196 protein-coding genes, 11 tRNA genes and 2 pseudogenes (1 of these 209 only partly in view) are annotated in these 230,686 nt (G+C 65.0%); 119 read left to right on the top strand and 90 right to left on the bottom strand.

Translation table 11 applies throughout. From position 1 onward, the window contains the following. Positions 1–157: 157 nt before the first annotated feature. The gene (gene rnr / locus C6W88_RS02120) at positions 158–2,632 is read right to left on the bottom strand and encodes a ribonuclease R (RefSeq protein WP_108131325.1); all 2,475 of its coding nucleotides are present in this window, start codon (positions 2,630–2,632) and stop codon (positions 158–160) included. Between the two features lie 263 nt (positions 2,633–2,895). On the opposite strand from rnr, the gene C6W88_RS02115 reads away from it, so the two are divergent. From C6W88_RS02115 to C6W88_RS02100, 4 genes are all read left to right on the top strand, one after another. Continuing rightward, positions 2,896–2,982: transfer RNA gene (locus C6W88_RS02115), tRNA-Leu, on the top strand. 65 nt (positions 2,983–3,047) lie between these two features. Then, positions 3,048–3,134, top strand: a tRNA-Leu gene (locus tag C6W88_RS02110). Positions 3,135–3,199: 65 nt separating this feature from the next. After that, positions 3,200–3,286, top strand: a tRNA-Leu gene (locus tag C6W88_RS02105). Positions 3,287–3,351: 65 nt separating this feature from the next. Further along, positions 3,352–3,438, top strand: a tRNA-Leu gene (locus C6W88_RS02100). Positions 3,439–3,639: 201 nt separating this feature from the next. On the opposite strand, the gene C6W88_RS02095 is transcribed toward C6W88_RS02100, so the two are convergent. Both C6W88_RS02095 and C6W88_RS02090 read right to left on the bottom strand, forming a co-directional pair. Then, positions 3,640–4,512, bottom strand: coding sequence for a DNA/RNA non-specific endonuclease (locus tag C6W88_RS02095; protein WP_231498451.1), 873 nt, complete (start codon positions 4,510–4,512; stop codon positions 3,640–3,642). 115 nt (positions 4,513–4,627) lie between these two features. Next, positions 4,628–4,903, bottom strand: coding sequence for an Lrp/AsnC family transcriptional regulator (locus C6W88_RS02090; RefSeq protein WP_045992143.1), 276 nt, complete (start codon positions 4,901–4,903; stop codon positions 4,628–4,630). A gap of 346 nt (positions 4,904–5,249) precedes the next feature. On the opposite strand from C6W88_RS02090, the gene C6W88_RS02085 reads away from it, so the two are divergent. Then, complete coding sequence (locus tag C6W88_RS02085) at positions 5,250–5,564, top strand: high-potential iron-sulfur protein (RefSeq protein ID WP_045992144.1); 315 nt, start codon at positions 5,250–5,252, stop codon at positions 5,562–5,564. 127 nt (positions 5,565–5,691) lie between these two features. Here C6W88_RS02085 and C6W88_RS02080 read toward each other — a convergent pair whose 3' ends face one another. The 11 genes from C6W88_RS02080 to C6W88_RS02030 form a co-directional block, all read right to left on the bottom strand. Continuing rightward, entirely contained in the window at positions 5,692–7,257 is a 1,566-nt protein-coding gene (locus C6W88_RS02080; protein WP_108131324.1) for a SpoVR family protein, read from the bottom strand. 100 nt (positions 7,258–7,357) lie between these two features. Continuing rightward, the gene (locus tag C6W88_RS02075) at positions 7,358–8,644 is read right to left on the bottom strand and encodes a YeaH/YhbH family protein (protein ID WP_045992146.1); all 1,287 of its coding nucleotides are present in this window, start codon (positions 8,642–8,644) and stop codon (positions 7,358–7,360) included. A gap of 63 nt (positions 8,645–8,707) precedes the next feature. After that, complete coding sequence (locus C6W88_RS02070; RefSeq protein WP_108131323.1) at positions 8,708–10,630, bottom strand: PrkA family serine protein kinase; 1,923 nt, start codon at positions 10,628–10,630, stop codon at positions 8,708–8,710. Positions 10,631–10,967: 337 nt separating this feature from the next. Continuing rightward, positions 10,968–12,980, bottom strand: coding sequence for an NADPH-dependent 2,4-dienoyl-CoA reductase (locus C6W88_RS02065; RefSeq protein ID WP_146164626.1), 2,013 nt, complete (start codon positions 12,978–12,980; stop codon positions 10,968–10,970). A gap of 406 nt (positions 12,981–13,386) precedes the next feature. Continuing rightward, positions 13,387–13,463: transfer RNA gene (locus C6W88_RS02060), tRNA-Asp, on the bottom strand. Between the two features lie 3 nt (positions 13,464–13,466). Beyond that, positions 13,467–13,543, bottom strand: a tRNA-Val gene (locus tag C6W88_RS02055). Between the two features lie 63 nt (positions 13,544–13,606). After that, positions 13,607–13,683 (bottom strand) — tRNA-Asp (locus tag C6W88_RS02050). A gap of 29 nt (positions 13,684–13,712) precedes the next feature. Next, positions 13,713–13,789: transfer RNA gene (locus C6W88_RS02045), tRNA-Asp, on the bottom strand. 29 nt (positions 13,790–13,818) lie between these two features. Then, a tRNA-Asp gene (locus tag C6W88_RS02040) sits at positions 13,819–13,895 on the bottom strand. 40 nt (positions 13,896–13,935) lie between these two features. Continuing rightward, positions 13,936–14,011, bottom strand: a tRNA-Val gene (locus tag C6W88_RS02035). A gap of 179 nt (positions 14,012–14,190) precedes the next feature. After that, on the bottom strand, positions 14,191–14,901 hold the full coding sequence (locus C6W88_RS02030; protein WP_146164625.1) for an alpha/beta family hydrolase: 711 nt from the start codon (positions 14,899–14,901) through the stop codon (positions 14,191–14,193). Positions 14,902–15,066: 165 nt separating this feature from the next. On the opposite strand from C6W88_RS02030, the gene ccoN reads away from it, so the two are divergent. The 10 genes from ccoN (at position 15,067) to fnr (ending at position 24,620) form a co-directional block, all read left to right on the top strand. Continuing rightward, complete coding sequence (gene ccoN / locus C6W88_RS02025) at positions 15,067–16,491, top strand: cytochrome-c oxidase, cbb3-type subunit I (protein WP_045992149.1); 1,425 nt, start codon at positions 15,067–15,069, stop codon at positions 16,489–16,491. A gap of 23 nt (positions 16,492–16,514) precedes the next feature. Continuing rightward, positions 16,515–17,132: a cytochrome-c oxidase, cbb3-type subunit II gene (gene ccoO / locus C6W88_RS02020; protein ID WP_108131320.1), complete on the top strand. Its 618-nt coding sequence runs from the start codon at positions 16,515–16,517 to the stop codon at positions 17,130–17,132. Between the two features lie 2 nt (positions 17,133–17,134). Continuing rightward, positions 17,135–17,347 (top strand): CcoQ/FixQ family Cbb3-type cytochrome c oxidase assembly chaperone, encoded by a 213-nt coding sequence (locus C6W88_RS02015; protein ID WP_045992151.1) that lies wholly within the window; start codon positions 17,135–17,137, stop codon positions 17,345–17,347. Next, complete coding sequence (ccoP, locus tag C6W88_RS02010) at positions 17,344–18,285, top strand: cytochrome-c oxidase, cbb3-type subunit III (RefSeq protein ID WP_045992152.1); 942 nt, start codon at positions 17,344–17,346, stop codon at positions 18,283–18,285. Before C6W88_RS02015 ends, ccoP begins: the two co-directional genes overlap by 4 nt. A gap of 116 nt (positions 18,286–18,401) precedes the next feature. Further along, positions 18,402–19,820: a cytochrome c oxidase accessory protein CcoG gene (gene ccoG, locus C6W88_RS02005; RefSeq protein ID WP_231498449.1), complete on the top strand. Its 1,419-nt coding sequence runs from the start codon at positions 18,402–18,404 to the stop codon at positions 19,818–19,820. Next, a complete protein-coding gene (locus C6W88_RS02000; protein ID WP_108131319.1) occupies positions 19,820–20,341 on the top strand; it encodes a FixH family protein in 522 nt (173 codons plus the stop codon). The genes ccoG and C6W88_RS02000 overlap by 1 nt, the downstream gene beginning before the upstream one ends. Then, positions 20,341–22,815, top strand: coding sequence for a heavy metal translocating P-type ATPase (locus tag C6W88_RS01995; protein ID WP_108131318.1), 2,475 nt, complete (start codon positions 20,341–20,343; stop codon positions 22,813–22,815). The genes C6W88_RS02000 and C6W88_RS01995 overlap by 1 nt, the downstream gene beginning before the upstream one ends. Then, positions 22,812–23,042, top strand: coding sequence for a cbb3-type cytochrome oxidase assembly protein CcoS (gene ccoS / locus C6W88_RS21835; RefSeq protein ID WP_231498447.1), 231 nt, complete (start codon positions 22,812–22,814; stop codon positions 23,040–23,042). The genes C6W88_RS01995 and ccoS overlap by 4 nt, the downstream gene beginning before the upstream one ends. Continuing rightward, the gene (locus C6W88_RS01985) at positions 23,039–23,725 is read left to right on the top strand and encodes a sulfite exporter TauE/SafE family protein (RefSeq protein ID WP_108131317.1); all 687 of its coding nucleotides are present in this window, start codon (positions 23,039–23,041) and stop codon (positions 23,723–23,725) included. Before ccoS ends, C6W88_RS01985 begins: the two co-directional genes overlap by 4 nt. A 154-nt stretch (positions 23,726–23,879) precedes the next feature. Continuing rightward, positions 23,880–24,620 carry a fumarate/nitrate reduction transcriptional regulator Fnr gene (gene fnr, locus C6W88_RS01980; RefSeq protein WP_045992157.1) on the top strand — a complete coding sequence of 247 codons (741 nt, stop codon included), beginning with the start codon at positions 23,880–23,882 and terminating at the stop codon, positions 24,618–24,620. A gap of 160 nt (positions 24,621–24,780) precedes the next feature. On the opposite strand, the gene ttcA is transcribed toward fnr, so the two are convergent. The 6 genes from ttcA to C6W88_RS01950 form a co-directional block, all read right to left on the bottom strand. Continuing rightward, the gene (gene ttcA / locus C6W88_RS01975; RefSeq protein ID WP_231498446.1) at positions 24,781–25,740 is read right to left on the bottom strand and encodes a tRNA 2-thiocytidine(32) synthetase TtcA; all 960 of its coding nucleotides are present in this window, start codon (positions 25,738–25,740) and stop codon (positions 24,781–24,783) included. A 411-nt stretch (positions 25,741–26,151) separates the two neighbouring features. Continuing rightward, positions 26,152–26,391 carry a hypothetical protein gene (locus C6W88_RS01970; RefSeq protein ID WP_231498444.1) on the bottom strand — a complete coding sequence of 80 codons (240 nt, stop codon included), beginning with the start codon at positions 26,389–26,391 and terminating at the stop codon, positions 26,152–26,154. A 72-nt stretch (positions 26,392–26,463) separates the two neighbouring features. Continuing rightward, entirely contained in the window at positions 26,464–27,156 is a 693-nt protein-coding gene (locus C6W88_RS01965; protein WP_308812406.1) for a 3'-5' exonuclease, read from the bottom strand. After that, entirely contained in the window at positions 27,153–28,976 is a 1,824-nt protein-coding gene (locus C6W88_RS01960) for a DUF294 nucleotidyltransferase-like domain-containing protein (RefSeq protein WP_108131316.1), read from the bottom strand. Before C6W88_RS01960 ends, C6W88_RS01965 begins: the two co-directional genes overlap by 4 nt. A gap of 102 nt (positions 28,977–29,078) precedes the next feature. After that, positions 29,079–30,872, bottom strand: a complete 1,794-nt coding sequence (locus C6W88_RS01955) for a sodium:solute symporter family protein (protein WP_108131315.1) — start codon at positions 30,870–30,872, stop codon at positions 29,079–29,081. 38 nt (positions 30,873–30,910) lie between these two features. Continuing rightward, a complete protein-coding gene (locus C6W88_RS01950; RefSeq protein WP_045992160.1) occupies positions 30,911–31,168 on the bottom strand; it encodes a DUF4212 domain-containing protein in 258 nt (85 codons plus the stop codon). A 391-nt stretch (positions 31,169–31,559) separates the two neighbouring features. Here C6W88_RS01950 and C6W88_RS01945 point away from each other — a divergent pair, with 391 nt between their 5' ends. Beyond that, a complete protein-coding gene (locus tag C6W88_RS01945; protein WP_108131314.1) occupies positions 31,560–35,504 on the top strand; it encodes a hybrid sensor histidine kinase/response regulator in 3,945 nt (1,314 codons plus the stop codon). Positions 35,505–35,594: 90 nt separating this feature from the next. On the opposite strand, the gene C6W88_RS01940 is transcribed toward C6W88_RS01945, so the two are convergent. Together C6W88_RS01940 and C6W88_RS01935 are read right to left on the bottom strand one after the other, a co-directional pair. Beyond that, on the bottom strand, positions 35,595–37,118 hold the full coding sequence (locus C6W88_RS01940; RefSeq protein ID WP_108131313.1) for a protein adenylyltransferase SelO: 1,524 nt from the start codon (positions 37,116–37,118) through the stop codon (positions 35,595–35,597). A gap of 112 nt (positions 37,119–37,230) precedes the next feature. Next, a complete protein-coding gene (locus C6W88_RS01935; protein ID WP_108131312.1) occupies positions 37,231–37,929 on the bottom strand; it encodes a GntR family transcriptional regulator in 699 nt (232 codons plus the stop codon). A 291-nt stretch (positions 37,930–38,220) separates the two neighbouring features. Here C6W88_RS01935 and C6W88_RS01930 point away from each other — a divergent pair, with 291 nt between their 5' ends. From C6W88_RS01930 to C6W88_RS01885, 10 genes are all read left to right on the top strand, one after another. Beyond that, on the top strand, positions 38,221–39,216 hold the full coding sequence (locus C6W88_RS01930) for a TRAP transporter substrate-binding protein (RefSeq protein WP_108131311.1): 996 nt from the start codon (positions 38,221–38,223) through the stop codon (positions 39,214–39,216). 67 nt (positions 39,217–39,283) lie between these two features. Further along, positions 39,284–39,841: a TRAP transporter small permease subunit gene (locus C6W88_RS01925; protein WP_197037048.1), complete on the top strand. Its 558-nt coding sequence runs from the start codon at positions 39,284–39,286 to the stop codon at positions 39,839–39,841. Beyond that, positions 39,841–41,190: a TRAP transporter large permease gene (locus C6W88_RS01920; protein ID WP_108131310.1), complete on the top strand. Its 1,350-nt coding sequence runs from the start codon at positions 39,841–39,843 to the stop codon at positions 41,188–41,190. Before C6W88_RS01925 ends, C6W88_RS01920 begins: the two co-directional genes overlap by 1 nt. Positions 41,191–41,266: 76 nt before the next feature. Next, positions 41,267–42,622, top strand: a complete 1,356-nt coding sequence (locus C6W88_RS01915) for a malonyl-CoA decarboxylase (protein WP_108131309.1) — start codon at positions 41,267–41,269, stop codon at positions 42,620–42,622. Further along, a complete protein-coding gene (locus C6W88_RS01910; protein WP_108131308.1) occupies positions 42,619–44,142 on the top strand; it encodes a malonate--CoA ligase in 1,524 nt (507 codons plus the stop codon). Before C6W88_RS01915 ends, C6W88_RS01910 begins: the two co-directional genes overlap by 4 nt. A gap of 189 nt (positions 44,143–44,331) precedes the next feature. Then, a complete protein-coding gene (locus C6W88_RS01905) occupies positions 44,332–45,357 on the top strand; it encodes an AraC family transcriptional regulator (RefSeq protein WP_045992169.1) in 1,026 nt (341 codons plus the stop codon). 81 nt (positions 45,358–45,438) lie between these two features. Continuing rightward, positions 45,439–47,253, top strand: a complete 1,815-nt coding sequence (locus tag C6W88_RS01900; RefSeq protein WP_108131307.1) for an FAD-dependent oxidoreductase — start codon at positions 45,439–45,441, stop codon at positions 47,251–47,253. Continuing rightward, entirely contained in the window at positions 47,250–48,689 is a 1,440-nt protein-coding gene (locus C6W88_RS01895) for a coniferyl aldehyde dehydrogenase (protein WP_108131306.1), read from the top strand. Before C6W88_RS01900 ends, C6W88_RS01895 begins: the two co-directional genes overlap by 4 nt. A gap of 74 nt (positions 48,690–48,763) precedes the next feature. Continuing rightward, a complete protein-coding gene (locus tag C6W88_RS01890) occupies positions 48,764–50,728 on the top strand; it encodes an acyl-CoA synthetase (RefSeq protein ID WP_108131305.1) in 1,965 nt (654 codons plus the stop codon). A 95-nt stretch (positions 50,729–50,823) separates the two neighbouring features. Next, positions 50,824–51,699, top strand: coding sequence for an SDR family NAD(P)-dependent oxidoreductase (locus C6W88_RS01885; RefSeq protein WP_108131304.1), 876 nt, complete (start codon positions 50,824–50,826; stop codon positions 51,697–51,699). 13 nt (positions 51,700–51,712) lie between these two features. Here the strand turns inward: C6W88_RS01885 and C6W88_RS01880 are convergent, their stop codons facing one another. Continuing rightward, positions 51,713–53,023 carry a DUF2252 domain-containing protein gene (locus C6W88_RS01880; RefSeq protein ID WP_045992173.1) on the bottom strand — a complete coding sequence of 437 codons (1,311 nt, stop codon included), beginning with the start codon at positions 53,021–53,023 and terminating at the stop codon, positions 51,713–51,715. 113 nt (positions 53,024–53,136) lie between these two features. Here C6W88_RS01880 and C6W88_RS01875 point away from each other — a divergent pair, with 113 nt between their 5' ends. Beyond that, positions 53,137–54,648: a DNA-3-methyladenine glycosylase 2 family protein gene (locus tag C6W88_RS01875; protein WP_231498443.1), complete on the top strand. Its 1,512-nt coding sequence runs from the start codon at positions 53,137–53,139 to the stop codon at positions 54,646–54,648. Beyond that, a complete protein-coding gene (locus C6W88_RS01870; RefSeq protein ID WP_108131303.1) occupies positions 54,632–55,165 on the top strand; it encodes a methylated-DNA--[protein]-cysteine S-methyltransferase in 534 nt (177 codons plus the stop codon). The genes C6W88_RS01875 and C6W88_RS01870 overlap by 17 nt, the downstream gene beginning before the upstream one ends. 57 nt (positions 55,166–55,222) lie before the next feature. Here the strand turns inward: C6W88_RS01870 and C6W88_RS01865 are convergent, their stop codons facing one another. Next, on the bottom strand, positions 55,223–55,579 hold the full coding sequence (locus C6W88_RS01865; RefSeq protein WP_045992174.1) for a DUF427 domain-containing protein: 357 nt from the start codon (positions 55,577–55,579) through the stop codon (positions 55,223–55,225). Between the two features lie 397 nt (positions 55,580–55,976). On the opposite strand from C6W88_RS01865, the gene C6W88_RS21570 reads away from it, so the two are divergent. Together C6W88_RS21570 and chrA are read left to right on the top strand one after the other, a co-directional pair. Next, complete coding sequence (locus C6W88_RS21570) at positions 55,977–56,702, top strand: hypothetical protein (RefSeq protein ID WP_052704305.1); 726 nt, start codon at positions 55,977–55,979, stop codon at positions 56,700–56,702. A gap of 342 nt (positions 56,703–57,044) precedes the next feature. Next, complete coding sequence (gene chrA / locus C6W88_RS01855) at positions 57,045–58,208, top strand: chromate efflux transporter (RefSeq protein WP_308812407.1); 1,164 nt, start codon at positions 57,045–57,047, stop codon at positions 58,206–58,208. Between the two features lie 72 nt (positions 58,209–58,280). Here chrA and C6W88_RS01850 read toward each other — a convergent pair whose 3' ends face one another. Beyond that, entirely contained in the window at positions 58,281–58,997 is a 717-nt protein-coding gene (locus C6W88_RS01850; protein ID WP_045991757.1) for a DUF3581 family protein, read from the bottom strand. A gap of 258 nt (positions 58,998–59,255) precedes the next feature. Between C6W88_RS01850 and nhaD the strand changes: the two genes are divergently transcribed. The 5 genes from nhaD to C6W88_RS01825 all read left to right on the top strand — a co-directional run bounded on the left by nhaD (position 59,256) and on the right by C6W88_RS01825 (position 66,471). Continuing rightward, entirely contained in the window at positions 59,256–60,734 is a 1,479-nt protein-coding gene (gene nhaD / locus C6W88_RS01845; protein WP_045991758.1) for a sodium:proton antiporter NhaD, read from the top strand. 259 nt (positions 60,735–60,993) lie between these two features. After that, a complete protein-coding gene (locus C6W88_RS01840; RefSeq protein ID WP_231498441.1) occupies positions 60,994–61,506 on the top strand; it encodes a substrate-binding domain-containing protein in 513 nt (170 codons plus the stop codon). After that, positions 61,475–62,695, top strand: a complete 1,221-nt coding sequence (locus C6W88_RS01835) for a putative porin (protein ID WP_231498440.1) — start codon at positions 61,475–61,477, stop codon at positions 62,693–62,695. Before C6W88_RS01840 ends, C6W88_RS01835 begins: the two co-directional genes overlap by 32 nt. Then, positions 62,695–65,556, top strand: a complete 2,862-nt coding sequence (locus C6W88_RS01830; protein WP_108131300.1) for a bifunctional diguanylate cyclase/phosphodiesterase — start codon at positions 62,695–62,697, stop codon at positions 65,554–65,556. The genes C6W88_RS01835 and C6W88_RS01830 overlap by 1 nt, the downstream gene beginning before the upstream one ends. Positions 65,557–65,661: 105 nt before the next feature. Continuing rightward, positions 65,662–66,471 (top strand): PEP-CTERM/exosortase system-associated acyltransferase, encoded by an 810-nt coding sequence (locus C6W88_RS01825; protein WP_052704270.1) that lies wholly within the window; start codon positions 65,662–65,664, stop codon positions 66,469–66,471. Positions 66,472–66,539: 68 nt separating this feature from the next. On the opposite strand, the gene C6W88_RS01820 is transcribed toward C6W88_RS01825, so the two are convergent. The 3 genes from C6W88_RS01820 to nanR all read right to left on the bottom strand — a co-directional run bounded on the left by C6W88_RS01820 (position 66,540) and on the right by nanR (position 69,514). After that, a complete protein-coding gene (locus tag C6W88_RS01820; protein WP_231498510.1) occupies positions 66,540–67,667 on the bottom strand; it encodes a DUF3541 domain-containing protein in 1,128 nt (375 codons plus the stop codon). A 228-nt stretch (positions 67,668–67,895) separates the two neighbouring features. After that, a complete protein-coding gene (locus C6W88_RS01815) occupies positions 67,896–68,708 on the bottom strand; it encodes a trimeric intracellular cation channel family protein (RefSeq protein WP_108131611.1) in 813 nt (270 codons plus the stop codon). 98 nt (positions 68,709–68,806) lie between these two features. Then, on the bottom strand, positions 68,807–69,514 hold the full coding sequence (gene nanR, locus C6W88_RS01810) for a transcriptional regulator NanR (RefSeq protein WP_045991761.1): 708 nt from the start codon (positions 69,512–69,514) through the stop codon (positions 68,807–68,809). Positions 69,515–69,679: 165 nt separating this feature from the next. Between nanR and C6W88_RS01805 the strand changes: the two genes are divergently transcribed. From C6W88_RS01805 to C6W88_RS01745, 13 genes are all read left to right on the top strand, one after another. Continuing rightward, positions 69,680–70,510: a phosphogluconate dehydrogenase C-terminal domain-containing protein gene (locus C6W88_RS01805; RefSeq protein WP_108131298.1), complete on the top strand. Its 831-nt coding sequence runs from the start codon at positions 69,680–69,682 to the stop codon at positions 70,508–70,510. A gap of 60 nt (positions 70,511–70,570) precedes the next feature. Next, the gene (locus C6W88_RS01800; protein ID WP_108131297.1) at positions 70,571–71,836 is read left to right on the top strand and encodes a ribulose-bisphosphate carboxylase large subunit family protein; all 1,266 of its coding nucleotides are present in this window, start codon (positions 70,571–70,573) and stop codon (positions 71,834–71,836) included. Then, the gene (locus C6W88_RS01795; RefSeq protein WP_108131296.1) at positions 71,833–73,191 is read left to right on the top strand and encodes a four-carbon acid sugar kinase family protein; all 1,359 of its coding nucleotides are present in this window, start codon (positions 71,833–71,835) and stop codon (positions 73,189–73,191) included. The genes C6W88_RS01800 and C6W88_RS01795 overlap by 4 nt, the downstream gene beginning before the upstream one ends. 60 nt (positions 73,192–73,251) lie before the next feature. Next, on the top strand, positions 73,252–74,268 hold the full coding sequence (locus C6W88_RS01790) for a TRAP transporter substrate-binding protein (protein WP_108131295.1): 1,017 nt from the start codon (positions 73,252–73,254) through the stop codon (positions 74,266–74,268). Positions 74,269–74,386: 118 nt separating this feature from the next. After that, the gene (locus C6W88_RS01785; protein WP_108131294.1) at positions 74,387–74,974 is read left to right on the top strand and encodes a TRAP transporter small permease; all 588 of its coding nucleotides are present in this window, start codon (positions 74,387–74,389) and stop codon (positions 74,972–74,974) included. Next, positions 74,971–76,245 (top strand): TRAP transporter large permease, encoded by a 1,275-nt coding sequence (locus tag C6W88_RS01780; RefSeq protein ID WP_045991767.1) that lies wholly within the window; start codon positions 74,971–74,973, stop codon positions 76,243–76,245. The genes C6W88_RS01785 and C6W88_RS01780 overlap by 4 nt, the downstream gene beginning before the upstream one ends. Before the next feature lie 67 nt (positions 76,246–76,312). After that, on the top strand, positions 76,313–77,773 hold the full coding sequence (locus tag C6W88_RS01775) for an aldehyde dehydrogenase family protein (RefSeq protein WP_108131293.1): 1,461 nt from the start codon (positions 76,313–76,315) through the stop codon (positions 77,771–77,773). Positions 77,774–77,880: 107 nt separating this feature from the next. Further along, a complete protein-coding gene (locus tag C6W88_RS01770) occupies positions 77,881–78,777 on the top strand; it encodes an NAD(P)-dependent oxidoreductase (protein WP_108131292.1) in 897 nt (298 codons plus the stop codon). 176 nt (positions 78,778–78,953) lie between these two features. Further along, positions 78,954–80,165, top strand: coding sequence for a mandelate racemase/muconate lactonizing enzyme family protein (locus C6W88_RS01765; RefSeq protein ID WP_108131291.1), 1,212 nt, complete (start codon positions 78,954–78,956; stop codon positions 80,163–80,165). Positions 80,166–80,480: 315 nt separating this feature from the next. Beyond that, on the top strand, positions 80,481–81,026 hold the full coding sequence (locus C6W88_RS01760) for a (2Fe-2S)-binding protein (RefSeq protein WP_045991771.1): 546 nt from the start codon (positions 80,481–80,483) through the stop codon (positions 81,024–81,026). Beyond that, a complete protein-coding gene (locus C6W88_RS01755) occupies positions 81,013–83,388 on the top strand; it encodes a xanthine dehydrogenase family protein molybdopterin-binding subunit (RefSeq protein WP_108131290.1) in 2,376 nt (791 codons plus the stop codon). Before C6W88_RS01760 ends, C6W88_RS01755 begins: the two co-directional genes overlap by 14 nt. Positions 83,389–83,448: 60 nt before the next feature. Beyond that, on the top strand, positions 83,449–84,453 hold the full coding sequence (locus C6W88_RS01750) for an XdhC family protein (RefSeq protein WP_108131289.1): 1,005 nt from the start codon (positions 83,449–83,451) through the stop codon (positions 84,451–84,453). Continuing rightward, positions 84,443–85,108, top strand: coding sequence for a nucleotidyltransferase family protein (locus C6W88_RS01745; protein WP_108131288.1), 666 nt, complete (start codon positions 84,443–84,445; stop codon positions 85,106–85,108). Before C6W88_RS01750 ends, C6W88_RS01745 begins: the two co-directional genes overlap by 11 nt. A gap of 232 nt (positions 85,109–85,340) precedes the next feature. Here C6W88_RS01745 and denD read toward each other — a convergent pair whose 3' ends face one another. From denD to ltnD, 5 genes are all read right to left on the bottom strand, one after another. Next, positions 85,341–86,312, bottom strand: coding sequence for a D-erythronate dehydrogenase (denD, locus tag C6W88_RS01740; RefSeq protein ID WP_108131287.1), 972 nt, complete (start codon positions 86,310–86,312; stop codon positions 85,341–85,343). Positions 86,313–86,596: 284 nt separating this feature from the next. Next, the gene (gene otnI, locus C6W88_RS01735; protein ID WP_108131286.1) at positions 86,597–87,394 is read right to left on the bottom strand and encodes a 2-oxo-tetronate isomerase; all 798 of its coding nucleotides are present in this window, start codon (positions 87,392–87,394) and stop codon (positions 86,597–86,599) included. Between the two features lie 59 nt (positions 87,395–87,453). Continuing rightward, the gene (otnC, locus tag C6W88_RS01730; RefSeq protein WP_045990915.1) at positions 87,454–88,101 is read right to left on the bottom strand and encodes a 3-oxo-tetronate 4-phosphate decarboxylase; all 648 of its coding nucleotides are present in this window, start codon (positions 88,099–88,101) and stop codon (positions 87,454–87,456) included. After that, positions 88,098–89,390, bottom strand: a complete 1,293-nt coding sequence (otnK, locus tag C6W88_RS01725) for a 3-oxo-tetronate kinase (RefSeq protein WP_108131285.1) — start codon at positions 89,388–89,390, stop codon at positions 88,098–88,100. The genes otnC and otnK overlap by 4 nt, the downstream gene beginning before the upstream one ends. A 57-nt stretch (positions 89,391–89,447) precedes the next feature. Continuing rightward, positions 89,448–90,389, bottom strand: a complete 942-nt coding sequence (gene ltnD, locus C6W88_RS01720) for an L-threonate dehydrogenase (RefSeq protein WP_045990913.1) — start codon at positions 90,387–90,389, stop codon at positions 89,448–89,450. 502 nt (positions 90,390–90,891) lie between these two features. Between ltnD and C6W88_RS01715 the strand changes: the two genes are divergently transcribed. After that, positions 90,892–91,923: a LacI family DNA-binding transcriptional regulator gene (locus C6W88_RS01715; protein WP_108131284.1), complete on the top strand. Its 1,032-nt coding sequence runs from the start codon at positions 90,892–90,894 to the stop codon at positions 91,921–91,923. Positions 91,924–92,029: 106 nt separating this feature from the next. Here C6W88_RS01715 and C6W88_RS01710 read toward each other — a convergent pair whose 3' ends face one another. The 3 genes from C6W88_RS01710 to zapE all read right to left on the bottom strand — a co-directional run bounded on the left by C6W88_RS01710 (position 92,030) and on the right by zapE (position 94,360). Continuing rightward, positions 92,030–92,233, bottom strand: coding sequence for a CsbD family protein (locus C6W88_RS01710; protein WP_045990910.1), 204 nt, complete (start codon positions 92,231–92,233; stop codon positions 92,030–92,032). Between the two features lie 187 nt (positions 92,234–92,420). Next, the gene (locus C6W88_RS01705; protein ID WP_231498438.1) at positions 92,421–92,915 is read right to left on the bottom strand and encodes a GNAT family N-acetyltransferase; all 495 of its coding nucleotides are present in this window, start codon (positions 92,913–92,915) and stop codon (positions 92,421–92,423) included. A gap of 110 nt (positions 92,916–93,025) precedes the next feature. Then, positions 93,026–94,360, bottom strand: coding sequence for a cell division protein ZapE (zapE, locus tag C6W88_RS01700; RefSeq protein WP_108131283.1), 1,335 nt, complete (start codon positions 94,358–94,360; stop codon positions 93,026–93,028). A gap of 153 nt (positions 94,361–94,513) precedes the next feature. On the opposite strand from zapE, the gene C6W88_RS01695 reads away from it, so the two are divergent. Together C6W88_RS01695 and C6W88_RS01690 are read left to right on the top strand one after the other, a co-directional pair. Further along, positions 94,514–95,053 carry a DUF2946 family protein gene (locus tag C6W88_RS01695; protein ID WP_108131282.1) on the top strand — a complete coding sequence of 180 codons (540 nt, stop codon included), beginning with the start codon at positions 94,514–94,516 and terminating at the stop codon, positions 95,051–95,053. A 73-nt stretch (positions 95,054–95,126) separates the two neighbouring features. After that, positions 95,127–96,500, top strand: a complete 1,374-nt coding sequence (locus tag C6W88_RS01690; protein WP_108131281.1) for a PepSY-associated TM helix domain-containing protein — start codon at positions 95,127–95,129, stop codon at positions 96,498–96,500. 343 nt (positions 96,501–96,843) lie between these two features. Here C6W88_RS01690 and C6W88_RS01685 read toward each other — a convergent pair whose 3' ends face one another. Beyond that, positions 96,844–97,773, bottom strand: coding sequence for a DUF808 domain-containing protein (locus tag C6W88_RS01685; protein ID WP_108131280.1), 930 nt, complete (start codon positions 97,771–97,773; stop codon positions 96,844–96,846). A gap of 246 nt (positions 97,774–98,019) precedes the next feature. Here C6W88_RS01685 and C6W88_RS01680 point away from each other — a divergent pair, with 246 nt between their 5' ends. The 9 genes from C6W88_RS01680 (at position 98,020) to C6W88_RS01640 (ending at position 109,222) form a co-directional block, all read left to right on the top strand. Then, a complete protein-coding gene (locus tag C6W88_RS01680; RefSeq protein WP_146164624.1) occupies positions 98,020–98,790 on the top strand; it encodes a hypothetical protein in 771 nt (256 codons plus the stop codon). Positions 98,791–98,845: 55 nt separating this feature from the next. After that, positions 98,846–99,505, top strand: coding sequence for a hypothetical protein (locus tag C6W88_RS01675; RefSeq protein WP_108131278.1), 660 nt, complete (start codon positions 98,846–98,848; stop codon positions 99,503–99,505). Positions 99,506–99,513: 8 nt separating this feature from the next. Beyond that, positions 99,514–100,215, top strand: coding sequence for a hypothetical protein (locus C6W88_RS21315; RefSeq protein ID WP_146164623.1), 702 nt, complete (start codon positions 99,514–99,516; stop codon positions 100,213–100,215). 2 nt (positions 100,216–100,217) lie between these two features. Continuing rightward, the gene (locus tag C6W88_RS01665; RefSeq protein WP_108131276.1) at positions 100,218–101,180 is read left to right on the top strand and encodes a hypothetical protein; all 963 of its coding nucleotides are present in this window, start codon (positions 100,218–100,220) and stop codon (positions 101,178–101,180) included. Positions 101,181–101,187: 7 nt separating this feature from the next. Beyond that, positions 101,188–101,442 (top strand): hypothetical protein, encoded by a 255-nt coding sequence (locus tag C6W88_RS01660; RefSeq protein WP_197037047.1) that lies wholly within the window; start codon positions 101,188–101,190, stop codon positions 101,440–101,442. Between the two features lie 323 nt (positions 101,443–101,765). Further along, positions 101,766–102,923 (top strand): non-hydrolyzing UDP-N-acetylglucosamine 2-epimerase, encoded by a 1,158-nt coding sequence (gene wecB / locus C6W88_RS01655; protein ID WP_197037046.1) that lies wholly within the window; start codon positions 101,766–101,768, stop codon positions 102,921–102,923. After that, positions 102,916–105,108 carry a glycosyl transferase family protein gene (locus tag C6W88_RS01650; RefSeq protein ID WP_197037045.1) on the top strand — a complete coding sequence of 731 codons (2,193 nt, stop codon included), beginning with the start codon at positions 102,916–102,918 and terminating at the stop codon, positions 105,106–105,108. The genes wecB and C6W88_RS01650 overlap by 8 nt, the downstream gene beginning before the upstream one ends. Then, positions 105,105–108,254: an NfrA family protein gene (locus tag C6W88_RS01645; protein WP_108131273.1), complete on the top strand. Its 3,150-nt coding sequence runs from the start codon at positions 105,105–105,107 to the stop codon at positions 108,252–108,254. The genes C6W88_RS01650 and C6W88_RS01645 overlap by 4 nt, the downstream gene beginning before the upstream one ends. Positions 108,255–108,355: 101 nt before the next feature. Next, positions 108,356–109,222: a DUF4434 domain-containing protein gene (locus C6W88_RS01640; RefSeq protein ID WP_108131608.1), complete on the top strand. Its 867-nt coding sequence runs from the start codon at positions 108,356–108,358 to the stop codon at positions 109,220–109,222. Positions 109,223–109,298: 76 nt separating this feature from the next. Here the strand turns inward: C6W88_RS01640 and astB are convergent, their stop codons facing one another. From astB to C6W88_RS01615, 5 genes are read right to left on the bottom strand one after another with little or no spacing between them, the layout of a single operon-like run. Continuing rightward, a complete protein-coding gene (astB, locus tag C6W88_RS01635; RefSeq protein ID WP_108131607.1) occupies positions 109,299–110,654 on the bottom strand; it encodes an N-succinylarginine dihydrolase in 1,356 nt (451 codons plus the stop codon). 5 nt (positions 110,655–110,659) lie between these two features. Then, the gene (gene astD, locus C6W88_RS01630; RefSeq protein WP_108131272.1) at positions 110,660–112,129 is read right to left on the bottom strand and encodes a succinylglutamate-semialdehyde dehydrogenase; all 1,470 of its coding nucleotides are present in this window, start codon (positions 112,127–112,129) and stop codon (positions 110,660–110,662) included. Next, on the bottom strand, positions 112,129–113,172 hold the full coding sequence (gene astA / locus C6W88_RS01625) for an arginine N-succinyltransferase (RefSeq protein WP_045990904.1): 1,044 nt from the start codon (positions 113,170–113,172) through the stop codon (positions 112,129–112,131). The genes astD and astA overlap by 1 nt, the downstream gene beginning before the upstream one ends. Beyond that, the gene (locus C6W88_RS01620; RefSeq protein ID WP_108131271.1) at positions 113,172–114,242 is read right to left on the bottom strand and encodes an arginine N-succinyltransferase; all 1,071 of its coding nucleotides are present in this window, start codon (positions 114,240–114,242) and stop codon (positions 113,172–113,174) included. Before C6W88_RS01620 ends, astA begins: the two co-directional genes overlap by 1 nt. Before the next feature lie 38 nt (positions 114,243–114,280). Then, positions 114,281–115,495 (bottom strand): aspartate aminotransferase family protein, encoded by a 1,215-nt coding sequence (locus C6W88_RS01615; RefSeq protein WP_108131270.1) that lies wholly within the window; start codon positions 115,493–115,495, stop codon positions 114,281–114,283. Between the two features lie 266 nt (positions 115,496–115,761). Here C6W88_RS01615 and C6W88_RS01610 point away from each other — a divergent pair. Then, positions 115,762–116,373 (top strand): annotated as a pseudogene (locus C6W88_RS01610) (class I SAM-dependent methyltransferase); the annotation flags it as partial. 211 nt (positions 116,374–116,584) lie between these two features. Here C6W88_RS01610 and C6W88_RS01605 read toward each other — a convergent pair. The 6 genes from C6W88_RS01605 to fabV all read right to left on the bottom strand — a co-directional run bounded on the left by C6W88_RS01605 (position 116,585) and on the right by fabV (position 122,707). After that, positions 116,585–117,079, bottom strand: coding sequence for a cysteine hydrolase family protein (locus C6W88_RS01605; RefSeq protein WP_108131268.1), 495 nt, complete (start codon positions 117,077–117,079; stop codon positions 116,585–116,587). A 348-nt stretch (positions 117,080–117,427) separates the two neighbouring features. After that, complete coding sequence (locus C6W88_RS01600) at positions 117,428–117,652, bottom strand: hypothetical protein (protein ID WP_124802861.1); 225 nt, start codon at positions 117,650–117,652, stop codon at positions 117,428–117,430. A 722-nt stretch (positions 117,653–118,374) separates the two neighbouring features. Next, the gene (locus C6W88_RS01595; protein ID WP_045990898.1) at positions 118,375–118,596 is read right to left on the bottom strand and encodes a hypothetical protein; all 222 of its coding nucleotides are present in this window, start codon (positions 118,594–118,596) and stop codon (positions 118,375–118,377) included. A 442-nt stretch (positions 118,597–119,038) separates the two neighbouring features. Beyond that, the gene (locus C6W88_RS01590; RefSeq protein ID WP_045990897.1) at positions 119,039–119,551 is read right to left on the bottom strand and encodes a DUF417 family protein; all 513 of its coding nucleotides are present in this window, start codon (positions 119,549–119,551) and stop codon (positions 119,039–119,041) included. An 800-nt stretch (positions 119,552–120,351) separates the two neighbouring features. Beyond that, on the bottom strand, positions 120,352–121,329 hold the full coding sequence (locus tag C6W88_RS01585; RefSeq protein WP_181248576.1) for a GlxA family transcriptional regulator: 978 nt from the start codon (positions 121,327–121,329) through the stop codon (positions 120,352–120,354). Positions 121,330–121,510: 181 nt separating this feature from the next. Beyond that, on the bottom strand, positions 121,511–122,707 hold the full coding sequence (gene fabV / locus C6W88_RS01580) for an enoyl-ACP reductase FabV (protein ID WP_045990896.1): 1,197 nt from the start codon (positions 122,705–122,707) through the stop codon (positions 121,511–121,513). Positions 122,708–122,963: 256 nt separating this feature from the next. Between fabV and C6W88_RS01575 the strand changes: the two genes are divergently transcribed. After that, entirely contained in the window at positions 122,964–123,353 is a 390-nt protein-coding gene (locus C6W88_RS01575; protein WP_108131267.1) for a DUF7079 family protein, read from the top strand. A 12-nt stretch (positions 123,354–123,365) separates the two neighbouring features. On the opposite strand, the gene C6W88_RS01570 is transcribed toward C6W88_RS01575, so the two are convergent. Together C6W88_RS01570 and C6W88_RS01565 are read right to left on the bottom strand one after the other, a co-directional pair. Then, entirely contained in the window at positions 123,366–123,851 is a 486-nt protein-coding gene (locus tag C6W88_RS01570) for a glutathione peroxidase (RefSeq protein ID WP_108131266.1), read from the bottom strand. A gap of 84 nt (positions 123,852–123,935) precedes the next feature. Next, positions 123,936–124,487, bottom strand: a complete 552-nt coding sequence (locus C6W88_RS01565) for an NUDIX hydrolase (RefSeq protein ID WP_231498436.1) — start codon at positions 124,485–124,487, stop codon at positions 123,936–123,938. Positions 124,488–124,658: 171 nt separating this feature from the next. Between C6W88_RS01565 and C6W88_RS01560 the strand changes: the two genes are divergently transcribed. Then, positions 124,659–126,305, top strand: a complete 1,647-nt coding sequence (locus C6W88_RS01560; RefSeq protein WP_108131264.1) for an acyl-CoA dehydrogenase family protein — start codon at positions 124,659–124,661, stop codon at positions 126,303–126,305. 52 nt (positions 126,306–126,357) lie between these two features. Here C6W88_RS01560 and C6W88_RS01555 read toward each other — a convergent pair whose 3' ends face one another. Then, positions 126,358–126,966 (bottom strand): LysE family translocator, encoded by a 609-nt coding sequence (locus tag C6W88_RS01555; RefSeq protein ID WP_083970155.1) that lies wholly within the window; start codon positions 126,964–126,966, stop codon positions 126,358–126,360. A gap of 248 nt (positions 126,967–127,214) precedes the next feature. Here C6W88_RS01555 and C6W88_RS01550 point away from each other — a divergent pair, with 248 nt between their 5' ends. Then, entirely contained in the window at positions 127,215–127,937 is a 723-nt protein-coding gene (locus C6W88_RS01550; protein WP_108131263.1) for a response regulator transcription factor, read from the top strand. Between the two features lie 604 nt (positions 127,938–128,541). Here C6W88_RS01550 and C6W88_RS01540 read toward each other — a convergent pair. After that, on the bottom strand, positions 128,542–128,946 hold the full coding sequence (locus C6W88_RS01540) for a GreA/GreB family elongation factor (RefSeq protein ID WP_045992777.1): 405 nt from the start codon (positions 128,944–128,946) through the stop codon (positions 128,542–128,544). A 366-nt stretch (positions 128,947–129,312) separates the two neighbouring features. On the opposite strand from C6W88_RS01540, the gene C6W88_RS01535 reads away from it, so the two are divergent. Beyond that, on the top strand, positions 129,313–129,918 hold the full coding sequence (locus C6W88_RS01535; protein ID WP_108131261.1) for an exopolysaccharide biosynthesis protein: 606 nt from the start codon (positions 129,313–129,315) through the stop codon (positions 129,916–129,918). Positions 129,919–130,211: 293 nt separating this feature from the next. Here the strand turns inward: C6W88_RS01535 and C6W88_RS01530 are convergent, their stop codons facing one another. Continuing rightward, on the bottom strand, positions 130,212–131,915 hold the full coding sequence (locus C6W88_RS01530) for a dihydroxyacetone kinase family protein (protein WP_045992775.1): 1,704 nt from the start codon (positions 131,913–131,915) through the stop codon (positions 130,212–130,214). Positions 131,916–132,284: 369 nt separating this feature from the next. On the opposite strand from C6W88_RS01530, the gene C6W88_RS01525 reads away from it, so the two are divergent. Then, positions 132,285–132,890 (top strand): hypothetical protein, encoded by a 606-nt coding sequence (locus tag C6W88_RS01525; RefSeq protein WP_045992774.1) that lies wholly within the window; start codon positions 132,285–132,287, stop codon positions 132,888–132,890. Positions 132,891–132,972: 82 nt separating this feature from the next. Here the strand turns inward: C6W88_RS01525 and C6W88_RS01520 are convergent, their stop codons facing one another. Next, a complete protein-coding gene (locus tag C6W88_RS01520; protein ID WP_108131260.1) occupies positions 132,973–134,634 on the bottom strand; it encodes an amidohydrolase in 1,662 nt (553 codons plus the stop codon). Positions 134,635–135,039: 405 nt separating this feature from the next. On the opposite strand from C6W88_RS01520, the gene C6W88_RS01515 reads away from it, so the two are divergent. After that, positions 135,040–136,050: a LysR family transcriptional regulator gene (locus C6W88_RS01515; RefSeq protein WP_231498434.1), complete on the top strand. Its 1,011-nt coding sequence runs from the start codon at positions 135,040–135,042 to the stop codon at positions 136,048–136,050. A 56-nt stretch (positions 136,051–136,106) separates the two neighbouring features. Here C6W88_RS01515 and C6W88_RS01510 read toward each other — a convergent pair whose 3' ends face one another. From C6W88_RS01510 to C6W88_RS01490, 5 genes are all read right to left on the bottom strand, one after another. Continuing rightward, the gene (locus tag C6W88_RS01510; protein WP_108131258.1) at positions 136,107–137,657 is read right to left on the bottom strand and encodes an aldehyde dehydrogenase family protein; all 1,551 of its coding nucleotides are present in this window, start codon (positions 137,655–137,657) and stop codon (positions 136,107–136,109) included. Next, positions 137,654–138,556, bottom strand: coding sequence for an NAD(P)-dependent oxidoreductase (locus C6W88_RS01505; RefSeq protein WP_108131257.1), 903 nt, complete (start codon positions 138,554–138,556; stop codon positions 137,654–137,656). Before C6W88_RS01505 ends, C6W88_RS01510 begins: the two co-directional genes overlap by 4 nt. Positions 138,557–138,676: 120 nt before the next feature. Then, positions 138,677–139,831: a M20 aminoacylase family protein gene (locus C6W88_RS01500; RefSeq protein ID WP_108131256.1), complete on the bottom strand. Its 1,155-nt coding sequence runs from the start codon at positions 139,829–139,831 to the stop codon at positions 138,677–138,679. 28 nt (positions 139,832–139,859) lie between these two features. Beyond that, positions 139,860–141,158, bottom strand: coding sequence for a DUF3100 domain-containing protein (locus tag C6W88_RS01495; protein WP_108131255.1), 1,299 nt, complete (start codon positions 141,156–141,158; stop codon positions 139,860–139,862). 329 nt (positions 141,159–141,487) lie between these two features. Beyond that, positions 141,488–141,574, bottom strand: a tRNA-Leu gene (locus tag C6W88_RS01490). Between the two features lie 344 nt (positions 141,575–141,918). Between C6W88_RS01490 and C6W88_RS01485 the strand changes: the two genes are divergently transcribed. The 8 genes from C6W88_RS01485 (at position 141,919) to C6W88_RS01450 (ending at position 151,475) form a co-directional block, all read left to right on the top strand. Next, a complete protein-coding gene (locus C6W88_RS01485) occupies positions 141,919–143,373 on the top strand; it encodes an SLC13 family permease (protein ID WP_045992764.1) in 1,455 nt (484 codons plus the stop codon). Between the two features lie 186 nt (positions 143,374–143,559). Beyond that, positions 143,560–144,588, top strand: coding sequence for a tRNA preQ1(34) S-adenosylmethionine ribosyltransferase-isomerase QueA (gene queA, locus C6W88_RS01480; RefSeq protein WP_108131254.1), 1,029 nt, complete (start codon positions 143,560–143,562; stop codon positions 144,586–144,588). 105 nt (positions 144,589–144,693) lie between these two features. Then, positions 144,694–145,812: a tRNA guanosine(34) transglycosylase Tgt gene (gene tgt, locus C6W88_RS01475; protein ID WP_441319075.1), complete on the top strand. Its 1,119-nt coding sequence runs from the start codon at positions 144,694–144,696 to the stop codon at positions 145,810–145,812. 66 nt (positions 145,813–145,878) lie between these two features. Further along, positions 145,879–146,217 (top strand): preprotein translocase subunit YajC, encoded by a 339-nt coding sequence (gene yajC / locus C6W88_RS01470; protein WP_045992761.1) that lies wholly within the window; start codon positions 145,879–145,881, stop codon positions 146,215–146,217. 185 nt (positions 146,218–146,402) lie between these two features. Further along, entirely contained in the window at positions 146,403–148,253 is a 1,851-nt protein-coding gene (gene secD / locus C6W88_RS01465; protein WP_108131253.1) for a protein translocase subunit SecD, read from the top strand. A 34-nt stretch (positions 148,254–148,287) separates the two neighbouring features. Beyond that, positions 148,288–149,211 carry a protein translocase subunit SecF gene (secF, locus tag C6W88_RS01460; protein ID WP_045992759.1) on the top strand — a complete coding sequence of 308 codons (924 nt, stop codon included), beginning with the start codon at positions 148,288–148,290 and terminating at the stop codon, positions 149,209–149,211. Between the two features lie 245 nt (positions 149,212–149,456). Continuing rightward, positions 149,457–150,512: a CNNM domain-containing protein gene (locus C6W88_RS01455; RefSeq protein WP_108131252.1), complete on the top strand. Its 1,056-nt coding sequence runs from the start codon at positions 149,457–149,459 to the stop codon at positions 150,510–150,512. 117 nt (positions 150,513–150,629) lie between these two features. Then, the gene (locus C6W88_RS01450) at positions 150,630–151,475 is read left to right on the top strand and encodes an ABC transporter substrate-binding protein (RefSeq protein ID WP_181248577.1); all 846 of its coding nucleotides are present in this window, start codon (positions 150,630–150,632) and stop codon (positions 151,473–151,475) included. A 116-nt stretch (positions 151,476–151,591) separates the two neighbouring features. Here the strand turns inward: C6W88_RS01450 and C6W88_RS01445 are convergent, their stop codons facing one another. Further along, the gene (locus C6W88_RS01445; RefSeq protein WP_045992751.1) at positions 151,592–152,416 is read right to left on the bottom strand and encodes an inositol monophosphatase family protein; all 825 of its coding nucleotides are present in this window, start codon (positions 152,414–152,416) and stop codon (positions 151,592–151,594) included. 243 nt (positions 152,417–152,659) lie between these two features. Here C6W88_RS01445 and trmJ point away from each other — a divergent pair, with 243 nt between their 5' ends. From trmJ to der, 14 genes and pseudogenes are all read left to right on the top strand, one after another. Beyond that, positions 152,660–153,508 carry a tRNA (cytosine(32)/uridine(32)-2'-O)-methyltransferase TrmJ gene (gene trmJ, locus C6W88_RS01440; RefSeq protein ID WP_108131250.1) on the top strand — a complete coding sequence of 283 codons (849 nt, stop codon included), beginning with the start codon at positions 152,660–152,662 and terminating at the stop codon, positions 153,506–153,508. A 179-nt stretch (positions 153,509–153,687) separates the two neighbouring features. Further along, positions 153,688–154,485, top strand: a pseudogene (gene cysE / locus C6W88_RS01435) (serine O-acetyltransferase); the annotation flags it as partial. 356 nt (positions 154,486–154,841) lie between these two features. Further along, positions 154,842–155,312, top strand: a complete 471-nt coding sequence (locus tag C6W88_RS01430) for an Rrf2 family transcriptional regulator (protein ID WP_045992750.1) — start codon at positions 154,842–154,844, stop codon at positions 155,310–155,312. 41 nt (positions 155,313–155,353) lie between these two features. Continuing rightward, positions 155,354–156,514: an aminotransferase class V-fold PLP-dependent enzyme gene (locus C6W88_RS01425; protein ID WP_108131249.1), complete on the top strand. Its 1,161-nt coding sequence runs from the start codon at positions 155,354–155,356 to the stop codon at positions 156,512–156,514. A gap of 87 nt (positions 156,515–156,601) precedes the next feature. Next, complete coding sequence (locus C6W88_RS01420; RefSeq protein ID WP_045992748.1) at positions 156,602–156,928, top strand: HesB/IscA family protein; 327 nt, start codon at positions 156,602–156,604, stop codon at positions 156,926–156,928. A 208-nt stretch (positions 156,929–157,136) separates the two neighbouring features. Further along, positions 157,137–157,562, top strand: coding sequence for a nucleoside-diphosphate kinase (gene ndk, locus C6W88_RS01415; RefSeq protein ID WP_045992747.1), 426 nt, complete (start codon positions 157,137–157,139; stop codon positions 157,560–157,562). A gap of 100 nt (positions 157,563–157,662) precedes the next feature. After that, positions 157,663–158,790, top strand: coding sequence for a dual-specificity RNA methyltransferase RlmN (gene rlmN, locus C6W88_RS01410; RefSeq protein ID WP_108131248.1), 1,128 nt, complete (start codon positions 157,663–157,665; stop codon positions 158,788–158,790). A 120-nt stretch (positions 158,791–158,910) separates the two neighbouring features. Next, positions 158,911–159,642, top strand: a complete 732-nt coding sequence (pilW, locus tag C6W88_RS01405; RefSeq protein ID WP_108131247.1) for a type IV pilus biogenesis/stability protein PilW — start codon at positions 158,911–158,913, stop codon at positions 159,640–159,642. 31 nt (positions 159,643–159,673) lie between these two features. Continuing rightward, on the top strand, positions 159,674–160,747 hold the full coding sequence (locus C6W88_RS01400) for a helix-turn-helix domain-containing protein (protein ID WP_108131246.1): 1,074 nt from the start codon (positions 159,674–159,676) through the stop codon (positions 160,745–160,747). A 9-nt stretch (positions 160,748–160,756) separates the two neighbouring features. After that, complete coding sequence (ispG, locus tag C6W88_RS01395) at positions 160,757–161,869, top strand: flavodoxin-dependent (E)-4-hydroxy-3-methylbut-2-enyl-diphosphate synthase (RefSeq protein ID WP_045992780.1); 1,113 nt, start codon at positions 160,757–160,759, stop codon at positions 161,867–161,869. A gap of 62 nt (positions 161,870–161,931) precedes the next feature. Then, positions 161,932–163,215, top strand: a complete 1,284-nt coding sequence (gene hisS / locus C6W88_RS01390; protein ID WP_108131245.1) for a histidine--tRNA ligase — start codon at positions 161,932–161,934, stop codon at positions 163,213–163,215. 28 nt (positions 163,216–163,243) lie between these two features. Continuing rightward, entirely contained in the window at positions 163,244–163,903 is a 660-nt protein-coding gene (locus C6W88_RS01385) for a YfgM family protein (RefSeq protein ID WP_045992744.1), read from the top strand. Then, entirely contained in the window at positions 163,900–165,066 is a 1,167-nt protein-coding gene (bamB, locus tag C6W88_RS01380) for an outer membrane protein assembly factor BamB (RefSeq protein WP_108131244.1), read from the top strand. The genes C6W88_RS01385 and bamB overlap by 4 nt, the downstream gene beginning before the upstream one ends. Beyond that, the gene (gene der, locus C6W88_RS01375; RefSeq protein WP_045992742.1) at positions 165,063–166,466 is read left to right on the top strand and encodes a ribosome biogenesis GTPase Der; all 1,404 of its coding nucleotides are present in this window, start codon (positions 165,063–165,065) and stop codon (positions 166,464–166,466) included. Before bamB ends, der begins: the two co-directional genes overlap by 4 nt. A gap of 166 nt (positions 166,467–166,632) precedes the next feature. On the opposite strand, the gene C6W88_RS01370 is transcribed toward der, so the two are convergent. Further along, positions 166,633–167,508 carry an ATP-binding protein gene (locus C6W88_RS01370; RefSeq protein ID WP_045992741.1) on the bottom strand — a complete coding sequence of 292 codons (876 nt, stop codon included), beginning with the start codon at positions 167,506–167,508 and terminating at the stop codon, positions 166,633–166,635. A 180-nt stretch (positions 167,509–167,688) separates the two neighbouring features. Here C6W88_RS01370 and C6W88_RS01365 point away from each other — a divergent pair, with 180 nt between their 5' ends. Both C6W88_RS01365 and C6W88_RS01360 read left to right on the top strand, forming a co-directional pair. Beyond that, positions 167,689–168,492: a M48 family metallopeptidase gene (locus tag C6W88_RS01365; RefSeq protein WP_108131243.1), complete on the top strand. Its 804-nt coding sequence runs from the start codon at positions 167,689–167,691 to the stop codon at positions 168,490–168,492. 221 nt (positions 168,493–168,713) lie between these two features. After that, positions 168,714–168,986: a hypothetical protein gene (locus C6W88_RS01360; protein WP_045992739.1), complete on the top strand. Its 273-nt coding sequence runs from the start codon at positions 168,714–168,716 to the stop codon at positions 168,984–168,986. A 142-nt stretch (positions 168,987–169,128) separates the two neighbouring features. Here C6W88_RS01360 and aroE read toward each other — a convergent pair whose 3' ends face one another. The 4 genes from aroE to dprA form a co-directional block, all read right to left on the bottom strand. Continuing rightward, entirely contained in the window at positions 169,129–169,950 is an 822-nt protein-coding gene (gene aroE, locus C6W88_RS01355) for a shikimate dehydrogenase (protein WP_108131606.1), read from the bottom strand. Between the two features lie 56 nt (positions 169,951–170,006). Then, positions 170,007–170,939, bottom strand: a complete 933-nt coding sequence (gene hemF / locus C6W88_RS01350; protein WP_108131242.1) for an oxygen-dependent coproporphyrinogen oxidase — start codon at positions 170,937–170,939, stop codon at positions 170,007–170,009. A gap of 95 nt (positions 170,940–171,034) precedes the next feature. Further along, entirely contained in the window at positions 171,035–171,595 is a 561-nt protein-coding gene (locus tag C6W88_RS01345; protein ID WP_108131241.1) for an L-threonylcarbamoyladenylate synthase type 1 TsaC, read from the bottom strand. Between the two features lie 177 nt (positions 171,596–171,772). Next, positions 171,773–173,044 carry a DNA-processing protein DprA gene (gene dprA / locus C6W88_RS01340; protein ID WP_108131240.1) on the bottom strand — a complete coding sequence of 424 codons (1,272 nt, stop codon included), beginning with the start codon at positions 173,042–173,044 and terminating at the stop codon, positions 171,773–171,775. A 218-nt stretch (positions 173,045–173,262) separates the two neighbouring features. Between dprA and def the strand changes: the two genes are divergently transcribed. The 6 genes from def (at position 173,263) to C6W88_RS01310 (ending at position 179,675) form a co-directional block, all read left to right on the top strand. Next, entirely contained in the window at positions 173,263–173,775 is a 513-nt protein-coding gene (gene def, locus C6W88_RS01335) for a peptide deformylase (RefSeq protein ID WP_108131239.1), read from the top strand. Positions 173,776–173,922: 147 nt separating this feature from the next. Beyond that, complete coding sequence (gene fmt, locus C6W88_RS01330) at positions 173,923–174,900, top strand: methionyl-tRNA formyltransferase (RefSeq protein ID WP_108131238.1); 978 nt, start codon at positions 173,923–173,925, stop codon at positions 174,898–174,900. Between the two features lie 71 nt (positions 174,901–174,971). Beyond that, positions 174,972–176,276: a 16S rRNA (cytosine(967)-C(5))-methyltransferase RsmB gene (gene rsmB / locus C6W88_RS01325; protein ID WP_045995222.1), complete on the top strand. Its 1,305-nt coding sequence runs from the start codon at positions 174,972–174,974 to the stop codon at positions 176,274–176,276. A gap of 59 nt (positions 176,277–176,335) precedes the next feature. Next, on the top strand, positions 176,336–176,542 hold the full coding sequence (locus C6W88_RS01320) for a dodecin (protein ID WP_045995219.1): 207 nt from the start codon (positions 176,336–176,338) through the stop codon (positions 176,540–176,542). Between the two features lie 178 nt (positions 176,543–176,720). Beyond that, positions 176,721–178,094: a Trk system potassium transporter TrkA gene (gene trkA / locus C6W88_RS01315; RefSeq protein WP_045995220.1), complete on the top strand. Its 1,374-nt coding sequence runs from the start codon at positions 176,721–176,723 to the stop codon at positions 178,092–178,094. A gap of 132 nt (positions 178,095–178,226) precedes the next feature. Continuing rightward, on the top strand, positions 178,227–179,675 hold the full coding sequence (locus tag C6W88_RS01310) for a TrkH family potassium uptake protein (RefSeq protein WP_108131237.1): 1,449 nt from the start codon (positions 178,227–178,229) through the stop codon (positions 179,673–179,675). 39 nt (positions 179,676–179,714) lie between these two features. On the opposite strand, the gene C6W88_RS01305 is transcribed toward C6W88_RS01310, so the two are convergent. Then, positions 179,715–180,602, bottom strand: coding sequence for a LysR family transcriptional regulator (locus C6W88_RS01305; RefSeq protein ID WP_108131236.1), 888 nt, complete (start codon positions 180,600–180,602; stop codon positions 179,715–179,717). A 99-nt stretch (positions 180,603–180,701) separates the two neighbouring features. Here C6W88_RS01305 and C6W88_RS01300 point away from each other — a divergent pair, with 99 nt between their 5' ends. The 3 genes from C6W88_RS01300 to C6W88_RS01290 all read left to right on the top strand — a co-directional run bounded on the left by C6W88_RS01300 (position 180,702) and on the right by C6W88_RS01290 (position 183,932). Further along, positions 180,702–181,271 carry a lactoylglutathione lyase family protein gene (locus C6W88_RS01300; RefSeq protein WP_108131235.1) on the top strand — a complete coding sequence of 190 codons (570 nt, stop codon included), beginning with the start codon at positions 180,702–180,704 and terminating at the stop codon, positions 181,269–181,271. Between the two features lie 97 nt (positions 181,272–181,368). Beyond that, positions 181,369–182,601 (top strand): TraB/GumN family protein, encoded by a 1,233-nt coding sequence (locus C6W88_RS01295; RefSeq protein WP_108131234.1) that lies wholly within the window; start codon positions 181,369–181,371, stop codon positions 182,599–182,601. 179 nt (positions 182,602–182,780) lie between these two features. Continuing rightward, the gene (locus C6W88_RS01290) at positions 182,781–183,932 is read left to right on the top strand and encodes an alpha-hydroxy acid oxidase (protein WP_108131233.1); all 1,152 of its coding nucleotides are present in this window, start codon (positions 182,781–182,783) and stop codon (positions 183,930–183,932) included. On the opposite strand, the gene C6W88_RS01285 is transcribed toward C6W88_RS01290, so the two are convergent. The 6 genes from C6W88_RS01285 to C6W88_RS01260 form a co-directional block, all read right to left on the bottom strand. Continuing rightward, positions 183,929–184,531, bottom strand: coding sequence for a carboxypeptidase-like regulatory domain-containing protein (locus C6W88_RS01285; RefSeq protein WP_108131232.1), 603 nt, complete (start codon positions 184,529–184,531; stop codon positions 183,929–183,931). The genes C6W88_RS01290 and C6W88_RS01285 overlap by 4 nt on opposite strands. 102 nt (positions 184,532–184,633) lie before the next feature. Then, on the bottom strand, positions 184,634–186,160 hold the full coding sequence (locus C6W88_RS01280; RefSeq protein ID WP_146164622.1) for a hypothetical protein: 1,527 nt from the start codon (positions 186,158–186,160) through the stop codon (positions 184,634–184,636). Positions 186,161–186,401: 241 nt separating this feature from the next. Then, positions 186,402–187,283, bottom strand: a complete 882-nt coding sequence (locus C6W88_RS01275) for a tRNA-uridine aminocarboxypropyltransferase (RefSeq protein ID WP_108131230.1) — start codon at positions 187,281–187,283, stop codon at positions 186,402–186,404. Between the two features lie 160 nt (positions 187,284–187,443). Beyond that, entirely contained in the window at positions 187,444–188,166 is a 723-nt protein-coding gene (locus tag C6W88_RS01270) for an SIR2 family NAD-dependent protein deacylase (protein WP_108131229.1), read from the bottom strand. 47 nt (positions 188,167–188,213) lie between these two features. Continuing rightward, on the bottom strand, positions 188,214–189,956 hold the full coding sequence (aceK, locus tag C6W88_RS01265; RefSeq protein ID WP_108131228.1) for a bifunctional isocitrate dehydrogenase kinase/phosphatase: 1,743 nt from the start codon (positions 189,954–189,956) through the stop codon (positions 188,214–188,216). Between the two features lie 165 nt (positions 189,957–190,121). Continuing rightward, a complete protein-coding gene (locus C6W88_RS01260) occupies positions 190,122–191,600 on the bottom strand; it encodes a TrkH family potassium uptake protein (protein WP_045993073.1) in 1,479 nt (492 codons plus the stop codon). A 161-nt stretch (positions 191,601–191,761) separates the two neighbouring features. Between C6W88_RS01260 and C6W88_RS01255 the strand changes: the two genes are divergently transcribed. The 3 genes from C6W88_RS01255 to C6W88_RS01245 are packed head-to-tail and all read left to right on the top strand — an operon-like array spanning position 191,762 to position 193,588. Next, complete coding sequence (locus tag C6W88_RS01255) at positions 191,762–192,538, top strand: pseudouridine synthase (RefSeq protein ID WP_045993072.1); 777 nt, start codon at positions 191,762–191,764, stop codon at positions 192,536–192,538. Then, entirely contained in the window at positions 192,538–193,335 is a 798-nt protein-coding gene (gene tcdA, locus C6W88_RS01250; RefSeq protein WP_045993071.1) for a tRNA cyclic N6-threonylcarbamoyladenosine(37) synthase TcdA, read from the top strand. Before C6W88_RS01255 ends, tcdA begins: the two co-directional genes overlap by 1 nt. Before the next feature lie 19 nt (positions 193,336–193,354). Next, complete coding sequence (locus C6W88_RS01245; RefSeq protein ID WP_045993070.1) at positions 193,355–193,588, top strand: DUF1653 domain-containing protein; 234 nt, start codon at positions 193,355–193,357, stop codon at positions 193,586–193,588. Between the two features lie 365 nt (positions 193,589–193,953). Here the strand turns inward: C6W88_RS01245 and bfr are convergent, their stop codons facing one another. The 5 genes from bfr to lptF all read right to left on the bottom strand — a co-directional run bounded on the left by bfr (position 193,954) and on the right by lptF (position 198,022). Beyond that, positions 193,954–194,439, bottom strand: coding sequence for a bacterioferritin (gene bfr, locus C6W88_RS01240; RefSeq protein WP_045994716.1), 486 nt, complete (start codon positions 194,437–194,439; stop codon positions 193,954–193,956). 335 nt (positions 194,440–194,774) lie between these two features. Beyond that, positions 194,775–194,981, bottom strand: coding sequence for a (2Fe-2S)-binding protein (locus C6W88_RS01235; protein ID WP_045994717.1), 207 nt, complete (start codon positions 194,979–194,981; stop codon positions 194,775–194,777). Between the two features lie 335 nt (positions 194,982–195,316). Further along, entirely contained in the window at positions 195,317–195,796 is a 480-nt protein-coding gene (locus C6W88_RS01225; protein ID WP_108131226.1) for an RDD family protein, read from the bottom strand. A gap of 82 nt (positions 195,797–195,878) precedes the next feature. Further along, positions 195,879–196,943, bottom strand: coding sequence for an LPS export ABC transporter permease LptG (lptG, locus tag C6W88_RS01220; RefSeq protein ID WP_108131225.1), 1,065 nt, complete (start codon positions 196,941–196,943; stop codon positions 195,879–195,881). After that, positions 196,940–198,022: an LPS export ABC transporter permease LptF gene (lptF, locus tag C6W88_RS01215; RefSeq protein WP_108131224.1), complete on the bottom strand. Its 1,083-nt coding sequence runs from the start codon at positions 198,020–198,022 to the stop codon at positions 196,940–196,942. The genes lptG and lptF overlap by 4 nt, the downstream gene beginning before the upstream one ends. 194 nt (positions 198,023–198,216) lie before the next feature. On the opposite strand from lptF, the gene C6W88_RS01210 reads away from it, so the two are divergent. The 4 genes from C6W88_RS01210 (at position 198,217) to C6W88_RS01195 (ending at position 204,740) form a co-directional block, all read left to right on the top strand. Further along, positions 198,217–199,734, top strand: a complete 1,518-nt coding sequence (locus C6W88_RS01210; protein ID WP_108131223.1) for a leucyl aminopeptidase — start codon at positions 198,217–198,219, stop codon at positions 199,732–199,734. A gap of 241 nt (positions 199,735–199,975) precedes the next feature. Then, complete coding sequence (locus C6W88_RS01205; RefSeq protein WP_045994721.1) at positions 199,976–201,070, top strand: branched-chain amino acid aminotransferase; 1,095 nt, start codon at positions 199,976–199,978, stop codon at positions 201,068–201,070. A 66-nt stretch (positions 201,071–201,136) separates the two neighbouring features. Then, positions 201,137–201,661, top strand: coding sequence for a DNA polymerase III subunit chi (locus C6W88_RS01200; protein ID WP_108131222.1), 525 nt, complete (start codon positions 201,137–201,139; stop codon positions 201,659–201,661). Between the two features lie 232 nt (positions 201,662–201,893). Further along, positions 201,894–204,740 carry a valine--tRNA ligase gene (locus C6W88_RS01195; protein ID WP_108131221.1) on the top strand — a complete coding sequence of 949 codons (2,847 nt, stop codon included), beginning with the start codon at positions 201,894–201,896 and terminating at the stop codon, positions 204,738–204,740. Positions 204,741–204,875: 135 nt separating this feature from the next. Here C6W88_RS01195 and C6W88_RS01190 read toward each other — a convergent pair whose 3' ends face one another. Then, the gene (locus tag C6W88_RS01190) at positions 204,876–205,121 is read right to left on the bottom strand and encodes a hypothetical protein (protein ID WP_108131220.1); all 246 of its coding nucleotides are present in this window, start codon (positions 205,119–205,121) and stop codon (positions 204,876–204,878) included. Between the two features lie 267 nt (positions 205,122–205,388). Here C6W88_RS01190 and C6W88_RS01185 point away from each other — a divergent pair, with 267 nt between their 5' ends. Then, a complete protein-coding gene (locus C6W88_RS01185) occupies positions 205,389–206,195 on the top strand; it encodes a hypothetical protein (RefSeq protein WP_146164621.1) in 807 nt (268 codons plus the stop codon). 25 nt (positions 206,196–206,220) lie between these two features. Here the strand turns inward: C6W88_RS01185 and C6W88_RS01180 are convergent, their stop codons facing one another. Next, the gene (locus C6W88_RS01180) at positions 206,221–206,682 is read right to left on the bottom strand and encodes an META domain-containing protein (RefSeq protein ID WP_108131218.1); all 462 of its coding nucleotides are present in this window, start codon (positions 206,680–206,682) and stop codon (positions 206,221–206,223) included. A 226-nt stretch (positions 206,683–206,908) separates the two neighbouring features. Between C6W88_RS01180 and C6W88_RS01175 the strand changes: the two genes are divergently transcribed. The 4 genes from C6W88_RS01175 (at position 206,909) to C6W88_RS01160 (ending at position 211,184) form a co-directional block, all read left to right on the top strand. Next, entirely contained in the window at positions 206,909–207,313 is a 405-nt protein-coding gene (locus C6W88_RS01175) for a DoxX family protein (protein WP_045991298.1), read from the top strand. Between the two features lie 272 nt (positions 207,314–207,585). Then, positions 207,586–209,049, top strand: a complete 1,464-nt coding sequence (locus C6W88_RS01170) for a DASS family sodium-coupled anion symporter (RefSeq protein WP_108131217.1) — start codon at positions 207,586–207,588, stop codon at positions 209,047–209,049. A gap of 495 nt (positions 209,050–209,544) precedes the next feature. After that, positions 209,545–210,009 (top strand): NfeD family protein, encoded by a 465-nt coding sequence (locus tag C6W88_RS01165; protein ID WP_108131216.1) that lies wholly within the window; start codon positions 209,545–209,547, stop codon positions 210,007–210,009. 137 nt (positions 210,010–210,146) lie between these two features. Continuing rightward, positions 210,147–211,184, top strand: coding sequence for an SPFH domain-containing protein (locus C6W88_RS01160; protein WP_045991301.1), 1,038 nt, complete (start codon positions 210,147–210,149; stop codon positions 211,182–211,184). A 187-nt stretch (positions 211,185–211,371) separates the two neighbouring features. Here the strand turns inward: C6W88_RS01160 and rpoH are convergent, their stop codons facing one another. From rpoH to ftsY, 4 genes are all read right to left on the bottom strand, one after another. After that, complete coding sequence (rpoH, locus tag C6W88_RS01155) at positions 211,372–212,238, bottom strand: RNA polymerase sigma factor RpoH (protein ID WP_045991302.1); 867 nt, start codon at positions 212,236–212,238, stop codon at positions 211,372–211,374. Between the two features lie 130 nt (positions 212,239–212,368). Continuing rightward, positions 212,369–213,412: a permease-like cell division protein FtsX gene (gene ftsX, locus C6W88_RS01150; protein WP_045991303.1), complete on the bottom strand. Its 1,044-nt coding sequence runs from the start codon at positions 213,410–213,412 to the stop codon at positions 212,369–212,371. Then, positions 213,409–214,077 (bottom strand): cell division ATP-binding protein FtsE, encoded by a 669-nt coding sequence (gene ftsE / locus C6W88_RS01145; protein WP_045991304.1) that lies wholly within the window; start codon positions 214,075–214,077, stop codon positions 213,409–213,411. The genes ftsX and ftsE overlap by 4 nt, the downstream gene beginning before the upstream one ends. Continuing rightward, on the bottom strand, positions 214,074–215,675 hold the full coding sequence (gene ftsY, locus C6W88_RS01140) for a signal recognition particle-docking protein FtsY (protein WP_108131215.1): 1,602 nt from the start codon (positions 215,673–215,675) through the stop codon (positions 214,074–214,076). The genes ftsE and ftsY overlap by 4 nt, the downstream gene beginning before the upstream one ends. A gap of 171 nt (positions 215,676–215,846) precedes the next feature. Here ftsY and rsmD point away from each other — a divergent pair, with 171 nt between their 5' ends. Beyond that, positions 215,847–216,521, top strand: a complete 675-nt coding sequence (rsmD, locus tag C6W88_RS01135) for a 16S rRNA (guanine(966)-N(2))-methyltransferase RsmD (RefSeq protein WP_108131214.1) — start codon at positions 215,847–215,849, stop codon at positions 216,519–216,521. Positions 216,522–216,685: 164 nt separating this feature from the next. Continuing rightward, the gene (gene zapB / locus C6W88_RS01130; protein WP_045991307.1) at positions 216,686–216,907 is read left to right on the top strand and encodes a cell division protein ZapB; all 222 of its coding nucleotides are present in this window, start codon (positions 216,686–216,688) and stop codon (positions 216,905–216,907) included. A 171-nt stretch (positions 216,908–217,078) separates the two neighbouring features. Here the strand turns inward: zapB and C6W88_RS01125 are convergent, their stop codons facing one another. The 7 genes from C6W88_RS01125 to prfB all read right to left on the bottom strand — a co-directional run bounded on the left by C6W88_RS01125 (position 217,079) and on the right by prfB (position 223,932). Next, positions 217,079–217,660, bottom strand: a complete 582-nt coding sequence (locus C6W88_RS01125) for a GNAT family N-acetyltransferase (RefSeq protein ID WP_231498432.1) — start codon at positions 217,658–217,660, stop codon at positions 217,079–217,081. Next, on the bottom strand, positions 217,632–218,573 hold the full coding sequence (locus C6W88_RS01120; protein WP_124804942.1) for a hypothetical protein: 942 nt from the start codon (positions 218,571–218,573) through the stop codon (positions 217,632–217,634). Before C6W88_RS01120 ends, C6W88_RS01125 begins: the two co-directional genes overlap by 29 nt. After that, positions 218,570–218,881 carry a BolA family protein gene (locus C6W88_RS01115; protein ID WP_045991309.1) on the bottom strand — a complete coding sequence of 104 codons (312 nt, stop codon included), beginning with the start codon at positions 218,879–218,881 and terminating at the stop codon, positions 218,570–218,572. Before C6W88_RS01115 ends, C6W88_RS01120 begins: the two co-directional genes overlap by 4 nt. 72 nt (positions 218,882–218,953) lie before the next feature. Further along, positions 218,954–220,420 carry an MFS transporter gene (locus C6W88_RS01110; RefSeq protein WP_108131212.1) on the bottom strand — a complete coding sequence of 489 codons (1,467 nt, stop codon included), beginning with the start codon at positions 220,418–220,420 and terminating at the stop codon, positions 218,954–218,956. 162 nt (positions 220,421–220,582) lie between these two features. Next, positions 220,583–220,969, bottom strand: coding sequence for a hypothetical protein (locus C6W88_RS01105; RefSeq protein ID WP_045991311.1), 387 nt, complete (start codon positions 220,967–220,969; stop codon positions 220,583–220,585). Between the two features lie 184 nt (positions 220,970–221,153). Then, complete coding sequence (gene lysS / locus C6W88_RS01100; RefSeq protein ID WP_108131211.1) at positions 221,154–222,683, bottom strand: lysine--tRNA ligase; 1,530 nt, start codon at positions 222,681–222,683, stop codon at positions 221,154–221,156. A 150-nt stretch (positions 222,684–222,833) separates the two neighbouring features. Then, positions 222,834–223,932, bottom strand: a protein-coding gene (gene prfB / locus C6W88_RS01095; protein ID WP_197037043.1) for a peptide chain release factor 2 whose coding sequence is annotated in 2 segments (ribosomal slippage) — positions 222,834–223,856 and positions 223,858–223,932 — 1,098 coding nt in all. Because the reading frame shifts where the segments join, the coding sequence is not laid out codon by codon here. Positions 223,933–224,318: 386 nt separating this feature from the next. Here prfB and C6W88_RS01090 point away from each other — a divergent pair. The 5 genes from C6W88_RS01090 to C6W88_RS01070 form a co-directional block, all read left to right on the top strand. Beyond that, a complete protein-coding gene (locus C6W88_RS01090) occupies positions 224,319–225,950 on the top strand; it encodes a peptide ABC transporter substrate-binding protein (RefSeq protein ID WP_108131210.1) in 1,632 nt (543 codons plus the stop codon). 188 nt (positions 225,951–226,138) lie between these two features. Beyond that, the gene (locus C6W88_RS01085; protein ID WP_231498430.1) at positions 226,139–227,752 is read left to right on the top strand and encodes a peptide ABC transporter substrate-binding protein; all 1,614 of its coding nucleotides are present in this window, start codon (positions 226,139–226,141) and stop codon (positions 227,750–227,752) included. Positions 227,753–227,827: 75 nt separating this feature from the next. Next, positions 227,828–228,754: an oligopeptide ABC transporter permease OppB gene (gene oppB, locus C6W88_RS01080; RefSeq protein ID WP_045991315.1), complete on the top strand. Its 927-nt coding sequence runs from the start codon at positions 227,828–227,830 to the stop codon at positions 228,752–228,754. Positions 228,755–228,763: 9 nt separating this feature from the next. Continuing rightward, positions 228,764–229,648, top strand: a complete 885-nt coding sequence (locus C6W88_RS01075) for an ABC transporter permease (RefSeq protein ID WP_045991316.1) — start codon at positions 228,764–228,766, stop codon at positions 229,646–229,648. Between the two features lie 20 nt (positions 229,649–229,668). Further along, positions 229,669–230,686 carry the 5' portion of an ABC transporter ATP-binding protein gene (locus tag C6W88_RS01070; protein WP_108131209.1) on the top strand. Its footprint extends 617 nt past the window's final position, so the window shows 1,018 of its 1,635 coding nt (coding positions 1–1,018); it begins with the start codon at positions 229,669–229,671; its stop codon lies beyond the right edge, outside the window.

The following is a 230,686-nucleotide window of genomic DNA, read 5'->3' as shown; positions in this document are numbered from 1 at the left end:
GGCCGTTCGGCACTGCCGGACCATGCTGACCACGCCCCTTGCCACGCGCCTGAGTACGCGCCTGGTCATGCGCCTGGGACTGGCTCTGGCCGTGGCGACGGCGTCTTGAATCATGCTTGGCCACGGGCGGCCTCCTGGTCAATCATCACGCGGGTGTTCATCCCTTGTTGCCACGCCGCGGACCGCGGCGCCGACGTCCGCCCTTCTTCTTCGGGGCGTCCTGTTCGCCGACCCCGGAGGGGCCGTCGGCACGGCGCTTGGTATCGCCCTGGGCCGACCTGCCGCCACGCCCCTTGCTGGCCTGGGCGGGCTTGTCACCTTGCCCATTGCTACGCCCCTTGCCCTGCGCGCCTGCGTCGCGACGCTTGCGCGGTGCCCGACGAGGGCGCGGCTTGTCGTCGGCCATCTCGAAGTCGATCTTGCGCTCGTCGAGGTCGACCCGAGCCACCTGAACGGTGACCCCATCGCCCAGGCGATAGCTGGTGCCGGTACGCTCGCCCTTGAGACGATGCTTCTCGGGCTCGTAGTGGTAGTAGTCCGACGGCAAGGAGGTGACGTGGACCAGTCCCTCGACATAGAACGCGTCGAGGCGCACGAAGATACCGAACTGGGTGACCGAGGCGATGGTACCGTCGTAGACCTCGCCGAGCTTGTCGGACATGAACTCGCACTTGAGCCAGCCCTCGACGTCACGGGTGGCGTCGTCGGCACGACGCTCGGTCATCGAGCAGTGCTCGCCAAGTTCGAGCATCTGCTCGAAGGTATAGGGACACCACTTGGTCGGCGGCTCCACCGGCGCGCCCTCGGCGCGCAGCACGGTGTTGGTCTGGCGCGGTCCGCGGATCACCGAACGAATGGCGCGGTGCACCAGCAGATCGGGATAGCGACGAATCGGCGAGGTAAAGTGGGCGTAGGCCGGGTAGGCCAGGCCAAAGTGGCCCTCGTTGTGGGGCGAATACACCGCCTGACTCATCGAGCGCAGCATCACCGTCTGAATGATGTCGGCATCGTCGCGACCCTTGATCGCCTCGGCCAGGTCACGGTAGTCCTGGGGCGTCGGCTCATCACCACCGCCGAGTGACATGCCGATCTCGTTGAGGAACAGCCGCAGCTTGTCCAGGCGCTCCGGCGACGGACGCTCGTGGATACGGTACAGCGCCGGCAGGTCGTGCTTGTCGAGGAAGCGCGCGGTGGCAACGTTTGCCGCCAGCATGCACTCCTCGATGATCTTGTGGGCGTCGTTGCGCGAGCGCGGCACGATCTTCTCGATCTTGCGCTCGTCGTTGAAGACGATGGCGGTCTCGGTGGTCTCGAAGTCGATGGCACCCCGTTCGGTACGCGCTTCTCGCAGCAACTGGTAGAGGCTGTGCAGGTTCTTCAGCGACGGCACCAGCGACTTGTACTCCTGGCGCAGGGCCTCGCCTTCCTCCCCCTCGTCCTGAAGGATCGCCGCCACCTTGTTGTAGGTCAGCCGGGCATGGGAACGGAACACCGCCTCGTAGAAGCGATAACGGCTGATGGCTCCGGTCTTGGAGATGTTGAGCTCGCACACCAGCGCCAGACGATCGACGTCCGGATTCAGCGAGCACAGTCCATTGGACAGCAGCTCCGGCAGCATCGGCACTACCTGCCCCGGGAAGTACACCGAGTTGCCGCGGGCGATGGCCTCCTGATCGAGCGGGCTGCCGGGACGCACGTAGTGCGACACGTCGGCGATGGCCACCAGAAGCTTCCAGCTGCCCGAACGCGTCTTGTAGGCACACACCGCGTCGTCGAAGTCCTTGGCGGTCTCGTCATCGATGGTGACCAGCGGCTTGTCACGCAGGTCGATGCGGTGGAGCTTGTCCTCCTCGGCGACCTCGGCGGACATACTGGCGATCTGGTCGGTGACATCCGGCGGAAACTCGGACGGGATCTCGTAGCTTCTCAGCGCGATGTCGATCTCCATACCGGGATCCATACGCTCTCCCAGCACCTCGATGACCTCGCCCACCGGCTGCACCCGGGTCTCGGGCTGCTTGACGATGCGTGCCGAGATGACCTGGCCGTCCTGGGCGCCACCACAGGCGCTGTGCGGGATGATCACCTCTTGGGTGATCCGATTGTTCTCGGGGATCAGTACCCCGAACTCGGGAGTATTCTCGCGATACACACCGACGATGGTCTGGGTGTTGCGCGCGATGACGTCCACCACCGTGGCCTCGTCACGGCCCCTGCGATCGCGTCCGCTGATGCGCACCAGCACGTGGTCACCGTGAAACACCCGGCGCATCTGTCGCGGGGGGATCACCAGATCAGGCTTCTTGCCGTCGTCGCGCAATAGAAAGCCGAAACCGTCCCGATGCCCCAGCACCTTGCCCTTGATCAGATCGAGCTTGTCGATCAGCGCATAGGCGTTGCGACGGTTGCGCAGCACCTGGCCGTCCCGCTCCATGGCGGACAGGCGGCGACGCACCGCCTCGCGCAGGTCCTCGTCATCGAGACCCAGCTGATCACTCATGGCCTCATGGGTCACCGGCGCCCCGATTTCCTCGAGCCGCTTGAGCAGGTATTCGCGGGACGGGGCGGGGTTGTCGTACTTGTGGGCTTCGCGGAGAGCGTGTTCGTCGGCGTCGAGCGTCCAATGGGTCATGCGAAAGGCATCCTTGGCAGGGTCGAGGACGGCAGGTGAGCGCCGACTCCCGGGCGCGAGCGTGCGGTCTTGTCGAAAATTTGTCGTAACATGCGCGCAGTATAGCGCTGGCGCGGCCTTGACCCAACCATAAGCGCCCGTGGATAGACCGGCCGCCCGCCGAGGACCCATTCAGGCAATGGTCACAACGGCAAAAAAAATCGCGCGAATCCTCATCGAGACGCTTGCATTATCCAGATGATTCGGTAACATACGCGCCACTTGCCCAGATGGCGGAATTGGTAGACGCGCTAGCTTCAGGTGCTAGTGTCCTTATGGACGTGGAGGTTCAAGTCCTCTTCTGGGCACCAACGATCCTTCGGGATCACGACGATGCAAGTCGTCACGCTCTTTGTCAGTCAAGCAGCACGTGTTCGCCCAGGTGGCGGAATTGGTAGACGCGCTAGCTTCAGGTGCTAGTGTCCTTATGGACGTGGAGGTTCAAGTCCTCTTCTGGGCACCAACGATCCTTCGGGATCACGACGATGCAAGTCGTCACGCTCTTTGTCAGTCAAGCAGCACGTGTTCGCCCAGGTGGCGGAATTGGTAGACGCGCTAGCTTCAGGTGCTAGTGTCCTTATGGACGTGGAGGTTCAAGTCCTCTCCTGGGCACCATCGACTCGTCAGGGTCGACGAACACGACAGACTGATGCAAGATTGACAAGAGAATCGCATGACATGCCCAGGTGGCGGAATTGGTAGACGCGCTAGCTTCAGGTGCTAGTGTCCTTATGGACGTGGAGGTTCAAGTCCTCTCCTGGGCACCATCGTCATGCAGACAACGGATCCACATCGGATCAACAAGAACCCGCGCCTCGTCGCGGTTTTTTTGTGCCTGAAATCTGCACCGCTCCCGGATACCCCTCTACCTCACCTTCCTCTTGCACTATCCCTCTGCGCCCCCTCCTGACGCAGCAGAACAGCAACAGCCAGCTCCGCCGTCTTTCCGGCACCCGCGAACTCTCTACCTAGTCGAATCGAGAGGGCAACTCGGCCACCTGGGACAATGCCCAGTCGCCGACCCCCGCGACCGACTCCCAGTCGGCTTCCTGGCTCGCCGCCAGCCGCGGCAGGAAATTCAGCCCGGTTTGCGCTTCTACCTCGTCGATGCTGAACAGAAACTGCTTGAGCGACTCGTCGCCACGCACGTCCTGGGGCATAATAAACGCCACCGCCAGCGGCGTATCGCCCGGCACCACCACGATCTTGTAGAACGCCACCGGCACCTCGACGAAGCCGACGCGATCGAGTAGACGATCGATCTCGAGATCGGTGATTCGTGTCTCGGCGTAGATCGGGCCGGTGATCACCTGCAGCCGGCCGAAGCGCGGCAGGAAGTGGTCCATCACCACCTCCTCCAGGCGCTGCCACAGCTGCCGATTGAGCGCGGGCTTCTGCGGCATCATGTTGCTCATCAGAAAGCTGTCGTCCTGGGCGTCTTCTCCCCACACCTTGGCCATGGCGTAGTTCGGGGCCAGGTGGCCGCGGTCGTAACCACTGCCCGAGTAGCTCGTGGTGCTGACAGGCCACAGCGTGCGCCAGTCCTGGCGAAAACCGGGGCGTGGCCCGATCTGCCGATCCCCGCTCTGGCGTAGCTCATAGCTGACCCACAGCGCACCGACGCGGACATCCGACCATCCCAGCAGATAGCCATCGTTACGCATGACGCGGGTGAAGGACAAGACGCCGGGCTCGGCCCACTCGGTTACCCCCATCCAGCTCATGCGATCACGGTAGCCCTGCTCTGTGCTGTGCCACAGAAAGGCACCCGCGGCGACCAGCACCAGCGAGACAAGGAGGTTTCGGGGGCGGGGTATCAGGCGATCGAGTGAAAGGTCCACACGCTTCCTTGATGCAAAGAGTCACGAGATGGCGAAGAGGTGCTGGTCGCCGGCGCGTCGAACGAGCGGCGTTGCGCCGGCCCGGCGCAGTCACCGGGCCGCCGACGCGATCTTGCTACCACCCCAGCGAGAACATGGTCTCCAGGTCGTGACGGGAGTGCACCTGCATGGCGTTGAGGGTCTCGGTGTCGGCGATCCCTTCCACCGCGTTCAGGCGCCCGGTGACGAGTTCGGCCAGGCTCTCGAAATCACGGGTGCGCGCGATCGCCACCAGGTCGTAGCGACCGCAGGTGGAGTACACCTCGCTGATGCCGTCGACCTCGGCGAGGCGCTCCGCCACCGCCTTGACCTGGCCCTTTTCGGCATTGATCAGGATCACTGCATTCTGCATGGTCGCCCTCCTTCGATGTCCGTCTTCGCCAGGCCAACCAAGCCCACGGCACAGACGGCAAGATGTGGTGTGCTCGCGGCGCAGTATATCAGCGCCGGCGCGGCACGGGCAGCACCACCCGACAGGCACCACCTGCGTGGCGGATTGCCGCAGCGGAGTAGCGAGGATTCGCCAAGACTCAAAGGCTTAGCTAATCTGAATGTTCAGCGCCGCCTAGAGCGCACGAGGTCGCCCAGGCTCACCGGGCACACTCGATAACATCGGTCCAGCAGAAACGGACCCAACCAAGACCGTTCGACTATCGACTTCGATCACCATCGATCGAGCCACAACGAGGAGCCCCACCATGGCCAAGCACAGCCGCCGTGACTTCCTGCGCCACAGTCTGCTGGGCATCGCCGCCCTGCCTCTGGGCGCTGGCGTACTGTCCCGCACCGCCCTGGCCCAGAGCCTGCCGCGCCTGGATACCGACAACGCCCAGGCCAAGGCGCTCGGCTACGTCGAGAACGCCAGCGACGCCAGTGGCAACGCCGCCTACGAAGAGGGAGAGACCTGCGCCAACTGCATGTTCTTCAACGCCGAGACCGAAGGCTGCCAGCTGTTCCCACAGAACAGCGTGGAGCCGGGCGGGTGGTGCCAGTCCTGGACCGCCAAGCCCTGACGTCTGGCTGACCAGCGTCGGATTCACCAGGGGTAGGCTGAAAAGAGCGCGCCCCTGAGCCACACCAGAACGACAACACCCCGGGCCGATGGCCCGGGGTGTTGTCGTCTGCCGCTATTGCCGAGTCTCAAGCGCCTTCTTCGCTGTCCGGCAGCGGCCACTGATAGCGACGCACCACCTCGTCGCCGTCCCAGGACTCCAACTTGACCGGAAAGCCCCACAGTTGATGCAGATGACGGATCACCGGATAGACACTGCGTGCCAGCGGTCGCCGCTGATCCTGCACGTGGCGCAGCGTCAGCGAACGATCACCACGGATATCCGCCTCGTAGACCTGAATATTGGGCTCACGCAGCGACAGCGCATACTGCGTGGACAGCGCCTCGCGCACCCGCCGGTAGCCTCGCTCATCGTGGATGGCGCCGACTTCCAGGGTCTCCTCCTGATCATCGTCGACGATCTGGAACAGCTTCAGATCGCGAATCACCTTGGGCGAGAGAAACTGCTGGATGAAGGACTCGTCCTTGAAGTTGCGCATGGCAAAGTTCAACGTCTCGCGCCAGTCACTGCCGGCGATGTCGGGGAACCACTCGCGGTCCTCGTCATTGGGCGCCTCGCAGATACGCTTAAGGTCGGTGAAGATGGCGAACCCCAGGGCGTAGGGGTTGATGCCGTTGTAGTAGGGGCTATCGAAGGCCGGCTGACTGACCACGGCGGTATGCGACTGCAGGAACTCGAGGATCAGCCCCTCGTCCACCGCGCCCTCGTCGAACAAACGATTCATCAGGGTGTAGTGCCAGAAGGTCGCCCAGCCCTCGTTCATCACCTGGGTCTGGCGCTGGGGGTAGAAGTACTGGGCCAGCTTGCGCACGATACGCACCACCTCGCGTTGCCAGGGCGCCAGCAGCGGAGCGTTCTTCTCGATGAAGTACAGCAGGTTTTCCTGGGGCTCCGGCGGATAACGCCCGCCACCTCGCAGCCCCAGCGGATCGTCCTCGGACGCCATGGGCTCGGCGATGCTGCCCACATCACCGGTCGGAATGGTGCGCCACAGGGTGTTGACCTGGGTCTGCAGGTAGTCTTCGCGTTCCTGCTGACGGCGAGCCTCCTCCTCGGGAGATACCGGGGACGGACGCTTGTAGCGGTCGACGCCATAATTCTGCAGGGCGTGACAGGCGTCGAGCAGCTGCTCCACCGCCTGGACACCGTGGCGCTCTTCGCACTGGCTGATGTACTTGCGGGCGAACACCAGGTAGTCGACGATCGAGGAGGCGTCGGTCCAGGTCCGAAACAGATAGTTGCCCTTGAAGAAGGAGTTGTGGCCATAGCAGGCGTGCGCCATGACCAGCACCTGCATCATCAGGGTGTTCTCTTCCATCAGGTAGGCGATGCAGGGATCTGAATTGATCACCAGTTCGTAGGCCAGCCCCATCTGACCACGCCGATAGGCCTGCTCCACCGCCAGAAACTGCTTGCCGAAGGACCAGTGGTGATAGCCCACTGGCATACCGACGCTGGCGTAGGCGTCCATCATCTGCTCGGTGGTGATGATCTCGATCTGGTTGGGGTAGGTATCGAGCCGGTACTCGTCTGCCAGTCGCGCGATCTCGGCCTCGAACTCGGTGAGATCGTCAAAGCTCCAGTCGGAGCCGGTGGCGATGGGCTTGGCGTGGCGCTTGGTCAAGGTGGTCATGGAGCTCCCCTCCTCTCCGGGGCTCTATCATCGCCCGGAGTTGCGTAGCGCTTGTTCAGGGGCCGCAAGGCCCCGGTCGGCTGTCGAGTCGACCGAGGGGTCAACTCTCGGCGCGACGCTTGAACAAGGCACGGAACACCGGATAGATATCCCCCGGCTCGACGATCTGACGCATGGCGAAACGGTCAGGATAGGCCGCCTCCACCCGCTCGTACTCTTCCCACAGGGCCTGGTGGGCGTGGGGCGTGATCTCCACGTAGGTGAAGTACTGCAGGCGCCCCATCAGTGACTTGGTCAGGAGCTCGCGACAGTTCACCGAATCATCGTCCCAGTTGTCGCCATCCGAGGCCTGGGCCACGTACAGATTCCACTGACCCGGCGGGTAGCGCTTGTCGATGATCTCGTCGACCAGGGTCAAGGCGCTGGAGACGATGGTGCCGCCGGTCTCCCTGGAGTAGAAGAACTCCTCCTCGTCGACCTCCTTGGCGGCGGTATGATGCCTGACAAAGACCAGCTCGACCCGCTCGTAGCTGCGCTCGAGAAACAGGTACAGCAGCAGGAAGAAGCGCTTGGCGATGTCCTTGTGGGCCTGGGTCATCGACCCGGAGACGTCCATCACGCAGAACATCACCGCCTTGCTCGATGGCTGGGGCTGGTTGATCAGGTGGTTGTAGCGAAGATCGTAGGTGTCGATGAAGGGCACCGCCTCCAGGCGCCGCTCCAGGCGCTCGATCTCGTCCTTGAGCTCCTGTATGCGAGCGGGGTTTCGGAGCACCGGATCCTTGCGCTCCTCGACCTCCAGTGCCTCCTGAGCCTCGCGCAGGGCCCGACGAATGGGCGCCCGCATGGCGATACGTCGGGCCTGGGCCTCGCGCATGGAGCGCACGATGTTGATCCTCGCCGGCACCCCGTCCCGGGACACCCCGGCGCGCACCGGCCGCACCTCCTCGACGTCGACCAGCGGCTTGCGCTCCAGGTGGGGCAACTCCAGGCCGTCGAAGACAAACTCGAGAAATTCCTCCCGCGTCAGGGTGAAGGCGAACTCGTCCATGCCCTCACCCTGATTGGAAGCGCCGCCTTCGCCGCTGCCATCGCCACCACCGCCGCCACCGTCCGGACGGCGCAGGCGATCCCCTTCCTGAAATTCGCGATTGCCCGGCGCGACGATGGAGCGACGCCCCCCGCTGCCGTGCTGGAATACCGGCTCGGAGATATCACGGCTCGGGATCGAGACCTTCTCGCCGCGCTCCATGTCGGTGATGGAACGGCGATTCACCGCCTCCTCCACGGAGCGCTTGATATGGGTCCGATAACGGTCAAGAAAGCGCTGGCGGTTGACCGCGCTCTTGTTCTTGGCGTTGGCTCGGCGATCGATGAAGTAGGTCATGGGACCTCCTGGGCGCAGTCGACAAGGGTGGCAGGCACCGGGACGCTCCCGGTGCCTTCACGGCTACTGCGACTTGCGCACCCTCAGGTACCACTCCGACAGCAGGCGCACCTGCTTCTCGGTGTAGCCTCGATCCTTCATCCGCGCCACGAAGTCCTCGTGTTTCTTGATGTCGGCAGAGGATGCCTTGGCGTTGAAGGAAATCACCGGCAGCAGCTCCTCGGTGTTGGCGAACATCTTGTGCTCGATCACACCACGCAGCTTCTCGTAGGACTGCCAGCCCGGATTCATGCCGTTGTTCTGGGCACGCGCCCTGAGCACGAAGTTGACCACCTCGTGGCGGAAGTCCTTGGGATTGGAGATGCCCGCCGGCTTCTCGATCTTTTCCAGCTCGTCATTGAGCGACTGGCGATCAAACAGCTCGCCGGTCTCGGGATCCCGGTACTCCTGATCCTGGATCCAGAAGTCGGCGTAGGTGACGTAGCGGTCGAAGATGTTCTGACCGTACTCGGAGTAGGACTCCAGGTAGGCGGTCTGGATCTCCTTGCCGATGAAGTCGACGTAGCGCGGCGCCAGGTACTCCTTGATGTAGCGCAGGTAACGCTCGAAGGTTTCCTTGGGCAACTGCTCCTGCTCCAGACGCTGCTCCAGCACATACAGCAGGTGCACCGGATTGGCCGCCACCTCATGGTTGTCGAAGTTGAATACCTTCGACAGGATCTTGAAGGCGAAGCGTGTGGACAACCCGTCCATGCCCTCGTCCACCCCGGCGCTGTCGCGATACTCCTGGATCGACTTGGCCTTGGGATCGGTGTCCTTCAGGTTCTCGCCGTCATAGACCCGCATCTTGGAGTAGACGCTTGAGTTCTCCGGCTCCTTGAGCCGCGACAGCACCGAGAACTGGGCCAGCATGCGCAGGGTATCCGGCGCGCAGGGAGCCTGGTTGAGCGAGGAGTGCTCGAGCAGCTTCTTGTAGATGTTGATCTCTTCGGAGACCCGCAGGCAGTAAGGCACCTTGACGATGTAGACCCGGTCGAGGAAGGCCTCGTTGTTGCGATTGTTGCGGAACGCCTGCCACTCGCTCTCGTTGGAGTGGGCCAGCACGACGCCATCGAAGGGTATCGCGCCCATGCCCTCGGTGGGGTTGTAGTTGCCTTCCTGGGTGGCGGTCAGCAGCGGATGCAGCACCTTGATCGGCGCCTTGAACATCTCGACGAACTCCATCAGACCCTGGTTGGCCCGACACAGGCCACCGGAGAAGCTGTAGGCGTCCGGGTCATCCTGGGAATAAAGCTCGAGCTGGCGGATGTCCACCTTGCCCACCAGCGAGGAGATGTCCTGGTTGTTCTCGTCGCCAGGCTCGGTCTTGGAGATGGCGATCTGATTGAGACGTGAGGGATACAGCCGCACCACCCGGAACTGGGAGATGTCACCACCGGACTCCTTGAGTCGCTTGGCTGCCCAGGGCGACATCACGCTGCGCAGGTGGCGACCGGGAATGCCGTACTCCTTCTCGAGCAGCTCGCCGTCTTCTTCGGGCGAGAACAGGCCAAGCGGGGACTCGTGCACCGGAGAACCCTTGATGGCGTAGAACGGCACTTTTTCCATCAACAGCTTGAGCCGCTCGGCCAACGACGACTTGCCGCCCCCCACCGGCCCCAGCAGGTAGAGAATCTGCTTTTTCTCTTCCAGGCCCTGAGCGGCGTGGCGGAAGTAGGCCACGATCTGCTCGATGGCCTCCTCCATGCCATGGAATTCACTGAACGCCGGGTAGCGGCGTATCACCTTGTTGGAAAAGATCCGCGCCAGCCTCGGGTCCTTGGCGGTGTCGATCACCTCCGGTTCACCGATGGCCTCCAGCATGCGCTCTGGCGCACTGGCGTAGACGGAAGGGTCTTGACGGCAGAGTTCCAGATATTCCTGCAGGGACATTTCTTCCTGCTGGACGCGAGCGAAGCGGTTCTGCACATGGTCGAAGATGCTCATCGATGCCTCCTGTGATGCCCGGGACTCGATCTGGACGACGTCACCCACCCTTGCCTGCCATCGCCCTTGTCGAGGGGGTACTCTCAGCGTAGAACAGCATTAGCCAATGACGATGCTCGGATCTTCAACGCTGAACGTCCTTACCTATAAGAACTCATGCCAGCAGAAGCGTTTCATTGTCCAGACGTAATTCGACCTAAGAGGGTCAAGAGGCACCAAAGCCGAGGTAGCCGACGGCCGGAAAGCCGGCGCCGGGCGCCACCTGCCCGGTCCTCATGAGGCACGACAGCGCACCTCCTGAGGATTACCGAATCTGCATATTTTATTGTCGACAATCCTATAGCGACGCCGCCAGACGCACGCCCTGATCGATGGCGCGCTTGGCGTCCAGCTCCGCTGCCTTGTCCGCCCCACCGATGATCGACACCCGAACGCCGGCGGCCTCAAGTGGCGCTACCAGCTCACGCACCGACTCCTGCCCGGCACACACCACCACACTGTCCACGGCCAGGGTGCGCTCCTCGCCGTCAACGCTCAGATGCAGGCCCTGGTCGTCGATACGCTGATACTCGCAGCCGGGTATCGCCTGGACTCCCCGATGGCGCAGCGAGGCCCGATGCACCCAGCCAGAGGTAGTGCCGAGCCCCTTGCCGGGCTTGGAGCTCTTGCGCTGCAGCAGAAAGACCTCCCGCGGTGACTCGGGACGCTGTGCGGGCTTGAGCCCTCCCGGCGCGCTCACTGCGAGATCCACGCCCCACTCGTCACACCACTCGGCCAGGGGGTCGTCACCCGGGGCGACGTGGGTCAGTAACTCCGCCACGTCAAAGCCGATACCGCCGGCGCCGATGATGGCGACCCGCCGCCCGACCCGCCCGGGTGACTCGATTGCCTCTGCGTAGCTCAGCACACTGGCATGATCGGCACCGGGCAACTGAAGCTGGCGGGGACGGACGCCGGTGGCCAGCACCACGTGATCAAAGCCCTCAAGATCAGCCACCGTTGCTTCACAGGACAGCCTGACGTCGACACCGGTCTTGTCGAGCATGACCCGGAAGTAGCGCAGCGTCTCGTCGAACTCCTCCTTGCCAGGTATCCGACGGGCAAAGTTGAACTGCCCACCCAGACTGGCCTGGCGCTCGAACAGGGTGACCCTGTGGCCCCGCTCTGCGGCACTGACGGCGGTAGCGAGTCCGGCAGGACCGCCCCCTACCACCGCCACCGTCTGCGGCGTGGCGGCCGCCTCCAGCGACAGCTCGGTCTCATGACAGGCGCGAGGGTTGACCAGGCACGAGGTCAGCTTGCCCTGGAAGGTGTGGTCGAGGCAGGCCTGGTTGCAGGCGATGCAGGTGTTGATCTCGTCTGCTCTGTCGCCACGAGCCTTGGCCACCCAGGCGGGGTCGGCCAGCAGAGGCCGGGCCATGGAGACCATGTCGGCGTGGCCCTCGGCGAGCACCCGTTCGGCCACCTCGGGCATGTTGATGCGGTTGGTGGTGATCAGCGGAATCGTCACCGCCTGACGCATGCGCCGGGACACCTCGGTAAAGGCCGCCCGCGGCACACTGGTGACGATGGTCGGCACCCTGGCCTCGTGCCAGCCGATGCCGGTGTTGATCACGTCGGCACCGGCGGCTTCCACCGCCCGCCCCAGGGCGATGACCTCGTCATGGGTGCTGCCGTCCTCCACCAGGTCGATCATCGACAGCCGGTAGATCAGCAGAAAGCGATCCCCCACCGCCGCGCGTACCCGGCGCAAAATCTCCAGCGCAAAGCGGCAGCGATTGTCGAAGTCGCCGCCCCAGCGATCCTGGCGCTGATTGGTGCGCCGACAGATGAACTGGTTGATCAGGTAGCCCTCGGACCCCATGATCTCGACGCCATCGTAGCCGGCCTGCTGGGCCAGGCGCGCGCAGCGCACGTAGTCGTCGATCTGCCGCTCCACATCCTCGTCAGTAAGCTCACGCGGCACGAAGGGATTGATCGGCGCCTGGATCGCCGACGGCGCCACCAGCTCCGGCGAATAGGCGTAGCGCCCAGCGTGCAGGATCTGCATGCAGATGCGTCCGCCCTCGGCGTGCACCGCCTCGACGACCTGACGGTGTCCCTCGAGCTGGTCCTCGCTGGTCAACTGCGAGGCCCCCTGGAAGACGGCGCCTTCGGCGTTGGGGGCGATGCCGCCGGTCACAATCAGCGCCACTCCCTCGCGGGCGCGCTCGGCGTAGAAGGCGGCCAGACGCTCGAAGCCGCGCGGTGCTTCTTCCAGGTTGGTATGCATGGAGCCCATCAGCACACGATTGGGCAGGCTCAGATGGCCCAGGCGCAAGGGAGTGAAGAGCTGGGGATAGGCGGTCACGGGGCGGTCCTTCGCAGCACAGGCTGCGCGTTGTTGTTGGCGGTGTCGGATGGCGCGCTCACACAATTGGCGCCACTCATCGACCAATTTCAAACAACTGTATGATAGCAGTCCACCCTCTGCCACCCCCCTCGATGAAAATGCGCGCAAAACGCATCGTCGGGCAAAGGTTTCTTTCTGGCCAGCTCCGGGGATAGCTCTTGAAAGAGCTCTTGAAAGAGCTCCTGAAACAGCTCCTGGAATCGCCCTCCTGGAACAGCTCTCTGCATAGCCCTCCAGGCAACCCTCGTCCACCACCGCTGACCTGACGCACACGAAAAAGGCCCCGCTGCGTAGCAGCGGGGCCTTCCGAAATAAGCGCCGGTAACAGGACCGGACTTTTCCAGCGAACTGGATCGAGTGAAACTGGCGGACCGGACGGGACTCGAACCCGCGACCTCCGGCGTGACAGGCCGGCATTCTAACCAACTGAACTACCGGTCCGCGTGGTGGGTGATACCGGATTCGAACCAGTGACCCCCAGCATGTGAGGCTGGTGCTCTAACCAACTGAGCTAATCACCCACGTTATTTCACACGGTGCGATGTCTCGAGTTTCCTGAAGACGTCGTCTTTGGCTTGTCATCGTGGCGGACCGGACGGGACTCGAACCCGCGACCTCCGGCGTGACAGGCCGGCATTCTAACCAACTGAACTACCGGTCCGCAATGATGACCAATTCGAGAAGAGACGCTGGCGGACCGGACGGGACTCGAACCCGCGACCTCCGGCGTGACAGGCCGGCATTCTAACCAACTGAACTACCGGTCCGCAATGATGACCAATTCGAGAAGAGACGCTGGCGGACCGGACGGGACTCGAACCCGCGACCTCCGGCGTGACAGGCCGGCATTCTAACCAACTGAACTACCGGTCCAGCGCTCTCTACTCTACGTGTCCATCCATCATTTTCATGATGGTGGGTGGTACAGGGTTCGAACCTGTGACCCCCAGCTTGTAAGGCTGGTGCTCTCCCAGCTGAGCTAACCACCCCTGGTCACGTGGCGCTGCATTCTACAGAACATCCGGGGGATGTCAACGCGCTCCACGCATCTTTCTCGTTTTTTTTGTCCCGACTTTTGCCCGTGCATTCATCGACTTGGGCCGAAAGCCAGACGGCGCAAGGGCTGGCGCCACAGCGCCGTGATATCCACCCTTGTAGAAAGAAGCGCTCACGACTTGCTCATGGCGTCCGCGGTAGCGCGCGCCGCCTTAGCCATCAGGTCCTGACGCGACAGTCCACTCAAGCGCCGCGGCGACCAGTCGTGGTCACCATCCTCGAGCCATTCAAGACGCGCATGCGCCGGCAACTCATAGCCCGCCACCTCGTCGCGAGTACCGAAAGGGTCCCGGGTACCCTGCAGTACCACCAGAGGGCAAGCCAGCGACGGCCAGTGATCCAGACGCAGGCGCTCGGGCTTGCCCACGGGATGAAAGGGGTAGCCGGCCAGCACCAGCCCCGGTGCACCGTCCTCGGCGGCCAGCAGACTGGCCACCCGACCGCCCATGGACTTGCCGCCGAGCCACAGCGTCCCCGGCACCACCTGCGACAAAACGTCACGCCAGAGGCGCATTTCTTCCACCAGCCGAGCCACCCTGGGCGGCGGCCGCCGACGCCCCGCCGCACGCATCTCGCGCAGGTAGGCAAACTCGAATGACAGCGTCTGTACGCCGGCCCGGGCCAGCGCCGCGCGCCATTCAAGCAAAAAGGGTGAATCGTGTCCGGCACCGGCCCCATGCGCCAGCAACAACACGTCTCGGCAAGGTGGTCCCTCCAGGATCACCGGCGCCAGGTCGGGCACCTGCCACTCGCCACGGTGCCCGGCGGCGAGTGCCTGGCTGAATTCCTGAGTAAAAGCGTCGGGTAAAACGAGTTGTGACACGGCAAAGTTTCCAAAGTTCACTGCCACCAGAGGCTAAGTTCTTCTCACTGCCAGGCTGGGCTAGAATTCTGAGTGGTTGTTGATCTGCATCATTCTGAGGCAATTGCCGGGCAGGCACTATGGCCGGGGGATCGTCCCCTTTACGCGATCGATGGGAAACTGATCATGAGCACAGCATTTGAACATCCGACCTACAACTACAAGGTGGTCCGGCAGTTCGCGATCATGACGGTGGTGTGGGGCATCGTGGGCATGACCCTCGGTGTGATTCTCGCCGCCCAACTGGTCTGGCCGGAACTCAACCTTGGCTTGCCCTGGACAAGCTTCGGTCGGCTTCGCCCGCTGCATACCAATGCGGTCATCTTCGCCTTCGGCGGCTCCGCCCTGTTCGCGACGTCCTACTACGTCGTCCAGCGCACCTGCCAGGTGAGGCTGATCAGCGACAAGCTGGCCGCCTTTACCTTCTGGGGCTACCAGGCGGTCATCCTGTGCGCGGTCGTCACCCTGCCGCTGGGCCTCACCGAGGTCAAGGAATACGCCGAGCTGGAATGGCCCATCGACATTCTGCTCGCGGTGGTGTGGGTTACCTACGCAGCCGTCTTCCTCGGCACCATCAAGGTCCGCAAGACCTCCCACATCTACGTGGCCAACTGGTTCTTCGCCGCCTTCATCCTGACCGTTGCCGTACTGCACATCGTCAACAGCGCGGCCCTTCCGGTCACCGCCACCTACTCCATCTCCATCTACTCCGGCGCCATCGACGCCATGGTGCAGTGGTGGTACGGCCACAACGCGGTAGGCTTCTTCCTGACCGCCGGCTTCCTCGGCATGATGTATTACTTTGTGCCCAAGCAAGCCGAGCGCCCGGTCTACTCCTACCGCCTGTCCATCGTCCACTTCTGGGCGCTGATCATGGTCTACATGTGGGCCGGCCCCCACCACCTGCACTACACCGCCCTGCCGAACTGGGCGCAGTCGCTGGGCATGGTGATGTCGATCATTCTGCTGGCGCCCTCCTGGGGCGGCATGATCAACGGCATGATGACCCTCTCCGGGGCCTGGCATAAGCTGCGAACCGACCCGACCCTGCGCTTTCTCGTCGTCGCGTTGTCGTTCTACGGCATGTCGACCTTCGAAGGCCCGATGATGGCGGTGAAGACCGTCAACGCCCTGTCCCACTACACCGACTGGACCATCGGTCACGTCCACGCCGGCGCCCTCGGCTGGGTCGCGATGATCACCATCGGCTCGATGTACCACCTGATTCCACGCCTGTTCGGTCACACCGAGATGTACTCCGTCAAGCTGGTGGCGGTGCACTTCTGGCTGGCCACCATCGGCACCGTGCTGTACATCGCCGCGATGTGGGTCAACGGCATCCTGCAGGGCCTGATGTGGCGCGCCATCAACGAAGACGGCACCTTGATGTACACCTTCGTCGAGACCGTCGAGGCCAGCGGCCCCGGCTACATCGTGCGCCTGATCGGTGGCCTTTTCTGGGTGACCGGCATGCTGATCATGGCCGTCAACGTGGCCATGACCGTCAAGGGTTCCGCCAAGCGCGGCGCGCCCCTGCCCCAGACCGCCTGAGTCAACGAAGGACCGAGACTGACATGAAACACGAGATCATAGAAAAGAACGTCGGTTTGATGGCGGTACTGGTGCTGGTGGTGATCAGCTTCGGTGGCCTGGCCGAGATCGTACCGCTGTTCTTCCAGAAGCAGACCACGGAGCCGGTCGAGGGCCTCGAGCCGCTGTCCGCACTGGAACTGGAAGGCCGGGACATCTATCGCCGCGAAGGCTGCGTCGGCTGTCATTCGCAGATGATTCGCCCCTTCCGTGCCGAGACCGAGCGCTATGGCCACTACAGTGTGGCCGGTGAATCCGTCTACGAGCACAACTTCCTGTGGGGGTCCAAGCGCACCGGCCCGGACCTGGCCCGCGTCGGCGGTCGCTACAGTGACGACTGGCATCGTGCCCACCTCTACAACCCGCGGGACGTGGTGCCCGAATCGGTGATGCCGGCCTACCCCTGGCTGTTCGAGAACACCCTGGACGGCGAGGACACCCCGGCCAAGATGCGCACCCTTCAGAAACTGGGCGTGCCCTACACCGACGAGCAGATCGCCAACGCCACCAGCGAGGTCCGCGGTGAGCGTGAAATCACCGCCCTGGTCGCCTACCTGCAGCAGCTTGGCACGGTGTTGCCCAGCTCGGCGAAGAGCCCGTAACCATGGATATCGGAACCTTTCGAGGCATCTTGACCGGCATCCTGCTGATCGCCTTCCTGGGCCTGGTGGCCTGGGCCTACTCGAGCCGCCGCAAGCGCGAGTTTGATCAGGCGGCGCAGCTGCCGTTCGCCGACGACGACGAACAACCGAATCGTGACCGCACGGCCGAGCGACAGGCCGATTCCCGAGAGGACAGGGGAGAGAAGAACACATGAATACGCTTTGGGGTGATGCCCTCTCAGGCTTCTGGAGTGCCTGGATCATCGTCATCACGCTCGGCACCATCGGCTTTGCGTTCTGGCTTCTGTGGGCCAACCGCAAGACCGACAAGCGCCCTGACGCCGACGGCACCGTCGAGACCACCGGCCACACCGCCGACGGTATCGACGAATACGACAACCCGCTGCCTCGCTGGTGGTTTCAGCTCTACGTTGCCACGGTGATCTTCTCCCTGGGCTATCTGGTGCTGTATCCGGGCCTCGGCAACTTCGCCGGTGTGCTGGGCTGGAGCCAGGAAGGTCAGTGGGAGGAAGAGGTCGCCCAGGCCGAAGAGCGCTTTGCGCCGATCTTCGAGAAGTACCAGCAGGTACCCATCCCGGAACTCGCCCAGGACGGTGACGCCATGCAGGTGGCCGAGCGCATCTTCCTCAACAACTGCGCCATCTGCCACGGCTCCAACGCCAAGGGCGGCTACGGCTTCCCCAATCTGACCGACGACGACTGGCTCTACGGCGGCGAGCCCGAGCACATCGTCACCACCATCAACAACGGACGCAATGGCCTGATGCCGTCATGGCAGCAGCTCGGCGCGGACAATATCGAGAACCTGACCCAGCATGTGCTGTCGCTGTCCGGCCAGGCCGAGGACGCCGAACGTGCCGAAAAAGGCGGCGCCGTCTTCACCTCGGTATGTGCCGCCTGCCATATGCCTGACGGTACCGGCAACCAGGCGCTGGGCGCGCCCAATCTGACCGACGACAGCTGGCTGTACCAGGCACCGGGCCAGAGCCTGGCCGACTCCGTGCGTCAGACGCTGCGCAACGGCCGCAACGGCCATATGCCGGCGCAGGCCGCCTACATCGGCGAGGAGCGGGTCCACCTGGTCGCCGCCTATGTCTATGGTCTGAGCCAGAATCAGGACCAGAGTCAGTAGTGACCCCAGCGGGATCGCTCCCGCGGCGAGTGCGGCGCTTGGCCGCACTCGCCACCCACCTACCCGTCAATCGCTAGACTGGGGCTTCGGCCCCATCGACGCGATGTGAGTCTGCCATGAGCGACAAGATCCCTGCCCACGACGTCACCGACCCTGCGGTGCCGCACCATTCCCCCGACAGCCAGAGCATGTACGAGAGCCGCCGGCACATCTACGTACGCGAGATCAAAGGCGTGTTCCAGCGTGTCCGTCGGGTCGCCAACTGGGCGCTGATGCTCGGTTTTCTGCTGCTGCCCTGGATTCCCTGGGGTGATCGACCGGCGGTCTGGTTTGATCTGCCGGGGCGCGAATTTCATATCTTCGCCGCCACCTTCTACCCCCAGGAATTCGTGCTGCTGTCCTGGCTTTTGATCATCTGCGCCTTCGGCCTGTTCTTCATCACCGTCTTTGCCGGTCGAGTATGGTGCGGTTACACCTGCCCCCAGAGCGTCTGGACCTTCCTGTTCATCTGGGTTGAGCACCGCATCGAGGGGCCGCGCAATCGTCGCATCAAGCTCGACAAGCGCTCCTGGGACGCCGACAAGGCCTGGCGCAAGAGCGCCAAGCACGCCATCTGGCTGATCATCTCGGCGGCCACCGGCATCACCTTCGTCGGCTACTTCACTCCGATCGGTGGCCTGGTGATGGATCTTGCCACCCTCTCGGCCAGCGGCTGGTCCTATTTCTGGGTCGGCTTCTTTATCGTCTTCACCTACCTGAACGCCGGTTGGCTGCGCGAGCAGGTCTGCCTGTACATGTGCCCCTACGCCCGCTTCCAGTCGGTGATGTTCGATCGCGACACCCTGATCGTGTCCTACGACTACCACCGCGGGGAGCCTCGCGGCCCGCGCAAGCGCAACGCCGACCCGGCAGAGCAGGGCCTTGGCCACTGCATCGACTGCGACCTCTGTGTTCAGGTCTGCCCGACCGGCATCGATATCCGCGACGGTCTGCAGTACCAGTGCATCACCTGCGCCGCCTGCATCGACGCCTGCGACAGCGTCATGGACAAGATGGGCTACCCCCGTGGCCTGGTGCGTTACACCACCGAGCACGCCCTCGACGGCAACAAGACCCACCTGTTGAGACCACGCCTGATCGGCTACCTGGTCGCCCTGGTGGTGATGATCGGCCTGTTCGTCTGGACCATCGCCGACCGCACACCGCTGGATGTGGATGTGGAGCGCGATCGCGCTCGGCTCTACCAGACACTGACCGATGGACGCATCGCCAACTCCTACGCCATGACCGTGCGTAACCTCGACAACCGCCCTCATCGCTACGTGATCGAGGTAGCCGGCATCGAGGGTCTCGAGAGCGACACCACCGCCATCGAGGTTCCCGCCAACCAGTCCCGCCAACTGGTGATGACCTTGAGCGTGAATCCTGATCAGATGGAACAACGCAGTGCCGATATCAGCGTTCGCGTCCTCGCCGAGGACGATCCGTCCGTGGCCATCGAACGTGAAAGCCGCTTTATAGGAGTTACCCCCTGATGTCCCTGTCCGATCCCCAGGTGCCGCCCTGGTACAAGCAGTTCTGGCCCTGGTTCCTGATCGCCCTGCTGCTGTCGTCGGTCACCTTCAGCATGGTCTACCTGGCCTTCTCGATCCGCTACTTCGACGGTTCGGTGCCGGACGATTACTACAAGGAAGGTCTGGCCATCAACGTCCAGCTTGAAAAGCAGCAACGTGCCGAGGCGCTGGGGCTGGCGGCCGAGCTGCGCATCGACGCCACCACCGGCGACGTGGTGGTAACGCTCGATGGCGACGAACGCCCCCAACGGCTGGACCTGGCGCTGAAGTTCCCCACCGATGGCGCCCGCGACCGGGCCCTGGTGCTGACCCACACCCGTGCAGGCCACTATGTCGGCACCCTCGAGCGCAATCTGCGCTATCGCTGGTACCTACAGCTGCAGCCCCACGCAGAAGGCGCGTCAGGACAGCCTGAATGGCGCCTGACCGGCGAGGCAAAGTTCCCGCGGGAGACCTCCGTGCGCCTGACACCGGGACTCTGATGGCGGCCTCGTGCTACCACTGTGGCGCCCCGGTGGAGGCCACAGCACCCTGGTCGATCACCCTGGATGGCCAGCGCCATCCGCTGTGCTGCCCGGGCTGCGAGGCGGTGGCCCAGGCCATCGTCGGCGGCGGCCTGGACAGCTACTATCGCTTTCGCACCGCCCTGCCGGAGCGCCCATCGCCGACACCCGCCGACGAGGCCCGCTATCAGGTATTCGACGATCCGGGCCTGCAGGATCGTTTCGTGCGTCAGGATGGCGACACCAAGGTAGCGACCCTGGCGGTGGATGGCATCACCTGCGCCGCCTGCGCCTGGCTGATCGAACACCGCCTGAATGCCCTCGACGGCCTGGAGAGCTGCGCTGTCAATCTTTCCCAGCACCGCCTTCAGGTGCGCTGGGATCCCGAACGCCTGTCGCTGTCGCGCCTGCTGGCCGAGATGGCCGCCATTGGCTATCCCTCCCAGCCCTACGAGCCGGACCAGGCCCAGCAGCGGCTCAAGCAACAGTCGCGCCAGATGATAAGGCGCCTGATCGTGGCGGCAGTCGGCATGATGCAGGTGCTGATGTTTTCCATCCCGCACTACGTCGACGGCGGTGATCTCAGCACCGAGTTCGAGCGTCTGTTTGCCTGGCTATCGCTGGCGCTGACCACTCCGGTGGTACTGTACTCGGCCCAACCCTTCTTTGTCGGCGCCCTGCGCGATCTGCGAACCCGCGTGCTGGGCATGGATGTGCCGGTGGCGCTGGCCATCGGTGGTGCCTTCGTCGCCAGCACCTGGTCGGTCGTGAGCGACTCCGGGGACCGCTACTTCGACTCGGTCAGCATGTTCACCTTCTTCCTGCTGTTCGGACGCTACCTGGAGTCTCGCGCCCGTACCCACTACGGCCGCAGCGGCAATGCCCTGGCCAGCGCGCTGCCGAGTGCCGCGGTGCGCCTCGACGAGCAGGGCGATGAACGCGTCATCCCCGCCAGTCAGCTGGTCCCGGGTGACCGGGTTCGGGTCAGCCCCGGCGCCCAGATTCCCGCGGACGGCACCCTGACCTCGGGCCTTGCCCAGATCGACGAGTCGCTGCTGACCGGCGAATCGCTGCCCCGCCTGCGTCGCCAGGGAGATGCCGTGCACGCAGGTACCCTGTGCATGGACAGCCCGATCGAAGTGATGGTCACCCGCGTCGGCGACGATACCCGCGCCGCCGGCATTCTCGATCTTACCGACCGTGCCTTCGCCCATCGTCCACGTATCGCCCGCCTGGCCGAGCAGGTGGCCCATCGCTTCGTGTTGAACCTGCTGGTCATCACCGCCCTGGTGGCGCTGGTCTGGAGCCTGATCGACCCTAGCCGCAGCCTGTGGATCACCCTGTCGGTACTGGTGGTGACCTGCCCCTGCGCCCTGGCGCTGGCGACCCCCACCGCCCTGACCGTGGCCCACGGTCGGCTGAGACGTGCCGGGGTACTGGTGACCCGAGCCGATGCGCTGGAGACCCTGGCCTGTCTCGATCGCGTCGTCTTCGACAAGACCGGCACCCTGACCCGGGGTCGCATGCAACTCGCCGAACACCGGCCGCTGAGCGACGACGAAGGAAGCGCCAACAATGGCGAGATGGACCCTGCCGCCAAGCGCCGGCATCTGGCCCTGGCGGCGGCACTGGAGACCGGCTCGGAGCACCCCATCGCCCGTGCCTTCGCTGCCTGGCGCGACGCCAGCTGCCAGGCCAGCGAACTGCGCAATCACCCGGGTCAGGGCGTGGAAGGCGTGATCGACGGCCGGCGCTGGCGACTGGGCCAGCCGCGTTTTGCCTGCCTGGGCCAACCCGTTACTGAGCTCCCTGGCGCAGGGCTTTGGCTGCTGCTGGCCTGCGAAGGCAAGCCCCAGGCCTGGTTCAAGCTCGACGATCAGCCCCGTGACGACGCCGCCGAGACCCTCGCCGCCCTCGCCCAGCGGGGGCTTGCCATCGAGATCCTGTCGGGCGACCGCGCAGTCAACGTCGGCCAGCTTGCCCGCACGCTGGGCGTCGATCAGTGGCGTGGCGAGGCCACCCCCGAGGACAAGCTCGGGCACTTGAAGGCGCGACAGGCACAGGGTGAAAAGGTGGCCATGGTCGGTGATGGCATCAATGACGTGCCGGTACTGGCCGGCGCCGACCTTGCCATCGCCATGGCCGGGGCCAGCGACCTCACCCGCACCCGCGCCGATCTGGTATTGCTGGGCGAACCGCTCACGGGTATCGTCGAAGCCATCGAGGTGGCCGGTCAGACCCGTCGCATCATTCGCCAGAATCTGTCCTGGTCGGTGCTCTACAATGTCGTGGCGCTGCCCGCAGCGGCGCTGGGCTTCGTGCCCCCATGGCTTGCCGCCATCGGCATGTCACTCAGCTCGTTGCTGGTCATCGGCAATGCCCTGCGTCTGCGACGTGGACGCACCAGGCGGACCGCGACGCCTTCACCCGTCACCGCAAGCCCCGGCCCATGAGCATCCTTTACCTGTTGATACCCTTGTCGTTGATCCTGCTGGGCCTGGCGGTCTGGGCCTTCTTCTGGGCGGTGCGCAACGACCAGTTCGAGGACCTCGAAGGCCCCGCCTATCGCATCCTGTTCGAGGATGAGGACGACACTCGCGGTGCCGATGACGGCGCTTCCTCTTCCGAAACGCCTGCGCAGACATCCGATCGTGGTCCATCGTCCAGAGGGCCTGAGTGAACCCTACCGGCCTGGAACTGCCTCCCATGATGGCGGCCTTCGTGTTTGGCCTGCTCGGCGGTGCACACTGTATTGGCATGTGCGGCGGTATCATGAGCGCCCTGACCTTTGCCATCCCACCCAGCATGCGTCAACCTTGGCGGGTGAGCACACTTGTGCTCGGCTACAATGTAGGTCGTATCACCAGCTACTGTGTGGCGGGCGCTCTGGTTGCCGCCCTGGGTTCGGTGATCGGCCTTTCGCCGACCCTGCGTGGCCTGATGCAGATCGTCGCCAGCCTGATGTTGATCCTGATGGCGCTTTACATTGCCGATCTATGGAAAGGCCTGCGTCACGTCGAGGCACTGGGACGTCACCTCTGGAGGTACCTGGAACCCGCAGGCAGACGCCTGTTGCCGGTGGTGCGTCTGCCCCAGGCGGTGGCGCTGGGCGCCATCTGGGGCTGGCTGCCCTGTGGCCTGGTGTACTCGATGCTGGCCTGGAGCCTGGCACGGGCCGAGCCCCTCGAGGGCGCACTGCTGATGGCGAGCTTCGGTCTTGGTACGCTTCCGGCGCTGGTGGTGACGGGCCTCGCCGCCAGACAAATGCAGGCCCTGCTGGCGCATCGGGCAACACGCCTTGTCGCCGCTGGCATGATCATCGCCTTTGCCGTCTGGCAACTTTGGACTGGGCTGCATCAATGACGCATCCTACCTCTAAGTTATTAATCCTAAAGAGGTAGACGCCACTTTTAGCTGATCTGAGGGTGTAGAATAGTGCCATCAACGTGCTGTACGGGCGACGTCTGTTCTCCCCATGGCCCAGTCAATATCGATCCCAGATCCACAGGAGCTGCGAATGAGTCCTACGGCCCAAGATCGGCGGCGTCCCATGCTGCATGAGACTCGCTGTGAGTCCTGCAGCCTGAGTTCCTTGTGCCTTCCGCTGTCGCTGGAGACCGCCGACCTCGAGCGCTTCGATTCCATCATCCGTCGTCACCCGCCGATCAAGAAAGGCACACGATTGGTCGAGCAGGGAGATCGCTTCACCAGCGTCTTCGCGGTCCGATCGGGGAGTCTCAAGCAGATCACCACCGAAGGCAGCGGCGAAGCTCAGTTGACCAACTTCTTCCTGCCCAGTGAACTGGTTGGTCTGGATGGCATCGACGACGGCCGCTATCCCGGCAGCGTGGTGGCGCTGGAGACCACCACGGTGTGCGAGATTCCCTTCGACCGCCTCGATGCGCTGACCCAGACCCTACCGGAGCTGCGTGCCCAGCTGTTTCGCACCCTGAGCAAGGAGCTGCGAGAGGACCGCCGGATGATGCAGCTGCTGTCACGCAAGACCGCCGATCAGCGCCTGGCCTGCTTCTTCCTCGGCCTGTCGGACCGCTTCCGCCGCCGCGGCTATTCACCGTTCAGCTTCCGCCTGTCCATGTCCCGCGCCGACATCGGCAATCACCTGGGGCTGGCGGTGGAAACGGTCAGCCGTATCCTCGGGCGTTTCCAGCAGCAGGATCTGGTGGCGGTATCGGGACGTGAGGTCAATATCCTCGACCTGACCGCGCTGTCGACCCTGGCCGACACCGAAGTTACCTGAGCGGGCCTGGCGGCAGTGTGCCGGGCTTGGCCAGCAGCGCCCGGTACCCAGGATCTGGAAAGCAAAGCGTAATAGATGGCGTGTGACAAGAAAGAGGCCGCATCCGGAGATGCGGCCTCTTTTGCTGTCATGGCGTCATGCACATTCGCTGTTGGCGAGATCAGCCGGCATCCACCACGTCGATGCGCCGGGCCTGGCGTTCGGCCTGTACGGCCTCCAGCCCCTCGAAGTCGAACAGTTGCCGATCCGCCAGCTGCGACGGCGCCACATTGGTCACCGCCTTGAACATGCTCTCGAGGCGCCCGGGATGCTTGACCTCCCACTCGGCCAGCATCTCCTTGACCACCTGGCGCTGCAGGTTGGGCTGGGAACCACACAGGTTGCACGGGATGATCGGGAACTCCATCGCCTCGCTGTAGGCCTGGATATCGGCCTCGCGGCAGTACGCCAGCGGGCGGATGACGATGTTCTTGCCGTCGTCGGAGAGCAGCTTGGGCGGCATCGCCTTGAGGCTGCCACCGAAGAACATGTTCAGAAACAGCGTCTCGAGAATGTCCTCGCGGTGGTGGCCCAGAGCGATCTTGGTCGCCCCGATCTCCTCGGCGAAGCCATAGAGAGAGCCGCGCCGCAGGCGTGAGCAGAGCGCGCAGGTGGTCTTGCCCTCCGGCGTCTTCTCCTTCACCACCGAATAGGTGTCGCGCTCGAGGATGTGGTAGTCCACGCCGATGCTGTCCAGATAGTTCGGCAGCACATGCTCCGGAAAGCCCGGCTGCTTCTGATCCAGATTCACCGCCACCAGCGAGAAGTTGACCGGCGCGTTGCGCTGAAGGCTGCGCAGGATCTCGAGCATGGTGTAGCTGTCCTTGCCACCAGACAGACACACCATGATCTTGTCGCCTTCCTGGATCATGCCGTAGTCGATGATGGCGTTACCGGCCTGGCGGCGCAGGCGCTTCTGCAGCTTGTTGAACTCACGCCGTGCCTTGGCCTGAACTTGGGCTTCCGTCTGATCGCCACCCGCAGCAGGGTCGGCCGGGCTGACGCCGGCATCGATCGAGAGATGGTCATCCTCGGGGGTACGGGGATCGAACAGGGTGGCGGAGGCGGACTGTGGCGACATGGGAGCGGGACATCACGGCTGAAAATGAAAGAGGCGCCAGTCTACCATCCGGACGCTTTAGTGGCGAAGAGGTCAGCGACCGCTTACCCCGACGAGGACAATACGGCAGGGGCTTTTCGTCGGCGGCACATCGAAAACCGCCAGGGACGACACCGCCGTAGTGGCGCCCTTGCGCGTCGTGGCCTGGTCTGGTCTGGTCTGGTCTGGTCTGGTCTGGCAAGTCGAAGAACGCAAGTGCCTGTCAGCCAGGCCCTAGGCGCTGTCCGAAAAGTCGACGAGCGAAGGTTAGACAAGGCAAAAATCGGTGAGAGAGCGCAGTTTACGGGGTGTAAATGAGCATTTTGACCGGGCTGGCGCACCAGACGATTTTTAACGCCGTATTACCGAGCGCAGGCACTTTTCAGACAAGCCCTAGACGACGTTCAGCGCCAGCAGATAGCGCACCACCACGCCCAGCAACAGCAGCAGGATGCCGGCACGTTGCCAGCCAAACTCGCGCACGGTCAGGGTCAGGCGCTTCTCCCAGAACTTGACCATGCCCCACAGGTCCCGGGTACGGCGATAGTACTGGAGGTAGGCCACCAGCACCGAGACCAGGCCCAGCGCCAGCAGCGTGGGCTCGAGAAGGGTCAACATGGAGTGCAGACTCATGACAGGATCTCCTTGCAGGTGAATGGTTGCCGGTGCGGGTGGCACCGGGTCAGCGCGGATGACGGCAACGGGTCAGCGCGATGGCGCCGTGAGTGCCCCGCTCTCCAGGCGCAGATGCATCAGCGCCGTGGTGACGGCGTCGCCCAGGGCCGTATGGCGTCCCATGATCGGGACTCCCAATCGCTCTGCCAATTGTTCAAAGGTCGGCTGTACCTCGATTTCCGGGTGACTTCGGCGCAGCCGCTTGCGGTACTGCTGGGCCACGTCGATGGTGGCGTTGGGCAGCGAGAAGCCAAACTCCGCCTTCAGGTAGCGATCCAGCATGGCCAGGTCGAAGTCGATACACCAGCCGACCAATGGGCGATTGCCGATAAATTCCAGCAGCGTCGTCAAGGCCTCGCGCACCTCGAGGCCGCCTTCCAGGTCGACCCCTCGCAGGCGATGGATGCAGATGGAGTCTCCACTCAGGCTGGCAGGACGCGCGAGCCGCAGGTCCAGCGACTCGCTGGTCAAGACGCGATCGTCACGGATGCGCACCGCAGCGATGGACACCAGCTCCGCATGACGGGTATCCAGACCGGTGGTTTCGCAGTCCAGGGACACCAGCTCATCGCCGGTATAGGGATTGAACAGCCAGGCGAAATCGCCATCGGCCTGCCGACGCCTGTCGGCCACACGCCTGATCGCTCTCAGCATCGGGTACTCTCCCAAGCGAAACCATTGACGCCAAGGCAGCTTGCCCTGGGGGGCTGCCTCGACACTCATGCATACTCCAGGTGATAGCGGTGGGACAGGCTGGCCTTGAACTCCTTGACCAGATGCAGCGCCTCGCGCAGCAGGTCCCGCTCCAGCGAATTGAGCGACTGCACCACCACCCTGTCCGGGGCGTCCGTGGCCCGGGCATCGTCGCGCCGGTAGGCCAGCTGCGCCCGAAGCCGAAGCTCACAGAACAGCGACAACGCCTCGCCGAGATCCTCCGCCACCACTCGCTCGATGCGGCCGAGTGACGCCAGCGCCGCCAGCCGGTCGTGGGTCGAGGTCTCGCGCAGCCCGCACTCCAGTGCCATGGTGCGAACACCATGGACGATGGGAAAGATGCCACCCTTCTTGATGTCGACGCCGTGCTCGGGCTTCTTCAGCGTTCCAAACAGGGTCAAGGGCGTCGAGAACCGCAACACCCCCCTCGCCAGATGGGTCAGCAACAGTTCATTGCCCCGTGTTTCTTCGATCAGCACGTCGTGGAGTCGGTCCACCAGGGCAAAGTCACCGGCCACCCCCGAGGCGTCGGCAAGCACCGCCAGACGCATCAGGCTTTCTCCGTCGGGTTCGCTGACCCAGCGACGAATGCGCGCGCGCCACTGCGCAAGGGTGCCGACCCACTGGGGGTTGGAGACCATGATGTTGCCCGGGCAGCGCGGATAGCCCAGATCGTCGAGCACGCTGGTGAACCGCGCGGTATCTGCGCTGAGCTCGTCCCACTGTTGGTCATCGGCCAGGATCAGCGCATTGTCCTGGTCGGTCTTCAGGATCTGCTCGCCGCGCCCTTCGCTGCCGAGCACCAGCAGACAGGCGCGCTCGCGCTGAGGGGCCGGCATCGAGAAGTGCCAGGCCTTGCTGATGATGCGCCCATTGAGCGCCGACAGCATGCCCATGGCGAAGCGCATGCGTACCCCCTGGGCCATCAGCGCCTCGACCAGCTCCGGCGCACGCTGACTTGCTTCGCTGAGCGAGGCCAGGGTCGTCGCCTGCTCGACCTGCAGGCTGACCACGTAGCTGCGGCTGGAAAAGAAGCTGAGCACATCGGTCAGCTCCACGACACCGATCAGCCGCTGGCCCTGAAGCACCACCACCCTGGCCACCTTGTGGCGGGTCATCTCGATCAGTGCCTCGAACAGGTACTGGCTTTCATCCACCGTCACCAGCGACAGATGAGCGATGCCACCGACCTCGGCATTACCGTCGCACCCCTCCAGCACCAGGGCCTCGAGCAGGTCGGTCTTGGTCAGCATGCCAGGACCGTCGGGCGTCTCGACCAGCAGGCTGTCGGCGCCCTTGTCCTTGAGGGTCAGCACGGCGTCGCGAATGCATGTCGTCGAGCCGACCTTGAGCGGCTCACGCATGCACTCGTTCACCCGGGCGAGCATGAATCCGGCCAGGGTGACGCCGCCCTCGGCGCGACGTTCGGCCAGCAAGCGCGTCTTGCTGATCAGGCGCTGGTGAAAGTAGTCCGAGAAGGCGGCGTTGTTCTCGCACAGCGACAGAAACAAGGTGTGCGGCATCAGATAACACAGGCTTTCTTCTTCGGCGACGAAGCGGTAACGGCTCTGGCCGTTGATCACGCTGATGGCACCGAACAGATCGCCCCCGGTGTAGTGGCCGATGCGCCCCCCGGCGGGGCCCTCGGCCGGGTCCAGTTCGGCGACTTCGCCCTTGTGGATCACAAAGACGAACTCGCCGGACTGCCCTGCATCGAGGATCACGTCATCCCGCCCGTAGTAGGCGATATCCAGCCCGCCCAGGACCCGCTCGCGCTCGGCCTCGTCGAGCAATGAAAACGGTGGATGAGTGAAGTCGATGTCGATCATGTCTGCTCCATGACCGACCCCGGCGAGGCCGGGGTCGGGGAGTGTTGTCGTCTGGCAGGGGGCGACGGATGGTGGGCCGACGCCCCTGCCTGACGGCCCGCTCTAGTGAGCGTGGGCCTCACCCGCGCCTCTCGGCACACGCACGTTCTCCACCAGTTCCTGGATGTGCTCCGGCGGTGCCGCGGTTGCCCGCGAGACCACGAAGGCCACAACGAAGTGGAGGATCATGCCGAGGGTACCGATACCCTCCGGCGAGATGCCGAACCACCAGATCGAAGGATCGGTGTTGATGAACTTGGTGTAGACGATGTAGATGAAGGTGAAGCTCAGACCCAGCACCATGCCGACGATGGCCCCTTCGCGGTTCATGCGCTTGTCGAAGATGCCAAGCAGGATCGCCGGGAAGAAGGACGAGGCAGCAAGACCGAAGGCAAAGGCCACCACCTGGGCCACGAAGCCCGGCGGGTTGATGCCGAAGTAGCCGGCTACCACCACCGCCACCGCAGCAGCACTACGCGCCGCCAGCAGCTCCCCCTTCTCGCTGAGGTTGGGATTGATCTGCTTCTTGATCAGGTCATGGGACACCGCCGCCGAGATCACCAGCAATAGACCGGCTGCGGTGGACAGCGCCGCGGCCACGCCACCGGCGGCCATCAAGGCGATCACCCAGGCCGGCAGGCCGCCGATCTCGGGGTTGGCCAGCACGATGATGTCGCGGTCGATATAGACCTCGTTGGGGCTGTCGGTAGGCGTATTGGTCACCACCCGCTGCCCGTGCTCGCCAGGAGTTTCCTCTTCCAGCGGGCCGCTTTCGAAGGTCGGCTTGCCCTCGAACGGCGCGCCCGGCCCCATCTGCACCCGACCGTCGTCGTTCTTGTCGAGCCAACCGATCAGGCCCACGCCTTCCCAGCTCTTGAACCAGGCCGGTGCCTCTTCGTAGCTGGTCTCGTGTACCGTCTCGATGATATTGGTGCGGGCGAACACGCCGACCGCCGGAGCGGTGGTGTAGAGCAGTGCGATGAACACCAGCGCCCAGCCGGCGCTGACCCGGGCGTCACGCACCCGCGGCACGGTGAAGAAGCGCACGATGACGTGGGGCAGACCCGCGGTACCGCACATCAGGGCGGCGGTGATAAAGAACACGTTGATCATCGGCTGGCTGCCGTCGGTGTAGGGCGTGATGCCCAGATCCGTCAGCAGACCGTCGAGACGATCGAGAATGTACTGGCCGCTGTCGTTGCCGGCGGCATCGACGAAGGTGGCACCGAGCCCGGTCTGCGGCAGCACGTGGCCGGTCATCATGATCGAAAGGAACACCGCCGGCACGATGAAGGCGGTGATCAGCACGCAGTACTGGGCCACCTGGGTGTAGGTGATGCCCTTCATGCCACCGAGCACCGCGTAGAAGAACACGATGACCATGCCGATGACCACGCCCAGATTGACCTCGACCTCGAGGAAACGGGCGAAGACGATACCGACGCCGCGCATCTGACCGGCGACATAGGTAAAAGACACGAAAATAACGCAGATGACCGCCACGGTACGGGCGATATTCGAGTAGTAACGGTCACCGATAAAGTCCGGCACCGTGAACTTGCCGAACTTGCGCAGGTAAGGCGCCAGCAGCATGGCCAGCATGACGTAGCCACCGGTCCAGCCCATCAGGTAGACCGAGGCGTCGTAACCCAGATAGGCGATAAGACCCGCCATGGAGATGAAGGAAGCCGCCGACATCCAGTCTGCTGCGGTAGCCATGCCATTGGCGGCAGGGTGGACGCCGCCGCCGGCGACGTAGAAATCCTTGGTAGACCCGGCACGCGACCAGATCGCGATACCGATGTAGAGCGCGAAGGACGCCCCTACAAATATATAGGTAAGTAGCTGTACATCCATGGAATCAATTCCCGTTCATTGACGTTATTTTGCGGGTGTCACTGTTCGTGGACGTCGTACTCTTCATCGAGCTTGTTCATCTTCCAGGCATAGAAAATGATCAGCACGATAAAGGTGTAGATGGATCCCTGCTGTGCAAACCAGAAGCCGAGCTTGAAGCCAAAGAACTGGATATTGTTGAGTACATCCACCAGCAGAATGCCGAAGCCATAGGAGACGATGAACCATACGGCCAGACAGCCGAGGATGGTTCGTATGTTTCGTTTCCAGTAGGCCTGTGCGCTCTTGTCTAGCATAAGGCTACCCTCAAGAAGTGGTTTGATCGCCAAATGCCGCCGCAAAGACGACACAAAGGCTCGAGAAGCAGACTAGACAAAATGGCCTTTCCTGGAACGATAACTTTAGTCGAAAAGCATAAATGCACCGCACCAAGAAAACCATTGCATTAAATATTTCAGCAACTTACAAACATTTCTGGAATATTAGCCGATGGTCTATCACTACAAAGGTGCAATCCACCTTAGTCGCGATTCAAGGCCTTGAGACCAGGCAATGCCTTTCCCTTGATGGCGCAAAATTCCGTCAATGCTTCGCGCTTCAGGCGCCCGAATCGAGTCAACCACCCTGCGCCCCTGCCGAGCAGGCCGCCAATGCCCTAGAATGGCCGCTGACGTCGAGGAGGTGCCCATGTTTGCCGGTTGGCTATTGATCGCTGTTTCACTGCTCTACATCGCCGTGCTGTTCGCCATCGCCTGGCGCGGCGATCGTCGTGCACGCCACCTGGGGGCCAGCCATCGTCGCCCGCTGGTCTACAGCCTGGCGCTGGCGATCTACTGCACCTCCTGGACCTTCCACGGCGCCGTGGGCCAGGCGGCGACCTCCGGCTGGTCGTTCGCCAGCATCTTCGTCGGTCCGGTGCTGACGCTTCTATTGTTCTGGCCGGTACTGGCCAAGATGGTGCGGGTCGCCAAGCATCAGAACGTCACCTCGATCGCCGACTTCATCGCCTCTCGCTACGGCAAGACCCAGTCTCTGGCGGCCTTCGCCAGCCTGGTCGCGCTGATCGGCACCCTGCCCTACATCGCCCTGCAGTTGAAGGCAGTGTCCACGTCCTTTGCCGTGCTCACCGACGCCTCCGACATCACCCAGGCGCCGCTGTTCGGTGACACCGCCTTCTATGTGGCCATCGTCATGGCGATCTTCGCCATCCTGTTCGGTACCCGCCATACCGACGCCACCGAGCACCACGAGGGCCTGATCCACGCGGTGGCCTTCGAGTCGCTGGTCAAGCTGGTGGCCTTCCTGATCCTCGGCGCCTACGTCACCTGGGGCATGTTCGATGGCCTGCAGGACCTGATGACCCGGGCCGACACCCACCTGCAGCTGCAGCGGCAACTGGCCCAGCAGGACTTCGGCCAGAGCTTCTGGGCCCAGACCCTGCTGGCCATGCTGGCGATCCTGTGTCTGCCGCGTCAGTTCCACGTCACCGTGGTCGAGAACACCCACCGCGACGACGCCGCCCGCGCGCGCTGGATGTTCCCGCTGTACCTGGTGCTGTTCGCCTTCTTCGTGCTGCCGCTGGCCGCCGCCGGTCTGACCATCTTCGCCGGCACCGACGTATCACCCGATACCTATGTGCTGTCGCTGCCGATGGCCGCCAACCAGAGCTGGCTGGCCCTGCTGACCTTTATCGGCGGCTTCTCCGCCGCCACCGGCATGGTCATCGTCGCCGCCGTGGCGGTCTCGATCATGATCTCCAACGAGATCGTCATCCCGGCACTGTTCCGCATGCGCTGGTTCGACACCAAGGCTCGCGACTACGGACGCCTGGTCCTGCGGGCACGGCGCATTACCATCGCCGTGATCCTGGCCATGGCCTATGGCTTCTATCAGCTGATCGGCGAATTCACCTCGCTGGCCTCCATCGGCATGCTGTCCTTCGCCGCCGCCGCCCAGTTCGCTCCGGCGCTGATCGGTGGGCTCTACTGGAAGCGCGGCAATCGCCTGGGGGTCATCGTCGGCATGAACGCGGGCTTCGCCATCTGGGCCTACACCCTGCTGTTGCCAGCGATGATCAACGCCGGTGTATTGCCCGCCGGCTGGCTACAGGGTGGGCCGCTGGGGATCGCCTGGCTGTCACCGACCTCGCTGTTCGGCCTGCACGTGGGTGACAGCTTTACCCACGGCGTGATGCTGTCGCTGGGGGTCAACCTGGTGGCCTACATCTTTGTCTCCCAGGTAACCCCTCAGCGGGTGGTGGAACGGATTCAGGCGTCGCTGTTCGTCGACAGCGTCGAGACCCGCCAGACCTCGGTCAATCGCCCCTGGACCGGGGCTACCACGGTCGGCGACCTGAAGGTGCTGTGCCAGCGCTTTCTCAGCGCCGGCCAGGTCGACCGCGCCTTCTCGGACTACGCCCGGCGCAACGGCAAGGCGCTGGAAGACAGTGCCCGAGCGTCCATCGACGTGATCCAGTTCACCGAGCGCTTTCTGGCCTCGGTGCTGGGCGCCTCGTCGGCGCGGATCGTCGTCAACTCGGCGCTGCAGGGGCGTGGCATCGGCATCTCCGACGTCATCTCCATCGTCGACGAGGCCTCCCAGGTGCTGGAGTTCAATCGCGCCCTGCTCCAGGCCACCATCGAGAACATCAACCAGGGCATCAGCGTGGTGGATCAGAACCTGCGCCTGGTAGTGTGGAACCAGCGCTATCTGGAGCTGTTCCGCTTCCCTGACCACCTGATCCGTGTCGGCGCCCCGATCGACCGCATCTTCCGCTACAACGCCCATAACGGCGAGTACGGCCCCGGCGACCCGGAAGAGCACGTGGAATTGCTGCTCGACAATATTCGTGAGGGCCAGCCCCACCGCTACGTGCGATATCGCCAGGACGGCAGCGTGCTGGAGGTCCAGGGCAACCCCATGCCCGGTGGCGGCTTCGTCTACACCTATCAGGACATCACCCAGCAGAAACGCACCGAAGAAGCGCTGATCCGCTCGGAAAACAATATCCGCATCTATACCGACAACGTGCCGGCGTTGATCGCCTACTTCGACCGGGAGTGTCGCTACCTCTTTACCAACCGTGCCTACGAGCAGGCCTTCAACATCAACCGCAACGAGGTCATCGGCAAGAAGGTGACCCAGGTGATTCCGGAGACCATGGCCGAGGAGCGCATTCCCTGGATTCAGCGCACCCTGAGTGGCGAAAGGGTCAGCTTCGAGGTCTCGCTCGAGATCACCAACGAAGGCCTGCGCTACATGCTGGTGACCTATACTCCGCACTTCGGCGACAGCGGTGCGATCCTCGGCTTCTTCGCGCTCTACCAGGACATCACCGAACGCCGGCGGGCCGAGATCGCCCTCAAGGAAACCAACGAGACCCTGGAGGAGCGGGTACGCTCGCGCACCCTGGCCCTGTCCGAAGCCAACGCCGCGCTGCGCCAGGAGAACCGGGTGCGCGCCGAAGCCGAGCAGGCCCTGCGCCAGGCCAAGCAGGTGGCCGAGGACGCCAACGCCTCCAAGACGCGCTTCCTGGCCGCAGCCAGCCATGACCTGCTGCAACCGCTCAACGCGGCGCGGCTGTTTACCTCGGCGTTGTCCCAGGACATGGGCGCCGAGGACATGAAGCGCACCATCGGCCATATCGACAGCTCACTGCAGTCCGCCGAAGAGCTGCTCGGCACCCTGCTGGACATCTCCAAGCTGGACGCCGGCGCGCTGACTCCCAGACGCAGCCATTTTGCGCTGACCGACATCCTGCGCCCGCTGCAGGCCCAGTTTGCGGTGATGGCCGAAGACCGCGGCCTGGACCTCAAGGTGGTGGGGTCGGCCCTGTGGGTGGACAGCGACAGCCAGATGCTGCGCCGAATCATCCAGAACTTCCTGTCCAACGCCATCCGCTACACCCAGGAAGGCCGGGTGCTGCTGGGCATTCGCCGGCGCGGCGAGCGCCTGCTGATCGAGGTATGGGACAGCGGCCCCGGCATCCCCGAGGCCAAGCAGGCCGAGATCTTCCAGGAGTTTCGTCGCCTGGATCAGGCCTCGCGCCATAAGGAAAGCGAGAAGGGACTGGGCCTCGGCCTGTCCATCGCCGACCGCATGAGCCGGGTACTCGACCACCCCATCCGGGTGCGCTCCTGGGTCGGCGTGGGCACGGTATTCTCGGTCAGCGTACCCAGGGTCGAGGCCAGGGCCCCGGCCGAGGACGCTGACTCCCGGCCTGCGCGCAAGGTCGCCAGCAAGCTCGACGGCAAGCGCATCCTGTGCATCGACAACGAGTCGCTGATCCTCGAGGGCATGAAGGCGATGCTGTCGGGCTGGGGCTGCGAGGTGTTCACCGCCACCTCCATCGGTGGCGCCAAGTCGGTGCTGCGCCATCTGGACGACGACCCCGACGCCATCCTCGCCGACTATCACCTGGACAACGAGGTCACCGGCCTGATGGCGCTGGACGCCCTGGGCGAGCGCCTGACCGGCGCGGTGCCCGGCATCGTGATCACCGCCGACCGCACCGAGGAGGTGGCCGAAGAGGTCCGCCGCGGTGGCTACCAGCTGCTGCTCAAGCCGGTGCGCCCGGCCGCCCTGCGGGCACTGCTGACGCGCACCCTGCAGGCCAGCCAGGCACCGCAGTAGCCGGCGCGAGCCGTGCTGGCGAAAGTTCTGTCGGCGTAAGCCCTGCTGGCAAGCAGCCCACCGGCGGCGGCGACGTGCCGGTGGGGTCCCTCAGGTACCGCAGAAGGTTCTGAGCACTCGCTCGTCGCGCCCGGGTGGGGCCAGCAGGCTGGTATCGTCCGGGGTCTGGTAGGGCCGGGTCACGGCGGCGAGCAGCGTCTCGAATACGCTCAGGTCGTCGTCATCGATGGCGGCGCGAATGGCCTTCTCGACCAGATGATTGCGCGGTATCACCTGGGGGTTGGCCGCCGCCAGGCGCGCGCCGACGACCTCGTCGGCGACGCCTTCACGGGCCAGACGCTCGCGCCAGCGCGGCAGCCAGGCCTCGAGCCTGCCACTGCGCTCAAAGCCCTCGGCAAGCGCTGCCTCATCGCCGGCCAGCGCCAGGGGCAGATGGGCAAAGCTCAGGGTGAAGTCGGCGTTGCCCTCTTCCATGGCCTTGAGGAAGTCCTCGCCCAGGGCCAGGTCCTCGTCTGCCAACGCCCCCCCCTGCCCATCGGTCGAGCGGCTTTCCGGCTGGCCTTGCGAGTCATCAGCCCCGAGTCCCAGCTTGGCACGCAGCACCGCCGTCCAGGCGGCGTCATGGCACTCGGCGAAGGCCTCGATGGCCTCGGTGGCCAGCGCCACCGCTCGCTCCTGATCGTCACTGATCAGCGGCAGCAGCGTCTCGGCCAGGCGCGCCAGGTTCCACTGGGCGATGGCCGGCTGGTTGTCCCAGGCGTAGCGCCCGCGCTCATCGATGGAGCTGAACACCCTGTGCGGGTGGAAGGCGTCCATGAAGGCGCAGGGACCATAGTCGATGGTCTCCCCCGAGATCGCGCAGTTGTCGGTGTTCATTACCCCATGAATAAAGCCGAGCCCCTTCCACTGGGCGACCAGGCTGGCCTGGCGCTCGACCACCGCCTCGACCAGCGCCAGCGCGCGCTCGGCCTCGGGCAAGTCGGCCAGCTCGGGGTAGTGTCGCTCGATGCAGAAGTCCACCAGCAGCGACAGCGCCTCGCTGTCACGACGGGCGGCAAAGTACTGAAAGGTGCCGACCCGCACATGGCTCGAGGCTACCCGGGTCAGTACCGCCCCAGGCTCCACCATCTGGCGCACCACCTGCTCGCCGCTGGCCACCGCCGCCAGCGTCCGGGTGGTGGGCACCCCCAGTGCGGCCATGGCTTCTGACACCAGATACTCGCGCAGCACCGGTCCGATCGGCGCGCGACCATCACCGCCGCGGGAAAAGGGCGTGCGTCCGGCGCCCTTTAGCTGGACCTCACGCAGGCCGCCGTCTCGATGGGCAAGCTCGCCCAGCAGGATCGCCCGACCATCGCCGAGCTGTGGCACGAAGTTGCCGAACTGATGCCCGGCGTAGGCCGCGGCGATCGGCGTCGCTCCGTCGGGCACGGCGTTGCCACCAAGCACCTCGGCGGCACGGGTCGCGTCGAAGGCGTCAAGGTCGAAACCCAGCGCCTCGGCCAGCGGACGATTGAAGGCCAGCAGACGCGGCGCCGCCACAGGGGTGGGCGCCATCTCGGCGCGCATACGATCGGGCAGGGACGCATAGCGCCCGGAAAAGGCAGGAAACATGGGCTGCTACCTCAGGCTGGCAAGTGGGATGCCGACTACCCTCGGCCCTGCCTGTGGTGGTCGTCAAGCGACATTGCTTGCGACACCACCATCCCGGTACGGCAGGGCCCGGCTAGTTCGAGGCAGTGGCGCGTCGCGACTCGCCCCCACCCTCCTCCAGCTTGCGCACGCTGGAGACAAAGTCGCTGAAGCGCTCGCCCTGGATCAGCACGTGGTCACGCAGGATGCGCTCGGCGCTCTCGGCATCACCGGCTTCGATCGCCTGGAGCACCTCACGGTGTTCATCGAGCGAGCTCTGCATGCGTGAGCGCACCTGCAATTGCAGGCGTCGATAGGGCTTGAGCCGCTGCTTGAGGGTCTGGGCCTCTTCGGCCAGGAAGGCGTTGTGGCTGGCCTGATAGATGACGCTGTGGAAGGCTTCGTTCTCGTAGTAGTAGTCGTCGCTGTCGCCGGTCTCGCCGGCGCGGCGACATCCTTCGAAGGCGTCGCGCAAGGCCTTGAGTTCATCGGCTGAGATTCTCCGCGCCGCCAGTCGACCGCACATGCCCTCGAGTTCGGCCATCACCTCGAACATCTCGATCAGTCGCTCGAGCCCTAGCCTGGCGACAAAGGTGCCCTTCTTGGGGTAGACGGTCACCAGGCCACTGGCCACCAGCTGCTGGATGGCCTCGCGCACCGGGGTACGCGATACCTGGTAGGTCCTGCACAGCTCTTCGGGGTCCAGTCGCTCACCCGGTGTGCGCCGACCATTGATGATGTCGTCCTCGAGAGAGTCCCGCAGACGCTGGGCGTTGGAGGGCTTCTTGCTCATATGGCTGTCCCCTGGCTGTCCCTTGGCTGAACTCGAATCGTTCCAGCATATCCTGTCCTGATGCGACTGACCCCTCGGCGCCCTCACTCCACCATGGTCTAAGTCCCACGAATTGACAGGAATATACATGCTGGCTATTGATGTATACATCATAGCAGATAAAAAATGTTTGACCTCCATCCCCCGCGCCGACCTCGGCGCGTTTATCCCACCACCACAACAGTGATCATCACGCTCGCTACAACACCCACTACAACAATCATCACAACAACAACGCCTCGAGGAGTCACCATGAAACGCCAAGCTCTCACTCTCGCTGTCGCCGCCATCGCCACCGCCAGCGCGTCCATTGCCAGCGCCGAGACCACCCTGCGCGTGTCCCACCAGTTTCCCGGTGGCCAGGGCGACGTGCGCGACGAAATGGTCCAGTTGATGGCCAAGGAGGTCGAAGCCGCCGGCGTCGACCTGGCCCTGCAGGTCTATCCCGGTCAGTCGCTGTTCAAGGCCAAGGAGCAGTGGGGCGCGCTGGTACGCGGCCGCCTGGACATGACCTCGCTGCCGCTGGACTACGCCAGCGGTCGTCACCCCGAGTTCTCGGCCACCCTGATGCCGGGTCTGGTGCGCAATCACGAGCGTGCCCAGCGCCTCAACGACTCCGAGTTCATGGACATGATCAAGCAGGTGATCGAGGACGCCGGCGCCCGGGTACTGGCCGACGCCTGGCTGGCTGGCGGCTTCGCCTCCAACCAACAGTGCATCACCTCGCCCGACACGGTGCAGGGCCAGACCATGCGTGCGGCTGGCCCGGCCTTCGACGAGATGCTGGCCACCGCCGGCGCCTCCATCGCCTCGATGCCCTCGTCGGAGATCTACACCGCCATGCAGACCGGCGTGCTCGACGGCGCCAACACCTCGTCGGGTTCCTTCGTCTCCTATCGCATCTACGAGCAGGTCAGCTGCCTGACGGCGCCGGGCGAGAACGCCCTGTGGTTCATGTACGAGCCGATCCTGATCTCCGAGCAGAGCTGGAACGGGCTCAACGAGGAGCAACAGCAGGCACTGATCGACGCTGGCGAGAAGGCCGAGGCGTACTTCGCCGAGCAGGCCGCCCAGCTCGACCAGACCATGGTGGAAGTGTTCGAGGAAAACGGCGTCGAAGTGGTCCAGATGTCCCAGGAAGACTACGACGCCTGGCTCGAGGTAGCGAAAGAGAGCGCCTACAAGAGCTTTGCCGAGAACGTCGACAACGGCCAGGCACTGATCGACGCCGCCCTGGCGGTGGAATAGACCGAGGTGGGCGCGGCCGCTGGCCGCGCCTCGTCGTTCGTCGCTGTCGTGTCACCTCGGAGGCTCCATGTCACACACACCGTCCCACTCTCCCCCCCACGTCTCTGCACCCGCAGCCCCCGGCTCCCGGCGACATGCCTCCGGCCCGGTGGGCGCTTTCTGTCGGCTGATGGACCGGCTATCCATCGCTATGGCAGTGGTGGCCGGCGCCGCCCTCTTTGCGGGGGTGCTGGCCGTCTGCCACATGATCTTCGTGCGCTACCTGCTCGGTGAAAGCACCACCTGGCAGACCGAATTCGCGATCTTCTCGATCACCGGCGCCATGCTGCTGGGCGCCCCCTATGTGCTGCTGACCGGCGGCCAGGTGGCGGTCACGGTGCTGCCCGATGCGCTCAAGGGCGGCATCAAGTGCGCCATGAACCTGATCGCCTCACTGTGCGGCCTGGCCTTCTGCATCGCCCTGGCCTACGGCTCCTGGCTCTACCTGCTGGAGGCCTACCACGGCGGCTGGACCACCGGCACGGTGTGGAATCCGCCGCTGTGGCCAGCGCTGGTGCCGCTGGCGCTGGGCTCGACCCTGCTGGCGCTGCAGTACCTGGCGGAAATTCTGGGAGGAGCACGCTGATGGATCCGGTTACCAGTGGCATCCTTATCGTTACCGCCCTGTTCGTGCTGATGGCCATCGGCACGCCCATCGCCTTCGCCCTCGGCGGCGTGTCCCTCGCCGCCCTGGTGATGGACCGGGGCGTCAGCGAGCTGACCTACTTCGGCGAGACCTTCTTCGGCAGCCTGGCGTCGTTCGGCTTCGTCGCGATTCCGATGTTCATCCTGATGGGCGCTGCCGTGGCTTCCTCCCCCACCGGCCGCGACCTCTATCGTTCGCTGGACCTGTGGCTCGGCAAGGTGCCGGGGGGACTGGCCATTTCCAATATCGGCGCCTGCTCGATCTTCGCCGCCCTGTCCGGCTCGTCGCCTGCCACCAGCGCCGCCATCGGCAAGCTGGGTATCCCCGAGATGCGCAAGCGCGGCTATCCCGACGGCGTGGCGGCTGGCTGCATCGCCGCCGGCGGCACCCTGGGCATCCTGATTCCGCCCTCGGTCACCATGATCGTCTATGGCATCTCCACCGAGACCTCGATCGGACGGCTGTTCATCGCCGGCGCCCTGCCCGGCATCATGCTGGCGCTGTTGTTCATGGCCTGGACGCTGATCGCGTGCAAGCTGGCCGGGGGCTATGACACCCCCAGCCCCGTCGCCGACGCCGCCCGCGAACTCAAGGACACCGTCGCCAAGAACGTCGAGACCAACATGAAGGCGCTGGTGCGGGTGCTGCCCTTCCTGGTGGTGGTCAGCGGCATCCTGTTCGCCCTCTACGGCGGTGTCGCCACGCCCTCGGAGGCGGCCGGCGCCGGGGCCTTCCTGTGTCTGGCCCTGGCCATCGTGGTCTATCGCATGTGGCAGGTGAAACCGCTCACCACCATCATGCGCGACGCCCTGCGCGAGAGCGTGATGATCATGCTGATCATCGCCTGCGCCGAGATCTTCGCCTACGCCCTGTCGTCGCTGTTCATCACCCAGACAGTGGCCGAGGCGATCGCGGCACTGGAGGTCAATCGCTGGGTACTGATGGGGATCATCAACGTCTTCTTGCTGGTGGCCGGTTTCTTCCTGCCGCCGGTGGCGGTGATCGTGATGACCGCGCCGATCCTGCTGCCGATCATTCTGGCGGCCAACTTCGATCCCTACTGGTTCGCGGTGATCCTGACCATCAACCTGGAGATCGGACTGATCACCCCACCGGTGGGCCTTAACCTGTTCATCATCAAGGGGATCGCGCCGGATATCGCGCTCAAGGACATCCTGCTCGGCAGCCTGCCCTACGCCCTGTGCATGGTGCTCGGCATCGTGCTGCTGTGCTTCTTCCCGGGCATCGCCACCTGGCTGCCGGACCTGATCATGGAGAGCGCCGGATGATCCCGACGCCGACGCGTGTGACCAGCGGGCCACCAGGCCCGCTCCCACCTGGCCCAGCCCCGAGGAGATGTCCCCGATGAACTTCAGCTTTCTGCAGGAACTGTTCTCCAGTATCACCCAGCGTGACGCCTTGCTCAGACGCCGGGGCGATGGCCCGCCGCTGGAACATACCCAGGTGATCGACGCCTGTCGCAAGCTTCTGGAAAGCGATGGCGAGGCCTCCAGCATCGCCCTGGCCGGCCAGGCCCTGGACGGCTACAGCTGCCTCGATGAAGACGAGAAGACTCGCTTCTTCCAGTGCCTGACCGAGCAGTTCAGTGCCGATCCCGAGGCCGTCGACGGCGCCTACGAGTGCTACCGGGACAGTCGCGGCAATGTCGACCTGCAGCGACTGTTCGAGGCCTGCGAACCGCAGCGCCAGGAGCTGTTGCGCCGGCTCAACCTGACCGCCGGCGGCACCTATGAGCTGGTGCGCATGCGCGAGGACCTGCTGCCCCGGCTCAAGGCCTTCCCGGCGCTGGAGGCGCTCGATGCCGACTTCTCCCACCTGTTCGCGTCCTGGTTCAATCGTGGCTTTCTGGTGCTCAAGCGGATCGACTGGAACACCCCGGCGGCGGTACTGGAGAAGATCATCCGCTACGAGGCGGTGCACGAGATCTGCGACTGGAACGACCTGCGCAGGCGCCTCGACGCCCGGGACCGGCGCTGCTTCGCCTTCTTTCACCCGGCTATCGGCGACGAACCGCTGATCTTCGTCGAGGTGGCCCTGACCAGGGGCATGCCCGAGCGCATCCAGCCGATCCTGGACGCCAACCACGAGGCCATCGAGGCCGAAGACGCCGACAGTGCCGCCTTCTTCGGCATCAGCAACTGCCAGGTCGGCCTGCGCGGCATCTCCTTCGGCAACTTCCTGATCAAACAGGTGGTCAAGGAGCTGAAGTCGGAACTGCCGCGGCTGAAGAACTTCGTCACCCTGTCACCGGTACCCGGCTTTCGCGCCTGGCTGGACGCCGAACGTCAGGACCAACGCGGTCGCCTCGACGACGACACCCGCGCCCTGCTGGCCGAGCTCGATCAGGACGACTGGCTCGAGGACTCCGAGCGCAGCAAGGCCCTGGGTGAGGTGATCAAGCCGCTGGCCGCTCACTACCTCACCAAGGAGCGCAACGCGCGCAATCTGCCGCTGAATACCGTCGCTCGCTTCCATCTCGGCAATGGCGCCGAACTGCACCGCATCAACTGGCTCGGTGATACCTCTCGCCGGGGGCTGTCACAGTTCGGCTCACTGATGGTCAACTATCTCTACGTGCTCGACGACATCGAAGGCAACCATGAGCGCTACACCACCGAAGGCAAGGTGGCCTGCTCGTCTCAGGTCAGGGACCAGCGTCGTCGCGCCCGCAAGCACTTGAAGGGAGATCCCGTCACATGAATCACAACCTCTTTGCCACCTTTGAAAAGCGCATGACCGAGCGTGGCGACGCGCCCTTCATCACCACCCGCGAAGGCCGTGACTACCGCTACAGCGATGCGCTGGAAGCGGTGGCCAGGCTCGCCGGGGCGCTGGTCGCGCTCGGCGTGGGGCCCGGTGACCGGGTTGCCGTCCAGGTCGACAAGAGCCCCGAGGCGATCCTTCTGTACCTGGCGAGCCTCAAGGTCGGCGGGGTCTACCTGCCGCTCAATACCGGCTACACCAGCGAGGAGATTCGCTACTTCCTCGGTGACGCCGAACCCGCCCTGTTCGTCTGCCGCCCGGATTCACTCACGGCCGCCCGCGAGGTCGCTGCCTCCTGCGGTGGCGCCCGAGTCGAATCCCTGGGCACCGCCGCCGACGGTAGCCTGATGGAGGCCGCCGAGGCGGCCACACCGGTCACCGAGATGCTCGAGCGCGGGCCGGATGACCTGGCCGCGATCCTCTACACCTCTGGCACCACCGGCCGCTCCAAGGGCGCCATGCTGAGCCATCGCAATCTTGGCTCCAATGCCGAGTCGCTGGTCGAGGCCTGGCGCTTCGACGAGCACGACCGGCTGATCCATGCCCTGCCGATCTTCCATACCCATGGGCTGTTCGTGGCCTGCAACGTGATCCTGATGGCCGGCGCCAGCATGCGCTTCCTGGCGAAGTTCGACCCGGACGTGATCTTCGAGGAAATGGCCGAAGGCACCACCATGATGGGGGTGCCGACCTTCTACACCCGGCTGCTCAAGGATCCCCGCCTGACCCGCGAGGCCACCGCCCGCATGCGCCTGTTCACCTCGGGGTCGGCGCCGCTGACGGCGGAGACCCACGAGGCCTTCGAGGCCGCCACCGGCCACGCCATCCTCGAGCGCTACGGCATGACCGAAACCAACATGAACACCTCCAACCCCTACGACGGTGATCGCATCGCCGGCACCGTGGGCATGCCGCTGCCCGGCGTCGAGGTGCGCATCACCGACCGTGAGGGTGGCAACCATACGCCGCTGCCCCAGGGCGAGATCGGCATGCTCGAGGTGCGCGGCCCCAATGTGTTCCAGGGCTACTGGCGGATGCCCGAGAAGACCGCCGAGGAGTTGCTGGAAGATGGCTTCTTCATCACCGGCGACCTGGCCCAGATCGATGAGCGGGGCTATGTGCAGATCGTCGGACGCGACAAGGATCTGGTGATCTCCGGCGGCTACAACGTCTACCCCAAGGAGGTCGAGGGGCATATCGACGAGATGGACGGCGTCGCCGAATCCGCGGTCATCGGCCTGCCCCACCCTGACCTGGGCGAAGGGGTGACCGCGGTGGTGGTGCCCGCCGAAGGCGCCTCGCCCCAGGAGGCCGACGTCATCGCCGCGCTGAGCGACAAGCTGGCCCGCTACAAGCAGCCCAAGCGGGTATTCTTCGTCGACAGCCTGCCGCGCAATACCATGGGCAAGGTGCAGAAGAATCAGCTGCGCGATCGCTTCAAGGACACCTATCGCTGAGTCCGGGACGCCTCTTCGGCGCAGCTCGACACTCGCTCTATCATCGGCGGCGCCCTGCGGGGCGCCGCCGGCGTATACCAGCACCTCCCGCTTCGGCATATTAGACGCCTGGCATCTATATCTTTTGACCAAGCGCGGCCCCGCGCACAGAGCGATATACTGATCACACCCTGTCCCGGAGATACCCCCATGCAGCCCATGGTGCGTGCCGCGGCCCTGACCGGCTACCGTACCCTGCTCGACGAGCAGGGTGTCGATGCCGACCAGGCGCTGGCACGACTGTCGTTGCCGCCGGACTACCTCGACCGGCCGGACCGCCTGATTCCGGTGGCCACCAAGATCGACCTGCTCGAACTGGGTGCCCAGATGAGCGGCTGTCGCCACTTCGGCCTGCTGCTGGGGCGCTACCAGAATATCTCGATGCTGGGCATGGTGGGCCTGCTGATCCAGCAGTGCGCCACCCTGCGCGAGGCGATGGTCACCGTGGCCGAGGAAATCGGCCGCCACGTGCAAGGACTCGATGTGCGTCTCGAGGAGCGCGATGACCAGGCCTACTACCACTTCACCTATCGTGTGCCCGGGCGCAGTGCCCCATCACGCCAGCACAACGACAATACCTTGATGGGCGCCTACAACATCCTCACCTTCCTCTACGGCGAGCCGATCAAGCTACGCGCCGTCTACCTGTGCGGCGAGGAGCCACGAGACCTCGAACCCTACACCCAGCAGCTGCACTCGGCGCTGCGCTTCAATCATCCCGAGAACACCCTGGTGTTCGACCGCAGCTGTCTCGACCACGCCATCGCCGGAGGCAGTCCGGCCCTGCGGCACCTGATCAACTCCTTGATGCACCGTCATCGCTGGGACGACATCGAAAGCAAGGTGGAGTGGATCATCACCAACCTGCTGCCGCTCGATCAGGTCAGCCTGGAGGCCGTGGCCCAGGCCTTGGACGTACCACCACGTACCCTCCAGGACCGCCTGCTCAAGCGCGGCCTGAGCTTCCAGCAGTTGCTCGATCGCGTGCGCATGCGCAGCGCTCGGGTCTACATGCTCGACACCCAACTGAGCCTGACCGAGATCGCCGACCTGCTTGGCTACAGCCAATTGAGCGCCCTGACCCGCAGCTTCAAGCGGATCATGGGCGAGAGTCCCGCCCAATGGCGACGAAAGCATAAGACCGAAACGCTCGATATTGCGCGATCTGTCAAATAGCGCGCGCCTTCGGTCAATCCGCCCGGCCCTGCCTTCACTATGCTCGGTGTAGACAACAACGACAGCGTGAGGGGCCAGTCCATGACGTCCAGCCAAGACGACCGTTTCGACTATGACCAGATCATCATCGGCACCGGCTTCGGTGGCTCGGTGAGCGCGCTGAGGCTCTCGGAAAAGGGCCATCGCGTGCTGATGCTGGAGAAGGGCCGGCGCTGGAAGGACGAGGAATTTTCGGACAACTCCTGGAACCTGAAAAAATTCCTGTGGGCCCCCAGGCTCGGTCTAACCGGCAATCTGCAGATCAGCCTGACCCGCAAGATCACCGCCCTGCACGGCGTCGGCGTCGGCGGCGGCTCGCTGGTCTACGCCAATGTGCACCTGATCCCCAAGGACGAGGTCTTTGCCGCCGAGTCCTGGACCCGGGTCCATGGCGACTGGAAGCAACGCCTGGCGCCCTTCTACGGCCTGGCCCAGCGCATGCTCGGTGTCACCCGTAGCCACTACGAGAACGCCGCCGACGAAGCGCTGAAGGAAACCGCAAGGCGTATGGGCCGCGAACACACCTACCAGACGGTCAATACCGGGGTGCTGTTTCCCGAGGCCCCCGACGACGCCAGCGGCGCCGAGCGAGGCGACCCCTACTTCGACGGCGACGGCCCCGAGCGCAACAGCTGTCAATACTGTGGCGGCTGCACCATGGGCTGTCGCCACAACGCCAAGAATACTCTGGTCAAGAACTACCTATGGTTTGCCGAACGCAACGGCGTGGAAATACGCGCCGAGAGTGAGGTCACGCGCATCGAGGCGCTGGCCGATGCCAAGGGACAGCGCGACGGCAGCGCCGGCTACGAGATCACGGTGCAATCCTCCACCGCCTGGTTCGCCAAGAAGCCCTACCGGCTGCGCTGCCGGGGCCTGGTGCTGTCCGCCGGCGTATTCGGCACCATCCCGCTGCTGCTCAAGGCCAGGGACCAGGACCAGACCCTGCCCCGGCTGTCATCGCGCCTGGGACGAGAGGTCCGCACCAACTCCGAGACGCTGATCGTCAACACCGCCAGGTTCGCCGACGCCAGCGGCCAGCCCCAGGAAATCTGCCACGGCCCGACCATCACCTCGATGTTCGATCCCGACGACGAGACCCGTATCGAGATCAACCGCTTCCCCCGCTACGGCGACGCCACCTTCGCGCTGCAGAGCGCCGTGCCGCTGACCGATACCCATGGTCAGGTGCCTCGCTCGGTCAGCATGCTGATCAATATCCTGCGCCAGCCGCTGACCACGTTGCGAATGCTCAACCCGGTGGGCAAGTCGAAACACTCGATCATCTTTCTGGTGATGCAGACCAGGGACACCTACGTCCACCTGAAGAGCCAGCGCCCCTGGTACACCATGTTCAAGCCCGGCTGGTCGGTATACCAGGACAAGGATGACCGGGCGCTGTCGAACTACTTCCCCATCGCCCACGAGGCGGCGCGTCACTTCGTCGAGGCCGCCGGTGGCGGCGAGGCCGGCAACGTGGCCACCGAAGTGCTCTCCGGCGCCCCCAGCACCGCCCACCTGATGGGCGGCGTCGCCATCGGCACCAGCGCCGAGGATGGCGTCGTCGATGATCGCGGTCGCGCCTTCGGCTACCACAATCTGAGGGTCATCGATGGCTCGCTGATTCCCGGCAACCTGGGGGTGAACCCTTCGCTGACCATCCTCGCCCTGGCGGAGTACGCCTGGGCAGAGGAGCCTGTGTTCGATGAAGGACGGGCCGCCGAGGTGTCGCGCGTCCACTTTTCCAAGCCCCTGCCGGGCTCCTGCTCGGCGCTGGACGGCCACGGCGACCTGCATGGCCTGATTGCCAGCGACGCCGCCACAACGACCACCGCGACCTCTGGAGTCGACGCATGAATGCCCCCCTGATGTCACCCGATCCCCGCACCCTCGATCAGCTTGAGCAGTCCTTCCACCAGCAGCGAAGCGCCTATCTGGCGGCGCCGGTGCCAAGCTACCGGGAGCGCATCGGCCACCTCAAGGCCCTGGCCAACATGCTCAAGGACCACCAGGAGGCGTTCGTCCAGGCGATCAGCGACGACTTCGGCAATCGCTCCCGCGAGGAGACCCTGTTCTGCGAGTTCGTGGTGGTGCTCGGCGATATCAAGGACGCCATCAAGCACCTGAAGTCGTGGATGAAGCCCCAGCGCCGGCGGGTCGACCACAGCCTCTACTTCGGTGCACGCAACAGCGTTATCCCGCAACCGCTGGGCGTCGTCGGTGTACTGGTGCCCTGGAACTTTCCGCTGAACCTGAGCCTCGCCCCCTTGATCGGCATCTTCGCCGCCGGCAACCGGGCGCTGGTCAAGATGTCGGATCGTTCTCCCCGACTGGCCCAACTGCTGATCGACCTCAGCCCCGACTACTTCCCCGAGGAAAAGCTCAAGTTCTTCGCCGACGACGGCGAGCTGGGGCCTCACTTCACCCGCCTGCCCTTCGACCATCTGGTGTTCACCGGGTCCACCGCCACCGGGCGCAAGGTCATGGCCAACGCCGCCGACAACCTGACCCCGGTCACCCTGGAACTGGGCGGCAAGGCGCCGGCAATCATCGCCCCGGACTTCTCCCTGGCCGAGGCCGCTCGGCGAATCCTGTTCGTCAAGCTGCTCAACGCCGGCCAGATCTGTACCACGGTGGACTACCTGTTTCTCCCGGAAGGTAGCGTGGATGCCCTGGTCGACGCCGCCAAGGGCATCGTCGGACACCGCTATCCGGATCTCGCCAGTCCCGACTACACCTCGATCATCGACGACGCCTCCTTCGCCCGGCTCGAGGCGACCCTGGAGGACGCCAGGGCCAAGGGCGCGCGGGTGATTCCCCTGTCGCAACAGCAAAGCAACCCTGAGACACGCAAGTTCGCCCCGCACCTGGTGCTGGACGTGACCGATGACATGGAGATCATGCAGCGCGAAATCTTCGGTCCGCTGCTACCAGTCAAGACCTACCGCCAGCCGGAAGAAGTCATCGACTACATCAACGCACGTCCTCGTCCGCTGGCGCTGTATCCGTTCTCCCAGGACAGGGCGCTGGTGGACCTTTACATCGAGCGTATCCAGTCGGGCGGCGTCTCGGTCAACCATGCCCTTCTGCACGTGGGCCAGCATGACCTGCCGTTCGGTGGCGTGGGTGATAGCGGCATGGGTCACTACCACGGCCGCGACGGCTTCATCACCTTCTCCAAGATGCGCCCGGTCTACCGTCAGGGCCCTGTCGACAGCATGAAACTGTTGATACCGCCCTACACCAGCACCACCCACAAGGTCCTCAAGCTGATGCAGTGGCTGGTCCGCTAGCACGTTCAACAACAACACTTACGATTGCTGCTGTCGCGCCTGGTCCTGACGCCGCGACGCCTCGAGAAACCAAGATGACCATCGACACCGCTTCCGCCGCAGCCTCGTCCCTGCCCTCCTATCTCGAGCGAATTAGTCGTTTTCCGGCGATTCGCGATCGCGCCGACATCGAGGTCATCGAGGCGACCCCGTGGGCCTCGCTGGAGCTGCCCGACAGCACCCTCGAGCTGATTCAGATCAGCGCCAGGCGCCGACCCGACGCCACCGCGCTGCGCTTCGTGATGGACGCCACGGCCCAGCAGCAGGGGCAGCGCTACACCTACGCCGAGTTTCTTGCCCGTGTGGTGCAGGCTGCGAACGCCTTTCACCGCCTCGGCGTGGACGCTGACGACGTGGTGTCCTTTCTGCTGCCGAGCCTGCCCCAGACCCACTTCACCCTGTGGGGCGGCGAGGCGGCCGGCGTGGTCAACCCGATCAACCCGATGCTGGAGCCCGAGCATATCGCCGGCATCATGAACGCCGCCGGCACCCGAGTGCTGGTGGCGCTGGCGCCCTTTCCGGGCAGCGACATCTGGGACAAGGTGGAAGCCATCAAGGACCGGGTACCGAGCCTCGAAAAGGTGCTGTACGTCGATGCCGCGCGCTTTCTCGGCGATGACGAAGCCCGCGCTCTGCGCGAACGTCTGCCGCTGCCCGACGCCGCCGACTGGTGCGAGGACTTCGACCGTTGCCTCGATCGGGCCCCCGCCGATCGGCTCATCAATGAACGTAGGATTCGCCCCGAGGAGCGCGCCTCGCTGTTCCACACCGGCGGTACCACTGGGTTGCCCAAGCTGGCACCCCATAGCCACGCCAACGAGGTGGCCAACGCGGCGATGATGCAGATGCTGTTTCGCCACCGAGAGGACGCGGTGATCCTCTGTGGCCTGCCGCTGTTTCACGTCAACGCCGTACTGATTACCGGCCTGGTGCCGCTGATGATCGGCGCGGAGATCCTGCTGGCCACCCCGGGCGGCTTTCGCAGCCCCGGCCTGGTCGACAACTTCTGGTCGCTGATGGAGCGCCACCGGGTCAGCTTCTTCAGTGCGGTGCCGGCGATCTTCTCTCGCCTGCTCGAGGTGCCCTTCGGCGACGCCGAGGTATCGAGCCTCGAAAGTGCATTGAGTGGCGGCGCGCCCTTGCCCCGGGCGGTCCACGGCCACTTCGAGGAGCTGACCGGCATCTCGCTGATCGAGGGCTTCGGCATGACCGAGGGCACCTGCGGCAGCATGGCCAACCCGCTCGCAGGCGAGCGTCGCACCGGATCGGTGGGCCTGGCGCTGCCCTATACCGGTGCCCGGGTGGTCGCCCTCGACGACCAGGACCGCTACCTGCGCGACTGTGAGGTCAACGAGATCGGGACGCTGTTGATCCGCGGCCCCAACGTCTTCGACGGTTACTCCAGGCCCGAACAGAACCGCGACATCTGGGTCGAGGATGGCTGGTTCAACACCGGCGACCTGGCCCGCCAGGATGCCGACGGCTATTTGTGGATCACCGGGCGCGCCAAGGATCTGATCATCCGCGGGGGGCACAACATCGATCCGCAGATGATCGAAGACGCGCTCTACCGCCACCCTGCGGTGCAGATGGCCGCTGCCGTGGGCAAGCCCTGCGACCGAGTCGGCGAACTGCCGGTGGCCTACGTCAGCCTGCAGCCCAATCGCCAGGTCAACGAGGACGACCTGCTCAGCCACTGTCAGGCCCACCTGGCCGAGAAGGCCGCCATCCCCAAGAACATCTGGATCCTCGACAGCATTCCACTGACGGCGGTGGGCAAGGTGTTCAAGCCGGCCCTGCGACAGGACGCGGTCACCCGGGTCTATGGCGAGATCGCCGAAGCCGAACTGGGGCCCGGGGTGGCACGCATCACGGCATGCCAGGATGCGACCCTCGGCCTGGTGGCGGAGATCAGGGTGCCGGGTGATGTCGATCTCTCCTCTCTCAAGGCCCGCCTCGAGGCCTTTCCGATCCCCTGTCGCTGGCGACAGGCATCCTGATCACCGAGAGCGTTTGGCACACCGTCGACCACCACCATCCACAAGAGGCCACGCTTGTCAGACTGCCATGACAGGCTGGCGGCTGGAGAGCCACCATGTTCGAACATCGTCACTTCGTCATCACCGGAGGTTCCTCGGGTCTGGGCCTGGCGCTGGCACAGCGGCTGATACGCGAGGGCGCGCGGGTCACCCTGGTGGCCCGCAACGAACAGCGCCTGCTTGCCGCGCTCGAGACGCTGCGAGGCGAGTCGCCGGCGGCGGTGGTCGACTGTCGGGTGGCGGACGTCACCGATGAAACCGCGATGCAGGAGGCCATGGCCGCCATCGCCGCCGAAAGCGGCGCCATCGACGGTCTGATCAACTGCGCCGGGGTAATGCGCGAGGGTTACTTCGAGACACTGACCCAGCGGGACTTTCGCGAGGTCATGGAGGTCAACTACTTCGGCCCGCTCAACGCCACTCGGGCGGCGCTGCCGTTTCTGGCGGCCCAGGGCGGGCGCCAGCACGGACACAAGGGCAATGCCCCCGCGGCCTGGCTGATCAATATTGCCTCGGTGGCGGGCTTGACCGGGGTCTTCGGCTACACCCCCTACTGCGCCAGCAAGCACGCCCTGGTGGGGCTGACCGAGTCGCTCTACTACGAGCTCGCGCCCCAGGGCATCCGTGTACAGCTGGTGTGCCCCGGCGAGTTCGACTCGCCCATGGTCGACACCCTGGAACAGGGCCGGACGCCGGAAAATCGCGCCCAGACCCTGTCCATCCCCAAGGCCAGCCTGGACGCCATCGCCGACGATACCCTCACGGGACTGCACAAGGGTGACTACCTGATCGTGCCGACCCGCCAGGCACGCCTGGCCACCCTTGGCATGCGCCTGGTGCCGGGTCTGTCACGCAAGCTGATGACGCGGACCCTGGCGCGGGTCTATCGAGGCCCCACCCGCGAGCCGCTGGAGCCGGGCGAGCAGACCTGAGCCAGGCCAGGCATCACTGCCGATCCTTGCGTGACTGCACAAAGGTCTGATGGTCCTGGGCCACACAACGCGCGTAGCTGTGCGCCAGGGTGGTCACCATCTCGACCACCTGATCGAGGTGACCGTCGACCCGCCGGCCCACCGCCCGGGCAAAACGGCCCGGATCGTCCGGCGTCAGCGCAGCGGCGCCGCGCAGGTGCTCGCGAGCGAGGATGCCACCCCACTGCTTTACCAGCTGGCGATAGTCCTTGCCGCCCTTCAGCTTGTGGGTAGGAAAGTCTTCCTTGTAGGGCGAGCGCTCGCGCACCGAGAACACCTTGTCGCCCAGGTGCAGCCAGCCCAGGTAGATATCCGGGTGTTCGGCGATGGCGTGGAAAGCGGCGGCATGACGAATGCCCTCATGCGGGAAGGTCGCCTTCCAGGCGCGCTTGCCGGCCTCGCTCATCAGCACCAGTCCGGCCGGCCCAGGCTGCTCCTTGACGTCGAGAATGACATCGTCGTGCTCGTGGTCCTTGCCACCCTCGATCAGCACGTAGAAACGGTCCAGTCCCAGTGAACCGGTGCCCGCATCCAGACGCCGCGCGGTGTCCTTGATGCGAAAGTGCTCGTCCTCGGACTCGCTGCGCTCGCCTTTCAGGGTATCGCGATACTCCTCGTTGATGGCCTTGCGCAACTGGCTGTCCAGGTGGGCAGGCAGGTTGGACAGCTTGCCCTCACGCTCGAGCCGGCGGCCGTCATCGTCGAGCCGGGTCCACTTGTCGAGCATCTTGGCCCGACTCTTCTTGCGCTCGACCTTTTGCATGAACGGCTTGAGCGGCCCCTTGGCGCTCTCCACATTGACGTACCCTGGGGTCTCGCCTCGGCGATGGTCGGCAAGCTCCCGATGGTAGGCCAGCACCAGGTGCTTGAGACCACGGCGCAGCGCCTTGGGCGAAAGACCCTGATTGTCGTGGGCGTCCAGCACCAGACTGATGGCCAGGCGCCAGAGATCATACTGATAGTCACCGATCAGCGAGTCGTCGAAATCGTCCATGCCGTAGCGCACGTGGTCATCGTGGTGGCCATAGGCGCCGAAGTTGAAGGCGTGGGCGTCACCCTGCAACCAGGTCTGGGTGTCGACCTGACCGCCGTAGAGCGAAAAGCGCCAGTCATGCCAGACATCGGCCCAGTACAGATGATTGGTGCCTCGAAAGAAGGCGTAGGGCGAGGCCGCGATCTTGTCGAACTTGGCCTGCCGGTCGTCTTCCCTGAGACCGGTATTGGCTGCCTCGATGGCGTCAAGCACCTGACGCGGACGATTGTGGCGAGTCAAGGGTAGCGACATGCGGTTCTCCTGTGCGGGGGGGACAACGATCTTCCAGTGAGTGCCGATTTCCGCCATTGTGGGGACAAGGACGCGATAGACTTGTCCTCAAGCATACCGTCTGGGAGAGGGACATGCCTGCGCCGTCCGCCAACCTGAACGCCACCCGCCAGCCAGGCGCCCCGGGCCACGCATCAGGCGCCCGCGCATCCCACCCCATGACGCTTGACCTCGCGACGCTGCGACGTGCCCGGCTCAGCCGGGACCCACGCTTCGACGGTCGCTTCTTCGTGGCGGTGCTGACCACCGGTATCTTCTGTCGGCCCATCTGTCCGGCGCGACTGCCGCGGGAAGACAACGTGCGCTACTACGAAAGTGCGCTGGGCGCGCTCCAGGCGGGTTACCGACCGTGTCTGCGCTGTCGTCCCGACAGCGCCCCGGGCTCGCCTGCCTGGCAAGGTAGTGACACCACCCTCAAGCGAGCGCTTGCGCTGATCGACCAGGGCGCGCTGGATGGTGACTCGGTCGAGGCCCTGGCCGCACGGCTCGGTATCGGAGCTCGCCATCTACGAGGGCTGTTTCAGCGCCACCTGGGCATTTCGCCATCGGGCTATGCGCAGCATCGTCGCTGTCTGTTCGCCAAACAGTTGCTGCATGAATCGAGCCTGACCATCGGCGAGGTCGCGCTGGCCAGCGGCTTCGGCAGCGTACGACGCTTCAACGAGGTGTTCCGCGAGCGCATCGGACTCAGCCCCCGTGATATCCGCCGGCGCGTGTCGAGCACCAGCACGCGCAAGGACACAGGGCAGGGGCTCGGCCAGTGCCTGAGCCTGACCCTCGGCTATCGTCCCCCTTACGCCTTCGCCACGCTGCGCGACTTCTTCGCTCGCCGAGCGATCCGCGGTCTCGAGTGGGTCGGCGACGATCACTACGGCCGACGTTTCCGCTGGCGTAGCGCCCGTGGGCACTTCACCGCCTTCCATCAGCCCGAACGCCATGGCTTTCGTGTCGAACTGGTCATCGACGATCTGAATCAGGTGACCGGCGTCATCGCCAATATTCGGCGCATGCTCGACCTGGACGCTACCCCCTCATTGATCGACGCGACCCTGCGCGACGCGGCTCCCGTTCTGCCGCTGGTGGAAGGCCTGCGCCTGCCTGGGCTATGGTCACCCTTCGAGGCTGCCGTTCGCGCCGTACTCGGCCAGCAGGTCAGCCTCGTCCAGGCGCGCGCCCTGACCCAGACGCTGGTCGATGCCCTCGGCGAGAGGACCCCGGACGGTGGCTGCCACTTTCCGAGCGCGGCGTCGCTGGCAGGCTCGCCGCTTGCCTTTCTCGGCATGCCCGACAGCCGACGCCAGACGCTTCGACGCCTGGCCGAGGCGGTGGCAGGTGACGAGCGCAAGCCTCCGCACTGGGAGGACATTCTCGGCATCGGCCCCTGGACCGCCGGCTACGCCCGTCTAAGGGGCGAAAGCGATCCCGATGTCTGGCTCGCCGGTGACGCCGTGATTCGACGCGTCCTGTCCCCCCCTTCATTGGCTGGGGGCGACAGCGACATCGGCATCGACATTGACAAGGCCCGCCCCTGGCGCAGCTATCTGCTGCTGCAACTCTGGAGTCATGACCATGACAACGACCCTTGATCCCATCGCCTGTCTCGACGCCTTCGCTGGACTCGAGGTCTACCATCCGCCCGAGGTCGACGCTCTGGGAGCCATCGTCATCGCCGCTACCGCTGGCGGCGTCGCCCGACTCGACTTTATCGACATCGGTCGTGCCGAGACCATCACGGCTCGCCCCTCGGAGCACACTCGCGCCTGCCGCGAACAGCTTGATGACTACTTTGCGGGGCGACGCCAGAGCTTCTCGCTGCCGCTGGATCCCCTGGGCACCGACTTCCAGCGTCAGGTGTGGAAGGCGCTGTCGGAGATCCCCTTCGGCGAGACCCGAAGCTATGCCCAGATCGCCGAAGGACTCGGCCGCAAGGGAGCCCACCGGGCGGTGGGCGCGGCCAACGGACGCAATCCCATCGCCATCGTGGTGCCCTGCCACCGGGTCATCGGCAGTGATGGCAGCCTTACGGGTTATGCAGGTGGCATGGGGCGCAAGCAATGGCTGCTGGCCTTCGAGGCCCAGGAAGTGCCGCTGGAGCTGTGCTGACCAGTTCCTGGCAGCCTGACCGCCTGACAGGGCTCTCTATCGCCAAGCGGCCCCTCTTCAGGATTCGACGCTGGCGGTCGCGACCCTGGGATCGAATACCAGGTGGGCGCGGATCGCCTGGACGCCATCGAGGGGTTGTTCGTAGCTCCACACCGAATCTTCGTAACGGCGGCCGTTGACCTCCACATGGAAGTAGCGAGCGTCACCCTTGAACGGGCAGTGGGTCCGGGTGTCGCTTTCTACCAGACGACTCATGTCGACGTCGCTGCGAGGCAGGTAGAGACGTGGCGGGTAGCCCGGTTCGGTGAGTTCCAGCGCGTGCAGGGTGTCGGCCAGGACCTGGCCTTCGACGTCCACTCTTACGCGGGTGGTCAAGGGGTAGATCGAGATTCGCTCCGTACGGGGGGTATCCATCGGCAGCATCCTCTGCGTGTCGGGAAGATGACGGTCTCGTCGAGTGCTGGCGAAGACCGAACCGGATTCCCGGGTGCCCTGCGCGGGCCCATTCCGAAGACCCCCGACGCCATCGCCTGCTCTCAAATTTCCATGAATCACAGTACCACGCCTGTAGAACACACTTTCAGCGTACTTTTTGCTGATTCAGCCTGATGCGCCGATTCAGCACAGCACTATCGCCCAGAGCTAGTGAGTGCTTATTAAGTGGTATCCGATATCCAGGTTTTTTATGCTAAGGACCGGGCGTGCGCTGAAATTCGGGCGTCGCTCTTGTCATGTCGTCCGTCCATTCGACTGCCCCCTCGTTCAACTGACCTGGTGTCTCATTCGCCCCGTCGCCATCCAAGGACATCCGATGCCCCCCTTCGCACGTACCTCCCTCATTCTGGCGCTTCCTCTGCTGACCACCGCCTGCGCCGGCATGTCCACCAGCAAGCCTGCCGTGGCCCAGCAGCTCGACTGGTCCGCCGCTCCGGTCTATTCCACCCTGACCCTGAGCGCCGGCTTCCAGCCGGATCCCCAGACCCTCGACGTGATGGCCGGCGGCAATACCCGGGCCAGTGTGGTCAGCGCCGACTGCGCCGGCTTCGTCAACGCCGAGGCTCCGGATGTGGACATCAACTACACCGCCGGCAGCTATCCGCTGAAGATCGCCGCCACCTCGGCCAGCGATACCACCCTGGTGGTCTACGACGCCAGCGGCATCTGGCACTGCAGCGATGACGCCGACGGCACCGATCCGGCGGTGGTACTGACCTCGCCCCCCAGCGGCAACTACAACGTCTGGGTCGGCAGCTACGATGGCAGCGGCCAGCTGGCACCCGCGACCCTGGTGGTATCCGAGTCGCTGTCCACCAGCAGCGCAGCGTCGGCCGGCGCCTCTGCCAGCGCATCGAGCAGCTACGTCGGTGGCGAGATCGAGTGGGGCGACGACGGCAGCCAGTGGAGCCACGACGGTGAGTGCGATGATCCTCGCTTCGCCGGCCCCGGGGTTGCCAGCGGCAATATCGAAGCCGATCGCTTCCACGACGCCAGCGACTGCCGCAGTCTGTATGAACAGGGCCGCCTCTACCTGCGCTAAGGCTTGCCTAAAAAGTACTGGCGCTAGTCGACTTTTCGGTCAAAGCCTGAGGCTTGTCGGAAAAGTGCCTGCGCTGGCTCACTGACGGGATAAGGCCCTGGCCGAAGGGCCTGTCGGCCAGACTGGGGATAGAGTGGAGATTGAATTGAGATAGGGTGGAGACAGAGCGCAGACAGAGAGGGGGCATGACGCCCCCTATCCATGCCACCTGCCTTCCGTTATCTCTTTTCATTTCACTGTCACCTCGAGGTGCCAGACTGGACTGCCACTTCTCGCGGTGACGTCATGGAACACAGCCCTCAACAATCGCAACAACCCCTCCGACAACAGCCGCGACGCCACTTGGATATCTTTCTGACCTTCCTTGGCCTCGGGCTGACGTCCTTCGGCGGTCCGGTCGCTCATCTGGGGTACTTCCATCAGGTCTTCGTCAAGCGCCGGGCCTGGCTGAGCGAATCCGCCTACGCCGAACTGGTGGCGCTGTGCCAATTTCTTCCCGGCCCGGCCAGCAGCCAGGTGGGGCTCGCCATCGGACTGATCCGCGGCGGCCTGGTCGGCGCCCTGCTGGCCTGGCTCGCCTTCACCCTGCCCTCGGCACTGGCGATGATGGCTTTCGCCTATGGTGCCGGTGCCATGGACGGCGCCCTTGGCGAAGCGCTGATCCACTCGCTCAAGCTGGTCGCCGTGGTGGTCGTCGCCCAGGCCCTGACCGGCATGGCCCGCAGCCTCTGCCCGGATCTTCCGCGTGCCGGGATGGCGCTGGTGGCGCTTGCCATCATGCTGGTCGTCGGCGGCATCGGCGCCCAGGTGGCGGTCATCGTGCTGGGAGCCCTGGCAGGTCTCCTGCTGCTGGAAGGCGCGACGCCAACGTCGACCGACGACGCTGGCGTGCCGGCACCATCGCTGGCGTCCTGGGTGAGTCCCGTTGCCCTGGTGCTGTTCGCGCTGCTGCTGGGAGGGCTGCCCCTGCTGCACTGGCTCTCGCCCAACGCCTGGACGACGCTGGCCGACGGTTTCTATCGCGCCGGCGCACTCGTGTTTGGCGGGGGCCATGTGGTGTTGCCGCTGCTGGACGCCGAGGTGGTCGGCCGCGGGCTGGTCTCGACTCAGGAGTTTACGGCTGGCTACGGCGCCGCTCAGGCTGTTCCGGGGCCGCTGTTCACCTTCGCCGCCTATCTGGGCAGCATTGCCGGCGGCGTGTGGGCGGGCGCCCTGGCGCTGGTCGCCATCTTCCTTCCCGGGGCCCTGCTGGTGATCGGGCTGTTGCCGGCCTGGCAACGGCTCGGCCGTCGCCCTCGCCTGAGGGCCGCCATGAGCGGTGCCAACGCCGCTGTGGTCGGGCTGCTGGGGGCCGCCTTCATCGATCCGGTGTGGCAAAGCGCCATCGTCTCGACCCTCGACGTGGCGATCGTGGTGGCAGGATTCGTGCTGCTGAAGCGGCTGCCGGTGTGGGCACTGGTGCTGGCGTTTCTGGCGTTGGGGCTGGTCAGGGGGCTGCTGGGCTAGGGCTTGTCTGAAAAGTGCCTGCGCTCCCGACGCCGGCGATACCAGCAGCCGGCCGTCAGGTCCGGCCCGGACTCAGCAGGGAGTGCCGGCGTGATCCCGCTTCAACTGGTAGAACTGGTCGACGATGTCGTCCATGGCCTCGGCGTCATAGGGACACAGGCCACTGACCACCAGCTTCTTGCCACCATGACCGATACTTTCTCCAGCGGCGTCGATGGCGAACTCGAGGTGCACGTCACCGCGCTTGCCGATGACCTCCAGGCGGGAATCCAGCAGCCGTAACGCCGGCGCCAGCGCATCCAGTCGCGTCAGCGAAAAGCCCATGCTGTCGTAGATCACCAGCGGCCGCTTGGGATTGAACATGACACCGCAGTCTTCCATCAGCGGCTTCATGTAGTGAGGAAAGTTCTTTCCCGAAAACGCCACGTAGCAGCGCGTGAAGGCTTCGACGACGCTCTCGTCGAAGGTCACCTCTCCGCGCCGTTCGACCTCCAGATAGCACTTGCCGTCATCGTCCAGCACCCGTATCACCCGGTCGCCTTCCTCGCGAAAACTGAGCGCCCGATCCGCCCCCACCATGGCGAGAAAGCGAAAGTTCATGTGCGGCGACAGTCCGAAACGCTTCAGCACCAGAGCGAACAACAGGTCGCCCGGTACGCAGAACCGCCGTGCGCCCGGTGTGTGAATGGGGTTGAAGTCGCCGGCTATGCACTTGGCGAAGCGGCTCGCCTGGTCAGCGGAAATCACGATGCGATCATCGACGCAGGAGTGGTAGTCATCAAGAAACATGGAACAGGCGCCTGGCTGAAACTGAAGATGGAGCTCCCGGAGGCTCTCCAGGCGAGCATGATGCCACAGAACCTGCCGAGATGAGCACCGCCGGCATCAACTAGCACAGATTCTTGCCCCGACAACCGGACAGGGCCTCACTACTCCTACCAAAGGTGCATTCCAGCGCGCCTTTGGCAGCATATTGCAGTGCAAAACGCTGTGGTAGTCTCGACGTCGATTTCTCCCTTTCTCATTCACTTTCAGGATGACATCGTCATGCATAATTATGACAACAAGAGGATACGACGACCGGGTCGCTGGCTCGTCCTCGCCGCTCTGCTGCTGATGGGGCTCACCCTGGCGGGAGCCAGCCAGGCGGTGACCGGAGAACTCGACCTCACCGGCTCCTTCGCCGGCTTTCTGGCGGTGGCCATCTTCGTACTGGCCTACGCCCTGGTGATGGCGGAAGAAAAGCTGCACATGCGCAAGTCCAAGCCCGTGCTGGTGGCGGCAGGCCTTATCTGGGCGCTGATCGGCTGGACCTACGTGCAATCCGGTATGCCGGATGAGGCCGAGCATGCCTTCCATATGACGCTGCTGGAATTCTCCGAGCTGATGCTGTTCCTGCTGGTAGCGATGACCTACATCAACGCCATGGACGAGCGCCGGATCTTCGATGGCCTGCGTTCCTGGATGGTCCAGAAAGGCTTCAGCTACCGCACCCTGTTCTGGCTCACCGGCGGCCTTGCCTTCGTCATCTCGCCGATCGCCGACAACCTGACCACGGCGTTGCTGATGTGTGCGGTGGTGACCAAGGTGGCCGAAGGTGACAAGCGCTTCATCAATCTCTGCTGTATCAACATCGTGGTCGCAGCCAACGCAGGTGGCGCCTTCAGCCCCTTCGGCGACATCACCACCCTGATGGTCTGGCAGGCCGGCCTGATCGAATTTCAGGAGTTCTTCGAACTGCTGATTCCCTCGCTGATCAACTTTGTGGTCCCGGCGGTGGTGATGAGCTTCTTCATCCACAATCGCACCCCGGACAGCCTCGAGGAGACGGTGGAGCTCAAGCGTGGGGCACGCCGCATCATCGTCCTGTTCCTGCTCACGGTGGCCACCGCCGTTGCCTGCCACACCCTGCTGCACCTGCCGCCGGTGCTTGGCATGATGACCGGACTGGGCTATCTGCAGTTCTTTGGCTTCTATCTGCGCAAGAGCCTGCCCAAGTCGCTGGATCGCAAGCGCACCGTCTATACCCAGAAGGGCGACTGGAAGAAGCTCGAGCAACTCGGCAGCGTGGTCCCCTTCGATGTGTTCAACCGGGTCGCCCGGGCTGAGTGGGACACCCTGCTGTTCTTCTATGGTGTCGTCATGTGCGTTGGCGGTCTTGGCTTCATGGGCTATCTCGGACTGCTGTCTGACGTGATGTACAACCAGTGGGACGCGACCTGGGCCAATATCGCGCTCGGTGTCATTTCGGCGGTGGTCGACAACATTCCGGTGATGTTCGCGGTACTGACCATGGAGCCAGAGATGTCCCACGGCCACTGGCTGTTGATCACCCTGACCGCTGGCGTCGGTGGTAGCCTGCTGTCGATCGGTTCCGCTGCTGGCGTCGCGCTGATGGGCCAGGCACGCGGCTATTACACCTTCATGGGCCACCTGCGCTGGGCCCCGGTGATCGCGCTGGGCTACGCCGCCAGCGTCGCGGCGCACCTGTGGTTGAACCAGGCCAGCTTCGCCATTCAGGGCTGAATCCCGGCCGTCCCTCTCTCTGCCATGCCACCTTCGCAAGCACCACATCGCCTTGCGTTGGTGGCATAAACTCTTTACTACCTCTCTTTTCCCCCACAGTGACTCACCTTAGGATAAGCTTGTTAATGCACAAGCTGGGCGCATTTGATGCGTAACGACATCTGGCTATCTACCTATAAAGAGCGTTTTTCTGCGGCCAAGCCCAAGAAATGCGACGTCGCAAGGAAGCCATGCAGGGAATCCGGAGCACTATGACACAGTGGATGCCACTCTCCAGGTGGCGATTGTCCTCCATCGAGGCTGCAGAGAGGCTGCGTTGATGCGTCGGTTATCTCTTCGCCTCCTGTTCTGCATCTGGACGGTCCTGATCTCCGGAGGGCTGGCCAGCACGGCTGCGTGGGGAAAGACCGCAGACGAGGTGGTGGTCATTTCTCATCCTGGCCTTGCCCTGAACGAGCTCGACCGCGATACCTTGCGGGCGATCTTTGCCATGCGCCTGCGCACCTGGCCCAGCGGGCAAGGCGCGGAGGTGTACGTCCTGGCCAGTGACGACCCCGTCCACGCCACCTTCGTCAAGGAATGGCTGTCTGTCTATCCTCACCAGTTGCAGCTGGCCTGGGACCGCATCGTCTTTTCGGGTACCGGGCAGGCGCCACATCGTGTGCGCAGTCAGCAAGACATGATCGACACGGTGGCCACCACCCCCGGAGCCATCGGCTACATCGAAAGGGAGTATCTGGATGAGCGCGTCCAAGCCATTGCCAGGGATTAGGTCGGTGGGTTGCCGCCTGGGGCTGCTGGCGCCTTCGCTGCTGGTGCCGCTGCTGCTGGTGTCCACCGCACAGGCGTCCCCCCTGGACACCTTCCAGGTGCACGGTTTTCTGAGCCAGGCGCTGGTGATCACCGACGACAACAACATGTTCGGCGACAGCAGCGATAGTGGCGGCAGCTGGGACTACACGGAGCTCGGCATCAACGCCTCCATCCGACCCACCGAGAACCTGCTGCTGGCCGCCCAGGCCCTGAGCCGGCGCGCCGGCGAGGTCGACAACGGTTCGGTGGAACTCGACTACGGTATCGTCGACTGGCAGATGCTGTCCGACCGGGATCGCACCTTCGGCATTCAGGTCGGGCGCTTCAAGAATCCCTTCGGCTTCTACAACCAGACCCGGGACGTGGCCTTTACCCGCCCCAGCATTCTGCTGCCACAGTCGATCTATTTCGACCGCACCCGTTCCCTGGGGCTGTCTGCCGACGGCGTCAGCCTCTACCACGAAGAGCGCATCGACAACGGCGTGATCCATGCCCAGCTGGGTGTCGGCCAGGCGCAGGTGGATGACGATGTGGAAGAGGTGCTGGGTCTCGATGTGTTACCCGGCTCCTTCGACGCCGACACCTCGGCGGTAGGCCAGGTGCGCTACGAACACGACGGCGGTCGCATGGTATTTGCCGTCAGCGCGGCTTCGGTCAAGGCCGACTACGATTCCCCCGGTGCCTTTCCCGGAGACGGCAAGCTCGATTTCCAGCCGTGGATCTTCTCTGCTCAATACAACGCCGAGCTGTGGAGCCTGACCGCGGAGTACGCGCTGCGCGACGTCAGCCTCACCGGCTTCGACGCCTTCGAGGACAACGAGAACCAGGGTGAAAGCTGGTACGTGCAATATCGCCGGCGCTTCCTCGACGACTGGCGCTGGCTGGTCCGCTACGACAGCCTGGTCAACGACCGCGACGACCGCAACGGCACCGACTACGAACGCGAAGGCCGTGGTCCGGCCCACTCCCAGTACGCCAATGACTGGACCTTCGGTCTACAGTGGCAGCCCCATTCACGGGTCATGCTGGCGGGCGAATATCACTATGTGGACGGGACCGCCTGGCTGCCGGTTCAGGATAATCCAGATCCTGAAGACACCGAGCGACGTTGGAACATGTGGCTCTTCCAGCTCTCGTTGAGGTTCTGATGCCGGTTACCAGCCCGTCACGCCCCGAGCGCCTTCGCCTGGGCCTCACATGGCGAGTGGTCACCCTCACCAGCCTTTTGCTGGTGGCGTTGGCAGTGCTGTTCACCTACCTGTCTCACACCAACCTGACACGTCAGTTCACCGCCACGCGCCAGGAGCAGATCGAGCGCCAGCAGCGTGAGCTCGAGTTCGCCATCCGCCGTTCGGAAAAAGGGTTGCAGCAGCTGGCGGGACTGATCGCGGCCTCGCCCGACCTGGGCCCTGCGCTGGAGCAGGGGGCCCCGCCGTCACCGCCCGAGGCGCTGTCCCCTGCGTTGGCCTCACTGTGGCCCTCGCTCCAGCTGGAGGCGGGTATCGAACAGATGCTGGTCTACGATGATCGCACCCGTGCGGTCATGTCGCTGGGGCTCGAACCAGGCCAGTCGCCGCCGCCTCATTATCGGCGCTGGGTGGAAAGCGTCATGTCCCGGGAGCTCCCCCTGTCGCCGCTCGAGTGCTCTCCCGAGTGCCGCCAGTATGCCGTGGTCCCGATACTGGCCAGCGGCGGCAGCGCAGGCACCCTGCTGCTGTCTCGCTCGTTGGCGGACGTCGCCCGCCAGACTCGCGAGATATCCACCAGCGAGGTCGCCCTGATCAGCGTCGATACCAGCGCCACCGAAGCCGCCTTTGAACCACGTCGACTGGACGGCTGGAAGGGACGGGTACAGGCGGTGACCAACGCCTCACAGAGCCTGCCGCTGCTGCACCAGGCAAGCCGAAAAGGTTCCCTCGAGGCATTGGCGCAGGAACCCCTGCGCCTCGAACAGCAGGGACGTCATCTCGAGCTTTCCGCCGTCCCGCTGACCTCGTCCTCCGGGGCTCGTGCACCCGCCTATTTCGTGCTGATCTCGGACATCACCACCCAGATCCATGCCATCCAGCTCGATACCCGGACCCAGATGATGGCCAGTCTGTTTGGCTGGCTGTCTGCCGAACTCCTGCTGCTGGCGATCCTGCTGCGTCCCATGGCTCGACTGCGCCGGGTGGCCTCGGTGCTGCCGCCGCTGGCCAGTGGTGGCTTTTCCCAGGCGCGCGAAGCCTTGCCGCTGGCGCCACGTCGCCTGCCGGACGAGATCGACGTGCTGGAATCCAGCACCCTGACCCTGGCCGACAAGCTCGAGCGCCTGCAGCGCCAGGTGGCTCAGCGGGGGGATGAGCTGGCACGTCGTATCGATGAATTGGCCAGGGAGCGGGACTTTGTCAGCAATCTGATCGATACCGCCCAGGTGCATATCCTCACGCTGGACGAAGAGGGGCGCATCGACATGGTCAACGACTACCTCAAGGACCAGCTCGGCTGCCCCTCCCAGGAACTGCTGGGGCGTCGTTTCGACGACATCTTCGGCGCAGGCCCGGGGGACAGCGAGCCCAGCCAGACCTTGCATCAGGAAGAACGCACCCTGACCCTTCCCGATGGGGAGCCACGCACCATCATCTGGTACCACAGCCCGCTGAAGAGCGGTGCCAAAGTCTCCCTGGCACGCATATCGGTGGGACTTGATATCACCGAGCGCAAGGCCGCCGAGGCCAGACTGACCTGGCTCGCCGAGCGTGATCCGCTGACCGAGCTCTACAATCGTCGCTTCTTCCTGGAGTCGCTGCGCAAGGCCCTGGCCCGAGACGAGCAGGGCGTGGTCATGCTGCTGGACCTTGACCAGTTCAAGGAAGTCAACGAGCTCAGCGGCCATCATGCCGGGGATCGCATGCTGCATACCGTGGCCCGCCTGCTGCAGCAGGAGTACGCCCACCGAGGGGTCATCTCGCGCCTCGGCGGCGACGAGTTCGCCCTGCTGCTGCCTGGGGTCGACGACGACCACGCGATCCGCGTCGCCCAGCACCTCAACCAGTTGTTCGAGAGCCTCGGGTTCGTCGCCGAAGGACGTCGCCACCGGGTCACTGCGAGCATCGGTATCGTCCCCTTCCCCACCGAGGGCGCCACCCCCGCCGACCTGATGGCCAGCGCCGACGTGGCCATGTACAAGGCCAAGGCCAGCAACCTGCAACGCTGGCACCTGCTGGCCACTCTGGAAAACGCCCGGGATGAGCTCAACGAGCGTGTCTACTGGGTCGACCGTATTCGCCGAGCCCTGGTGGAGGGTGACTTCGTGCTGATGGTGCAGCCCATCGTGCGGCTGGAGGATCGCTCGATCCGCCACTACGAGGTGCTGCTGCGCATGCGCGACGACGATGGCAGCCTGATATCACCGGCACGATTCATCCCGGTGGCCGAACATTCCGGCCAGATCGTGGCCATCGATCGCTGGGTGCTGCATCACTGCGTGCATGCCCTGGCGAGGCTCGAGGGCATCAGCCTGGCGGTCAACCTGTCCGGACAGTCGCTCCACGACGAAGGGCTGAAGCAGTACCTGGCCAACCTGCTGACGGTCAGTCAGGCCGATCCCCATCATCTGGTGCTGGAAGTCACCGAGACCGCCGCCGTCACCGACTTCTCCACCGCCCGCGGGGTGCTGCAGAGCGTCCGTGATCTAGGCTGTCGGACCGCGCTGGACGACTTCGGCGTCGGTTTCTCGAGTTTCCACTATCTGGGCCAGTTGCCGGTGGACTATATCAAGATCGATGGCTCCTTCATCCGCAGCCTGGCGACCAATCCCGACAGCCGCGTCATCGTCAAGGCGGTGTCGGACATCGCCACCGGCTTCGGCAAACAGGCCGTGGCGGAGTTCGTCGACCAGGAGGCGCTGATTCCGCTGCTGTCGTCCTACAACATCACCTATGGCCAGGGGTATCACCTGGGCCGTCCTGTGCCCTTCAAAGAGGTCTTCGCCTTCGATCCAGTGATCGACATCGATTCGGTAAACTAGTGCATATTGAATGGGTATTATCATAGACAGGGTGTACTGGTGCAGGGAGCCGGGCGCCCGCCGGGCCTTTGCGGCCCGGCTATAACAACACGGAGGTGATCCCCCATGCCAGCAGCAGACACCGAGAGGCCATCCCGGCAACAGCGCCTGCTGGAGCAGTTCGCCGACCAGTTCCGGGTGATCCTGGTAAAGACGGTCGCGGACAGGGAGCGGGTCTATTCGCTGCGCCATGACGTCTTTCTACGTGAGCTTCAATACGCCCTGCCAGGCGACAGTGACAAGCAACAGGAGCATGATGACTTCGATGAACAGGCCATCCACTGCCTGGTCGAACATCGCTCAAGCGGTCTGGCGGCGGGCTGCGTGCGACTGGTATTTCCCCCCGTCGATCGTCCGGATGACCTGCCGGTGATGAACGCCACCCGCAGCGTCTTCACGGCGCCTTCGCTACATCCGCGACAGCACGACGGGCGCCAGATCGCCGAAATTTCTCGCCTGGCGATCTCGCGGCTTTTCCGGGCCCCAAGCAAGGGCGAAGAAACGCTGCCGGTACAGTTTCCTCCGGAGGAACGCCAGGCATTTCCGTTGATCGTCACCGGCCTGTTCTTGAGCGCCCACGCCCTTGCCGGCCTGACCGCACGGCGACACCTCTACGCCCTGATGGAGCCTCCCCTGGCGCGGCTGTTGACCCTGTCCGGCTTTCGTTTCCAGCCGGTGAGCGACACCATCCACTACTGCGGTACCCGGCGTGCCTACTACATCGACAACGAATGCGCCGAGCGCGAGCGCAATCCGCTGCTGACGCCGCTTTACCTTCGTCTGCACGAGTCACTGGGGGCCCAGTTGCCCGCCACCCGGGACCACCTCGACGGACTAGGGAGCCTGTGGCGCTCAACGTCGAGCTGCCGGGTATAGCGAGGCGTCGGTCGAGTGTCTGGCCTCTCGACCCGACCCTTGAGCGGACTTCCGACCCGGCCTCCAACTCAGTCCTCGGGCGACGAAGCCAGGGACCGCCCAGGCAGTCGGCAGTCACGCTCCTCGGAGATGTCGTTGAGGACCAGCCGGGGCCCTGAATACAACCGCCCGTCCCACCCCAGCGTCATGATCGCCAGCACGTTGCGATGCTCACCTTCGCCCAGATCGAACCCGCCGTCGGTAGCGGGCAGGATGCCCGACTGCGGATCCCGTCGTGCCAGCAGCGCTTCATGCAGCACCGCCACCAGCGGATGATCGGCCTGCCCTGCCAACTGCAGCGACAGCGCCACCTCGGCGATGATATCGGCCTTGACCTGCAACAACACCTCCCCCTGGCCGAGCAACGCCGCCACCGCCCAATCGAGCTCGCCGTCGGACAGCATCCGCTGGTAGTAGTGGCTCGCGGCGATGATGAAGTGGGTCAGGCCGTAGACCCAGTTGCGATATTCCGCCGGTGACAGCTCCTCGATCCGTCCGGGTGGATAACGGTCACGAAAGGCCCGGGCGAGTTCGCCACGCAGATCCACGATCCCCAGCTGGGCCAGGAAGGCGGCCTGGTTGGCCACCTGGGCGGCATACACCGACAGCACCTCGGGGTCGGTCAGAAAGGCCCGCCAATCCACTGCGCCCACGGCCTGCTCAAGCAAGCGCCGGTCAGCCTCGGAAAGTTGTCCAAGCAAGCCGTGGTAGCGGGCCTGGGCCAGCCGAAACAGGATGCTCCGAGGCAGCATCATGTCGACATGTTCCGACAGCATGGCCTTGCGCCGACGCTGCTTGGGGCTGGTCTCGGGGTAGGCCGCCAGCAACTCGCGATTGCGCTGGCGAAGCCGGTCGCTGTCCGCGACGGTGAAGGCGTCACGCGCGAGCTGATCGAGCAGGCGTCGGCCGTAGGCATGATTGGCGCACAGGTAGGCAGGGTCACCGGTCACCCGCCACAGCCGCTGGGCGTAGTGGCGCTGCTTGTCGGCGGGAAGAAGGTCGAAGGAGGTTTCGTAGACGGCACGGATCTCGGCGGCGGCGCGTGCGCAGTCAGCACAGGCAGTCCTGACAGTGAGCGCCGACTCGCTGCCAGCGCCGGCCGAGACGCTGTGAGCACCCACCGATACGGCCAACCCCGACGCCAGCAGCAGCACCATAAGCACAGCCGCAGCTCGCGACCTCTTCCACAAGCGACAAACTGCACTGTCCATGCCATCTCTCCTGCCGGCGAGCAACGCCCGAGGATGGGCGTCACACCCGCAAGATAGATGCCTCCCGCCTGCCCGCGCCAGAGGCAATCGCCTGGCATCGATCGCAGAGATCCCAGCACAGAGTTGCAGACGGCGATGCTCGAGCATCGAGGAAGAAAACCGTCAATCGAGGGCTCAGTCGACGTCCTCATCCTCGGGCCACAGGCGGGCGGCCTTGCTTCGGGAGACCATCCTCACCCGCATCTTGGGACGCGCGACGTCGGCGGACGTTGCCGTCTCGCGGGCCGACGTCAGCGGTGCGTCATTGCCATCGGCCGGCATCGACGCAGGGTCAGCGGGCTCCGCTGCGGCGTCGGCATCCGCCGCCCGACTCGACGCCGACTGGCCTGGAGATGGCTCGATCACCACCCAGGCCAGCACCGGCAGCGCCAGCTGCCAGCGGATTGCCGCGAGCCGCAGCCCCAGGGTGGTGACAAGCGACAGCAGAATGCCAAGCCTGGGGGCGCCGAGGCTTGCCAATGCCACGAAGACCACACCGCCGGCGATGGCGGCGGTGGCGTAGACCTCACGACACAGCACCATCGGCACCCGCCTTGCCAGCACGTCACGGATCATCCCGCCGGCCACCCCGGTAAACAGCCCCATCAACACCGCCACGACCCCCGAGGTCCCCAGCAGCATCGCCTTGTTGGCACCAATGATCACGAACAGCGCCAGACCAAAGGCGTCGGCCACCGGCAGCACCACCCGATTGAGGCGATGGATATAGTGAAATCCGACCAGCGCGCACAGCACCGTGGCCAGGATCACCCAAAGATAGGTCGGATCGCGGATCCAGAACACCGGGGCGACACCCAGCACCAGATCACGCAGGGTCCCTCCTCCGACGGCGGTCACCGCCGCCAGCACCAGCATGCCGATGGGATCCATGCGTGAGCGGCACGCCAGCAAGATGCCCGACAGGGCGAAGACCACCGTCCCCGCCATGTCCAGGGCGTAGACCAGATCACTATCCAAGGTCCCGTTCCTTCTCGATAAGTGTCGCCCGTCCGGGGCGAGCGTCAAAAGCGGGGATCAATGCGCCCTCAACTGGGAGCGTACACCGAACGCGCCCTTTCCAGATGACGCGTCATCTCGCGAATGGCGGCGCCTTCGTCGCCGTTCTTCAACGCCGCCAGGATGCGCTCGTGCTCCTCCAGCGTCACATGCTCGCTGCCTTTCCAGTGGATCAGCGAGGTATGGAACCTGGCCAGCCACTCGAACATCGCCCGACTGACCGCGATGAAGATAGGGTTGCCGGTGGTCTCGGCGATGGCAACATGAAACCCCATGTCCGCCGCGATAAAGGCATCGATGTCCTTGTTCAGCGCCACCCGCTGGCGCTCCACCAGCGCCTCGAGGCGCGCCAGATCCTTGGCGCCCACCTGCCGCGCCGCCCGCGCCACCATGCCCACCTCGAAGAATAGCCGCGCCTCCTTGAGGTGTTCGAGCGAGGCGGGTTCGGTCGACAGCAGGTGCATCGCGGTCAGTTCGATCTGGGCCAGCATGCCGTCGGCACTGGGCGTCAGCACCTTGGGCCGCTGCCCGTGGTGGATCGACACCAGCCCCAGTCGCTCCAGCGCCTGCATCGCTTCGCGGATGGCCGGCCGGCCGACCCCGAAGGTATCCATCAATTCCCGCTCAGAGGGCAGGCTGTCCCCCGGCGCGTAGTCGCCGTTCAGCAGTTGCTGATAAAGCCGATCGAACACCTCGTCGGACAGTTTGCGGCGAGAAATTTTCAACGAGTCGCTCATGGCCTCTACCTCGCGGCGCCAGGCCCCGCAGCATACCCATGCCAGCGGTCCTGGAACATGACACTCGACCAAGGTCGTGTTTGACAGCCCCGGCCACTTATATTGTCATCATACCAGTTGCAGCACAGCTTGCCTCTTCCACTTTTTCACACAGGTTACCTGGCCATGACGACCATTGCCTTGATCGGTGCCGGCGGCAAGATGGGCGCCCGCCTCTCCCGCAATCTCAAGACTTCGGACTTCGACGTGCGTCACGTCGAGGTCAGCGAACAGGGCCGCCAACGGCTTCGCGACGAACTCGACATCGAGTGCGTCGACAGCCCCGAGCAGGCGGTGGCCGGCGCGGATGTGGTCATCCTGGCCGTTCCCGACACCCTGATCCAGAAGATTGCCGCCGAGCTGTCGCCGTCGATCGAAGCCGGCACCATGGTGGTCTGCCTGGACGCCGCCGCCCCCTTCGCCGGCCATCTGCCCGAACGTGACGACCTGGTCTACTTCGTCACCCACCCGTGTCACCCGCCGATCTTCAACGACGAGACCACCCTCGAGGCCAAGCGCGACTATTTCGGCGGCAGCCACGCCACCCAGCATATCGTCAGCGCCCTGATGCAGGGGGACGAGCGCCATTTCGCCCTGGGCGAGGCCGTGGCCAGGACCATCTATGCCCCCGTCGGGCGCAGCCATCGCGTCAGCGTTGAACAGATGGCGCTGCTGGAACCCGGTCTGTCGGAAACGGTATGTGCCACACTGTTATCGGTGATGCGTGAAGCGATGGACGAAGTCGTGGATCGAGGCGTCAGCCATGAGTGTGCCAGGGACTTTCTGCTTGGCCATCTCAACATCCTCGGTGCGGTGATCTTCGATGAGCAGCCCGGCGCTTTCTCGGACGCCTGCAACAAGGCGATCGAGAACGGCAAGCCGATGCTGATGCGCGATGACTGGAAGCGGGTGTTCGAACCGGACGCCATCGCCGACAGCATTCAGCGCATCACCTGAGGGGCCACGCTCTCCACAGAGTCTGACGACAGCGCCATCGCGAGTATCAAGAGGCCAGGCATGAACCGAATCGAAGCCAGCTACCTGATCGAGACCCCCTTCGAGGTGGAGCAGGCCTGCCAGGTGATGGCCGGGGAGCAATCCTGCGGCACCTTCACCCGCCTGGCTGCGGAGACCGATGACTTTCGAAAGCGTCATGCGGCCAGGGTCGAGTCCATCGAATTGCTCGACAGCGTCGACGCGCCCTCGCTGCCCATGCCGACCCGGCCCCAGCCGCCCGGCACCCGTTACCAGCGTGCCCGGGTGCGTTTGTCCTGGCCCCTTGAGAACCTCGGTCCGTCGTTGAGCACGCTGATGGCCACCCTCGCCGGCAATCTGTATGAACTCAAGGAATTCTCCGGGCTCAGGCTGCTCGACGTCAGCCTGCCCCACGCCTTTGCCGAGGCCTGCCCCGGGCCCCAGTTCGGCATCGACGGTACCCGCCGCCTCAGCGGCGTCGACCAGGGTCCGCTGATCGGCACCATCATCAAGCCCAGCGTCGGGCTCTCTCCCGATGCCACCGCCGAGGTGGTGAAGGAACTGCTGGATGGCGGCATCGACTTCATCAAGGACGATGAACTCCAGGCCAACGGCCCGCACTGCCCGTTCACCGAGCGGGTCGACGCGATCATGCCGCTGGTGCTTGAACATGAGCAGCTCACCGGACGCAAGGTCATGGTGGCCTTCAACATCACCGGCGAGATCGACGAGATGCGCCGGCACCACGACCACGTGCTGGCCGCCGGCGGCAGCTGTGTGATGGTCGCCCTGAACGCGGTGGGTCTGGCCGGCGTCAGTCATCTGCGGCGCCACTGTGAGCTGCCCATCCACGGCCACCGCGCCGGCTGGGGCATGTTCAGCCGGGAGCCGCTGCTGGGCATGGACTTCGCCGCCTGGCAGACCTTCTGGCGCCTGGCCGGCGTCGATCACCTTCACGTCAATGGTCTGGCCAACAAGTTCTCGGAGTCCGACGACAGTGTCGCCGCCAGCGCCCGGGCCTGCCTGACGCCGCTGTTCGAGCCCCCGGGACCCGCCCACACCGTGATGCCGGTATTCTCGTCCAATCAGACCGCCTGCCAGGCCATCGACACCTGCCGCGCCATGGGGGGCCGCAGCGACATGATCGTTACCGCAGGCGGCGGCATCATGGCCCACCCTGGCGGTATCGCCGCCGGCGTCAGGAGCCTGCGCCAGGCCTACGACGCCGCTGCACGCGGCATCTCGCTGGCCGACCACGCCCGTGATCATGGCGAATTGGCCCAGGCTCTGGAGACCTTCTGCCCATGAACGACCTGCTGCTGAGCTACTACGGCGACGACCTGACCGGCTCCACCGACGCGCTCGAGGCCCTGGCCTGCCAGGGCGTCCCCAGTGTGCTGTTCACCGCTCGCCCCAGCGCCGAACAGCGAGCGCGCTTCGATCATTGTCGTGCCCTGGGTCTGGCCGGCACCAGCCGCAGCGAGTCCAATGACTGGATGCGCCGCGAGCTCAAGCGTTCCTTCCAGTGGCTGGCCGAACAGAGCGCAGCGCTGACCCACTACAAGACCTGCTCGACCTTCGACAGCAGCCCCGAGGTCGGCAGCATCGGTTGTGCCATGGAGGTCGCTCGCGGCGTCTTCGGCGAGACACCGATCCCACTGGTGGTGGGGGTGCCGCAGATGCGCCGCTACACCGTCTTCGGCGAGCTCTACGCCGCCTATCAGGATCAGATCTACCGCATCGATCGACACCCGGTGATGTCGCGCCACCCGGTCACCCCCATGCACGAGGCGGACCTGCGCCGCCACCTGGCCGCCCAGACCACTCTGCCGGTCGGCCTGATCGATGTGCCCAGCCTGGCCCTGCCGGATATCGACGAACGCGTGGATCACGCCCTCGCCGAGCATCCGGCGGTGCTGTTCGACGTGCTCGAGCCCCCCCATCAACAGGCGGTGGGTCATCAACTCTGGCGCACTCGCCCGCAGCAACAAGGCGGCAAGGGCGGCTTCGTGGTCGGCTCGTCCGGCGTCGAGTACGCCTTGCTCGCCGAGTGGCGACGCCTGGGGCTGGTGGAAGGGGGCGAGGACTTCACTCCGCCCCGTTCGGTCGAGCGCATCGCGGTGGTCTCCGGCAGCGTCTCCAGCACCACCGCACGCCAGATTCACTGGGCGGTCGAGCATGCCGGTTTTCAGCGCATCGAGCTCGACGCCCGCAGTCTGGCCATCCCCGCCCATCGCAACGAGGCCATGGCCACCGCCATCCTCAAGGCACTGGATGCCCTGAGCAGTGGCCGCAGCGTCATCCTGCACACCGCCATGGGACCCGACAGCCACGACGACAGCCTGGCCACCGAATCCAGCCGCCACAGTCTGGGCAAGGCCCTCGGCGAGATGCTCAAGGCGCTGGTGGACGATCAGGGACTGACCCGGGTGTGCGTGGCCGGCGGCGACACCTCGAGCCATGCCATCGCCGCCCTGAACATCCATGCCCTGACGGTCAAGATGCCGCTGCCGGACACCCCGGGTTCGCCGCTGTGCCAGGCCCACAGCGACGACCCGCGCTACCAGGATCTGGAGATCGCCTTCAAGGGCGGCCAGATCGGTGGCGACGACTACTTCGAGCGGCTAAGGCGAGGACGAGCCCTGGCCGACCACGAGCACTGATCCGGCCGTGCCACCGGGCACGGCCACACCCAAGCGTCATCCCGCAAAGAGGAAACAACAATGACGACGACTGTACGCCACGCAACACGCCTGCCCGCCTTTCACCTCAAGCCCTGCCTGCTGGCGGTGGCACTGGCCGGGTTTGCCCTGCCGGCGGCCGCCGCCCAGACCATCACCGTCGGCCACACCACCTCGGACAGCTCTCACTACTCCGAGGGTATCGATGCCTTCAAGGCGACCCTGGAGGAGCTGTCCGACGGCGAATTCACGGTCAACGAGCAGTCTTCCGGTGCGCTGGGCGGCGAGCGCGCCATGATCGAAGGCCTGCAGATCGGCACCATCGACGCCGTGGTCACCTCCACCGGGCCGCTGGGCAACTTCGTCCCCGAGACCTACGTGCTCGACCTGCCGTTTCTGTTCAAGGACTACGACCACGCCCGCTGCGTGCTGGATGGCGAGGTCGGCCAGGACCTGCTCGACAAGATCGGCGAACACGATCTGGTGGGGCTTGCCTGGACCGAGAACGGCTTCCGCCACATGACCAACAGCCAGCGTGACATCGAGACCCCCGAAGACGCCCAGGGTCTCAAGATCCGCACCATGGAAAACGAGATGCACATGGCGGCGTTCAACGAGATGGGCGTACATCCGACACCGATGGCCTTCCCGGAGCTGTTTACCGCGCTGCAGCAGGGCACCGTGGACGGCCAGGAAAACCCCATCTCGGTGATCCTCACCGGCAACCTGTGGGAGGTCCAGGATCGCCTGTCGCTGACCGGCCACGTCTATTCTCCGGCCATCATGCTGGCCTCGCCGATCCTCTGGGACGGCCTGTCCGATGAGCAGAAGGGTTGGTTCATGGAGGCCGCCCAGGCCGGCGCCGAGGCCACGCGTGCGATGGTGTCGAGACTCGAGACCGAAGGCGTCGAGGAACTCAAGGCCAAGGGCATGACCGTGGTCGATGACATCGACAAGTCCCAGTTCCAGGCCGCCGTCGAGCCCTCCTACTCGGTCTACACCGACGAGTACGGCTCGGAAATGCTCGATCGCATTCGCTCCAGCGACTGCGGCAGCTGATCGTCCACCGGTCCTCGACTGACCTTCCCGCCCGAGCGCTCGCTGCCTGCCGTTGGCGAGCGCTTGGGCGGTCAAGCCTGACCCGTCCTCGGGCCTTACCCGCGATGAGGAAAGCCCCATGCTGGATCTGTTCTTCCGTCTCGAGCGGGCCATCTCCCAGGTCGCCCTCTACGCAGCGGTGCTGATGTTGATCGCCTCGGTAAGCCTTGGCTTCTACCAGGTGCTGACCCGGTTCGTGTTCGACGCCCCCTCCACCTGGTCGGAGGTGATGGCCCGCTCCACCATGATCTGGTGCGTCTTTCTGGGCGCCGCAGCGACCTTTCGCGGCGGCTACATGATGGCCGTCGAAGTGATCTACAAGCTGGTGCCGACCTCCGCCCTCAAGGCGCTGGAGATACTGATCGCCACCTGCTGCATGATCGTCCTGGCGATCCTGGTGATCTACGGCTATCAGATGACGCTGCGCGTGCAGAACCAGATGCTCTCCGGCGTCGGCATCTCGATCGCCTGGATCTACGCCGCCATTCCGATCGGCGCCGCCTTTTCGCTGCTGTCGGTGATCACTCGACTGATCGCCCAGCTGACCGGACGCGAGACCATCGGCGTGGTCGATGCCGAGGCCCCCGCCCACGTGCCTGAATCCGAATCCAGACCTGGCCCTGACACAGGCACCTCGTCCGGTACCGAAGGGAGGAAGCAGCCATGAACGCCGCTATCGGACTATCGCTGATCATCCTGTTCGCCCTGGGCGTGCCGATCGCCGTGTCGATCCTGCTGGCATCGGTGATCGGTATCGAGTTCTTCACCCGTTTTCCGCTGCTGATGGTGCCCCAGCAGATGTTCGTCGGCATCGACAACTTCCCGCTGATGGCGATCCCCTTCTTTATCCTGGCCGGCAACCTGATGGCCGCCGGCGGCATCTCCCAGCGCCTGGTGGACCTGGCCAAGTCCATCGTCGGCGGGCTCCAGGGCGGGCTCGCCATGACCTGCGTGCTGACCTGCATGATGTTCGCCGCGGTTTCCGGCTCGAGCGTGGCCACCACCTTCGCCATCGGCTCCATCCTGATTCCGGCGATGGTGGCCCACGACTACCCGCGTCCGCTGGCGGCCTCGATCCAGGCCTCCTCGGCGGAGCTCGGCGTACTGATCCCGCCCTCCATCCCCTTGATCCTCTACGGCGTCAGCACCGACACCTCGATCGGGCGCCTGTTCATTGCCGGTATCGGTCCGGGGTTGTTGATCGGCTCGGCGCTGCTGCTGTTTCTGTACATCTTCTGCAAGCTGCGCGGCTACGGCCTGCGCGACCGCGAGGATCGCGCCGCCTTCACCACCTCAATGCGTCGTGCCTGGGCCGCTCTGCTGATGCCGGTGGTGGTGATCGGCGGCATCTATGGCGGGGTCTTCACCCCCACCGAGGCCTCGGCGGTGGCGGTGTTCTACGCCCTGATCGTCGGCGGTCTGGTCTACCGCGAGCTGCCGCTGTCGGAACTGGTGCCGATCCTGCGCCAGAGCGTGATTTCCACCGCTACGGTGATGCTGATCATCTCGGCGGCGGCGCTGTTCAGCTTCCTGATCAGCCGCTCGGGGCTGCCCGGCGAGGTTGCCGCCTGGGTCACCCAGGTGTTCGAGAGCCCGGTCAGCTTCCTGCTGGCGGTGAACGTGATGCTGCTGGTGATCGGCATGTTCGTCGAGACCTCGGCGGCAATCCTGGTGCTGGCCCCGATCTTCACCCCCATCGCCGTGCAGTACGGCATCGACCCGGTGCACTTCGGCCTGATCGTGGTGGTCAACCTGGCGCTCGGCATGTTCACCCCTCCACTGGGCGTCAATCTGTTCGCCGCCTGCGCGGTGGCCAAGCTGTCCATCGACGAGCTGATCCCCTGGCTTGCGCGCTTCGTGCTGGTGGTCCTGGCCTGCCTGATGGCGATCACCTACATGCCCTGGATCTCGCTGGGCCTGGTCGATCTTTTGTACTGATACCGATCACTGCCCCGGCCGCGCCGGGGCCCATCCTATCTTCCGCCCCTTCTCAGGAGTCGACAGCATGCACGCCCTCCCCCTCACTCCACCCACCGGCGCCCTGATCGGCGATCACTGGGTCGATACCGCCGACACCCTCGAGGTGCTGCGCCCGGCCAGCGGCGAAGTCATCGCCCGTATCGCCGCGTCCAGTGCAGCCGACGTCGATGCTGCGGTGGCCGCCGCCCGGGCAGCCTTCACAGGCGAGCTTGGCCAGTGGTCGACGTTCTCGGCGCGGGCGCGCAGTGAATGGCTGTATGCCTTCAGTCAGGCCATCGACGCCGACAGGGACACCCTGGCCGCCCTCGAATGCGCCGACACCGGCAAGCCGATCAGCCAGGCCCGGGGCGATATCGACGCCTGCGCGCGCTACTTCCGCTTCTACGCCGGCGCCGCCGACAAGCTCCACGGCGAAACCATCCCCTTCGATTCCGACTATGCGGTGATGACCCTGCGCGAGCCCTGGGGCGTGTGCGCCCAGATCATCCCCTGGAACTACCCGGCCCAGATCTTCGGACGCTGCGTGGCGGCGGCGCTGGCCGCCGGCAACACCTGCGTGCTCAAGCCTGCCGAGGACGCCTGTCTGAGCGTGCTGCGCCTGGCCCAGCTGGCCGTCGACTGCGGGCTGCCGGAAGGCGCGCTCAACCTGGTGCCTGGCCTCGGCCGTGAAGCCGGCGCCGCCCTGGCCGCCCACCCCGGCATCGATCATCTGTCGTTCACCGGCTCGCCGGAGACCGGCACCCTGGTGACTCAGGCGGCGGCGGTGCACCACGTGCCGGTGACCATGGAACTCGGCGGCAAGTCGCCCCAGCTGCTGTTCGCCGACGCCGACCGTGAACGCGCCCTGGACGCCGTGGTACGCGGGATCATCCAGAACGCCGGCCAGACCTGTTCCGCCGGCAGCCGTCTGTTGGTGGAGCAGAGCATCCACGATGAGGTGGTGGCGGCACTGAGCGAGCGTTTCGCGCGGTTGACCTGTGACGTCGGCGAGAACGACCCGGACTGCGGGCCGCTGATCAATGAACGCCAGCGCGACAAGGTGATGACGCTGATCCAGGCGGCACAGGATGACGGTATCCACATCGCCGCCCGTGGACGCCTGGCCGACGACGCCCCCCGGGACGGCCACTTCGTGGTCCCCCACCTGTTGACCCAGGTGCCGCAAGGCCACGGCGTCAGCCGCGAGGAGCTGTTCGGGCCGGTACTGGTGGTCCAGGCCTTCGCCGACGAGGCCGAGGCCGCACGCCTGGCCAACGCCACCGACTTCGGCCTGTGCGCGGGCGTATGGACCGCCGACGGCGGCCGCCAACTGCGTCTGGCCAAGGCGATCCGCTCGGGCCAGGTGTTCGTCAACAACTACGGCGCCGCCGGTGGTATCGAGCTGCCCTTCGGCGGCGTCGGCCGCTCCGGCCACGGCCGCGAAAAGGGCTTTGAAGGGCTCAGGAGCTATACCCGCATCAAGACCATTGCTATTCATCACGGCTAGACGTCGCTGGAAAAGCTTGGGCCTGACACAAGAAATTCCCGAGCGTGTCGGGCCGCTTCTCTCGACCACCGACCACCAACCATCATCACCACCACAAGGAAAGGGACATGACCACCTCGCTTCACGTCGGCCTGATCGGCGTCGGCCTGATGGGCCACGGGATCGCCACCAGCCTGCTGCGCGCGGACCATCGCCTGAGCTTTCTCGATCACCCCGGCAATCAGCCCAGCGACGACCTGATCGACAAAGGGGCAAGCGCTCTGACCAGCGCCCGCGAGGTCGCCGAGACCGCCGATCTGGTGATCCTGTGCGTCACCGGCACTCCCCAGGTGGAAAGCGTGCTGTTCGACGAAGGCGGCGTGCTGGAGGGGCTCAAGCCAGGCCAGATCGTGGTCGACTGCTCCACCGCCATCCCCAGCTCCACCCAGGCCATCGACGCCAGGGTGCGCGAGGCCGGTGGCCGTTTCGTCGACGCCGCCATGACCCGCACCCCGAAGGAGGCCGCCGAGGGCCGCCTCAACCTGATCGTCGGTGCCGATCAGGCGCTGTTTGACGAGCTCAAGCCGCTGTTTGGCGCGTTCGCCGAGCACATCACCCACGGCGGCCCGGTGGGCGCCGGCCACACCCTGAAGCTATTGCACAATTTCGTCTCGCTGGGCTTCACCGCCGTACTGGCCGAGGCCAGCGCCGCCTCCCGACGCGCCGGCATCGACGACGCCGTGCTGCTCGAGGTGCTGGGCAACGGTGGCGGCGGCGGCGTGGTGCTCGAACGCCTGCGTCCCTTCCTGACCGACGCCGACCCTTCAGGCTTCCGCTTCAGCCTGTCCAACTCGCTCAAGGACGTGGGCTACTATCAAAGCATGTCCGAGGACCTCGGCGCCTCGCGCCAGCTCAGCCAGGCGATCACCCGGCTCTACCAGGACATCGTCGATGCCGGCCACGGTGAAAGACTGGTCCCGGAATTGGTCAGTCTGCTCGGCGAATCACAGTCAGAGCAGCCATGATGCTTCCGTCACACGCCATTTGACGGCGGCCACCTGCAAGCTGCCTGAGCGGATCAAGCGACGTCAACGAGGGTGGCCATTGAAGATGCGCAACAGCAGAGAACGGCAGCGGTCTGCGGCAATGACGAACGGGGCCGATCAACGGTAGCGAAACACTGAACCTTGCGGAGACCAGCATGAAGATCCAGCGTATCGAAACCCTGCGTCCTGCGGCTCGTCCGTCGCTGATCTGGGTGCGCGTGCACACCGAGGACGGCCTGGTGGGCCTGGGCGAGAGCTGGTTCGGCACCGACGCCATCGACGCCGATGTTCATGGCCGCCTCGCCCCGCTGCTGCTGGGCGAGGATGCCACCCGCATCGAGGCGCTGCACCGCAAGATGCAACCCTACGTGGGCTTTGGCGGCACCAGTGCCGAGACCCGCGCGCTGTCCGCCATTGACGTGGCCCTGTGGGACCTTGCCGGTCAGCGTGCCGGCCTGCCCCTGCATGACCTGCTCGGTGGCGCTACCCGAGCGCGGGTGCCGCTATACAACACCTGCGCCGGCCCCGACTATGTGTCCAAGTCCGCCGAGGTACGCCCGGACAACTTCGGCATCAAGGGTGGTTCGGGGGATGACGGGGCGTCTCCCCGCTACGAGGACCTGGACGCCTTTCTCGAGCGTCCGGCAGAGCTCGCCGCAGAACTCCTCGAGATGGGCATATCCGCCATGAAGATCTGGCCCTTCGACTTCGCCGAAGGCGCCCGCCACGGCATGTCCATCTCGCCCGCCGATCTCAATCGTGCGCTGTGGCCGTTCGAGGAGATCCGTCGCGTCCACGGCGATCGCATGCGCCTGAAGGCGGAACTGCACGGGCTCTGGAGTCTGCCGGCGGCGCGCACCATCTGCCAGGCGCTGGCGCCCATTGACCCGGACTGGATCGAGGACCCGCTGTGGATGGATCGCTTCGACCAGCTTGGCGAGCTGGCCGACACCTGCGTCCCCCTGGCCGGCGGCGAGACCCTCGGCGGCCTGGGGCAGATTCGCGACCTGCTGCATCGCGGACGTATCCACACCCCGATCATCGACGTGACCTGGGGCGGCGGCGTCAGCTTCGCCCGCAAGGCCGCCACCCTGGCCGAAGCCGAGGGTCGCCCGATCGCCTTCCATGATTGTTCCGGCCCGGTGACGCTGGCGGTATCCACCCACCTGGCCATGGCGCTTGCCAACGTCGCCGAGCAGGAGTTCACCCGGGCCTTCTACTACGGCTGGTACGCCGACTGCGTCGAGGGCCTGCCGCCGGTCGAGGACGGCATGATCCGCGTCAGCGGCGAACCCGGGCTGGGCGTTCGCCTGAACCCCGAAATGCTCAAGGGCGACGCACTCCATCGACGTCTCAGCGAGAGCTAGATTCACTGACGCCCTGAACTCCATGTCGAGAAGCAGCCCTCACCACGAGAGGCGTCAGACGCCCCCGGCGCCTTTGCGGTAACCGCCATCCACGCATTTCGCCCGTTCCCGCATTCAACGTTGCCCACTAGTCGACTGGTCTATAGTATCGCGACATCGCTTATTAAGAGGCAGATGGTGTGCCAGTTACGGCATCCCGACCGTCCTCGCGTCCCCTGTTGCCTCAAGAACGGGTAAAAGGGACGCATACAAAAAAATCAGAAGCACCAACGGACCCTGAAGCTACGCAATGAAACCAGCGAGGAACCAGCCCCCATGACCAGCTTCACCCTGAACGGCGAAGCGGTGAGCGTCGAGGTGGATCCCCAGACCCCACTGCTGTGGGTACTGCGCGATACCCTGGGCCTGACCGGCACCAAGTTCGGCTGCGGCATCGCCCAGTGCGGCGCCTGCACCATCCACTTCAACGGCTCGGCCACGCGTAGCTGCGTGCTGCCGCTGGCCGCCGCCGAAGGTGCCGAGATCACCACCATCGAAGGCCTCGACGCCGACGGCAACCACCCGCTGCAACAGGCCTGGCGAGAAGAGCAGGTGCCCCAGTGCGGTTACTGCCAATCCGGCCAGATCATGCAGGCGGCCGATCTGCTCAAGCGCAAGCCTTCCCCCAGCGATGACGAGATCACCCAGGGCATGAGCGGCAACCTGTGCCGCTGCATGGCCTACGTGCGCATCCATCGCGCGGTGAAACGCGCCTCCTCGCTTCAGCAGGGCGGCGTCGAGACCTTCGACCCCGCCTCCGCTACTGCTGCCCGCAGCGAAACCCGTACCAGCGCCGAGGAGCCCCGCCATGAGCCGGTTTGATGACACCCTGGCGGCCCATCGGGGCGCTTCCGCAGTCCGCAGCGATACGTCCCTAGCCGACCGAAACGCAGGCCCCGGCCTTAGCCGCCGCGGCTTTCTGATCGGCACCCTGGGCGCCAGCGCGGTTCTCGCCTTTGGCCTGCCCGGCATGGCCTTCGGCGCCGCCGACGCGGCCAGCGAGGCCCTGGCCAAGGGTCGCTTCGAGCCGACCCTGTGGTACGCCATCGACGCCCAGGGTCACGTCACCCTGCACTGCACCAAGGCCGAGATGGGCCAGCACGTGGGCACCAGCCTGGCCCGCCTGGTCGCCGAGGAACTCGAGGTCGACCCGGCGACGATCGCCATCGAATACGTCGACAGCGACCCCAAGTGGGGTTACATGATCACCGGGGGTAGCTGGTCGGTGAACCACAGCTTCCTGCCGCTCTCCCGTGCCGGCGCCGCCGGACGCCAGGCGCTGATCGAAGCAGGTGCGCGCCTGCTCGAGGTCGACGCCGCCGACTGCCAGGCCCGTGACGGTCAGGTCATCAGCGGCGACAAGCGCATCGGCTACGGCGAGATCGTTGCCAGCGGCACCCTGTCGCGCAGCTACAGCGCCGAAGAGCTTGAAGCCATCGAGCTCAAGCCGGCCTCCGAGCGCCGCGTGCTGGGCACCTCCGGCCGAGCCCAGGACATCCCCGCCAAGACCACCGGTGAGGCCGTCTTCGGCATCGACGCCAAGGTCGATGGGATGCTCTACGCCCGCCCGGTGCTGCCGCCTACCCGTTTCGGCTCCCGCGCCACCTCCATCGATGACAGCGCAGCCCAGTCCATCGCCGGCTATCGCCAGACCATCCGGCTGGAGGACCCCTCGGGCCTGTGCCAGGGCTGGCTGGCGGTGATCGCCGACAACTTTTCCGCCGCCATGCGTGCCACCGATGCGCTGAAGATTGAATGGGAAAACGGCTCCGGCATCTCGATCACCGAGGCCGACATTCTCGATGAAGGCCGCCGTCTGACCCAGTCACCGAGCCGTGACAACGGCGCCCTGTTCGTCGATATCGGCGAGGTGACGTCCACCCTCGAGCAGGCCGCGTCCGCCGAGGACGTGTCGCTGATCGATGCCACCTACACCACGTCCAGCGTGCTGCACTTCCAGCTCGAGCCGGTCAACGCCACCGTGGTCGAGCGCGACGGCCACTGGCACGTCCACTGCGGCAACCAGCAGCAGTCCGTGGCGGTGCCCCTGGTAGCCAAGGCGCTGGAAGTCGACGAGAGCCAGGTGACCTTCCACCAGTACTATCTGGGCGGCGGCTTCGGACGCCGTCTCTATGGCGACTATGCCGTGCCTGCGGCGCTGGCAGCCAAGGCCGTGGGTGCCCCGGTCAAGGTGGTCTTTACCCGCCCCGATGACAGTCGCATGGATTGCGTGCGCTCACCCTCGGTGCAGCGGCTGCGCTCGGCCCTGGCAGCCGACGGCGCCATCCAGGCCAGCGAACACGCCGCCGCCGCCGGCTGGCCCACCGCCGATATCGCACCCGGCTTTCTCGGCGAATTCGTCGAAGGTGGCGGCAAGATCGATTCCTTTGCCATCAGTGGTGCCGACCACTGGTACGCACTGGGCGCCCAGCGGGTGTGGGCCCAGCAGAACCACAAGGCCCACGAGGCCTTCGTTCCCGGCTATCTGCGTGCGGTGGGGCCAGGCTGGACCACCTGGGCGGTGGAGAGCCATATCGACGAACTGGCACTGGCCGCCGACCAGGACCCTGCCGAGTTCCGCCGGAACCTGCTCAAGGCCGAAGGACGCAACGCCGGCGAGGCGCCCAACAGCGTCGGCGGCGCCGAGCGCCTCAAGACAGTGCTCGAACGCACCCTCGACAAGGCCGGCTGGAACGAGCGCGACGCCCTGCCCGAGGACACCGGTCTCGGTGTGGCGCTGAGCTTCGGCCAGGAACGCCATATGCCGACCTGGGTGGCCTGTGTCGCCCGCGTCAAGGTGGATCGTGCCAGCGGCGAGGTGACGGTCGAGAAGCTGACCTCGGTGGTGGATGCCGGCACCCTGGCCCATCCCGACGGTGCCATGGCCCAGTTGGAGGGCTCGCTGCTATGGGGCCTGTCGATGGCCCTGCACGAAGGCACCGAGTACGCCGAAGGCCAGCCTGCGGACCTCAACCTGAACAGCTATACGCCGCTGCGCATGCATCAGGTGCCGGAGCTGGACCTTGAATTCGTCGACAACGACCACACCCCGGTCGGCTTAGGCGAACCTGGCACCTGCGTTGTAGCGCCGGCCATCGCCAACGCCATCGCTCACGCCACCGGCGTGCGCCTGCGCGACCTGCCGATGCGGCCGGAGGCGCTCAAGGCCGCACTGGGGGCCTGACCCGCCACCCGAGCGCCACGCTGATCGCGTGGCGCTCGTCACACACAGGACACGCTGACCATGCAACATCTGGATCTTACGGTGGTGCGACGTGCCCTCGCCTGGCTGCGCGACGGGCGCACCCTGTGGCTGGCCACGGTGCTGTCCACCTATGGCTCCTCACCACGCGAACCCGGCGCCTGGCTGGCTGCTACCCGTGACGGTGATCACGTTGGCTCGCTGTCCGGCGGCTGCGTCGAGGAGGACTTTCTTGAGCGCCTTGGGCAGGGTGATTTCGATACGCCGGTCAGGCGGGTGCGCTACGGCGCCGGCGACGACGTCGACTACCCGGCGCCCAGCCTTCCCTGCGGCGGCGTGCTCGATGTGCTGGTCGAACGCTTCGCCCCCGACCAGGCGGCACTGGCGCACTTCTCGGCCCTGGAGGCGGCGCTGGAAGGACGCAAGCCGCTGATTCGCCGGGTAGACCTGGACACCGGAACGCTCTCGCTCACTCAGGACGATGGCCTGGGTGATCGCGTCGTTCTGGTCGATGGGAATGGTGAGGCCAGTGCGCAACTGCGCGTCGGCCCAGCCGCCCGACTGCTGCTTGCCGGGGTCTCGCCGGTGGCCGTCGCCTGCGCCCAGTTCGCCGTGGGGCTCGGCTTCGAGGTGATCGTCTGCGACCCTCGGGAAGGCATGCTGGAGTCCTTTATCGATGAACTCGGGGGCGCCTCCGGCAACATCGAGAAGGTGGCGACCCTACCGTCACGCTTTATCGCCGAAGGCGGCTGCCATGCTGCCACGGCGGTGGTGGCGCTGACCCACGACCCGCGCATCGATGATCTGGCGATGATCGAGGCGGTACGCTCCGAGGCGTTCTACATCGGGGTGATGGGATCGCTGCAGACGTCCCGGACGCGGGCCGAGCGGCTATCCCGCAGCGGTGGCCTGAACGCTGACGAGATCGCGCGTATCCATATGCCGATCGGCTTGAACCTGGGCAGCAAGACCCCGGCGGAGATCGCCCTGGCGGTGATGGCCGATATCGTTCGGGTACGCCGGGGCAAGGACCGCCATGCGCTCTAGCAGCCAGTCGGACACTCCCGCTTCAACCCCCTCTTGTGAGGATGGCCGCCATCCGTCCCACGCCACCCCGCTGATCTGTGTAGTAGCGGCGGCGGGGCGTTCACGGCGCTTCGGCGCCGCGGACAAGCGCCAAGCACGCCTCAAGGATGGTCGCCGGCTGCTGGTGGCAAGCCTTGCGGCGGCGGCCGAGCTGACCCCTCGGCGGCTGGTGGTGCTGGGCCCGGGCGAGAGCCTCGCCGACTGGGACCTTGCACCGTCTGCCAACCTCGAGCTGCTGTCGCTTGAACGTCCCAGCGACGCCCTCGGCGACAGCCTGTCGGCGGCCTTTCGCTGGCTGCTTCAGCAACGCCAGCAGCAACGTACTGAGCTCACCGCCGCGGCGGTATGGCTCGGCGACATGGCCTGGATCTCGGCACCGACTTGCCGGCGGCTTGCCGCCAGCGCCAGGGCCGACCGACTGGTCAGGCCGCGCATTCACGGCCAACCCGGCCACCCGGTGATCGTTGGCTGCGACTTCTGGCCCGAGATGACGCAGCTTCACGGCCAGGACGGCGCCCGAGCGTTACTGCACCGCCACCGCCAGGCACTGCTCGAGATCGACGTCGATGATCCCGGCGTGGTGCGCGACCTGGATACCCCCGAAGACCCACGCTAGGCACCCTCGCTAAGGGCTCTCGCCAAGAACTCTCGCCAAGCCCCCGCGCTAGGCGCTGTCCGAAAAGTCGACGAGCGAAGGTTAGACAAGGCAAAAATCGGTGAGAAAGCGCAGTTTACGGGGTGTAAATGAGCATTTTGATCCGATTTTTAACGCCGTATTACCGAGCGCAGGCACTTTTCAGACAAGCCCTAGACCCTGGGCAACCACCGTCAGCCCCGATTCCCCACCGCTAGCCCGCCGCCTGATCCTCGACAAAGGCCGCGACGATGGCATCGAAGTCGCTGTCACCGACAAAGCCAAGGGCCTCGGCCTTGTCGGTACGAAAGCGCCCAGGCCAGCTCTCGACGATGGCGCGGATACGCTCATCCGGCTCGAAACTCACCAGATCCCGCGCCTGAGCGCCACCCTGACGCTCCAGCGCGTCGAGCATGGCCGCCACGCTCACGCTGATACCCGGCAGCATGAAGGCTCGAAAGTCACCCAGGGCATCGGCGGCGACTTCGGCGCCGTGGACCAGCGCCTGAACCACCTTGCCAGGCGACATCACGAACAGTTCGAGCTCGGTGGGCACCGGGCACACCGCGGCCTCGCCGTTCAGGGGCTCACGCAGGATACTGGAGGCAAAACTCGAGGCCGCGGCGTTGGGCCGGCCTGGACGAATGACGATGGTCGGCAGGCGCAGCACCAGACCGTCGACCAGGCCGCGCCGGCTGTAGTCGTTGATCAACAACTCGCACATGGCCTTCTGGCTGCCGTAGGAGCTCTGGGGCCGCAGCGCGGTCATGTCGTCGAGCACCTCGGGCAGCTCGCCGCCGTACACCGCCACCGAGCTGGCCATGATCACCCGGGTCGCGGCCAGGCCACGCTGGCGACAGCCGTCGAGCAGCGCTCGGGTGGCGTCGAAGTTGACCGCAAGCCCCAGCTCCAGATCGGCCTCGGCGGCGGAGCTGACCACCGCCGCCAGGTGGTAGATCACGTCCGGGGCGCCATCCAGCAGGGCGTCCCAGGCTCCCTCTTCGGTGAGGTCCCGAGCGGTGGACGTCACCGCCACCTGGCCCGCGTCATGCGGGTGGGGCGGCGTGCTCTGGTCGACCAGGGTCAGGCGCGAAAGCGGCTGGCCGTTGACCTCGCCCTTGGCCAGCAGCGCCTGAACCAGACGTTGGCCAAGGAAGCCGGCTGCACCAGTGATCAAGATATGCATGGGTGTTCTCCTCAATTGGGGACGATGGCCCCCGCCGGGCGCTGCCCCAGCGATACACCAGAGGCACCAGTCATCAAGATATGCATGGGTGTTCTCCTCAATTGGGGACGATGGCCCCCGCCGGGCGCTGCCCCAGCGATACACCAGAGGCACCAGTCATCAAGATATGCATGGGTGTTCTCCTCCTTTGGGGACGATGGCCCACGCCGGGCGCTGCCCCAGCGATACACCAGAGGCACCAGTCATCAAGACATGCATGGAAGCCCTCCTCCTTCGGCGGCGAGTTATTTGGCAACGACACCATGGGCGCGCGCCCAGCCCAGGCCATCGACGGTGTCACCTGCGGGACGATATTCACAGCCGACCCAGCCGTCATAGCCAAGGGAGTCGAGACGCTCGAGTACCGGGCCAAAGTTCACTTCCCCCTGGTCCGGCTCATGGCGCTCCGGGACCCCGGCAAGCTGCACGTGTCCCACCACATCGAACTGGCTTTCCAGGGTACGGATCAGGTCGCCCTGGACGATCTGGCAGTGGTACAGGTCGAACTGCAGCCTGAGGTGAGGCGAGCCGACGCGCTGGATCACCTCCCTGGCAAGCTCCTGGCGCTGCAACAGGAAGTCCGGCATGTCGCGGCCGTTGATCGGCTCGATCAACAGGGTACGCCCGGCCCGGCCACAGGCCTCGGCGGCATGGGAAAGGTTGTCGACGTAGGTGGCCAGATGAGCCTCTCGGGTGGCCTCGCTGGCGCCTTGCGGCAGCAGCCCCGCCATGGCATGCAGGCGCGGACAGTCGAGCGCCTTGGCGTAGTCGAGCGCACGCTCGACCCCCTCGCGGAACTCCCCCTCGCGCCCCGGCAGGCTGGCAAGGCCTCGCTCGCCAGCCTCCCAGTCGCCGGGGGGCAGGTTGAACAGCACCTGCGTCAGCCCATGTTGGTCGAGCCGCTCACGCAGTTCGTGCGCCTCGAAGTCATAGGGGAAGAGGTACTCGACGCCGGTAAAGCCCGCCTTGGCGGCGGCACCAAAGCGGTCGAGAAAGGCGTGTTCGGTGAACATCATGCTGAGGTTGGCGGCCAGGCGGGGCATCTCGCTCTCCTGATTGTCATTGTCGTGCAGGCCTTGAGATCGACGCAGCAAGCGCCGTGTCAGTCTCGGGGGAAGCGCGCTTCGAGTTCCTCTACCTGTTCTGGCGTCAACCCTCGAGGATTCTGGCCGCGCAGCAGCAGGAACAGCTTGGCGGTCTCCTCGAGCTCTTCTGTGGCGTAGACCGCTGCCTCCAGCGACTTGCCCGCCACCACCGGGCCGTGGTTGGCCAGCAGCACCGCGCTGTGCTTGCCGGCGAGCCCACGTACCGCGTCGCCAAGGCTGGGGTCCCCCGGCACGTGATAGGGCACCAGCGGCAGGCGACCGACGCGCATCACGTAGTAGGCGGTCAGCGGCGGAATGCAGTCGTGGTGGTCCACATCCGGCAGGCAGGATACCGCCACCGAGTGGGTCGAGTGCAGATGAACGATGGCCTCGGACTGGGGCCGCTCGGCGTACATCGCCATATGCAGGAAACTTTCCTTGGTCGGCTTGTCGCCATCGAGCCATTCCCCCGTCGCCGACAACGTCGAGATGCTGGCCGGATCGAGTCGTCCCAGGCAGGCGTTGGTCGGGGTCATCAACCAGCCGCCGTCGTCCAGACGCACACTGATATTACCGCTGGAGCCCATGGTCAGGCCGCGGTCGAACAATGACTTGCCGTAGGTCGCGATCTGCTCGCGCAGACGATTGACGTCACGTGCACTCATTGGCTCATCTCCTTGAGCACCTTAAAGCCGCGGCTGAAGATATCGACGCCGCCGAAGTTGCCGGACTTGAGCGCCAGCGACAGGGTCGACCCGCCCACGCGGGCCTGGGTCCAGGGCACCCCGGCATCGATCTGCCCGCCGATATGCAACTGGTCCAGCGACAGCGCCGAGACCACCGCACCGGAGGTCTCGCCGCCGGCCACCAGCAACCTGCCGACACCTTCGTCCACCAGGGTGGCGGCCAGGGTCGCCAGGGCCCGCTCGACCAGCTCACCCGCCTTGGCCACACCCAGGCGCTGCTGGGCGGCCTTGACCCGCTCGGGTGCAGCCGAGGCGTAGACCAGCACCGGTTCATCCGGCGAGTCCCGATAGTGGCGACGCACGAAGTCCAGCGCTTCGGCGATGGGCGCGTCACCCTCGGCCAGCGCCAGCGGGTCCAGGGCGATCCCCGGATGGCGCTCGAGGAAGTGCTCGACCTGGGCCAGGGTCGCCCGCGAGCAGCTACCGGAAAGCACCAGGGCCTGCCCCTGGGCCGAGGCCAGCCGAGCCGCGTCGTCGACCGCCTCAAGCCAGCCCTTGCGCCGATACTCGGCGGGCAGCGCCTGGCCAAGGCCCGAGCCGCCGGTGACCAGGGGCAGCTCGACGCAGGCCGCAGCCAGCACCTCAAGGTCGGCGTCATCCAGGGTGTCACAGATGACGTGGCGGACCTTGTCACCTCCCAGGCGGTCGAGGTGGCTGGCACAGGCCTCGGCGCCCTGGCGGATCACCGAGTGGGACAGAAGCCCCACCGCATGCGACGTCTGCGCGCCCAGCACCCGCACCAGATCGGCGTCGGTCATCGGATTGAGCGGGTGATCCTGCATGCCGCTGTCGTTGAGCAGACGATCGCCGACGAACAGGTGACCCTGATAGACCGTGCGTCCGGTGGTCGGAAAGGCCGGCACCATCACCGTCTGATCGCCGCCCAGACGCTCGAGCAGGGCATCGGCCACTGGGCCGATATTGCCCTCGGCGGTGGAATCAAACGTCGAGCAGTACTTGAAGAAGACCTGCCGTGCGCCCTGTTCGGTCAGCCAGTCCAGCGCCGCCAGGCTGTCGGCCAGCGCCTCCTCCACCGGGCAGGTACGCGACTTGAGCGCGACGACCACGGCGTCGACACCTTCCGGAAGCGGCTTGCCGGTGGGCACACCGAGCATCTGCACGGTGCGCATGCCGGAGCGCACCAGATTGTTGGCCAGGTCGGTGGCGCCGGTGAAATCATCGGCGATGGCGCCGAGTACCAGAGTCATGGTCAGTCCTCGTCAAATACGGTGAATAAAGGGGAGGAACACGGCTGCGACGCGGCCTTATCCGGCGTCGTCGTCATTGGCCGCGGGCAGTGCGATCCCTGCGGTGGCGGCGTAGACCTTGACCACCGCGGCGTCGTCTTCGCGTCCCAGCCCCATGCCGCTGGCGGCGGTAAACTGCTGCAGGGCGCTGGCCGCCACTGGCATCGACAGGCGCAGTTCGCGGCCGGTGTCGTGAACGATGTTGAGGTCCTTGACGAAGATGTCCACGGCCGACAGCGGGTGATAGTCGCCGTCCAGAATGTGCGGCACCCGGTTCTCGAACATCCACGAATTGCCCGCCGACTGGGTAATCACCCGGTACAGCGCGCGACCGTCGATGCCCATCTTCAGTCCCAGCGCCATGGCCTCGGCGGCGGCGGCGATATGCACCCCGGCCAGGTGCTGATTGACCAGCTTGACGCTGGAGCCAGGCCCCGGCGCGTCGCCCAGCCGGTGGACCGTGGCCGCCATGGCACCAAGCGGTGCCTCGGCCAGGGCGAAGGCCTCGGCACTCCCGGAGGCCATCACCGACAGCTCTCCGCTGGCCGCCTTGGCCGCCCCGCCGCTGATCGGGGCGTCGAGCATCATCAGCCCAGCCTCTGCCAGTCGGCGTCCCAGGGATTCGGCGAAACTCGGCGCCACGGTGGCGCACTGGATCACCAGGCTGCCCGACGCAAGCGTCGCCGCCAGGCCATCTTCTCCAAACAGCACCGCCTCGACCTGATCTGCGTTGACGACCACCAGCAGCACCACGTCACAGCGCGGCGCCAGCTCGCGGGCCGACGCCACCGCCTCACCACCGGCTTCCTCGAAGGCCTGACGGGAGGCGCTGGAAACGTCGCAACCGATCACCTCAAGGCCGCCACGCAGAAGGCTTCGGGCGATACCCATGCCCATGGCGCCAAGTCCCACCACGCCACAGACAGGGGATCCGGCGGATGTCGTGGATGATTCGCTCATGCTGCTCTCCGGTAACGAGGCCGTCAGGGCCGACAAACAAGAGTATGGCCTGCTTCGACTTCATCTGCGGAAGGAGCAGGGAGGCGGTATCTGTACCCGGCACATCGAAGGCCAGCGACCAATACCGATAACAGGACGATAGGAAATCCGGTCGGCGGTGATGGGTGAAGATCACCGCTGCTGCCCTGTAAAATGTTAGCGCTAACATTTTTAGTCCAGAGTCCCTTGCTGCACAAGCAGGAAAGCGATAGACATCGACCAATGTCTAACTACCGCCGTGGTCCCGGTGTCGGGACCATGGGTGCCCCGAGGCGCGCAGCGCTTGATCCAAGCTGCCCTGCATGAAGCGCTCGGCATCAGCCGCTCGAGGCCGAGGCGCTGGGCCATGTCCCCACTGACCTGCGACGCAGGGACAGCCAGGGAACGAGCGAGCCAGCGCGCCCCATTCGGCATACCATGGTAGGCAGGCATCCCTCTGATGCCATCGATCAAGGAGAGTCCGATGAACGAGACCCAGGGCGGTGATCGCCGCCGCCGCAAGGGCCTGGACAACCCGACGCTTGACGACGTCGCCCGTGAGGCTGGAGTTTCCTCGATCACCGTATCCCGGGCGATTCACCGCCCGGACAGCGTACGCGAGACCACCCGCAACAAGGTGGAGGCGGCGATCGCCAAGGTTGGCTACGTGCCTAACATGGTGGCCGGTAGCCTGGCCTCGGCCAGCTCGCGCTTCATCCCGGTGATCGTGCCGTCGCTGTCCAATGTGGTGTTCGTCGAGGTCATCCAGGGGCTGCAGGCACAGTTCGACCAGCACGGCTACCAGATGCTGCTGGGCAACACCGACTACAGCATGCAGCGCGAAGAAGAGCTGATCCGCACCTTTCTCGGCTGGTCCCCCACCGCCCTGGTGACCACCGGCCTGCGCCACCAGCCGGGGCTAAGCGCGCTGCTGGAACGTTTTCCTCGACCGCTGGTGGAAATCATGGAACTGGGCCCGGCGCTGGACATGAACGTCGGCATGGACCACGAAAAGGCAGGCGCCGCCATGGCCGATCATCTGATCGCTCGGGGCTACCGTCATATCGTCTTCGCCGGCACCCGGCTCGAGTCCAACTATCGCGCCGCCCAGCGCTACGCCGGCCACCGCACCAGGCTCGAGAAGGCCGGACTTGCGGCCCCGCTGATGGAGTGGCACCAGGACAGCCACTTCGATCTTGGCGCCACGGCGCTGGACGAGGTCCGTCGCCACCACCCGGGCGTCGAGGCGATCCACTTCGTCGACGATGTGATGGCCAGCGGCGCCCTGCTGGGCGCACAGCGCCAGGGCCTGCGAGTGCCCGACGACATCGCCATCGCCGGGTTTACCGGGCTGCCCTTCGGCCGCTCGCTGATGCCGCGTCTGACCACCATCTCCTCCCCCCGCGAGGCCATCGGCCGGCTCGCCGCCTCGCAGATCATCGACCGTCTGGAGGGCCGTGACCCCGAACGCCAGATCGACGTCGGCTTCGCCCTGCTGGAAGGTGAGAGCACCTGAGGACACCAGACCTGACCCACAACGAACAACGGGGAGTCACGATGACTCCCCGCTGGTACAAGACGCTGCCTGCCCGCACGGGCGACAGAGCCCGCGGCACTCGCCGCTACTGATCGAGCCGACCCTTGAGCTTGTCGAACTCCTTCTCCACTTCTTCTCTGGCCAGGCCAAACTTCTGCTGGATGATGCCGATCAGCTTTTCCTTGTTGCCTTCGGCCTGCTGAATCTCGTCGTCGGTGAGTTCTCCCCACTTTTCCTTGGCGGCACCGCTCAGTTCCTTCCACTTGCCTTCGATGGTGTGCTTGTCCATGGCATGATCTCCGGGTCAGTCGATCTCATAAAGGTAGATGGCATACTCCTGACGAAGGCTAGCCTGCGGCAAACCCAGCGGCTAGCCCACCCCACCACACACCTTCGTTTTTTATAAAAAATTCAATCAGATAACTTCCGCAAAAGACTGTTTGAGCACAGTCCTTCCTCCGACCAACCTTTTTACTTCACCCATCAATCAGCCGCCGCCGCATGATGGTGACCCGCTCACCCAGATAGTCGAGCTCTTCGAGCTCCTCCCACCCCAGCCGGCGATACAGTGACTGCTGATCCGGCGTGTAGAGGTGAAGCCATTCGATGCCGTGGTCGCGAGCCTCCTGCTCTACCCGCCTTACCAGCGCGGAGGCGAGTCCCTGACCGCGTTGTTCGGGTGGCACGTAGACCGAGGCGAGCCACGGTGACAACTCCCGGCGAATACTCATGTCATCCGGCGACAGGCTCGCCGTGCCCAGGGCCTGCCCCTCCTTCATCGCCACGAACACCGAGGGCACCCCGGCCGGACCGCACATCTGAGCCACCGCCTGGCGCCAGCCGTCGATGTCGGCCTCCGGATGCAGGTGCCCCCAGGCGTCAAAGGTCCAGTCGGCGACCTGGTCAAGCTGTTGCGAAGCGGCGCTCAAGCGCTCGATGGTGATCCCGTTCATCTGTCGATTTTCGTCCATTGCTGTCCACTTCCGTCTATTGCCGTTCACTTGTGAGCGTTATTGTCCCTGCCGACACTTTTCGACGGCGCCTGCCGATCGCGGCCTCGCCCAGGCTGACGCCGCAAGGATCAAGGCAACCGGCGCTGCCCGAAGCGCGCCAGCTGCATTTCGCCAAGCCGGCTCAGGGTGCGCCGGAAGGCAAACGCCAGATAGCCATCGGGATAAAGCTCCTCCATCGCCACCGACGCCTCGATCACCAGCGGTACCCGGCGGTCGTAGCATTCGTCGACCAGGGCAATAAAGCGACGCACGCTGTCGTCCCTGGCCCCCAGCGGCGGCAGTACGCGATCACCGGCGGCCACCCGCTCACTGGCGTCTTCTGTGCCACGAGCGATGGGACGCGGGGCGCCCGGTTGCCGATCCGGCGCGGCACCAGCGCCGCTGTCATCCTCATCAGGCCTGGAAGCCAGGCACGGCACCTCCCCCAGCAACAGCGTATCGAAGCGATCACATAGCGCGATAAAGTCGAGCGCCGCCAGCGGCGCCTCGCACAGGGCCGCGAAGTCGCACCAGAGTACCTGGCCTTCGAGGCCTCTGGCCTCCAGCTTGCGGCCACCAAGCGCCAGTGTTCGGGGCGTCGCCGCCCTGCCGCTCAGCCGAACAAACTGCTCGGACAGAATGCCGGGGTCGCCGGCCCTACGCACAAAATAGCGCTGGTGAACGTCGCCGGGATGGCGGCGATGATCCTGACCGCCATCCAGTTCGAGCACCTGAAGATGGGCCTGCATGGCGGCGATGGCCGGCAGGAAACGCTCGCGATTGAAGCCATCGCGATAGAGCTCGGCCGGCGGCTGGTTCGAGGTAGCCACCAGCGTCAGGCGTCTGGCGAACAGGTGCTGCATCAGCCCGCCCAGCAGCATGGCGTCGGCGATGTCCTCGACGAACACCTCATCGAGACACAGCACCCCGACCTCGGCGGAAAGCTCCTCGGCGAGCCTTACCAGCGGGTCGGGCTGTCCGCGCCAGTAAAACTGACGCTGGTGCACCCAGCGCATGAAGTGATGAAAGTGCCAACGACGCACCGTCACCGGACTGCATTCGACGAACAGATCCATCAGCCAGGTCTTGCCACGACCCACCGGCCCCCAGAGGTACAGGCCCCGGCTCGTCACGCCGCCAGCGAGCTCCTGCTGCAATGCGTCCAGCGCCTCGACCGCCCGGGCCTGGGCGGCATCGGCAACCAGATGTCCCTCCTCCAGCAGCGCCTGATAGCCCAGCGACAACGGCTGACATCGAGACTGGTTCAACGGCCCATGGAGCGGCCGATCCAGCCGTTGGCTGCCAAGCGATGGCGCCTCTCGGTCCGGCCCAGGATGCGGTTGCAGGCCTTCACCGCTTGCTTCATCGATCCCGCCGCCGATCCTGTCACCGGTCCCTTCGCCCTCTTTGTAGCCGTCACTCATCGATAGATCCCTGGCTGGTGGTATCGACCCGTGTGCCCCTATTGTCGCCGGCACAGGTCCCTCGGAAGAGCATGCCTCCACCGTGGGCAAACGCCAGGCGCTGCACTATAGTGGCCCGTCTGCATATTCCCGATCGCTAAGGTTGCCTCTTTCATGCCCTCAGCCGCTCGTCTCTTGAGCTCCCGACCCCGCCGTCAGCGCCGGGTCTGCCTGCTGGCGGTGCTGGCCATGCTGATGCTGTTCGTAGGCCCACTGATCAGCCAGATCCAGCGCCTGGCGATGGAGGACGAGGCCGGTCGACAACACCACCAAGGGCATGGTCACCACCAAGGCCTGGCTCGAGGCACCGGACAAGGCCATGCCCAGCATGATCCCACGCCGAGCGCCGCGGAAGTAGAGGGGCACGGCACGTTTGAGCCTTCCGCCGAGGGGGCGGTCGGCAAGGTCGAGGGGCGCAGCACGTCCGAGCCTGCCGCCGAGGGGGCGGTCGGTGACGCCGGGCATCATCACCTGGCCGCCTGTGGCTACTGCGTACTGTTTGCCCAGGTGCCGTGGCTGGCCCTGCTGTTGCTGGTATTGGTTAGCCTGGCGCCGCGGGCCCCGCCGGCACGTTGTGCTGCAGGCATTCCCCCCGTTGTCAGCGGGCGCTTCCAGCGTCCGACTCCCCGCGCCCCTCCCGCGTCATTGTCGTGATCCATCGAGGCCACCGCCTCCAGAGCCACCGAACGGCATCGCCGTCGGCAACTCCGCCTGCAAGAGAATGACCATGACGACGCACGCGAAACCTGTTGCGCCGGCGCTGAAGACGCTGGTGATACGACTGCACTTCTATATCGGCCTGCTGGTCGGCCCCTTCATCTTCTTCGCCGCCCTCACCGGCACGCTCTATGCGCTGACCCCGGCACTGGAGCAGGCACTGTACCGGGACGCGCTGACCACCGGCTCGGACAGCGCTTCCGCGACCTTGGCCCGGCCATTGTCACGCCAGATTGCAGCGGCCCAGGACTATCTCGATGATTCCGCCCTGCCCAGCGCCGTGCGCCCGGCCCCCGAACCCGGCGCCACCACCCGGGTGATGTTCGCAGACCCAAGCCTTGATGCCGGCGAACACCGGGCCATCTTTGTCGACCCGCAAAGCCTCGAAATCCGTGGCGACATGACTGTCTACGGTACCAGTGGGGTACTGCCGCTACGCCGGATCATCGACCAGATCCACCGCAGCCTGATGCAGGGCGATCCCGGCCGCCTCTACAGCGAGTTGGCCGCTTCCTGGATGTGGCTCGCCGCCCTCGGCGGACTGGCCATCTGGGCGGTCACCCCCTCGCCCCGAGTGCAGCCCGGCAAGCAGACCCGCACCGCCCGTCGCTTGCGCACCCGCCGACGCCACAGTCTGTTGGGGCTGTTCCTGCTGGTCGGCCTGCTGGCCCTGTCGGCCACCGGCATGACCTGGTCGAAGTACGCCGGCGACAACTTCTTCACCATGCTCAAGGCCGCAGGCTGGGGGACGCCTCGGGTGTCCCAGTCGCTTCAGGCCCACGACGTCGCCTACGACGCACACGCCGACCACGCCATGCCCGGCGCTCACCCGACCGTATCGGGGTCGCTTGAGGCCTTCGACGCGGTCGAACGCCAGGCCCGTGAGGCAGGCCTCGACGCCGGCAAGATCGAGTTGCTGGTGCCCGGCGACAATCAGGCCTGGAAGGTGCGCGAGATCGACCGTAGCTGGCCGTCCCAGGTGGACGAGGTGGCGATCCATCCGCAAAGCTTCCAGGTGCTGGATCAGGTGAGCTTCAACGACTACCCGCCTGCGGCCAAGCTCACCCGCTGGGGCATCGACGGCCATATGGGCATCCTCTTCGGCCTGCCCAACCAACTGCTGCTGGCCTCCCTGGGTATCGGCATCATGACCATGGTCGGCTGGGGCTACGCCATGTGGTGGCGCCGCCGTGCCCTGACCCGCGACAGCCAGACGCTGTGGCAGGCCCTGCTGGAATTGCCGCTGTCGGTGCTGGCGCTCATTTCGCTGGTGGCGCTGCTGCTGGGACTGGCGATGCCGGTAATGGGGGTAAGCCTGGTGATATTCCTGACGGTGGACGCCCTGCGTACCCTGGTCGCGGCCCGCCGACGCGCTACCGGCTAGGCCCCACATCAGTAAAGACAGGAAAGGGCCATCGGCAAAGCCAGGAAAGGGCCATCCACCACACAAGAAGGGCGACCCACGGGTCGCCCTTCTTGCTTGAAGCCAGGAGCACGCTCCGCCCCTGTCTACCTATCCGCGATCAGTGGCCCTTGCCCCGAAGCCGCTGGACGCCGGTCCAGACGGCCACCAGGGCAGCACCCACGGCCAGGCCGAACGAAGCATGATCGACCAGCATTGGCATTCAGTGGCCCTTGCCCCGAAGCCGCTGGACGCCGGTCCAGATGGCGACCAGGGCAGCACCCACGGCCAGGACGAACGAAGCATGATCGACCAGCATTGGCATTCAGTGGCCCTTGCCCCGAAGCCGCTGGACGCCGGTCCAGACGGCGACCAGGGCAGCGCCCACGGCCAGGCCGAACAGGCCATTGCCCAGCATTGGCACCAGCCCGTGCATGATGGCGTCGAGGCCGGGAAGGGCTACCTCGGTCTCGGCCAGCCCCTCGATCCAGTGCCCGACCACCGGGATGCCGTGGGCAAGAATGCCACCGCCGACCAGGAACATCGCCAGGGTGCCGAAGATCGACAACCCCTTCATCAATAGCGGTGCGCCTTTGAGCAGCCCCCGTCCCAGGGCCTGTGCCAGGCCGCCGTCCTTCTGCGTCAGGTAGAGCCCCAGGTCGTCGAGCTTGACCAGTCCCGCCACCAGGCCGTAGACACCCACGGTGATCAGCAGGCCGATGGCCACCAGCACCGCGATCTGCTGGCTCAGGGGGGCGGCGCTGACGGTGCCCAGCGCGATGACGATGATCTCCGCCGAGAGAATGAAGTCGGTGCGGATGGCGCCCTTGATCTTGTCGCGTTCAAAGGCCTTCATGTCGGTTTCGCCGTCGGCCAGCGCCGCCAGTCGCGCCTGGCGCTCCTGCTCGGCGTCTTCCTTGTGCAGGAACTTGTGGGCCAGCTTTTCCGCGCCCTCGAAGCACAGAAAGGCCCCGCCAAGCATCAGCAGTACCGTCACCAGCCAGGGCACGAAGGCGCTGATCAACAGCGCGCCGGGAATCAGGAAACACTTGTTGAACAGCGACCCCTTGGCCACCGCCCACACCACCGGCAGCTCGCGATCCGCCGCCACGCCGGTGACCTGCTGGGCGTTGAGCGCCAGATCGTCGCCGAGAACACCGGCGGTCTTCTTGGCCGCCACCTTGGTCATCACCGAGACATCGTCGAGCAGGGTGGCGATGTCGTCGATCAGAGTTAACAGGCTACTTCCAGCCACAGGCTTCCCTCCTTGGGCCCGAGATACTTCGGCACCGGAATTGGCATGGCACGGTGATGGGAGTACGCGCCGTCAAAGTTGAGCTTACACCAGACTCGTCCATCCATCGCGTATTGCCTGCTTGGCATCAGCTTGGTCTAGGCTTGAATGTGTGCCATCGCAGGAGCAATTGCCTTGAAAAGAACATGTATTCTAGGCTTGATCTGTCTAGTGGGGCTGTCTCGTGCTGAAGCCTCAGAGCCCGTCATGGTGACTGCCAAGCAACAGGGCCAGGGGGTTCTCCGCGCCAATCGGGACCAATGCCTGTTGGTCGCACCCGACCACGTCCTAGGTACCGGGTATGCCATCACGCTGACGGACCGCCATCGAGTTCTCGCCGAAGCGGACCGCCTGACCACTATCGGCCCCGATCTGGGCATCGCACGGGTAAGGCCTGGCCCCCAGTTGGACTGCTTCGCTCCCCGGCCAATTCAGGATCTTGGCGAAGTGCTGGATACTGCGGTGATGCGCCAGTCCCTCGGTACACTGTTGCGGGTCCGCGAGACCGGAGGCATCGAGACCTTTGCCGTACGTTTTTCGGGGTTGGACCAGCACTACGTTCACGTCACCCCCACCACTCCTGGCGTCACGTTGCAAAAGGGCATTAGCGGCTCCCAGCTGCTGCTAGAAGGGGATCCGGTCGGAATGGTGCAGACAATCGACAGTGTGGCCAACTCCATCAGCGCCTATCGTTTTGATGCCCTCCAACACCTCCTGAGCTACAGCTATCCACAGCCTGAGCCCACGGACGAAACACCGTCCGTACGAGAGATCGACAAGGATGGCGCATCCGCGCCGAACACCCTGGTCATAGCCACCACGCGCACGGCGATTCGTGAGCAACCCGATCGCTGGTCACATGTGATTCGCTGGCTCGAAACAGGCGAAGCGACTAGGGTACAAGGAAAGGTTCAGGGCATCCCGTGGCTGATGACTGCCGACGGCTACATTTATCACGGCGATGTAATAACCCGGTAGTCTCCTGCCGTGATCAATGTTATCTGCTCACCCTTTGAACTCGAGGAAACTTTTTATGTCCGGGATGTTTCGACTGGGGAACCTGATTGCTCTCGGCGTCGGACTTCTGATCGCCACTGTAAACTCCAGCCTGGCGCTCGACAGCTCCGATCTGGAAGAGGTCAGGGATAGAGCAACATTCATCAACGAAGTGCGCTCGATCTTCCAATCGGGCGACGAAACACTACAACTGACCATCTTCGAAAAGATCATTACTGATGGTGACCCGGTGATCTTGCCGATGACCCTAGAGCTTGCCCTCAACAGTCAAGACGCTAGACTCAAGACCACAGCACTGCGATACCTGATAAACAGCCGTGAACTACTGCTGGTGGACCTTATCCGTCCTGACAATTCCTCCCAGGCCCAAGAGTTCATTTACCACGAGTGGCGGGAACTTGTCCTGCAGGAGCTGAAAGTGGCCCCGGCCACCGACGAAATCACAGGCACTTTTAACAGCTCGAAAAAACGAGGGGAGGTTATCGGTCAGTTAACGCGGGGCGGGGTGCAGCTGCGCTTGACGGACGATTTCACCGTGTGCAGTCTGCGAATCTTGCAGGTGGTGGGGGTCGATCTGAATGGAGTATTGGATTGTGCTATGCGATCGCATGACGCGGCCGAAAATGCCGCCAATGCCAACGAAGCACAGCTACCCATCCGAGTACGACTATCATGAACAAAACCATGATCGTCCTGTCACTCGCGCTCGGAGTCTCGACTCACACCCATGCTCTCGAAGAACACGTCATCAATGCCGCACGACTCGCCGAGAGCTATACTGATCAAGTACCGGTATCTGGCAAGGCTCTGGTTGGTGTCATGCTCGCCGAGCCCGGCACCCCTTCCGGGCGAAATGTCTACGTGCCGATCAATGACAACATCGATGAGGATGTTTCCGAACTTCGTCTCTGCCTCACACTGAATTCCCGGGACGGACGCTATACCGGCCACTTCGAATCGTCTTTTCCTGCCACATCTCCGCCATATCTGATGAGGATCGAGTACGAGACGCAATCCACCCAGTTTTATAGCCAGGCTTTGGCTGCGGGACTAGTGGGTCTGGTAGAGGTACGCCGCGATTGCCTTCACCGCCAACAGCCATTCCCTCTGGCGGTCTTTCCCTTGGCTTGGTCTCCGGACTACAACCCGAGAGGGATCGATCTGTTTATCAATAGTAGCCGTCGCCGCAGTTTTTTACGCCTTGACGACAAACGAGTCGATTGCCAGCCACTTGGCCAGGATCAGCTAATAGCCTACGACAGCCACTGCCGTCTCGATTTCCCCGTCAACACTTCCGAGACTCCATATAATCCGCCTCCCATTACGCTGGTGCGCATGCTTGGATCCAATGTCGGCCCCCTGGTCTCCATTCCCTTGATCTACTGACGATGCTGAAAACACTTACTCTCTTTGCCGCGTCGCTTACCCTATCCAGCCTGCGTCACTTTCGTCGTTCTGCGGTAATGGCGATGCTCACATTCTTCATCTTGACCTCACTGGCAACCTATCTGGCCAACTTCATCGCCCTTCCCATGACCTTCAATATTTCCACCAGGAGCGAGGTGCTTGAGCTTACTACCGTCGATACGACCAGCTTCTATATTGACAATGGCACTGTCACTAGTGGTCGTCTATTCCCCGACGAGAATGATGCCCCGACGACCAACACTTTCCGTGGTCTTGTCGAAATTGGCCCCAACGTCCACGTATCGCTGACGCGCGTCGGCAATGGACCGATCACGCTACATGTCACCCCTGACCAGAATCGTGCCGATAGGGCCTTGCCACCGCTTCGAGTACAATCCGCGCCCACCGACGCGACAAGCCCGGATCTGCCGGCCTCCACCTTCCCCGAGACCGCTACCTTCCGCATCGACATCGATAAAGCCCCCTTTACCGGCGCTATCGTCGGTGATAGGGCAACAGTAGGTAGGGTCAGCCACCACTCGGATCTTTTCGAAACTCTACCCACCTTGCGCGAAGGGCGTATCGACGTCATCGCCAGTAGCTTGCTTACTGACGTGCGTTACAACGTTCTGACCATCGACCTCGCCATAGGCGACCAGGCAGAGATCATCGACAATCGGGTTGGCGGCGGCATTCTTGGCTGCGTGATCTCCGCGACTCCGAGCACTCCAGCACTGGATTATTCCTGTCGAGCGATCGGGTCTGCGGTAAAAATCAGCCGAATCCACACCCAACCCTACACCATGAAGCCAACCCTCTGGGATTATGTGAAGGCCGACCCGGTACTGACGTCACTGCTCGCCTTGCTCGGCACCATGATGGTAGTGGCGCTCCAGAATCTCCTTGGCCCCCGCCACGAACCGTCTCCACCCAAGACGCACTGATAAGCGAATGGATAGGCTGAGAATGCTGCTCGAACGCCTGCCCGAGGGCTACAGCGAGGTTCGTTACCGGGGACGCCGCTACGCCATGACCCGACGCACCTTCAATCGAGGGCGCTCGCTCAAGGTGTTCGCCCGGGAGTTGGGCGGCAACGATGTGGTCAGTCTCAACGGCTACCTGACCGCTCGTGGGTGGCAACTGAAGCCCTGCGAAATGAGCGAGCACAAGGTGCTCGACTTCCTTGTGCATTGCAAAACCGGCTGAATGGCTGGGTCGTACCGGGATTCGATTCCCGCCGCCGCTCTCTCTCCACGCTCGCCGCCGCCCTCTCTCCAGGCTCGCCGCCGCCCTCTCTCCAGGCTCGCCGCTACCCTCTCTCCACGCTCGCCGCCACCCTCTCTCCAGGCTCGCCGCCACCCTCTCTCCCAAGAGTCGCTCCACCTCTCCCTTACGAGGTGTCGCCCTCTCGCCGCTTTCGGCAAAAAATATCCTTTTGTTGACCTAGATCACTGCGATGGCGCCCAGTTCGCACCGAAGTATGCTGAGATAATCAAAGAATACTTTACTCCGCTCCCATGGGACGTCTCATGCCTGTCGTCATGCTCGTTGTTGGAACCCGTCCCGAGGCGATCAAGATGGCCCCGGTCGCCCAGGCCATACAGGCATGCCCGGCACTGTCACTGCATCTGTGTGCCAGCGGCCAGCACGACGAGATGCTGTTCCAGGCCCTGTCGCTGTTCGACCTCACGCCGGACAGCAATCTGGCGGTGATGAGACCAGCGCAGACCCTCAACGGTCTGATGCAGGCCATGATCCAGGCACTCGACCAGGACATGTCACGGGTGGCCCCCGACCTGGTGATGGTCCATGGTGATACCGCTACCTGCTTTGCCGCGAGCCTCGCGGCCTTCCACCGGCGGGTCCCGGTGGCTCACGTGGAAGCCGGGCTGCGCACCGGCAATATCGCGTCGCCCTGGCCGGAGGAGGCGTACCGCAGCATGGTGGCGCGTATCGCCCAGCGCCACTACGCCCCCACCGCGTCGGCGCGTCACAACCTGCTGCGTGAGCAGGTAGCGCCGGATTCCATCCTGGTGACCGGCAATACCGTCATCGACGCCCTGGCCTGGATGAAAAGCCGCCTCGACCACCAAGGCTATCGCCCGGCAGCCCCCTCACCGCTTGCCGCGCTGCGCGACGACGCCAGGCTGGTGCTGATCACCGGCCACCGCAGGGAAAACCACGGCGATGGCATCCGTACCATCTGCACCGCCATCGCCGCACTCGCCGCTCGCTACCCGGACGTAGACCTGGTCTACCCGGTCCATCTCAACCCGGCGATCAAGGACGTCGTCGAACACGCCCTGGCGGGCATCCCCAACGTGCTACTGGTGCCCCCCCAGGACTACCGTGACTTCGTCTGGCTGATGGGCCGCGCCTGTCTGATCCTCACCGACTCCGGCGGCATCCAGGAGGAGGCTCCCGCCCTCGGTGTGCCGGTGCTGGTGATGCGCGAGCACACCGAACGCAGCGATGCCCTGAGCGCCGGTACCGTCATCCTCACCGGCAGTGACAGCGACGCCATCGTGGCCGCCTCGACGCGCCTGCTCGACGATGAAAAGGCGCGCCGGCGCATGGCCGCGATCCCCAACCCCTACGGTAGCGGCAACGCCGCCAGGCAGATCATCGAAGACCTCAACGATTGGCTTGTCCGCGCCGTCGAGACACTCGAGGCCGGCGATGCCTGAGTTATCCCCCGAGCTGTCACTGTGGCTGGTCGACGCCACCATCCATGTGCTGTACGCCCTGAAGTACGTCGCTATAACGCTGTGCCTGCTGATGCTGGCCATGGGCATCGATGATCTGTTTCTCGATCTGATCTACTGGACCCGGCGTAGCTGGCGCTACTGGTCGATCTATCGCGATAACCCCAGGGCCAACGAGGAGCGCCTGTATCAGGCCCGGGAGAAACCGTTGGCGGTCATGGTGCCGGCCTGGCAGGAAGTCGGCGTGGTCGGCCAGATGGCCCAGCTGATGGCCAGTACCATGGACTACGAGAACTATCAGATCTTCGTCGGCACCTACCCCAACGACCCCGAGACCCAGGCCGAGGTAGATGCGGTCTGCCAGAGCTTCAGCAACGTGCACAAGGTGGTCACGGTACGCCCCGGCCCCACCAGCAAGGCCGACTGTCTGAACAACATCATCGAGGCCATCGCGCGCTTCGAGAAGGCCGCCGGGATCGAGTTTGCCGGCTGCATCCTGCATGACGCCGAAGACGTCATTTCGCCGATGGAGCTTAGGCTTTACAACTATCTGCTGCCGGACAAGGACCTGATCCAGGTCCCGGTCTACCCCTTCCGACCACGCTGGTACCAGCTCTCCGGCGGCCACTACATCGACGAGTTCTCCGAGTACCACGGCAAGGACGTGCTGATTCGCGAGGCCATGTGCGGCCAGGTGCCCAGCGCCGGGGTCGGCACCTGCTTCAGTCGTCGTGCGCTGGCCCACTTGAGAGAGCTCAATGACGGCATCACCTTCGACATCTGGAGTTTGACCGAAGACTACGATATCGGCTTTCGCCTGCACGAGAGCGGGCTTTCCTGCGTCTTCGTGCGCTACAGCGTCGAGCGCGACGAGCTGTCGCCTCGGCGCGAACACGCCCACGGCCTGTCGATGCGTGACAGCAAGGTGATCTGTGTGCGCGAGCACTTCCCCACGGCGCTGGGCGCGGTGGTTCGGCAGAAGTCCCGCTGGATCACCGGTATCGTCTTCCAGGGTTATCAGCATCTGGGCTGGAGCCGCACCAACTGGCGTCTCAACTACTTTCTGTGGCGCGACCGTCGTGGCCTGGTGGCCTACCCCCTGGCGCTGGTCGCCACCCTGCTGATGCTGATCTTGGCAGGGCTTTGGCTGTACGCCGTGCTGTCGCCACAGGCCTGGCACTTCCAGTCGATCCTCGGTGGCTGGCTGCTGGAGACCCTGCTCACCATCAATGGTCTGCTGCTGGTCAACAGGGCCTTCCAGCGCTTCTACTTCGTCAAGATCTACTACGGCTGGCGTCAGGGCCTGCTGTCCTTTCCACGCATGCTGTGGAGCAATCTGGTCAACTTTCTGGCCAACGTGCGGGCCTGGAAGCTGTTCTTCACCCGGGCGCGTCACCGCACCTTCGCCTGGGACAAGACCACCCACGACTTCCCCCAGCTCGACGACGCCGTGCAAGTCTCTCTCGAAGCCCTGTTGATCGAGGATGGCGTTGTCACCGCGAGCGATATCGAGCGCATAGGTGTTGAGGTCGGAGCACGTCGGCTACCCAGGGAGCTGATTGCACGAGACCTGGTGTCCGGTGCGACGCTGGCCAGGCTTGAAGCCAGACGGCGGGGCATCGCCAGCGTCGAGATCCATCCGCTGGTGCTGTCGCCCGCGCTGATCGACGCCCTGCCCCGGCATGTCGCCCTGCGCTACGCCACGCTGCCCATCGGCGAGAGCGGCGACAGCCTGATCATCGCCACCGAGATCGCCTTGAGTCCGGTCGCCATCGGCGCCATTGGCCGTCGCATCAAGCGTCCTGTCGAGCAGCGTCTGGTCCCGCTCGGACGCGTCACCCTTGGCCTGCGCCACTGGTACCTGGGAGAGCTTGGCGACGTCGACCGGGACCGGCTGCTTGAGCTGGATGCAGACGCCGACGCCGCACGCCTCGATGGTTACTGCGCTCACCAGTACCTGCTCGGAGAACTGTTGCTGGAGCAAGGGCTTATCACACCCTCCCTGTTCGGCCAGGCGATGATCGACTTCGATCCTGAACAGGGTCGTCTGGGCGACTTCCTTGTCGCGCGCGGGATGATCGAATCGAACGACCTTGAGCGAGCACTCGCGCTCCAGGCGGACCACCGCCGACAGGCGGCCCGCAGTCTCGAGGATGTGGCGGTATGAAGGCCAGGGCGATGTCGCTGCTGATCGCCGTGTCGCTGGCTCAGCTGCTGACTCAGCCACCGGCCTTGGGGCTGAACCAGTTCGAGGAGTTTCACAGCTACCCTTATCTCGACAAGGCCTACCGGGCAGCAGAACAGCGCGACTGGGCGCAAGTCCAGCAGCTGATGGAGCACCTGATCAGCCAGGTGCCCGAGAACGTCGAGGCCTATCGCCTGCTGGCCCAGGCACTGGCGAAGCAGGGCAATCTGGATGGCGCCATGGCGGCGCTGGGGGCGCTGGACGCCAACGTGGCGGCGGTCCAGATCAATGCCCTGCGCCAGGCCTGGATCGCCGACGGCCACGCCAGCGAGGGCGAGTTGACGCTATGGCTCAGCGAAACGTCGGGCAGCGCCCGGGAGGCCCTGTGGAGCGCCCAGGCCAACTATTTGCGCGCAACCCGCGGCGCCCGGGCAGCACTGGAATGGCTTGCTACGGTGCCCGCCCGGCAGGACGCCCTGGCACGGGACCGCTACCGTGCCGCCCTGGCCGAGCAGATCCAGGACTGGAACGGCGTGATCGATGCGCTGGTGCCCCACGCCATGGAAGATGCGCTGAACGACGACGACTGGCGACGCCTGTCGATCGCCATGATTCAGACCGATGATGCACGCGGCATCAATGCCTTGATCGCCAGGCTTCCCGAGGGCGACGTCCGCCATTTCGTGCTGCGCGCAGGCGCCGATCGCGCCATCGCCCTGGGCTACTCCGGGATCGCCCAGCGCTGGCTGGCCACCCTGGAGCAGTCGGATCAGCTGGACGCCAGCGACACCCGCAAGCTGCTGCAGACCTCGCTGGCAGTGGGCGACACCGACAGGGTCCGCCAGATGGCCAGCCGCCAGGACATGGATTGCCTGACGCTGGTGAGCTGGCTCAGCGATCATGGCGACCCCGAGGCCTTGAGCACCTTCACCGAGTGCGACGCAAAGGAAGATCCGCAAAGCTGGCTGATACTCGCCGATCGTCTCGATGCCCTCGAACTGCTGGAAACCATGGAACTGCCGGAGGCCTGGCACCAGCGACGCGATCGGGTGCTGCTGGATCGCTATCGCGCCGACGGGCTGGATGACAAGGCGCTGCGCCTGCTGACACGTCAGCCACAGACGCCGGCGATCCTGCGCGAGCGCGCCGAGTTGACCCAGCGGCTGGGACGCCCCGAGGCCGCCGAGCTATGGCAGCAGCACTATCATCTGACCGGCGATTCCGGCTCGCTTGAGCAGGCAAGCTATCTGTATCTGGCATCACAGCGGCCCCAGGCGGCCCGGCGACTGCTGGAGCAAGCCTTCAAGCTTGCCCCCGAGCGGCTATCGGCGACCTCACTGGCGCGACTGGCCCAGCTTTACGCCGACGACAATGCCGGCGTCACCGATTCAACGCTGGAAGCGCTGGTACGCCAGCCCCGACTGGCCGATACCGAGCGCAACAACCTGCTCGAGCAGCTTGCGCGCCACGATCGTTGCCCTGTCGTTCGCAGCGTGGCCGACGCCAGCACGCCACCCTGGGCGGCCCTCGGGATCTGCTCGCAAGACAGGCCCGCCCAGGCCGCCGCCTATCTTCAGAGGGCGCTGACACAGCTCACCCCGCGCCAGCCAGAAGCTGGCGCGGTGACGGCTGCAATGACGCAGCCAGAGATCCAGGCCCGCAAACGCCTGGCGTTCGCGCTGTTTGCCGCCGGCGACCCCGACGCCGCCTGGCGTCAGTGGCGAGCGTTCGAACGCGACGGCGCCAGCGACGGCAAACTCGACCAGACAGACCGCCTGGCCGGCGCGCGCAGTGCCCTGGCAAGTGGCGACACCGAGGGCGCCTGGCGCTGGTGGCCCGAGGATAGCGATAGTCCTGAGGCGAGGCTGCTCGGCGCACGCATCGCCTTGGCCCGCCACGACGACGCCGGCGCCGTGGCACTGGCCAGAGGCGCAGTGGCAGCCGCCGGCGGAAAGCCCAAGACCGACGCCGCCATCCTGGAAGGCGCGAGCCAAGTGGCCCGCCAGGCCGGAGACCCGACCCTCGCACGCCGCTGGCTGACCCAGGCCCAGGCGGCCTCGCCGGGCTCGCCAAGGCTTGCCCGGGAGCTGGGACTGACGCTCGCTGCAACGGAGGAAGCAGGTGCTCGGTCAGAGGCCATTGCGCTGCTGGAGCGCGCCCGTCCGGCCTATCCAGAGGACTACGTCAGCGCCGCCACCCTGGGAAACCTCTACAGCACCATTGGCGACAACGCCCGCTCCATGACGCGCATCGAGGACGCTATCGACCTGCAGCCCTTCGACCTGGCGGTGGGCGAGGACAGCCTCGAGGCCATGGCCGAGCGCCGCTACCGGCTGCGAAGGGCCCACGAGACGCTGACGCGGCGCGACCGGATCACGCTGACCAGCAGCTGGTCGCCAACCAGCCCGACGCCGGGGATACGCAGTGACCCATCGAACCACGATAACGACGACGATAGCGGCCACGATATCAACACCCAGGTGGTTCAATGGGACCACGCGCTTGGCCACGACCCGATCCACCAGGGACGGGAGCTGGCCGGCTACATGAGAGCCATCATCGGCGGCGATGATCGTGATGATTACGGGCGAGGACGCTCCCTGGGTCTGGGACTGCGGGCCAAGCCGTTGGCCCGTCACAACCTGAACCTGTACGCCGAGATATTCGCCGAGTCCCAGAAAAACGATGGCGAGCACACCGACTACAATCTGCTGCTGAGGGCCACCGGCTCCTTTCTGGATCAGGGCGATTACAGCAGCGAATGGCGCGCGAGCCAGGATCAGTGGAACGAGCGCTCGCTCTATCTCGACGCCGCCTGGTGGACCCAACGTGGCGATGTACAGCTGTTCGGCCGCTACCGCCAGGGCCGCACCTTCAAGCTGCCGACCCGTTCGGCCCAGACGCTGATGCCCTACGCCAGTCTCCAGGCCACCAGCCACGACACCACCGGCTGGGACGAGGATGTACGCCTCGCCGCTGGACTGCGCTGGGAGCTGTGGTACGACGAGGATCACTACAACGCCTTTCGCCGCAAGCTGAGCGTCTCCACCGAGTACCAGCAATCCCTGGGGGGCAACCTCTACCAGGAACGCGACGGCTGGATGATCCATCTGGAGCTGAGCCTGTGATGAACTCAAGCATTCTTGTGGCCGGACACCTCAAAGGCACCGCGGTGCCAGTCCCATTCGCTGGCATTGTCGCGCCACTGACCCTGACGGTGGTCCTTGCCATGCCCGTGGGGACGGTCGCCGCCGCCGACGACAGCCTCCTGACAAGAGCCGCCGAGGCCTACCGTAGCGAAACCCTGTTCTACCAGCCTCAGAATCGCGACGCCTCGCTCAGCGGACAGCAGTGGCAGACGCTGTGGCGGCGTACCCGTGAGAACGGCGTCGACACCTTGATCGTGCAGTGGACCCAGTACGGCGAAGAGACCTTCGGCGGCGCCGATGGCTGGCTGTCCAGCGCCCTGGTCGACGCCGAACGCCAGGGACTCGAGCTGATTATCGGTCTCTATCAGGACCCCGAGTACTACGAAACCCTCCCCGACAACGCCCGCTTCCGTCACTACTGGTACCAGCAGTTGGCCAAGGCCCACGCCCGACAGCAGCAGATCCAGCGCCAATGGCCACTGACGCCGGTGGGCTGGTACCTGCCGGAAGAACTCGATGACTGGCTGTTTCGTGAACCCGGCGTACGCCAGGAACTGACGCGCCAGTTGGCCAGCGCCAGCCAACAACTGACGGGCCCGCTGCACCTGAGCATGTTCAGCGGAGGCTTCGTGACGCCAGGGGTCTACGCGGCCTGGGCCGAGGACATCGCCGAAAGCGGCTGGCAGGTGTGGTGGCAGGACGGCGAAGGCGCCCGCAACCTGGATCCGCCCATGCGCCAGGCCTACCGCGACGCCCTGAGCTGTCGCATCGGCGTCGTCCGCGAAGCCTTCGCCCGCACCAGCGCGACCGAATCCGACTTCCAGGCAATGCCCGCACGCCCCCGTCAGCGCGGCAACGACTGCCATCCGGACGCGGTCTTTTCGCTGCGCTACATGCCCTGGGCAGAGGCGCTACGCCAAGGCCCACCTGGCGCTCTCGCTCAATAAAAAACCCCACCAAGAGGTGGGGTCGAATCGACAAACAGCAACCAGGATACGCGTGTTCATTTGAGCCCATCGCGGCTCAGTTGCCAGCTCCCTGGAAGGGGTACACAGGGCCCAGCGCGAGGAGGGACGTCAGCTCGTCCAGCGCCGCCAATGTCTCCTCGGCGAGCCTGGGATCGGCCAGGTCTTCCGGTGCCAGACGTTCGCGGTAGTGACGCTCGACCCAGGCGACCAGGTCGGCGTAGAGGGCGTCGTCGAGCAGCACCCGGCCGGACAGCGCCTCGCGCTCGGCCTGGCTCAGCACCACCCTGAGCCTCAGGCAGGCCGGACCACCTCCGTTGCGCATGCTCTGCTTGACGTCCTTGACCACCACCTCGCCGATCGGGTTGTTGCCGGCCAGCAGGTGATCCTGGATGCACCGCCACACCGCCTCACGCTCCTGACACTCCCCCGGCACCACCAGGGTCATGCTGCCGTCGTCATTGGACAGAAGCTGGGAGTTGAACAGGTAGGAGGCCACCGCATCCTCGAGGCTGACCGCCTCAAGCGGTACCCGCACCGGAATCAGCGGCGTCGACATCTTCTCGCGCAGTGCATCGAGGGTGGCCTCTTCGTCACGGAAGGCCAGCTCGTGGTAGAGCAGCACCGAACCGTTGCCCACAGCGATGACGTCATTGTGGAAGACCCCGGCATCGATGGCGTCGGGATGTTGCTGGGCGTAGACCACCTGATGCTCGCCAAGTCCGTGCTGACGGGCGATGGCCTGGCTGGCCTCCAGGGTCTGGCGGGCCGGAAAGCGACGCGGCTCGACGCCGTCACCACCGAAGGCCTGACGCCCGTAGACGAACAGGTGCACCCCTGGCTCGCCGTGCTCGCCGCACAGCCGGGTGTGGTTGGCCGCGCCTTCATCGGAGAACGCCGGCGTCGCCGGCAGCACCGGGTGATGGGCGAAGTGGGCGGGATCGGCGAAGATCGCCGCCAGCACCCGACCGGTGGTCTCCGGCTCCAGAAAGCGGTGGAAGCTCGACTGCAGGTTGGCCGGGGTGAAGTGCACTCGACCGTCAGCGGCATCCAGGCTCGGTGTCACGGTGCCGGCGTTGGCCGTCCACATGCTGGAGGCGGAGCACACCGCGCGCAGCAGTTGCGGCGCCTGGCTGGCGGCCTGGGCCAGCACCTGACCGTTGTCGCCGGCAAAGCCCAGCGAGCGCAGCGCCCCCAGGTCAGGGCGCTGCTGCGGCGGCAGCACGCCCTGCACGTAGCCCGCGTCCTTCAGCGCCTTCATCTTGGCCAGACCCTGCAGCGCCGCCTCGCGGGGGTTGGACACCAGGCCGCCGTGGGACATCGACGCCACGTTGCCGTGGGCCAGCCCCGAGTAGTTGTGGGTCGGCCCCACCAGGCCGTCGAAGTTGACCTCGACCACGTCCCGCTGGCTCATATCGCTCACAGACTCACCCCCGGCGGCAGCTTTTCAGGCAGATTCAGGGCTTCGCTCTCGACGGAGGCGACCGGGTAGGCGCAGTAGTCTGCTGCGTAATACGCACTGGGGCGATGGTTGCCGCTGTCGCCGACGCCGCCGAAGGGCGCGTCGCCGGAGGCGCCGGTGGTCTGGCGGTTCCAGTTGACGATACCGGCGCGGATGCGCAGCAGGAAGTCGTCCCAATCGGCCCGCTCCCCACCGATCAGCCCGGCGGACAGGCCATAGCGGGTGTCATTGGCGAGTGCGATGGCGTCGTCCCAGCTCTGGTAGCGGTAGACCTTGAGCAGCGGCCCGAAGTGTTCCTCGTCCGGCACCTCGACCCCGGTCACGTCGACGAGTCCCGGTGTCAGCAGGCTGGTGCCCGGCTCGACCTGGCGCATGCGCGACAGCACCTTGCCACCGCGAGCCTCCAGGTCTGCCTGGGCGGCGAGCAGCCCTTCGGCCGCCTCGACGCTGACCAGGCCACCGTAGAACGGCGCCTCTTCGGCAAAGGGCTCGGCCACGCGCAGGCGCTCGATGGCGCCGCTCAGGGCCGCGATCAGGCGATCACCGGCCTCGCCCTCGGGCACGATCAGGCGGCGGGCGCAGGTGCAACGCTGGCCCCCGGACAGAAAGGCCGACTGCAGGATGGTCAGCACCGCGGCGTCCTCATCCGGCACGTCCTTGACCACCAGCGGATTGTTGCCGCCGAGCTCAAGCGCCAGCACCTTGCCCATCTGGCCGGCGAACTGCTTGTGCAGAAGACCACCGACCTTGGCGCTGCCGGTGAACAGGAGGCCATCGATACCGGCATCGGCGGACAGTGCCTGGCCGACTTGGGCCGCGCCCTGGACCAGGTTGATGACGCCCGCCGGCAAGCCGGCCTCGAGCCAGCACTGCAGGGTCAGATCGGCGGTCAGCGGGGTCTGCTCGCTGGGTTTGAACACCACGGTATTGCCGGCCAGCAGCGCTGGCACGATATGCCCGTTGGGCAGATGGCCGGGGAAGTTGTAGGGACCGAATACCGCCATCACGCCATGGGGGCGATGGCGCAGTACCGCTCGGGCGTCACCCAGGTCACGCTCGCGCTCGCCGGTGCGCTCCTCGCGGGCACGGATGGACAGCGCCACCTTGCCGATCATGGCGCCGACCTCGGTGCGTGCTTCCCACAGCGGCTTGCCGGTCTCGTGGGCGATGCTGGCCGCCAGGTCCTCGCGGTGGCTCTCGAGCACGCCTCGGAAGCGCTCGACCAGGGCTTCACGCTCGTCAAGCGAGGTCAATGCCCAGTCGGGAAAAGCCTTGCGTGCGCTGGCAACGGCCTGGGCGACCTGCTCGTCGCTGGCGGCCTTGCCCTGCCACAGCTCGGCGCCGGTGATCGGGTCGAGCTTGGTGAAGGCCTCGGCGTCGCCGGACATCCACTGTCCATCGATAAGCAATTGTTGTGTGGGTTGCATCACGCCTCCTCGTCGGAATTCAGCACGCGCAGGGTGTCGCCGGAGGCGACCTCCAGCCTGCGCGCCTCGTTGTCATTGAGCACCAGCACGCCGTCGGCGTCGGGACCGCGCCCGACCCAGGCGGCACGGAAGTCGGCCATGCGGGTGGTCGCCGCCAGCCACTGGGGCCGCTCGGCGCTGTCGGCGTTGGGGTCGACCTCGACACGCACGTGTCGCGACAAGCGCACGCCCTTGACGTCGTCGATGTAGGCCTCGACCGTGGGGCCGCCGTCGAAGATGTCGATATAGCCCTCCCAGCGCAGCCCCTGCTTCTTGAGCATGGCCAGGGCCGGGCGGGTGTGCTCATGGACCTGACCGATGCAGGCACGCGCCTGCTCCGAGAGAAACGGCGTATAGATCGGGAACTTGGGCATCAGCTCGCCGATAAAGCTCTTCTGGCCAAGGCCGGTCAGCCGATCCGCCTCGTTGAAGTCCATGGGGAAGAAGTTGGCCCCCAGGCAGTCCCAGAAGGCGCTGCGTCCGTTCTCGTCGAAGCGTCCGCGCATCTCGGCCAGCACCTTCTCGGGAAAACGATCGCGGAACTCGGCCATGAACAGCCAACGCATCATCGACAACAGCGCGCCGTTGCGCTGATGGCGGCGATCGGCACCCCGGAACTCCGGGCGCAGGAACAGCGAGGCGACCTCGGCGTCGCCGGTGTGATCCGAGCTCAGAAACAGCGTGTCGACGGTGCGATGCAGGTCGAGCTGCTTGGACGAGTGCGCCAGGGTGCCCACGCGGTAGTGATAGAACGGCACTTCACGCCCGACCTGCCCTTCGATGGCGCAGCAGCCGGCCAGATGCCCGCTCTCCTCGTCCTCCAGCACGAAGAAGTAGAGACGCTGGTCCACCGGGGTCTGCTCGTTGAACGCGCTCGTGGCGGAGGCGATCTTGTCCGCCAGAAACTCGCGGTTATCGGGAAGGGAGGTGAAGCCGACCCCGGTCTCCCGGGCCAGCGCCTGGAGTTCGTCCAAGTCCCCTTCCATGATCGGTCGCATGCGCATTACAGCTCTCCCTCATCGTAGCCCGGGTCGAGCCCGTCATCGCTCAGCCCCAGCGGTGCCGCCAGCACCGCACGTCCTTCTTCCACGCCCAGCAGTTCGGCGTGGGCCGGCGACAGCATCAGCTGGCCGGTGGGCGACAGCGCGTAGCGCGCCACCGTGCAGCAGAAGCCGTCCAGGCGCTGGTTGGCGACCATCGCAGGCTCGGCGTCGGGTAGAGCGTGCTCGGGGCGGATGCGTACCGGGTGCCAGGCGGCGCGACGGAAGGACTCGAGCCGCATGCGATCGCCCTTGATCACCGGGCCTGCGTCGAACAGGTCGACGTGGCGCGAGCGCAGGAAGCCCTCGGCCAGCATCTCTTCCAGCGCCGCCTCGTGGGCCGGGTGCTCGCGCCCGATGGCCGCGCGCGCCTTGGGCGTCAGCAGCGCCAGGTACAGCGGGAACTGCGGCATCACCTCGGCGATGAAGCTCTTCGAGCGCACGCCTGCGATGTAGTTGATCTCGTGGTAGTCGCGCACGAAGAAGTGGCGACCGACACTGTTCCAGAACGGCGACTCGCCGTCGTCGTCCAGATACCCCGGGAAGGCCATCGCCAGCACCTCGGCGAAGCGCTCGGGGTACTGGGCGATGAACATCAGCCGGGCGCGGCGCAGCAGGCTCTCGGCGCTGGTGCCCTTGTACCGCGGATCCAGCGACAGCGCGCACAGCAGGCTGGCGTCCGAGACCTCATGGGACAGCGCCAGGGTCGGCACCTCACGGCGAACATTGAGCTGCTGCGAGGCGTGGATCAGGGTTTCCTGGCGATAGGTGTAGTACGCCTCGTTGGCCCCGGCCAGGGCGCGAATGGTCGCCGTACCGACCACCTCACCCCGCTCGCGATCCTCGAGCACGAAGGTGTAGTGCTCGTCGCCGGGCACCTCGGCCTCACTGGCAAACGCCCGCTGGGAGCGCGCGATGCGCTCTTCCAGGCGATCACGGTGGGCCGGCAGGTTGGTCAAACGTGGCTGGGCGGAACCCGCCAGGCGCTCCAGCGCCGGCAGGTCACCTAGCCGCACAGGGCGAACGGCCAGCATCGGATGCCCTCCCGTCAGCTCATGTTGATCGGCACCTTTCACGACGCGCTGACCATCCGTGCGATGGCGCGTTCGAGACGCTCGAGTCCCTCGACGATGTCGGCCTCGGGAATCACCAGCGACGGCGCCATGCGCAGCACGTTGGGGCCGGCGATCAGCGCCATCAGACCTTCCTCGATGGCCAGCGGCAGGATGTCCTTGGCGCGACCTTCATACTCGGGAGCCATCTCGGCACCGATCAGCAGTCCCATGCCACGAATTTCCTTGAACACGCCGTGCTTGCGGTTGATCGCTTCCAGGTGCTCGCGGAACAGGTCGTGACGCTTGGCGACGCCACCGAGCACTTCCGGCGTGTCGATATGACGAATCGCCGCCAATGCCACCGCCGAGGCCAGGGCGTTGCCGCCGTAGGTAGAACCGTGGGTGCCCAGCACCAGCACCGGGGCGACGCGATCGGTGGTCAACATGGCGCCCACCGGGAAACCACCGCCCAGGCTCTTGGCGCTGGTCAGGATGTCCGGGGTGATGCCGTAGTCCATGTAGGCGTACAGCGAGCCGGAGCGGCCCACGCCGGTCTGCACCTCGTCGAACACCAGCAGGGCGTCGTGCTCGTCACACAGGTCACGCAGGCCCTGGAGGAACTCGGGCGTGGCCGGCACGATGCCGCCCTCGCCCTGCATCGGCTCGATCATGATGGCGCAGGTGTCGTCGCCGACCAGTTCGCGCACGCTGTCCAGATTGTTGAACTCGGCGTGGAGCACGCCTCCGGGCACCGGCCCGAAGCCCTGGGAGTACTTGGGCTGGCCACCCACGCTGACGGTGAACAGGGTGCGACCATGGAAGGACTGACGGAAGGAAATGATCTTGTCCTTGTGGGCCCCGTGCTTGTCATGGGCCCAGCGACGCGCCAGCTTCAGCGCGGCCTCATTGGCCTCGCCACCGGAAGAGCACAGATAGACCTTGTCGGCGAAGGTACGCTCGGTCAGCTCCCGGGCCAGCTCCAGTGCCGGCTCGTTGGTGTAGACGTTGGACAGGTGCCACAGCTTGTCGGCCTGGGCCTTGAGGGCCTCGACCAGGACCGGGTGGCAGTGACCCAGCGAGTTCACCGCGATGCCGCCGGCGAAGTCGATGTACTCGCGGCCTTCCTGATCCCACAGACGGCTGCCTTCGCCGCGCACCGGGATGACCTTCTGAGGAGCGTAGTTGGGCACCATGTACTGGTCGAAGTCGGCACGGCTCGGGGTATGGCTCATCGGGGATCTCCGCTGTGGTTGGCGTTGCCCGTCGTCGGACGGGAGCGCGCAGCTTGCGCGCTACTGCAAAGCATGAAATGGATCGATGCTTCGAGTATAGGGACGCCCTCGCTCCACGGCTTTCAGCAATGGGACCCGCTTTTTCACAAAGCTCTGTCCTTGCGCCCTGCCCTTGCACCATCGTCATGACGCCTACCCAGGCTTCGTCTAGGCTGAAGACTCCCGCAGGACCTGACCCGATCACTACCACCTCCAGGGGCTCCGCCATGCTCAACACCACCGTCTGGAACCGCTGGCGCTATTCGCTTTATGCCCCCGTCTACGACGCGGTGGCCCAGCGCACCTTTGCCAGGGCTCGGCGGCGCTCCCTGAATCAGGTGTGCTGGCAGTCGGGGATGAAGGTACTGCTGGTGGGGGCCGGCACCGGCCTTGACCTGCCGTGGCTACCGCGCGACCTGGAAATCCACGCCAGCGACCTGTGCCCGGCGATGGTCAAGCGTCTCAAGGATCGCGCCTGTCGGCTTGGCATCGACGTCGAAGCCAGAACCATGGACGCCGAGCGGCTGGACTACGCCGACAACAGCTTCGATGTGGTGGTGATGCACCTGATCCTGGCGGTGATGCCGGATCCGGCAAAGGGGCTCGCCGAGGCCCATCGCGTCCTCAAAGGCGACGGCCAGCTATGCGTGATGGACAAGTTCCAGAGCGACGAGCGACCCTCGGGACTGGCGCGCAGGGGGCTCAATCTGCTGACATCCGCCATCGCCACCGATATCACTCGCCAGGCCCGGCCATTGCTGGACCAGGCAGGCTTCGTCATCGAACAGGACACTCCGGTGATGATGGGCTCGTTGTTTCGTGCGTTGATCGCCGCCAAGGCCGACCACGCCGAGCCTCGACCAGCGAAACCGCGACCAGACGAACCTCAACCAGAAGAACCTCGACCAGCCGAATCTCGACCAGCAGAACCTGGGCCTACTGAACATCAGTCCGGCTGAGCCTGCGTCCACTGGCGATGCTGGCGGCGCCACCGGGCAGGCGTGTCGGCTTCAAAGCGCTTCCACAGCCGGCGCAGCTGACGTTCGTCGTTCACCCCCACCCGCTCGGCGATGTCTCGCGGATGTCGCTGGCGCTGAAGGTTCGCTCTCCCCGCTGCATGGCAAAGGTCAGGGTCGCTTCACTGACGAAGTCCACGGCGTATCCCAGATCGGAGGCCACCCTGGTGGTGGTCTCGCAGCACTGCTCGGTGCGAATACCGCTGATCCATAGCCGAGACACCCCTCGACCGCGTAGCCAGCGGTCCAGCCCTGTATCGGTGAAGGCGTTGTGGGCGGTCTTGTAAAAGGTCACATCAGCGGGGTCTTCGAAGCCCACCATGGCTCGGGTCAACCCATTGTCGGGATCAAATGCGCCCTGGCTTCCCGGCTCCGTATGGATGATTCGCACCATCAACATGCCTGCCTCGCGTGCCAGATCGATCAAGGAGCGCTGAGCTTCCGGCCAATCACCGAGTCGAGTGGCATCCCAGGAGGGGCGCGCGAGAAACGAGGCCTGAACATCGATGACGAGAAGTGCTGTGGTCATGTCCAATCTCCAGCAAAGGGGGGAGATTGCAGACTAGTGCCCCGCAGCAGCGATGCGCAGTACAGGGCCGGCCCTGAAGGGGGCAGATTCGGACATGACGTTACTATCGAGGATTCCGTCCATCGGCACCAGCATAGGAATCGGTATCGGCTGCCCTGACCTTTCTCCCATCGATGGACGAGTGCTGGATACCAGCAGACCGCAGCAGCGTAGCCACGGTTGAGCATGTCATGAACGCAGGGGCATTCGAACGCAGCATCCTTCAAACGCTAAAAAGGCCCACCTGAGTGAGCCTTTCACGTAGCGGTCGCGAAACGCGACAACACTGCTGCCGTCTTTGCTGACGACTTACATATTCGCTTCCTGGAACGCCGCGATGGTCTCGCGCAGCAGTTCCTTCAGCTCTGCAACCTCCTGCTCGAGGGCTGCAATCTTGGCCTGGCGCTCTGCGCTTTCGGCATTCTCCTGGATCCGCTGCATGTTTTTCTGCAAGGTATCGGAATCCATGGCGAAGGCTGAGCCGACGGCCATCATCGAGACCAGCGCTGCAGTTGCCAACATCTTGGTTTTCATGTCTCTCTCCTCGTTTTCGTCGAACATCCTTCGACCACTTGTCCTGACCGCCGCCCCTGGATGGCGCTGCCGGGTGGTGGCAGGAAGCGGTAATCAACCAACGTTAGTGAAAGCCAAGGTGCGTCACGGCCACCGACAGGTAGGCGCTTCGACGACCACTCCCGAGCTCTTCCGCCGGACATCCAATGTCACGCTTCAATCGCTCTGCAAGACCGCGTCCCTGCGGCCAGTGAGCCAATCCTTCGACTCAAGTCCTTGAGGCGCTCGGTCCATGAACGTCCACCTGTCGGCGAACAGGCATCGATATCCGCTCGAAAAACACTGTTCACAAATCGACAAGGTCAATCTAAAGGGCACCATTTCAGCACGCAACCGACGCTTGCTCTGCATGACCAGACTTGCACAGTCCGAACATTGGTTTGACCACTAGCGCTTTTGGCTGGCGGCATCTACCCAGCGGAAACCGCCAGCGTATTGATGCCCAACGTCTTGTCACAACCAACCCAAAGAGCGCTTCAAACCCGCAAGGCAAGACGGCGTCCCTGCCGCTGTAGATAAGGGAGTCATCAAGATGAGCACACCTTTTCTATCACCTTACCGACATTTCCCTTCACGCTTGCATGTCCTTTTGGCTAGTTCATGCGCTGCCAGGGCGATCCTCTCGGGTTGCAGAGCGAGCGCCCTTTACGTCAGCGTTCCAGCGTGTCTTTCTCCAGCTTGTGTTACTGGGACTCTTCCAGGCTCTCTACGGTCATTTGCAGCAGGTCCTTGAGCTCAGCCACTTCCTGCTCCAGGGCCTCGACCTTCTGCTCTTCAGAGGCTTCGGTGCTGCGCTCTTCGATTTCCTGCATGCGCTTTTGCAGGGTGTCGGAGTCCATGGCATAGACACTGCCAGCGGCAAACATGGAGGCCATCACTGCGGCAAAGATCATTTTGGTTTTCATGTCACTCTCCTTGGAGTCGTCGATAGTGTTTCGACGTTGAATCGTTCTGATATTTTGTGCGTTATCGAGCATCCCTTGGGATCATCTTCCTGGACGCGCCGACACTCTGCCCTCTACTTCTATCTTCGGTCTAACCACTTTCCGTCTTTCCGACTCTCGTCGTAACGTTTTGTTACCCGGCAACATCAAATCTAATCGGCATCCCTCATATTGGCAATTGCAAATATGTCCATCTAATCATTCAGGCACAATATTCGTTTAAGCTGCTGATTTAATTCACCCAAACTTCTTGATTGGAAAGGTGCGCCGACACGGACTCTTGCGCCCACACACCTTGGTAGCCATGTCCTCCACCAGCGCCCCTTCACAAAGGGACCAGGCGCGGACCGGGCTTTCCAGCCCGGGAAAGCCACACTCCCGAGACCGAAAAGCCCTTTCATTTCTATGCCGCATCAGCAACCAGAGCGTCGTCCTGAGCATGCTGTGCACTACGCTCTGCACTCACTGCCTGCCAGGCTGAGCCGGTGATCACCAGCGATGCGCCGAGCAGTACCAGATCCTTGGCCAGGAAGCCTCCGAACAGGGACGGGAATGCCAGGGTGTCACCCGACAGGCTGCTGACGTGCAGCACACCCGGCGTGGTCAACAGGAAGCTGGTCGTTGTCAGAAAGATCACGCTTGCCAAGGCACCACCCACCAGGCCGGCTTTTTTCGAGATGGGATAGGCGGCTACCAGCAGGCCGACGATAATCTCGGCGGTTCCGATCGCGGCCGATACCTGATTGACACTGGCGACATCATAGAGCCAGGCCATCAGTGGCGAACTGGCCACAATGCCCTGGATCGCTGCAGCTTCATCGGGGTGATACTTGAAAAAGCCGATCCAGAAAAGAATGGCGACGACGCCGTACAGGGCCACATAGAAACCCAGTCGAGAAATGGTGGTGTGGTTCATGTCTAACTCTCCGTCTTCACTTTTTTAGTTTGCGTGGATGGCATCCTGACACCTCCACTTTTCTGCTACCGTTTCATTCACGCTTCGTTCGAATATGCACAGAATTCCGACCTCAATAGCGGCAGGCTTCCGGGCAACTCGTCTGTTGTTCATGGTGGTTGGTAGGTGTTACCCGCGACTTTCTTACACGCCTTCTTCATTTTTTTGTCCCGGGCCGCTATCGACACGCCCATCGACATTCCTGGGACGAAAGCAGAGCCATTTGCTTGGCCGCTGCCTGACCTCAGCCAGCGGACAAGCCGTAACGGCTCTAGGAGTTACGGTATCTATGTAGCATTTATTGGAGATTCCTTACGTGCCAATGCTGTGCCGGTCTATGCACTCGGCGACGCAAAAGAAGGAAATACGCCAATTGTTAGCGGGTAGGCACATCGGGCAGTGCACGGTAGAGATAGCAAGAGGCGAAACGATAGGACGACAGAAGCCAGGGAGAAAGGAGCGAGAGAGGAGCGAGAGATCAGCGAAAGATGAGCGAGAGGAGTCGTGCTGGAGATGATGTAGAGCGCAGAGGCGAGTGGAGCACGTACAGACGGGGCGAGTGCAGACGGGGCTAGAGGAGACGAGGCTAGAAATGCGGGAGTGAGCAGGGGCGAAGCGAGAGGGTCGGAGCGAGAAGCTGAAACGCGACGGAGGGGAGAAGCACGGTGAAGACAGCAGCCGTTACCCTCATGACCAGACCATTCCGACAAGCGTCGCTCATCAAGGCCTGAAGACATACCGGATACAGAAGGCGTCGAGCGTCAGCCCAGTCGCTCTTCTCTCGGGGTCATGCCGAAGTGGTTGCGATAGGCCGTGGAAAAGTGGGCGGCAGAAGAAAAGCCGGTCTGCAGTGCGATCTCGCCCGCGGGCTGGTCGGTATCGCGCAACATTCGACGGGCTTTCTGCAGGCGCAGGTCCAGATAGTAGCGGCTCGGCACCGACTTCAGGTACTTCTTGAACAGCCGCTCCAACTGACGGCGAGAGATCCCCAGGTGCTCGGCAAGTTCATGGGTAGACAGCGGCTCCTCGATGTTGGCTTCCATCAGCTGGACCGCCTCGACCAGGCTGTCCGGCGCATGGGCCAGGCGTGAACGCAGGGGGATCTGCTGGGGCTCGTCCCCCATGCGGATGCGCTCCATCACGAAGTACTCGGAGATACGAGTGGCAAGGCCTGAGCCGTGGTGGCTTTCCACCAGGGTGATCATCATGTCCATGGCGGCGGTCCCCCCACCGCAGGTGATCCGGTCACGGTCGATCTCGAACAGCTGCTGTGACAGGCGCACCCTGGGATGGGCCGCCGCGAAGGCCTCGAAACGCTGCCAGGGTAGCGTTGCCTGGTAGCCATCCAGCAGGCCCAGCCGGGCCAGGGCTTCGGTGCCACCGCCGATACCGCCAAGCACCACCCCGGACGCCGCCAGACGCCTGAGCCAGGCGGCCAGGTCATCAGGAATGCCCCCTGGCAGCTTGGCCGGACCACACACCAGCACCATGTCGGGCTGCGACTCCGCCTCCCCCAGCGCGGCGCGTGGCAACACCGTCTGCTGGGATGCGCTGGTGACCGCGTCGCCGCCGCTGGCGTAGCTGGTCAATCGATACAGGGTTCGCCCGTGCAGCAAGTTGGCCACGTGCAGCGGTTCGGTGGCACAGGCGTGCGCCAGCAGCGAAAACCCCGGCATGACCACGACCCCGACCTGTCGAAGCAAATCCGGCGAACGTGTTGTGCTGACGGTGTGTGGCATGGGGGGTCTCGAGGAGTGTGCGCGAGGCATATATTACGCCACTGATCTGCGAGATTCAGCGCCCATGTCCGTTGCGCATGGGCTACACCAGGTCGACACCCACGGCAGCTAGCTTCTCATCGAAGGAGGCCGCGACCTCTCGGTCGCGGCCTCCTTCATCGCCGAACGGCAGCTCTCTGGTTTACAGCTGCACCACGTCGAACTCGGCGACAGGATCAACGTCGGCGTCGTAGTCGACGTCATCGCGCTCAAAGCCAAACAGCTTCAGGAATTCGTGCTTGTAGCCGGCGTAGTCGGTGATGTCGAACAGGTTGTCGCTGGTCACCTGGGGCCACAGGTCCTTGCACGCCTGCTGGACATCGTCACGCAACTCCCAGTCGTCCAGGCGCAGGCGCCCGACGTCATCGGTGGTCGCCTCGCCACCGTAGAGGCGCTCACCGAACAGACGGTTGAGCTGATCGATGGTGCCTTCGTGCAGACCCTGCTCCTTCATCACGCGGTACACCATGGCGATGTACAGCGGCATGACCGGAATCGCCGCACTGGCCTGGGTCACCACGGACTTCAGCACCGCCACGTTGGCACCGCCACCGCTCTGCTTGAGCGAGTCATCGATGGCCGAAGCTGCCCGGTCCAGGTCTTCCTTGGCCTTGCCAAGGGCGCCGTGCCAGTAGATCGGCCAGGTGATCTCGGTACCGATGTAGCTGAACGCCACACTGCGAGCGCCGGGTGCCAGCACGCCGGCCTCGGACAGCGCCTCCATCCACAGTTCCCAATCCTGGCCACCCATGACGTCGATGGTGTCGGCGATCTCCTGCTCGGTCGCCGGCTCCACCTGGGCTTCGATGATGGTGTCCTTGTTGGTATCGATGGCGGTAGCGCGATAGGTCTCGCCGATGGGCTTCAGGCAAGAGCGCTTGAGCTCGCCGGAATCGGGCAGCTTGCGCACCGGGGAAGCCAGCGAGTAGACCACCAGATCGATCTGGCCCATGTCGGCCTTGATCAGCTCGATCGCCTTGTCACGCGCCTCGTGGGAGAAGGCATCGCCATTGATGGACTTGCTGTAGAGCCCTTCTTGCTTGGCGAACTTGTCGAAGGCGGCAGAGTTGTACCAGCCCGCCGTGCCCGGCTTCTTCTCGCTGCCCGGCTTCTCGAAGAACACCCCCAGGGTATCGGCGCCGTAGCCGAAGGCCGCGGTGACGCGCGCGGCCAGACCGTAGCCACTGGAGGCGCCGATGACCAGCACCTTCTTGGGCCCTTTGGATGCATCGAGGCCGCGCGCACGGGTCGCCTCGATCTGCTCGAGGACGTTCTTCTCGCAACCGACGGGATGGGTGGTGGTGCAGATGAATCCGCGTACCTTGGGCTTGATGATCACGACAGACCTCTTCGTTACTCGCGGCTCCCGAGGGAGAGCCATCCAATGTGTAGAGCGTGGTCGCGATATTCTAGCGGCACAGCGCCGCCCTGTCCGCCTTTGTGCACATGCCCCTGACTTCCCGCGCTTTTCCTTGCCGCGCATTGCGCCTGAACACACCAGGGCCCTGTCCGGCTGTGCTGGCGATCGCGTCGCTCTCTTGCCCACCGGCACGGGGTCGGGCAGGATGCTGCCCACCGCTTGAGGAGACCGCCCGATGGATGCACAGACCCTGGTCGATGAACGCGGCGAGCTGTGGCTTGCCCTGGCGCCCATGTGGCTCGAACGCGAGCCCAGAGAGTCCGACTATGCGCGGATGGTCGAGGTGATCGAGCGCGACGGCATCGCCCTCAAGGACCTGGAATGGGTCTTTCGGATCGAGCTGGCGCCGGTATTGTCGCGTCAGCAGATGTCGGTCGCCGGTGAGTGGCGCAAGTTCGATGACCACCAATTGATGCGCCGTCTGGTCGCCCACAACCTTCGCCTCAAGGGCTGGCGACGCAAGTTCTGGGCGCTGTTCTCGGGCCTGACCACCATGATGGTGCGCCATCGCTACAACGAACTGGTGGAACGGCTGGTGGTGGCGCGCGGAGGAGACATACGCTGAGCGCCAAAGAGGTCAGGATTCGTCCAGTGCCCGCTCGAGGTCCAGCATCATGGCGTCGCCCCCATCGCGAGGCCCATAGCGCTTGAGCACACGGCCGTCTCGGGCGACCAGAAACTTGGTGAAGTTCCACTTGATGGCGCGTGTTCCCATCCATCCTCGGGCTTCGGCCTTCAGGCGTTTGAACAGCGGATGGGCCTTGGCGCCATTGACCTCGACCTTTTCCATCAAGGGAAAGGTGACACCGAACTCACGCTCACCGAAAGCGCAGAACTGCTCTGCGGACTCCGGCGACTGCCGTGCGAACTGATTGCAGGGGAACCCGAGCACGGTGAAGCCGCGCTCGCGGTGTTCACGATAGAGCGCCTCCAGCTCCGCCAGCTGAGGGGTGAAGCCGCACTTGCTCGCCACGTTTACCACGAGCAGCACCTGGCCACGCAGGGCGCGGAGGTTGAAGGGCTCGCCGCTATGGGTGCGGCACTCGACATCATGCAGGGTCATGGGATGAACTCGCGCTTACTGTCTTCACGATGACATGCCAGACGTCATTGCGCCAGTCGCAACGCCCTGGCGGCAAAGCGGCATTCAGTTGTCCCCCTCGCGCTCGAGCAGCAACTCGAGGGCCAGCCGCGTATCCGGCGTCACGCCGGCGAGCTCGAGGGCTCGACGCGGTGACATCCAGGCCACGCTGGCGACCTCCTCGGCCTGCAGCGACAAGGGGCCGTCCCACTCTACGCAGTAGACGCTGCCGAAGATGCGATACCCGTCTTCATCGTAGCGAAACTCCAGGCAATGGCGCAGCGCTACAGCGCGGATACCGAGCTCCTCGGCCAGCTCACGACGTGCCGAGACGTGGACCGCCTCCCCGGCGCCGACCACGCCTCCCGCCGCCAGGTCCAGTCCGCCGGGAAAGGCTTCCTTGGTCAGCGTTCGATGCTGCACACATAGTTCACCACGGCGATTGCGTACCACGATGTAGGTGGCGCGGTGCCAGAACCGATAGCGGCGCATTTCAGCGCGCCAGGCGCTGCCACAGGGACGATTGCGGGCATCCACCACCTGCACACGCTCCCGGGCGATCACCGCTGCGGGCGCCTCGCGCTGGTTATCAGGGGACGCCTCGCCAGCATTCGTCACGCCAGAGGCCGTGGGAGCCGAGTCGAAAGAGGAAACAGGGCACATCGAAGGGCTCCACCGAGAAAGCCCCAAGACTACCCATCCCGTCCCGTTGCGTCATCCCTCTCGTTTGACCCGAGGGGCACAGCACACCATGCTGACTATCAGGTCTTTCGTCATCAGGACTGGGCCATGCATGACCAAGCTCCGCGAGAGTGCCTGGCGAGCCACCGGGTCGACAATCAGCCGTACTCTCTTCCCTTCGACGCCTTCGCCGACGACGCCGTGCTTCAGTTCTGGCTGGCCCATCTGGCGCCGGCCTGGGTGAGTTGCCGACTGTCCCTGCTGGGCCAGGATGTCGGTCGTGCGGAGACCCAGCGACTGGGTGACGAGGCAAACCGCCACCCACCCTCATTGCGACTGTTCGATCGTCACGGTCGCCGACTCGACGCCGTCGATTACCACCCGGCCTACCACGCCCTGATGCGCCTGGCTACCACCCGTGGCGTCCATACCATGGCCTGGACGGAGGAGGGGCACGGCGGTCATCAGGCGCACGTGGCGGGACTCTATCTGCTGACCCAGGCCGAAACCGGCATCTGCTGCCCGGTGACCATGACCCACGCCGCCTACCCGGTGCTGCGTCGAGAACGCTCACTGCCGGATTGGTGGGCCTCTGGGCTGCTCGTCGAGGACTACGATTCCAGGGCACTACCGGCGAGCGACAAGCACGCCCTGACCTTCGGCATGGCGATGACCGAGAAGCAGGGTGGCAGCGATGTGCGCACCAACACCACCCGAGCCGAACATGGCGAGGACGGCTGGCGCCTGTACGGACACAAGTGGTTCATGAGCGCCCCCATGTCCGACGCCTTCCTGACCCTGGCTCAGCGAGACGAAGGCCTCAGCTGCTTCCTGGTGCCTCGCTTCGCCCCTGATGGCGAGCGCAACGCCATCGAGATTCAGCGACTGAAGGACAAGTGCGGCAATCGCGCCAATGGCTCCGCCGAGATCGAATATCGGGGGGCCTGGGCCCACCCGCTCGGCGACCCTGGGCGCGGCATCGCCACCATCCTGGAAATGGTTCAGCAGACCCGTCTCGACGCCGCCAGCGCCCCGGTGGGCATGATGCGCCAGGCCTGGCGCGAGGCCTGGCAGCATACCTGTCAGCGTCATGCCTTCGGGGCGCCCTTGGCCGAGCAGCCGGTGATGCGGGCGGTACTGGCGGATCTGGCGCTGGAGGTGGAGGCCGGCGTAGCGCTGATGCTGCGCACCGCTCAGGCCTTCGACGGCGCCAGCCGCGGGGAGGAGCAGGAGCGCGCCCTGGCCCGGCTGCTGCCGAGCCTGGCCAAGTACTGGCACAACAAGCGCGCCCCCGGCTTCATGGCCGAGGCCATGGAGTGCCTCGGAGGCATCGGCTACGTCGAGGAAGCACCGCTGGCGCGGCTCTACCGCGAAGCGCCGGTCAATTCCATCTGGGAAGGGTCCGGCAACGTGATCTGCCTCGACGTGCTGCGGGTCATGGCGCGACACCCCGAGGCCATGGCGGCCCTGTATCAGCTGTTCGAGCATGCCCGAGGTGGACATCCGGATCTGGATCGCGCCTTGGCCCAGCTGCCTCAGCCACAGACCAGCGAAGACCTGGTGCCCAGGGCCCGCTGGCTGACCCAGTGGCTGGCCCAGTGCACCCAGGCAGCGCTGCTGGTCCAGCACGCGCCCCACGAGGTGGCGGATACCTTCTGCCGCACCCGCCTGGGCCAGCACCCGAGCCCGGCCTATGGCGTGTTGCCGACGGCAAGTCCGCTGGACGCCATCCTCCATCGCTCGGCGCCAGCATGAACCGACATCGCCAGCAGCCTCGGCCACGAAATGCTCGCAGCCGGCGGCGGCCTTATCCCGCCAGCACCCTCAGCGCCAGCCCCAGCAGCAGCACCCCGCTGATGCGATTGATCCAGTGGGCGCGAGCCTGGAGCCAGGGCAGCACGCGGGAGTGCGATAGCCCCAACGCCACGATGACGTACCAGCCACCGTCGATCAGCATCGCCGTCAGCACAATGATGGCACGCTCGATCGAGGACATTTCGGGACTGACAAACTGACTGAGCAGCGCGACGAAGAACAGGATCAGCTTGGGATTACCCAGGGCAACCAACAGCCCTTCTCTCGCAGCGACGCGGTGACTGGCGGCGGTGGGTCGGGCGCCCAGCGCTCCGCCACGCCCGGCCCTCAGCGCCTTTATGCCAAGCCAGGCCAGATACAGTGCCCCACCGATCGTGATCACGCGAAAGGCGGAGGGATGGCGTTCGATCACCTCCCCCAGTCCCCAGACGGTCAGCAAGGCGTAGAGGCCGACGCCCAGCGCATGGGCGATCGCCGCCACCACCCCGGAGCTGCGTCCCCCTCCCAGGGTATGACGAAGCACCAGGGCCAGACTTGGACCAGGAGACATGGCCCCCATGGCACAGATGGCGGCCAGAGACATCCACAATGACAGCGGCATCACACTCCCTCGTGAGAATTCCGATGGACTAGACGACGAATGGCGCACAGTTCAGCGTGCTGACACCTACGACCCACGGCGCTCAGCGGCCATCCTTTGCGGCCTGAATCAAAAAAACCATTCTTCGGAAATGACAAAGTTCACGCCCAATGGTCATTTACAAGCATATTAGTATCGATAACGATACTAAATCGGCATCACCAAAAAACGATAACGATCAATCATCGCATGGGAACAGGGAGGGGACGATGTCTGCCCTTCAGGAAGGTCCGATCGTCCGGCTGATCACGCACCCCAACGTGCAGTCGCAGTTGTTCACCCATCACCTGAGCCAGGTACTCGACTGCCAGGTCAGTCCTCTTGCCCCGGAGGCGGTGTCCGGCCTGGAAGCGGAACTGTCGAACTCACCTCCTGGTGTGCAACTGTGGCTACTGGACGCCGATCAGCTATCGCACAGCGACATGCATCGCTGCCACGAGCTCAAGGCACAGTTTCCCGACATTCTGCTGGCGGCGTTCAACCTGGCCAACCAGGAACAAGCCGCTGAATTGTTGGCGTCATTGCACCTTCAGGGCATCTTCTATCGCCGCGACGAACTGGACAATATCTGCAAGGGAATCATCCAACTCCTCGATGGCGCCCTGTGGATGTCGCGTCCGCTGCTTCAGCAGATGTTCGAATATTTCCGACGACAGCAGTTCAACACCTACCGTCCCGTCGCCGGCCTGACCCAGCGGGAGCTGGAAATTCTCGGCTTCATCGGCAACGGCGCGTCCAACCAGGATATCGCCACCCAACTGTTCCTGAGTGAGCATACGGTCAAGTCTCACCTGTACAACATCTTCAAGAAGATCAAGGTGCATCACCGCGCCGAGGCCGCACACTGGGCGCGCAAGCACCTGGGCATCCCGCCCCCCATGACAAAGAATTCACATCGCAGCCGTCTGCCCCGGGAGCTCGAGCCTCGCTGAACCGATCACGACATGGCCTTGCGGCCAGGCTCACTGCAACGAGAACAACATCGTCGCCCCGGCACCACTGCTGGACGAGGAAGAACGATTGCCACGCCCGGTGACCAGCACCTCCAGCCGGCCCCCGGACGCCTGCTGGATGACGGTCATGCTGAACCTTCCGTCAGGCAGGCGCTCTACCCGAGGCGCCCGTCCCGCCCAGGTCCCGCTCCTGTGCTCCTGCCCTGGGCCCGTCCACTCCCACTGAGCGGTGAAGGGAATGCCCTGAGTCCCGGAGAACCGCACGACAATATCGGCCACGGCAACGCCTGTACCCGCGAGGAAAAGCCCCAGCCCGAGGACACACCCTGAGAACCGGTGAGTGAATCGGCCCATCTCCCTCCTCCTTTGCTCATCCAGGTGATGCCAAAGGCTGCGGCTGCGCTGCTCACTGGGCCTTGAGCGAGAAGTCGATGAGCGAAAAGTCGACGAACGAAGGTTAGACAAGGCAAAAATCGGTGAGAAAGCGCAGTTTACGGGGTGTAAATGAGTATTTTGACCGGGCTGGCGCACCAGCCGATTTTTAACGCCGTATTACCGAGCGCAGGCACTTTTCAGACAAGCCCTAGCGATGAAACTGACGCTCTCGCTCCGGCTGCCACAATATCTCTTCCACCCGCCAGCGCCCTGGCTTCCCCAATGCCACCTGGGTCGTCCACTCTTCCCCGACCCGACGGGTCAACAGCTCGGCGCCCAGCGGCGCCATCACCGATAGACCATCTTCGGTCGTCGCCAGCGCATGAGGATAGACCAGCGTGCGCGTCAGAAGTCGGTCCGTGTCGACGTCCCTGAGCACAACCTTGCTGTTCATGCTGACCACGTCATCGGGCATCTCGTCCGGGTCGCGAATCTCGGCACGCTCCAGTCGCTCTTCCAGCAGGTCGGCGGCAGCCCGTTCGGTTCCGCAGGCTTCATCGATCAGGCGCTGTAAACGCTCCGCATCAAGACGGTTGGCAAGTCTCAACGACATCCTTGGCACCTCACTGCTAAACGTCGGCCTGCGTCGAAGACAACGATCGAGAATCAGGCCTGGCAACAAAAAAAGCCCTCCCCGATATAGGGAAGGACTCGTATCAGTTTCAGCATACGACAACTTCTAAAAATAAGAAACTACTTATATTAAACTCGCACCCGCCTCGCCCCTTGCCTGGACACCGTTCTGTCGCCGTCGCATCGACAAGCGCGGACGCAGTTGACGACCGATGTGACAGGCCTGGCAAGCCTGCCTCTACACCGCCGCCTGCCTCCGGAGGCGACAAGCGCGCAGGGTTCACGGCATGGACAGGCGGCTTTTCCAGCCCCCATACTACGTCGCTTTACCCACGCCCGAGGCCCCATGCCGACGAGTTCCACCGCTTCAGAGTCCTCTCCAGAATCCTTGACCGAACTGCTCGACCAGCTACAGGCTGCCAGCCAGGACAAGCGCTGCCTGAGTCTGGCTGAGGTCATCAACGCCGTCGGCAGGCGCAGCTTTGCCCCCATCCTGCTGGTCGCAGGCCTGGTCACGCTCACTCCGCTGATCGGTGATATCCCCGGCGTGCCCACCATGATGGCGCTGCTAGTCGTGCTTGCTGCAGCACAATTGTTAGCCGGAAAAAAGAGTGTCTGGCTGCCGGCCTGGCTGGCGCGGCGTGAGGTGGAGACCGACAAGGTCGAGCGAACCATCGGCTGGATGCGCAAGCCGGCCGCCTGGATCGATCGGTTGTTGAAACCGAGGCTGACTGTATTCACCGGTCAGATCGCCCGTTACCCCATCGGCCTGGCCTGTCTGGCCATTGCGCTCGCCACGCCACCGATGGAACTGATTCCATTCAGTGCCACGCTCGCCGGCGCGGCTCAGACCATGTTCGGCCTGGCCCTGCTGGCGCGAGACGGCCTGATGGCGCTACTGGGCTACCTCTTCACCCTATCGACCGCCTGGGTGGTGCTGGTGGCGCTCTAGGGCTTGTCTGAAAAGTGCCTGCGCTCGGTAATACGGCGTTAAAAATCGGATCAAAATGCTCATTTACACCCCGTAAACTGCGCTCTCTCACCGATTTTTGCCTTGTCTAACCTTCGCTCGTCGACTTTTCGGACAGCGCCTAGCACGAAGCCCCCCCTTCTTTAGAGCAAAGCGGGCGCGGCCCCCTCTCTCTGATCACTGTTCGGCCTGGCCCTGCTGGCACGAGACGGCCTGATGGCGCTGCTGGGCTATCTCTTCACCCTATCCACCGCCTGGGTGGTACTGGTGGCGCTCTAGCGCTGGCCGCAGGACCGGTCGATGGCCTCGAGCCATTTTGCCACCGCCTCGGCGCCACCGTCGGGCACGCCCATCACCCGATCGCCGAGGTAGGCCGCGCGACCAAAGCGTGGATGCATGCGGGCCGAAGCCTCGACGCCGCGCCAGGCCGCCTCGACCGCCCGAGCAAAGGCCTGAGATCCGTCCAATCCCTCTGCCAGCGCGGCCTCGAAGGCCTGGCTGGCCGGCACCAGAGCATCCAGCATGGTGCGATCCCCAGGAGCAGCACCTCCGATCTCGGCGATAGCGTCGCCGGCGGCCTTGAGCGCTCTTGCCCAATCCTGCGCCGCGACCTCCCCTTCGCTCGGCAATGCCTGCGACGCACGCAGCAGGGCAAAGGCGTAGAAGGGACCTGAGCTTCCTCCGATCGCTCGCCTCAGGGCCTCCCCGGCTCTGGCCAGGCAGTCGGCAGGCGCACCAAAAGCGCTGTCCGGCAGCTTGCGCAGCGCCTGGGCCGCGCGCACCATGCTGGCCCCCAGGTCGCCGTCGCCGGCGGCACTGTCGAGCTCGGTCAAGCGCTCCTCGCTGGCCACCATGGCGCTCGCCACCGCCGCCACCGCTCGCTGAAGTCGCTCGCAGGGTGGTCCAGCCTCGTCGGCGCCCGGCAGCGGCTCATCAAGCACGCTGGCAGTCACACTCTTCACCTCCGCTGCCACTTCGGCACTGCCTGGCCAGATGCGTACCTCGGTCGGCGACGTGAGCAAGTCCTCGCGGGCTTCGTCGAGCACCATCAACGACAGCGAGCACCCCGGCATTTCCAACGCCGTCATGAAGTTGCCGCACCACCCCAGCACCGGCTCGGCCCCTAGCTCACGCAGCCTGGTCAAGGCCCGTCGCGCCACGATGGCAAGCTCCATCGGCGGTGTGCCGCCGAGACCATTGACCAGCACACCCAGGCGACACCCCTTCACCGACAACGCCTGGCTCAGAGATTCCAGCATGCTATCGACGATGGTATCCGCCGGCAGCATGGCCGACTTGCGAACCCCTTTCTCGCCATGGATGCCCAATCCGAATTCGATCTCGTCATCACCGAGTTCGAACCCCGGCCGGCCGACCGCCGGCACCGTGCAGGCACCCAAGGAAATACCCATGGTCGCCACCGATTCGGCCGCTCCCCGAGCCAGCGCGGCGACCTCCTCGAGGGGTAGACCACGGGCCACAGCGGCACCGGCGATCTTGTGCACCAGTACCGTCCCGGCCACACCACGACTCTGCTCCCGGGGTAGTGAATCGCGCAGCGCCACGTCATCGGCGACCATCACCACCTCTACTGGAATCCCCCGGACCCTTGCCAGTTCAGCGGCAAGGCGGAAGTTGAGACGATCCCCGGTATAGTTCTTTACCACCAGCAGGGCCCCACGTGGACCGGCGCAGGCAAGGATCGCCGCCAGCACGGCATCGACGCTCGGTGAGGTAAAAACGTCTCCCGCCACGGCGGCCGTCAACATGCCGCGCCCGACGTAGCCAGCGTGGGCCGGCTCGTGTCCGCTGCCGCCGCCGGATATCACCGCCACCGACCGACGCTCAGGGTCTTCAGGTAAGCTAGCGTCGATGACCACGTTTTCTTCATCCATCAGCGCAAGCCCAGGATGAAGGGCCACCATGCCTTCCAGCATCTCGCGAACGCTGCCTCTGGGATCGTTGATCAGCTTCTTCATGATGAGCCTCCTGCCCGACGGTGGATTCAGAATGGCAACATGGATGAGCCTCGAACCCTTGTAAAGCCGGCGCACGAGCCTCGCCCCGCGCTTCACGCACGGCCACGGTGCGCTGAAGCGAAGAGCTGGCCACAGGTTTTTCCGCCACACTGGGCCAGTTGTGCCCAAAAAACAGCAAAGTAGCGCTATCGCACAACCATGCTCATGGCCACCTGATCCTGGTCAAAGGCACAGCCGTCTAAGGGGGCTATTCTGATCTTGCCGACCAAGGATTGGTCGAGTGACAAGTCAGCGACGGCATGGACGCCGTCGCATCGCTTTTCGGGGGCAAGAGGTGGCATTCCGTCCCTCTTCCCAGCAGGGACCGATATGAAAACCTCTCGCCATGACCTGAAACTGTCCGACCCGCTTCACGACTACCTGCAACACCCTTCCACACGACACGCCGTGGACGCCCTGCTCGCCCATGAGCTGGAGCACCTGGCGGTCGGCATGCAGTGGGACGAACTCATCAACCACTGCAATACGCTGATTCTGGCGCATCAGATCCGCAACGATTATCTGGAAATCCTGCTGAAGGCGTCGAAGCGCATCTGGAAGCCATTGATCAAGGGCACCATCTGGCGCGAGCTCTCCATCGGAGAACTCGCCCCGGAACAGCAACCGAGCCCCCAGAACGTCTGGACCCAAGGGTTGTTTCGGTGCTTCATCAATCGCGACAACGGCCAGCCACTGACCACCTTGCTGAGCTGGCATCAGGGCGAAGGGCTGGTGGCCGCGTTCAGCATCGAACCGCGGGATGTCCAGGACATTCCGCCAGGGTGGGAGATCGATGGACAGGACTCCCGCTACTGGCGGACCCAGCCCGGCCTCGCCGAGTATCATCACTCCTCGCTGCTGGACATTTCATCGCTGGTGGGTCTGGCCGAGACCGCCATCACCGCCCTGAGTCAGACTGAAATCGAGCCATCGTGAACGAGTAAACAGGCGCCCTCCCCCCTTCGCCGCAACCTCAGCATATCGGCCTTGCTCCAAGCCTTGTAGGGCACCTTTCGGCCTATTGGTCCCGCACAAACACTCGCTCTCCGGCAATCCAGGTTTCACTCACCCGGGTTTGCCAGAGCTCAGCCGGATCGGCACGCAGAATATCGGTATCCACCAGCACAAAATCCGCCCACTGCCCCGGCATCAAGCCACCCAGGCTACCCTCCTGGTGCGCCGCGTAGGCCGCATCGACGGTAAAGCCGCGCAGGGCTTCGGCCACGGTGAGCTTCTGCCCGGGCAGCCAGCCTCCTTCGGGCTGGTCGTCGCGGTCTTCCCGAGTCACGGCGGCGTGCAAGCCGTAAAAGGGGTTGGCAGGCTCGACCGGAAAGTCGGAACCCGCGGCGATACGACTACCACTGTCCATGAAAAAGCGCCAGGCGTAAGCACCGGCAAGACGCTCCTGGCCTAGCCGGTCGCCGGCCATGTTCTTGTCGCTGGTCGCATGGGTGGGCTGCATCGAGGGAATGACGCCAAGTTCCGTAAATCGCGGTATATCATCGACGCTCACCACCTGCGCATGCTCGATGCGATGGCGAAGCTCACGCCGCTGGGGATCCTGCTCCAGGCTACGCGCATAGACGTCCAGAGCGACACGATTGGCCCGGTCGCCTATCGCGTGCATATTGGCCTGGAATCCCTGGCTGCTGACCTGATCGACCAGCGCCTGCAGGGCATCCTGATTCTGGATCATCAGTCCGCTGGAATCGGGTCTATCACTGTAGGGTGCCAGCAGCGCCGCTCCTCTGCTGCCGAGGGCGCCATCTGCATAGATCTTGACGCTGCGAATATCCAGCCAGTCTTCGGGGTCGTCGTGGATGCCCTGCGCGAGAATCTCGTCAAGCTGTGGGTCGCTTGAAGACACCATCGGGTAGATGCGCACCCCCAACTCACCTGCATCGGCCCTGGACCGGTACATCTCAAGCTCAGCGGCGCTGGCGCCGGCATCGTGCATTCCGGTGATGCCAAGCTCCTGCAGATGTGCCACAGCGGTATCGAAGGCCTTGGCCATTTCCAGTGCACTGCGCGGGGGAATCTTGTCGGTGATAAGCAGCTCGGCATTGTCGATGAAAACGCCGGTCGGTGTGCCGGCATCATCACGAATGATCTCGCCCCCTTCCGGTGCCTGGGTCTCGCCATCCACGCCTGCCATTTCCATGGCCTTGCTGTTGACCCAGATCGCATGCCCATCCACTCGACTCAGCACCACGGGGCGATCGGCAATCACTTCATCGAGCACTTGCGCGGTGGGAAATGCCTTGCCGTCCCACAGCACCTGATTCCATCCCCTGCCGCGTATCCATTCCAGATCGGGATTTGCCGCAGCGAAGTCGGCGACTTCATCAGCGCTCTGCTCGGCCGACGCCAGGCCACGCAACTCGACCTCGAGCAGGCCATAGCCGAGCCCCATCAGATGTCCGTGGGCGTCGATCAGGCCAGGCAACAGCGTGAGGCCTCCCGCATCGATCGTTGCCTGTGGTTCAGGGTACTGCGATAGCAGTTGCTCATCGCCTCGTGCCACCACCTTGCCATCCTCGACGACAAGGGTGGTAAAGCTCACCAGCTGACGATGGACATCGAAACCGTAGCCGTTGGCATCATGAATCACGATGGTATCGGCACAAACACCAAGACTGGCGCCGGCAACCGACAACGCAAGCAACGTTTTATTGAGCATGGGCCTTACTCCTTATCATTGCCGTACGTTGATCATAGGCAGGCTTCCAACCTATTCTAATTCTCCTTAGGCATTCAATGCGCGTGGGATTCAACATGGCGCGACAATTTCTCACGCGCCTTCAGAAATCTGAGACAACCAAGGTGGGACAACAACGAAAAATGAAGGAAAAGGCTAAAAAAATTAGATGTTATTTTTCGTCAAATATTAATGAACAAATTTTCTTTTGCCACTGCTCCAACTTACCGACAACCCCTCCATTTTTCCGAAAAATCAACGCCTTTCCCATACTCCCTCCTCAGCGACACCTGAGCGTCTTCACGCCTTTTTCATGACAAGGATCTCGACCAGTAGATCTTGGTTTGGGACATTAAATTGCTCGACCCAGCACTGAACGAAGTCTCGATGGAAGACTACAGCCGATTCAAGCAATCTAAACAAGCCATTGATATACTTGGAAACACACCATTAGGAAGCGCCATGGATATTCCTCATCAGCGGCTGGTGTATTTCCAGGTCACTGTCGAAGCCGGATCGGTGCGGCAGGCAGCGGCTCGCCTTGACATCGCACCTTCCGCAGTCAGCCGCCAGCTCTCGTTGATCGAAGAAGCGCTTGGCGCACCGCTGCTCGAGCGCTCTCGTCAGGGTGTCGTGCCGACACCAGTGGGCGACATGTTGCTGGACTATTGCCGCAGGCGGGCCGCGCTGGACGACGCCTTCAGTGAAGAGCTCGACGCCTATCAACGCCTCGAGACGGGGCATCTGTCGTTGACCGTCGGCGAAGGCTTTGTCGGTGACCTGCTCGACACACCTTTGCGCACCTTCACCGAGCACTACCGTGGTGTACGTCTCGACGTGAATACCGGCAGCACCAACGCCATCATCGAGGCGGTGGTGCAGGATGAGGCCCACATCGGATTGATGTATCACGAGCGCGTCCATCCGCAGCTACGTTTCTGGCATTCCAGCCGGCAACCCCTGATGGCCTTGATGTCGCCCTCTCATCCCCTGGCTGACACACAGGGCGATCTGCCCCTCGCCTGGATCGCTGATCACCCCATGGCATTGTGGCGAACCGGCCATGGCGTGCGCCAACTGGTCGACGAAGGATTCCGAGATGCTGGCCTGCGCCCACAGCTCAGCATGCAAACCAACTCGCTATCGGTGTTACTCCATGCCGCACGCTCCGACCTCACGCTGACGCTGCTGCCCGCCTTTGCGGCAGCCCGGGAGCTGGAAGATGGACGCCTGGTGGCCAGGGGGGTGGACTGTGATCGCTTTCGCCAGGCCCACGCTTACATCGTCACTCGCGTGGGCCGGCGCATGCCCAGGGCAGGGCTGCAGCTGCTGCGCCACCTTGAGCGTTGGATGCGCGCTTTCAATTCGCGAGCACACCGTTTACCACCATCTGCTTGAAAGGGCTCCTATCCCCCCGGACAGCAACCTGCCATTCCTGCCGGCGCAGTCATGCATCAGCCCACACCACTGCCGTACCCCATGGCGACACTGGCGGAGTCAGCGGTCTCCACCCATACACTCTGGGCAACGGTGTATTCCTTGAGCCCCTCGATGCCGCTGGAACGCCCGAAGCCACTGTCATCGAAACCACCGAACGGGGACATGACGTTGATCGCCTTGTAGCTGTTTATCCAGACGGTCCCGGCCCGCAAGCGAGCCGCCACACGGTGAGCTCGGGCAGGATCCTGAGTCCACACAGCCCCCGCCAGACCAAACCTCGTGGCGTTGGCAAGGCCCACGGCCTGCTCTTCGGTATCGAATGGCATGACCACCACCACAGGTCCGAAGACCTCCTCCTGAGCGATGGTCATCTCCTCGCCAACATCGGCCAGTACGGTGGGCGCCAGAAAGTAGCCCTCGGCCTCGACCGGCAACCCCTCAGGACGCTTGCCACCGCATAGCAAGCGTGCTCCGTCACGTTGCGCTTCTTCGATCATGCTAGTGACATGACGATACTGCCGGGCATTCTGCAGCGGCCCCATCTGAGTTACTTCGTCGCTTGGCAGGCCCACCTTGATCTCGCCAGCCGCGCGGGCAAGGCGCCGACAGACCTCCTCGAAGACCTCTCGCTGCACCAGCAGACGTGAACCGGCGACACAGCTCTGCCCTGCTGCCGCAAAAATGGCCGCCTGGGCGCCGGCAACGGCATCTTCCAGTCGGGCATCGGCAAAGACGATATTGGCTGACTTGCCGCCCAGTTCCAGTACCGAGGGCACCAGCCGTTCGGCGCCCGCCTGGGCAATACGCCGGCCACTTTCGGGAGAACCGACAAACACCAGTTTGCTGACACCCCGGTGCCCCGTCAGAGCCGCCCCGGTGGTCGGCCCGACGCCATTGACGATATTGATCAACCCTTTCGGCAAGCCACTTTGCTCGAGCAGCATGGCAATCACCACCGAACTGAACGGCGTCATCTCGGAAGGCTTGAGCACCACCCCATTACCGGCCGCTATGGCAGGCGCGATTTGCCAGGCGCAGGTGAACATGGGGGCATTCCAGGGTGTGATCTGGCCCACTACCCCATAAGGGAGGTGATGCACGTAGTTCAGATGCGAGGTCGGGACTGGAATCACCTCGCCATGCTGTTTGTCACACCAGCCTGCGTAGTATTCGAACATCTCGCGAACCTTGTCGACCTCCCCCCGGCAGTCGCGAATAGGCTTGCCCGCCACCACACTTTCAAGCTGCGCAAGGGTCTCTTCATGCCCTCTCAGCGCCCAGGCCGCGGCGGTCATACGACGTCCACGCTCACTGGCGGTCAGCGACATCCACACCTGCTGCCCCCGGGTTGCCTCCTCCACGGCGCGGGATACCAGATCACTGCCGGCGTCCCGGTATTGCGTCAACGCCAACCCCGTCACCGGATCAAGTAGCTCGATCGGCTGACCTTGCCCTGCCGTCAATTCTCCACCTACCCAGTTGCTAAGCAGGGTGTCGTCGTGTAAGCCGAGTTGCATCAGCAATTTGTTCAGACACTCAACGGCCTGCATCGCAAGAGCATTCATCGTGAGGTCTCCTGGCGCTCATGGGGCAACGGTTCCCGGGCCATCTCCAGGATGGCATCGGTGATACGGTTGAAATCATCGCTATCGGGCAGTCCCTCGGTATCAGCGTGCCAACGTTCGACCACCTCCGACAACACAGAGAGCGACAACCCCATTGCGTCGCAAGCGTCACGGGCAAGGCGCAGATCCTTGCGCATCAAGCCAGCGGTAAAGCCGGAGTCAAAGCCCCCTGAAAGAACCCACCTGGGGAAGTTGACTTCGCTCACGGCACTACGTCCCGAGCCGCTGTTCAGCCCAGCCAGACAAGCCTTGGGATCGACACCCGCTCGTGCCGCCAGAGCGACCGCTTCGGCGGTGGTCAGCAGATGGGCGGCACACAGATAATTGTTGGCCAGCTTGACCACGTGCCCGCTTCCCGCGGGCCCCACATGGGTAAACCGCGCTGACATGGCCTCGAGCATCGGGGTGACACGCTCGATAGTAGATATCTCGCCACCCAGCAGCATGCCCAGTGACCCCGACGCAGCGCCGGCAGGCCCACCACTGACAGGGGCATCCAGCCACTCGAGACCCGCGTCGACCACCCTTGCGGCAAGCTCCCGGGTGACCGCCGGATCGCTGGTCGAGGTATCGACGATCACACTGCCCCGGGCCGCCAGGGAAAGCAGCCCCGGAGACGACTCGATCACCTCGCGCACCTGGGTCGAGGTGGGGAGCGACAGCAGGTAGACGTCAGACGCCGGCATTTCCGACGGAGCGGCCACGGACAGCCCGCGTGCAGCCAGCCGGTCTCGCGCCTCGGCGGTGACATCTGTTCCGATGACGGAAAAGCCAGCTGCCTGTAGCGTCAGCGCCATATTGCCGCCCATCTGGCCCAGGCCAATCACGACTATTTTCATTATTCCTCCTGTGTTGTGCTTGTTCGATTCGCCCCTGTTACGGGATCGTCAGGCAAGGGGCACCCGACCATGCCGCGAATGGCATGGCAATCCATGTAGGTCACAGGGTCGCTGTTAGCGTCAGCTGTCGCCGAGCAGGGACCGCACCAGCGCGGTCCAGTACGCCACTCCGATGGGTGACAGCTCATCGTTGAAGTCGTAGTGGGGATTGTGAAGCGACGCGCTATCCACGCCATTGCCCAACCAGATGTAGGCGCCAGGCCGCTGCTGAAGCATAAAGGCGAAATCTTCCGAGGCCATGGAGGGCGGCAGATCACGGTGGACTCGACGAATGTCCGGGAGGGAGTCCAATACCTCAGCACAATGGTGAGCACATGACGGGGTGTTGAAGGTCGCCGGGTACCGCGATTGGTAATCGACGCTAGCCTCCAGGTCATGGAACATGGCGGTAGCTTCGATAGCCCGCCGGAAACGGGCCTCGAGGTGATCACGCAACGCAGGATCGAAACAGCGCAGGGTGCCACACAACTCCACCTTCTCGGGCATGACGTTGTAGGCGTCACCAGCGTGGAACTGGGTCACACTCAGTACCGCCGTCTGGTGCGCTGGCGTTTCTCTGCTGACGATGCCCTGAAGCTGGTTGACCAACTGGCAGGCCGCCAGCACCACATCCTTGCCCAGGTGAGGCATGGCCGCGTGGCAGCCATGTCCCGACAGCGTCAGCCGAAAGACATCGAAGGCTGCCATCACCGCAGTGTCATGCACGGCGGCCTCTCCAACCGCCATGCCCGGCCAGTTGTGCACGCCGTATACCGCCTCCATCGGGAAGCGATCGAACAGTCCCTCTTCCACCATGACCCGGCCGCCGCCTTCGTTCTCTTCGGCAGGCTGGAAGATGAAGTACACCCTCCCCGCGAAATCCGGCTCCCTGGCCAGCGTGCAGGCGGCACCCAGCAGCATGGTGGTATGACCGTCATGCCCGCAGGCGTGCATCTTGCCTGGGTTTTGCGACACGTGGCCGAACTCATTGGCTTCTGGCACGTCCAGGGCATCGATGTCCGCCCTCAGCCCGATGGCCCGCTCACCACTCTCTCGACCGTCGACCCACGCAACGATGCCGGTTCCGCCACCGAGGCCGGTCTCCATCTCGATACCGGCATCGGCAAGGATTTCTACGATCCGAGCGCTGGTGCGATGCTCTTCGAAGGCGGTCTCCGGCTGACGGTGAAACTCGTGGCGCCATTCACGCAACAGAGAGGGAGTCACGGATTGCATAGTCGTCTCCTGATCGGATGTTCTGGCGTTACAGCAGCGCCTGGGCCACAACAGCCGAGCCAATGAAAGTACCGGTAAACACCAGCAGCGATACGATGACCAACTTCCATCCCACCTGACGGAACATGGTGAACTCGCGGGGTGACAGTGCCAATCCGGCATAAGCCAGCACCGGGGTCACAATTGCCAGGAAGCTGACAGACTCAAGCTGTTGCACGATCCAGGCGCTACCCGGGAACCAGGGCAAGGTCATGGCAATGCTGACCAGAGAGACCCAGGCCACACCGGGCAGATAGAAAGGCGCGAAGCGGGTGATGACGAGCCCCAGCATGGTCATGGCGTACAGCACCAGCATGCCCGGCAAGGCGGCCACCAGTGAGTCACCATTGATGGTATTGCTGATCCACGCCACGCCGCAGACCACCGCCATGACGATCGCCGTCTGGCCAAGATGCCGCTCGGGGCGCTCGTCTTCGCTGACGCTTGCGGCAAGGGCTGGCTCGACGGTTGCCTTGGCACCCACCGAAGTGGCTGCCCGTGATCCTGAGCACCACTTGAAGATCCGTTCGGCCAGGGGCAACGCGATGAACAGCGAGATGTAGAGCCCGGTGGCATAGGTCAGCAGATTACTGGCACCGGCAAAGGCCAGCAGTTCGTCGCGTAGTTCAGGCAAAGCGCCGGCAATTGCCCCAGAACAGGCGGCCACCATACTGCCGCTGCCGACGCCACAGGCCATCGCCAAGGCTCGCGGATCGAAGATATCGAGGGTCGTCAGATAGCCAGCCATCAGAGCAAACCACAGGGTCCCGAACATGGTTCCCACCACGTAGACGCCCATCACGCCTATTCCCTCGGGCCCCTTGAGACCGTACTTGTCGGAAATAATCGCAATGTTCGGTTCTCGGGCGATGGAATAGGTGGCACCGATGGCTTCGCGCCCCATCTTGAGCACCAGCACCGCGAACGGCATGGCAATCAGCATGGTGCCCAGATTGCCAAGCTCCTGAAGGATCAGGGCAGGGCCGGCGCTGATAATCTGCTCGATGGCTGGACCGATGGTGGAACCGAAGCGGGCAATGAACGGCATAATCGACAGCAGGATGATGGGTGCTGCCGCGTCACTTAGTTTTGACGGAATAAACCGCGACGTGCTGGAAAAGAGATGGGGATTCAGTAACAGACCGATGATGAAGGCATAGAACAGTGGCAGCAGCAGCAGGGTCCCCGGACCCAGCGGGATCTTGATGATACCGATAATTTCAGAGACCAGAGCGGCAACGGCCACCATGGCGTGCAGACGCCAATCGAGTAGTAGCGAGAGCTTCATGGAGATGTCCTGTTGTTGTAATAGCGACAACGATGGGCGGCCACCTTCAGCCACCCCCCGTCAGCTGAAGTATCGGAGGAGGTGAAGCTCTAATTAAAGGGCGTCTATGTACTAATTATCAGCACACACGCAATGGGCCGCCGCAATGGCGGGGACACGCGAGGGGGAACAGAGGATATTGCAGAAGAGATGAAGCGATGTACGCACAGCCAAGGACCCGCTAACAGTGGCAGGCACACGAGCATTACGATCACCAGGAACGACCAGCGTCAGGGAGGCAAAAGATAAGGAAGGCAATCAAAAGATGTCAGGACGACATCGAGAAAGAATGGTGCCGGTGGTCGGACTCGAACCGACACGCTGTTTCCAGCGGCGGATTTTGAATCCGCTGCGTCTACCAATTCCGCCACACCGGCAACGGGCGAGGATTATACGTGGGTGGCGCCAGAGGTCAATTCCCCTGAGCCGCTCGGTGGCGCCTGTCGGGGCCGATGGCACCGTTGTCGAGGCGACTCCCGTCCCTGTCGGGCGCGGCCCCCACCGCATCCGGCGGAGCACCGACCTGGGATCGGCCTCGGCCGTTGTCAGCCAAAGCCCCACCGGCCGTCGGTTTCGGCACCCTGGCGGCAGGTGGGTCATTCCTCCATGTCTTGACGCTCGCCCGCTCGGGTTAGACCTTGGTAGACTGCGCTCCGCCTGCCCCAGGTCAACCAAGCCCCTGGTCAACGAGACCCGCGTCCAGCCCAGAATGGAGTCGCCCATGGCTGACACTCGCAATGAAGCCGTTCCCCATCCGTCCATCGCCAGCCGCATCGGGCTGGTGCTGGGTCCGCTGTTGTTGATCGCCACCCTGGTGCTGCCCCCGCCCGGCGACATGTCACAGGCCGCCTGGGGCTGCGTCGGCATGGCACTGCTGATGGCCAGCTGGTGGTCCACCGAGGCGATCCCGATCCCGGTGACCTCGCTGATCCCCCTGGTGCTGGCCCCGGCGGTGGGCATCGGCAGCATCAAGGAGGTCGCGGCCAGCTACGCCAATCCGATCATCTATCTGTTCCTCGGCGGTTTCCTGCTCGGTATCGCGATGCAGACCTGGAACCTGCACAAGCGTATCGCCCTGCACGTGTTGAAGGTCGTCGGCAGCGAGCCCAAGCGCCAGATCGCCGGGTTCATGATCGCCACCGGTTTTCTCAGCATGTGGGTGTCCAACACCGCCACCTCGATCATGATGTTGCCCATCGGCATCTCGGTGCTGAGCCTGCTCGAGGATTCCGACCCTGATGAGCTGCGCCGCTTTGCCACCGCGCTGCTGTTGGGCATCGCCTATTCGGCCAGCATCGGTGGTGTGGCCACATTGATCGGCACGCCGCCCAACGCTCTGCTGGCGGGTTATCTGGCCGATGACCGCGGCATCGACCTGGGCTTCGCCCAGTGGATGCTGGTCGGGGTACCGATCAGTGTGGTGATGATGTCGCTGACCTGGTGGTGGCTGTCCCGCGGCGGCTTCTCGCTGAAGGTCGGCAAGGGTGAAAGCGACAACCTGATCAAGGACCAGCTCGCCGAGATGGGCCCGATGAGTGCCGCCGAACGCCGTGTCGGCCTGCTGTTTCTGGCCGCGGCGGCGCTGTGGATCCTGCGCCCGCTGCTCAATGACATGGGCGCCTCCTGGTTGTCCGACACCACGATCGCCATCGTCGCCGGCATGGCGCTGTTCCTGATTCCTTCCGGCCGTCGTTCCGGCGAGGCGCTGATGGTGTGGGAAGACGCGGTGAAGCTGCCCTGGGGCATCCTTCTGCTGTTCGGCGGCGGCCTGGCGCTGGCCGGCGCGATCAGCAAGTCGGGGCTGGCCGAGTGGATCGCCAACCAGCTGTCGATCCTCGGTGCCCTGCCGGTACTGGCGATCATCGGCGGCGTGGTGCTGGTCATCATCTTCCTCACCGAGGTGACGTCCAACACCGCCACCGCGGCGGCCTTCCTGCCGCTGCTCGGCGCGCTGGCGCTGTCGCTGGATCTGCCGGTGATGCTGATCACCGTGCCGGCCGCCATCGCCGCCAGTTGCGCTTTCATGATGCCGGTGGCCACACCGCCCAACGCCATCGTCTTCGGCACCGGTCACATGAAGATCCAGTCGATGATTCGTGCCGGCTTTGCTCTCAACCTGATCAGTACGGTGGTGGTGACGCTGATGGCCTACGGTCTGATCCTGCTGCTGTGGTAGCCACCCCGATGGCCCCTGGTCGTCGACCCGACTGCGCTGCCCGCCTAGCGGATGGCCGACACGGGCTGACGCCCATGGCGTCGTCGTGACAGAAGATCGACGCCGTTTCCTGACGTGGCGGTCAGGAAACGGTATCCTTGTGCGCCTTTGGCATCCTTCATCCCGCCTGACGACTTGCGAATTCCCATGCAGCGCGCCGACTTTCATTTCGAGCTCCCTGAAGAGCTGATCGCCCGTTACCCGTCCGACGTTCGCAGCGACTGCCGCCTGCTGTGTGTCGACGGCGCCAGCGGACACCTCGACCACCGCCGCTTTCCGGACCTCGAGCAATTGCTCGAGCCCGGCGACCTGCTGGTGTTCAACGACACCCGCGTGATCCCCGCCCGCCTGCACGGCCACAAGGCCAGCGGCGGCAAGGTGGAAATGCTGCTCGAACGGCCGCTGGACGCCCATCGGGGGCTGGTCCATCTGCGCTCGAGCAAGTCACCGAAGCCCGGCACCGAGCTTCACTTCGAGGGCGGCATCCAGGCAGTGGTCGAAGGTCGCCGCGACGCCCTGTTCGAGCTGCGCTTTCTCGGCGATACCCCGATGATCGCGCTGCTGGAACGCCACGGCCATATGCCGCTGCCGCCGTATATCACCCGGGACGACGAGCTGTCCGACCGCGAGCGCTACCAGACCGTCTACGCCCGGCGCGACGGGGCGGTGGCCGCGCCGACCGCCGGCCTGCACTTCGACGAGCCGCTGCTCGAGCGGCTGGCCGAGCGAGGCGTCGAGTCCGCCTACGTGACCCTGCACGTAGGCGCCGGTACCTTCCAGCCGGTGCGCGTCGACAATATCCACGAGCACCACATGCACAGCGAGTGGATCGAGGTGGGTGACCAGGCCTGCGCCCAGGTGCGTGCGGCCAAGGCTCGCGGCAACAAGGTCATCGCCGTCGGCACCACCAGCGTGCGCTGCCTGGAAACCGCCAGCCAGTCGGGCGAGATCGCGCCCTTCTCCGGCGACACCGACATCTTCATCTACCCAGGCTACGAGTGGCGCTGCGTGGACGCCCTGATCACCAACTTCCATCTGCCGGAATCGACCCTGCTGATGCTGGTGTCTTCCTTCTCCGGCTACGACACCGTGATGAAGGCTTACCGCGAGGCGGTAAAGGAACGCTACGCCTTCTTCAGCTACGGCGACGCCATGCTGCTGACGCCGGCACGCTGACCCTATTTGCCAGGCGGTGGCTGCTCGGCCGAGCGGTCCACCGTCGTCAGGCTCGAATCAACGCCCCCAAGGGGCACGGAGAGACCCATGCGCGAGCAATGCTTCATGCGCTTCGACAAGCTGGCCGAGGACGGCCGGGCCCGCCGAGGTCGCATCACCTTTCCCCGCGGCACCATCGAGACCCCGACCTTCATGCCGGTGGGCACCTACGGCACGGTCAAGGGCATGACCCCTGCCTCGGTGGAAGAGATCGGCGCCGAGATCATCCTCGGCAACACCTTCCACCTGTGGCTGCGCCCCGGCACCGAGGTCATCGAGGCCCACGGCGACCTGCACGACTTCGCCCAGTGGCACAAGCCGATCCTCACCGACTCCGGCGGCTTCCAGGTGTTCTCGCTGGGCGAGACGCGCAAGATCACCGAGCAGGGCGTGCACTTCCGCTCGCCGGTGGACGGCTCCAAGGTGTTCATGGGACCGGAAGAGTCGATGGCGGTGCAGCGCTCGCTGGGCTCCGACATCGTCATGATCTTCGACGAGTGCACTCCCTACCCGGCGACCCACGACGAGGCGCGCCGTTCGATGGAGATGTCGCTGCGCTGGGCCCAGCGCTCTCGCGATGCCCACGGCGACTCACCGTCGGCTCTGTTCGGCATTATCCAGGGCGGCATGTACCCGGATCTGCGTGAGGCTTCGCTCAAGGGCCTCGGCGACATCGGCTTCGACGGCTACGCCATCGGCGGGCTGTCGGTGGGCGAGCCCAAGGAAGAAATGATCAAGGTGCTCGACTATCTGCCCGAGTGGATGCCGGCGGACAAGCCGCGCTATCTGATGGGCGTCGGCAAGCCCGAGGATCTGGTCGAAGGGGTACGCCGCGGGGTCGACATGTTCGACTGTGTGATGCCCACCCGCAACGCCCGCAACGGCCACCTGTTCACCGCCGAGGGCACGGTCAAGATCCGAAACGCCAAGCATCGTCACGACACCCGCCCGCTGGAAGATGACTGTGACTGCTACACCTGTCAGAACTTCTCGCGGGGCTATCTGCACCACCTGGACCGCTGCGGCGAGATGCTCGGATCGATGCTCAACACGATCCATAATCTGCGTCACTATCAGCGTGTCATGGCCGGTTTGCGCGGTGCTATCGAAGCGGGTACATTGGCTGACTTCGTGGAAGGGTTCTATGCCAGGCGTGGCCTGCCGGTTCCCCCCGCCCCGAATTGATGACCCGGTCGGCAGCCGCCGGCCGTCTGACTCCCTTTTCCCCACGACTTCAGGAGACCGTCGTACATGTTGGACTTCTTCATCTCCCCGGCCCTGGCCCAGGATGCTGGCGCTGCCGCCGGTGGTGGTATCGCCCAGATCGTGATGCTGGTCGGCTTCGTGCTGATCTTCTACTTCCTGCTGTGGCGTCCCCAGGCCAAGCGCGCCAAGCAGCACAAGCAGCTGATCGCTGGCCTGTCCAAGGGTGACGAGATCGTCATCGGCGGTGGTCTGATGGGCCGCATCACCCGGGTCAGCGACGACAGCGAGTTCCTCGCCATGGAAATCAGCGAAGGCACCGAAGTCAGCGTGCAGAAGAACGCCGTGGCCGCCGTGCTGCCCAAGGGCACTATCAAGTCCATCTGATTGGTGTCATTCCCCTTCGGCCCTGTGCGCCGAAGGGGGCCCCATGCTGACGCGGGGGGAGCCGATCGGTCGGCTGTCGCGCGTTGGCGAGGCAGCCGCACCCTTCGCTTTGGAAAGTCCCCGGAGCACCTCTCGAGCGCCCCCGGCTTTCCCTTATTTGTCAGCAACCTGAGGGCAGAGCCCCGATGCTCAATCGTTACCCTTTATGGAAGTACCTGCTGATCCTGGTGGTACTTCTTGTCGGCCTGGTCTACTCCCTTCCCAATCTGTTTCCCGAAGACCCAGCGGTCCAGATCAGCAGTGATCGTGGCGAGCTGAGTTTCAGCCAGTCCCAGCAGCAGAGCCTCGAACAGGCCCTGGCCGAGGCGGACATCGACGTCAAGACGGTGGAACAGGAGCCCAACAGCCTGCTGATCCGGCTGAACGACGCCGAGGACCAGATTCCCGCCCGCGACCTGATCGCCCAGCAGCTCGGCGATGACTATGTGGTCGCGCTGAACCTGGCAGAGTCCACCCCCGAGTGGCTGTCTTCGCTGGCGGCCTCGCCCATGACCCTTGGTCTGGACCTGCGTGGCGGTGTGCACTTCCTTTTGGAAGTGGACATGGAAGCGGCGGTCAATCAGCGTCTCGAGGTCAACGCCAGCGCCATGCGCGAGACCCTGCGTGAAGAGCGCATCCGCTACCGCAACACCGAGATCGACGGCCGCACCATCTCGCTGGACTTCATGAACGCCGAGGACCGCGACGCTGCCGAGACGCTGATTCGCCGCGAGTTCCCCGACTTCCAGTACCAGGACGTCGAGCGTGAACGCGGCGCCAGCCTGGCGATGACCCTGACCGACGCGTCCGTGGACGAGATCCAGGACTACGCGATCAACCAGAACCTGACCACCCTGCGCAACCGCGTCAACGAGCTCGGCGTGGCCGAACCGCTGGTACAGCGCCAGGGCCCGGATCGCATCGTGGTCGAGCTGCCCGGCGTGCAGGACACCGCCGCCGCCAAGCGTATCGTCGGCGCCACCGCCAACCTGGAGTTCCGCCTGGAGGCGCGCACCGACACCCCGTCCAACGAGACCGAGGCGCTGTCCTTCCGCAATGAGCCCGGACGCACCGCCGACCTGATGCGCGACGTCATCATCACCGGCGACAGTGTGTCCAGCGCCAGCCGCGGCTTCGACGAGAACGGTCGCCCCCAGGTCAACATCAACCTGGACGGCACCGGCGGCACCCTGATGAACCGCGCCACCCGCACCAACATCGGTCGCAACATGGCGGTGGTGTTCATCGAGCACAAGACTCGTGACCGTACGGTGATGGAGGACGGTGAGCAGGTGACCGTGCGTGATCCCTACACCGAACGCGGCATCATCAGCCTGGCCACCATCCAGAGCGCGCTGGGCAACAGCTTCCGCATCACCGGGCTGGAATCGCCCACCGAAGCCGGCGAGCTGGCACTGCTGCTGCGCTCCGGTTCACTGGCGGCACCGATCTACTTCGCCCAGGAACGCACCATCGGCCCGAGCCTCGGCGCCGACAATATCGAGCGCGGCATGCTCTCGGTACAGATCGGTCTGCTGCTGGTCGTGCTGTTCATGTTGATCCGCTACAAGGTGTTCGGCGTCATCGCCAACATCGCCCTGGCGTTGAACCTGACCCTGCTGGTCGCCGCCATGTCGATGCTCGGCGCCACCCTGACGCTGCCTGGTATCGCCGGTATCGTATTGACGCTGGGCATGGCGGTCGACGCCAACGTGCTGATCTTCGAGCGTATTCGTGAGGAACTGCGCACAGGACTGTCGGTGCAGCAGGCGATCCACGCCGGCTACGAGCGCGCCTTCAGCTCCATCGTCGACGCCAACATCACCACCCTGCTGGTGGCATTGATCCTGTTCTCCATCGGTACCGGCCCGGTCAAGGGCTTCGCCGTCACCCTGTCGCTGGGCATCCTGACCTCGATGTTCACCGCCCTGCTGGTGACCCGTGCCATGGTCAATCTGATCTACGGCGGCAAGCCGGTGAAGAAGCTATGGATCTAAGCCCATGTCCACTTGCACACAACGGGGAGAGGGTATGAAACGCCTCACCAACCTGAATCTCGACTTCATGGGCCAGCGCAAGATCGCCTTTGCTATATCGGCGATCCTGATCCTAGTCTCACTGGTGTCGCTGGTGGTGCAGGGCCTGGCCCTGGGCCTCGACTTCACCGGCGGCACCCTGGTCGAAGTCCGCTACGCCACCGCCCCGGCGCTGGACAGCGTGCGCGGCGCCCTCGAGGGAGCCGGCTTCAATGACATCTCGGTACAGACCTTCGGCGCCGCCAATGAGGTGCTGATTCGTCTGCAGCAGACCTTCGAGGCCAACGTCGGCGACCAGGTCGTGGGCCTGCTGGCCCAGGGCGGCGCCCAGGTGGACCTGGTGCGTGCCGAATTCGTCGGTGCCCAGGTCGGCGGTCAACTGCGTGACCAGAGCGGTCTCGGCATGCTCGTCGCCCTCGGCGTGGTCATGCTCTACGTGGCCTTCCGCTTCCAGTACAAGTTCGCCATCGGCGCACTGCTGGCACTGGTCCATGACGTGATCATCGTGGTCGGCGCCTTCTCGCTGTTCCAGATGGAGTTCGACCTGACGGTGCTGGCCGCCGTGCTGGCGGTGATCGGCTACTCGCTCAACGACACCATCGTGGTCTATGACCGTATCCGCGAGAATATCCGCAAGTCGCGTATCGACGACATGCCGGCGATCTTCAACGAGGCGATCAACCAGACCCTGTCCCGCACCCTGGCGACCTCCGGTACCACCCTGCTGGTACTGCTGGCGCTGGCCTGGCTCGGTGGCGACATGATCCACAACTTCTCGGTGGCCCTGCTGATCGGTATCGGCGTGGGTACCTTCTCGTCGATCTACGTGGCGGCGGCCCTGCTGATCAAGCTCAAGCTTCAGCGCCGCGACCTGATCCCGGAGAAGAAGGAAGACGCCGAGGAAGAGCAGCTGCCCTGATATCACCGCAACTGCCCCTCGAGGCCCCGTCGTGGATCATCCACGGCGGGGCCTCTTGCTTTCCGAGGTCGGTGCCCGATCACGGCGAGCCGGCAACGCTGTCGGCGGCCTCTCAGTTCACTTCGAAAACCATGCCGCAACGCGAGATAGGTCGTTTCCTTCCAGAAAATGCCCGCCTTCACTTGCCCTGGCCAGCGCCCCCTTTCATGCTTGTCATCCACCCCATTAAAACGTGACGAGGCCGCATGTTCCTGCTGATCGCCTTTGCCGTACTGTCCATCGGCGCCTCCTTCCTGTGTTCGGTACTGGAAGCGGCCATCCTGTCGCTGACACCGAGCTATATCGCCCAGGTCCAGGAGACCAACGAGCCGCTGCACAAGAAGCTGAACGCCCTCAAGCGGGATATCGATCGCCCGCTGGCGGCTATCCTGACGCTCAACACCATCGCCCACACCGTTGGCGCCACCGGCGTCGGCGCCCAGGTCGCGGTGGTCTTCGGCGAGGCCTGGCTGGGCGTCGCCTCGGCGGTGATGACGCTGGCCATCCTGATCCTCTCGGAGATCATTCCCAAGACCATCGGCGCCACCTTCTGGCGCCAGCTGTCGCCCTGGCTGCCGCCCATCCTCAACACCCTGATCCTGCTCCTCAAGCCATTCATCTGGATGTCCGAACAGATCACCCAGCGCATCGGCGGCAATGCCGCCGACGCCGACATGCGTGGCGAGATCAAGGCGCTGGCACGTATCGGCCTGGACGAGAAGGCACTGGACCAGGACGAAGCCAGAACCATCACCAACATCCTCAACCTTCACGAGATCAAGATCAGCAAGGTGATGACGCCAAGAACCGTGTGCGTCACGGTGCGCCCATCGATGACCGTGGCCCAGTTCGAACAGGAACTGGTGCGCTCGCCGTTCACCCGCTTTCCGGTGATGGACGGCGGCGAGCAGGCCATCGGCTATGTGCACAAGGCCGACGCCTACCAGGCGGATGAATCCGTGGACATGAAAGAGATCATGCAGGACGCCCCCTCGGTACAGGCCGACGACAGCGTCGAGCATGTCTTCACCATGATGCTCAGGGATCGTCAGCATCTGGCGGTGGTGTATGACGACCATGGCACCTGGGTGGGGCTGATCACCATGGAGGACGTGATCGAGACGGTGCTCGGCCAGGATATCGTCGACGAGACCGACAACGTCACCAATATGCGCAAGTACGCCAAGCAGCGCTGGACCCAGCGTCGACAAGGCAGGTCAGCCAAGACAGACTCCGGCGACCCGGCCAGCCAGGGTTCCTGAACCCAGCGCCAGGGAGCGTTCGCCAGTACGCAACGCAACGTAGCACGGCGACGCTCCCCCTTTGCCCGAGCATTTGCGATAACATCTCCATTGAAAATGATTATCAATGGAGAAAGCATGTACAAGCCTCTCGCCATCGCCGCCCTGCTCAGCGTCACTGCCCAGGCCTGGGCGCAACCGGTGCCGGAAAGGGTCGTCGCCCTCGACTACGCGGCCCTGGACATCCTCGACAACCTGGCGCAGCGCGAGCGTATCGCCGGTGTCGCCCAGGCAACGCTTCCCGACTATCTGTCCGACTATGCCGACGACGCTTTCACCGACGTGGGCACCCTCAAGGTCGCCGACATGGAGGCCCTTGAGTCGCTGTCACCCGATGCCATCCTGATCAGCGGGCGCCTGGAAGCCGAACGCGAGAATCTGGAAGCTCTTGCCCCGGTCTACGCCGTGGCGACCGAGGGCGAGGACGCCTGGGACCAGCTCGAACATCGGGTCGACGATCTGGCTGCGCTGTTCGATGCACAGCAAGCGGGTGAGCAGGCGCTTGCGGACCTGCGCCAGGCGCTCGATCAGCAGTTGGCCGAGATCAGCGGGACGCCGAAGGTACTGGTGGTCGTCCACAACGACGGAAAGCTTATCGTCCAGCACAACGCCGTCGTGCATGACCTGATGGGACTGGCCTCGCCCGAACTTCCCGAGAACGTCGAGAGCGTGACGCGTGGTGAGCGCACCTTCACACCGCTGACGCCGGCGCAGATCGCCGCCACCCAGCCCGACCTGGTGTGGGTGGTGGACCGCAGCGCCGCCATCGGCCAGACGCCTCTCGATGTCGAGGCGCTGACGCAGGCCGTCGGTGACGATCTGGCAATCGCCGTCGGCTCGCCGCGACTCTGGTATCTGGCCGGCCAGGGCCTGGACAGCACCCGCCTCCAGGTCGAAGAGGTGGTGGCCGCGCTGGCGCCCTGACCACGGTCACACCAAACTCACTGCACTAACATCGAATGACGCCCCCGCGGCCTGGCCGCGGGGGCGTTGCTGTGACGGCGTCACGATCACCGCTCGCTCGCGCGAGCGGTGCCGAATCAGTCCTCTTCGGGCTGACTGGGCGCCGTGTGCACGTGGGGCGCAAGCTGCTTGATCAGCGCCTTGAACAGGCGCGGGTTGGCGGCCATCAGGGCGCCTTCGATACGCACCGAGGGCTGGCCATCCGGGGTGCCGATCAGGGCACCGGACTCCTTGAGCAGCAGCGAACCGATGTCCAGGTCCTGCTCCTCGACCCCCAGCACGAAGGCGGCGTCTGCACGACCGGCGGCCAGACGGGCCATGTCGAGCAGGCCACAGGCGCTGGCTTGAAGCTGTTCGGCCTGGGGGCCGAGCTGCTGCACCAGGGTCAGGTAGGTCGGCAGAAAACGCGAGCGCAGGTAGGTATCGGGAAGCCCCAGCGACAGGCGGGCGCCAGCGGCGCTCTTGATCTTGGACACACGCAGACGCTTGCCATTGAGCTGGGCGCCACGGCCACGGCTGGCAAGGTATTCGTCATCGCTGAAGGGGCAGATCACCACCGCGTGCTCCGGACGGCCCTTGATCAGACATACCACGGACAGGGCGAACTCAGGGGACGCCACACTCAGGTTCGAGTAACCGTGGAAGGGTTCGATGCGCCACAGGATATCCGCGCCTTCGCCTTCACCGGCACGGTGGGGCGTGTAGCGACCGACGACCCCGTGCTGGGGATAACCGCGGGTCAGCTGGCGGGTAATCAGGGATTCGGCGTTGCGAGCGGTGTCCTCGAGCAGACGGTCGAGGTTGTGCTCGTCGTGGGCATTCTCGATTCGTTCGCGAATGCGCAGAAACTGTTCGCCGGCGCTGCGGGCAGCGCGCAGGGCGTACTGGACCATCGGATGCATGATCGGGCCTTGGGAGTCGGTGGTGTTAAAGAACGGAGTCGACGTGGGGAACTGACTCGGCGCGAATCCTAGCAGACCACGGGCATGAATGCCACGCACTTCGCCCCAGCGCGCATCTACCCATGCTAGACTGGCGCCCCTGGCGCTGCCGACCGGTCCGCCATCAGCGCCCTTGCATCGGTCATTGAATGGACCACTGCACCAACCACCGCATCAACCCGCCGCGTCGTTACAGGATCTTCCATGCTCGAGCGCATTCGCATCGTTCTCATCGGCACCAGCCACCCCGGCAATATCGGCGCCACCGCCCGCGCCATGCACAATATGGGACTCGCCGATCTGGCCCTGGTCGCACCACGCTGCGAGGTCATCACCGCCGACAGTGTGTCCCGCGCCTCCGGGGCAGATGCCCTGGTCCACGACGCTCGGGTGGTCGACAGCCTTGAGCAGGCAGTCACCGACTGCACCCTGGTGGTGGGAGCCAGCGCGCGCTCGCGCACTTTGCCCTGGCCGATGATCACCCCGCGTGAGCTGGGCGAGCGCCTGCCTGCCGAGCTGGCCACGCCCGAGGCCCGCATCGCGCTGGTCTTCGGCCGCGAGGACAGCGGTCTGTCCAACGCCGAACTGCAACGCTGCCACGCCCACGTCCACATCCCCACCAATCCCGACTTCAGCTCGCTGAACCTGGCCGCGGCGGTGCAGGTGCTGGCCTACGAATGCCGCCTTGCCTGGCTGGCCCAGACCCAGACCCAGACCCAGACCCAGAATAAGCCAGGCCCGGCACAGGACGATGAGGAAGAAGCGCAGCCACTGGCCAGCCACGAGGAGCTGGAGCACTATTTCGCTCATCTGGAACGCGCGCTGATCACCATCGGCTTCCACGACCCGGCGAAGCCTCGCCAATTGATGGCCAGGCTGCGCCGAGTGATCCTGCGCTCGCGCCCCGAACGCATGGAGCTCAACATCCTGCGTGGCATCCTCAGTGCCACCGAGAAGGCCGCAGGCGGCCAGGCGCTGGGCGCCCGCGAAAGCGAGCCGGAATTACAGCAAGAACATGACACGCACCAGGGCCAGAAGCCGGCCCAGGACTAGCCCGAACCGACAACAGAACCAACAGCAGGATCAGCGCCAGGCCGGCGGCTCTGGAGCGACACGGCGTCCACCTTCGAGCCGCTGAGCTGCACCAGATCACTGACTCGACAGGTGGCAGGCTTGAATGGCCCACCACCAGCCCCCACTATGATTCTCTTGACCGACTCAGGGACCGCCGCATGTTTCAACGCCTACGCGAAGACATCAACAGCGTATTTGCCAGGGATCCGGCGGCGCGCAACTTTCTTGAAGTCCTGACCAACTATCCTGGCCTTCACGCATTGCTGCTGCACCGGATCTCCCACCAGCTGTGGAAGCGCAATCTCAAATGGATCGCGCGTACCCTGTCGACGCTGGGCCGCTGGTTCACCGGCATCGAGATCCACCCCGGTGCCACCATCGGCCGGCGCTTCTTCATCGACCACGGCATGGGCGTGGTGATCGGCGAGACCACCATCGTCGGCGACGATGTCACCCTCTACCAGGGCGTGACCCTGGGCGGCACCAGCTGGAACAAGGGCAAGCGTCACCCGACCCTGGAGGACGGCGTGATCGTCGGTGCCGGCGCCAAGATTCTCGGCCCCTTCACCGTCGGCGCTGGCGCCAAGGTCGGCTCCAACGCGGTGGTCACCAAGGAAGTCCCGGCCGGCGCCACCGTGGTCGGCATCCCCGGCAAGATCGTCCAGCGCCGCGACCCGGACAGCGACCCGGGCCTCGAGGTCGACCCGGCCCGTCGCGAGGCGATGTGCCAGAAATTCGGCTTCGACGCCTACGGCATGAGCCAGGACATGCCCGACCCGGTGGCCAAGTCGATGCAGGCCATGCTCGACCATATGCACGCGGTGGATGAACGCATCAGCGGCATGTGCAAGACCCTGAGGCAACTGGACCACAGCTACCGCGACGGCCAGATGCCGGAAATTCGCGACGAGGACTTCGCCGAGATACTGGAAGACGTCGACCGCGCCTGCGCGCCGGTGATCGGGCGTGACGCCAACGCCGATATCCTGGGCTCCGACACCGCCACCAGCGGCAACGAAAGCGCCAGCGGCAATGAAGACGTCGGGCCAGGCATCTCCGCCCAAGGCACCTCCGACCCAGACACCTCCGACCCAGGCACCACCGACAAGGACAGTGCCGGCGGCAGCGAGACGGCCAATGACGCCGAGCACGGGGCCGAGCGGGAAGACGAGGCGACGACGGCACGGCGCCAATAGTTGACCACGACACTCGGTCTTTCCCATAATATCGCTTTGATCCAAGCGTCGTCGGCTACCGACCACGCCCACACTTTCCGGACCGCCGACCCATGTCGGCGTCGAGGGTTCGCCCCATGCGCCTGACCACCAAGGGACGCTACGCTGTCACCGCCATGCTCGACATGGCGGTCAACGCCGACCAGGGCCCGATCTGCCTGGCCGACATCGCTCGGCGTCAGCAGATCTCGCTGTCCTACCTCGAGCAGCTGTTCGCCCGCCTGCGGCGCGCCGGCCTGGTCGACAGCGTGCGCGGGCCAGGCGGTGGCTACCTGCTGGCGGAGCCGGCAGCGTCCATCTCGGTGGCCCGGGTCATCGATGCGGTCAAGGAGTCGGTGGACACCACCCGCTGTGGCGGTCTGTCCGACTGCCAGAAGGGCGACACCTGCCTGACCCATCACCTGTGGTTCGAGCTGTCCGAGCGCATCCAGGACTTCCTCGACGGGGTCACCCTGGGCGAGCTGGCCGAGCGCCAGGAGATCGCCGAGATCGCCGGGCGTCAGCGCCGTCGCCAGCACAACGACGACATTGTGACCTCGGCGCCCTGAGCTAGACTTTCGCCCCTCTGCCCGCCAACGATGACATCGCCATGACTTCACCCGTCTATCTCGACTACGCCGCTACCACCCCGGTCGACCCCCGTGTCGCCGAGGTCATGAGTCGGCACCTGACCCTCGAGGGCACCTTCGCCAACCCGGCGTCGCGCAGCCATATGCCCGGCTGGCTGGCCGAGCAGGCGGTGGAAAACGGCCGGCGCCAGGTCGCCGACCTGATCAAGGCCGACCCGCGAGAGATCGTCTGGACCAGCGGCGCCACCGAGGCGGACAATCTGGCCATTACCGGCTTCCTCAGGGCCAACCGCGACAAGGGCCGCCACCTGGTCACCTCCATCATCGAGCACAAGGCGGTCATCGATACCGCCAAGGCGGCGGAGCAAGAGGGCTTTGACGTCACCTGGCTGACGCCCCAGACCGACGGAAGCGTCAGCCCTGGCCAGCTGGCCGAGGCCATGCGCCCCGACACCGTGCTGGTATCGTTGATGGCGGTGAACAACGAACTCGGCACCATCAATGACATCGCCGCCCTGGCCGAGGTGGCCCATGACCACGGCGCCATGATCCACGTCGACGCAGCCCAGGCGGTGGGCCGCATCGACCTCGACGTGGGGCGAAGCAAGGTCGACATGATGTCGCTGTCCGGCCACAAGGCCTATGGCCCCAAGGGCATCGGCGCGCTCTATGTGCGGCGTAGCCCCGATCTTCGCCTTGAGGCGCTGATCCACGGCGGCGGCCACGAACGCAGCATGCGTTCCGGCACCCTGGCGACCCACCAGATCGCCGGCATGGGCGAGGCCTTCGCGCTGGCGGCGAACGAAGGCGAGGCCGATCAGGCACGTATCCAGAGCCTGCGGGATCGTCTGCTCGAGGCCATCGCCGATCTCGACGGCGTGCACTGCAACACCCGCCTCGAGGCCTCGGTGCCCAACATCATCAACCTCGGCTTCGAGGGCGTCGACGGCGAGTCGCTGCTGATGGCGCTGCGCGACATCGCCCTGTCGACCGGGTCGGCGTGCAACTCGGCCAGCGTCGAACCGTCCTACGTGCTCCAGGGCATCGGGGTGCCGCGCCGCCTGGCGCTGGCCTCGCTGCGCCTGAGCATCGGACGCTTCACCAGCGAAGACGACATCGACCGCGCAGGCCAGGCCCTGCGCACCGCGCTGATTGGCCTGCGCCAGCGCGCCATGCCTTGAGAACAGCACCCTTCGACGGGCAGCGCACGACAGAGACAGTTTCGGTGACTGCCGCCCAGGCGGCAGCACCCGACCCAGGAGAATGATATGGCACACCTGAAGATCACCCCCGCCGCGGCCGACCAGATCCGCCGCGTGCTCGACGAGCGAGGCCAGGGGCTTGGACTGCGGGTCTCGGTCAAGCCCAGCGGCTGCTCCGGCTACAGCTACGTCCTCGACTTCGCCGACGACGTCCAGGCCGACGATGCCCTGTTCGAGGAGCACGACGCCCGGGTCTATGTCGCCCCGGAAGCGCTCGAGATGCTCGACGGCAGCGAGGTCGACTACGTCAACGAGGGGCTGAACCGGTTCTTCCGCTTCAACAATCCCAACGTCAAGGACGAGTGCGGCTGCGGCGAGAGCTTTACCGTCTGAATTCGCCGTGATCGCGGCAGGGCTCGCCGGCACCGCGACGAACAATTGTGTTCAAGGCGCCACGAGGACGCTATAATCTGCGCTCTTCGGCGCAACACGCCGCATCGCTTCGTTTTCCCGCGTCGCGCCGCCCCGGTCCCCGGGGCGGCGCGACGCCATCTACCTGGCATCCATGCCCACTTCCTGGGCCCAACTACTGGAGAGTTTCATGGCTACAGAGCGCACTCTGTCCATCATCAAGCCCGACGCCGTCGCCAAGAATGTCATCGGCGAGATCATCACGCGCTTCGAGAAGGCCGAACTGAAGGTCGTCGCCGCCAAGATGGTTCACCTGTCCCAGGAGCAGGCCGAAGGCTTCTACGCCGAGCACAAGGAACGCCCCTTCTTCGGCGACCTGGTGTCCTTCATGACCTCTGGTCCGGTCGTGGTGCAGGTGCTGGAAGGTGACAACGCCATCGCCAAGAACCGCGAGCTGATGGGCGCCACCAACCCGAAGGAAGCCGACGCCGGCACCATCCGCGCCGACTTCGCCTCCTCCATCGACGCCAATGCCGTCCACGGTTCCGACTCCCCCGAGTCCGCCGAGCGCGAAGTGAGCTACTTCTTCGGCGCAGACGAGATCTGCCCGCGCTAAGGGCGTCGGGGTCCGACCCTCGTGATTGCGGCCCCATCGGTGAACGGATGCCCCTGGCATCCGTTCGCTCCTTTCTGCCCACCGACCCGCTGAACCTGCCATGACCACCACCGCTGCTCCCCAACGCGTCAACCTGCTCGGCATGACCCGAGAAGAGATGGAAGCCTTCTTCCTCTCCATCGGCGAGAAGAAGTTCCGTGCCGCCCAGGTGATGAAATGGATTCACCACGAAGGCGTCGACGATTTCGCCGCCATGACCAACCTGTCCAAGGCGCTACGCGCACGCCTCGAGGAAACCGCCGAGGTACGCGGTCCCAAGGTCGTCTATGAAGGCGCCTCCAAGGACGGGACGCGCAAGTGGGTAGTGGAGGTCGAGGACGGCAGCTACGTCGAAACCGTGCTTATCCCCGCCGACAACGGCAAGCGCCGCACCCTGTGTGTGTCATCCCAGGTCGGCTGCTCGCTGGACTGCAGTTTCTGCTCCACCGGCAAGCAAGGCTTTCAGCGCAACCTCACCAGCGCCGAGATCATCGGCCAGGTATGGGTCGCCTCCAACAGTGGCGGCTCACGCAAGGACAGCGCCAATCGTCCGGTCACCAACGTGGTGATGATGGGCATGGGCGAACCCTTGATGAACTACGACAACGTCGTGCCGGCGATGAAGCTGATGCTCGACGATCAGGGTTACGGCCTGTCAAAACGCCGTGTCACCCTGTCCACCTCCGGGGTGGTACCGATGCTCGACCGCCTGGGCGACGAACTCGACGTCAGCCTGGCGATCTCGCTGCACGCCGCCAATGATGCGCTGCGCAGCGAACTGGTACCGCTCAACCGCAAGTACAACATCCGCTCACTGCTGGACGCCTGCCACCGTTATCTGGCCAAGTGCGACGACACCCGCCAGGTCACCATCGAATACACGGTGATCAAGGACGTCAACGACCAGCAGGAGCATGCCCGTGAACTGGCGGAGCTGTTGAAGGAACTGCCCTGCAAGATCAACCTGATCCCCTTCAACCCCTTCCCCCACTCCGGCTACGAGAAGCCCTCCCGCAACCAGGTGATGCGCTTCCAGCGCTGGCTCTACGAACTGGGTCATACCGCGCCGATCCGTTCGACCCGGGGCGATGACATCGACGCCGCCTGCGGCCAGCTGGTAGGACGGGTCAAGGATCGTACGCGTCGTCACGAACGCTACATTCAGTCGATCCAGATCGACGCTGACTGACCCTGCCGTCTTGACTTCATTCCGGCACGGCGCTTTGATATTCGGGCCTTTTCCTGCCCACGGGCGGGTGTCGCCAGACGCCTTCCCGCCACGGCCAAGCAGCGGGAGTACGACAACGCCATGACGTGCCAGGCAGACAGCTCAAGCGCCGGCCTGCGCGGCCTGGTCATCGGACTGGCCGTCGCGCTTCCCCTGACGCTTGCCGGCTGCGCCGTCGCCGTGCCCCAGTCCGACGAGTCCCCCGCCGTCGCCTATCGCAACCTCGGCGAAGCCTACCTGCGCCAGGGCAACCTTCCCCGCGCCACGGCGGCACTCGATCGCGCCGTCTCGCTCGATCCCGATGACGCCGCCGCGCTGCAGGCCCTGGCACTGATTCACCAACGCCAGGGGGAAGCGGCGCTGGCAGACGAGTTCTTTCGACGCGCCCTCGATGAAGACCCGAACTTCACCCGGGCACGCAACAATTACGCCGCCTTCCTGTATGATCGGGGGCAAACCGGTGAGGCCTGCGAGCAGCTTGAACAGGCCAGTCACGATATACACTATGCCCACCGGGCCCAGCTGTTTGCCAACCTGGGACGCTGCCGGTGGGAACTCGGCGAGGTCGAGACGGCCAGGGCGGCGCTGGAGCGATCCCAACGCATCGACTCGAGCCTGCCCGCGAGCCACTTGACCCTCGCCGAACTGGAATACGCACAGGGCAACCTTATGCGCGCCCGATCACAGCTGGATCGCTTCGTGAGCCAGGCGGGATGGACCACCGCCGCCAGGCAGCTTGCCGCTAGCCTGGGAGACGCCGACACCGGCGCCCGGTCATCGGCCGAACCCGACCAGCCTTCACGCGCGCTTTGATCACTGTTTACACGATGAAGGAAGCTCAGCCATGAGCGACAGTCAGTACACCGACTCCGAGGTCTCCTTGTCCAAAACGCCCTCCGGGGACGCCTCTCCCGGCGCCTTGCTGTGCCATGAACGAGAGAGCCAGGGGCTGACCCGCGAGGAAGTCGGGGCAGCCCTCAACCTCCGTCCCGCCGTGATCGAGGGACTGGAGATCGACAACTACGATGAAGTGCCGGTGGTGACCTACCGACGCGGCTACCTGCGCAGCTACGCCCAGTTGCTCGGCGTCGATGTCGGCCGGGTGATGGCGCTGTACGAAGCGCGCATGGGCAACGAGGAAGTCGAGCGCAAGGTCACCCCGGTGTACATCAACAAGCCCCCCTCGCGCCTGGGCGCCTGGTTGTTTCGGCTGATGACCCTGGTGGTCATCGCCGGCCTGATCGGGCTGACCCTGATGTGGTGGCAGAGCCGTGGTGGCAGCGAGCCGCCCGAGGTCAGCGACAACGGCCCGGTCTCGGTGGACACCATCGACGGCAACGCCGCGGTCAGCGACGAGGCCACCGAGGGCGACGACAACCTGCCCCCGCTGCCCGCCGAGGGCAGCGAGATGGGACTGGTCGATGGCGAGCAGGCCTCCGCCGACAGCGCTGCAGACAGCGCAGCGCCGAGCACCTCGACGCCGAGCACCGTGGCGGCCACCGAAGCGGCTGCCGCCGAAGCCAGCGAGCCCGCTGACGCTAGCGCCAACGACAGCACCGACCAGGCTGCAAGCGCTGGTGCCGACGACGCCAGCGCCGAGCAGACAGCTAACGCCGACGATGCACAGGGCGCCGAGGATGAGGGCGCCGCCGAGGCCGCGCCGGCTGCCGACAGCCGTCGTATCCTCAAGCTGACCTTCAACGAGCAGTCCTGGACCGAGATCTTCGACAGCACCAATACCCGAGTCTTCGTCGGCCTGCAGTCACCGGGCACCGAAGCCACCGTGGAGGGCGAGCCGCCCTTCCGCATGACTGTCGGCAACGCCACCGGCGTGGAGTTGTTGTGGGGCGGAGAAACCGTCGACCTGCAACAGCGCGCCGGCAGAAACAATGTCGCCCGCTTTACCCTGGGAGAGTGATTGATCGCCATGCATTCGCACTCACCGATCAAAAGACGCCAGTCACGCCAGATTCATGTCGGTTCGGTACCGGTCGGGGGCGACGCTCCTATCTCGGTGCAGAGCATGACCAACACCGACACCCTGGACGTCGAGGCCACCCTTGGCCAGATTCGTGCCCTCGAACAGGCCGGCGCCGATATCGTACGCGTCTCGGTGCCGACCATGGACGCCGCCGAGGCCTTCGGTCGCATCAAGCAGGGCACCCAGGTGCCGCTGGTGGCCGACATCCACTTCGACTACCGCATCGCCCTGCGCGTGGCTGAGCTCGGCGTCGACTGCCTGCGCATCAATCCCGGCAATATCGGCCGTGAAGACCGCGTCCAGGCGGTGGTCTCCGCCGCCCGTGACAACGGTATCCCGATCCGTATCGGCGTCAACGCCGGCTCGCTGGAGAAGGACCTGCAGAAGAAGTACGGGGAACCGACGCCGGCGGCCCTGGTCGAATCGGCGATGCGCCATATCGATCACCTGGATCGCCTCGACTTTCCCGACTTCAAGGTCAGCGTCAAGGCCTCCGACGTGTTCATGGCGGTGGCCGCCTACCGTGACCTGGCCTCACGCATCGAGCAGCCGCTGCACCTGGGTATCACCGAGGCAGGCGGTCTGCGTTCGGGCACCGTCAAGTCCTCCATCGGCCTTGGCATGCTGCTGATGGACGGTATCGGCGACACCATCCGGGTATCGCTGGCAGCGGATCCAGTCGAAGAGGTCAAGGTCGGCTTTGACATGCTCAAGAGCCTGCGCCTGCGGGCCAAGGGCATCAACTTCATCGCCTGCCCGAGCTGTTCGCGTCAGAACTTCGACGTCATCAGCACCATGAACGCCCTCGAAGAGCGCCTCGAGGATGTGATGACGCCGCTGGACGTGGCCGTCATCGGCTGCGTGGTCAACGGCCCCGGCGAGGCCAAGGAAGCCGACCTGGGCCTGACCGGCGGCACCCCGGCCAACCTCGTCTACATCGACGGCAAGCCCGCCAGCAAACTGCGCAATGACCACCTGGTCGACGATCTCGAGGCGCTGATTCGCCAGAAGGTCGCCGAGAAGGAAGCGACAGAACGCGACGTCATCGCTCGCCTGTAACGCTCTCGCCCGGCGGCAGGCCGGGCGAGGGCCGTGACTACGGCGAGACCAAGGAGCAAGTTTTGAGCAAGAAGATCCAGGCCATCCGTGGCATGAATGACCTGTTGCCCGACGCCTCGCCGGTGTGGCAGTACTTCGAGTCCCAGGTTCAGGCGCTGATGAAGCGCTACGGCTACAACGAGATCCGTACCCCTATCGTCGAGCAGACGGCCCTGTTCGCCCGCTCGATCGGCGAGGTCACCGACATCGTCGAGAAGGAGATGTACACCTTCGAGGACCGCAACGGCGACAGCCTGACCCTGCGCCCCGAGGGCACCGCCAGCGCGGTTCGCGCGGCGATGGAACATGGCCTTCTGTACAACCAGACCCAGCGGCTGTGGTACACCGGCCCGATGTTCCGCCACGAGCGCCCGCAGAAGGGCCGCTACCGTCAGTTCCATCAGGTCGGGGTCGAGACCTACGGCCTGGAAGGCCCGGACATCGACGCCGAAGTCATCCTGCTGTCGGCGCGTCTGTGGAAGCAGCTCGGCCTGTTTGATCACGTCACCCTGGAGCTCAATTCGCTGGGCTCCAACGAGGCGCGCGCGGCCTACCGCGACACCCTGGTGGCCTACTTCGAGCAGCACCGCGAGGTCCTCGACGAGGACTCGCTGCGCCGCCTGACCAGCAACCCGCTGCGTATCCTCGACTCGAAGAATCCGGCCATGGCCGAGATGCTGAGCCAGGCACCCCAGCTGATGGATCACCTGGATCAGGACTCCCGCGAGCACTTCGAGGCGCTGACCGCGCGACTCGACGCCGCCGGCATCGACTACGTGATCAACCCGCGCCTGGTGCGCGGTCTCGACTACTACTGCCGCACCGTGTTCGAGTGGACCACCGACGCCCTCGGCAGCCAGGGCACCGTGTGCGCCGGCGGACGCTACGACGGCCTGGTCGAGCAACTCGGCGGCAAGCCGACCCCGGCGGTGGGCTTCGCCATGGGCATCGAGCGTCTGATCCTGCTGCTCGAGACCCTGGACATCGTGCCGCAGGAGGCCCGTGCCCCGCTCGACGCCTACGTGCTGGGCATGGACGCCAGCACCGACGGCGACGCCATGGCCCTGGCCGAGCGCCTGCGCGATGAACTGCCGGCCCTTGGCGTGCAATTGCACTGTGGCGGCGGCAGCTTCAAGAGCCGCATCAAGAAGGCCGATCGCAGCGGTGCCCGCCTCGCCCTGCTGATCGGCGAAAACGAACGTGAAAACGGCCAGGTGGCGATCAAGTTCCTGCGTGACGACCGCGAACAACGCGTGGTCGAGCAAGCGTCCTTGGCCACCACCCTGACGAGCCTGCTGTCCGAGTGACGGCACGACCATTAGAAGGAGACCGCCCGTGGCGGAGCTGAGAACCGAAGAAGAACAGCTTGAGGCGATCAAGCGCTGGTGGAAGGAAAACGGCACCTCGCTGCTCGCCGGTGCGGTACTGGCCGCCGCTGGCGTGTTCGGCTGGAACGCCTGGCAGGACTACCAGCAGGGGCAGGCCGTGGCCGCCTCCAGCAGCTACCAGCAGCTTCTTGACCTGGCCAGCCGCGACAGCCTCGACGACGGGGCCCTGGCCCAGGCCCAGGGGCTGGTCGACACCCTGCAGGAAGACCACGACGGCACCCTGTACAGCGAGCTTGCGCTGCTGCTCGAGGCCCGCCTGGAGGTCGACGCAGGCGATGTCGAGGGCGCCCGCGAGTCGCTGGAGACCCTCATCGAGGGCAGCGACGATGGTTACCTGACCGGCCTCGCCCGCCTGCGCCTGGCGCGCCTGCAGAGCGCCGAGGGCAACCACGAGACCGCCCTTGCCACCCTCGACGGTGACATCCCCGAGGCCCTGGCCGCCCAGCGCGACAACGTGCGCGGCGACATCTACCACGCCACCGGCCAGCACGACCAGGCCGCCGAGGCCTGGCAGAGCGCCCAGTCACTGGCCGAAGAAAGCGGTCAGCCGCTCTACGGTATCTCGCTCAAGCTCGACGACCTCGGTGATCAGGAGGCCACCCTATGAAGACCCCGTTTAACCGAACCCGGATCGCCCTGGCGACCGCCGTCACCCTGACCGCCCTGCTGACCGGCTGCGCCAGCAAGTCCGAGCCCCAGTATCCGCCCAAGGAGCTCAAGGACTTCGCCGAGTCCACCCGGGTCGAAACCCGCTGGAGCGAAGGCGTGGGCGCAGGCCTGGGTGAGGCCACCTACCCCATCGAACCCGCCCTGGCCGGTTCCACCCTGTTCGCCGCCGACGAGGAAGGCCTGGTCGAGGCGTTCAACACCGCCAACGGCGACACCCGGTGGGAGTCCGAACTGGAATCACCGATCTCCAGCGGTATCACCGCAGTGGACGGCGATCTGTTCCTCGCCACCCGCAACGGCGAGGTGGTCGCCCTCGACCAGCGCAATGGCCGGGTCAAGTGGCGTACCCGTGTGCCCAGCGAAGTGCTGGCCGCGCCCCAGCCGACCACCCAGCTGTTGATCGTGCAGGCGGTGGACGGCACCGTGACCGCCCTGGATCGCCTGTCCGGTGACCGCCAGTGGGTGTTCAGCGCCAATATGCCGTCGCTGACCCTGCGCAGCACCGGCACCCCCACCGCCATCGATCAGGTGACCTTCGCCGGCTTTGCCAACGGCCGTCTGTCGATCATCGACAACCGCTCGGGCCAGCAGATCTCCGAGCGCACCATCGCCGTGGCCACCGGCATGAATGACATCGACCGTCTGGTCGACCTGGCCGGCCAGCCGGTGCTGACTCCGGACGGCCGCCTGTTCGTGACCAGCTTCAATGGTCGCCTGGTGGCGCTCAACGCCCAGAGCGGCGAGACCCTGTGGTCGACGCCGTTGTCCAGCTACCACACCCCGGTGCTGGTGGGCGAGACGCTTTACGTGGTCGACGAGGCCAGCCGCCTGATCGCCTTCGACGCCAACAGCGGCAACGAGCTGTGGCGCCTGGAGGACCTCTACGGTCGCTCGGTGACCGCCCCTGCCTTCGCCGACGGCCGCATCGTGCTCGGCGACGCCGAAGGCTATGTGCACTTTATCGACGCCAGCAGCGGACGCCTGGTCGGCCGCACCCATATCGACGGCTCAGGCATCAGCGTGCGCCCTCTCACCGACGGCAAGCGCGTGTACGCCCTGGCCAATGACGGAAGCCTGGAGGCTCTGGACATCCGCCCATGACCCCCGTGATCGCACTGGTCGGCAGGCCCAATGTGGGCAAGTCGACCCTGTTCAACCGCCTGACCCGCTCTCGCGACGCCCTGGTGGCCGATTTCCCCGGCCTCACCCGGGATCGCAAGTACGGCAACGGTATGCTCGGCAACAAGGCCTACACCGTCATCGACACCGGCGGCATCAGCGGTGACGAGGAAGGCATCGACGCGGCCATGGCCGAACAGTCGCTGCAGGCCATCGACGAAGCCGACATCGTGCTGTTCCTGGTGGACGCGCGTGCCGGCCTCAATGTCGCCGACGAGGCCATCGCCAACCACCTGCGGGTCAACCAGAAGAAGACCTGGCTGGTGGTCAACAAGACCGACGGCCTCGAGGAACACTCGGCCATGGCCGACTTCTGGCAGCTCGGTCTCGGCGATCCCCGGCCCATCGCAGCGGCCCACGGCCGTAATGTCACCGCGCTGATCGACGAGGTGCTCTCGCCGTTCCCCGAGCGCGACATGGACATCCCCGCGGACACCGGCAGCAAGGGTATCCGCATCGGTGTCATCGGTCGTCCCAACGTGGGCAAGTCGACCCTGGTCAACCGCCTGCTGGGCGAGGACCGGGTGGTGGTATTCGATGAAGCCGGCACCACCCGCGACGCCATCGAGATCCCCTTCGAGCGTCGCGGCAAGCCCTACGTACTGGTCGATACCGCCGGCGTCCGGCGGCGCAAGAACGTCACCGAGGTGGCCGAGAAGTTCTCGATCATCAAGACCCTGGACGCGATCAAGGAGTGCCACGTCGCGATCATGGTGCTCGATGCCCGCACCGGCCTGGTGGAGCAGGATCTGCACCTGCTCGACTATGTGCTGACCTCGGGCCGCGCGCTGGTACTGGCGGTCAACAAGTGGGACGGCCTGGAAAGCGAGGCCAAGGACAAGATGCGCGCCGAGATCAAGCGCCGTCTGGGCTTCGCCGACTACGCCGAGCTGCACTTCATCTCGGCCTTGCACGGCACCGCCGTGGGCGACCTGTACCCGTCGCTGGAGCGCGCCTTCGCCTCCGCCAACAGCCACTGGTCGACCAACCGTCTGACCACGCTGCTGCAGGACGCCGTCGAGCAGCACCAGCCGCCGATGGTCCACGGCCGCCGGATCAAGCTGCGCATGGCCCACCAGGGCGGCAGCAATCCGCCGATCATCGTGGTCCACGGCAACCAGACCGACAAGCTGCCCGAAGCCTACAAGCGCTACCTGACCAACACCTTCCGCAAGGTGCTCAAGGTCCGTGGCACGCCGATGCGCTTCGAGTTCCGCTCCGGCAAGAACCCCTACGACCGACTGGCCGAAGCCTCCGACAAGGAAAAGGCCAAGAAGCGCGAACTGGGGCGCACCAAGGAGGCGCGCAAGAGCCGCCGCTAAGCGTCACCGGCGTCACTCGCCGCTCTTTCGCCCCTGGTGTTGAACGACAACGAAACGCCCGGTCCCTCGCCAGAGGAACCGGGCGTTTTCGTGCACGCATGCTGCCGGATGTCGAGACCATGCCTCGCTCGCTGCTGAGCCTGGCCTGCAAGCCTGCGGCAGCGCCTCAGGCTTGCTCTGCCAGGCGACGAGCCCCTACCCAGTCCAGCGCAAACTGGTAGGCACAGCGGCCGCTGCGTCCGCCTCTCATGGTGGCAAAGCGGGTGGCCGCCACCGGCGCTTCGTCATCCCAGTCCTGCGGCTGGCCCAGGCGCTCGACCCAGTGGCGACAGGTATCGAGATAGGTCTCCCGGTTGAACGGATGAAACGCCAGCCACAACCCGAAGCGGTCGGACAGCGAGATCTTCTCCTCCACCGCATCGCCGTGGTGCAACTCCTCGCCGTCCGGCGTCAGGTGGCTCTGCTGGTTGTCGCTCATATGCTCCGGCATCAGGTGGCGCCGGTTGGAGGTGGCGTAGATCAGCACGTTTTCCGGGGGGCCGGTCAGGGTGCCGTCAAGGACACTCTTGAGCGCCTTGTAGGCGTCGTCGGAGCCTTCGAAGGACAGATCATCGCAGTACACCACGAAGCGCGCCGGTTCGTGACGCAACTGCTCCACCAGCAGCGGCAGCCCGGCCAGGTCGTGGCGGTCCACCTGGATCAGCCGCAGACCTTCGTCAGCCAAGGTGTTGAGCAGCGCGCGCACCATCGACGACTTGCCGCTGCCACGAGAGCCCCACAGCAGCGCGTGATTGGCCGGCAGGCCACGCAGAAAGGCCCGCGTATTGGCCAGCAGCTCGCGCTTCTGGCGCTCCACCCCGACCAGGTCGTCCAGGCTCAGGGCATCCCGAGGCGGCACCGGCACCAGTTGCCCGCCGAGGGCGTGGCGCTGCCACAGCGCAGCGACGTCACGACGCCAGTCCACCGCAGGGCGGGGCTCGGGCAGCCAGGGTTCGACGCGATCGAGAAGGGCCAGCAGGCGCTGGGCGAGTTGAGTGTCCATCGAGGCAGGTGTCCTTGTAACAAATGATGGCCGCCGGTCAGGGTCTGTCGCTCGATAGCGACCGGCCGTGCACTACCTTTGCTGTTGACCCTTCCAGCAGTCCGGGTATCTTGAGGCCAGTTGCCACCGATTCTACACGCTCGGGCTCGACCCCGGCGGATCATGACAAGGAGACCCCCCATGCGCTGGATGAAGGCCGTGGGCGCCTGCGCCCTGATGGTTACCGTTGCTGCCTGTTCCACCTCACCCACTGGTCGCTCCCAGATGCTGTTGCTGGACGAACAGCAGCTCAGCCAGATGGGGGCCCAGGCCTTCGACCAGTACCAGCAGGAGCTGCCCACCGTGAGCGGGCGCCAGCTCGAGTACGTGCAGTGCGTGACCCGCAACGTGGTCCAGGCGCTGCCGGAAGACCAGCGCAATCAGAACTGGCAGGTCAAGGTGTTCGAGTCCGAGGACGCCAACGCCTTTGCCCTGCCGGGCGGCTACGTGGGGGTCAACACCGGCCTGCTCGACGTCGCCACCAACCAGGACCAGCTGGCCACCGTCATCGGCCACGAGATCGGCCACGTGCTGGCCCACCACGCCAACGAGCGCGCCTCCACCGAAAGCGCGACCCAGCTTGGCATGTCGGTGGTCGGTACGGCCCTCGGCTCCCAGGGGGTCACCGGCAGCGACCAGCTGATGGCGGCCATGGGCATGGGCGCCCAGTACGGCATCCTGCTGCCGTTCTCGCGCAGTCACGAGAGCGAGGCCGACACCATCGGTCTGCAGCTGATGGCCGACGCCGGCTTCGATCCCCGCGCCAGCGTCCAGCTGTGGCAGAACATGAGCGCCGCCGGCGGCGGCCAGCCGCCGGAGTGGATGTCCACCCACCCGGCACACGGCAACCGTATCGCCGGGCTCGAGGCGGGCATGAACGACGCCATGGCACGCTACGAGCAAGCCCAGGCACGTGGCCTGACGCCCAGCTGCAAGGCGCCCTGAACCAGAACAGCCCAGGCCCGTGGCCTGACGCCCAGCTGCCAAGGCGCCCTGAACCAGAACAGCCCAGGCCCGTGGCCTGACGCCTAACTGCAAGGCGCCCTGAACCAGAACAGCCCCTGCCCTGCAGCCTGTCCCCAGGCTACTGACAAGGGGGCATCTATCGCCGAGGCCTCTATTCCTGGAGGCCTCGGCTCCCGTCACTTCCACGCTTCGTTGGTGCCATGAAACTCACCTCCACCAGGCTCGGCCTGATCCTGCTCGTCGTGCCCATTGTGGTGTTGTTGACCCTGTTCTTTGTGGAACTCGGCGATATCCGCCAGTGCGAACTGGTCGACCAGGGCCACTGGAACTACCTGGCCGGCCACTGTGGCGACACGCCGTCGCCCTTCGTCCCCTGGATCGTTCGCAGCCCCTGGCTGGTCAACGGCGGCCTGCTGGTGTCGGTGGTCGGGCTGGGGCTGTGCATGCTGGGACTCTACCGTCGACGCGGCTGAATCGCGGCGCGTGGCTGCTGGCTGACGACCAGGGGCTGACGGCTCCTGACCGACGACAACGACGCCCAATGACAACGGCGCCCCATGGCAATGAGCCAGGGGCGCCGTTGTCGTTGCTGCCGATATGTCCGCGAAAGCGGCTTCAGCCGGCGTCGAGCTCTGCTCGCAGCTTTCGGTGCAGCGGGCCGGTGTCCGGCGTGACGCCACGCCAGTGTTCAAAGGCCGCCGCCGCCTGTTCCACCAGCATGCCGAGACCATCGCTGGTACTCGCCCCCCGCTCGGCCGACCAGGCCAGAAACACCGTCGGCTCGGCGCCGTACATCATGTCGTAGGCGACAGCCCCCTCGTTGAAGAGATCCTCAGGCAGCGGCGGCAGGTCACCGGCAAGGCTTGCGCTGGTGCCGTTGATGACCAGGTCATAGCGCTCGTCAGCGGCGTCATAGCCACCGCCCTGGATGGGGCCCAGGTCGGCGAAATCCCGCGCCAGCGCCTCGGCCTTGGCGGCGGTACGGTTGGCCAGCCGCAGCGAGGCGGGACGTCGCGACAGCAGCGTCTCCAGCGCGCCGCGCACCGCGCCTCCGGCACCCAGCACCAGGATACGTGCACCCTCAAGCCTTACCTGCTGGCGCTCCAGGTCCGCCACCAGGCCAATACCATCGGTATTGTGACCCTCGACGCTGCCATCGGCCTTGAGCGTCAGGGTATTGACCGCCCCGGCCCGCTGCGCCTGCTCGCTCAGGCTGTCGCACAGTCGATAGGCGTCTTCCTTGAATGGCACCGTGACGCTGGCGCCTCGCCCGCCCTCGGCAACGAAGGCGCGCCAGGCACCGACGAAGTCCTCCAGTGGCGCCTCGATGGCGGTGTATTCCAGCGATTCACCGGTCTGCTCGGCAAAGGTGTTGTGGATCGCCGGCGATTTCGAATGCCCCACCGGATTGCCGAACACACAGTAGCGATCGTTCATCGGACGGTTAACCTCGCTCTTGACGTTGTCGTATGCCGCATTGTGACCGCTGACGGTCATCGCGCTTGGCTCGAGGCCTCTTCACCAAGCCAGTCCCGGGGCACCAGATAGGCATCCAGCGCCGCCTCGGGAGAGCCGGGTTGCGGCCGGTAGTCGTACTGCCAGCGGGCCAGCGGCGGCATCGACATCAGGATGGACTCGGTGCGACCGCCGCTCTGCAGGCCAAACAGGGTGCCACGGTCCCAGACCAGGTTGAATTCCACGTAGCGACCTCGCCGATACAGCTGGAATTCACGTTCGCGCTCGCCCCAGGAGGTATCGCGACGTCGTTCCACGATGGGCAGATAGGCGTTCAGGAAGCCATCCCCTACCGCGCGCTGAAACGCGAAGCAGCGGTCGAACCCCCCCTCGTTGAGGTCATCGAAGAACAGCCCACCGACACCACGGGTCTCGCCTCGGTGCTTGAGGAAAAAGTAGTCGTCGCACCAGCGCTTGTAGCGGTCGTAGACGTCGTCACCGAACGGCTGGCACAGCTCATGGGCCACCCGGTGCCAGTGACAGGCGTCTTCAAACTGGGGGTAGTAGGGCGTCAGGTCAAAGCCACCGCCAAACCACCATACCGGTGCCTCGCCCTCGGCACTGGCGATAAAGAAGCGCACATTGCCGTGGCTGGTGGGTACGTGGGGATTACGCGGATGCAGCACCCAGGACACCCCCACCGCCTGAAAGCCGCGCCCGGCGAGTTCCGGGCGTGCTGCGGTGGCCGCCGGAGGCAGGGTCGCGCCGTGGACGTGGGAGAAATTGACCCCGCCCTTTTCGAACAGCGCGCCTTCCTCGATGACCCGGGAACGGCCGCCACCGCCTTCCTCACGCACCCAGTCGTCTTCATGGAAGCGCCCTTCGCCGTCGGCCTCGGCCAGGGCCTCGCACAGGCGATCCTGCAATTCCAGCAGGTAGCGTTTGACCTCTTCGAGATTGGGCTCGGACACGTCTGCTCCTGTTGTTAAGTAAAAAGCGATGAGTAAAAACGATGAACAAAAGCGATGCGTAAAAAGGTGCGCCCAGGGCCGTGCCGAGAGCCATGTCAGTGGCGCAGGGTCTCGCGGCTTAGCAGGTCACGGATGGTGCTGGGGCGAGGATTGCCGCCCAGCGCTCCCGGCACGACCGCGTCCAGCTCGTTGCCGAAGATGCGCCGAATGTCCGCTTCGCTCATGGCCGGCGCTTCTCCTGCCCGGTTGGCCGAGGTGGACACCAGCGGCCCGCCGAAGGCACGACACAGCGCCTGTACACCGGGATGATCGCTGACCCTCAGCGCCACCTTGTCGTGGCAGCCTCGTACCAGCGACGGGGTGCGACCATTGTCCGGCACCAGCCAGGTGTTGGGGCCCGGCCAGCTGGCGACAAGAGGCGCATGAAGGTCGGCCGGCAATCCTTCGAGCCAGGGACCAAACTGCTCGATGGTGGCGGCGATCAGGATCACCCCCTTGGCCGGGTCACGGCGCTTCAGGCGTAACAGCCGGGTCAGCGCCTCTTCGTTGTCGGGATCGCAGCCCAGGCCCCAGACGGCCTCGGTGGGATAGGCAATGACACCGCCACGACGCAGGGCGTCGACGACGGGCACGAGGGAGGAATCGGAATCACTCATGGGGTCGTTATCTGAATCGGTACCAAATCGAAAGATCAGGGTAGGGAGTATCGTTGCGCCATGCTAGCACGGCGTCGGGACTTGCGTCGCACGCCGCTGTCGCCGCCGACGTAGGCGATCCGCTCGTTCCCCCACGGCCATTGGCACCCTGTTCGGCCGGGCCTCGTCATCGGGCGGCTAGCCCTTGCCACCATCCAGACGCACCCACCCGCCGGCCACCAGCCCGGCCTGTCCTGCGATCTCGAGCAGCGTCAGTTCACGCTGGCAGGCGGCCACATCGCATCCCGCCAGCCCCATCAGATCGTCCACCGCCAACGGGGTGGCGCTCAGCAGATCGAGCAGCTTGCGACCGGGGGAAGGCGCGGCCCTGGCCCCGGTGCGTTCGGAGGCGCTGTCTAGAGGACTATCGACAGGATTATCGACAGAGCTATCTACAGGACCATCTACATGGCGATCTACACGACTATCTACAGGATCATCGGCGGCACCAGCCGCAATGTTCTGCGGGATCGCGCGTCGCGGCCCCCAGCACGCCAGTTCCTCGAACAGGTCGTCGGGGTGTCTGACCAGGGCGGCGCCCTCGCGGATCAGCCGCAGGCAGCCCCTGGCCTGGGGCGAGTGGATGGAGCCGGGTAGCGCCAATACCTCGCGGCCCTGCTCACCGGCCAGGCGGGCACTGACCAGCGAGCCGCTGTGTTCGGCGGCCTCCACCACCAGCACACCGCAGGACAGCCCGGTGACGATGCGGTTGCGCCGGGGAAAATCCCCCGAGCGTGGCCGCACGCCAGGGGGAGACTCCGCCAGCAGCAGGCCCCCGTCGTCGCGCAGGCGCCGATACAGGGCGCCGTGCTGGCCGGGATAGACCACGTCGACGCCGCCGGCCAGCACCGCGATACTGCGCCCCCCAAGATCCAGCGCCGCCGCCTGGGCGGCACCGTCGATGCCGAGCGCCATGCCGCTGACCAGACACCAGCCGGCCTCCGCCAGCGCCACCGCAAAACTGCGCGCATTGACCAAGCCCTCGCGGGTGGGCCGCCGCGACCCCACCAGGGCAAGCCTCGGCGGTACCAGGGCATCGAGATCGCCAAGCGCCCACAGCAGCACCGGCGGGTCCGGGATCTGGTCGAGCAGGGCCGGCCAGCGCGGATGATCGGGATGCAGCAGGTGGCGCGCCTCGGCCCGCTCATGGAGGCGGCCTCCATTGGCAGCGCTGCGCGCTTTCCCGCCGTCGCCGGCAAGCCACGCCTCGGCTTGCTCGATCAACGCCGTCAGCGGGCTGCGTCTGGGATGATCCAGCCACAAGCGCAGTTCCGCCGCGGCCCCGGGCGGCAGCCGGGCCAGCCAGCCACCGGGCCAGTCAGGGTTTAGCTGGCGCAGGCGAGCCAACCGTCGTGGGCCCACCTGAGGCAGTGCGTTCAACGCCATCCAGCGTGCGAAGCCAAGTTCCATGACAGAGCCCTCCCTGGCCGAGTGCCGGCAGTATAGGCAGGCAGGCGCGACACGCCTTGGCGGTCTTCGCCGTCTCGGCTCCAGGCGGTGCGCGACGGCGATTCTGGCATGTTATAGTAGCGACCTATCACGCTCATTGGCGCCAACGACTAGGGTCACTCCCGGCGTCGTCCTAGAATGGGCAACACGAACCGAACGAATAACGGTGGTACCACAGCATGGCCAGACTCCCCATTCTCGAGTTTCCCGACGAGCGGCTGCGCAACAAGGCAGTGCCCGTCGAAAACATCGATGACGAGGTCCGCCAGCTGGTCGATGACATGCTGGAGACCATGTACGCCGCACCGGGTATCGGCCTCGCCGCCACTCAGGTGGACGTGCATCGCCGAGTCATCGTGATCGACGTCAGCGAAGATCAGTCCACCCCGTTGGTGCTGATCAACCCCGAGGTCACCCCGCTGGGGGACGAACGGGAACCGATGCAGGAAGGCTGCCTGTCGATCCCCGAGTACTACGCCGAGGTGCCGCGCGCGCTGCGGGTAAAGCTGAAGGCTCAGGGACGCGACGGCGAGCCCTACGAGCTCGAAGCCGACGGACTGCTGGCCCACTGCATCCAGCATGAGCTCGACCACCTCGAGGGCGTGCTGTTCGTCGACTACCTGTCACCGCTCAAGCGTGACCGGGTGATGAAGAAGATGCAGAAGCGCCATCGCCAGATGCAGGGCGCCTGAGCCGCTGCGCAGCCCTCAAGCCGCCGCCATCTCGGCCCCGCAACCGCCTACGACGAAGACCGACAACGTGAATCACGTTGTCGGTCTTCGTCGTCTCGCCCGTCTCCGTTACTATTGTCCCCGCATTCTTCGGCCAAGGCCCTGAACATGACCCGATCGCTGCGCGTGATCTTCGCTGGCACGCCCGACTTCGCCGCCGAGAGTCTCTCGGCGCTGCTGGCCAGTCACCACCAGGTGATTGCCGTCTATACCCAACCCGATCGCCCCGCCGGACGCGGCCGCAAGCTGACGCCAAGCCCGGTCAAGTCGCTGGCGCTGGAGCACGGCCTGCCGGTGTACCAGCCCGAGCGGCTCAGGGACGAAGCCGAACAGCGCGCCCTGGCCGCGCTGGACGCCGACGTCATGGTGGTGGTGGCCTACGGCCTGATCCTGCCGCTGCCGGTACTCGAGGCACCGCGCCTGGGCTGCCTCAACGTCCACGCCTCGCTGCTGCCACGCTGGCGCGGTGCAGCGCCGATTCAGCGGGCGATCGAGGCCGGCGATGACGAGAGCGGCGTCACCATCATGCAGATGGACGAGGGACTCGATACCGGCGACATGCTGATCATCCGGCGCACCGAGATCCTGCCCACCACCACCGGCGGCGAGTTGCACGATCGCCTGGCCGAGATCGGTGGCAAGGCCATGGTCGAGGCCCTCGACCGACTCGCCGACGGTGAGCTTGCCGCCACGCCGCAGCCCGAACAGGGCGTCACCTACGCCTCCAAGCTCAGCAAGGCCGAGGCCGAGCTGGACTTCGCCCAGCCCGCCGCGACCCTGGCCGCCCGGGTGCGCGCCTTCAATCCCTGGCCGGTGACCTGGTGCGCGCTGGGCGATGAGCGTCTACGTATCCACCTGGCCGAGCCGGCCGATGGCGGCGCACCAGAGTCGCCCGGCACCATCACCCGCGCCGACACCGAGCTGCTGGTGGCCTGTGGCGCCGAGGGCCGCGAGCGCCTTCGCATCACCCGGGCCCAGCTGCCCGGCGGCAAGGCGCTGGCGGTATCCGAGCTGTTGCGCGCCAGGGCCGAACGCTTTCCCCAGGGCACGCTGCTGGGACGTCCTTTCCCGGAGACCTCCGCATGAGCGATTCTCAACCCCCACGCGATCGCAAGCCACCCCACCATGGCCGTCGTCACGCCAACGCCCGACGCGACATGGGTGACTGTGTCCGCGCCGCCGCAGCCAAGGCGTTGGTGCCGGTGATCACCGGCAAGGGCTCGCTGGCCACCCTGGACGACCACCAGGTGGTGGCCCGAGACCGTGCCCTGTTCAAGGCCATGTGCTTCGGCGTCTGCCGCACCCTGCCACGGCTCGAGGCACTGGCCGCTCAGCTACTCGAGAAACCGTTCAAGAGTCGCGATGCCGACATCCAAGCGCTGCTGCTGCTGGGCGCCTATCAACTCCTGTACCTGCGCATCCCGGCCCACGCGGCGGTAGGCGAGACCGCCGGTGCCGCGCGACTGCTCGGCAAGGCCTGGGCCACCCGGGTGCTCAACGGCTGTCTGCGCCGGCTGCAGCGCGAGTCGTCGACGCTGGAAGCCGAAGTCGACCGTGACCCGGCGGTGGCGCTGTTGCACCCACGCTGGTGGCTCAAGTCGCTGCGCCAGGCCTGGCCCGATGACTGGCAGGCGATCTGCGAGGCCAACAACCAGCCCGGACCGATGACCCTGAGGGTCAATCGTCGCCACAACGACCGCGAGCAGTATCTGGATATCCTCGACGGTGCCGGCATCTCCGCCAGACTGTGCGCCCACGCCCCGGACGGGCTGGTGCTGGAGACCGCCCGCGACGTGGAGGCGCTGCCCGGCTTCGCTCAGGGCCACGTCAGTGTCCAGGACGAGGCCGCCCAACTGGCTGCGGTGCTGCTTGGCCCGGTAGTGGCACCGCGGCCGGGTGCACGGGTGCTCGACGCCTGCTGCGCCCCCGGTGGCAAGACCGCTCACCTGCTCGAGCTGTTCGACGTCGACCTGCACGCCATCGACTCCGATGCCGCGCGCCTGGCACGGGTGGAAGACACCCTGACTCGTCTGGGCCTGTCGGCGACCCTGGCCCAGGGCGACGCCACCGAGCGTGACTGGTGGGACGGCACCCCGTTCGACGCCATCCTGCTCGACGCCCCCTGCTCCGGCAGTGGCGTCATCCGCCGTCATCCCGACATCAAGCGCCTGCGTCGGCCCAGCGACATTGCCCAGCTGGCGCAGTTGCAGCGCGCGTTGCTCGACAATCTGTGGCCGCTGCTCAAGCCCGGCGGCACCTTGCTCTACGCCACCTGCTCGGTGCTGCCGGAAGAGAATCGCGACCAGATCCGCGACTTTCTCGCGCGCACCCCGGACGCCAGCGAGCAGATGCCCGACGGCATCGCCTGGGGCCAGGTTTCCGGGGCCGGACGCCAACTGTTACCGAAGGTCGACAGCCATGACGGCTTCTTCTATGCCAGACTGGTGAAAGCGGGCCGCTAGTCCGACCAGGACGTCGGCCTGGCCGCCCGTGACCTATGCTTCTCCAACAGGGAGTCTGTATGAGCCAACACGTCTACAAGCAGATCGAGTTGACCGGTTCCTCGGAAACCAGCATCGAAGATGCGGTGCAGCGGGCCATCACCAAGGCCTCGGAAACCGTGCATGACCTGCGCTGGTTCGAGGTGACCGATACCCGCGGCCATATCGAGAATGGCCGGGTGGCCCACTGGCAGGTCACGGTCAAGGTCGGCTTCACCCTCGACTGACCTCCGAGGCTGATTCGACCCGGAGACCCACGGGACTTGCATTGCACAAGTCCTGCGGTGTTTCCTTTCAGCACAGGGCGGGACTCTCCCGCCCTGTTGTACTGTTCAGAGCTCGGGTATGCTGGCTCAATGCTGCAACGCACCATAGGCTCTGAACCCCTCTTCGGACACGACGACGATGAAGATCATCATTCTCGGCGCCGGCCAGGTTGGCGGCACCCTGGCGGAGCACCTGGCCCGCGAGGAGAACGACATCACGGTGGTGGACACCGACGGTGAGCGCCTGCGCGAGCTGCATACCCGGCTCGACATCCGCACCGTCTCCGGGGCGGCCTCCTACCCCATGGTGCTACGCCAGGCCGGCTGCGAAGACGCCGACATGCTGATCGCGGTGACCAACTCCGACGAGGTCAACATGATCGCCTGTCAGGTCGCCCATACCCTGTTTCGTACCCCGACCAAGATTGCCCGAGTGCGCGCCACCGCCTACCTGGCGCGCAAGGGACTGTTCGCCCACGAGGCGGTGCCCATCGACGTGCTGATCAGCCCCGAGCAGGTGGTCACCGACCATATTCGCCGGTTGATCGAGCACCCCGGCGCCCTGCAGGTGCTGGAATTCGCCGGTGGACTGGTCCAACTGGTGGCGGTCAAGGCCTTCTACGGCGGTCCGCTGGTCGGCCAGGAGCTCGGCTTCCTGCGCCGTCACATGCCCAGCGTCGACACCCGGGTGGCCGCCATCTACCGGCGCAACCGTCCGATCATTCCGCGTGGCGACACCGTGATCGAGGCCGACGACGAGGTCTTCTTCATCGCCGCCCGGCGCGATATCCGCGCGGTGATGAGCGAGCTGAGGCGACTGGATCGCGACTTCCGCCGGGTGGTGATCGCCGGCGGCGGCAACATCGGCGAGCGCCTGGCCGAGCACCTCGAGCACAGCCACCAGGTCAAGATGATCGAGCACAGCCTCGAGCGCTGCACCCAGCTCTCCGAACGCCTCGACCGCACCGTGGTACTGCACGGCAGCGCGACCAGCAAACGCCTGCTGGAAGAGGAGAACATCGAGGACTGCGACATCTTCTGCGCGCTGACCAACGACGACGAGGTCAACATCATGTCGTCGATGCTGGCCAAGCGTATGGGTGCCAAGAAGGTGCTCACCCTGATCAACAACGCCGCCTACGTGGATCTGGTCCAGGGCGGCGAGATCGACATCGCCATCTCGCCCCAGCAGGCCACCATCGGCAGCCTGCTGACCCATGTGCGCCGCGGTGACATCGTCAACGTCCACTCGCTGCGCCGCGGCGCCGCCGAGGCCATCGAGGCCATCGCCCACGGCGACAGCCAGTCCTCCCGGGTGGTCGGTCGTGCCATCGGCGACATCGACCTGCCCGGTGGCTCAACCATTGGCGCGGTGGTGCGCGGCAAGGAAGTGCTGATCGCCCACGACGACGTGGTGGTGGAGAGCGGTGACCACGTCATCCTGTTCGTGGTCGACAAGCGCAAGATCCGTGACGTCGAACGCCTGTTCCAGGTCGGATTGACCTTTTTCTGATGGGCGCGCCCCTCGCCCCTGCCGCCATACCAAGGAGAGCCGCCGCATGAGTCCGATGCCGACCGGGCTTGAGACGACGACCCGTCCCGACATGTCCCCCGCCTGTTGCCGTCAGCAAAGGGGCAAGACGCCATGAGCCTGAGGATGATCCTGCGCATTCTCGGGCTGCTGCTGATGATGTTCAGCCTGACCATGGTGCCGCCCATCGCCATCTCGCTGTTGTTCGGCGACGGCACCTGGGACGCCTTTTTGATTGCCATCGCCATCACCGTGCTGACCGGCGCGCTGATGTTCCTGCCCAATCGTCGCGCCCGGCGGGAGTTGCGCACCCGCGACGGCTTTTTGATCGCCGCCATGTTCTGGACGGTGCTGGGGCTGTTCGGTTCGCTGCCGCTGATGCTCACCGGCAGCACCGCACTGTCGTTCACCGACGCGGTGTTCGAATCGTTCTCGGGGCTGACCACCACCGGTGCCACGGTGATCACCGGCATCGACTTCCTGCCCGAGGCGATCCTCTACTACCGTCAGCAGCTGCAGTGGCTCGGTGGCATGGGCATCGTGGTGCTGGCGGTGGCGATCCTGCCGACCCTGGGGGTCGGCGGCATGGCGCTGTACCGTACCGAGATCCCGGGGCCGCTCAAGGATTCCAAGCTGACCCCGCGGATCACCGAGACCGCCAAGGCACTGTGGTACATCTACGCCACCCTGACGGTGGTGTGCATGCTGGCCTACATGGCCGCCGGGATGGACTGGTTCGACGCCCTGGGTCACAGCTTCTCCACCGTGGCCATCGGCGGTTTCTCGACCCACGACGCCAGCATCGGCTACTTCGACAGCGCGGTGATCGAGGCCATCTGCATCGTCTTCATGCTGATCTCCGCGCTCAGTTTCAGCCTGCACTTCCTGGCCTGGCGCGAACGCCGTATCGGCCACTACTGGGAAGACTCCGAGGCGCGCTTTCTGTTGCTGTACCTGACGGGACTGGCCAGCATCACCGTGGTGGTGCTGTGGTTGACCGGCACCGAAGAAACCACCGTGGGACTTCGCCACGGCATCTTCGAGGTGGTCTCGGTGGCCACCACCGCCGGCTTTTCTGTGGCCGACTTCTCCGCCTGGCCCGGCGCCCTGCCGCTTTTGCTGTTCATCGCCGCCTTCGTCGGCGCCAGCTCCGGCTCCACCGGCGGCGGCATGAAGGTCATCCGCATCATCCTGATCATCAAGCAGGGCATGCGCGAGATCATGCGCCTGATCCACCCCAATGCGGTGATCGCGGTCAAGATCGGCAAGGTCAGCGTACCCGACGGCATCGCCCAGGCGGTGTGGGGCTTCTTCTCGGCCTATGTGCTGCTGTTCTTCCTGATGCTGGTGGGGGTGATGGCCACCGGGGTCGACCAGGTCACCGCCTGGTCCACGGTGGGCTCGGCGCTCAACAATCTGGGGCCGGCGCTGGGCGAGGCCAGTATGCACTACGGTGACATGCCGACCATGGCCAAGTGGATCCTGGTGATGGCGATGCTGATGGGCCGCCTGGAGATCTTTACCGTTCTGGTGTTGTTTACCCCGGCCTTCTGGCGCAAATAGGACCGATCCTGGCGCCCTTTCCTTTGCCGTAGCCCTTCGCTAGAGGGCGGTGTCGGCACCCGCCACCGCCTCTCGCATCACCGAAAGCGCCCGCTGTGCCCGGGCCGACAGTGGCCACTCGGCGCGCTGGATCAGGTAGAGGGTATCGCTGACCTCGGGGGCACCCTCGACCACACGGATGGCGTGCTGGTCCTCGAAGGCCTCCCGGGCAAAGCGTGGCAACACGCTGAAGCCCAGCCCCTGGGCCACCGGCGCCAGGATCAGGCCAATCTGATTGGTAAAGCCGCTGCGCGGCCAGCGAGCGTAGCCCGGCGAGCCCGGAAAGCGCCGACTGAGCAGACGGGTGGCCAGAGCCTTGCCATCCGGATGGTCGATAAAGCCCAGCGCCATCAGATCATCGAATGTCTCGACACGGGTGTTGGCCGGCACCACCAGTTCCAGCGCCTCGGTGGCAAACTCGCTGACCGTCAGACTGGCGTCGTCGGGACGCTCGCCCACCAGCCCCATCTCCACCTTGCCGTCGATGACGGCCTCGACGATCTCCCGCGTCGGACCGAAGCGATGGCGAATCGCCAGCCCCGGCGCGCGCTTCTGCAACGCCAGCAGACGCGGGTAGATCGCAAGCCCGATGCTCCCTGGCGTCATCAGGCTGATCTCACCATGATCGTCCAGGTCGCCGGCCAGGCGCTGGGTGAGGCGCTGATCGACCCGTTCACGTTCGTTCAGATAGTCCAGCAGGGCGTGGCCGGCCGGGGTCAGCTCGAGCCGCCGAGGCCGGCGAATGAACAACAGTCCCAGCTCGGCCTCCAGGCGCTGGATATGCTGGCTGACCGCCGCCTGGGTCAGATCAAGGCGCTCGGCGGCGCGGGTAAAGTTGCCCTGCTCCACCAACGCCTGAAACGAGCGTAGCCAGAGCGGATTTGCCATAAGCATCTATTATCATCACCATAACGTCGCGTCGATTTTCATTATAGCGATCCCGGCCCAGACTGTGCTCATCATTCCTGCATCAAGAGGTGACACTCCATGAGCCAGCAAGACGCCTTGGCAAACGCCAACCACGACGCTCCCGCCAACTCTTCAAGCAACGCTCCCAACAGTTATCCCCGCAGCTTCTCCCATATCGGCATCTCGGTGCCGGACGTGGAGGCCGCGGTGGCGTTCTACACCCAGGTGCTGGGCTGGTACCAGATCATGGCGCCGACCACCATCGAGGAAGACGACTCCGCCATCGGCGAGATGTGCACCGACGTCTTCGGCCCTGGCTGGGGCAGTTTCCGTATCGCCCACCTGTCCACCGGTGACCGGGTAGGCGTGGAGCTGTTCGAGTTCGCCAACCACGAGGACCCGGAGAACAACTTCGAGTACTGGAAGACCGGCGTGTTCCACTTCTGCGTCCAGGATCCCGACGTCGAGGGCCTGGCCGAGCGCATCGTCGCCGCCGGCGGCAAGAAGCGCATGCCCAAGGTGCGCGAGTACTATCCCGGCGAGAAGCCCTACCGGATGATCTACATGGAAGATCCGTTCGGCAACATCCTCGAGATCTACTCCCACAGCTACGAACTGACCTATTCCGCTGGCGCCTATCAGGACTGAACGCCGGACAATGTCAGCTCGAGGGCAGGCCAGGGTTTGGCCTGCCCTCCTCGTTCATGGATAATCGATCCTTCACATTCTCAAGGCCCCGAGCCCCATGAGCGAGATCGACGACATTGCGCTGGCCGAGCGGCCCGAGACCCGAGGCGGCCCCCGACGTGACCTCCGCGTCGGCGACACCACCTTTACCCTGCTGGGCACCGCCCACGTCAGCGCCGAGAGCGCCGACGAGGTGCGCGACCTGATCGATTCCGGCGACTTCGACGCCGTCGCCATCGAGCTGTGCGACGCCCGCCACAGCAACCTGGCCAACCCCGACGCCCTGGGTGACCAGGACCTGTTCCAGATCTTTCGTCAGGGCAAGGCCGGCATGGTCGCCGCCAACCTGGCCCTCGGCGCCTTCCAGCAGCGCATCGCCGAGCAGTCCGGCATCGAGCCCGGTGCCGAGATGCGCGCCGCCCTGGAGGCCAGTCAGCGCCACGAGCTTCCGCTGCTGCTGATCGACCGGGACGTGGGCCTGACGCTCAAGCGGATCTACCAGAACGTGCCCTGGTGGCAGCGCTTTAGCCTGCTGTCGGGCCTGCTCGGCAGCGTGCTGTCGCGCCAGGAAGTCTCCGCCGAGGAGGTCGAGCGGCTCAAGCAGGGCGACGTGCTGGAATCCACCTTCAGCGAATTCGCCGCCGAGTCGCAGTCGCTGTTCACCCCCTTGATCAGCGAGCGCGATCGCTACATGGTGATGCGCCTGGCCCAGCAGTGCCCACCTGGCAAGTTCAAGCGGGTGCTGGTGGTGATCGGCGCCGGCCACCTCAAGGGCATGGCCGAGCACCTGGAAGGCCCGCCTGCCGAGGACCCGGCCGAGGAAATCGCCGTGCTGGAGGCCACCCGGCCGCCGTCGAAGGTGTGGAAGATGCTGCCCTGGCTGATCACTGCCCTGGTACTGACCGGCTTCGCCATCGGCTTTTCGCGCAACACCGAGCTCGGCTGGCAGCTGGTGGTGGAATGGTTCGTGATCAACGGCGTGCTGTCAGGGGGCGCCACCCTGTTGGCCCTGGCCCACCCGGTCACGGTGATCGCCACCGTGTTCGCCGCCCCGTTGACCTCGCTCAATCCCACCATCGGGGCGGGCTTCGTCGCCGCCGGGGTGGAACTGGCCATGCGCAAGCCCAAGGTGCGCGACTTCTCCACCCTGCGTCACGACGTTACCCAGGTGAAGGGCTGGTGGAAGAACCGTGTCTCGCGCACCCTGCTGGTGTTTCTGACGGCGACCCTGGGCTCCGCCGCCGGCACCTGGATCGCCGGTTTTCGTATCGCCGACAGTCTGTTCGGCTAGCTCGGCCGCCTCGTTCGGCACCCTCGCGCCGCCGCCCCCTCGGGCGGCGGTGTCGTTTCGACGCCCCCTACCATCAACGCGAACCCGCTCCGGGTCCACGCTAGCCCGCCATCGAAACCGGCTCCGAAGCCCGCTTAGACTATGCTCAAAGGAACAGCCTGCTGAACGGAGTCGGCCCCATGACCCGCAGCACCATCGAGGCGCTTCGCCAAGGCGCGAGACGGCGACTCCCACGGCTGGTCTTCGACTATATCGAAGGAGGCTCCGGCGCCGAGCAGGCGCTGGCCGCCAACCTCCAGGCCATGTCACGAGTGGCGCTGGCACCGCGCCTGGCCGACGTCAGCCGGCGCACCCTCGGTACTCGCATTCTGGGCGAAGATATCGCGCTGCCGCTGGTGCTCTCGCCGGTGGCCCTGGGCGGCCTGGCCTGGGCCGACGGGGAACGTCTGGCCGCACGCGCCGCTGCGCGAGCCGGGGTCCCCTACACCGCCGCCACCCTGTCCAACGCCCCCCTTGCGCATATCGCCAGGGACTGCCCGCGCCCACCCTGGTTTCAGCTGTTCGTGTTCAAGGATCGCGCCCTCAGCGAGCGACTGATGGACGACGCCCTGAGTCTCGGCTGCCGTGTACTGGTGCTGACCATCGATATGCCGCTGCTGGCCGATCACCACCGGGGACTCGGCCACGACGTCAGGCCCGATCCGGCCACCGCCCTCAAGCTCGCCTGGGGGTTGGGCCGTCACCCCGGCTGGTGGTGGCGCCACCTGCGCAGCCGTCGTTTTTCCCTGGGCAATCTGGACGGACCGCTCTCGGCCCCGGACGGCATCGCCTCACTCGCCAGTTGGCTCGGCGACCAGCTCGATCCCTCACTGGGGTGGAGTGATCTGGGCTGGGTCCGCGCCCGCTGGCCGGGCGCGCTGGTCGTCAAGGGTGTACTGGACGCGGACTCGGCGCGCCAGGCCGCCGAGCAGGGGGCCGACGCCGTGGTGGTGTCGAATCACGGGGGGCGCCAACTGGACGCCGCCAGGGCCACCATCGCGGCGCTTCCCGAGGTGGTGGCGGCGGTGGGCGAGCGTCTCGAGGTGCATCTGGATGGAGGGATTCGCAGCGGCCTGGACATCCTTCGGGCGCTGGCCCTGGGCGCCGACGCCGTGCATATCGGCCGTCCCTATCTGTATGGACTGGCCGACGCGGGCGAAGCCGGCGTCGAGCGCTGCCTGGCGATCCTGCGCCGAGAGCTGGACCAGGGCCTCGCCATGTGTGGCTGTTCGAGTATCAGGGAAGTGGATGCACGCGCGCTGGCAGCGAACGGCGATCTCATCGATCGTTAGCTGGACGGCGGCGCTTCGCCACAGTCGCTGCCTTCCGCCAGGCGCCAACGGTAATTGTCGTGCTGTATCGCGCGGGAAATCGCCTCTTTGGCGACGTGATTGCCGACCTGATCCCCGGCGTGATCCCCGGGGCTCTTATCCTTGACCATCGTCTCGGCAGAGCGTCCAGCGGGCGCCTCGGCATCGAACGCCAACATGGGCAGGTTCACCGTGATCGGCTGGCGCAGCGTATCCGGGACCATCTCCATCACCTCGATCCACAGCGTCCGGTAGCCGTCGCGCTCGATCTCCCAGCACTGAGGACGGAGCCCGCTTGCTGCCATCAACAACTGCCCACCGATATACGAATTCCCCGGAATGGCGAACCGCCCGTTGCTGTCGGTCACATCGGCGGCCTCGGCAAAGCCCTCGGCCGAGACCCTGGCCCCCGCCAGTGGGGCCCCGGTACGGGCGTCGATGACCTGCCCCTGCAATGGCTGTCGCGCCCAGCGCTCACTGATCACCGGCACGCAGCCAGAAACCAGCGACATCAGTACCAGCAACAGTGCCAGCACCGCCATCAACGAGATGCTTCGCCGACCACCCGTCGCCAGCCTCATGGGACTTCGCCTGTGCAGAATCGTCGACAGAAACTCTACGCCATCCCTGGCCCATCGTTTCAACGCTGGGCGGGCCGGTGGTGACGCCACAGTTCCAGACCGTCAGGCCAGCGAACGACCGGCCACACGCAGGCGACTGTACTCTTCCAGCGCCGATGACTCGGTCATGCTGCAGATCCAGTCATGCACGAGGCGTCCACGATGGTAGGCCTCCCAGACCTCGCGGCTCGCCCCTTCCCAGGGCTGCGCCATGGCCTGGCGGTACACCCTGAGCACGCCGGGTGGCAACCGCTTCACCCACAGCGTCAGCCGCGGCGAGGCGCCATGGCCCTCGTCCAGCAGTCGCACGAAGGCCGCTTCCGGCAGGCGCAACGCCGGCAGGGCGGCATCGAGCAGTCCACATAAGGTGCGGTAGCCCTCGAGCTCCAGCCGTTCCAGCTCCGGATCCCGATATTCAACCCGGGTGGCCAGGCTGTCGAAGGCCTCGAGCAGAGCGCGACAGCCGACCTCCGCGCTCAGCAGCCTCAACTGAGGCTGTCCCTCCCGGATGTTCTCCAGGTGGGCCACGAAGGCATCGGCGGCGTGATTGACCAAGGTGCGCCCCAGCGCCAGTCGCAGGTAGTGAAAGAAGCGCCCCAGTTCCTCGACGTTGTCCCGCTCATAGCGGCGCAGCGCCCAGTCCAGCATGCCACCGAGGCTCCAGCGGCGTACCACCCCGTGGCGCGAGAAGCGCCGCTCCTCCAGACTCGCCCAGGGCTCTCCCTGGCGGGCCAGCCCCTCCACGTAGGCCTGCTTGAGCGATGCCACCAGGGACGTCGGGTCGATCAACCCCCGCTCCACCACCGCCTCCAGACGAGACAGGGTCCGTGCAATGACCTCGGCGGCATCCACCACGTAGCTGGCCGGATGGCGATGATCCTGGCCCAGCCCCAGGACACCACGCATGGCCGTCTCCTGGTCGCTCTCGGCACGATAGCAGTAGCCCTGGCGGCCACGGCCATCGTCGCCCACTTCGCGCCACACCGCCTGCTCCCCCAGCAGCACCGCGCCCTGGACATGGGTCAGCGAGATCCCCTCCTGCTTGCTGATGGTGCGGAGCGCCTGGGCCTGGGCGTCGAACCGACACAGCTCGTTGAGCAGGGCCGCGCCCTGGATATCGTCCTTGGCCAGCGGCAGCTGGCGGCCTCCCAGGGCCGACATATGGCTGTCGAACCAACCGCAGAGCGCAAGTTCTCCGGCCTGGCCAAAGGGAGGTCGACCGATATCACGCAGCAGGCTGCCCACCTCGACCAGACAGATGAAGGCGTCTTCCAGACCATCGAGGCCACAGTCACCCGCCCGCTTGCCCAGCTTGCGATAGACCATCTGCACGATCCGGCGCCCCATCTGCTGTCGCTCCAGCGAGGCCGACAGCAGGCGCCTCTGGCTTGCGTGAGCCAGCACCGCGCCCTGCTGGGGCAGCAGCTGCAATCGACGCAGGCTGGCACTGTGGACGACCCGGGTACGGTCCTTTTCCAAGCGACGCTCCAGCGTCGCCACGGAAAATGCGGCATCACCATCCACCGCCAGCGATGGACAGCGATCTCCCGGGAGAGGTCGGCAGGGGTGAAAACGCCTACGAAAATCCATAACGCTCCTCGTGCGCCAAGCCGCACAGATTGACGAAACTGTGTCAAAAGAAGAGCGTCTCCCAGAAAAAGCCCGGGCGAACTAGGATATTCGCGACACCACAAGCCAGCAGTCGTGGATAGGGAATGTAGTTTTATACCGACAGGTCCGAAAAAAACCGCTCTATACGGCATAGTTATGCGTATACCGACACCGATCCTGGCGTTGTCGTCGCCTCGCCTCGATGCCTGACCACGCCCTCTCACCCTCGCCGGGCGGCCAACCTGCGCATGGCCGGGCTTGGCGTCTCGATCTTGTGGTAGCGCCGACTGGCGGCGTAGCTGTCGTTGAAGACGTCGAAGTAATCGTCGAGCACCGAAGCGGCGTCTTCCTCGCCGCTCTGACGCAATAGCTCGGCGGCCACCTCGGCGGTGCACAGATGCGCCTGGGAAGCGGGCTTGCGCAACCGATAACGCGTCAGTCGATCGGTTCTCAACGGCAGTACCGGCAGGCGTTCCAGGTAGGGGCTCTTGCGAAAGATCCGCCGCGCCTGACGCCAGGTGCCGTCGAGCAGGATCAGCACCGGGATGCGCTCCCGGGGGACTCGCCGGACCGCCTCCACCTCGACCACGCGGTCGGCGTAGTCGGGCTGGTCATCGGGGAATACCACGAAGGGGGCGTAACGCTCGTCGGCCAGGAGCGCCAGCAGCTGTTCATCGGGCGTGGTGCGGTACCAGGTGAAGACACGGGTGGGCGCCAGCACGTCGGCGATCAGACGGCCGGTGTTGGTCGGCTTGTGGTGCTCCAGCGGATGGGTGATCAGCCACACCTGGACCCGAGAGTCGGCCTTGGCCTGATAGGGGCACAGGCAGTTGAGTTCGGGCAGATTGCAGCCAGCGCAACGGGTGACGAAACTGCCGCGCGCCTTGAACTCTCGTCGCGGGGGACGCGGATGACCGGTGGCAGGGTCCCTGTCGAGGCTCGGGCTCTCGCCGAGGTGCGGATCCCCGACAGCGCTCGGCTCACCCGGATGGCGATCGGCGGACGCCTGCTCGGTGGTTGAAGCTTCCTGAGTCGAGCCGGAATCTTCGGAGCGGGCGTCTTGCTGGGAGGGGGCGGAATCGGCGAAACGAGAGTCACACATGGGCGGGATGCAGGCTGCGGCAAAGGGCGCCCAATCTACCACGCCCCATTGCCTGCGTCAGGCAAGCCACGCGAAAGGTTGGCGCTCCTGGCAGCGGTTCAGGTCGCCGTACCGACGGCTCTCTAGAAAACCCGCTCGACGGCGCCACCTTCGCCCGGGCCTAGGCCAATTGCGGCATGAACAGTCGACCTTCACGCTGCCAGTGACGGGTCAGGGCGGGCACGCCCTCACCTGCCGGCATCACCAGCCGGGCAACGCCAGCAGGCACCCTGAGCGATTCGTCGGGGTCCACCAGCACGCAGTCGGCATCGAAGGGCAGTTCGTTGATCAGGGCCGCCGCCGGCATCACCGCCAGCGAAGTGCCGACCACCAGCAACAGGTCCGCCTCGGCGACGATCTCGCAGGCGTCCTGATAGGCCGGCACCGCCTCGCCAAACCAGACCACGTCCGGGCGCAGCTGGCTGCCACGGTCACAGACGTCGCCCATGGCGATATTGCGACGCCCCAGCGGATAGCGCATGCGTTCGTCCACCGAGGAGCGCGCCATCATGATCTCGCCATGCAGGTGCAGCACCCGACGGGAGCCCGCTCGCTCGTGCAGATCGTCGATGTTCTGGGTGACGATGCTGACCTCGAAGCCACGCGCCTCGAGGTTGGCCAATGCCCGGTGGGCGGCGTTGGGACGTGCACCACGCACCTGGTCCCGACGGGCGTCATAGAAGCTCAGCACGCGCTGCGGGTCTCGTGCCCAGCCCTCGGGGGTGGCGACGTCCTCGATGGGATGATCTGCCCACAGGCCATCGGCGGCACGGAAGGTCTGGATTCCGCTCTCGGCGCTGATGCCGGCGCCGGTCAGCACCACCAGGTGGGGGGCCTTGGACATGAACTCGCTCCACAGCTTTGAGAGTCTGAATTAGCGCCGCCACGGACTCAGTAGGTCAGGCCCCCGGGGTCCGAGGCGAAGCGCTGCTTGTTGCGATAAGGGTAGACGTCGATCACCTGACCGTCGGTGATCGCCGCCTGCAGGCTCTTCCAGTAGTCGGCATCGAAAAGCTCCGGATGCAGTTCGAAGAACAGCTTGCGCAACTGCACATTGGCGAACAGGAAGGGCCCGAATTCCTCGGGGAAAATATCATTGGGCCCCACCGAGTACCAGGGTTCGTCGGCCAGCTCCTGCTCGGGATACAGGGGCTCCGGGATATGCCGGAAGTTGCACTCGGTGAGATAGCTCACCTCGTCGTAGTCGTAGAAGATCACCCGCCCGTGGCGGGTCACCCCGAAGTTCTTCAGCAGCATGTCGCCGGGGAAGATGTTGGCCGCCGCCATCTGCTTGATGGCGTTGCCGTAGTCCTTGAGCACCGCGCGGGTCTCGGTCTCGTCGCACTGCTCCAGATACAGGTTCAACGGGGTCATCATGCGCTCGGTGTAGCAGTGCTTGATGATGACCTTGTCGTCCTTCAGGTAGACATTGCTCGGCGCCACCTCCAGCAGGTGCTCCAGGCACTCGGGGTCGAAGTGGTCCTTGCGCGATACCAGGTAGGAAAACTCCTGGGTATCGGCCATCCGGCCGACCCGGTCATGGCGCTTGACCAGGCCGTACTTCTCGCGCACGTTGTCGCGACTCATCGCCTTGGACGGGTCGAAGCGGTCCTTGATGATCTTGAACACGGTGCGGTGTGAGGGCAGCACGAACACCGCCATCACCATGCCGCGCACCCCGGGGGCGATGATGAACTTGTCCTCGCGCCGCGCGATCTGCTGGTTCAGGGCGCGGAAGAACTCGGTCTTGCCGTGCTTGAAGAAGCCGATGGCAGCGTAGAGTTCGCTGATCGGCTTGTCCGGCATCAGCATGTGCAGGTAGGCCACGAACTCACGGGGCACAGTGGCATCGACCTGGAAGTAGACCCGGGTGAAGGAGAAGATGATCGACACCTCGTCGGGCTCGATCAGCACCGTATCCAGGTGCAGCCCCTTGCCCTCCTCGTGGAGCACCGGCAGCACCAGCGGCACCTGCTCGCCATCGCGGTGGATGCGGCCGACCAGGTAGGCGCCCTTGTTGCGGTAGAAGACGCTCTTCAGCAGTTCGATTTCGGTGTCCGTGCCGTCCGCCAGCCCTTGCGGCAGGTGCTCGACCAGAAAGTCACGCGCCAGATGTCCGCAGTGGCCCAGGTCGATGAACTCCATGCCCAGTTCGGCCCCCTCCAGCGCCTCGGCGATGGCCCTTGACCAGTCCCCCTCCACCGCGATGTGTCGGCACAGCTCGATGCCCGAGTGGTGTGACGCGGCGTCCCTGGAGGAGTTGACGAACATCCAGTCATCGCGGATGTGGCGGTGATGAAAGATCGAGCAGAACAGCGAATTGAAGTAGGTCTCGGCCAGCTCGTAGTCGAGTCGCTGACCGATCAGCTCGACATAGTGCCCCTTGGCCTCACGCCAGCACTCGCAGTGGGTCAGGATGTCCTCGTCAAAGGTGCGCTGCAGGCGCCCCAGGGTCTCGTCGACCTTCTCCTGATAGAGGTTGATCCGCTCCGCCGAGGCCTGCTGGGCCTCGCGCCAGGCGGCGTCGCGAAAGCGTCGATTGGCGTCCAGGGTGATCTGCTTGAAGCGCGAGCGGTACTCGTCGAATCCATGCAGGATGGTGGCGGCGATGCGATAGGCAGGGGAAAGTTTCATCACGGGGCTCCCGACGGGCGTCAGCTCAGAATGACCGCCGCCGCCACCTTCGGCGAGACGACCAATGTCGACTGTCATGTTGCCGTGCAACATGGCAGCCGCCAAGCCGTCTGTCCAACCCGGCACACTACGCCATCGATCACCTCCCCCACCGCCGCCAAAGACCTATTTGCGCCAGAACATCGGGGTCAACAGTACCAGCACGGTCAGGATTTCCAGGCGGCCCATCAGCATGCCCACACACAACAGCCACTTGGCGGCGTCGGGCAGGGTGGAAAAGTTGCCGGCTGGGCCGATGATATCGCCAAGTCCTGGCCCGACGTTGGCCACCGCCGTGGCCGCCCCGGTCAGTGCCGTGACCAGATCGAGGCCCAGCATGGCGAGGGCCAGGGCGAGGCCGGCGATGGTCAGAAAGAAGAAGAAGGAGAAGGCCACCACGCCCCGGCTGATCTCATCGGACAGCGGCGCACCGTTGTAGCGAGAGACGAAGACCCCATGGGTGTGGATCAAGAAGCGCAGCTGGCTCAGCAGCATCTTGATCGCCACCTGGAAGCGAAAGATCTTCATGCCTCCGCTGGTCGAACCACTGCAGCCACCGACAAAGGTCAGATAGAAGAACGCCATGGCGGCGAACGGGCCCCACTGGCTGTAGTCGTCGCTGGCGTAGCCGGTGGTGGTCACCACCGAGACCACGTTGAAGGCGGTGTGAGTCAGGGCATCGAACATCGCCTCGCCTCGCCATACCCGATAGAGGCTGAGGATCAGCGTCACCACCACCAGCAGCCACACCAGCCCACGGACCTGCTCGTCGCGCCACAAGGCCAGCGGCGAGCCGCGCAGAAAGCGGATGTAGAGCACGAAGGGCAAGGCGCCAAGCAGCATGAACAAGGTGCCCATCCACAACAGATGCGGCTGGTCGGCGTAGGCCCCGAAGGAGGCGTCAGAGTTGGCGAAGCCGCCGGTGGATACCGAGCTCATGGCGTGCACCACCGCGTCCACCGGTGCCATGCCGCCGATACCGTAGGCCAGAATCGCCACCAGGGTGCCCAGGGCGTAGATGCCGAGCGTGGCCTTGGCGATGCCGCCGGTGCGCGGCATTACCTTGTCCGACCAGTCCGAGGATTCGGTCTGAAAAAGGCGCATGCCGCCGACCTTGAGAAACGGCAGGATGGCGATGCCCATGACGATGATGCCGATGCCGCCGAGCCACTGCATCAAACCCCGCCACAGCTTGAGACCATCGGAGAGCTGGTCGATATCGGTGAGGATGGTGGAGCCGGTGGTGGTGATCGCCGAGACCGACTCGAACACCGCATTGGTCAGCGACAGATGGGGCGCGCCAAGCACCAGCGGCAGGCTGGCGAAACCGCTGATACTGACCCAGCTCAGGGTGGTCAGCACGAACATCTGCTGGGTCTTGAGCGCCACCGGTATCCGCCAGGTCAGCCACCAGCACATCAGCACCGTGGCCAGCACCACCAGCAGGGAACGAGCGAAGGCCGGCGCGTCGGCGTCGCCTTCCCATACCAGCACCCCCCAGGGCAGCAGCATGAACAGCGCCAGCACCAGCCAAAGTACCGACAGTACCTTGAGGACCGGTGCCCAGTCCCTGCACCAGCGCAGCATCCCTATCCCTCGGGTCATAGCCTGCTCTCTCACCGATTGTCGGCGCTCATCATAGACCAAAGCCGTAGCCAGAGATGCCCCTCGACTCACGGAGTCGTCGCAATCCGGATGACAGATCGCCGCAACATGGCGACAATAGCGCGCCTCGAGCCCGCATTCACGCCATAGGTATCGCCGCGATGTCCCTGCCCTTGCCCATTCTCTACCAGGACGACGATCTGGTGGCGGTGCACAAGCCGTCAGGGCTGCTGGTGCATCGCAGCGCGCTGGCCCGCGGCGAGCGCGAATTCCTGCTGCAGCGCCTGCGCGACCAGTTGGGCCAGCGGGTCTACCCGGTGCACCGGCTCGACCGGCCTACCTCGGGGGTCATGGTGTTCGCGCTGTCCTCGGACATGGCCCGGCGGCTGGCCGAGGCCTTCACCGAGCGCCAGGTGACCAAGCGTTACCTGGCGGTGGTGCGCGGCATCGGCCCCGAGACCGAGCGCATCGACCGGGCACTGCGCGAGGAAGACGGTAGCCGGCCCAAGGCCGAGATGCCGGCGATGCCCGCGATCACCGAGGTGCGCCGACTCGACAGCGTGGAGCTGCCGGTACGTATCGACCGCTACCCCCAGGTTCGCTACTCGCTGATGGAAGCCCGCCCGCTGACCGGCCGGCGCCACCAGATACGCCGTCATCTGTCCGGCATCGGCTACCCGATCATCGGCGACGCCAAGCACGGCAAGGGCAATCACAACCGCTTCTTTCGCGACAGCCTGGACTGCGATCGGCTGCTGCTGGCGGCGACCTCGCTCGAGTTCGAGCACCCTCGCCATCGCACCCCGATGGCGCTGTGCTGCCCGCTGGACGCCTGCATGACGCGGCTGTTCGACCGTTTCGGCTGGCGCGCCCACCTGCCCCGGCCAGTCAGCACCACCAACGCCAACGTGACCGCAACGACCCAGCGAGATTCCTGATGAGCACTGACCCCAGCGACAACGACTATGACCTGCGCTTTGGTGGTATTCGCCGCCTCTACGGCACCACCGCCAGCGCCCGTCTGGCGCAAGCCCACGTGGTGGTGGTCGGGGTCGGCGGTGTCGGCAGCTGGGCGGTGGAGGCGCTGGCCAGAAGCGGCGTCGGCAAGCTGACCCTGATCGACCTCGACGACGTCTGCGTATCCAACGTCAATCGTCAGCTTCACGCCCTCGACGGCACCATCGGGCGGCCCAAGGTGGAAGTGCTGGCCGAGCGCTGCCGGGCCATCCACCCCGGCATCGAGGTCGTCGCCGATGTCGCCTTCGCCACCCCGACCAATCTCGCCGAACGCATTCCCGAGGACGCCGATCATCTGATCGACGCCATCGACAGCGTGGTGGCCAAGGCCGCACTGATCGCCTGGTGCAAGCGCCGCAAGCTGCCGCTGACGGTCACCGGTGCCGCCGGCGGCCAGACCGACCCCACCCGGATCAAGGTGGCCGACCTGACCCGCACGGAGCATGACCCCCTGCTTGCCAAGGTGCGCTCGCGCCTGCGCCGCGACCATGGCTTTTCGCGCAACCCCAAGCGCCGCTTCAGCGTCGAGTGCGTCTACTCCGACGAGCAGCTGGTCTACCCCGGCCAGGACGGTGAGGTCTGCCACACCAAGCCTGGTGCCGGCGAGTCCACGCGCCTGGACTGCGAGAGCGGCTTCGGCGCCGCCACCTTTGTCACCGGCAGCTTCGGCTTTGTCGCCGCCTCGCGGGCGCTGGCCAGACTGACCCGGGTAAAATGAGCCAGACAAGGAAACGACCATGACAACCCCGCAATCCCCCCTCCCGGTGCCCGGCATCTATCGCCACTACAAGGGTCCGCTCTACGAGGTGACCGGCGTCGCCCATCACAGCGAAAGCGAAGAGGCCCTGGTGGTGTACCGCGCGCTCTACGGGGACTACGGCCTGTGGGTGCGCCCGCTTGAGATGTTCTGCGAGAGCGTCGACGTCGAAGGTGTTACCACTCCACGCTTTGCCCTCGAGAAGGCGTTCTAGGGCTTGTCTGAAAACTGCCTGCGCTCGGTAATACGGCGTTAAAAATCGGCTGGTGCGCCAGCCCGGTCAAAATGCTCATTTACACCCCGTAAACTGCGCTTTCTCACCGATTTTTGCCTTGTCTAACCATCGCTCGTCGACTTTTCCGACAGCGCCTAGCAGGCCCTGACGGCGCCCGGATCCATGTCGTCGGTCCGACGCTGCCAGTTCGATAACGCTGGTCCAATAGCGCCAGCCCGGCGAGGCGAGTCCATACGCCCTGGCCAGCGCGCAGGCAACGGAACACGCAGACGCAAAAAGGGGAAGCCGCTGGCCTCCCCTTTTTGCTTGCCTGGGCGCTGTCGATGCAATGCGCCAGCGCTAAATCACTCTTCGCCGCCGGCCTTTTGCATTTGCGTCTGCAGATACGCCTGCAAGCCGACCTTGTCCATCAGACCCAGCTCGGTCTCGATGATGTCGATGTGCTCTTCCTCATCGTCGAGGATCTTCTGGAACAGGTCACGGCTGACGTAGTCCCGCACCTGCTCGCAGTAGGTGATGGCTTCGATCAGGTCGTCACGCCCGGTATGCTCCGCGGCCAGGTCGGCCTCGAGCATCTCGCGGGTGTCCTCGCCGATATGCAGCTTGCCGAGGTCCTGCAGGTTGGGGATGCCTTCGAGAAAGAGGATGCGCTCGATCAGAATGTCGGCGTGCTTCATCTCTTCGATGGACTCGTCGTACTCCCACTTGGCCAGCCGGGCCAGGCCCCAGTCCTTGTACATCTTGGCGTGCAGGAAGTACTGATTGATGGCCACCAACTCGTTGCCCAGCACCTTGTTGAGATGCTCGATGACCTTGGGATCGCCTTTCATGGAAAACTCCTCAATGCTTGCCGGACTTGTGCTTGCCGGTGATTGCCGACCGGCCGTGGCCAGTCGTCGTTGATCGAACCGTCTTGCATCGGACGCCGCAGAGGCGACGTCTCTCCTTGGCCTCGCCCGCCTTCACAGGGCAACAGACGCGGGGCTACAGACACACTGGCACGACAAGCAATGCCCTACCAGCTCCCGTCAAGAAGCAGTATAGGGCATCCATGAAAAAACTCAATAAAATCAGAATCTTGAAAACCGCAACTACAACGATATCGATTGCTAATTCAAAAGACTACCGCAAAGGAAGTAGCGCAAGAGCGTACCGACGACCGAGGCTATACCGCATAGGCCAGCGCTTCGACTTCCAGACTCGACGCTTCCTGGATGGCGTCGCGGGTGATCTGCTTGCCCACACAGGCGCATTTGCCGCACTGGGTGCCACAACCGGTCTCACGCTGAACCTGACGCCAGCTACGCGCGCCGTCATCGACGCTCTGACGAATCTGTCGGTCACTGACCCCTTTGCACAGGCATACGTACATCGCCATCTCTCCTGAATCACTATAGCCAATGTAAATGATTCCCATAGCGACACGCAACCTTTTCAAGAGTAATTCGTATTTACTTTAGCTAAAGATTTGAATTTACATGACTCAGCTCAAGCGTTGCCCCTGCCGACAGCCAATCGACAGCATCCACAAAACCAGGAAGGAAACAGCGGGGAGCGACTCGTGCAGGCTGGATGGGGAGGGGCAGCATCTCAGGGAGAACGTCGGCCGGGCGCTGCAGAGGATGAAGGGTCGATGGCAGACGCCCGAGCCGGGCTGACGGGTAAGCTGCCCTGTTCAGGAATCTCGCGCAAGCGCTCGTTGCAGGGTTATCGCTTCGCCGCCTTCGGCAGCACTACCACCTGAGTACCAGACGCCAGATCCGCCCAGCTGCGCCGTTCCGCGTCGAACAGCACCCACCAGTGGCCCAGCCCCAGCGGCACGAAGGAAAACGCTCCCACGGCGAAGCGCAGCATGGTCTGACGCAGGCTGATGGGTCCGCCGTCGAGGGTCTGGACGCGAAGACGCCAGGCCTGCATCCCCAGGGTCATGCCCCCGCGGCGCCAGAAGAAGGCAAAAAAGGCAAAGGCCGCGACCACCAGCAGCAGTCGCAGGCTGAGCACCTGCCAAACGCCTGCCCCCACCTCTTCCGGGGCCAGGCCCAGCATCTTGCGCACCACCAGCACGTGCAAGGTGGTAATCGCGATCCAGATGGCCAGCAACAGAAAGCTGTCGTAGAACATGGCGCCCAGGCGCCGGCCCAACCCCGCGGGCCAGACATCATCGAGATGGGGAAAGCGTCGTGTCATTGGGTTTGCTCAGCAGGTGAAGTCTCGGCAAGGCGCACACTAACGTTGGGGCCGGGTCGATCGAGAGTGCCCACGCAGTCCTTCACCCCGACCGCCTCAATAGGTGAAGTCCCAGCAAGGCGCACACGAGTGTGGGGGCCAGCACCGCCCAAGCCGGCGAAAAGCCGAATACCGTGGAGGCCGGTGCCAGCAGATCCTGGAGGTACTTGAACACCAGTCCGGTGATGACCCCGTAGAATACCCTCGTCCCGGCGGCCACGGTGCGCAGCGGGCCGAACACGAAGGACGCCGCTACCAATACCAGCGAGGCCATGGTCAGGGGCATCAGCATCTTCTGCCAGAAGTACAGAAGCGGCTGGGTGGCCTCCAGGCCCTGCTCGTCCAGATAGTCGGCGTAGGCCCACAGCTCGCTCGGTGCCTGGGTCTCCACGTCGCGCAGCAGACGCGACAGCTGAGTCGGCGACAGGCTGGTGTCCCAGCGCAGGCTAGCCACCTTGTCGACCTCGGTGCGGTCACCGGTAAAGCGGGTCGTCTCGACCTGCTGCAACTCCCAGAAGTCGCCCTGCCACACCGCACGCCTGGCAGTGGTGACCGAATCCAGCCGGTGGCCGTCGAATTCGTAGCGGGTCAGATCCAGCACGGTGTCGTCGGCGCGAATCGCACCGAAGCGATAGAAGTCGTCGCCCTCGCGCTGCCAGCCACCGCGTTCGGTGACCACCGCGCCCTCGCCCTGCATCTGCTGCACCTTCCAGGCGTGGGCAAACTGCTCGGTTCTGGGGCTGACGAACTCTGCCACCGTCAGCACGATCACCACCACCAGGATGATCGGCTTCATCACCCCCCAGACGATGCGCGCCAGCGACCGTCCCGCCGCCCGCATCACCGTCAGCTCGTTGTTGGAAGCCATGCTGCCGAGTCCGATCAGGGCGCCGATCAACACGCCTACCGGGGCATACTGATAAAAGCGCCAGGGCAGGCGCATGCACAGAAACAGGAAGACCTCGAAGGCACCATAGCCGCCTTCGATGTCTCCGAGGTCATCGATATAGGTGATGATCAGGTCCAGGCCCAGCAGCACCACCTGCACTACCAGAATGGCAGCGAGGACGTTGCGGGCGATGTAGCCGTCCAGGCGATCGAGAATCATCCGCTCATTCCCTTGCGTTGGGCATTGAAGGCCAGTCCCAGGCCGAGGATCAGGAAGCCTGCGTGGATCGGCCACATGCCGATGACGGCAGGCAGGCTGCCGCTGCCGATGGCGTCCATGGCCGCCAGCAGCAGACTCAGGTAGGCCACGTACAGAAAGATCGCCGGCAACAGCTTGGCAAAGCGGCCCTGGCGTGGATTGACCCGGGACAGCGGCTGGGCCAGCAGGGTCAGCACGAACACCATCAGGGGAGCGCCGAGCCGCCACTGCAACTGGGCCCTGGCCTCGGGCGAAGCGTCATTCATCAGGGTCGTGGTGGTGGCAAACTCCGCCGAGTCGGTCTCGACCGCCTCCACCGCCCGCGCCAGACGCACGGCATAGGTACCGAACTCGAGCCGCTCGGCGTCGGCGCGACCGGCCTCTGCGCTATAGCGTTCACCGTCTTCCAGCACCAGATAGCGACTGCCAGTGTCCGGATCCACCGACTGGTAGCCCTGGGTCGCCCGGGTCACCACGCTCTCGGGGGAGCCGTCATTGCGCTTCTGGCGTTCGCTGATGAACACCTCCTGCATGCGCTCGCCGTCCTCGGACACGTCGCTGGCGTAGGCGATACGCCCACTGCCGAACTCCTGAAAACGCCCTGGCGCCAGCGCCGAGAAATCGAGCTTGCTGCGCTGTTCTTCCAGTACCAGTTCGTTGTGCAGGGCACCGGCGGGGGTCAGCCACAGGCTGAATATCCCGACCAGCAGCGCCACCAGGGCGGCGGGCACCAGGCTGACCGTCAGCAAGCGGTTGGGGCTGGTGCCGCAGGCCACCAGCACGGTGATCTCGCTGTTGAGGTAGAGCTGGCCGTAGGCCAGCAGAATTCCGAGAAAGAACGCCAGCGGCAGGATCAGCTCGAGAAAGCCCGGCATGTGATAGAGCATCAGCGAGCCGAGGATGTTCGCCGGGATCTCGCCTTCGGCGGCGTTGGCAAAATAGCGGATAAACCGACTGCCCATGATCACCAGCAGCAGCACCCCGGCCACCGCCGACATGGTCAGCAGAATCTCGCGGGTGAGGTAACGGAATATGATCAATGCGCGCTCCTGCTCTCGGTCGTCCTCACCGGTCGTCCCTGATCCAGTATAGGTCCCTGATCGATGTCTCTACCCGATCGATCGCTGCGGCCACGGTGATCATGCAAACCCCGGGGGCCTTGGGTACACTGGATGGACTCGGCATCGTGCCGGCATTATCCAGAATCCCCCCACACTTGTCTTGTGGAGTCAGCATGGAATTCCCTGTAAAGACGGCCAACCCGGTCAAGATCGAGACCGCTTGCCTGGTCATCCCGGTGTTCAAGGACGGTGAACTTACTCCTGCCGCCGCCAAGCTCGACGACGCCAGCGAGCGTCTGATCGGACAGTTGATCGAGCGTGGCGATTTCAACGCCAAGCTCGGCAACGTCCAGCTGGTGCCCTTTGCGCCTGGGCTGTGCGCCGACCGCCTGCTGCTGGTCGGCTTCGGCGAGCGCGACAAGTGCCACGAAGGTGCCTTCTGCAAGGCCGTGGACGCCGCCTTCGCGAGCCTCGGTCAGCTGACCGTGGACGAAGTCTCGGTAGCCCTCACCGACGTGCCCGTCGAGGATCGCGACGCCGGCTGGAAGGCCCACAAGATCGCCGAGAGCGCGCTGCGCGCCAGCTACCGCTTCACCGACTTCAAGAAGGAGAGTGGCCCGGCTCCCAGCCTCAAGACGGTGTCGATCCTGCTCAGTGAGGGCGAAGACCAGAACGCGGCCAGCGAAGGCGCCCGCCAGGGTGCCGCCGTGGGCCAGGGCATCAACCTGGCCCGCCAGCTCGGCAACCTGCCGGGCAACGTCTGCACGCCGCGCTACCTCGCCAGCGAGGCCAAGCGCCTGGCCAGCGAATCCGATGGCGCCCTGACCACCGAGATCCTCGACGAGGCAGCCCTCGAGGAGCTCGGCGCGCACTCGCTGTTGTCGGTCGGTCATGGCAGCGACGAGCCGTCGCGGCTGATCGTGATGCGCTATCAAGGCGCGGACGACGAAAACGAGTCGCCCCACGTGCTCGTCGGCAAGGGCATCACCTTCGACACCGGCGGCATCTCGCTCAAGCCCGGTGCCGGCATGGACGAGATGAAGTTCGACATGTGCGGCGCCGCCAGCGTGTTCGGCGCGGTAGCCTCGATCCTGGCGATCAAGCCGAAGATCAACCTGGTCGCCATCGTCGCCGCCGCCGAGAACATGCCCAGCGGTCGCGCGACCAAGCCTGGCGACATCATCAAGACGCTGAAGGGGCTGTCGGTGGAGGTGCTCAACACCGACGCCGAGGGCCGCCTGGTGCTGTGTGATGCCCTGACCTACGCCGAGCGCTTCGAGCCGGCCAGCGTCGTCGACATCGCCACCCTCACCGGTGCCGCCATCATTGCGCTCGGCCACCACGCCACCGGCCTGATGTCCAACGACGACGACCTGGCGCTGGACCTTCTCGACGCCGGCGAAACCGCCTGGGATCGCGCCTGGCATCTGCCGCTGTGGGACGAGTACCAGGAACAGCTGGACTCCAACTTCGCCGACCTTGCCAACATCGGCGGGCGCCCGGCGGGCACCATCACCGCCGGCTGTTTCCTGTCGCGCTTCGCCACCGACTTCCCCTGGGCGCACCTGGACGTGGCCGGCACCGCCTGGAACAGCGGCAGCGCCAAGGGTGCCACAGGCCGCCCAGTGGGCCTGCTGACCCGCTACCTGCTCGACCGCGAGGCAGAGGTAGTCAACACCGACCAGGACTGACCCGGCAAGTCCGCCGTCCACGCGGGCGCCGACAGACGTCGGCACCCGCCCCGGCGGGCTTCCCCGTCCTACAGGCTTTCCCGACCCACAGGCTTTCCCGAAAGGGCGAGCCTGTGTCATTCTGATTCCATCGGCAGGCGCGATGCCTGCCCACCCCATCCCGGTCGAGCCCCCTGACTCGACCTCGATCCGCTGTCGCCGCAGAGCCCTTGCGGCGCGATACGATTCTGGAGAACGACCCGTGTCCATCCAAGGCTTCTCGCTCGAGCCCAACGCCAACGCCACCGACGCGAGCATCCGTAACACCATTCTCGAGAACCCGGGCTTCGGTCGTCACTTCACCGACCACATGGCCCACATCCGCTGGACCGAGGACGCCGGCTTCCACGGCCATCAGGTACGTCCCTACGGCCCGCTGTCACTGGACCCGGCCGCCTCGGTGCTGCACTACGCCCAGGAAATCTTCGAGGGCATGAAGGCCTACCGCCACGCCGACGGCAGCGTCTGGACCTTCCGCCCGGAAAAGAACGCCGCGCGCTTTCGCGCCAGCGCCCGTCGCCTGGCCCTGCCGGAACTGTCCGACGAGGACTTCATCGGCGCGGTCAAGGCGCTGGTCGCCCAGGACATCGACTGGGTGCCGACGCCGGCAAGCGCAGCCGAGGAATCCAGCCTCTACCTGCGCCCCTTCATGATCGCCTCCGAGGCCTTCCTTGGCGTGCGCCCGTCCAAGGAGGTGGACTTCTACGTCATCGCCTCGCCGGTGGCGGCCTACTTCAAGGGTGGGGTCAAGCCGGTATCGATCTGGCTGTCGTCGAACTACAACCGCGCCGCCCCCGGCGGCACCGGCTACGCCAAGTGCGGCGGCAACTACGCCGCCTCGCTGCTGGCCCAGAAGGAAGCCGCCGACCACGGCTGCGACCAGGTGGCCTTCCTCGACGCCGTGGAAAACACCTGGATCGAGGAACTCGGCGGCATGAACCTGTTCTTCGTCACCCGTGACGGCCGTCTGGTCACCCCGCGCCTGACCGGCACCATCCTCGAGGGGGTGACCCGGGATTCCATGCTCGAATTGGCCAAGGATGAAGGCCTGACCCCGGAAGAGCGCCCCATCAGCATCGACGAGTGGCGCGATGGCGTGGCCTCCGGCGAGATTACCGAGGTCTTTGCCTGCGGTACCGCCGCGGTCATCACCCCCATCGGGCGACTGGTCAGCGAGGACGGCGTGATCGAGCACCCCGAGGGCAACGAGGTGGCCAGCCGACTGCGCAAGCGTCTGCTCGACATCCAGTACGGCCGTGTCGAAGACACCCATGGCTGGCTGACCCGTCTTGCCTGATCCGGCTCCTTCCCTACTAAAAGGCCGCCCCCGGGCGGCCTTCGTTCAGCCATCAAGTCAGAGCGCATGACCAAGATCGACTTCTACATCCTGCCGGACACCACCCTCGAGGCCCGCCTCGCCTTCGCCTGTCGGCTGACCGAGACCATCGCCCGCAAGGGCTATCGGCTCTACCTGTACGCCGAAGACGAAGCCATGGCCCGGGAGCTCGACCAGCGTCTGTGGGACTTTCGTCCCGACGCCTTCGTCCCCCATGCGCTCGAGGCTGGGAGCGGGGCCGATGCAAGAGCGGCCGGGGGCGGGGCCGATGCAAGAGAGGCCGGGGCCGGGACAACAGAGGCCGGTATCGAGAACGCAAGACAGGTACCCGTCACCATCGGCTGGCAGGGGCCGCCGCAAAGCCTCGACCCGCCGCCCCAGGCGATGCTCAATCTGTCGCCGGAAATCCCCGAGTGGTTTTCTCGCTTCGAGCGGGTGGCCGAGATCATCAACCAGCACCAGGACGTACTGACGGTCAAGCGCGAGTGCTGGAAGACCTACAAGCAGCGCGGCTACCCGGTCACACCGCACCACCTCAAGGGTCAGGGGTAGGCTCCTGTCACCAAATCCTCTGGACACTGCCGGTCATCCCGTCAGCCCCTGACGCCCCGCCTCGGATCAGGGTATAATCGAGCCCATTTTTCGCAGGCCTCACTCGCGCAACCGCTCTTCGGCGGGAAGCTTGCGAGCCCGAGCGCCGGCTGTCGAACTCCAAGCCCAGCGCCATGCGCGAGCCTCTGTCTCGTGCCTGGCATGCCCCGGGCTCCGCTAGCAAGAGTACCCCATGGACAAGACCTACCAACCCGAAAGCATCGAAGCCCGCTGGTACGAGCGCTGGGAAAACGACGGACGGTTCGCGCCCTCGGGCAAGGGCGACCCCTTCGCCATCATGATTCCGCCGCCCAACGTCACCGGCAGCCTGCACATGGGTCACGCCTTCCAGGACACCATCATGGACACCCTGATCCGCTGGCGGCGGATGCAGGGTCGCAACACCCTGTGGCAGGTGGGCACCGACCACGCCGGCATCGCCACCCAGATGCTGGTGGAGCGCAAGGTCGCCGCCGAGGAAGGCAAGACGCGCCACGACCTGGGGCGCGAGGCCTTCATCGACAAGGTGTGGGAATGGAAGCATGAGTCCGGCGGCCATATCACCCGCCAGCTCCGTCGCATGGGCGCAAGCCTCGACTGGAGCCGCGAGCGCTTCACCATGGATGAGGGCTTCTACAAGGCGGTGCAGGAGGTCTTCGTCCGCCTGTACGAAGAGGATCTGGTGTATCGCGGCAAGCGCCTGGTCAACTGGGACCCGACGCTGAACACCGCCATCTCCGATCTCGAGGTCGAGAATCGCGACCAGCAGGGTCAGTTCTGGCACTTCCGCTATCCGTTGGCCGACGGTGTCACCACCGACGCCGGCCTCGACCATCTGGTGGTCGCCACCACCCGCCCCGAGACCCTGCTCGGCGACAGCGCCGTGGCGGTCAATCCCGACGACGAGCGCTACGCCTCGCTGGTCGGCAAGTTTGTCGAGCTGCCGCTGGTCGGCCGTCGCATCCCCATCGTCGCCGATGAGCACGCCGACATGGACAAGGGCTCGGGCTGCGTGAAGATCACCCCGGCCCACGACTTCAACGACTATGAAGTCGGCAAGCGCGCTGGTCTTCCACTGATCAATGTCTTCTCGAAGACCGCCCATATCCTCGAAGCCGCCGAGGCCTTCGACATCCAGGGCCGTCCGCTGACCGACATCGACACTAGCCTGCCTGCGGCCTACGCCGGCCTCGACCGCTTTGCCGCTCGCAAGGCCATCGTCGCCGACATGGAGGCCAAGGGCCTGCTCGAGAAGACCGAAACGGTCAACAACACCCTGCCCTACGGCGATCGTTCCGGTGACGTGATCGAGCCGCTGCTGACCGATCAATGGTTCGTGGCGGTAGAGACCCTGGCCAAGCCGGCCATCGAGGCGGTAGAAAACGGCGACATCCAGTTCGTGCCCAAAAACTACGAGAACATGTACTTCTCGTGGATGCGCGACCTGCAGGACTGGTGCATCTCGCGCCAGCTGTGGTGGGGCCACCGTATCCCTGCCTGGTATGACCAGGAGGGCAACGTCTATGTGGCGCGCACCGAAGCCGAGGCCCGCGAAAAGCACGGCATCGCAGGCGACGTCGCCCTGACCCAGGACGAGGACGTACTCGACACCTGGTTCAGCTCCGGGCTGTGGACCTTCGGCACCCTCGGCTGGCCCGAGCAGACCGAAGAGCTCAAGACCTTCCATCCCAGCAGCGTGCTGGTGACCGGCTTTGACATCATCTTCTTCTGGGTCGCGCGGATGATCATGCTGACCCTCAAGTTCACCGACGAGGTGCCGTTCAAGACGGTCTACGTCCACGGCCTGGTGCGTGACGGCCAGGGCCAGAAGATGTCCAAGTCCAAGGGCAACGTACTCGACCCCATCGACCTGATCGACGGCATCGATCTGGAGGCGCTGGTCGACAAGCGCACCGGCAACATGATGCAGCCGCAGAAGGCCAAGGCCATCGCCAAGGCGACCCGTTCGGAGTTCCCCGACGGCATCGAGGCCCACGGCACCGACGCCCTGCGCTATACCTTCCTGTCCCAGGCCACCACCGGTCGCGACATCAAGTTCGACATGGGCCGGCTGGACGGCTACCGCAACTTCTGCAACAAGCTGTGGAACGCCTCTCGCTACGTCTTGATGAACGCCGAGAACGAGGACTGCGGCCGCGAAGGCGGCGAGGTCGAGCTGTCGCTGGCCGACCGCTGGATCGAGGCCCGCCTGCAGCAGACGGTGGATCAGGTCACCCGGGCGATGGAGGAGTTCCGCTTCGACCACGCCTCCCAGGCGCTTTACGACTTCGTCTGGAACGAGTACTGCGACTGGTATCTGGAGCTGTCCAAGCCGGTACTGTGGGACGAAGGCGCCAGCGAGGCCGCCAAGCGCGGCACCCGGCGCACCCTGGTACGGGTGCTGGAAGCCATCCTGCGCCTGGCCCATCCGATGATGCCCTACATCTCCGAGGAGATCTGGCAGCGCGTGGCGCCGCTCGCCGGCACCCTGGAGGGGGACAACGACTCGCTGATGGCCAAGGCCTGGCCGCTGGCGGACGAGGCGTTGATCGACCAGGACGCGATCCGTGACATCGAATGGCTCAAGGGGGTGATCGTGGCGGTGCGCAATATCCGCGCCGAGATGAACATCGCCCCGGGCAAGCCGCTCGACGCCCTGCTGACCAAGGGCAGCGAGGCCGACCAGGCGCGCCTGAGCGCCAACCGCCTGTTCCTGTCCAAGCTGGCCAAGCTGTCGTCCATCGAGTGGCTCGATGACGCCAGCACGGCGCCGCTGTCCGCCACCCAGCTGGTCGGCGACATGGAAGTGCTGGTGCCGATGGCAGACCTGATCGACAAGGACGCCGAGCTCGCCCGCCTGAGCAAAGAGATCGACAAGCAGGACAAGTTGATCGGCGGCGTCGAGAAGAAGCTCGCCAACGAAGGCTTCGTGGCCAAGGCCCCGGCCGCCGTCATCGACAAGGAGCGCGGCAAGCTCGAGGAGTACCAGGCCGCCCGCCGGGTGCTGGTCGAACAGCGCGACAAGATCGCGGCCCTGTAGTCGCAGCGCTCTAGTCGCGGCGCTCTAGTCGAGTCCCGGCCCAAGCCGGCACGACCGACGTCAGCACCACCCGAGCCGACCCCGCCACTGGCGGGGTCGGCTCTTTTTGGTTCGCCATGATCTCAAGTCAGGGTCTCAGCCTACCTTGAGTCCTTGCCTGGCACGCACGATGGCCGCCTCCACCGCCGCCAGAGCGCGTGGCGAATTCTTCCAGCAGCTGGTGTTGAGCATCGATGCCACCTGCTCGGCGATCTCCCGGGCCTCGAACGTCGCCAGATGCTCGAAGGAGTCGATACCAAGCTGCTCGAAGCGACTGATGACGGTCGGCCCTACCCCGTGAAGCGCCAGCAATGCCGCTCTCTCTTCGTTGCTGAAGGCCATCCAGCCCCCCCTGTCGGAACGTCGCTATTGGTGCGTGCCTGCCCCTCGCCTCAGGCAACCGTCTGCGTCGCCTCAGCCTGATCGGGTACGACACAGAGATGACGGTATGACTACAAAATTCAGTTTCTTCTATTAAAGCCTTTTGCGGCACAGTGAAGCTGTCAGCACAGCCGCTCCTTCAGGCCAATCGCCGATTCGGCCGCAGATACGACAACAGACCGAACAACGGCCATACCAACGACTACAACAACAATAGACATGTACAACATGACGCACTCGGGCCTTTCCCCCCTGGCGTTCCCTGGCACTGCCGGGCTCGCCGCCCTGCCACGCCTTCGCCGCCGAACACGGCGTGCCCTGCTGTACCTGGCCGAGCTGTGTGGCCGTGTCGACCTTCAACGTCGCTGGCTGAATGCCAACGACCTGCCGCTGGTCGACATCGACCCAAGGCGCATCGCGCGCTGCGTCACGCGCTCTGGCTTGAGTCGTGAGTTGATCAGTGAAGGCGACTGGGACCTCAGCCATGTTTCACCACTTTGCCAGGCACGCCTGAACGAGACCGCTGCAGTCGAGGACATCTTCGCCCACGACAGGCACTTCCGCGAGACCGCCCAGTACGCCCAGATGCATCAAGCGGTGGCTCGCTATCGTTCCGGCGAGTGCACCGACCCGGCACAGCAAGGCGCCTACTGGTGTCGCAGCGAGGAGGATATCGCTCGCTACTTCGAGACGCTGTCTCGTGCCTACCACGGCATTCGCCGACACGGCTACAAGACCCAGCAAGAACTGGCTTGCCAACACCCCGACGACAGTCGCCACCCCGATGACGAAATGCAGGTATTGATTACCCGGGATGGCGAGGTCGTGCTCGGCTACGGCGGTTCACACCGCCTGGCCATCGTGCAATTGCTGGGATTAGCTTCCGTTCCGGTGCGCGTGGTGGCGATCCATCCCCGGTGGCTGGATCGCTTCCAACAGCGAAAGCACAGCCTGCGATCCTGCCTGCATCATGCAAGCCGCGCTGCAGCCGACATCTCGAGTACCGCACACACGAGGGACAACCGGAGTCGCTGATCGCCCCGATGAACAACTGGCCCGGTCAGCTGGCGTCGCGAAAACCGCCCAGCACCAGCGAGTTGGGGCCGAAGAACACCAGTCGATCGTGGTCGATCAGGTAGCGATAGGCATTGTCGAGCATGTCGCGGACCTGCTGGGCCCCCTGGGGATTGGCACAGGCCATGCGAGTCGCGGTCAGTTCACCGAAGTCGATACGCTGGCTGTCACCGAAGCTCACCGTGCCGGTGAAGCGATTGCAGCCGTCGCTACCGCTGACACTGCCATCGGAAGCCACCTCGAAGTACGGCTTCTGCGGCATCGACAGGCGATCGCTGGTGCCCACCAGCAACAGGTTCCAGCGCTTGCCGACCAGCGGGCTCGAGACGCTGCCCGGGGCCGCCGTGTCGCCCCCACCCACCGTGGGCCCAGGCTGGCTGGAGCAGGCACTGAGCGCCAGGGTGAAAAGAGCGAAAGCGGCGGTGCGGCGAAGTCGTGACGGAACCATGCTATCTTCCTTGCAGCTGAGTCATCTGGATAAAGCCTAATATGCCAGAATTGCCTGCGTGGTCCGACCGTTTCGGTGATTCTGGTGTTGCGACCGAAGGCACCATGCCGACGTCATCGCGATCATGCTGCGAAGTCTCGGACAACTCGGCGCGACTGTTTTCTGCCCAACGCCAGAAGTGAAAGGCTCTCGAGTCAAAAAAGCCCCTAGTGAAAAGGAAGTCACCATGCTCAACGCCCTCGACAACGACGACCTGGGAAAGCTGATCCTGCGCCTGGCCCTTGGCGTGATGATCCTGCTGCACGGCGTCAGCAAGCTGATCAATCCCGGCAGCCTGTCCTGGATCGGTGAAACCCTGGCCTCCCATGGCCTGCCCACGGTGCTGGCCTATGGCGTTCTGCTGGGCGAAGTCGTCGCACCGGTCATGGCAATCCTCGGCTGGAACACTCGCATCGCCGGTCTGCTGATCGCCGGCAACATGGTGGTGGCCATCTATCTGGCGCATATGGGTGAGCTGTTCAGCCTGACCAGCAGCGGCGGCTGGGCGCTGGAGCTGCAGGGCATGTTCCTGTTCGGCGCCCTGGCGATGATGTTCCTGGGCAGCGGCCGCACCGCGATCAAGCCCGACTAGGGACCGTTCACCTCCTCTCGCGCCATGCCGGACAGCTCCCGGCATGGCGTCGGCTGCAGCCCTCACCCTGCTCCTGCACCGTTATCTCCTGCCTTGGCGCTGCGACCTCCTCAGCGCAAGTTGCACTCGACATGACCATTTCGACGAAAGTCGTACTTCTGCTTGATGTCCGTCATTCGGACGTCGCTTCGTCTATGCGTAAATGAGCACAACACCTTCGGATTCTCTCTGTGGAGAGGTGATCACTCGATCTTCCCCAAAGGAGCTCGCTCATGCTCGCATTCAAACCGCTCCCCGCCCTGGTCTCGGTGACCCTGGGGCTGGCGCTCTGGTTCGTGGTCCCCGTACCTGACGGCGTCAATCCCGAGGCCTGGCACCTGCTGGCGATCTTCGTCGCCACCATCGCCGCCATCATCGGCAAGACCATGCGCATCGGCGCCCTGGCGATCATTGCCATCACCGTGGTCGCGCTGACCGGCGTCACCAACCCGGACAGTTCCAAGGGCGCGGTCTCCGACGCCCTCTCGGGCTTTTCCAACCCGCTGATCTGGCTGATCGGCCTGGCCATCATGATCTCCCGCGGGCTGTCGAAGACGGGTCTGGGCAACCGCATCGGCTACGCCTTTATCGCCGCCTTCGGCAAACGCACCCTCGGCATCGGCTATGCCCTGTCCCTGGCGGAGCTGACCATCGCCCCGATCACCCCCAGCAACACCGCCCGGGGTGGCGGCATCATGCACCCGATCATGCGCTCCATCGCCGACAGCTTCGGCTCCTCCCCGGAGTCTGGCACCAGCAAGAAGATCGGCGAGTACCTGGCGCTGGTGAACTATCACGCCAACCCCATCACCTCGGCCATGTTCATCACCGCAACGGCCCCCAACCCCTTGATCGTCGACCTGATCGCCAAGGCCACCGACTCCGCCATCTCGATCACCTGGACCCAGTGGGCGCTGGCCGCGCTGTTGCCCGGCCTGGTCGCCATCGCCTTGATGCCGGCGGTGCTGTACGTGCTGTATCCGCCGGAGCTCAAGCGCACCCCGGACGCCACCTCCTTCGCCCGCGAGCAGCTCACCGCCATGGGCCCGCTCGACCGCGCCGAAAAGATCATGATCGGCGTGTTCGGCCTGCTGTTGATCCTGTGGGCCGGTATCCCGGCGATGCTGTTCGGCCCCGAATTCAAGGTGAACTCCACCGCGGTGGCGCTGCTGGGACTGTCCATCCTGCTGGTCACCAATGTGCTGACCTGGGATGACATCCTCGGCGAGAAGTCCGCCTGGGACACCATCGTGTGGTTCGCCGCTCTGGTAATGATGGCAAGCTTTCTGGGCAAGCTCGGACTGATCGGCTGGTTCTCCGGGGTCATCGAGGAGGGCATCAGCAGCTTCAATATGGGCTGGTTCGGCATGGCCCTGGCGCTGACCGGCGTCTACTTCTACGCGCACTACTTCTTCGCCAGTACCACCGCCCATATCACCGCCATGTACGCCGCCTTCCTGGCCGCCGGTATCGCCCTCGGCATCCCTACCCTGTACATCGCCCTGCTGCTGGCCGGCGCCTCCTCGCTGATGATGTCGCTGACCCACTACGCCACCGGCACCGCCCCGATCATCTTCGGCTCCGGCTATGTGGAACTCGGCACCTGGTGGAAGGCCGGACTGGTGATGAGCCTGGTCAACCTGACCGTCTGGGTCGGTGTCGGCAGCCTATGGTGGAAGGTGCTGGGGTACTGGTAAGACGCCCGGAAGGCCGGTCCGCTCTTGATCAGGGCAGGAGCCTGGTCAACCTGACCGTCTGGGTCGGTGTCGCAGACTCTCTGCGGTGAAAGGTGCTGGGGTACTGGTAAGACGCCCGGAAGGCCGGTCCGCTCTTGATCAGGGCAGGAGCCTGGTCAACCTGACCGTCTGGGTCGGTGTCGCAGACTCTCTGCGGTGAAAGGTGCTGGGGTACTGGTAAGACGCCCGGAAGGCCGGTCCGCTCTTGATCAGGGCAGGAGCCTGGTCAACCTGACCGTCTGGGTCGGTGTCGCAGACTCTCTACGGTGGAAGGTGCTGGGGGACTGGTAAGCCCCGTTGCGCAACAGACTTCCAGGCCTCGTGATATTGGACCACGCGCCACCGCAATCGCGGTGGCGCTGTCGTCTGCGGGCCTCGCCGGCTTGCCGGGCCACGGCAGGCGGCGCAGAATCGGACAGGACAGGACGTCATTTCGCTGCTTCCAAGAGGCCCCTCATGGATTTTCTATCTCCCGCGCTGTGGTGGCTGCTGGCCGGACTCGCGGCTCTGCTGGTCGAGCTGCTGACCGGCTCCTACGTGCTGCTGGCCCTGGCGGCGGCGCTCGCCCTCACCGCCCTGGCCGCCTGGCTGGGCGCCACTTTCACCCTGCAACTGATCGTCCTGGCGCTCGCCTGTGCCGTGCTGGTGCCGCTGGCGATTCGACAGCTCAGACGACGCGGCCGAGGCGCGAAAAAAGGCTTCGGCGTGGCTGGCAGCGGTGGAGGCCGCGGTCAACGCTTCGTGCTGGTCAGCCGCGACTTCGATGACGCACCCTGCATCAAGCTCGACGGTGATCTCTACCGTGCCAGCCTGGCGGACGAAGCAGGGAGTGGTCCTGCCCTTCGTCCGGGTGACGAGGTAACGCTGGTCCGCTTCGAGGGCACCCAGGCGGTGGTCCGTCCCGCCGGCGAAGGTTCTTGATCCCGATCATGCGCACGTTCGGGCAGCGGCCGCCAGACGCTATCGCCACTCGCCCGCCCATTGCCTAAGCTGGCTTTCGGCGGCGGGATGCCGTCGGTCGCCCTGGGCGACACTCTCGATACCAAGGAGGTACCTGCATGTTGCCGTATGCCATAAATCCGGGGCTATTGATTGCCCTGGTGGTGGTCGTCATCGCCGTGATCATGGTGATCAAGGGACTGGTGATCGTTCAGGAGTCCGAGGTGATGGTGATCGAGCGCCTCGGCGCCTACCACCGCACGCTGCAGAAGGGCATCAACTTCATCGTTCCGTTCTTCGACAAGCCAAGACCGATCAAGATGGTGCGCTACCTGCGCAAGGGCCAGGAATTCACCCCGGTGCTGAGTCAGGAGACCCGCATCGACCTGCGCGAGTCGGTCATGGACTTCCCGTCCCAGCCGGTGGTCACCACCGACAACGTGACGGTTCGCATCGACGGCGCCATCTACTTTCAGATCATCGATCCGGCCAACGCCGTCTACAAGATCGAGAACATGAGTCAGGCGGTGGAGGTACTGGCCAAGACGACGCTGCGCTCGGTGGTCGGCCAGATGGAGCTGGACAAGATCTTCGAGTCCCGCGCCGAGGTCAACGCCAAGATCAAGGAACAGATGGAGGAACCCGCCTCCAAGTGGGGGGTGGCGATCAATCGCATCGAGGTGCAGGACATCGAGATGCCGACGGAGGTCAAGGAGGCCATGCATCTGCAGATGTCCGCCGAACGTCGCCGTCGAGCCACCGTCACCGAGGCCGAGGGCGAAAAGGCCGCGGCCATCGCCAAGGCCCAGGGCCAGAAGGAGTCGGCGATCCTCAACGCCCAGGGCGACAAGGAATCCGCCATTCTGCGCGCCCAGGGCGAAAGTCGCTCCATCGAGCTGGTACTGGGTGCCATGGGCGAAGGCGAGAAGAGCACCAGGGCGGTCATCGGCTATCTGCTCGGCCAGTCCTATATTTCGATGCTGCCGGAGATGGCCAAGCAGGGAGAGCGTGTGTTCGTGCCCTACGAGAGTTCGGCCCTGCTCGGCGCCATGGGCGCCTTTCGCGATCTCAGCGCCGGTGACGAGGCGCTGGGCGACATTGCCCGCCGCGCAGCCGCCGCTGGCGGCCTGACGGGTGCTGCCAGCGCCCAGGGCTAGGCGCTGGTACCAGGGCGTGTAGCGACTGGTATAGAGGCTGGTATAGCGGCTGGTATAGCGGCTCAGGCAACCACCCTACAGCCCTTGTGGCAGTCGCCCTGGTACAAGCTCAGCCACAACTGAAAACGCCCGAACCGTGAGGTTCGGGCGTTTTCGTCCTGCCAGCGGCTGGCGCAATCGATGGCGGTCAGGCCGCCATGCTGTCGCCCAGGCGTTCGCGGATCTTCTTCATGGCGTTCTTCTCGAGCTGACGAATGCGCTCGGCGGACACGCCATAGACGTCGGCCAGTTCATGCAGGGTCGCCTTGTTTTCGGCGAGCCAGCGCTGGCTCAGGATATCCCGCGAGCGCTCGTCGAGCTCGGCCAGCGCGCCCTGGAGGCGACGGGTGGCGTCCTGCTCCCAGTCGCTGTCCTCAAGCTGGGTCGCCGGGTCCTGGCTGGCGTCGTCCAGATAGTGAACCGGTGCCTGATAGGCCGAATCCTCGTCCTCGGACGGTGAGGCATCGAAGCCGGCATCATGGGAGGCCAGACGACCTTCCATCTCGCGCACCACCTCGGGCTTGACGTCCAGGTCCTTGGCGATGGCGTCGACCTCGTCGCTGTTCAACCAGGCCAGGCGCTTCTTGGCGCCGCGCAGGTTGAAGAACAGCTTGCGCTGGGCCTTGGTGGTGGCGATCTTGACGATACGCCAGTTGCGCAGCACGAACTCGTGGATCTCGGCCTTGATCCAGTGCACCGCGAAAGACACCAGGCGTACGCCCTGGGTCGGGTCGAAACGCTTGACGGCCTTCATCAGGCCGACGTTGCCTTCCTGAATCAGGTCAGCCTGGGGAAGTCCATAGCCGGAATAGCTGCGTGCGATGTGCACGACAAAACGCAGATGGGACATGACCAGACGGCGGGCGGCTTCCAGATCGCCTTCCTGCTGAAGGCGATGGGCCAGGTCCTGCTCTTCATCCACCGTCAGCAGCGGAATGCGATTGACGGCCTGAATATAGCCGTTGAGGTCGTGCCCCGGTGAAAGATGACCCACCGGCAGAAGACTGTTGCTCATGTGCAGGTTGTCTCCTCGAAGACCAACAAGATTTCGGATGCACCTTGGAGGATAAAAATAGGAAGAAGTTCCCCTTTGGTCGTAGACATCCGACGAAACCGTACAAGAAACGGCTGATTACCTGTTGCCGCTAGCGTGGCTTGATGCCCGCCAGATGGCGGCTGACGGCGATCCAGGCTCCCAACCAGCCCAATAGTGTACTACAAGTCAGCAATGTTGTAGAGCCGACGAGGCCCAGGGTCGGTAGCTGATAGTGCGCGCCGTAGCTGGCCGCCAGCGATGCCACCGGCGCCGCCAGCCAGTCGCTGCCCAGGGTCAGAAGCCCCCACGCCAGCAGTCCGCCGCCCAGGCCATACCAGGCACCGCTGTACAGGAAGGGTCGGCGTACAAAGGCATGGGTGGCGCCGATCAGGGTCACCACCTCGATCTCCTTGCGCCGGTTCTCCACCGCCAGGCGGATGGTGTTGCCCACCACCAGCAGCACGCCCAGACCAAACAGCACCCCCAGCGCCAGGGTCAGGCGACGACCCAGCTCAGCCAGTTGCCGCAGACGCTCGATCCAGGCCAGATCGAGGCGCACCTCGGCCACCCCGGACATCGCCGACAGCCGCTCGGACAACGCCGCCATGGCCTCCGGTGACGGCGTCGTCGGCGAGATCACCACCGCGGCGGGCAGCGGATTCTCGTCGAGCCGCGCCAGAGCATCATCGAGCCCCAGGGATTGCTGGAATTCCGCCATGCCCTGCTCGGCGGTGATCAATTCGGTGGCGGCGACCTCCGACTGAGCCTCCAGCGCTTCCAGGATGCGACCGGTCTCGGACTCGCTCACCCCCTTGTCGAGGTAGGCCGTCAGGGTGGCGCTGGCGTCCAGCTCGGCGTCCACCAGCTTGGCGCTGTCCAGCGACAGCCACAGGGCGCTGGGCAGCACCAGGGCGATGGCGATGGCGAGCATGGTCAAGAGGCTACCCACCGGCTGGCGCACCAGCCGGCGCAGGCTGTCCACACACATGGCGCGATGGTGACGCAGCCAGGCTTGCCACTGCCCCTGTGCGCGCACCGTCTGCTGACGCGCACCGCGAGGTGACGTCGAGGCCTCCTGGCGGCCGCCCGTACGTGCGGCGGCTGAGGCGCCCCTGGGCGTCGCCGCGCCCTTGCGCGAATGGCGAGCGCTCATGCGGCCTCCTCGTCGGCCACCAAACGCCCCTCGCTCAGGCGCAGGGTGCGGTGACGCAGCCTGGCGATCAACGCCAGATCGTGACTGGCGATCATCACCGTGGTGCCGATGCGATGAAAGTCCTCGAACAGCCCCATGATATCGGCGGACAACTGAGGGTCGAGGTTACCGGTAGGCTCATCGGCCAGCAGCAGGGCGGGCTTGTTGACCACCGCCCGGGCGATGCCCACGCGCTGCTGCTCGCCGCCGGAAAGTTCGATAGGAAGCGCCTTTTCGCGGTGCAGCAGGCCGACCTTGTCGAGTGCCGCGCGGACCCGCCGCGCGATATCCCGCGGCGCCAGGCCGCGGATCTCCAGCGGCAACGCCACGTTGTGATAGATCGAGCGGTCGAACAGCAGCTGGTGGTCCTGGAAGACCACCCCGATCTGACGCCGGTAGAACGGCAACTGGCTGGGATGCAGCTTGTCGATATCGTGACCGGCGACCATCACCCGGCCGCGACTGGGTCGCTCCAGGCGCATGATCAGCCGCAGCAGCGAACTCTTGCCGGCACCGGAATGGCCGGTGAGAAACACCATCTCGCCCCGCGAGACGCGAAAATCGATATTGGAGAGCGCCTCGAAGCGCCCTCCATAGCGCTTGCCGACGTGCTCGAAGGCGATCATTCGTCGGCGTCACTCGGGCGACGATCGAACAGGGCGTCGACGAAGTCCTCGGCCTTGAACGGCCGCAGGTCATCCAGACTCTCACCCACCCCGATAAAGCGGATCGGCGTCTTCAGCTGCTTGGCCAGGGCAAAGATCACGCCCCCCTTGGCGGTACCGTCGAGCTTGGTCAGGGTGATCCCGCTGACCGGAACGGCCTCGTTGAAGGTGGCCGCCTGGGACAAGGCGTTCTGGCCGGTACCGGCGTCGAGCACCAGCATCACCTCGTGAGGCGCCTGCGCGTCGAGCTTGCCCATCACCCGATGGACCTTCTTGAGCTCTTCCATCAGGTGACTCTTGTTGTGCAGGCGACCAGCGGTATCGGCGATCAAGACGTCGACGCCACGGGCACGGGCCGCCGCCACGGCGTCATAGATCACCGAGGCGCTGTCGGCGCCGGTGTGCTGAGCCACCACCGGCACGCTGTTGCGCTCGCCCCACACCTTGAGCTGCTCTACCGCAGCCGCGCGGAAGGTATCCCCCGCCGCCAGCATCACGCTCTTGCCCTCGCGCTGGAAGCGCTGGGTCAGCTTGCCGATGGTGGTGGTCTTGCCGACGCCGTTGACGCCCACCACCAGGATGACGAAGGGCCCACCATCGGCGGTCTCGAGGCTCAGGGGCTGGCTGACCTCGCCGAGCATGGCGGCCAGCTCCTGCTGCAGCGCGCGATACAGCGCCTCGGGGTCCTTCAGCTCCTTGCGCGAGACGCGATCGGTCAGCGCCTCGATGATTTCGCTGGTGGCCTCGATACCGACGTCGGCCATCAGCAGCTGGGTCTCGATGTCCTCGATCAGCTCGTCATCGATCTGCTTGGCACCCATGAACAGGTCGGCCAGGCCGTCGCTCAGGTTGGCCCGAGTCTTGCCAAGGCCCTCGCGCATGCGCGCAAACCAGCCCTTCTTCTCGCCACCCTTGCCACCCTGCACCGGCGCTCTGGGCTTTTCCTGCAGGGCCGGGCCGGTGGGACGACTAGGCTCGATCACCTCGGCGTGCTCGCGCTGGCCGGTGCCAGCGTCGGCGGCGGGCGGACTTGCAGGTTCAGGCACCTCCGCCTCGGCCAACTTGTGCGCCGAGGCCGGCGATTCATCTTCGGCGGGCTCGCCAGCCGGCTGGGGGGCGGCAGGCGGCGCCTGGTCGGCTTGCGACTCGCCGGACTTCTGCTCGACAGGCTTTTGCTCGTGCTCGTCGGGCTCTTGCTTGTCGGGCTCAGGTTCAACGGGCGCCTGCTCGGCAGGGGTGGACGGCTCCGCGGGCGCCGGCGCTGCCGGCTCGACAGGCTCCGGCACCACCGCCTCGGCGGTCTCGGTCGGCTCGGGGCCAGGTTCCCGGCCCTGCTGGGGCGGCTCGGCATCCGACGGTGAGCGTTGCGACAGCTCGTCGCCGCGGGGCTGTTCTGCTCCCCTGTCGGCTCCCCTGTCAGCCTCTCTGTCAGCCCCTGGCTCAGCCTCCCTGTCAGCCGCACCTTCCGCCTCATCTGCAGACGACTGATCGACGACTTCCTGGTCCTTGGCGGGTTCTTCGCCCGTGTGCTTCTTCTTGCGCTTGAAAATACCGAACATGGATGACCTGACGCCTCAGCCGGTGAACGAACCGCCACATCCTACCACCCTGCCCGCTCGCTGTGGACACAGGGCAGCCCCGAGGCGGCGACGCGACGCTGCCCACAGCCTGCCACAGAAGCGATGGCGAAGGCATGACGGCACCCTGCCATGGGGGTAGAATCGCCGCCCATGAGTCGACAACGTCCTTCAAGAAACCGTCCGCGCGGCGGCGCCGGAAAACCCCGCTCGGGCAAGAGTCCCTCGAGCGGTCGGCCGCCTGGCAAGCTGCGCATCATCGGTGGCGAACACCGCCGCCGCCAGCTACCGGTGCTCGACAAGCCCGGCCTGCGCCCGACCCCGGACCGAGTGCGCGAGACCCTGTTCAACTGGCTCGGGGGCGAGCTGTACCGCGTTCGCGTGCTCGATCTGTTTGCCGGCACCGGAGCTCTGGGCCTGGAGGCGCTATCGCGCGGCGCCAGCGAGGCCCTGTTCGTCGAGCGCGATGCCCAGGTGGCCCAGGCGATCAGCGATAACCTGGCGACGCTGGCGATCGATCGCGCCCAGGTACGCCGCGCCGACGCCGCCGCGCTGCTGAAAGACGATACCGCCAGCCCCTTCGACCTGGTGTTTCTCGACCCGCCCTTTCGCCAGGGCCTTGCCGAGCCCTGCTGCCAGGCCCTGGAAGCCGGCTGGCTGGCGGATGAGGCCTGGATCTACGTGGAGGTCGAAAGCGGTCTGACTCCCGCCGTGCCCCCCACCTGGCAGCTACACCGAGAGGTCCGCGCCGGAGACAGCATGGGGCGTCTGTATCGACGCAGCGAAAGCGACGCCGACTCGCTCAAGGACGCTGCGCCTGAGAGCTGAGCCGGCAGTACCCCAAGCACGCGACTGTCGCAATTCCTGAGCCGAATCAGCAAAGCAGCCCCGTCGCCGCCCGGCGACGCTTGTTCGCCGGCGGCGGCGGCGTTACGCTCGTTCCATCGGGGCGCGCGTCGCGCCTTCACCCCACGTCATGTCAGGAGACGAGGATGAGCACGGAACTCTTCAACCAACTCGAAAAGAAGGTCTCCAGCGCCCTTGAGGCCCTGGAATTGCTGAAACTGGAAGCCGAGGAGTTGCGCGAGGAAAACGCTCGCCTGAAGCAGGATCGCGAAGAGTGGGAACGTCGCCTGACCGCCATCCTGGGCCAGCTCGATGAGGTGGAAGGCGAAACGGGCAATACCGAACAGGCGCCCGCCCATAGCCTCTGACCTGCCTTGTGTGCCGGCAGTGTCGACTCGAACGGCCGACTCGAACGGCTGATGCGAACGATCGACACGAATGAAAAGGGCTCCCATGGGGAGCCCTTTTGCATTGCGCGTACGATGGAAGCCCAGCCGCAGGCGGCCCAGACTAAAGAAAGCCGAGCGCTTCAGGCTGTTTCAGTCAAGCGCCAGCGACATCAGCAAGGCATCGACACGCTCGCCGCCATCGGCCAGCGGCGGATAGTAGCCGCGACGCACACCATCCTCGGCGAAGCCGGCGGCTCGGTAGCAGGCGATCGCCGCGCCGTTGTCGGCACGCACCTCCAGCAGCAGTCGCTCCGAGCCCCACTGGCGCGCTACCGCAATCAGGCTTGTCAGCAGCCGTGCGGCAAGCCCTTGGCGGCGAGCTTGCGGGGCCACCAGGATCGCTTCCAGCTCGGCCTCGAAGGGCTGGCGTGCCAGCAAGGCGTAGGCGTGAATAGCCCTCTGCCCCGTCATGCCCGCATCAAGGCCGCCTTCAACGCCGACATCACCCGCCGGACCCAGCCGATCGATCCCCAGCAGCAGGCGCTGGTCATCTTCCAGTGCCTGGGCCAGCGCCTGAGGGCTGGACAACGGCGCTGACGCCATCGCTTCCAGTCGCAAGAGGGCGTCAAGATCGGCGGCGCCAAGGACACGGACAGGACCGTAGCCGCCGCTATGCGGACAGCTCTGCTGGCCCGCTGTCGCCTCAAGCGCCATCGCTGTCGTCTCTGGCACCATCGCCTCCAGCACCATCACCTCGAGTGCCGTCGCTCCACTGTGCCTGCCACTCGCCGATCTGCGACCACAGCCGGCGCTTGGCCTCGGCACCGACGCCGTCATCGGCGAGCAGTTCGTCGAGCCCCGGGCCCTGCCACAACGGCAGCGCCAGGGTCTGGCTGCGCGGAGGCTGCGCGCTGTTGTCGGTGGTGTCAGACGGGGCCAGTGCTTGCATCAGCGCCTCCTGGCGGCCGAATACCAGCACCCGCTCCGGAGCCCAGCCACGACGAGCGCGACCGGCCACAAAGGCCTTGAGCCCCTGACGCGCCTCGTCCAACGGCCGCCTGACCGGCAAGCCCTCTTCCAGCGGCCAGGCAAGGGAGTCGAACACCGGTCGCTGCGACGGCCTGACCCCGGCGCCGGTCAGGATATTGAGCAGAAGCCGCTGGTGCAGGGGCCCCAGCGGTTCGTCACGGGCAACCAGCAAAAGCCAGCGACCGTCGAGACAGGCCACCTGACAGCCGAAGCGCAGCGGCTCGGCGCCTTCCTCCACCTCATCCTCTGCCGGCATGGCCGTAGGGGCCGTCGCTGCACCGTCGTCTGCATCGGGCACGATATCACCGAGCAGCGCCCTGGCCTTGCGCGGACCAGCCGGCGCCTGGGGGGCAGGAGCCTGGACGGCAGAGGACGAATCAGCGACAGCGGCCTGCTCGGTCGCCCCGGCGGACGTGTCGCCACCGCCGGCCGAGGCGGGCATGTCATCGAGCAGCGCATGCAGGCCCTTGGCACCGGGCTGGGGCCGCTCTTCGGGTACCGGCTCGGGCCAGTCGCAGGCTTCGGTCTCGCGGGCGTTGGGTAGCTGATAGCGGGCCACCCAGGCGGTCAGCCCCATGGCATCCAGATAGGCGAGCCGTGTCGGCTCCGGCGTCACGAGCGTGAGCCGCCCATGCAGTTGGGCGAGTCCGGACGCGGTGCACTGCGGCTATCCCACTCACCGGGGGTGTAAAGGTGCAGCGCCAGGGCGTGGACCGGGCCGGACAGTTCATCGGCCAGCAGCGAGTAGATCTGCTGGTGGCGCTTGACCGGCATCAGCCCGGAAAAGCGCTCGGAGACCAGGGTCACCTTGAAGTGGGTTTCCGAGTTCGGCGGCACGCTGTGCATGTGGCTCTCGTTCTCGACCACCAGTTCGGTGGGCTCCAGGGCCTTTAGCTTGTGTTCGATGGTCGCCTGAATACTCATGATGGGTACTCGCGTCTGTGACGGTTAATTTTGTACATACTGTGCCATTGTACGCCCTCGCCCAGCCGCTGACTAAGCCCGATCCGCGACCCGGTTCGGGGAGTCCTCGCCCACTCGTTCGGAGTAGCCGGCCCGCGCGGCCTTCTTCTGCTCCCGCGCCGCACGATACGCACGATGGGCCCGGGGGATACGCACCAGGCTGATCACCAGCGCCAGCAAGGTGGTGGCAGCGCCGACCCACAACGCCTGCTGAACGCCAGCGCCGGCGGCCAGGCACAGCCCGACCAGGGCCACCCCCAGCGACTGCCCCACCGTGCGGGTGGTACTCATCACCCCCGAGGCGTTGGCGCTGCGGGCCTTGGGTACGCTGGTCATCAGTTCACGGTTGTTGGGCGGCTGGAACAGGCCGAAGCCTGCGCCACACAGGGCGGTACGCCACAGGCTGTCGATCGCGCTGGCGTCCTGCGGCAGCGCCGCCAGGCTGACCAGCCCCAGCAACAGCATGACCAGGCCGACGCTCGCCACCACGCTCGGGTTGAAGCGATCGGCCAGACGACCAGACAGCGGCCCGACCACCATGATGGTCAGCGGCCAGGGGGTAAACAACCAGGCGGTATGCAGCGCCGAGTAGCCCATCTGCTGCTGGTAGAGAAACGACAGCGCAACGAAGGTCAGCCCTTGCCCGATGAAGGCGGTGCCCTGGGCGGACACTGCCAGGCTGAAACGCGGTTCACGAAACAGCCCCAGCGGCAGCAGCGGATGGGGAGCCCGCCCCTGGCGACGGATAAAGGCCACCGCCGACACCACCGTCACCGCCAGCCAGGCCAGGATCTCGGCCAGCGGCGCGCGATGACCGACGGCGTCCATGCACATGAACAGTCCCGCCAGCATGGCCATGGAGGCCAGGGCGCCGAAGGCGTCGAAGTTGCCCTCGCGGCGTTCCTCCCTGGGCAGGGCTCGCCAGGCCATGACCGCGGCGGCGGCGCCCAGCGGCACGTTCAGGGCGAACAGCCACGGCCAGTTGGCCACCGACAGCACCAGACCACCGATCGACGGGCCGGCGGCGTAGCCCCCCGCCACCACCAGCGACGACAGCCCCAGGGCGCTGCCGAGCAGACGAGAGGGAAAGATCGAGCGATACAGGCTCGGCCCGATCGACAGGGTGGCGGCGGCGCCGACGCCCTGCAGGGCGCGAAACACCAGCAGGGTCTCGAAGTTGGGCGACAGCGCGCTGCCTAGCGCCGCCACTACGAACAGGGTGAGCCCTGCCACGTAGACCTTGCGCCGACTGAGCAGCTCGCTGGCGGCGGCGAACACCAGCAGCATGGCCGCACAGACTACCTGGAACAGGTTGGTGATCCACACCGCGCGAGCGTCGGACACGCCCAGATCCCGCGCCATGGAGGGCAGCGCGATATTGATCATGGTGGTGTCCACCACCGCCATCAGGGTCCCCAGCACCAGGGCGATGACCGCCAGCCGTCGCTCCGGCCCGGGCAGGCCGTCGTCGCCGTCACGGGTGGAGAACAGTCGACTCATCGGGGCAATTCCTGGTGTTGTCTAGGCGGGTGTTGTCTTGCATCGGGGTGGTCAGACACAGGAGGTCATGCCGGCACGCAACGAGACCGGCCGTGGCCGGTCTCGTCGACACCTGCGGGGTACATCCGGCAGACACTGATCAGCGGCGACAGGCCGCGCTGCTCAGTCCTGCTCGAGGTCGGCCAGCAGTTCGTCGTCCACCTCGGAGATCTCAAGCGCAGCCTCGCCATCCAGATCGATCGCCAGATAGCTGTGCTCGACCTGCAAGAAGCGCTGGAACAGCTCCCAGTTCAGGGCCTCGGGCCACTGCCGTTCGTCCTCTTCCCAGGCGCGCAGTTCGTTCTCGAGCACCTCGAGATAGCGCTCGCGAACGAAGGCTTCCAGCGCCTCGGGGGTGTCCATCTCCGGGATCAGGTAGACCGTGCTTTCCCGGTCGACGTCGGCGAGCGTGAGGTCGTCATCGCCCATGGTCGGTTCCAGGGCATTGATCCAGTCAACAAAGTGCTGGGTGGGTCTGACGCTCAGGGCGGAGCGGTTGAGCAGTTTCATCGCGGTCTCCTCGACGTCGAATCGCAGCCATTATGGGTGCTAAGGGCCTCGCTTGCCAGCAAAAGCCCGGCCCCGCCGACAATCCACCGGCCCGGCCCCGCCAACCATCCATCGGCCCGACCCCGCCGACAATCCATCGGCCCGACCACTGGGGACATTATCCCCGGTGGCCAGGCCGAACGGCTCAGGCCTCGCCGGCTTCCGGGCGCATCGCCGGGAACAGCAGCACGTCGCGGATCGAGGGGCTGTCGGTGAACAGCATCACCAGGCGGTCGATACCGATGCCCTCGCCGGCGGTGGGCGGCAGGCCTACCTCGAGCGCGCGCACGTAGTCGGCGTCGTAGTACATCGCCTCCAGGTCACCGGCGTCCTTCTCGGCCGCCTGGGCGCGGAAGCGCTCGGCCTGGTCCTCGGCGTCATTGAGCTCGGAGAAGCCGTTGGCGATCTCGCGGCCGCCGACGAAGAACTCGAAGCGGTCGGTGACGAAGGGATTGGCGTCGTTGCGCCGCGCCAGCGGGCTGACCTCGGCCGGATACTCGGTGATGAAGGTCGGCTGGTCCAGGCGCGCCTCGGCCACCTCCTCGAAGATCTCGGTCTGCAGCTTGCCGAGTCCCCAACCATCCTTGACCTTGATGCCGAGGCGCTCGGCCAGGGCACGGGCGGCGTCGAGCTCGTCGATGTCCGCAGCCTCGATGCCTTCGCCGTGAGCCAGGATCGCCTCGCGCAGGGTCATCCGCACGAACGGCTGGCCCAGATCGTAGGTCGCTCCCTGGTAGTTCAGGGTGGTGGTGCCGAGCACCTTCTGGGCGATCTCGCGCAGCATCGCCTCGGTCAGATCCATCAGCGCCTGGTAGTCCACGTAGGCCCAGTAGAACTCGACCATGGTGAACTCGGGGTTGTGGCGGGTGGATAGCCCTTCGTTGCGGAAGTTGCGGTTGATCTCGAAGACCCGCTCGAAGCCCCCCACCACCAGGCGCTTCAGGTAAAGCTCTGGCGCGATACGCAGGTACATGTCGATGTCCAGCGCATTGTGGTGGGTGATGAAGGGACGCGCCGTGGCGCCGCCAGGGATCGGCTGCAGCATCGGCGTTTCCACCTCCATGAAGCCGCGATCCTCGAAGAAGCGGCGCATGGCGCTGATGATGCCGGCACGGGTCTCGAACACCCGGCGCGAGTCCGGATTCATGATCAGGTCGACGTAGCGCTGGCGGTAGCGCGCTTCCATGTCGGTGAGGCCGTGGAACTTGTCGGGCAGCGGGCGCAGGCTCTTGGTCAGGAGCTTGGCCTCGCGCATCATCACGTACAGGTCGCCCTTGCCGGACTTGTGCACCGGGCCCTGGCCGGCCACGATGTCGCCGATGTCCCAGCCCTTGATGTCCTCGAGCAGGGCGGGATTCAGCCCCTTCTTGTCGACGTAGAGCTGGATCTGGCCGCTGACGTCCTGGATCACGATAAAGGGACCGCGCTTGCGCATGATGCGCCCGGCGACCGCGGCCTCGCGGCCCAGCGACTCCAGCGCTTCCTTGTCATGCTCGCCGAGTTCCGCCTCGAGCTCGGCGGCCAGGCTGTCACGGCGAAAGTCGTTGGGGAAGGCGCTGCCGCCCTCGGCCTCGGCACGCTCGCGACGAGCCGCCAGCTTGGCGCGGCGCTCCGCGATCAGGCGGTTCTCTTCGGCAACGGCGTCATTGGTGGAAGGCGTATCCTGGTTGGCCATGGCTACTCGTCTCTGTCACGGCAGGGAAGCCGCCACGGCGGTTCCCCGAACGGCCCCGGCACGGGACCCATGAATGGTGGTGGCGAAACGCCCCGAGGCCACTTGGCTCCCGGGGCGAGGTCGCGACGCGGTGGGCTTGGCGACGGTCGCTTAAAGCCCCTGCTTGAGGCTCGCGACGATGTACTGGTCAAGATCGCCGTCGAGCACCTTGTCGCAGTTGCTCGACTGCACGCCGGTGCGCAGGTCCTTGATGCGCTGGTCGTCCAGCACATAGGAACGGATCTGGCTGCCCCAGCCGATGTCGGCCTTGGAGTCCTCGGCCTCCTGCTTGGCGGCGTTGCGCTTCTGCATCTCCAGCTCCCACAGCTTCGCCTTCAACTGCTTCATGGCGAAGTCGCGGTTGGCGTGCTGGCTGCGCTGGCTCTGGCACGACACCACCACGCCGGACGGCTCGTGGGTGATCCGCACCGCCGAGTCGGTGGTGTTGACGTGCTGACCACCGGCGCCGCTGGAGCGGTAGGTGTCGACGCGCAGATCCGCCGGATTGATCTCGACCTCGAAGCTGTCGTCGATCTCCGGCGACAGGAACACCGAGGCAAAGGAGGTGTGGCGGCGGCCGCCGGAGTCGAACGGACTCTTGCGCACCAGACGATGCACCCCGGTCTCGGTGCGCAGCCAGCCGAAGGCGTACTCGCCCTGGACGTGCACCGTGGCCGACTTGATCCCGGCCACTTCACCGGCCGACAGCTCGATGATCTCGGCCTTGAAACCGTGGGACTCGGCCCAGCGCAGATACATGCGCAGCAGCATGTTGGCCCAGTCCTGGGCCTCGGTGCCGCCGGAGCCCGCCTGGATGTCGAGATAGGCGCTGTTCTCGTCCATCTCGCCGGAGAACATCCGCCGGAACTCGAGCTTCTCGAGGTTGGCCTGCATCGAGGCCAGTTCCTTCTCGACCTCGGCCACGGTGGCCTCGTCGTCTTCCATCTCGGCCAGCTCCAGCAGGTCGCGGCTGTCGCCGAGGCCCTGGTCCAGCTCGTCGATGGTGGCGACCACCAGCTCCAGCGAGGCACGTTCCTTGCCGAGCTTCTGGGCGTAGTCCGGGTCGTTCCAGACCGCCGGGTCCTCGAGCTCGCGGGTGACTTCCTCTAGCCGATCTTTCTTTTCGGCATAGTCAAAGATACCCCCTCAGGACGTCTGTCCGCTCAGACAGGTCCTTGATGAGGTTGTGAATCGGGTTGGTTTCCAACATGAAGTTCGCCTTTTGTCGTCCCTCGCCGGGTGCCGGCGTGCGCTCGCGATGCGCCGGTGGCGATGGGCCAGTTGCGATGATCGTCGGCCAGGCCGCGATAAAGGGGATGCATTGTAGCCAAAACGTCTAACCCCGTCATCCTGCTCCTGCCATCGAGCCCCCTTGCCACAAGGGCTCCCACGGGGCTATCGACGAAACGCAAGACGTCATGAAAATTTTCGTCTGGACAGCACCGGAGCCACGGCGCGATGGTCGATATCGACTAAGCGGGCTTAGCCGGTGTCGCACGCCTTGTGCGGCCTTCCCACAATGGCCGTGGTCGCAGCGAACCGCGCTGCCAACGGCCCGGCCCGCGACAACAATGCCAACACGAACAAGGAACTGACATGATCGCGAACCGTGCTCGCTGGGCCCGCCGCCTGGCGCTGGCCTCCGGCCTGACCCTGTCCTCGCTGGCGGCCGCCATCAGCGCACCGGCCATGGCCGAGACCCTCGATCTTGGCGTCACCGGCGAACTCGCCTCCTTCGACACCTCCCAGATCTCTGGCGGCGTGTGGGAGTCCCAGATCCTGATGGACGTTTACGAGGGCCTGGTCAAGAACGCCCCGGACGGCGAGATCCTGCCCGGCATGGCCACCGACTGGGAGGTCTCCGAGGACGGCAAGACCTACACCTTCAGCCTGCGCGAGGATGCCCGCTGGTCCGACGGCGAGCCTGTCACCGCCGAGGACTTCGTGTTCGGCTGGCGCCACCTGCTGGACCCGGCCAACGCCTCCAAGTACGCCTACATGCTCTATCCGGTGGTCAACGCCAGGGAGGTCAATACCGGCGAGCTGCCCCTGGAGGAGCTTGGCGTGGAAAGCCGCGACGATGGCCGCACCTTCGTGGTCCAGCTGACTCAACCGACGCCCTACTTCCTGCAGCTGCTGACCCACTACACCGGCTACCCCCAGCCACAGCACACCTTCGAGGAGTACGGCCGGGACTACGTGGATCTCGACAACATCGTCACCAACGGTGCCTTCACCCCCACCGAGTGGATCTCCCAGTCGCGCATCACCGTGGTCAAGAATCCCGAGTACTACGAGGCCGACCAGGTGGCGCTGGACGGCGTGCGCTACCACACCATCGAGGATCGCAACGCCGGCGTCTCGCGCTTTCGCGCGGGCGAGCTGGACATCATGACCGAGTACTCCTCGAGCATGTATCCGCTGTTGAAGGAAGAGATCCCCGAGGCCACCCACATGGCCACCTACCTCGGCAGCTACTACTACGTGTTCAACCACCGCGACGGTCATCCCACCGCCGACCCCAGGGTGCGCGAGGCGCTCAACATGGCGGTGCGCCGCGACGTCATCGCTCAGCAGATCATGGGCGGCACCTTCCAGAAGTCACTGTCCTTCGTGCCTGACGGCATCAATCACTATCAGGTGCAGAACACCAGCTTCGAAGACGCCGACGGCAATGACATCACCGATGACATGAACGCCCGCATGGCCCGTGCCAAGCAGTTGCTGGAAGAGGCCGGCTACAGCCAGGAGTCACCGCTCGAATTGCGCCTGCGCTACAACACCACCGACGAGCACAAGAAGATCGCGGTGGCGGTGTCGTCCATGTGGCGCCCGCTGGGTGTCGAGGTGGAGCTGGTCAATGCCGAGGCCACGGTGCACTACCAGACCATCGCCGAGGGGGACTTCGACGTGGCCCGGGCCGGCTGGATCGCCGACTACAACGACGCCGAGAACTTTCTGGCGCTGCTGCGCTCCGGCGTCGGCAACAACTACGGAGCCTACGCCAACGAGGAGTTCGACGCCCTCTACGACCAGGCCGCTGCCACCCTTGACCTGGATGAGCGCAAGGCCGTCATGGAAAGCGCCGAGGCCCTGGCCATGGACGACGACGCCCTGATCCCGATGCTCTACTACGTCTCACGCAACCTGGTGAACCCGAAGATCAGCGGCTGGGAAGACAACATCGAGGACGATCACCCGTCTCGCTGGATCTCCTTCGACGAGTAGCAGCGCCGGGTTGGTAAACAGCAGCGCTGGGTTTTGTAAATAGCAGCGCCGGGTTTGTAGATAGCAGCGCTGGGCTATCTTCAAGGACTCGCTTCAAGGACTCGCTTCAACGACTCGCTGCGAGAACTCGCCTCCACCAGGAGGCGAGTCCCCTACCGACGCTCTGCCTACCCCACAAGGACTTCGCTATGGTCTCCATGGACGCCTTTCGTCCGCTGGCACTTGCCGGCCTGATGGCAACGACAAGCCTCGGACTCTGTCTGCCCGCTGCCGACGCCCAGGCCGCCACTCTTCAGGTCGGCAACGGCGCCGAGCCCAGCACCCTGGATCCGCAGAAGGTCAGCGGCAACTGGGAGAGCCGGATCACCCGCCAACTGTTCGATCGTCTGGTCAACTATGGCCCCGACGGCGCCCTGGTGCCGGGCCTGGCTGAATCCTGGGAGCTGTCCGACGACGGTCGGGTCATCACCTTCCGGCTGCGCGAGGCACAGTGGTCGGACGGCGAGCCGATCACCGCCGACGATGCCGTCTTCGCCCTGCAACGCCTGGTGACACCGGCTACCGCCAACCACAACGCCAACCTTTACTACCCCATTGTCAACGCCCGGGCGATCAACACCGGGGAGGCCGAACCCGAGAGCCTCGGCGTCACCGCGCTGGATTCCCGCACCCTGGAAATCCGGCTATCCGAGCCCACCGCCTATTTTCTTCAGGCCATGGCGATGACCGAGGCCGCACCTCTGCCCCGGCACCTGCTCACCAGCGGCATCGAGGACTGGACCCGGCCAGGCACCATGGTGGCCAGCGGACCCTTCGTGCTCACCGACTGGAAGCCCCAGGACAAGGTCGAGGTGGAGCGCAACCCCCGCTACTACGCCGCCGACGAGGTGGCGCTGGAGGGTGTCGACTTCCACGCCATCGAGGACACCTCGGCGCTGATGAACCGTTTTCGCTCAGGCGAGCTCGACATCGCCTACGGCGCGGTGCCTTCCGCGCGCTTCGAGTGGGCCCAGGAGAACCTGAGCGAGTCGCTGCGCGTCGGGCCGCTGATCGGCAGCTACTTCTATATGCTCAACCTGCGTGAAGGCACGCCGCTCAGCGATGAGCGGGTGCGCGAGGCGCTGAACCTGGCGCTCGACCGCGAGGTGATCACCGAGCGCCTGCTGGGCATGGGCCAGACGCCGTCCTACTGGTTTGTGCCCCGCACCATCGCCTCGCCTACCTCGGCAAGCCTCGACTTCCATGATCAGGACATGGACAGCCGCCGGGCCAGGGCCCGGGAGCTGCTGGATCAGGCCGGCTACGGGCCGGATCGACCGCTTGAACTTGAGCTGTCCTACAATACCCTGGAAGACCACAAGAAGATCGCCGTGGCCATCGCCGCCATGTGGCGCCCGCTGGGGGTGGAGATCGAGCTGGTCAACCGCGAGGCGGCGGTGCACTTCGCCGGCCTGCGCCAGGGCGACTTCGAGATCGCCCGCTACGGCTTCGTGGCCACGGTCAACGACCCCTACGACTTCCTCAACGCCTACGCCGCGGGAGGCTCGGCGGCGGCCAGCACCGGCTACGCGGACCCCGAGTACGACGCCCTGGTCGAGGCCAGCACCCATGAGCTCGACGCGGACCGACGCGCCGCGCTGATGAGCGAGGCCGAGCAGCGCCTGCTGGAAGCCGACGTGATGCTGCCGATCTACGACTACGTGGTCGTCAATCTGGTCTCGCCGGACGTCAAGGGCTGGCAGCCCACGACGCTCGACGTGCATCCGCTGCGCTACGTGTCCGTGGACGCCGACGCGCCCTGACGATCACCCGCTCCAACCCCATCGCGGGCGCGGCCAGGGATGGCCCGCCCTCCATGTCAACCGAGGAACGGCGCCATGCTGAGCTACACCTTGAAACGCCTGGCCCAGGCCATACCGACGATGCTGATCGTCATCACCATCGCCTTCTTTCTGATGCGCATCGCCCCCGGCGGGCCCTTCGACGGCGAGCGCGCCCTGCCGCCGGAGATCGAGGCCAACCTGATGGCCGCCTACCACCTGGACGAACCGCTGTGGCAGCAGTACTTCCGCTACCTGGGCAACCTGGTCCAGGGCGACTTCGGGCCCTCGTTCAAGTACAAGGACTTCACCGTCACCGAGCTGATCATGCAGGGCTTCCCGGTAAGCCTGCAGATCGGCGGCCTGGCGATCCTGCTGGCGCTGGCGATCGGCCTGCCGCTGGGCATCATCGCCGCACTCAAGCGCAATACCGCCGTGGACTACACGGTGATGGGCACGGCGCTGGCCGGCATCGCGGTGCCCAACTTCGTGGTGGCGCCGGTGCTGGCGCTGGTGTTCGGGGTGCTGCTCGGCTGGCTGCCGGCGGGGGGCTGGAACGACGGCGCCCTGCCCAACCTGATCCTGCCGGTGATCGCGCTATCGATCCAGCAGATCGCCTACATCGCGCGGATGATGCGCGCCAGCATGATCGAGGTGATGGGCAGCCACTATATTCGCACCGCCCGAGCCAAGGGACTGACCGAGGCCGAGGTGGTCTGGCGCCACGCCCTGCGCCCCGCCCTGCTGCCGGTGACCTCCTACCTGGGCCCGGCCATCGCCGGCATCATCACCGGCTCCGTGGTGATCGAGCAGATCTTCGGCATCCCCGGCATCGGCCGCTACTTCGTCCAGGGCGCGCTCAACCGCGACTACACCCTGGTGATGGGCACGGTGGTGTTCTACGGCGCCCTGATCGTGTTGATGAACCTGATCGTGGACCTGATCTACTCGGCCCTTGATCCCCAAATCCGCTATGACGACTGAGGCGACGCCATGAGTACCGATTCCCTCGCCCCGACCGCCGCCCCCGTCGGCGACAGCCTCGGCCGCGACGCCTGGCGCCGGCTGAGCCAGAACCGCGCGGCCATGGCCAGCCTGTGGCTGCTCGGCCTGATGACCCTGGCCTGCTTTATCGGTCCCTGGCTGACCCCCTGGGGGCTGGCCGACGTCGACTGGAACGCCTTCGACGTGGGCCCGACCCTGGAAGGCGGCCACTGGCTCGGCACCGACGCCAACGGCCGCGACCTGCTGACCCGCACCCTCTATGGGGGCCAGGTGTCGCTGTCGGTGGCGCTGGTGGCGACCTTCGTCAGCCTGATCATCGGGGTGCTCTACGGCGCCGTGTCCGGCTATGTCGGCGGGCGCGTCGACAACCTGATGATGCGCTTCGTCGACATCATGTACTCGCTGCCGTTCATGTTCCTGGTGATCCTGCTGATGGTGGTGTTCGGCCGCAACATCTTCCTGATCTACGCCGCCATCGGCGCGGTGGAGTGGCTCGACATGGCGCGTATCGTGCGCGGCCAGACCCTGGCGCTCAAGCAGCGGGAGTTCGTCGAGGCGGCCCACGCCCTCGGCGTCAAGGACGGCAAGATCGTCACCCGCCACCTGATCCCCAACGCCATCGGCCCGGTGATCGTCTACGTCACCCTGACGGTGCCCAAGGTCATCCTGCTCGAGAGCTTCCTGTCGTTCCTCGGCCTCGGCGTGCAGGAGCCGCTGACCAGCTGGGGCGTGCTGATCTCCGAGGGTGCCGACATGATGCAGACCTCGCCCTGGATGCTGCTGGTGCCCTCGGTGTTCCTGGCGCTGACGCTGTTCTGCCTGAACTTCCTCGGCGACGGCCTCAGAGACGCCCTGGACCCCAAGACCCGCTGATCGACGACGGAGACGCGACCATGACCGACACACAACCCAAGAACCCCCGTCGTCCCGCCCGCGAGGCGCTGCTCGAGATCGAGGGGCTCAGCGTCAGCTTCGAGCTGCCCCACGGCACCGTCCAGGCGGTCAGGGACGTCAGCTTTGCCATCAATCCCGGCGAGACCCTGGCGCTGGTGGGCGAATCCGGCTCCGGCAAGTCGGTGACCTCCACCGCCGCCATGCGCCTGCTGCCGGAGCTCGCCCGGGCCGAGGGCGTCATCCGCTTCAAGGGCGAGGAACTGCTCGGTGCCACCGCCAAGCGCATGCGCCGGATTCGCGGTGGCAATATCGCCATGATCTTCCAGGAGCCGATGACCTCGCTCAATCCGCTGCACCGCATCGGCGACCAGATCAAGGAGGTGCTCGACCGCCACCAGAGCCTCAAGGGGCGCGCCGCCACCGCCAAGGCCATCGACCTGCTCGAGCAGGTCGGCATCCCCGAACCGGCAAGGCGGGTGTCGAGCTACCCCCACGAGCTGTCCGGCGGCCAGCGCCAGCGGGTGATGATCGCGATGGCCCTGGCCGGCGAGCCGGAGATGCTGATCGCCGACGAGCCCACCACCGCGCTGGACGTCACCGTCCAGGCCCAGATCCTCGAGCTGCTCAAGGACCTGCAACGCCGCTACGGCATGGCGATCCTGTTCATTACTCACGACCTGACCATCGTCAAGCACTTCGCCGACCGGGTCTGCGTGATGCGCCACGGCGAGCTGGTCGAGCAGGGTGAGACCCGGGAGGTCTTCGCCAACCCGCGCCACGAGTACACCCGCATGCTGATCGACGCCGAGCCACGCGGGCGCAAGGCGCCGGTGGCCGACAGCGAGCCCATGGTGCTCGAGGCCAAGGACATGCGCGTACGCTTCGCCCTCAAGAAGCGCCTGTTCGGTCCCAGCGAGTACTTCGAGGCGGTGCGTGGCATCGACGTCAGCATCCGTCGCGGCCAGACGGTGGGCATCGTCGGCGAATCGGGCTCCGGCAAGTCGACCCTGGGCCGCG

It is taken from the genome of Halomonas litopenaei, assembly GCF_003045775.1.
Taxonomy (GTDB): Bacteria; Pseudomonadota; Gammaproteobacteria; order Pseudomonadales; family Halomonadaceae; genus Halomonas; species Halomonas litopenaei.
Note: the sequence above shows the minus strand (reverse complement) of the source record. Positions and strands in the feature narration are given on the sequence as shown.

What these genes read in the sequence shown, in the direction of transcription:
- ispG (WP_045992780.1), top strand. Translation starts at nt 160,757, where the DNA reads ATGCATTCGCACTCACCGATCAAAAGACGCCAGTCACGCCAGATTCAT.
- C6W88_RS01960 (WP_108131316.1), bottom strand. Translation starts at nt 28,976, where the DNA reads ATGATCGACATCGACTTCACTCATCCACCGTTTTCATTGCTCGACGAG.
- C6W88_RS01105 (WP_045991311.1), bottom strand. Translation starts at nt 220,969, where the DNA reads ATGAAACTGCTCAACCGCTCCGCCCTGAGCGTCAGACCCACCCAGCAC.
- nhaD (WP_045991758.1), top strand. Translation starts at nt 59,256, where the DNA reads ATGCATAATTATGACAACAAGAGGATACGACGACCGGGTCGCTGGCTC.
- bamB (WP_108131244.1), top strand. Translation starts at nt 163,900, where the DNA reads ATGAAGACCCCGTTTAACCGAACCCGGATCGCCCTGGCGACCGCCGTC.
- C6W88_RS01195 (WP_108131221.1), top strand. Translation starts at nt 201,894, where the DNA reads ATGGACAAGACCTACCAACCCGAAAGCATCGAAGCCCGCTGGTACGAG.
- C6W88_RS01280 (WP_146164622.1), bottom strand. Translation starts at nt 186,160, where the DNA reads ATGGATTTTCGTAGGCGTTTTCACCCCTGCCGACCTCTCCCGGGAGAT.
- C6W88_RS01505 (WP_108131257.1), bottom strand. Translation starts at nt 138,556, where the DNA reads ATGAAAATAGTCGTGATTGGCCTGGGCCAGATGGGCGGCAATATGGCG.
- C6W88_RS01770 (WP_108131292.1), top strand. Translation starts at nt 77,881, where the DNA reads ATGACCACCTCGCTTCACGTCGGCCTGATCGGCGTCGGCCTGATGGGC.
- C6W88_RS01940 (WP_108131313.1), bottom strand. Translation starts at nt 37,118, where the DNA reads ATGTTTCCTGCCTTTTCCGGGCGCTATGCGTCCCTGCCCGATCGTATG.
- C6W88_RS01910 (WP_108131308.1), top strand. Translation starts at nt 42,619, where the DNA reads ATGAATCACAACCTCTTTGCCACCTTTGAAAAGCGCATGACCGAGCGT.
- C6W88_RS01320 (WP_045995219.1), top strand. Translation starts at nt 176,336, where the DNA reads ATGAGCCAACACGTCTACAAGCAGATCGAGTTGACCGGTTCCTCGGAA.
- C6W88_RS01310 (WP_108131237.1), top strand. Translation starts at nt 178,227, where the DNA reads ATGAGCCTGAGGATGATCCTGCGCATTCTCGGGCTGCTGCTGATGATG.
- C6W88_RS01830 (WP_108131300.1), top strand. Translation starts at nt 62,695, where the DNA reads ATGCCGGTTACCAGCCCGTCACGCCCCGAGCGCCTTCGCCTGGGCCTC.
- C6W88_RS01370 (WP_045992741.1), bottom strand. Translation starts at nt 167,508, where the DNA reads ATGGACACTCAACTCGCCCAGCGCCTGCTGGCCCTTCTCGATCGCGTC.
- C6W88_RS02015 (WP_045992151.1), top strand. Translation starts at nt 17,135, where the DNA reads ATGGATATCGGAACCTTTCGAGGCATCTTGACCGGCATCCTGCTGATC.
- C6W88_RS01795 (WP_108131296.1), top strand. Translation starts at nt 71,833, where the DNA reads ATGAACGACCTGCTGCTGAGCTACTACGGCGACGACCTGACCGGCTCC.
- C6W88_RS02075 (WP_045992146.1), bottom strand. Translation starts at nt 8,644, where the DNA reads ATGACCTACTTCATCGATCGCCGAGCCAACGCCAAGAACAAGAGCGCG.
- C6W88_RS01485 (WP_045992764.1), top strand. Translation starts at nt 141,919, where the DNA reads ATGGCTGACACTCGCAATGAAGCCGTTCCCCATCCGTCCATCGCCAGC.
- C6W88_RS01110 (WP_108131212.1), bottom strand. Translation starts at nt 220,420, where the DNA reads ATGAGTCGACTGTTCTCCACCCGTGACGGCGACGACGGCCTGCCCGGG.
- fmt (WP_108131238.1), top strand. Translation starts at nt 173,923, where the DNA reads ATGACCCGATCGCTGCGCGTGATCTTCGCTGGCACGCCCGACTTCGCC.
- ftsE (WP_045991304.1), bottom strand. Translation starts at nt 214,077, where the DNA reads ATGATCGCCTTCGAGCACGTCGGCAAGCGCTATGGAGGGCGCTTCGAG.
- ftsX (WP_045991303.1), bottom strand. Translation starts at nt 213,412, where the DNA reads ATGAGCGCTCGCCATTCGCGCAAGGGCGCGGCGACGCCCAGGGGCGCC.
- oppB (WP_045991315.1), top strand. Translation starts at nt 227,828, where the DNA reads ATGCTGAGCTACACCTTGAAACGCCTGGCCCAGGCCATACCGACGATG.
- C6W88_RS01170 (WP_108131217.1), top strand. Translation starts at nt 207,586, where the DNA reads ATGCTCGCATTCAAACCGCTCCCCGCCCTGGTCTCGGTGACCCTGGGG.
- tcdA (WP_045993071.1), top strand. Translation starts at nt 192,538, where the DNA reads ATGAGCACTGACCCCAGCGACAACGACTATGACCTGCGCTTTGGTGGT.
- C6W88_RS01300 (WP_108131235.1), top strand. Translation starts at nt 180,702, where the DNA reads ATGAGCCAGCAAGACGCCTTGGCAAACGCCAACCACGACGCTCCCGCC.
- rlmN (WP_108131248.1), top strand. Translation starts at nt 157,663, where the DNA reads ATGACCACCACCGCTGCTCCCCAACGCGTCAACCTGCTCGGCATGACC.
- C6W88_RS01695 (WP_108131282.1), top strand. Translation starts at nt 94,514, where the DNA reads ATGCCCTCAGCCGCTCGTCTCTTGAGCTCCCGACCCCGCCGTCAGCGC.
- rsmB (WP_045995222.1), top strand. Translation starts at nt 174,972, where the DNA reads ATGGGTGACTGTGTCCGCGCCGCCGCAGCCAAGGCGTTGGTGCCGGTG.
- C6W88_RS01180 (WP_108131218.1), bottom strand. Translation starts at nt 206,682, where the DNA reads ATGGTTCCGTCACGACTTCGCCGCACCGCCGCTTTCGCTCTTTTCACC.
- C6W88_RS01200 (WP_108131222.1), top strand. Translation starts at nt 201,137, where the DNA reads ATGACCAAGATCGACTTCTACATCCTGCCGGACACCACCCTCGAGGCC.
- C6W88_RS01245 (WP_045993070.1), top strand. Translation starts at nt 193,355, where the DNA reads ATGACAACCCCGCAATCCCCCCTCCCGGTGCCCGGCATCTATCGCCAC.
- C6W88_RS01690 (WP_108131281.1), top strand. Translation starts at nt 95,127, where the DNA reads ATGACGACGCACGCGAAACCTGTTGCGCCGGCGCTGAAGACGCTGGTG.
- C6W88_RS01765 (WP_108131291.1), top strand. Translation starts at nt 78,954, where the DNA reads ATGAAGATCCAGCGTATCGAAACCCTGCGTCCTGCGGCTCGTCCGTCG.
- astD (WP_108131272.1), bottom strand. Translation starts at nt 112,129, where the DNA reads ATGCAACCCACACAACAATTGCTTATCGATGGACAGTGGATGTCCGGC.
- yajC (WP_045992761.1), top strand. Translation starts at nt 145,879, where the DNA reads ATGTTGGACTTCTTCATCTCCCCGGCCCTGGCCCAGGATGCTGGCGCT.
- C6W88_RS01920 (WP_108131310.1), top strand. Translation starts at nt 39,841, where the DNA reads ATGGATCCGGTTACCAGTGGCATCCTTATCGTTACCGCCCTGTTCGTG.
- ftsY (WP_108131215.1), bottom strand. Translation starts at nt 215,675, where the DNA reads ATGTTCGGTATTTTCAAGCGCAAGAAGAAGCACACGGGCGAAGAACCC.
- C6W88_RS01595 (WP_045990898.1), bottom strand. Translation starts at nt 118,596, where the DNA reads ATGAAAACCAAAATGATCTTTGCCGCAGTGATGGCCTCCATGTTTGCC.
- C6W88_RS01270 (WP_108131229.1), bottom strand. Translation starts at nt 188,166, where the DNA reads ATGTCCAAGGCCCCCCACCTGGTGGTGCTGACCGGCGCCGGCATCAGC.
- ndk (WP_045992747.1), top strand. Translation starts at nt 157,137, where the DNA reads ATGGCTACAGAGCGCACTCTGTCCATCATCAAGCCCGACGCCGTCGCC.
- C6W88_RS01190 (WP_108131220.1), bottom strand. Translation starts at nt 205,121, where the DNA reads ATGGCCTTCAGCAACGAAGAGAGAGCGGCATTGCTGGCGCTTCACGGG.
- C6W88_RS01955 (WP_108131315.1), bottom strand. Translation starts at nt 30,872, where the DNA reads ATGGATGTACAGCTACTTACCTATATATTTGTAGGGGCGTCCTTCGCG.
- lptG (WP_108131225.1), bottom strand. Translation starts at nt 196,943, where the DNA reads ATGATTCTCGATCGCCTGGACGGCTACATCGCCCGCAACGTCCTCGCT.
- C6W88_RS01675 (WP_108131278.1), top strand. Translation starts at nt 98,846, where the DNA reads ATGTCCGGGATGTTTCGACTGGGGAACCTGATTGCTCTCGGCGTCGGA.
- otnC (WP_045990915.1), bottom strand. Translation starts at nt 88,101, where the DNA reads ATGAGTGCACGTGACGTCAATCGTCTGCGCGAGCAGATCGCGACCTAC.
- C6W88_RS01895 (WP_108131306.1), top strand. Translation starts at nt 47,250, where the DNA reads ATGAATGCCCCCCTGATGTCACCCGATCCCCGCACCCTCGATCAGCTT.
- C6W88_RS01945 (WP_108131314.1), top strand. Translation starts at nt 31,560, where the DNA reads ATGTTTGCCGGTTGGCTATTGATCGCTGTTTCACTGCTCTACATCGCC.
- C6W88_RS01555 (WP_083970155.1), bottom strand. Translation starts at nt 126,966, where the DNA reads ATGCCGCTGTCATTGTGGATGTCTCTGGCCGCCATCTGTGCCATGGGG.
- C6W88_RS01445 (WP_045992751.1), bottom strand. Translation starts at nt 152,416, where the DNA reads ATGCATCCGATGGTCCAGTACGCCCTGCGCGCTGCCCGCAGCGCCGGC.
- C6W88_RS01755 (WP_108131290.1), top strand. Translation starts at nt 81,013, where the DNA reads ATGAGCCGGTTTGATGACACCCTGGCGGCCCATCGGGGCGCTTCCGCA.
- otnK (WP_108131285.1), bottom strand. Translation starts at nt 89,390, where the DNA reads ATGACTCTGGTACTCGGCGCCATCGCCGATGATTTCACCGGCGCCACC.
- C6W88_RS01590 (WP_045990897.1), bottom strand. Translation starts at nt 119,551, where the DNA reads ATGAACCACACCACCATTTCTCGACTGGGTTTCTATGTGGCCCTGTAC.
- C6W88_RS01550 (WP_108131263.1), top strand. Translation starts at nt 127,215, where the DNA reads ATGTCTGCCCTTCAGGAAGGTCCGATCGTCCGGCTGATCACGCACCCC.
- secD (WP_108131253.1), top strand. Translation starts at nt 146,403, where the DNA reads ATGCTCAATCGTTACCCTTTATGGAAGTACCTGCTGATCCTGGTGGTA.
- zapB (WP_045991307.1), top strand. Translation starts at nt 216,686, where the DNA reads ATGAGCACGGAACTCTTCAACCAACTCGAAAAGAAGGTCTCCAGCGCC.
- C6W88_RS01530 (WP_045992775.1), bottom strand. Translation starts at nt 131,915, where the DNA reads ATGAAGAAGCTGATCAACGATCCCAGAGGCAGCGTTCGCGAGATGCTG.
- astA (WP_045990904.1), bottom strand. Translation starts at nt 113,172, where the DNA reads ATGCGCATGCGACCGATCATGGAAGGGGACTTGGACGAACTCCAGGCG.
- C6W88_RS01800 (WP_108131297.1), top strand. Translation starts at nt 70,571, where the DNA reads ATGAACCGAATCGAAGCCAGCTACCTGATCGAGACCCCCTTCGAGGTG.
- aceK (WP_108131228.1), bottom strand. Translation starts at nt 189,956, where the DNA reads ATGAAACTTTCCCCTGCCTATCGCATCGCCGCCACCATCCTGCATGGA.
- C6W88_RS01600 (WP_124802861.1), bottom strand. Translation starts at nt 117,652, where the DNA reads ATGAAAACCAAGATGTTGGCAACTGCAGCGCTGGTCTCGATGATGGCC.
- trkA (WP_045995220.1), top strand. Translation starts at nt 176,721, where the DNA reads ATGAAGATCATCATTCTCGGCGCCGGCCAGGTTGGCGGCACCCTGGCG.
- C6W88_RS01915 (WP_108131309.1), top strand. Translation starts at nt 41,267, where the DNA reads ATGAACTTCAGCTTTCTGCAGGAACTGTTCTCCAGTATCACCCAGCGT.
- C6W88_RS01805 (WP_108131298.1), top strand. Translation starts at nt 69,680, where the DNA reads ATGACGACCATTGCCTTGATCGGTGCCGGCGGCAAGATGGGCGCCCGC.
- C6W88_RS01900 (WP_108131307.1), top strand. Translation starts at nt 45,439, where the DNA reads ATGACGTCCAGCCAAGACGACCGTTTCGACTATGACCAGATCATCATC.
- C6W88_RS01115 (WP_045991309.1), bottom strand. Translation starts at nt 218,881, where the DNA reads ATGAGTATTCAGGCGACCATCGAACACAAGCTAAAGGCCCTGGAGCCC.
- def (WP_108131239.1), top strand. Translation starts at nt 173,263, where the DNA reads ATGGCCAGACTCCCCATTCTCGAGTTTCCCGACGAGCGGCTGCGCAAC.
- C6W88_RS01165 (WP_108131216.1), top strand. Translation starts at nt 209,545, where the DNA reads ATGGATTTTCTATCTCCCGCGCTGTGGTGGCTGCTGGCCGGACTCGCG.
- C6W88_RS01970 (WP_231498444.1), bottom strand. Translation starts at nt 26,391, where the DNA reads ATGAGTCTGCACTCCATGTTGACCCTTCTCGAGCCCACGCTGCTGGCG.
- C6W88_RS01430 (WP_045992750.1), top strand. Translation starts at nt 154,842, where the DNA reads ATGCGCCTGACCACCAAGGGACGCTACGCTGTCACCGCCATGCTCGAC.
- C6W88_RS01365 (WP_108131243.1), top strand. Translation starts at nt 167,689, where the DNA reads ATGCGCTGGATGAAGGCCGTGGGCGCCTGCGCCCTGATGGTTACCGTT.
- C6W88_RS01160 (WP_045991301.1), top strand. Translation starts at nt 210,147, where the DNA reads ATGTTGCCGTATGCCATAAATCCGGGGCTATTGATTGCCCTGGTGGTG.
- C6W88_RS01880 (WP_045992173.1), bottom strand. Translation starts at nt 53,023, where the DNA reads ATGTCGCTACCCTTGACTCGCCACAATCGTCCGCGTCAGGTGCTTGAC.
- C6W88_RS01425 (WP_108131249.1), top strand. Translation starts at nt 155,354, where the DNA reads ATGACTTCACCCGTCTATCTCGACTACGCCGCTACCACCCCGGTCGAC.
- C6W88_RS01360 (WP_045992739.1), top strand. Translation starts at nt 168,714, where the DNA reads ATGAAACTCACCTCCACCAGGCTCGGCCTGATCCTGCTCGTCGTGCCC.
- C6W88_RS01905 (WP_045992169.1), top strand. Translation starts at nt 44,332, where the DNA reads ATGCAGCCCATGGTGCGTGCCGCGGCCCTGACCGGCTACCGTACCCTG.
- C6W88_RS01575 (WP_108131267.1), top strand. Translation starts at nt 122,964, where the DNA reads ATGGATGCACAGACCCTGGTCGATGAACGCGGCGAGCTGTGGCTTGCC.
- C6W88_RS01450 (WP_181248577.1), top strand. Translation starts at nt 150,630, where the DNA reads ATGTACAAGCCTCTCGCCATCGCCGCCCTGCTCAGCGTCACTGCCCAG.
- C6W88_RS01680 (WP_146164624.1), top strand. Translation starts at nt 98,020, where the DNA reads ATGGTGACTGCCAAGCAACAGGGCCAGGGGGTTCTCCGCGCCAATCGG.
- C6W88_RS01275 (WP_108131230.1), bottom strand. Translation starts at nt 187,283, where the DNA reads ATGTGTGACTCTCGTTTCGCCGATTCCGCCCCCTCCCAGCAAGACGCC.
- C6W88_RS01090 (WP_108131210.1), top strand. Translation starts at nt 224,319, where the DNA reads ATGATCGCGAACCGTGCTCGCTGGGCCCGCCGCCTGGCGCTGGCCTCC.
- C6W88_RS01820 (WP_231498510.1), bottom strand. Translation starts at nt 67,667, where the DNA reads ATGGTGCTGCTGCTGGCGTCGGGGTTGGCCGTATCGGTGGGTGCTCAC.
- secF (WP_045992759.1), top strand. Translation starts at nt 148,288, where the DNA reads ATGAAACGCCTCACCAACCTGAATCTCGACTTCATGGGCCAGCGCAAG.
- zapE (WP_108131283.1), bottom strand. Translation starts at nt 94,360, where the DNA reads ATGAGTGACGGCTACAAAGAGGGCGAAGGGACCGGTGACAGGATCGGC.
- rpoH (WP_045991302.1), bottom strand. Translation starts at nt 212,238, where the DNA reads ATGAGCAACAGTCTTCTGCCGGTGGGTCATCTTTCACCGGGGCACGAC.
- C6W88_RS01875 (WP_231498443.1), top strand. Translation starts at nt 53,137, where the DNA reads ATGCCTGCGCCGTCCGCCAACCTGAACGCCACCCGCCAGCCAGGCGCC.
- C6W88_RS01780 (WP_045991767.1), top strand. Translation starts at nt 74,971, where the DNA reads ATGAACGCCGCTATCGGACTATCGCTGATCATCCTGTTCGCCCTGGGC.
- C6W88_RS01285 (WP_108131232.1), bottom strand. Translation starts at nt 184,531, where the DNA reads ATGAGGCTGGCGACGGGTGGTCGGCGAAGCATCTCGTTGATGGCGGTG.
- otnI (WP_108131286.1), bottom strand. Translation starts at nt 87,394, where the DNA reads ATGCCCCGCCTGGCCGCCAACCTCAGCATGATGTTCACCGAACACGCC.
- C6W88_RS01540 (WP_045992777.1), bottom strand. Translation starts at nt 128,946, where the DNA reads ATGTCGTTGAGACTTGCCAACCGTCTTGATGCGGAGCGTTTACAGCGC.
- C6W88_RS01870 (WP_108131303.1), top strand. Translation starts at nt 54,632, where the DNA reads ATGACAACGACCCTTGATCCCATCGCCTGTCTCGACGCCTTCGCTGGA.
- nanR (WP_045991761.1), bottom strand. Translation starts at nt 69,514, where the DNA reads ATGAGCGACTCGTTGAAAATTTCTCGCCGCAAACTGTCCGACGAGGTG.
- C6W88_RS01645 (WP_108131273.1), top strand. Translation starts at nt 105,105, where the DNA reads ATGAAGGCCAGGGCGATGTCGCTGCTGATCGCCGTGTCGCTGGCTCAG.
- C6W88_RS01710 (WP_045990910.1), bottom strand. Translation starts at nt 92,233, where the DNA reads ATGGACAAGCACACCATCGAAGGCAAGTGGAAGGAACTGAGCGGTGCC.
- aroE (WP_108131606.1), bottom strand. Translation starts at nt 169,950, where the DNA reads ATGAACGATCGCTACTGTGTGTTCGGCAATCCGGTGGGGCATTCGAAA.
- astB (WP_108131607.1), bottom strand. Translation starts at nt 110,654, where the DNA reads ATGAGCCAGCGGGACGTGGTCGAGGTCAACTTCGACGGCCTGGTGGGG.
- C6W88_RS01650 (WP_197037045.1), top strand. Translation starts at nt 102,916, where the DNA reads ATGCCTGAGTTATCCCCCGAGCTGTCACTGTGGCTGGTCGACGCCACC.
- C6W88_RS01965 (WP_308812406.1), bottom strand. Translation starts at nt 27,156, where the DNA reads ATGAGTGTCGAGGCAGCCCCCCAGGGCAAGCTGCCTTGGCGTCAATGG.
- C6W88_RS01750 (WP_108131289.1), top strand. Translation starts at nt 83,449, where the DNA reads ATGCAACATCTGGATCTTACGGTGGTGCGACGTGCCCTCGCCTGGCTG.
- C6W88_RS01420 (WP_045992748.1), top strand. Translation starts at nt 156,602, where the DNA reads ATGGCACACCTGAAGATCACCCCCGCCGCGGCCGACCAGATCCGCCGC.
- C6W88_RS01790 (WP_108131295.1), top strand. Translation starts at nt 73,252, where the DNA reads ATGACGACGACTGTACGCCACGCAACACGCCTGCCCGCCTTTCACCTC.
- C6W88_RS02070 (WP_108131323.1), bottom strand. Translation starts at nt 10,630, where the DNA reads ATGAGCATCTTCGACCATGTGCAGAACCGCTTCGCTCGCGTCCAGCAG.
- C6W88_RS21315 (WP_146164623.1), top strand. Translation starts at nt 99,514, where the DNA reads ATGATCGTCCTGTCACTCGCGCTCGGAGTCTCGACTCACACCCATGCT.
- C6W88_RS01305 (WP_108131236.1), bottom strand. Translation starts at nt 180,602, where the DNA reads ATGGCAAATCCGCTCTGGCTACGCTCGTTTCAGGCGTTGGTGGAGCAG.
- rnr (WP_108131325.1), bottom strand. Translation starts at nt 2,632, where the DNA reads ATGACCCATTGGACGCTCGACGCCGACGAACACGCTCTCCGCGAAGCC.
- C6W88_RS01185 (WP_146164621.1), top strand. Translation starts at nt 205,389, where the DNA reads ATGACGCACTCGGGCCTTTCCCCCCTGGCGTTCCCTGGCACTGCCGGG.
- C6W88_RS01345 (WP_108131241.1), bottom strand. Translation starts at nt 171,595, where the DNA reads ATGAGTGATTCCGATTCCTCCCTCGTGCCCGTCGTCGACGCCCTGCGT.
- C6W88_RS01400 (WP_108131246.1), top strand. Translation starts at nt 159,674, where the DNA reads ATGAGCGACAGTCAGTACACCGACTCCGAGGTCTCCTTGTCCAAAACG.
- C6W88_RS01175 (WP_045991298.1), top strand. Translation starts at nt 206,909, where the DNA reads ATGCTCAACGCCCTCGACAACGACGACCTGGGAAAGCTGATCCTGCGC.
- C6W88_RS01295 (WP_108131234.1), top strand. Translation starts at nt 181,369, where the DNA reads ATGAGCGAGATCGACGACATTGCGCTGGCCGAGCGGCCCGAGACCCGA.
- C6W88_RS01520 (WP_108131260.1), bottom strand. Translation starts at nt 134,634, where the DNA reads ATGCTCAATAAAACGTTGCTTGCGTTGTCGGTTGCCGGCGCCAGTCTT.
- C6W88_RS01615 (WP_108131270.1), bottom strand. Translation starts at nt 115,495, where the DNA reads ATGAGCCATACCCCGAGCCGTGCCGACTTCGACCAGTACATGGTGCCC.
- queA (WP_108131254.1), top strand. Translation starts at nt 143,560, where the DNA reads ATGCAGCGCGCCGACTTTCATTTCGAGCTCCCTGAAGAGCTGATCGCC.
- ltnD (WP_045990913.1), bottom strand. Translation starts at nt 90,389, where the DNA reads ATGAGCGAATCATCCACGACATCCGCCGGATCCCCTGTCTGTGGCGTG.
- rsmD (WP_108131214.1), top strand. Translation starts at nt 215,847, where the DNA reads ATGAGTCGACAACGTCCTTCAAGAAACCGTCCGCGCGGCGGCGCCGGA.
- ccoP (WP_045992152.1), top strand. Translation starts at nt 17,344, where the DNA reads ATGAATACGCTTTGGGGTGATGCCCTCTCAGGCTTCTGGAGTGCCTGG.
- C6W88_RS01570 (WP_108131266.1), bottom strand. Translation starts at nt 123,851, where the DNA reads ATGACCCTGCATGATGTCGAGTGCCGCACCCATAGCGGCGAGCCCTTC.
- C6W88_RS01085 (WP_231498430.1), top strand. Translation starts at nt 226,139, where the DNA reads ATGGTCTCCATGGACGCCTTTCGTCCGCTGGCACTTGCCGGCCTGATG.
- C6W88_RS02000 (WP_108131319.1), top strand. Translation starts at nt 19,820, where the DNA reads ATGTCCCTGTCCGATCCCCAGGTGCCGCCCTGGTACAAGCAGTTCTGG.
- ccoO (WP_108131320.1), top strand. Translation starts at nt 16,515, where the DNA reads ATGAAACACGAGATCATAGAAAAGAACGTCGGTTTGATGGCGGTACTG.
- C6W88_RS02080 (WP_108131324.1), bottom strand. Translation starts at nt 7,257, where the DNA reads ATGACCACCTTGACCAAGCGCCACGCCAAGCCCATCGCCACCGGCTCC.
- C6W88_RS01585 (WP_181248576.1), bottom strand. Translation starts at nt 121,329, where the DNA reads ATGCCACACACCGTCAGCACAACACGTTCGCCGGATTTGCTTCGACAG.
- C6W88_RS01495 (WP_108131255.1), bottom strand. Translation starts at nt 141,158, where the DNA reads ATGAAGCTCTCGCTACTACTCGATTGGCGTCTGCACGCCATGGTGGCC.
- C6W88_RS01535 (WP_108131261.1), top strand. Translation starts at nt 129,313, where the DNA reads ATGCCGACGAGTTCCACCGCTTCAGAGTCCTCTCCAGAATCCTTGACC.
- C6W88_RS01660 (WP_197037047.1), top strand. Translation starts at nt 101,188, where the DNA reads ATGGATAGGCTGAGAATGCTGCTCGAACGCCTGCCCGAGGGCTACAGC.
- dprA (WP_108131240.1), bottom strand. Translation starts at nt 173,044, where the DNA reads ATGGAACTTGGCTTCGCACGCTGGATGGCGTTGAACGCACTGCCTCAG.
- C6W88_RS01515 (WP_231498434.1), top strand. Translation starts at nt 135,040, where the DNA reads ATGGAAGACTACAGCCGATTCAAGCAATCTAAACAAGCCATTGATATA.
- tgt (WP_441319075.1), top strand. Translation starts at nt 144,694, where the DNA reads ATGCGCTTCGACAAGCTGGCCGAGGACGGCCGGGCCCGCCGAGGTCGC.
- C6W88_RS01935 (WP_108131312.1), bottom strand. Translation starts at nt 37,929, where the DNA reads ATGAGCAAGAAGCCCTCCAACGCCCAGCGTCTGCGGGACTCTCTCGAG.
- ccoN (WP_045992149.1), top strand. Translation starts at nt 15,067, where the DNA reads ATGAGCACAGCATTTGAACATCCGACCTACAACTACAAGGTGGTCCGG.
- fnr (WP_045992157.1), top strand. Translation starts at nt 23,880, where the DNA reads ATGAGTCCTACGGCCCAAGATCGGCGGCGTCCCATGCTGCATGAGACT.
- C6W88_RS01455 (WP_108131252.1), top strand. Translation starts at nt 149,457, where the DNA reads ATGTTCCTGCTGATCGCCTTTGCCGTACTGTCCATCGGCGCCTCCTTC.
- C6W88_RS01640 (WP_108131608.1), top strand. Translation starts at nt 108,356, where the DNA reads ATGCCCGTGGGGACGGTCGCCGCCGCCGACGACAGCCTCCTGACAAGA.
- ttcA (WP_231498446.1), bottom strand. Translation starts at nt 25,740, where the DNA reads ATGTCGCCACAGTCCGCCTCCGCCACCCTGTTCGATCCCCGTACCCCC.
- bfr (WP_045994716.1), bottom strand. Translation starts at nt 194,439, where the DNA reads ATGAAAGGCGATCCCAAGGTCATCGAGCATCTCAACAAGGTGCTGGGC.
- C6W88_RS01745 (WP_108131288.1), top strand. Translation starts at nt 84,443, where the DNA reads ATGCGCTCTAGCAGCCAGTCGGACACTCCCGCTTCAACCCCCTCTTGT.
- C6W88_RS01525 (WP_045992774.1), top strand. Translation starts at nt 132,285, where the DNA reads ATGAAAACCTCTCGCCATGACCTGAAACTGTCCGACCCGCTTCACGAC.
- C6W88_RS01885 (WP_108131304.1), top strand. Translation starts at nt 50,824, where the DNA reads ATGTTCGAACATCGTCACTTCGTCATCACCGGAGGTTCCTCGGGTCTG.
- C6W88_RS01890 (WP_108131305.1), top strand. Translation starts at nt 48,764, where the DNA reads ATGACCATCGACACCGCTTCCGCCGCAGCCTCGTCCCTGCCCTCCTAT.
- C6W88_RS01865 (WP_045992174.1), bottom strand. Translation starts at nt 55,579, where the DNA reads ATGGATACCCCCCGTACGGAGCGAATCTCGATCTACCCCTTGACCACC.
- C6W88_RS01560 (WP_108131264.1), top strand. Translation starts at nt 124,659, where the DNA reads ATGCATGACCAAGCTCCGCGAGAGTGCCTGGCGAGCCACCGGGTCGAC.
- ccoG (WP_231498449.1), top strand. Translation starts at nt 18,402, where the DNA reads ATGAGCGACAAGATCCCTGCCCACGACGTCACCGACCCTGCGGTGCCG.
- denD (WP_108131287.1), bottom strand. Translation starts at nt 86,312, where the DNA reads ATGCATATCTTGATCACTGGTGCAGCCGGCTTCCTTGGCCAACGTCTG.
- C6W88_RS01260 (WP_045993073.1), bottom strand. Translation starts at nt 191,600, where the DNA reads ATGACCCGAGGGATAGGGATGCTGCGCTGGTGCAGGGACTGGGCACCG.
- C6W88_RS01290 (WP_108131233.1), top strand. Translation starts at nt 182,781, where the DNA reads ATGACCCGCAGCACCATCGAGGCGCTTCGCCAAGGCGCGAGACGGCGA.
- C6W88_RS01210 (WP_108131223.1), top strand. Translation starts at nt 198,217, where the DNA reads ATGGAATTCCCTGTAAAGACGGCCAACCCGGTCAAGATCGAGACCGCT.
- C6W88_RS21570 (WP_052704305.1), top strand. Translation starts at nt 55,977, where the DNA reads ATGCCCCCCTTCGCACGTACCTCCCTCATTCTGGCGCTTCCTCTGCTG.
- C6W88_RS01825 (WP_052704270.1), top strand. Translation starts at nt 65,662, where the DNA reads ATGCCAGCAGCAGACACCGAGAGGCCATCCCGGCAACAGCGCCTGCTG.
- C6W88_RS01815 (WP_108131611.1), bottom strand. Translation starts at nt 68,708, where the DNA reads ATGGCGGGGACGGTGGTCTTCGCCCTGTCGGGCATCTTGCTGGCGTGC.
- C6W88_RS01235 (WP_045994717.1), bottom strand. Translation starts at nt 194,981, where the DNA reads ATGTACGTATGCCTGTGCAAAGGGGTCAGTGACCGACAGATTCGTCAG.
- ccoS (WP_231498447.1), top strand. Translation starts at nt 22,812, where the DNA reads ATGAGCATCCTTTACCTGTTGATACCCTTGTCGTTGATCCTGCTGGGC.
- C6W88_RS01775 (WP_108131293.1), top strand. Translation starts at nt 76,313, where the DNA reads ATGCACGCCCTCCCCCTCACTCCACCCACCGGCGCCCTGATCGGCGAT.
- C6W88_RS01760 (WP_045991771.1), top strand. Translation starts at nt 80,481, where the DNA reads ATGACCAGCTTCACCCTGAACGGCGAAGCGGTGAGCGTCGAGGTGGAT.
- C6W88_RS01225 (WP_108131226.1), bottom strand. Translation starts at nt 195,796, where the DNA reads ATGACACGACGCTTTCCCCATCTCGATGATGTCTGGCCCGCGGGGTTG.
- C6W88_RS01665 (WP_108131276.1), top strand. Translation starts at nt 100,218, where the DNA reads ATGCTGAAAACACTTACTCTCTTTGCCGCGTCGCTTACCCTATCCAGC.
- C6W88_RS01925 (WP_197037048.1), top strand. Translation starts at nt 39,284, where the DNA reads ATGTCACACACACCGTCCCACTCTCCCCCCCACGTCTCTGCACCCGCA.
- C6W88_RS01255 (WP_045993072.1), top strand. Translation starts at nt 191,762, where the DNA reads ATGTCCCTGCCCTTGCCCATTCTCTACCAGGACGACGATCTGGTGGCG.
- C6W88_RS02085 (WP_045992144.1), top strand. Translation starts at nt 5,250, where the DNA reads ATGGCCAAGCACAGCCGCCGTGACTTCCTGCGCCACAGTCTGCTGGGC.
- C6W88_RS01605 (WP_108131268.1), bottom strand. Translation starts at nt 117,079, where the DNA reads ATGACCACAGCACTTCTCGTCATCGATGTTCAGGCCTCGTTTCTCGCG.
- pilW (WP_108131247.1), top strand. Translation starts at nt 158,911, where the DNA reads ATGACGTGCCAGGCAGACAGCTCAAGCGCCGGCCTGCGCGGCCTGGTC.
- wecB (WP_197037046.1), top strand. Translation starts at nt 101,766, where the DNA reads ATGCCTGTCGTCATGCTCGTTGTTGGAACCCGTCCCGAGGCGATCAAG.
- C6W88_RS02090 (WP_045992143.1), bottom strand. Translation starts at nt 4,903, where the DNA reads ATGCAGAATGCAGTGATCCTGATCAATGCCGAAAAGGGCCAGGTCAAG.
- C6W88_RS01835 (WP_231498440.1), top strand. Translation starts at nt 61,475, where the DNA reads ATGAGCGCGTCCAAGCCATTGCCAGGGATTAGGTCGGTGGGTTGCCGC.
- C6W88_RS01930 (WP_108131311.1), top strand. Translation starts at nt 38,221, where the DNA reads ATGAAACGCCAAGCTCTCACTCTCGCTGTCGCCGCCATCGCCACCGCC.
- C6W88_RS01620 (WP_108131271.1), bottom strand. Translation starts at nt 114,242, where the DNA reads ATGCTGGCCGTTCGCCCTGTGCGGCTAGGTGACCTGCCGGCGCTGGAG.
- C6W88_RS01500 (WP_108131256.1), bottom strand. Translation starts at nt 139,831, where the DNA reads ATGCAATCCGTGACTCCCTCTCTGTTGCGTGAATGGCGCCACGAGTTT.
- C6W88_RS01075 (WP_045991316.1), top strand. Translation starts at nt 228,764, where the DNA reads ATGAGTACCGATTCCCTCGCCCCGACCGCCGCCCCCGTCGGCGACAGC.
- C6W88_RS01950 (WP_045992160.1), bottom strand. Translation starts at nt 31,168, where the DNA reads ATGCTAGACAAGAGCGCACAGGCCTACTGGAAACGAAACATACGAACC.
- C6W88_RS01715 (WP_108131284.1), top strand. Translation starts at nt 90,892, where the DNA reads ATGAACGAGACCCAGGGCGGTGATCGCCGCCGCCGCAAGGGCCTGGAC.
- C6W88_RS01510 (WP_108131258.1), bottom strand. Translation starts at nt 137,657, where the DNA reads ATGAATGCTCTTGCGATGCAGGCCGTTGAGTGTCTGAACAAATTGCTG.
- C6W88_RS01850 (WP_045991757.1), bottom strand. Translation starts at nt 58,997, where the DNA reads ATGTTTCTTGATGACTACCACTCCTGCGTCGATGATCGCATCGTGATT.
- der (WP_045992742.1), top strand. Translation starts at nt 165,063, where the DNA reads ATGACCCCCGTGATCGCACTGGTCGGCAGGCCCAATGTGGGCAAGTCG.
- lysS (WP_108131211.1), bottom strand. Translation starts at nt 222,683, where the DNA reads ATGGCCAACCAGGATACGCCTTCCACCAATGACGCCGTTGCCGAAGAG.
- C6W88_RS01995 (WP_108131318.1), top strand. Translation starts at nt 20,341, where the DNA reads ATGGCGGCCTCGTGCTACCACTGTGGCGCCCCGGTGGAGGCCACAGCA.
- C6W88_RS01785 (WP_108131294.1), top strand. Translation starts at nt 74,387, where the DNA reads ATGCTGGATCTGTTCTTCCGTCTCGAGCGGGCCATCTCCCAGGTCGCC.
- C6W88_RS01705 (WP_231498438.1), bottom strand. Translation starts at nt 92,915, where the DNA reads ATGGACGAAAATCGACAGATGAACGGGATCACCATCGAGCGCTTGAGC.
- trmJ (WP_108131250.1), top strand. Translation starts at nt 152,660, where the DNA reads ATGCTCGAGCGCATTCGCATCGTTCTCATCGGCACCAGCCACCCCGGC.